The organism is Duncaniella dubosii, assembly GCF_004803915.1.
GTDB lineage: Bacteria > Bacteroidota > Bacteroidia > Bacteroidales > Muribaculaceae > Duncaniella > Duncaniella dubosii.
Map to the genome: position 1 here is coordinate 2,074,953 of NZ_CP039396.1, position 230,686 is coordinate 2,305,638.

Genomic DNA, 230,686 nt, shown 5'->3' on the forward strand with positions numbered 1-230,686 from the left:
GTTTCCGTGGGAGCGAGCTTATTCGCTTCTTCTCCAAAACCTATAAGTTATGCCAAGATGGATGCCCGTCTATGAAGACGATATGACGCACTGGCTCTGGGATAATGCACAGCGTTATCAATGGTGGCTCGAAATAAGATTCCGCGCCGCCAAAACTCCGGGCATGAGGTATGTGGGTGACACGAATATCCGCATACGGGTGACTTATGGAGAATGGCCTGTGACAATAGCGTATCTGGGTACTCGGTGGCACGCCGATGAAAGAGCCGTCGTATCTTTCCTTGAAGCATTGGAGGAAGATGGTTTGATTACCCGTAGAAAGAGCGGATTGATCACAGTTATATCTGTATGTGGTTTTGAAAAGTATTGCTTCAATATGGCAAATGATGGAACAAACACGACCTGCCACAATTCAGGCATTGAGCCGCAGATGCTTCCGCAGGACAATATGTCCGATGAAGAACCGATCGGAATGACAATCGAAACACAGGAGGAAACAGCCAATCAGACGCAAGACCGGACGCTGGCATATTTAGATAAAAGAAAAAATATAAAAGAACTTTTTATTGAGAGTAAACGCGCACATGAAGAAGAATTTTTAGAAAAACTGAAAAAATCAGATACCGCTTTGACGGAAATGGCAAAGAGCCTGCACTGTGAAGTGGCGGATCTGATACCGTTGGCTGATGATTTCAGCAACGCGACAATTTCAACCGAAGACTGGCACTCCACGTTTTCGGCTTTCAAAAAACATTTTCTCAACTGGGCCCGGCTGAGATTAAAAACGACTAAGAATGAGATACCCACAAAAAATCAACCCGAAAGAGGCTATAATCCAAATGCAGGCCGCCGCCGAGGACCGATTACACCCGATTGCGGACTTATCGAAGATTGATGCCTACAAGCAGTATTTCTTGCGTTGTGCGAAAGCCATTTGCCCCGGCTATATCGTCCGCGACGACCAACGCAATATTTTGAACGACATCGTTCATTGGGCTTTGAAAGATTACGATGGTAAACTTGACCCGGACCGGGGACTGTTGCTTTGGGGCGACATCGGCACCGGTAAATCAACGCTTCTGCGCATAATCCGGCAATTCTGCCATGACATACGTCCGCCTAAAGATGGTATGAGGTATTGGTTTCGTATGACAAACGTTATCGACATCTGTGCGGAGTTTTCCGATGAATCACGCGACGGCGGCTATTATGCCATACAAACCTACATAACCAGTTCCCGCCAAGCGTTTGATGAGCTTGGCAGCGAGACAACGCCTACCGGACGGTGGGGCAACTTTGAGAATGTCATGCAGTATGTTCTTCAGCGGCGATACGATCTGCGTGACAACCAGTTTACCCATGCCACTACAAATCTGTCGCTTAAGCAACTGTCAAAGGTTTATTCACCTCGTATCTACGACAGATGCAAGGAAATGTTCAATTTCGTGGAGATTAGAGGCAAGACGTTCCGAAAAACCTATACATCCGAAGACGATGGCAAGACGTAGGACAGAAAAGAAGGTCAATATCTCAACGATTGACCGCAAACGGCTATATACCGTATCAGAGGCAGCAAGAATACTTGGCGTAAGTCGCTCATATTTCTACTATTGCTTCGACCACGACGAGCAGTTCCCCAAACCTACGCTCGTGAATGGCATGACACGGCTGAACGGAAACGACATCATAGAGATTATAGCCCTGCGCGGTCGCAAGGGGCTATAATCCCTGTCAGTTCCAGAGATACCACGGTGAGGGGCGCGGAGCGGAGAAGGCTTCGGAGAGGTCAATGGCGAGTAGCCATGCCTGGATGCGTATGCCGTCCATGTCGGAGAGTGTCTGAGCATAGCGGCTCTCTCCGGCTCCCGAAATCCGGCACCACTGCCGCGCGAAGATGTCGGGTTGGAAAGCGTCGATGAACGACAGTATGTCGTCCACCAGCGAAGCCGGTTTGCCACCGGTCATGTCGGCTGAGAAGCAGAACGGCACTCCGCTCTCGGTATTCCGTCGGAAATCGAAAGAGGTGATGTTTCCGTATCTCACATTGGCGGTCACGCTCCAGCCGCATTGTGCGGCAACTTGGATTATGGTTTGTAAAATCATGTCAGTACACGTTTATGTCTGCCACGTCCGGCATGGAGGTGGCAGACCGAATTTTGAAAAGTAAGGCTCTATTCACCGCATGGGTCAAAGTCAAGTCCCTCAAAGGCTTCAAGCAGAGTGCCGACCATGGACTCCGCGTCCTCCATGTCGGCTACAATATCCGAGATATGGTATGGCGCACCGTTCTTGCCGTGTCCGTCATCGCCAATCCAGAGATATGCCTCCTCATCGGGGTCATAGTTCTCGTAATATTCTCTCACTGACTTTATCAAAGTATCGGGGTCGGCATATCTCATTTCAGCCGAGAAATTAAAATCCTGCCCTGCCTTTGTGTATTGCGAGAACTCAAACAGCCATAAATCAGTGTCGCGGTATCTTTCAGTATGGACGTGCCAGCCGTTAGCTTCGGCACATTCGGTTATCTTGTCGATTATATCTTGTATATCCATATTCTTACGGTATAATGTCAGCCGTGGCACAACACCACGGCTGACGTGTTCGGTCAATCATAGAGACGGTTCAAGAAGTCTTGAAGCCTTTTGTCGCTTATCTGCCCTATGGGGCATGGGGTGAAATACGGCATTTGTATCACTCGGATAATGCCGAAGCCTTGTTTGCGATAGTCGAGTTCGACATCGGCAAGTTCGTTGAGCGACACATAGCCGTATTCATCTTCGCCGAGTCCTACCACTATGCAGAAAAGGGTTGTATCGTCTCCCTCCTTGTTTCCCTCAAGCACAAACCAACGGATATTTCCGATAGTGAATATCGCCACGCACACGGCATTTCTCTCCTTGCCGTCCTGCGAGTACAGAGGATAGTCCTTTATGGCTTCCTCAAATTTCGGTGTCAACAGTCTGTTCATAGTCAGTCAAATTCAATTTCATCTTCGTAAAGTTCAATCCTCGCGCCACTGCTTACCTCGATGATGAAGCGGTAGCCGTTCAGTCCTACGATTGTGCCACGGTGGTAGCCTCGCCACGGTGTCAGCAACTCGCACTGGCGTCCGTATTCGGGAAAATCGGTGTCGTTCATACGCTTTTATCCTTTAGTTCTTTATATTCGGGGTCATAGATTTCATCGCCGTTCATCAGTGTGTCGTACATCATCGCCGCTCTCCGGGCTGCCGTTTCGTTTCGCTCATCGTAATAGCCGGTGCGGTAGTTGACAGCGAGCTGACGGATATAAGCCACGCACACCTTGAAAGCCTGCGACTGCAAATAGCGGTGTATTGTGGCGAGTGCCTTTCCTGTGTTGGTTGCGGATTGCATTTTGCCGTTGACAAAGTTGTCAAACGCCACGACAAATTCCTTGTCGTTCTTGGATATTGCTATTCCGTTATAATTTTCCATATTCTTATGATTTAGATTGTTGCCTGATTGTAGATTGAGGGTTCGGAGGTAACGTTGTAGATATAGTTGCCACAGCGTACCAAAAGGCAGTCCTCGCCATAGTAGAGTTTTTTCATGCCCCTAATGGAGCCGGAGCGGTGGAAATTGGGAAACTGCCCGATATTGAGCCGTCTGCCCTCCGCTACTTTCATTCTTTTTACTCGCATAGTCCTTTGATGTTTGAGCGTTTGAGTTAATTTTTCTCCCTTTTGTTTGAAGCTCTTTGAGCTTCTCCGGCAGGGCTGGCCGTTTTTCGTGCAGTTCCACAACTGCGGCCATAAGGGGATAAGGCAAGTGTGTAGTCAGCGGCAAGCGAGGGATACCCAAATTGTTTGAGGCACGAGAAGAATTTGCGGAGGCTCACGAGTGCGGACGCCGACCACAAGCGCAGCGTCACTTGACGTTCCTCCCGGACGCAGTAACTTCGCACGCCAAAACGCCTGTCCCTGCCGAGGCTCAAAATCTTCAAGGGAAATAACCGGCCACCTTTGACCCTTGCCGTTTCAAAGTGCCAACCTTGAAGCGGCCACAGTCATCGTTTGCAGACAGGTGTTCCAAATACAGGCGACAACGCGAGAGTCGAGCGAAGGCTTGCCCTCGCTTTGCCCTGGCGTTGTCGCCGTCTCCGGCTGAAGCCGGACATAATATCAAAAACCAGAACTGCCCGAAGCTGAATCGGTGTGAAACACGGAATCAGTCGGGCAACCAGTAAACAGCACAGGGCGATGTGCCGTGCCTGTGGATCCGTGAGCCACTGACACGGCTTTCGAACCGCTTAGTTATCCATAAATCGCAGTGGTAACAGCAATTATCTTCCTTCAATGTGACATCTGTCCTATGATATTCGGATAATTCTTTGTAATTTTGCAATAAATGAGTCTCTGATATGAAACATAAAACGAGTTCAAATATCATTATAGCAATATCATTTAGTTTCATGGGGATATTGCTGTGGACTCATGCGTGTCATAGGCAAATATCGAGCAACAATGAGGTTAAACGAATCTTTGATACATATTATGCTAACTCAGAGTATTATCTTTCAGGTCAAATAGAATGTAAAAACCTCATTTACGATTGTGGCACAATATATCGAGATATTTACATGCTGGAGATTAGTGTTGATACTTTTGATGTGCGTAAAAATGACATAAGGGAAGGGTTACCATTTTTCGGAGTCTATGATAGCATTTCAAACAAAGTTAAGTACATGACAAAAATTTGAAAACATCGAATTTAGTAGTATAAGCCGGACGCAGAAGTATGGTCGCAATCTCCTCCAAACCATACTTGACAAGCGACTTTGCCTTTCTTCCATGTTTCAGAATCCTTATCGGTTTAATATTTATATCTTTATGTTCACCAACGAGATACGCCCATACAAGAGCCATGCAGACCATCGCCGTAAGACGAGCGATGCGGTTGATGTCGCGCAGGTGGGTGTCCTCGATGTTGAAGCCGGAGGATTTCATAGCTCTGAAGCATGTCTCAATCTGCCATCGTTGTTTGTAAGTGGCAACGGCCTCTTCGGGGCGGTTATAACAAATCAGAATTTGCAGTTCAGGCACGCCATCGGAGTTTTTCAGCAAGGCTCCGGAAATATAGACATATTCCCCTTTGAGGAGAAACAGCTTGTCGTAGACACGTTCCTGGCCGAGCTTAAGACCGTGAAACAGATGCCACGCCCTGACATCCTGGCAGGATTTGGGATTGCGCAACCAAAAATTCTGTTTAATCCGCAGATAGTATCGGATGCGTCTGTTGTTGAGATATTCGACCCATTCCTTGCCGACAAACTCGCGGTCGGCAACAAGAGAGTCGATACACTCGGCTCCGAACAATCGTATAAATCTATCAATCAGCCACGTCCGTTCTTTCCAATTGGAATTGCCGCGTTTGTCGAGCATGGTAAAGAGCAGAGGAAAGGCAACACCCTTGTAAGTGACACCAAGCATAAGGATATTGATGTTGACCTCACCGAATTTCCAGTTGGTGCGGTCAAGGCTCAGGACCAGTCCTGTCTTGACGGGCAGAAGAGCAAATATCACTTTGGCGATAAGGTCAAGGTTGAGGGCATATCCGGCAAGGAACCTTTGCAGACGGCGCAGGTTGGAATCACGCTCCACACACGTAGGCATTGCAGATGCTATCTTGTGGAGACTGACTGTCTGCACAACGCAAAGTGCCTGAAGAACAAACGCAAGCAATTTTATGCGGGCAAGATTCATTACCGAGCCAAGATGCTCTTGCATAATCGGGACAATTTGATTAACTTTGCCATTGTCCCTGAGAGTTGTCGTAACTTTCATGGAAAAAGCGGTCAAACTTTTCTTTAAAGTTACTAATTTTCAGGGACTTTTACAAGTAATAACTAATTAAAAATCAATCATATAACTGACAAAAATTAATTTTTGTCATCTACTAAACAAACAAAGTTTATATACAATCTCCAATATATAATTGTAATACCGATAAGGGGTATAAGGATGGGGATGTGTTGCCATTTATTAGAATAGACTCCCAGGATAAATCAGTCCATTTCTCTGATGGCCTTGAATTGGGTATGATTATTGTTGAACAATCAGACGCTTTGTCTGCAAAAGAGAATAATCATACAATACGTTTTTAATTTCACTGAAAGTTCATCAAGAAGCCTGATGTTATGAAATACCGAAACAAAAAATTTGCATTATTCGTTGCAGCGGTCATCCTCGTTCCCTTTATTTTACCCTTTGTATATAATCTGATTTTTGAAGGAGGAATTAAGGAAGATGATGGCTCGGACTATATAGCCTCGATGGTTTTAGGTTTATTTTCCAGTATAATTTTTCTTGTTCCTTGTCTAATAACATGGAAAATATGGAATGGAAAGACTTGTATTCATTTTTATGTATTGCTGTTGCTCCTGATTATATTAGAAGTGATCGCAACATCGACTATTGTGACTGCGATAGATTCTGAAGCAGGTTTTTATCTCGGATTATGGTATTTCATCAGTGGTACATCTTTCGCTGTGCCAAATATTCTTTCTATATGTTTATTGGGGTTCATTTGCAACAGCCTTATTAAATCAAGTAAAAAATTGCCAAGCAATTAGTTTTCCAAAGACGCGGCTTTTGTGATGGGACGAGCAAAAGCCGCCCCGCGTAGTTGCAGGACGTCTTGGTGGTCGTTATGACATTCCGGGATTGGATGCTGATTGGGTTTCAGTCAAACCATTCGGGGTTACTTTCGCTGAGTATTGCGACAAGTTCGTTGTCGGGCAGCTTCAAATCACTTTCGGAGGTATAGAAGAAGATTTCTTCATCGACACGCTCCGCTTCCTTGTCGGCGAAGCCGTTGCATTTGTCGGTGATTGGATAAGGCATAAGTGCGTCAAGCAATTCCAGCCCACCGATGATAAGGCTCTCGCCCTCGTTGCTTGTCACGATACGGCAGGTATAGTCCGTGCCATTGTAATTGATTTCGGTTGTCGTCATATATCTTTCAGTTTTATGCACCCTGCTCTCCATGAGGATTGCAGGGTGCTGTTTATAATTCAGTCTATATCAATCCCGATAAAATGTTCATCATCAATCAGGGCATAGTAATATCCGTTGGCACAGCCACGATACTCTTTACTGAAGCCTGCGGCAATATCTCCGGCTTTATAGTAGTTATAGTTATCGTCCTTTTGCTTGACCTCAATCCATAGGGAACCGTCATAACCACGGAAAGTGAATGTTCCGGAATTAAAGTTGCGCCGTTCTTTGAGAGCCTTTCTGAACTGTTCCACCACCCAATGGTTATATCTGGAGATAGCGTCAAGGGATATAATCTCTCCGTCGATGCGAGTGCCGGTGGTAAGGCGGTTCTCGTAGCAGTCCTTTGTCGGGTCAGCTTCAAGACACTTGCGAACAAATGCAGACGGAAAAGTTGCACGCGAGGCGTAACGTTGGAATTTGGCTACTATATTCGTTGTCGGCTTTGTCACTTTGGAGATAGACAGCCAACATTTGATTTCGTTTGGCGGTATCGGATAGCCTCTCTTGCGAGAGCGTTTCGCAAACTCACATACCTTACTTTCAGTGGAGAGGAACAAGCGTCGGCGTTGAGTGCCAAAGGGTGTGGTGATGTCGAAAACACCATGATTGCGATATAATATCGCTGACACATCTTCGTATTTCATATCCGTGTGATTTGGATTGTCGTTTGACTTTCGTGAGATAATGGCTACAAGGTCATCACATGGCAGTCAGTAACCTCGGCAGGTAGCCCGAAAGCAGGAAAATGGGAGAAATATGGGTGGCACTCTCCCTCGGCTTCGGAAGCGGTGGTGACGGTCTGCACTTTGTTGTCGGCATACCACTTGTCAATCATCGCAATTTCATCGTCAGTCAACCCTGTCGGGTCTCCATTGATTAGATAGCATAACGCCCATGTCGGGATAGGCTCGATAAAGAACTCCATGACGATATGTTTTAGTTGTGATACCCTAATATTGCCCCGATGTATAGTCTATCGCCCTTTTTCAGTCGGGCGATAATATCCATTAGGTCTGCGGAGCGTTCAGCCGTGCCTGCACCGCCGTAGAACTCGGTAACGAAAAGAGCGTCTGTTCCAAGCGGATTGATAATGGCTTTTTTCAGTTGCCCTATTGGTTCGTTCCATTTCATCACGTTTGCAGGGGTAAGTTCGGCAGATATAGCCTTGATGTTGTCGAAATGGGATTTTCGCCATATTGCGAAGCCACCATTGTAGGTAAGGGTGCTTTCTTCGATGGACGTAAACATACCTTTCGGCAGTATATGTTCAAGAAGAAAGCGGATGTTGAACTTGCGTCCGTCCTCGGAGTTTTCGCACACATAGGATATAGAGGCGTTTTCTCCTACCACTATACGGTCGATGTTCAGATAGTCGTTTTCGGCTATCGGCTTGGTGCTGATTTGATAAATAGTGCTGTGCATAGTCTTTTGATGTTTGAGTGTCTTACTACGGTTTAATTCTTGTGGTCTCGCCAATTTTTGTGTCAGGGTGAACCGGGAACTCCCAGTTTACTTCATCATCAGGTAATGTGGAATGTATGTCACCGCCTATAACCAATCCGCAGTGTTTTTCAACATACTCCCTTGCCTGTGCCGCGTTTTCAGCCTCTATGTCGAAGAAGCCACTGAATATGTACTCTGTTCTGACTCTGAATTTTGCCATTGTTTTTTTGTGTTTGAGTTAATTTTCTCCCTTTTGTTTGAAGCTCTTTGAGCTTCTCCGGCAGGGCTGGCCGTTTTTCGTGCAGTCCCACAACTGCGGCCATAAGGGAGGATAAGGCAAGTGTGTAGTCAGCGGCAAGCGAGGGATACCCATTTTTTCGGAATTGAGGGAGAAAAAATGTGGAGGCTCACGAGTGCGGACGCCGACCACAAGCACAGCGTCACTTGACGTTCCTCCCGGACGCAGTAACTTCGCACGCCAAAACGCCTGTCCCTGCCGAGGCTCAAAATCTTCAAGGGAAAGAACCGGCCACCGTTGACTTTTGCCGTTTCAAAGTGCCAGCCTTGAAGCGGCCACAGTCATCGTTTGCAGACTGGTATTCCAAAGAGAGGCGACAACGCGAGAGTCGTGCGAAGGCTTGCCCTCGCTTTGCTCTGGCGTTGTCGCCGCCTTCGGCTGAAGCCGGACATCATATCCAAAATCAGAACTGCCCGAAGCTGAATCGGTGTGCAGCACGGAATCAGTCGGGCAACCGATAAACAGCACAAGGCGATGTGCCGTGCCTGTGGATCCGCGAGCCACTGACACGGCTTATCGCCTAATTCTCACATCATTTGGGAGCAAGCGGTGGTGATAAGGTTGTGTGAGGCAATACGCCCCGGCGCACTGCCTCACGCTCCTGTCACCACGGCTGGCAAACCACTCGGCACCCATAGACGCCCGTAAAACGCACATTTATCAAATGCAAAGTGAATTATTTATAGGCTATAATAGCCTTAATCCCAAATATTATTATTAACTTTGCGACTGATAGACTCCTGTCTGTCACGACATTTTGGAAAATAAGAAGCGTTATGCTCATCTTGTTTGTTGAAAACGTAGGAAATTTTCAAAACGATGCAAGAGATAGCATAGTGGTTCTCACGCGTATAGCGTGGGCTGCTATTGTTACATCTGCATCAAAGGTTTCCTACGACCATCAACAAAGACGTGGCATAGTTGGCTCACGCTTCTTTATAGTAACTTAACTCTCTATGAGCCACCGGGAGATTCTGGCATATATGAAAAAGATATTGCTCCCATTATCAGTTTTCGGTTCGATGTTGTTATCAGCGTGCAGCGATGACAATACGGTTTTCAACGAACCGTCGCCTATCCGCGCCTATGAGACTGATGCAGAAATACTGGCACAATTTGTTGATGTGGATAACGCCACAGGTGCGTTTTTCATCAATCCCGACAAGAAAATCACAGCTTCCGACTATGTAGTCAACCGTAGTCGTGAGGAGTTGATGATGGTAAGCACAATCAACCGGGATAAGTTCACGCGCGATATGGAAGCCGTCAATGGTATGCTCCGTGCAGTGAAACAATCGGGCAACTCAACGGCGATTATTTACTCAACATATTCTTCCGACAAACTTATTGAGGGAAGGATCACTGATACCTATGGAGTAACGAGGTCGGCGACACGTTCAATCAATGGCAATACACTCGCCCAAATGGTCGTGACTTCTGATCGAGATGACGCAAGACAGTTCTATGCACCCCGATATGTTACCATGAATGTGTCTGCAAACAGTTCATCTAGATTCTACCTGTATCAGCTCTCTTTGGGTGACACTTCAAATCCTGATGCCGGAATATTGATAGTGGCCGGGGTGAATACGCCGCAACCATGCCATTCGTACATCATTAGCAATAATGGTAATTCCGATTGGCTTTCAGTCAAAGGCATGAATCTTGTCGGTGACGGAACGCTCTCCGTTTCATTTTCACAATGAAGGCGTTATTTATCTCTCTCTGCCTCTCCTTATTGATGATATTGTCGTCATGCGAAGGGCGAACCGGCTACCTTGATGAAGGTCAGCAGAACACTGTCGCTATGCTCACTGATGTGGAATGGCTTGTTGTGTATGTCGATTACAGTATTAGCAATGAACAGACATTTGATGATGAAACCAATATCTATTCATTCGGCAGAGACACCAAGGGCTGGACTGCGACAGGCTCCCTGAAAGATCCGTCTATCAAGAAAGATGTCAGATATTTCCAATGGACTTTCACCACGGAGAATTACGCTGTTATTTACATGGCCGGGAACTCCACAGATGGATACTGGATGATCGAGAAACTGACACCTGACGAACTATGGGTTGTAATTACGGCTTCTGATCCTGTTTTATATCCCAACCAGTATAAAACTTATTACAAACTCAAAGCCCGCAAAAGACAATGAACCGACTTTCACTCATAATCACCATAATTGCTTTCTTTGCCATGTTTGAGGTACAAGCAAAGAAGAAAGAGGAATATCCACGTGCCGAGATAAAGGTTGGCTACACCTACCACGAAACTTTCGTCAGAGGCTCGGATGGGATAATAAAACGTGATATTCCTTTTATCCTATTGGCGAGCAAAGAACATTCGAAGTTTTATAACGTAAAAACGGAGTTCAAGGATTCTCTTGAATCCACTCCACAAGGTAGAGCTATCAGCCATCAGCTCCTCAAAGATGCGCTCAAGAGATATACGGAGACTAAGGATGAAAGTGCGATGAATTCGTTAGTCTACCAAACATCTCTATATATTTTTCGTTCCGCAGCTGACAATCAAATGACTGTCTATGACAAGGCTGGCTCACTTGAACACGGGTATTATACGGAGCCTCTTGGCGATATTGTATGGGAAATTTCCGACTCAACAAAGACTGTGTTGGGCTATGATTGCGTGATGGCAACGGCAAACTATCATGGGCGGGATTGGACGGCATGGTTCACTCCTGATATTCCTTTGCAGGAAGGGCCGTGGAAGTTGACCGGACTGCCGGGTTTGATACTCGAAGCAAGTGAATCCACCGGGCAACATTCTTTCGTGGCTACCGGATTGGAGGCTTCTTATCAAGAGATGGTGCCTATTTATCCTTTTCGACAATATGACAAGATGTCTCGTGAGGAAATGTTGAGGCAACTGGCCAACTACCGTGACCATCATAACGCCATTGATGGAGCAGCTACCGGGATTCAATTCGGCACAGACCATATACGCACAGGCGAAGAAGTAAACATAGATTTTCTTGAGACCGATTATCACGATTGAATATGAACAGACTGATATTTATACTGCTTTTGTGGGCTGCAATGACAGCATTTGCAAAAGATTATGTCAAGGATGCGGAGCCGGCTATCCTTGAAGTGCATTATACTCGTATTGAAGTTACCGATACGACAAAGCGTAATTCTCATTTCTTTAAGGATCCAGTAATGCTCAGAATCGGGAAAAACAAATCCGTTTTTTGCGGGACAAAGAGATTATGGCAGGATTCAATTATGGAATGTGACCTCGCGACTTTCTGGGCCATGGATCAGGCAAAAACCATGAGTGGCAAGCGCGATGATACACAATTGGCTTGTGGTCATTATTGGGGTTATATCTATAAGAATATTCCTAATGGCAAAGTTACTGAACGTTGTTATTTCGATATGGAGCATTGGCAATATTCAGAAGATTGGGATAAACCCGAATGGGCAATAGGAAACAGCACAAAGACCATATTGGGTTACGAATGTGTTGAAGCAACCACTGATTATCGTGGGCGAAAATGGACTGCCTGGTTCGCACCGGAGATTCCAATTCAGGAAGGTCCGTGGAAACTCTGTGGTTTGCCGGGGTTGATTCTTGAAGCACACGACGCCAATAATGAATATATTTTTGAAGCCAACGGCCTTGTGCAGAATCCCAATTCAGAAGTCGGGATTTTCACTTATGATGATAAAACAGGCTACACTACAGTGAACCGCGACAAGTTTTTCAACAACTGGTGGAAATACTCAAACTCAAATTTTGCGGCGAAAATACAAGCAGCCTATGGAGTTGGTTCAACCCCGACCAATGAGAAACAAATCGTCCATCACGACAAAGAGGAAACCAACTATCCTCACGACCTATGAACCGACTGCTATTCATAATCGCATTTGCATTGGCTGCGCTGAACGGTGTTGCACAGGTCAATGTGTCGGGTGTGGTCGTGGAGGAAGGTACAAATGAGCCGCTAACAGGAGCTTCTGTGATTCTACGCACTGCCGAGGGGAAAATAAAGAAGTATGCCACTTCTGATGCCAACGGCAAGTTTACAATCTCCACTTCTAAAATCAAGGGTTACACTCTCGATGTGTCGATGATGAGTTTTGCAAAGCAGACTGTAAAACTTGACAGCGTTCAGTTGCCAGTTACAATCGTCATGGAGGCTTCGGCAACAATGCTTAAAGAGGTTGCGGTGAAAGCCGACCGCATCCGTGAGCAAGGGGATACCATCACATACAATGTCGGGACTTTTGCACAAGCACAAGACCGGAGTATCGGCGATGTGCTGAAACGTATGCCAGGTATTGATGTGTCGAACTCCGGCAAAATCCAGTATCAGGGCGAGGACATCAACAAGTTCTACATAGAGGGTTCCGACCTGTTGGGTGGCAAATACGGAATAGCAACCAACGGAATAAATCATGATGATGTCGGCGCGGTCGAGGTTATGGAAAACCATCAGCCGATGCAGGTGCTGTCTGGTATCAGTTTTTCCGATAAGGCTGCCATCAACCTAAAACTGAAGAACAAGGCGAAAGCCACATGGACTTTCCACGGCGACGCCGGAGGCGGTTACTCCTGGCAACCGGAGGGCGCGGTGTGGGACGGCGAACTATTCGCAATGGCAGTTATGCCCGGATTCCAGAACATCACCACATTCAAGACCAACAATATAGGCGAAGACCTTTCGGCGAGTGCCACTGATTTCTTCGCAGCACGCCGAGCGACAGGACTGAGCCAATATGTAAGCGTTTCGCTCCCCGGAGTGCCAAACCTTAGCCGCAAACGCACGCTGTTCAATCGCTCGGCTTTGGTTTCAACAAACTCCCTGTGGAAAGTTAAAAATGGGGAGTTCAAGGCACAGGTTGATTACTCGTTCAACCGAGTCACGGCTCAGGCCGCTAATATAACAACATACTTTCTTGAAAGTGACGACCGTGTGATCACCGAAAACCGTGACGGCCGCGACCGCTCCCACACTCTCTCCGGCAAGTTCATCTATGAGGTCAATCAAAAAACAACATTCATCAACAACACCCTCTCTACAAACATTGACTGGGACGATGTGAGGCTCGGAGTGACCGGTTCGCTGCCAAATGAACAGTCGGCAAAATTGCCGGATTACTATGTCGCCAACAAATTCAAGATGATCAAACGGTTCAACGGCAAACACCTCATCACGTTCCAGAGCAACAACGAATGGGAGTCACTGCCGCAGACGCTCAATGTTTCATTGGACGGTAGTACCCTTAGCCAGCACATCGGCGACCATGCTTTCTATACCCATGAGAGTGCCGCCTACGCTTTCTCGATAAAAGGCATAACAGTCAGCCTTGAAGGTGGAGTGAAAGGATATTTACGTTCACTTAATACCGAATTACCTGATATGCCTACCGAGCTGCCTGGCACAACGGAGAATGTACTCAACACAAACTATTTCACCGTTTATGCCACCCCGAAGTTTGAATATTGGGTGAAGCGGGTGAATTTCACTCTCAACGCCCCGGTCAGCTTCGCGCATTACACCTTTGACAAGGCTCTCGCCAACCGCTCGGAAGTATATTTCTCCCCATCGCTCAGCATGAACTGGAAACCGAACAACCGCTTTTCTATGACGTTGCGAGGAGGTACCGGTCGCTCTCCTATGAATCTCAACATGATTCAGCCCGGCTACATCATGACCAACTACCGCACATTCAAGCAAGGCGTAGATGATTTCTACAACTCAACATCGCAGAATGTATCGGCAAGTTTCGCCTACAAGCACACTCGTCGCGGAGTGTTCGCCAACGCTATGGTAATGCAGTCGTGGTCGCATCTGCCGTACACAATGGCGCAACAGCTCTACGGCGATTATATCGTCTATTCTTATACCGATGCCAAAAGTGACGGACAAAATCTGTTGGCTATGGGCAGCGTTGGTAAGACTCTCGACTTTATGCGCGGATCTGCAAACGTCAACGGCTCATTCAACCGTGGCGAGTCGCATCTCTTCTCCGAAAGCAATGCCGTTAATTCGATAAGTCTCGGCTGGAGTGTAGGAGCAAAAATCAATGGCGCGCCGCTCCGTTGGCTCAGTTTTGATTATCACATAGACTTCTCCAACAGCCAACTCCGGATGAACGGAGTCAAGAACTCATGGCTCAGTGGTATGGAAAACTCCTTGCTCATCAACATTATGCCTCACTCCAAATGGGAATGGCGCATAATGGGCGAGCACTACCGTAACGAACTCACCGAGGGTAAATATAAAAATGTGTTCCTGCTCGACACAAAGTTGGTTTATAAACTCAACAAGCGCATCGAACTCTCTGCGATGCTCAACAACATCTTCAACCAACGCACATACAATTACACAACCTACAGTCAGCTCTCCTCCTTCGAGTCGCAACGGTGGCTCCGCGGACGCGAACTGCTGTTCACAATCTCTTTAAGGAAATGAAAAAGTTAATCACCCTCTCCGTAATGTGCCTTGTGGCGATAGCTGCCGTCGCAAAGGAATATGCACAGGAGCAACCGGACTCCATCAAAACGCAGGAGTTGAAGGAGGTTGTGGTAAACGCCTCGTACTTGACACGTGAGGATGATCATATCTCCGCCATTCCTACAAAGGAACAGCGGAAACATGCTGTCAGCGGTTATGATCTGCTGCGTAATTTGATGATTCCGGGTATTTCGGTTAACCGAACAACGGGGAGCGTTACAACATCTGCCGGCACTGCAACACTCTATATTGATGGACGTGAGGTGGATTTCCGTGAGGTGCAGTCTTTGAGACCGAAGGATATTGCCCGTGTGGAATATTTCGACATTCCGACAGGCAAATACGCCAAAGACGCAGCCGCAATAAATTTCGTGTTGAGAACTCTCAACAACGGCGGTTATACACAGTTGGATGCCATGCAGGGCCTGGGGTATCTGAACGGTGACTACAATCTGATTTCAAAATATGTTGTCGGCAACAAGAGCATAAACCTTTGGGCCGGATATTCACTTGAAAATCCTAAATCCACGCTTGATGAAACCGAATCATTTAATTTTGAGGACGGTATATTGAACAGAAATAATACCTATTCCAATGTCGGTAACCGTGATTCAGAAGAATATGTGCAGGCTTCCATAAGCAACAGAGGGAATAAATATATCTGGATGCTCCGGGGAGGCATAGCATGGACTGACAGCAGAAATGATGTCGGCAATGGAATAGTCAATTATTGGCTGACAGATGCAGCTTTCAACGATGGTGACGTTGTAAATCTCCATAGTAAAAACAAGACCATGCGGCCGAGCCTGTATTTCTTTGGAATGCACACATTTTCAGAAAACAAGAGACTTGATTATGTGGCGGACGGATATTATTCCAGAAATGACTTTAACAGGCAATATAAAGATAATGATGCCTTATACAAGTCTCTGGTTAAAGAAGATTACTGGTACACAAAGTTGAACGCCAACTATTCATGGACTCTCAGTCACCGTAATAGCCTTGTTTTCACATTCTATGAGTTCCTGAGAGTAAGTGATTCTGATTATTCCGGGACTGCGGCATACAATCAGAATCTCCGTTCTTCTGAAACTATCCTGTTTGTTGACTACTCCCAGCGTTTGGGGCGGTTCTTCTATGACATCAATCCCGGCTTGTCGTTCCTCACATACCGGCTGAAAGGTATGAAGTCGATTAACCACCTCACACCACGTCTTCAAGCAAGAGCGGCATATATGATTGATCGTAAGCAACAGTTGCAATTCGCTTTTGCGTTGGGTAACACATATCCAAGAATCAACACCATAAACAATGTTGAGCAGCAGATTGACCCAATAATCATTCTGAAAGGAAATCCAGACATGGATAACTCCATATTGCTCAGCCCACGCTTGAGTTATAATCTGAACCTTAATAAAATCGCGTTGCAAGCCGGTGTGTCGTATTTCTATCAGAATCATTCCATTATCTCCGACTATTACATCAGGGAGGGCAATCTGATAAGTACATTCCGCGATGATTGTATCTACCATAAGCCGGGAGCGGATTTGTCTTTGACATACAAGCCATCCAACGCCCTCAATATAAATATCTCCGGACAATGGAGCGAGCAACTGGCACGAGGAGGAGTTCAACACCGCAACCTGTCGGTATTCACCGGAAGCGCAACTGTAAATTACTATGTCGGGGACTTCTCTTTTGGTGCATGGGTGTCAACGCCAACAAGAGATTTGGTTGACAGCCAGATACGGAGAAAGACCTACTGGCAGTATCAACTTTCGGCGATGTGGACTCACGACCATTGGGCGATAGAAGCCAACGCCAATAATCTATTCCTCATGCACAACCGCATCATAGATGAATTGAACACTCCCTCATACTCATATAAACAGACTAACTGGAATCGACAATATAATCAATACGCCACCCTTAAAGTGGCATATACTATTGATTATGGTAAGAAGACTTCAAAATCTCCCTCTTACGAACACAACGATTCTGAAAGTGCAATCTTGAAATAAAAACAGCAAATCATACTATATTCGGCTCCTGGCACGATGTCGGGAGCCGTTTTCAATAAACCATCATAGCCGTTATAAGTCATAACATTATAAACATAAGAAAAATAGCAGATGAGAAAGACTATGTTCCGATATACCGATATTAATGGCGTGATTATGTTGCCATTTATCTTACTGTTTAGTCTGGTGTCCTCTTGTGGTAACAAACACTCGTACTCTATATATCAATTTGACAATGGCGATGATTATTTTTGTGAGGGATTGCAGAGGATAGTCAACAAGGACGGCAAAATCGGATTTGCCGACAGCCTCGGCAATGTGGCGATAGAACCTCGTTTTGCTTTCGCCTTTCCTTTTGAGGATGGCTATGCCAAAGTTACAGATGAAGGTAAATCAGAGCCGGTTGGTGAATACAGGACATGGGTAAGTGATTCATGGTATTATATCGACCACGATGGGAATACACATCCTGAAATATTTGATTTGCAAGGAACGGTTTTCGACTCCACAGACGGAACACCGTTAAATCAGGCGATTGTGAAAGACCTCACTAATCACGGAGCTACAATATCTAAAGAAGATGGTTCTTTCTCAATACGTGTAAATGACGGGGATAGTATAAATATCGGTTTTGTAGGCTATTATCCACAGACTATAAAGGTTGCGTCCTCAGATTCTGTCTATTGGCACATAGCCATGAAGGAAACTGCACCTATAATCGAGCCAATGCTTCAGAAAAGTTATTCAACGACACCGGGTGTCACGATGACAGTTCTGAATACCGATGGCGTGACATTACCGATAGACTCCCTGAATGTTGTCTGGCGTAACAATACCAATTCGACAGTTCTTTTCGGAGAATGGTTTGAGATTCAAGGAAAAGAAAACGATCAGTGGAAAAGACTTCCAATAGATAAAAAATATATGGAAGAAGGAGCTTGCCTCACTGTATTCACTGCGATTGCCTATATTTTGGAAACAAAGTCCCAACGTGAAGATATAGTAAAACCGTGGTTTTATGGTAAAAATCTTAACCGGGGCGTATATCGGTTAGTCAAGACATTTCACTTTGACAATTCGGAGAGACAAGACACTGCTTTCGTGGAATTTGAGATAAGATAAAGCACAATATATCCAGTGATTTATCACCGTTTGACTGCGAGGAAGTATAATAATCCGATAAAGCATGACGCTACAATGGTTTTCCAAAGAGGCGGCTTTTGGAGGGGGGACGAGCAAAAGCCGCCCCGCGCCTCTCGGCATGGGGTGGCTTGCTCAAACATAGGTGCTTGTCGCTTTATGCAACAGCTTCTTCGCAGTACCTTTCTTCTTCGGTAAGTATCGCCTCGGCTTCTTCTTCCGTTGGTTCGTATTGGATAGCCTCGGTCTCTGCCTCGGAAATGTCGGGAGTGGCTTCTTCCGTGGAGGGTTCAGCTTCCTGCATAGGTTCTTCTTGGGGCGCGTTCTCGGCTTCCGGTGCAACCTCGGTCTCTACCTCGGTGGTGTCGGGAGTGGCTTCTGCCGTAGTGGGTTCTGCCTCCGGCATAGGTTCTTCTTCGGGTGCGTTCTCGGCTTCCGGCTCAGTTGCTTCGGGTTCGGTATCTTTGGCGAGTAGAGCCTTGCGTTCCTCGATACGTTGGTGTCGCTTCTCGTAAATCTCGTTATACTCGGCTTCGATGTTGGCGAGTTCTTCCGGCATGTGCTTCTTGGCGAAAGAAAGCAGGAGGTCGGCAATGGCGTTGTCACGATACGCACCCTTGAAATTGTCAATTAGAAAATCCCTGCGGATTATCGCCTTTGTCTTGGCGTTGAGATTGGCGATGATTGTCATTTTCTCGCTGTCGTTGAGAACATATTGAGACTTGCGGTCGGTCAGTCCGACGGCTTCGTAATGCTCTTTGCGGAGCGATGAGAGCAGGAAGAAATATATCATCTTGTCCTCGTCCTGCGAGAATTTAGTTTCGGTGATGTCGGCTTCGAGGATTTTCTTCTTCGTGTCCTCGATTGTACGCTCCACGGCTATCTCCTTGTTGCGTTTGTCCTTTGCCTCCAACTTGGCGATTTCGGCTTTCGGATTGTTGCAGTCCTCACTCGGCTTGGCAGGGGTAGCCATATATCCGAGCGTCACATCATTTCGCCCGATTGTGATGTATAGTGTGATTTCTCCTGCCTCGGCTTTTGCTGTGAGTTCGGCACACTTTTCCCTATGCGCCTCCACTTTGCCCTCGTATGCCTTTACTGCCTCGGCATATTCTTCCTCGGTGTCGAAGCGGTCGGATTGGGGTGCGATAGGTTCAAAGGGGTAAGGTGTCAGATAGCCACCGAGTTTTTCGATGTCATAGCCCATTTCAGTCAGCAGTGCGTTCACCCTCTCGTTGCGGTCATACTCCGAGTGGCAGAAATTGGCGGTGGGATGTTCGTTCAGCATATCAACCGCCTTGTCGGTGAGATAGCCGATGTGCTTCTCACGAAGACAAGAGGGATTGGAGCAGTTGCCCTCACAGCCGTCCTCGCAGAACAGCAGAAGATTTATGGTGTTGAAAGGGCATGAGGCACACGCCGATTTGTCGAAGCGGTAACGGCTTAGGTCGGTTGTGTAGTTCTTTTCTATGAGCCGAGCCACATTGGAGGCGTTCATACCACGCCAATTATTGCAGGTCACTCCGTCTTTGAGGTGGGAGTTGTAAACATCGGTCTGTATGTCAACTCCGTAACGGCTTATCTCGGTTGCCACTGCCACCGTGATTTCCTCGGTGTCAATCAGCCGTGCGATTTCGGGTATGAGGGTTGTGAGTTTTATTCGGGTGCGGATATAGGTCTCGCTCTTGCCTATCTGCGTGGCGAGTGTGGCATAGTCGTAGCGTCCGCTGTCGATTGCAGCCTTTAACGTCTCGGCTTCTTCCATAGGCGTGATGTCCTGGCGGTGCAGGTTCTCCGCAATAGCATTTTGTTCGGCTTCATCATCGGAAAGGTCGGTATAGACTGTTGCCTTGATGTCCTCTTTCCCTGCGATGAGGGAGGCGCGGTATCTTCGCTCGCCATACACGATTTCGTAGCGGTCAGTGCCGGCGATTGGTCGTACACCTATCGCGTGGAGAATACCTTGACGGCTGATAGAGTCAGCGAGTTCGGTGAGGCTCTGCTCGTCGAAATTCTTACGGGGTTGTAGTTGCTCGGCTGAATGAGAGCGAGGGAGATTGTGGCTTCCTGTACGTTTGCGGTGTTGGTCTGAATTGCTGTTGCTTCCATAATTTGAGGGTTTTAGATGTTTGAGTTTTTTTGTTTTTTTCCCTTTTGTTTGAAGCCTTGTGGCTTCTCGCGTCCGGGGGATTTTTTCGATACAATCAAGACGGAGGGCACAGGGGGCGCAAGGCAAGTGTGGCAAGTGAAAAAATACGGAATACCCGATTTGGCACAAATCGTGGAAGGCTGCCGGATTTTTTCATGCAGCCAAGCCGGAGGCGGTCGCTTGCCGGCGTCACCGCCCGCCGTTACTTCGTAGCGAAAAACCAACGGACGCAGAAGCCGCAAGTAATCAAAGATAAGTTGCCGCCTCCAGTACCTTTTTATTCATAAATCATCATCTGTCAGGATATAACGGCGATTTTTATACGTGCTAACCACCCTAATGTCAAATATTCTTATTAACTTTGCGATAGGCTCTTATGCCGATCCGACAGCAATGCCTCCCGACCGAGCAAAAATAATTGGCATCTACCGTCATCGCCTCTCCACCGACGGCGATGGTGTGACCTCGCTTGTCGCTTTCAGCAGACTTACAGTAATATTCATTATCGTAATTGTGCTATTCGCGGGATGCACATACCGCAGTGATTCGATTGTCGATAATGGGGTTTGGCTTCCGATTGAAAATGGAGAATCAGTAGGAAGCTATACGAACCTTGAAGGGCATATTTATTGGGGGACCGCGGTAGGTGATTTTAGCTGTGATGAAATTGATGTTGATTTAGCGTCTTTCCGTGTTTGTAGCGAAACTGAATATGCAAAAGACAAACGCCACGTCTATTATCCACAGCGCATTATCTGTTATGATGGAATAGACGAAAATGGCAATGGATTTGGAGGCACTTATGCTGAAGAAATGATACTCAAAGGTGCAAATCCCAACCATTTCAGATATTTGGGAAATGGTTATGCTGTTGCAGGCAATAGAATGTACTTAAATGGAGAAACAATCGAGTGGAAAGATAGCATAGTGCATCATTATAACGGTGACTTAGGCAATAGTGATGAGACGCTGATTGATAGTATTGAAGCTGTTTATCCCAAAGTGTGGGTTTGGGACTATGACAGTCTGAGGGAAAATTCCTCACATATAAATACTGTATATCCAATCGCTCCCGATTCGTTAATTTATCTTCGCCGTTATTATGAGAGTGGTAAAATGCTTTCTGAAGGTTGGTGCCTGCAAGATTGGAATAGAGAAACATTTGTAACCGACTATATTGGAGAATGGAAATACTTTGACAGTGATGGTAACTGTTATCATAAATTCTGGAATTATACAAAAACGGCAGATTGATTTATGAAGCAGATTGACATGAGATATTTATTTCTGTATGGTTTCGTGGCAATTATGTTGTCATATATAGTTGGTTGCAAAACCGATAAAACTACCGACAGCAAAACCATAGAAGTTGTAGAAGTAGTAGATTCTATACAATCCATACCATGTGGTCGTGTGATAGAGGATACAGTCGTTGGGCACTGGACGCTGATAACTACCATTGCGCCAAATGATGCCCGTATAAAAATAGGTGAAAATACATTTGGTGATTCATCTGTCTTTGTAACCCTCTCATACGATAACTGTCCCGTCTTCATAAATAAAGAGATTCGCACAAAAGATCTAATGGGACAGGAAGGCGAGTATCAAATGTATTGGGGAGGCGGACTGCATTGGTATTCCGACTCTACAATATATCTCACTTTCGGTTGTTTTCTGCCTGATACCGATGACGGTTGGCCTTTGCTGTATCAAATCCGCAAAAACGGAACATACGATATAATCACTGAAGATTATGCTCTTGGAATTGACGGATATGACATAGTATCCGGTTTTATGACACTATATTTCAGTGAACGAGCCGCCGGAGTTGCTGTTAGGGATATGAAAACATTATTTGACCGATACTGCAACGAGGGGTGTGCGACTAAACTTCTGAATGGAGATATTGAAATAGCTTATGCAGATACCGCTTTTCGCAATGCTGTAAAAACTATGGCTATAACATGGAAAACGGAAGATGGCTCAGATAATACATCCCCAAAAAGATTCTATGTAAGATGGAAGCCTAATCCAAATGATGAGAACGTGACAGATGAAGCCATAATGGTTGTCGATTATTCAAAGAACAAAATTTCCAAAATCGAAATGGTGGGCCGGGAAATAATATGACAAAAGTGCCGATAAATAATCGATATATAGCAAAAGAATCGCTGACGTCTCCACTGTTGGTAACGGTGATGTTTGGCGTGTCTTTATACGTTTCTATCTATACACCTAAATTTTGGTGCATATTTGGTGCGGTCTTTTTCGGTTTGGGTGTGGCTGTATATGCCTATAAATATATCCGCTATGGTAGAACCACGCTAATAATTGACAGCGAGGGAATAACAATAAAGGACTGGGGCAAGACCAAAACATATAATTGGTGGTGGGATATAGTGAGCGTCTATACCAGTTGGAACGTATCTTATTTTGCTCGTTTCGTGGAAAGATGGCTAAGAATCAAAACTTCGGTAAATGGTGAACAGTTTGAGTTCCACGACATTTGCCTATCCGATCTGTATTGCCGAAGCAAAAGTGTTCGTAAGGCGATTGAAAAATATGCAGGGCCGTCTCGTTTCGATTATGAGGCTTCACAAGAAACAAAAAGTTATGTGTCAAAGATAGTGCTGGCATCGATTGTTGCTGTTATCGTAATATTCATTTGCATAACTTGTTTTTCAGAGTGATTATGAAGACTTGGCAGAAGATAGTTGGCTTGATAATATTTATCTCAATATTTATCTATGGAACATTGACGTGGATTAACGCCTATGTGGATGCAAGTATATTATTTAACCATACAATATAGACATAATAGAGGAATGATACTATATGTATATAGATGGTTTGTCCACTCTGATGTGGATAACCTACTTTTTATCCCTTGTCCTGTTCATTATTCTCTGGCGGAAAGGAGGTAAACGATGAAATTTAATTGCGACAAAATTCCTAATTTCAAACAATTATATCTGATATTTACACTTTGCAATATCTTTTTGTTCGTTTATATTGCGGTGTGTGCTATCGTAGATTCATTTCACTTATGGCCTTGGGTGATTTGATGTCTATTTGGATGATTATTGTCTTATTGATACCTTCAGGAATTGTATTAAGAATAAATTATTTTATAAGTCGAAATAAAGACACACTTAAATACCAGTTTCTACTGAGTTGCTTATTCATCATATATAGTCCTTTTTATTCATTCAGGGTACTGAAAAAAGATTGGATTAAATAGTAGAACTCCCCATGCTCACGCACAGGGAGTCCCGGTTTTTGACAGCAAAGAAATTGTCCTATCGAGGGCTGATTATTCAGCCTTGTTGTTGGCGGCTTCCAGCGAGAGTTTGCGAAAGCGTTTGAGCAGCGGCTCCAGTTCGAGGGAAGCGCGACGTGCACGGAGTCCGGCGGCCTTGTTGCCTTTGTCGAGCTGAGAGCAGGCGTCTTTCAGGAAAGATGCAGTGAGCGTGTCGATCTGATCAAGTAGTTCTTTCATCGTTGTATTCAGTTTAGGGATTTATAAAAGAGGTATTTCAAAAGAGTTTACGACGCACTGAGCGTCACGATCAAGTATAAACCAGTATTCCGAGCGGTAGGGAGAGCCGCTTTCCGACAGAGCCTCATACTCTATCTTCACTTTCCAGCCGGAGAATGGCTTGCGTGGAGCGTCAGGAGTCTCGAAGCCCACCATAGAGCGTAGAGCGGACATCGCCGACATCTGGCGGCCGACAAGCTCGGAAACGGCGTTGTCCTCAAAATCGAGGTTCTGAAGCCCGTCTGTCCGGGACATGACCTGTTCGTTGACTTTCATCATCGACATGGCTATCGCCATTTTCTCGTCGTTGTTGATGTAGTTGCGGCCGAACACGCTGTCAGGCTTGCTGACCGCTATGACCTTTACCGATTCCGGATTATCCACCGAGGCCATCAATGCTTTCTCCGCCACCGACTGCGCCCGTTTCGACGGCTGGCCGAAGTAGTGGAACGCACAACCTATGCCGCCCCACACAGCCACACAACTTATGAGCAGTATGGCAAGTTTCATTCCCGGCTTCATACCTTGATGACCTTTAGTTTGTCGGGTGACAAGCCGAGTTTGCGGCGATAAACAGAGCCGTTCTCGCCGAACATCTCAACCTCGTGGGATGTGACACCATCGGCGCATATCTCGCGCACTTCATCGAGCGTCATGAGGTGCCCGGCAATATTTCGCCATATCACGAAGTCGCAGGGGCTTCCCTCCTGCCGGTAGTTCGAGCAGTTGAACGCCTTTGCGCCCACGCGGATCTCGCCGCCGCAACGGGGGCAGCGTGCCACCACCGACTCCATATTGATAGAGCCGTCAGCCGCCATGACAAGCACGGTCGGAAAAGTCTTCCACTCCTTTGTGGCGAAGCCGTCGAGCAGTATGCTACGCTTCTCCAGCAGTTCCGCGACCTCGGCATCCGCCATCTTGCGGTTGCCGATAACACCGTTGATGAAGAGTCCGCACTTGCCGTCCTCCCCGGTGTTGTTCTCACAGCGGTAGCCCTTGCAGGTCTTCACCACATTGCCGCCGCACACAGGGCAACGGCCGATAATCTTTGTTTCTGTATCCATGTAAAAAATGTTGTTGATAGTTCGTTTATCTGTATTTTATCGTGTTCCACTCCCACACAAGGGTCTCCGCGATAGCCTTTCCCGACATCACCGAGGCCCAGCCGTCGGGGTCGAGCGAGAACCACAGGTCGTTCCATGAGAGAGTGCGTATCTGCCACGCCAGCAGCCACAGGTCGGTGTTGATTGTCTCCAGACGTGTCACCACCTCGTTTGCCACATAGTACCGCTCGGCAGAGTTGAGCAGGTTGACCTTGTGCTTCTCTTTTTTGCCATCAGAACCTGTGACAGTGTAGCTACCCGACGTGACAAGCTGTTGCATGAAGGGATAGAGAGCCGCCATCTGCGTGGCCGCGTCAGTCAGCTCATCGGACACCAGCACCGCTATGGCCGTGCCTTTAAGATGCCCCGGTACCGATTTACGCAACAGATCACAGTTCTTGGGTATCTCCGTAAGCACCAGTTCACCGGCACGCTTTATCTGGTAGAGATTCTGCATGGCACCCTGGGCGTTGGAAAGATACTCAAGCATCTTGTTCTCCACGGAGTGAACGCGGTCGAGGGCTACTGTCACGGCGGCTTCAGCCGCAATGATCTTCTCCTGGGTTGACTTACGCTTCTTGTGGATATTGTTAAGCTCCACAGTCTGCGCTATCACCGCCGCCGTGAGCGTCGGGTCGGTCTGTTGCGCCATCATGTCCGCTCCAGGAATGACAAGGAGGGATAGTGCGAGCAGGGCTGTTTTCGGTTTGATAGTCTTCATCGGTCAGTCATATTTTTAAGCCGGAAGCGCGTTGCTCGGCGAGGTTATCGTCACGGTCATGTTTGGTAGGGAGTATCTTGATTGATGAGCGTTTACCCAACAGGCAGTCGTTCCAGTCCTTGAAGTCCTTAGGAGGCTGCCACTGCCCCATGCGGTAACGCACGGAGATATGCGGCTCAAACTGAGTGTAGGCGGAGCGGTCGGGTGACACCGGAAAACTCTTGCCTTTGGCCTCCACCATCAAGCCCTCCGGTGTCTTGGTGATTTTGAGTGGAATGTCCTCGACAAGAGCCATGAGGCGGAGTCCGTTGATGCGTCCGGCAAGGTCGTTGTCGAAGCAGTCGTAGGCACGGGCGTTTGGAAAACGCTCCATCACGCCCAGTACCTGACGGTCGGAGAACGTGCCGCCGAGGGAGACAAGGGCGATATCCTCGCCTAACCGGGGCCGGTTCAGCTGGAAAAAAGCCATAGCGTCAAAGGCGGATTCACAAAAGAACACATGACGCACGAGACCGTTGTTGCCGTGCGACAGGTCGGCCACCCACGCCGCCGTGGAGGAATTGGTGCCGGCGGCCTTTGACTTGTAACCGCTCACGCCGCGGATCTCATATCCCACAGTCTTGTCACTCCCGGCTTCCGTGTAGGGGAAGCCAATATTGTAGCCGTTGAAATTCTCGTTGCGTCTGTCAGACACAAGGGAAATGAACGGGGCGAGAGCCTTGACCGTATCTGCCGACAGTCCGCGCTGTGCGAACAGCCGGGGGATATTGGCCGCGTCCAGTTCCTTGACACGGTAGCGCGAAGGGTCGAACACCTGAGGCGCGGATGCCGAGCGTACATAATCCCTGTCGCGGTCATAATCCGGCTCCGGCATATTGGCGAACTGCGCCATCACTTTCGCTATCTTCTGCCATTCGGTAAGCCCGATAACATTGAAAGATGAAAGATTCTCGCGTATGAACGACACCACGTCGCCCTTTGAGCCGTCACGCCGGAAGAAAGTCTGCGAAGCCTTGTCGCGGCGGTTGCTGACGATGATTGTGTCGCGCTTGTCGCGTCCCTCGCCCAGCACAAGCTCGATGTACCGGCCCACACCTGCCTTGCGGTCGAGGCGGTAGCCGAGCGAATAGGCGACATCATCAATACCAACACGCGATTTAAGTTCTTTGAACTTAACTTTATAGTCAGCCGGTGCCATAGCTTCAGACGATTGAGAGTGACTTGGAGGCGCGGCGGTCGATGCCTGCAATCTCCGATTCATAATTCTTGCGTATCGCGCTTCCGAGGAATATGTCTTTCTCGCGTTGGTCGGTGAGCTGGAAATACATTCTCGCGGTTGAACGCTCGATAGGCTTCACACCGAGATCGACACCGTTGTATGAGGCACGCAGGGCGAAGTCGCCGGAGCGGGTCTTGATTATGGCAGCGTTCCTGAACGGGCATATCTCGTCCTCCAAAGGAGCCATCAGAGGGTCGTTCTTCGCCAGATAAGGCTGTTCGCCGAGCGATATGCGCTGTGCGTCCACACGGTCGAGTATCATTTCCGAAGCCTTGTTGACATCGGCCATCACCGACACGATGAACTTCGGCTCCTGCCGGAGCGCGCCTATCCATGAATCGAGGTAGGCCGCCGAGTTGTCGGTGACTTTTGAGTCGAAGCCCATAGAGTGGCTTATCATGGCCGCTGTAAGCTCGGCCACCAGTTCCTCTTTCGCATATTTCGGGTCGCCGAACTTCGCGCCCGCCTCACGGTTGAGCCTTTCGGGTGTCATGGTGGAGTGCGTCATTTCGTGTAGCATGGTCGAGTAGAACTCCATGCCGTCGCGGTATATGTCCTCCGGAGTCGCGCCCTTGTTGAACTGCTGCTTCATGGGAAGCACCACAATATCACGCGAGGGGGAATAATACGCGCCGCTCTCCTTGCGGTCGGCCTGTATGGGGCAGAGCCATGTCTGCTCGGCAACCATGCGGTCGAGTGCCCCGTGGGCGTACATACCCTGTGTGTCACGCATTTCAGGCACCTTGAAGCGGTCGAGTAGTTTCTGCACCCTCTCAGGCTGTGCCTCACGGAAATTGGTCTGGTCGATGTTGTAAACCGGGAACGCCTTGACAAAGGGTATCACGTCAAGATTTTTACGCTCGTCACGGCTCATGGCTCGGTACTCGTCGGAGGATATTCTCTTGCCGTCCTTGTCTCGCACCATCATGTCCCAGTATATCACCGGAAAGGCTTTCTCTCCTTTGAGGACATGGGCCTTGAAGTTGTGTGCCTGCTTGAATGTGAGGAACACTGGAAGCTCGTAGCCTTGCGCCGCAGTGTGCAACTGGAGAAAGAAGGAGTTTGAGCCGGAGTAGTTGCGCCCCATGATGTTCTGGGGCAGGCCGGCGGAGGAGGCTCCGCCAATCCAGCCCTTCTCCCAGTCCGAGCCCTTCATCTTCTCCATACGCTCGATCATCATCTGGGCGAAGCGGTCGAGAGCCTGCTGGCCTGAACTGTTGGACGCGCCGTTAGTTCCAGATGCCATAATCCTCGTCATCTATCAGCTGACGCTCCATCATGTCAATCTCGGTCTCGTCGTAGTAGAACTCGGCGGATTCTTCAGAGGGTTCGATGCCATGAAGCTCGCACCATTCGAGGTAGGACTCCGCATTATCGCTTTCAAGCATGAAGCGGAGGAAGCCTATTGTACCGTCCTGAAGGAGCTGCACAAGTTCGTCATATTCTAATTTTGCCATAGTGGTATTCTTTTAAGTGTTGTGGGGAAACGGTTTTACATTTTCATGGAGGCTGATTTCTCCATAGATAGCGGAGCGGCGAGTTTGGTGCTTATCTCCTCAGTGAGATATTTTGCGGCTATCTGCTCGCGTGTGGCGGTCTTCGTCTTGAAAAGCGAATAGCCGTCGTCGAAGGACAGCTCCTGACGGGAAGTGCGTCCACGTCCGTCGCCGAGGTCGGCCGACACCTTCCACTTTCCATCTTCCTTGTCCTTTGCGACACGGATACCCTTGGGGTCGATGCCCTCCGGGAGCCTGAACTGCTCGTAGTGGGATTGCAGGTGCAGACGGTCGCCGAAGTTGCGCTCCACAAGCTGTCCGGGAGTTGCCACGCGGTCGAAGTATGCGTTCAGGTCCTCGCGTGAGGCAGTTGTTGACATCTTCTTGTCTCCCACCTGTGCGTAGAACTTATACTTGCCGTAGTCGGCGCGGGTCTCGTCGGTCTCCTTATAGACATTGAACTTGTCTATGGTCAGGTTTCCGCCGGGTCCGGGCAGCACATTTGCCACTTGATAGGCTACATCCGGCACCCTCGGCATAAGTTTCGTGGGATAGTAGCGTTCCATTAGCTGCGGCACGGTGAGTTCCTTCTCCTTATAGGCGACGAGGTCAGCCGGATCCATCTTCTGAGGCTTCAGTTGTTCGCCGTTGATCTTGGCGGTGAAATACCAGTCCTCCGGGTTGGTCTTGCTCTGGTATGCGTGGCCGTGTGTCACCTTGTCGCCGTTGACCGTCACCATCTGAGGCTCACGGGGCTTGCGCTCGGCGGCTTCGCCCTGGGTGGCGGATTGGGATTCTGATTTTTTCTCTTTCGGGGTCGTTTCATCGACCGCGCTCTTTGTGGTCTTTACAAGCTCCTCCTGGGGAGTCTTCTCTTTCTTTTTTCTTGGCATATCGGTATTATCTATGGGGTTATGTGCTTCTTGTTTGCTATTCAGTTTTGTTTCATACACATCTATTTCATCGTTGATAATTATATGTTTACCGCTCTTGACAAGCATGAACAGATAATCTTCCATAAGCTCAGGAGCAAAATGGTTAGTATCAAGGTTCAGTATTTTCTTGCCGACCTCAATATCTTGCCCGAACAGTTCATAGCCTTTTTCTGTATCGAATAGTATGATAGAATCGGGATGTATTGCTTTCAATCTGTTGTACTCGGTTGACATCCGTTCCATCTTTGTCTTTTGTGAGATCATTCAATCATCTCTTTAGTCCGGATTTCCGTTCCTCTTTCTGCGTGGGGTCGAGGCTGATGGCACGTTCCTTAGAATCATTCTCGACAACTTTCTGATATTCCCAGCGGTTCTTGTCGGTCATTACCAGTCCGAGATATTCGGGGTGCTGCTCGTCATAGCGGAGTTTCTGCTGTCGCTCCCATTCCTTGAGGTCGCCTTTTACGACCTTGAAGCCCTGAGGCTCTTTGAGGTCTATGCCGACCGATACCTTTTCGCCGCCTACCGACAGTTCCACCGGCTTGCCTTCGCGTGCCTGCTGTTTCTGCTGGGAGCCAAGCTCGATGTCGTTGACCTTTTCCATGTCCTTCAACTTCTGCTCAATCTGCACCTCGGTTATGCGGCGGTGGATGATTGACTTCGTTTCCGGGTCGAGCTGGAGATACTGCTGAGTCTTCTCGCCGTTGATGTCGATGGCTTTCTGCAACACGTCGCCACGGCGCAGTGCGTCAAGTTCCTGTTGCGACAGGCGAAGCTCGTTGTTTCTGTCAACCGACAGTTCACGCTGCACGGGATATGCGATCAGCGTGGGATTGCCGTCTTTATCAGCGGCGAGCTGGAGTTTGAGGGGTAATGAGATAACCATGCCATTCCCGGCCGGTAACGTGACCTCCATAAGAGGTGTCACTTCTCCGTTAATCAGCTTCTCCTTTACCTCCTGTGGCAATTTCTCAACCTTTTCACGGTCGAGCCCGAGTTTTGCCAACTGCTCGAAAGGTAACTGATTTGAAAAATTTGTGTCCGAATTGTTCATGCGGTTTATTATTGGGGGTTAATTTCGTGGTGTCAACCACTTGCCGATGACAAAATTATTTTACAAGAATTTCGTACATGAGCACTTTGGACACATTTCTCATTACAGTAGCCATGATTGCAGTTCCCTCTGTGTCAATGGCTCAGTTTCATACAATCACAAAAGAGACACCGATTGAGGCTCCTCCAGCCGTAGTGAATACCAAAGAACCTGAAAACGTGGGATATACAGAGAGTAGAGAATTGGCTATGACAGTGAAATATCCTGACTCTATACAAATTGCATTTCGCAATGCTGGCATGGTGAGAAAATCATGTGAGGAAGTAGCTGCCGCTGATAATTTGCCCCCTCTCACCATTAAAAATCTGATTGCCGAGATTGAAAAGAACGGCATAAAATATCCGAAGATAGTATTGGCACAGGCAATACTTGAAACAGGCTGGTTCAAATCCCCGGTCTGCCGCAACAAGCACAATCTTTTCGGGCTTACCAATCCACGCACAGGCAAATACTATGAGTTCAACCACTGGACTGAATCGGTCAAAGCATATTACACAAAAGTACAATATAGATATAAGGGCGGAAATTATCTGCTATGGTTGAAAAAGATTGGCTATGCCGAAGATCCGGGCTATATCCGTGCAGTGATAAGGGTGCTCCGTCAGCTTTGAATGAACCAAGTTTGCAATAATTACGTTAAAATTTAACTGAATATAATGTTTTAATCGGCAATAGCTTGTGTAAATGGATATATTTTGCTATCTTTGCCGTGAATAACAAACGGAATAAGCCATGCTACTACGATTCGCAGCAGAAAATGTCATGTCGTTTAAGAACGCGGTTGAGTTCAACACTTTCCCGTCAAGCAAGAGCCATAGCCACGAATGGCACAAAATGGACTGTGGTTATGTGACCGCATTGCGTATGAGTGCCATATATGGAGCAAACGGTGCGGGCAAAAGCAACCTACTCAAATGTATCGCCTTGCTCAAATCATTGGTCGGGGCCGAGAAGATGGGCGAGGCGGATATTGCCGAAGATCTCTATTTCAAACTTGATGAGAACGGAAAGAATACTCCGTCTGAACTTGCTGTCGAGTTCTTTACCGAGGGCAAGATATTCTATTATCATCTGCGTTTCAACCGTCAGGAAGTATTTGAGGAGGAATTGCTTCTCAGTCAGAAAAGTAAAGACATAAGGATATTCAGCCGTAAGGATAATGACATAAATGTTTCCGGCGATTATTTGCGTCCCGGTGGCAAGGATGATTTCATCGAGGTCTTTATGAACGCGATGAACAGGATTGTGCGTCCGGATATGCTCGCCCTGTCATTCTTCGGTAAGTATTACCCCGAAGAATTACCGGCTGTAAAGGAGGCATACGACTGGATCAGACGATTGCAGGTTGTACTGCCAACTATGCGGATAGGCTATCTTCCCCATGTGCTTGACGGAGACAGTGAGTTTGCGGAACTCGTAAATTCAATCATGCCGGAACTTAAAACGGGCATAACCAAACTTGGTGTCCGCAAAGAGATTCTGAATGAGGATGAAGTGCGTGGCAACACTACCATGACAAAGGCTATCAACGCCGCTAAAGAGCATCCAGGCACACCACAGATGCTTATGGAGACGCATAACAATGAGATTTCAAACATCGTTGTCGAGGATGGCGTGCCTTATATAAAGACACTTATTGCCGTACACACCAATTATAATGGTGATGATGTGGAGATGAAAATGGATATGGAGTCTGACGGCACACGTAGGCTTATAGAATATATGCCTCTGCTTTATGCCATTCTCAAACGTGACAATGTGTTCGTTGTAGATGAGATAGAAAGGAGCATACATCCAATAATGATAAAGACTCTCATGAGTAAAATATCGGAGAACCGTGATGCCAAAGGTCAGATAATATTCACCACACATGAGAGTTGTCTGCTTGACCAATCCATTTTCCGCCCCGATGAGATATGGTTCGCTCAGAAGGATGTTGACCAGTCAACACAGCTTTATCCGTTGAGCGACTATAATATCCACAAGACCGCGAACATCGAGAACGGTTATCTCAATGGCCGCTATGGAGGCATACCGTTCCTGTCTAACCTTTCTGATCTGAAATGGTGATATGATTACACGCAGGAAAGATTACAGCAAGAGTGAGCCGACCAAAGATGCCAGCAAGATCTATATAGTCTGTGAGGGGAAAGGCTCTGAGCCTGACTATTTCGGCTTTTTTGAAGGATTGTCCTCCAATCTTGAATTGATTGTCATACCTCCTGAAGAAGGCACAGACCCCTTGAAACTGATGGAGCTTGCCGAGCGTATCTTGCTTGGCGATACAAGAAAACATACGATTGACTATCTCCAACAAGATAAAATATGGTTTGCGATAGACACTGATTCATGGGAGAAAGAGGGTAAGATAGCACCTCTCAGAAACTTCTGCAGGGCTATGAACGCGCGGATAACTGAGAAATACAGCGAGGCTAAACCGTATGAGGCATGGAATGTCGCGCAAAGTAACCCCTGCTTTGAAGTATGGCTATATTACCATCACTATGCAGACAGGCCGGATAGAGAAGATGTTGAAAAACAACCATCTGTCAAGGCGTATGTCAATAAACAAATCGCAGGTGGATTTGATTATCAACGAGACCCGGCACGTCTCCAGGATGCAATAGACAACTCCGAGAAAAATTATACTCAGCAAGACAACGGCAACCCCGATTGGTTCGCCACTGAACAATTCCTTTTAGGGAAAGAGATTATGGGCTTTGTAAAGACCGAAGTCCGTAAACTCCGCAACAAGCTGGGATAAGATAAATAAACAAATATATGGGATTTTTCAGATTTTTTATCATGTTGTGGGTAGCAATCGCCTTTACAACCTGTTCTGCCAATAATAAATCGGCAAATGGCAAGCATATTATTACTGACTCGGCAGGCTTGCAAGGTGATAGTCACATCACCTCTGCTTGCAAAATTATATTGGAGTATACACCGGCACCACAGATAGCTCGACCCTTATAATAGACAGGAACACCGATTCAAGTCTAAACTTATGGCTCCACTGCATATTTTGTCATTGGCAGCGATTTGACATATCCTGAAGTCAGGGCCATTATATCTCGACCATCTATGATTGGAACTGAAAAACAGAACCTAAAAAATACACAAATCGTTCTCCTTACCAATTCAGCCATTGACCAAAACGCTGAACTTCATACTGAATTTGATGCCTTGTATGATTATTTCAGACATCCGTACATCGAAGGAAATTATGGCTATCCAATATACTGCACAGGATGCTCCATTAAAGACAATAATTATGTGCATTAGTAGCGATATGGAGGCATTAACCGAATAGGTACTTTGTCCGATTCTGCCATCTGTATCGCAATAAAAGGCGCATTTCGGCGTTTTATCTTAAACTAATAATCTCTTCATTATGAATAAGTTTTTATTCTCACTGTTACTCTCGCTTATTTCATTTGGCATTGCCGGTTGCAGCGATGAGGATGATGTGGAAATCATCGACTTGAATCTTTTGGCCGGGCAATGGGAGGTTGTCTCGCAAACTCCTGAAAGAAACTGCATTTACGATATAACTGCCGCTCCTGATTTGACTGAGGGGACTTATGGTGGTCATTATGGAAAAATCACCACATATTATCTGACAGCAAACGGCAAACCATTATTCGACAAAGAATACAACTGGAGTATCCGATATATGGAGAACAATCAACCTTTGTTGGATTTGACTTTAGTGGGTGAACTTGACAGTGAAGATCCTTGGGCCGGAAACTATTATTATAAAGTAACAAAACTCACCAGTTCAGTAATGTGGTGGCAAGCAAACACAAACGGGGATAACACTATAATAAAATTTCGGCGTAGAACTGACCTTAAAATTAATCAGGAGAACAATTCTACGATTTAATCAACAGTTGGCGCTACTCATCTTTGTCGCGTTTGTATTACCCGTTTATCTTGCAAGTTTTTTATTCGAGTGAACGAAATATTATATCACAGTACGGCACAAGCCCGTCATCACCAGCTTGCCGTCCGTTGAGTTTTGCGCCACATTCGGGACAATATTTATACCTCATATCTCAATCCCAGTCATTAAGGTTGGCTATTATGCGGTCGATGTCACTTTCATCGAAAATCTCCGGCTGTCTCTCGTAGCAATTATGGCAATGACATTCGCCCTCGCAATGGCAGTTACAGTCGGGAGTCAGTTCTTCAACCGCACTTTCGATATTTTGGTTTTCCTGTTCCATATCACTGAGCCACCTCCTTTTTGAACTCGGCCGATGGTTTGAAGAACGGGATATTATGTGCCGGGATTACGATAGTGGTATTCTTTGAAATGTTGCGTGCGGTTTTTTCAGCACGTTCCTTAACTTGGAATGTGCCGAAGCCACGGAGATATACGTTCTCTCCATGTGCGAGGCTGTCTTTTACTACAACCATAAATTGCTCAACCACTGCAAGAACACTTGTCTTGTCAATACCTGTGGTCTTCGCTATCTCGTTTACAATTTCTGCCTTAGTCATTTTGCGTACTTATCTGATTTAGACTGCAAATTTACTAAATTTTGAGGAGACTGCCTATAAAAAAGCCTGTCCGAAACGAACAGGCCGAGACAGGAATATATGTATTCACAGATGCCAAATCCTGCTACGCAATAAAAATTGAATTTAAGTTATCAACTGAATAGCGATAGCAACATCAGATGTACGGGGTATATGGCATATAAGCTGTATTTGGCCGATTTGCTTCGTATGAAGCCACGGGTGCCGTCATACAGGAAGATTATTGCGGAGGCGAGCAACGCACCGGCTATGCCGTAGTGAGCCATCAAAGGAAACGTGAATATAATCTGAAGAATAGCCTGAGAGGGAAAATTTGTCGATGAACGCTCCAGCCACGGACGCATAGTCTGGTGCCGGAGAATGTAGAACACCGCTATCATCAGAACTCCGCGCCAGTCATAATCCGTTCCGAGCCACCATGCCAGAACAGCGATACCTGAAATACCGATGAACGACAGCGGCCCATGTTCACACATACGGTCGAATATGGCGAGTGCCACAACTCCGAGGGAGAGAGTGAACATGACATTATGCGTGCCGTCCGCTCCGTTGAGCAGATACCACGGCAATTCACTGACTGCACCGGCAAGCAACAGTATCAGAAAATATCTCATACGGTCGCGGCTATGTGCGAACCCCTCGGCAACAAGGAAAGCGAACACAGGGAACGCTATCCTGCCGATACATCGCAGACAGTCGTACATCGGAGTGTCAGGCTCCATAAGGAAGTAGGCGCAATGGTCGGCCACCATCGAGAGAATGGCGATAATCTTCAACGCACTTCCGGATAAGCGGAGCGAGAGGGGAACGGATATTTTGGCGGTAGTTTCCATGATAAGTAATTTATTATTCAGTGCCGAGAAGTTCCTTCACCATATCGGCCACCTCCTGGTTGACACGCTTGAAATTGCGGTTGAGCATAATCTCCTTCTCTCGCTCACTGTCGAAAGAATAAATTTTAGGCAGCTCCACATAGTTGGATTCCTCCTCCTTGATACGTGCCATATCGAAGTGCGTCTTGCAGGTACAACCGTCCGCGACAGCAGGTATAGCTTAAAAAAATAGCCGTCCAGGTTTTGGGCGGCTATTTTTGTGAGAGTTTCCAGCGGTCGGGAAGCAGGTCGCGGTATTTTTCGATCGGGGTGTTTGGCGGCCATGCGGCACATCGGTCGATTATGTCGCAGAAGTAGTCGAAGACGTTGACTCCGCAGCGGTGGCAGGTGATCGCAAGAGAGTGGTACAGGGCGGCGGCTTCGGCTCCGGAGTGGGAGCCGATTGTAAGTCGGCGACGGGTCAGGGATATGTAGCGGTTGATTCGCTCGACTTCGTTGTTGTCGAGTCTGTAGGTGGGTGAGGCAAAGATGCGTGGTATCTCGTCCCATTGTTTGAGTGCATGTTCGGTGGCGGCGAGCAGCGGGTCGTCGGGTGGCACGCCGATGCGGTCTTTGACTGCTGTCAGTCTCATGCGGATTTTCTCGAGCATCACCTTGGAGTATCGTTGTCTCCACTCAAGGTGCTTTCCCGCCGTCCATCCGTCTTTGCCTATGCGGTGCTGATGCTCGAAGTGGTAAAGGAGTCCGAAGAGCTTTGCTATTTCCTGCGCCTTTGGATTGTCTTTCAGATCGAGAAACTTTCGCTTGATGTGCTGCAGGCATGGCAAGCGTTTTATCCCGCTCATCCCACCGATTCCGATATGCCGGTATCCCGAGTAATAGTCGCACTGGAAGGCTCCGTTGAAGCCTTTTATGTGTTGCTCGAAGACTTCGGCCGAGCGGGAGCCGTCGTCATAGAAGAAGTACACAAGCCCGGTTGTCATGCCGACGAACACCCATATGTAGCCTTTCTTGATCTTTCTTCCCGAAGGAGTTGCCACCTGCAGCCGCACTTTCTGATAGGTCTCGTCACCGCAGATATAATTGTCCGCGACTATTGCCTGACCCAGCGCCTTGTATAGATTTTCCAGATGTACCCTTACCTTACTTACGAGCTTCTGTGCGGTGCCTTTGTCAAGGTCGAAGCCGTGGGCACGGAAGTATTCGACAGCATTTTCAAGTGGCATGCAGTGGAGATAGCGTAGCTCGGCGAGTCCGGCTATGAAGGAAGATGTATACTGCGAGTTAAGCAGCGGTGTGGCGGGTGCGGAACCTTTGTATATTTTCTCGTCCTGCACGTATTTTCTGACCTTGTAGATAATTTTTTTGAAGCGCATCGGCTCCATGACGTAGCGCACGACATCGCACTCGCCGATAAACGTCGCCGCCTCGGGATTGAAGTCCGGACTGTCAGGCTCCACTATAATGGTCTCCACCTCACACTCCGGATGCGTCTTCCTTTTGGCGCCGTTGTTGGTACGTTTCTTCTCTGGCTTCTGCTGTCGAGTTTCGGATGTGGCAGGAGTCGTCACCGGTTTCTTCTGACGCTCCGACGGCGAGCCCTGCAGACGCTGCACTGCCTGACGCGCGGCTTTCTCTTTGCTCAGTTCCGCACTTTTGCCTTTCATAGCCTCCTCCATTGAGGCCATTTGCTTGCGCAGTTCATCTACAGTCGCCACAAGCTTCTCGTTGGTCGACTGCAGCTTTTCATTGGATAAAGTAAGCGAGCTGACAGAGGCCAACGCCTCGTCGAGCCGCCCTTGAAGGAACTCGATCTGACGTTGCAGAAACTCTATCAACTCGTTCTTTTTCATGGTGTAAAGTTACAAAAAATATCTGACATTTGCAACTTTCCACGCCATTTATTTATTTGATTAACAAATTATTAAGCCTTATTTTACGGCCATTCTGAAGCGATTTTCGACCATCACCTTCACAGGCGTGAGGCCCCTCATCAGCATATAGAAATCGTCCCATTGGAGCCTGCGCACGCCGTCATCGCCCTTTTTGAGCACCTCCCGGAAACGGCCTCGCGACAGTCTTTTTGTGTACATCAAAAATCCGTCGCCATCCCATTTCAACGCCTTCATGGTCTTGCGGTCCTTTGAGAAAAACACATACACATCGCCCGATGCCGGAGAATGCCCCTTCCACGACCACACCATCTGGGCCAGACCCCGGATGCCGTAGCGCATCGATACCGGCTGCCGGCATACCCAGAGCCGCATATCCGCCTCAAGACTCCACATCACTCCTGCGTGTCATGACATCCACCAGAAGCGCCAGCCCCTCCGCGCTTATCTCTCCCAGACTCACGCCTCGGCCCCAACCGAGTTCGATGTGCACGTCACGCACGACACTGGTGGCACCGACATCCCGGCTCTCATCCGCAACCTGAATACCGGGAACCTTAACCTCCCGGAATAACGGCCCGCCACCTTCCCGCGACGAATCCGGTCTCTCCGGCAGACTGCGTTGATAATCGCTTATGCTGATTTTGCGGCGCCGAAGCCACTCATAAAGCCGCTGGACGTTGACGCCGGTACCGGCACAGAAACGGTTCAATGCGATATAGCCGTCTGTCTCGCATTGATTCTTGTAACGCGTCCATGTCTCTGAATAGACATCGGACAAAGACTTGTTATAACCCATGATTCTTTTTGTCGACAAAGATACAACTCTCTTTCGGAGTTCGTCAATATGCTATCGCGGATGGTTGTACTCTTGCAGAAATACTTGGTTGTCTTGAACTCCTCGGAGTCCTCGATGTCAAAATGCGACAGCATCTTTTCATCGGTGGCCGTGAAGTCACGTGCCGCCTGACCCGCAAGCCAGCCCGTAGCCATGTCTGCGATTTTTGCCGCCGGAACGAGATAGTCCATCTTCTCGGAAATGGAGGTTGAGATTTTCTGGTCGTTTATGGTGATTGATGTCGATGTCTGCTTCGCCTTGCCGAACACATCATTCTGCGCCCATTCAAGAGTCTCCTTGTTTCGTGCCGCACCCATGAATATGTTGCCGCAGGTCGTGATAATCTTCTGCATACCCACCTTGCCGTAGTCAGCCTCCAACTGCGGAAGCTCCTGAAAACCGAGAGTCACGGCAACCTTGTTGCTTCGCGCCGTGCCGATCAGTCGGTCAATCTTGTGGAAGTACAGAGTGGGAAGCTCGTCAACGATGATACTAACAGGTATATTGCCTTTGGAATTGACACGGGTTATCAGACGGTTAAGCACAAGAGCGTTCAGAGAGCCGATGACCTGTTCCTTTTCGGGGTCGTTGGCAATCACAAGATAGCTCGGACTCACCGGGTCGGAAATCTTCAAGTCAAAATCATCGCCGGTGAACACCCAATAGGCTTCAGGGGATACAAGCCGTGCCGCATTTACGCGGAGAGTACCCACCATACCTTCAAGCTGGTCGTTGGCTTTGTTCTCGTATGCGGACTTGAAGGGGGCCATCAGCGAGGCTATCTTATCGTCCATCATCAGAATGTCGAACACCTCCGAATACTTGCGTCCGAGGAACGACAGCACATGGGGCATATCCGAAAACTCACCTGTGATAGTGTCCGGCTCAACCTCGTTTCCGTTCTCGTCCTCATACCAGCAGCGGTCAATCAATATCAGCTTACCCATGCGGTCGATATAGGAGAAGCCGTTAAGGTCAACGAACATCTTGTCCTCGTCGGTGGATACGTCGCGCCCGTTCTCGTTCACGAAGTCAAGCATGACCTCGCCGTTCTCGTCCAGAGCGTTGAAATCGTCCCAGTTGCGTATCACAAGCTCCAATTTCTTGCCCTCGTGCGATATATAGCGTTTCAGTTTTTTCCCTTTCAGAAAACCTGTCGGGTGGAAATTCACAAAGAAATAGATGATCGCCGCGAGGAAATTCTCTGCCGAGTTGGTGAAGAAAGCCTCCGAGCCGCCCTTTTTCTCGCCACCGCCCTTGTTGAGCGAGGCAAGAAGCGTGGCCGCCGTCTCCGAAGCCGCCGCGAGGTCGGGAATGTATTTACGCTGGATGGGGTTGATACGGTTTGAATACTCCACATCGGTAAAATTGACTATGCGGAAACCACACCCATTCGGCAGATTGCCGTAGTGCAAATTCTTGCAATACTGATAGAAAAGCGTCTTGGCAAGCGTCGGGAACTTATAGTCATATACCATCATGGCGAAGCCCTTTCGTGCGTGCTGCCTTATGAACGGATCTATTATGCCGAAAGACTTGCCGGAGCCGGGAGTACCCAGCACAATCGTACCACGGAACGGATTGATAATGTTGATGTAGCCGTTGTGCATACGCTTTTTCCAGTAGAATATCATCGGGATATTCACTGAATAAGGTGTATTGACCTCCTGACGGGACTGTTCAAAAGATTCATTCTCAAAATTAAACCTGTCCTCGCCGACCTTGTGGTTGTAATACTTGGCAATACCGTCGAGTCCCTGGTGTACGAGCATTGTGCCGACCACCGAGCAGAAGGCATACAGGACACGGCTTGCAGGGAAGCCGAAGAGCGACATACCCCATGTGCCGTGATGGAAGATGAAGCACAGTCCTACGAGAGTGAGACCTGCAAGCACCGGATATACCACCATAGTCTTCAGATTGAACTTCAACGCCTTTTTCGCTTTGGTGCCGATACATACCACACAGATGCAGACAAGTTCGGCAACCTTGCACCCGGCCACGGAGTTGAACATCTTGAAGCGTCCGAGCAGGTCGAGTATGAACTGCGTCACGCGGTTGTCAGACGTGATAGGCAGGTTCATCACAATCTCGATAATCAGGAATATGTAGATACAGCTACGGAAGTAGTTATACATCTGTTGCTGTTCCTTTGTTTCTTCAAAAGCCATAGTCTGGGAACTTATATGGTAGAATTATTGTTTTTGTAATACATTTACACTAACTTTGCAGTATAAAATAATATGGATATGGAAATAGCACTGAAAAAGAACCAGAGCTTCCGCCTTTCCGTGGAACTCATTGACAGATTGAAGCAGCTTGCAAAACGGCAGAACCGCAGCCTAAACAATTATGTTGAGACTGTTCTACTTGATGCCGCCTACCACGAGCCTAATGCTGTTACACTTGAGGCAATGGAAGAGGCGGCAAGCGGACGTCTCCGCAACGAGCCTGCCCTGAATCTTTCCTCGATTGAGGCGATGGAAAAATCCATGGGATTATGAAAAAACTCAAACCCGGCAGTCAATACAAGAAAGACTACAAGCGTTTCCGCAATAATCCGAAAAAGGTTGAAAAACTGTTCAGGATTATGGAGTTGCTACAAAATGAGGAGCCGATACCGGAAGAAAACCGTCCTCACCCTCTGACGGGGAATTATGCCGGCCACATGGAGTGCCATATAGAAGGTGATTTCCTTTTGATATGGTTTGACCCGGACACAGATGAGATCAATCTTGTGCGTCTCGGCTCCCATTCGGAATTGTTCGGCTGATTTCAGAAAGGTATCTTGAATCCAAGCATGAGGCCGTTGCGGAACGTGTCGCCATGCAGGAAATTCACATTATTCTTCTGTATGATCGAGAACTCGCACCCGTTCTGAAACACATAGTTGTACTCAAAGCCTCCCTCGATACCGATGAAAAACTTTCTCTCCACCGCTCCGAACTGAGGGCCGAAGCGGACACGGAAGCTGCCGTTCTTGTAACGGTGCAGACGGTGTTTGTAGATTATACCGCCGTCCCAGTAATAGCCTTTCCAGAACTGACCCTCGCCCGATTTCCAGTGATTGCCAATCTCTCCATAGACCTCCACGGCGTTGCCGTAGGTGAACGACCTCTCGTAGCCAACGGTGGCGTTGAGAGTTGACGGGAACAGGAAGCCGGCGTTGACGGCTATCTTGTTTTCCTGAGCGGTGGCCGTGATAGAAGCCACTGCACAGATGATTGCGAACAGTATCTTTTTCATAGTGCCGGATTATTTGTAGATATGGGGTGAATAGTTGAACGGCAGATTTTTGAGTATGTCGGAGTCGAAGCCGTCGGCGTTGAGAATATCGTCATACTCCACGGTAAGGGTTATGACACGTCCGCTTATCTGGTTCTCCGATATTTCGATGCGGAGCACTTTCTCGTCCGGGAAAGTCAGCTTATCGAGCACAAGCACGTTGCGGTAGTTCTTCTTGAACTTCTTTGCAAGGTTCAGCGAATAAACAGGCGACAGTTCCACCGTCTGAGAGTTTGTGGCCTTGACCTCCTTCTTGTCTGTGAGCTTCACACGCACCTCGGCGATGTCGTATGCTATCTTGGTGCTGTTCTGAAGGGAATAGTCGATGAAGAAATAGTCGCCTATCGAATAGATGTTGTTGACAATCGCCTTCATGCCGTTGGCTTTAGACACCACCTGATTGTATTTTCGACCGCTGCCATATACGGCCCAGGCGTAACGTGCCATTTCCGACTGAGGCATGGATACCTCCGGATTGATGTAGGAGTCCAAACCGGCGTATGGCACACGGTGGATAGAGGCGGCACGCGAAGGGGCGGCGGTATATACCACATCGTACTGTGCCAGATGTCGCTCGCCGATGAGTGTGAGAGTACCCATCAGCTCACCCTCCCGGTAGTGGGTAAGTACGGAGTCAGCCTCGATGAACGGCTTGATACGCACGATGTTGTCGGCACACTGGTTGCCGATAATCTTTGTGGTGGATAAGTCCACCATCTTGATATTCTCAGGCATGACGATATGTGTTGTCACTTCCGAGTTGACAAGGATCTTCTCTTTGGCGGTCGCCGGGATTGCGACGGCGCATAGCGCGAGGGTAGCTGCAATTATTTTATCTTTCATAATGGGTTGGTTGATTACCGTTTAATATGCTTCGTCTGAATTGATAAGGTAAACGATGGTGTTGTATTTGATTTTCGCCTTGTTCTTGCGGATATTGGCCGACACAGCGGAAGTCGCGGAGTTATACATATTCTGGAGAGCCTGCAAAGCGATGGCCTCGCCGGATATTCCGGAGCCGTAGCCGCTCTCGGACTCAAAGCTGATATTCTGCTGCACTGTGCTGGCACCCGCCTCTTTCATAAAATCGCGGAAAGCGGACTCCGGGACATAGAAGCCCTCCATGCCGTCGTTGTCGAACACCGAAAGATTCACTTTCAGGAACTTTCCGCCTACAAGAATTGAAGTGATGGCGGCGCGGACACGCTGTTGGCCGAAGCCGGTGACGGTGCCGTACAGATATGTGCCTTTGGCAAGCCTCACATCATGTATTGTCACATCGTCGAGCAACTTGAAGCGTAGCCTCGTGCCCTCATGCGCCTTTGTTGTCTTGTCGATCATGGCACGGATAAGCGGAGCATCGACATTATCGGCCGAACTACCCACTGTATTGAATTTGTCGGCATTTGTCTCCCGTGATTTAAGCACCAGCAATGGGCGGTTCTTCTCACGCTCTATCTCCCGCGCCCTTGCTATGGAGTCGGCCCGGTGCTTGCGCATGGCTTCCTCCGGGTCGGGCTGTCCTATGCCAAGTCCGGCCTCGATAGCTTTCTGACGCTCGTAGCTGCGCTGCTGTATCGCCTCAAGGTCGCGTGCATATTCGCTCCGGGGGTCAACGGCAGGTTCATAGTCGGCAGGATTATAGCCGTCACCGTAAGCGTATGAGTTGATATGCCGGCGCGATTCAGCAAGGGAACGCTCCAGTTCCTCCAGCTCCTGCTGCTGACGGATACGCTCGGCCTCGGCCGCGTCGAGACGGTTCAGCTCGTCCTCGGTGTAGCCGTGTTCAAGAGCCTCGCGTTCCTCCTGTTCCTCGCCGAGCGCGCCCACGGCGGTAAAGGCGTCTTCGTCACCGAAGCGGCGTGACATCTCGAACATCTTGTCACCGGGAGCCTCGGCGTTGGCCTCCGGCAGAGTGGAGTTGATACGGTCTGTAGCCACGGCCTGAGGGTCATCGCCACCGCCGCCGAAAGTCTCCATTGCGAAATATATCAGCGCACACAGCGGCACGAAAATCACCGCAGGGAAGATATACTTCGGTTGTCTGAAATTAATTTTTTTCATTGTTATCGTTATGTTTGAGGGATTTTACAATCTGTTCAAGCTGCCTGTACCGGCGTATTATGCCTATTGAGTCGTCATGGCTCTTGCGTGGAATGGCGATAAGGGAGTCAAGTTCATGCTTGACAGCCTGACCGTCGCCGGTTATCTCCATGAGCCGTCGGCGTTGCGCCTCCTTGTTAGCCTGAATGGTGCGGAAGCCGCTGAAGATAGGCTCGACCTTGGCGATGGATTGCAGCTCCGGCTCCTGTGATTCCATCCGTGCCCCGGTCGCTATTATGTCGCACACGAGTATCATCAGCAGGGAGCCGACGACATAGCCGAAAGTCCGGCGAGGGTGTCGCGTGGCCCATGAATTGGCCTTTCTGATCCTGGCGGCCAGACGGTATCGTGTGCCTATGGCACCCATCTTCGGCCGAAGCCATGAGCGTATTGCGCCCTGTGCTTTCCTCCGGTTTTCGCTGAAAGTTTGTCTGAGAGATTTCATAAGTCAGGTTTTAATAGTCAAGGTCTTTGTTTTCAAGGGTACGCCAGTTGGTTATCATCAGTCCATGAGGATTGTTCTGGGTACGAGGCACATTCTCCACATAGCCGGTGGTGAGCATGGTGCGTTTTAGATCGCGCGTGCGCCTCTTGATAATCTGCGTCCCGTAGTAGCTGAACTTGCGAGTATGCTCGTCGAACTGGATAGAGTCACAGATTATGGTGCAGACAGCCGAAGATGATATGATGTCGGAGTAAAAGCCGTTCTCGTCAAGTGCCTGCTTCTGCTTCAGGGCTGTGCCGTCAGCCATATACATGGCCTTGCCGACAGTCCACTTGATATAGTCGTTGTCGGGAGGGAGATTGAAAAAATACTGGTGGAAAAGCTGGATATGCGCTTTCGCCTCCATGATGAAATTGGCTTCAAGTCCGGCACGCTCGGCAAGGAACGGTATGTCGCCGTCAAGAATATATATCTGCTTGCGCTCCTCGGTCACGAGCGACACGCAACGCCACACGGTGAACCCGCAGATGGCGGCGCAACCTATTATGGTTGCCATTACCGTCATCATTGCGAGCCGTGTTTTCTGTTCAAGGGATTTTATCAGCATGATAATCTTGTTTGTCGTTTTAAGGGGTGTGTTTCAGATTTCTTCCTGCCTGTGCGCCGATTGAACCGGCCACATTGCGGGTCACGTTGGTGGCTTTGAGAGCCGCCGAGCCGCCCATCATCGCCGCGCCCATAGCGACACTGCCTGAGGGAGATGCGGCACCGCTGCTGACACCGCCGGGTATGAGCCATGAGGCGACTTCGGGAACGAAGCGTATGATATAGGCCCCGACAAGCATACCCATAGCGTACATACAGTTGGAGCCTATGCCCTGCAAACCGAGCGCGCCTATCTGCTCCCATGAGTTGACAGCACCGTGCAACAGGTGGTTGTAGGCCACCAGATCCTCCTGAAGATTATACATCAGTATGAAGTCTATGTAGTACAGGCACATATAGGTCACGAAGCCCCATAACGTGAGGGAGAGGAATTTTGACATCCACTGGCTCCATGCCGAGTTCCACGGCGGAGCGAGGGAAAGAGCAAACATTATGGGGCAGAACACAATCATTATCGCTATGAATATCCTCTGCGCCACAAGTATGCCGTAGTAGGACATCTGGAAAATCAGCTCCCCGACAAAGCGTATCACGTCGTTTATCCATTCGCTTACCTTTGTCTCGGCGGCCACCGCCGCACGCTGGGCGTAGTTGTTGATGGTCTCGCCGAGGTTTTCCACGTTATACACGAGTTTGTCCCACCAGTTCGCGTCCTCGCCGATTGCGGCCACCTGTTTCGCCGTGGATATTGAATCCTGCACTGCACGGAGGCGTTCAAGATACTCGCCTTGCTTCTGGGCCACTTTCAGCTCCAGAGCCGCGACCTCCTTGTTCTTCGCCATAGCCATTGACTTAGTGGTTGCTTCCAAAGACTTGCCGGGCATCTGGAGAGCCGAGCATATCCATGATGAAGATGATATGCACATTGATATGCCTATGATGCGGAGCAGCTTCATTATGTCCATTCCTCGCCGTCCGAGCATCATCATCCAACACTCGTAAGAGCCTACGCACAGGGCGAGCAACAGTCCGAGCATACGGGCGAAGCTGATTGTGTCGCCTAAAATCGCCACATTCGGAAACGCCTCCATCGCCACAAGCAGCTTGTCGAGACTCTGGTCGATAGCCGGAAGCCCCATTGTGCAGAGTATTGATAATAAAGTCATATAGTTTTCAATTAGTCAGGTTAATGTTAGTAATGGGTGGCGGCCACTGCCGCGAGGCGGACGGTGCGCGACACCAGTTTTCCCATCTCGGCCTTTGCCTCCTCGTATGCCTGCTGACGCTTTGCGTTCTCCAGCCCGTAGCCGACACCCTGTTTATGAATATAGGCGATATTGGCGCAGATGATCTCGTTCTGCCGTGACAGCTCGTCAACCTGATACTTCATCTTCCCCTTGCTCTTGTTAAGGCAATAGAGAAGCCCGTCGGCGATACAGTCCTGCATACGGCTGAACTCGTCCTTGTAGATCGAATAGGTGACATCGACAGCCCGGTCAGCCTCGCGTGCCAGTTCCTCCTTGTAGAGAGATTCGACGTATGCACGCTCTTTCTCCACCTTAGAGAGTTTTTGCCGCTGGGTCTCTTCCGCCGTGACACGCACGGGCATGATGCGTTTGACATTTGATTTCTCCTCCTTGAAGCGGACGCGGTAGCCTGATTTGAAGCCGGCCCACTTCCAGTACATTTCCGCGCCGGAATAATTCTTGTGCAGGAAATAATAGTACCAGTCCGGAGCGAAGTCCCACGGCCCGTTCTCCATCGAGAGCCATTGCTTCTCCTTCTGGTCGTCATGGATTTTGGGTGTCTTGGCCGACACTGCCGCCGGGAGCGCCGCGATGAGCAGGGCGAGCGATAATGCGGTGATAGTTCTGAATTTCATAATCGGTATATGTTTATTGGTTCCACTTGTTGATTACCGCTCCCACGATCTCGTCCTTGACATCGGAGGTTAGTATCTCCCAGATGTAGTCAGGCTTCCAGCCGCAGTTTGTCATGAGGTAGCACCACAGGTTGGCGTTGTCGATAATACGCCGGGCGTTCTCTATGGTGTCCTTCAGCGACATGACAAGGTTCATCTTCTCGTCCATCGAGGCTTTCATGGTACAACCATCCGCGATAGCATATTGACGAACTCCGAAAGAGAGTTGTATCTTTGTCGACAAAAAGAATCATGGGTTATAACAAGTCTTTGTCCGATGTCTATTCAGAGACATGGACGCGTTACAAGAATCAATGCGAGACAGACGGCTATATCGCATTGAACCGTTTCTGTGCCGGTACCGGCGTCAACGTCCAGCGGCTTTATGAGTGGCTTCGGCGCCGCAAAATCAGCATAAGCGATTATCAACGCAGTCTGCCGGAGAGACCGGATTCGTCGCGGGAAGGTGGCGGGCCGTTATTCCGGGAGGTTAAGGTTCCCGGTATTCAGGTTGCGGATGAGAGCCGGGATGTCGGTGCCACCAGTGTCGTGCGTGACGTGCACATCGAACTCGGTTGGGGCCGAGGCGTGAGTCTGGGAGAGATAAGCGCGGAGGGGCTGGCGCTTCTGGTGGATGTCATGACACGCAGGAGTGATGTGGAGTCTTGAGGCGGATATGCGGCTCTGGGTATGCCGGCAGCCGGTATCGATGCGCTACGGCATCCGGGGTCTGGCCCAGATGGTGTGGTCGTGGAAGGGGCATTCTCCGGCATCGGGCGATGTGTATGTGTTTTTCTCAAAGGACCGCAAGACCATGAAGGCGTTGAAATGGGATGGCGACGGATTTTTGATGTACACAAAAAGACTGTCGCGAGGCCGTTTCCGGGAGGTGCTCAAAAAGGGCGATGACGGCGTGCGCAGGCTCCAATGGGACGATTTCTATATGCTGATGAGGGGCCTCACGCCTGTGAAGGTGATGGTCGAAAATCGCTTCAGAATGGCCGTAAAATAAGGCTTAATAATTTGTTAATCAAATAAATAAATGGCGTGGAAAGTTGCAAATGTCAGATATTTTTTGTAACTTTACACCATGAAAAAGAACGAGTTGATAGAGTTTCTGCAACGTCAGATCGAGTTCCTTCAAGGGCGGCTCGACGAGGCGTTGGCCTCTGTCAGCTCGCTTACTTTATCCAATGAAAAGCTGCAGTCGACCAACGAGAAGCTTGTGGCGACTGTAGATGAACTGCGCAAGCAAATGGCCTCAATGGAGGAGGCTATGAAAGGCAAAAGTGCGGAACTGAGCAAAGAGAAAGCCGCGCGTCAGGCAGTGCAGCGTCTGCAGGGCTCGCCGTCGGAGCGTCAGAAGAAACCGGTGACGACTCCTGCCACATCCGAAACTCGACAGCAGAAGCCAGAGAAGAAACGTACCAACAACGGCGCCAAAAGGAAGACGCATCCGGAGTGTGAGGTGGAGACCATTATAGTGGAGCCTGACAGTCCGGACTTCAATCCCGAGGCGGCGACGTTTATCGGCGAGTGCGATGTCGTGCGCTACGTCATGGAGCCGATGCGCTTCAAAAAAATTATCTACAAGGTCAGAAAATACGTGCAGGACGAGAAAATATACAAAGGTTCCGCACCCGCCACACCGCTGCTTAACTCGCAGTATACATCTTCCTTCATAGCCGGACTCGCCGAGCTACGCTATCTCCACTGCATGCCACTTGAAAATGCTGTCGAATACTTCCGTGCCCACGGCTTCGACCTTGACAAAGGCACCGCACAGAAGCTCGTAAGTAAGGTAAGGGTACATCTGGAAAATCTATACAAGGCGCTGGGTCAGGCAATAGTCGCGGACAATTATATCTGCGGTGACGAGACCTATCAGAAAGTGCGGCTGCAGGTGGCAACTCCTTCGGGAAGAAAGATCAAGAAAGGCTACATATGGGTGTTCGTCGGCATGACAACCGGGCTTGTGTACTTCTTCTATGACGACGGCTCCCGCTCGGCCGAAGTCTTCGAGCAACACATAAAAGGCTTCAACGGAGCCTTCCAGTGCGACTATTACTCGGGATACCGGCATATCGGAATCGGTGGGATGAGCGGGATAAAACGCTTGCCATGCCTGCAGCACATCAAGCGAAAGTTTCTCGATCTGAAAGACAATCCAAAGGCGCAGGAAATAGCAAAGCTCTTCGGACTCCTTTACCACTTCGAGCATCAGCACCGCATAGGCAAAGACGGATGGACGGCGGGAAAGCACCTTGAGTGGAGACAACGATACTCCAAGGTGATGCTCGAGAAAATCCGCATGAGACTGACAGCAGTCAAAGACCGCATCGGCGTGCCACCCGACGACCCGCTGCTCGCCGCCACCGAACATGCACTCAAACAATGGGACGAGATACCACGCATCTTTGCCTCACCCACCTACAGACTCGACAACAACGAAGTCGAGCGAATCAACCGCTACATATCCCTGACCCGTCGCCGACTTACAATCGGCTCCCACTCCGGAGCCGAAGCCGCCGCCCTGTACCACTCTCTTGCGATCACCTGCCACCGCTGCGGAGTCAACGTCTTCGACTACTTCTGCGACATAATCGACCGATGTGCCGCATGGCCGCCAAACACCCCGATCGAAAAATACCGCGACCTGCTTCCCGACCGCTGGAAACTCTCACAAAAATAGCCGCCCAAAACCTGGACGGCTATTTTTTTAAGCTATACCTGCTGTCGCGGACGGTTGTACAATCAAATCCCTCTTCCGAGAGGTTGATTACTTGCTTGGATGAGAAATTAATGGCAAAATAATCCTCTCCGCTCTGACGTATATAGAACCCGGCGTTGCGTATTTCGGAACGCAGCTTAACTATGCTGTCATCGTTAAATAATCGGCGCAGCTTGTCAACATCATTATAATAGTGTTGGCTTTTATTCTGAGATAGAGTTACAAGCTCAGGCTCGTTCACCTTATATATACTGCACAGCAGATCCCGTTCAGACGCAGTTGTCGGTTGAAATGATTCTATCCTTTTTATTTTGTCATTTCTAAGAATGGTTGCGGCCATGAAACCTTTGAGTGGGCGTGTAGTATTTCGGTAGTGGAGCACTCCGCGCCGTATGAAGGCATTATAGCGGAATATTTTTGAGTTTATGCCCCATGTGTCTATTGTGGGATTGTTTTCAAGAAGTCTGTCGATGTAGGCATCAATACGCTCCATCTTGTCATCAGGAGTAGTGAAATCAAGGAGTGACTTAATGGATAATACCCAAGCTCCGTTATATACAGTTTTGTTGGCATGGTCAACTATCATATATCCATAAGGATTATCGGATTTTCCAAAGAAAACAAGGTCTATGCCTAATTTCCGCTTCACCTCTGCCTGGAGTTCTTTCCTGTCTGCACTCACATCACGGTATTTCTTAAGCATAGCCCACAGTTGCCTGCGTCGTGTCTTGTCAAGTTGCACCTTATGGAACTTGCCGCATATATCAGCATATCCAATCTTTGCCTGAACCGCTCCGTCACGTTTGACATATACAATATCGTTCTTTTCATAAACCTCATACCCCATTGAGGTCATAAGAGCTTTGTATTGAGCAAAGGTAGAGAATGAATAGCCGAGTGAAGCAGCAAGATCCTCTGCGGCTTTCGCCTTGACATCCTTGCCGACAAGTTTGTTGAGTACTGCCTGAGAACGCACTCTTTCGTGATGGTCGCTGATTTTCTTTCCGTCCGGAGATATTCTGGATGTTACTATATGTATATGCGTGTTGTCAGTGTCGGTATGAGCATATACCAACAACGGCTGACCTTCGTTCCCGTAGCCCATTTCCTTGAGATATTCGTGGGCGAACTGCAATAGTTCTTCCTCTGTCTTTTCATGCCCCTTGCAAGAAATGGCAAGGTGGAACTGTGCTTTTTTTATCCTTGAATTTCTGGAAGAGTAGGCTATCATATAATCCTGCATTTCCTTTGCAGTCGGTTTTGAAAGCACGCCGATATGTCCGAGGTTGCTCATTTCAAGAAGTCGCGCCACACCCTTTGCCACTTTTTTCTCATTGTATGCGACAGCATGGAAATTGGCACTCGACGGAAGAATAGTAGCTATCATCGCTTAATGTCTTGGTATCTTTATGTCTTGTTCGGATATTTCCATACAGTCATAAAGACTTGTGTTTATGGTCTCAGTCTTATCGCTTTTCTGGCAATGTCAGCTTGTTCCGATTGTACAACCGTCCGCGACAGCAGGTATAGCTTAAAAAAATAGCCGTCCAGGTTTTGGGCGGCTATTTTTGTGAGAGTTTCCAGCGGTCGGGAAGCAGGTCGCGGTATTTTTCGATCGGGGTGTTTGGCGGCCATGCGGCACATCGGTCGATTATGTCGCAGAAGTAGTCGAAGACGTTGACTCCGCAGCGGTGGCAGGTGATCGCAAGAGAGTGGTACAGGGCGGCGGCTTCGGCTCCGGAGTGGGAGCCGATTGTAAGTCGGCGACGGGTCAGGGATATGTAGCGGTTGATTCGCTCGACTTCGTTGTTGTCGAGTCTGTAGGTGGGTGAGGCAAAGATGCGTGGTATCTCGTCCCATTGTTTGAGTGCATGTTCGGTGGCGGCGAGCAGCGGGTCGTCGGGTGGCACGCCGATGCGGTCTTTGACTGCTGTCAGTCTCATGCGGATTTTCTCGAGCATCACCTTGGAGTATCGTTGTCTCCACTCAAGGTGCTTTCCCGCCGTCCATCCGTCTTTGCCTATGCGGTGCTGATGCTCGAAGTGGTAAAGGAGTCCGAAGAGCTTTGCTATTTCCTGCGCCTTTGGATTGTCTTTCAGATCGAGAAACTTTCGCTTGATGTGCTGCAGGCATGGCAAGCGTTTTATCCCGCTCATCCCACCGATTCCGATATGCCGGTATCCCGAGTAATAGTCGCACTGGAAGGCTCCGTTGAAGCCTTTTATGTGTTGCTCGAAGACTTCGGCCGAGCGGGAGCCGTCGTCATAGAAGAAGTACACAAGCCCGGTTGTCATGCCGACGAACACCCATATGTAGCCTTTCTTGATCTTTCTTCCCGAAGGAGTTGCCACCTGCAGCCGCACTTTCTGATAGGTCTCGTCACCGCAGATATAATTGTCCGCGACTATTGCCTGACCCAGCGCCTTGTATAGATTTTCCAGATGTACCCTTACCTTACTTACGAGCTTCTGTGCGGTGCCTTTGTCAAGGTCGAAGCCGTGGGCACGGAAGTATTCGACAGCATTTTCAAGTGGCATGCAGTGGAGATAGCGTAGCTCGGCGAGTCCGGCTATGAAGGAAGATGTATACTGCGAGTTAAGCAGCGGTGTGGCGGGTGCGGAACCTTTGTATATTTTCTCGTCCTGCACGTATTTTCTGACCTTGTAGATAATTTTTTTGAAGCGCATCGGCTCCATGACGTAGCGCACGACATCGCACTCGCCGATAAACGTCGCCGCCTCGGGATTGAAGTCCGGACTGTCAGGCTCCACTATAATGGTCTCCACCTCACACTCCGGATGCGTCTTCCTTTTGGCGCCGTTGTTGGTACGTTTCTTCTCTGGCTTCTGCTGTCGAGTTTCGGATGTGGCAGGAGTCGTCACCGGTTTCTTCTGACGCTCCGACGGCGAGCCCTGCAGACGCTGCACTGCCTGACGCGCGGCTTTCTCTTTGCTCAGTTCCGCACTTTTGCCTTTCATAGCCTCCTCCATTGAGGCCATTTGCTTGCGCAGTTCATCTACAGTCGCCACAAGCTTCTCGTTGGTCGACTGCAGCTTTTCATTGGATAAAGTAAGCGAGCTGACAGAGGCCAACGCCTCGTCGAGCCGCCCTTGAAGGAACTCGATCTGACGTTGCAGAAACTCTATCAACTCGTTCTTTTTCATGGTGTAAAGTTACAAAAAATATCTGACAGTTGCAACTTTCCACGCCATTTATTTATTTGATTAACAAATTATTAAGCCTTATTTTACGGCCATTCTGAAGCGATTTTCGACCATCACCTTCACAGGCGTGAGGCCCCTCATCAGCATATAGAAATCGTCCCATTGGAGCCTGCGCACGCCGTCATCGCCCTTTTTGAGCACCTCCCGGAAACGGCCTCGCGACAGTCTTTTTGTGTACATCAAAAATCCGTCGCCATCCCATTTCAACGCCTTCATGGTCTTGCGGTCCTTTGAGAAAAACACATACACATCGCCCGATGCCGGAGAATGCCCCTTCCACGACCACACCATCTGGGCCAGACCCCGGATGCCGTAGCGCATCGATACCGGCTGCCGGCATACCCAGAGCCGCATATCCGCCTCAAGACTCCACATCACTCCTGCGTGTCATGACATCCACCAGAAGCGCCAGCCCCTCCGCGCTTATCTCTCCCAGACTCACGCCTCGGCCCCAACCGAGTTCGATGTGCACGTCACGCACGACACTGGTGGCACCGACATCCCGGCTCTCATCCGCAACCTGAATACCGGGAACCTTAACCTCCCGGAATAACGGCCCGCCACCTTCCCGCGACGAATCCGGTCTCTCCGGCAGACTGCGTTGATAATCGCTTATGCTGATTTTGCGGCGCCGAAGCCACTCATAAAGCCGCTGGACGTTGACGCCGGTACCGGCACAGAAACGGTTCAATGCGATATAGCCGTCTGTCTCGCATTGATTCTTGTAACGCGTCCATGTCTCTGAATAGACATCGGACAAAGACTTGTTATAACCCATGATTCTTTTTGTCGACAAAGATACAACTCTCTTTCGGAGTTCGTCAATATGCTATCGCGGATGGTTGTACGACCGCGCAACTACCGAGGCTGAAAAAGAGAAAGCGGCCTCAAAGATTGAGGTGTATAAGAAAGAGCTGCATGAGACCTCTATGCTGATGAAGATTGACAAGCAAATAGACCACATGGAGGAGCAGAAACGCCGCCTCAAAGTGCCGTCGCTCTCCTTCAACAGCTACTACGAGTTCGCCCTTGAACGGATACCGCAGATCACATCGCTGGAGAAGATACATTTCGACATACGCGACTTCGCCGCTATCCTCAAACAGTTCTACCGTGGCGGCGAGCTGGAGGTTACTCTCAACTCCGACCTTGACACCAATCTTTTCGACGAGCGTTTCATAGTCTTTGAAATCGACAAGATTAAAGATGACCCGGTGCTTTTCCCTATCGTTGTGCTGATAATCATGGACGTGTTTCTCCAGAAAATGCGTATCAAGAAAGGACGCAAGGCCCTGATAATCGAGGAGGCATGGAAAGCGATAGCCTCGCCCACTATGGCGGAGTACATAAAGTTCCTGTATAAGACCGTCCGCAAATTCCACGGCATAGCCGGTGTGGTGACGCAGGAGCTTAACGATGTGATAGACTCTCCCATCGTAAAGGAGGCGATAATCAACAACTCCGATGTGAAGATATTGCTCGACCAGTCGAAGTTCAAGGACAGGTACAACGACATAGCGGCCATACTCGGACTGACACCTATTCAGAAACAGCAGATATTCACAGTCAACGCCCTCAATAACAAGGAGGGACGCAACTACTTCAAAGAGGTGTGGATATGCCGTGGCCAGAACTCCGATGTCTATGGCGTCGAGGAGCCGCCGGAATGTTACTGGGCCTACACCACCGAGCGGGCCGAGAAAGAGGCTCTTAAAATATACCTCCGTCATTACGGCACCATGCAGGAGGCGATAACCAACATCGAGGCCGACCGCAAGAGAGCCGGAATATCCAAATATCTTGATTTTGCCCGTAAGGTCAACCAACAACAGAAAGTAATGTCGCTATGGTAAATCCAAAACATAATTCACAATACGCCATGCGTAATATCATGCTGATTATCTGCGTGACGTTCTTTTTCGGCACAGCCTCGGCATGGAAAGTGGTGATTGACCCGTACTGCCTGAAAGCGGTGACAACCAATCTCGCATCGCAGAAAGCCATAGAGGATCAGCACAACAAAAGGCTCGACTCCATATCCGCAAAGCAGAACAAGCTGGAGCAATACACCGTGAGCATGGCTACCATCACCGAACTCTACAAGGTGACTATGGAGAATATCTCAGGCTTCGGCACCGAGAGCAAATATTATGTGGAGATAGGACTGTGTGCCTTCGACATAGTTAAGAGCGTGCCGGAGCTGGTAAAGACCGTAAGCAAAGCCAAGTTCACCAACAAGGCACTATGTCTTAACGAACTCGGCAACCTCACGGCCCAGACACAGCAGCTTGTGGCCGACTTCATCAACATAGTCAACAACGGCAAGGTTCAGAATCCCCTCAAAGGCCAGGCTACCGCCGAGACCAAGAGCGACGGATATAATCTCCTTGACCGCTACGACCGACTGACGGTAGCCAACAAAATCTACACCGACCTTCTCGAAATCCGCTACAAGGTTCAGGCTATGATGGCTATGGCTCAGTACGCCACAAAAGATGACCTGTTTTTCGCAATAGACCCGGAGGGCTGGGCCAACATGAAAGTCATGCAGAATCAGGTAGGTATGCTGATACTCAACTGGAACGGACTGCGGATTATAAAATGACGGAGCCATGATGATACGCAAACTTACAACTCTCGTTCTTGTGGCTCTGCTTCTTCCCTTGAAGTCATTTGCCTTCGACTTTCCGAAAGACCTGCCGACATTCGAGGCTCTTATGGCTCTGCACAAGGCTGTCAAGAAAGATGAAGACCAGGCGTTGGCACGCATAGCCACGAGCTTCGGGGAGCAATCGCTTGTCACCAAAGGAGCGGAGAAGTTCAATGATGTACGCTCGACGCTCGACACCAGGCTCAACAACGCATACTCATACGTGGTGCTTGCCGCTGCCATATCCTCGACCGCCAGCTCGCTCTATCTTCTGACAAAGGAGTACAAGGACTTTACAGTAAACACCTACAAGTATGTGACAAAGAAGCCTTTTGTCGCGTGGTACTATGCCGACGCCAACCTTGCCATAGCACGCGAGATAAAGCACGCCCAGAAGCTCTACGCTACTGTGGCCGCCTCAGGCATAAACCTCATGAAAGGTACAACCGTCCGCGACAGCAGGTATAGCTTAAAAAAATAGCCGTCCAGGTTTTGGGCGGCTATTTTTGTGAGAGTTTCCAGCGGTCGGGAAGCAGGTCGCGGTATTTTTCGATCGGGGTGTTTGGCGGCCATGCGGCACATCGGTCGATTATGTCGCAGAAGTAGTCGAAGACGTTGACTCCGCAGCGGTGGCAGGTGATCGCAAGAGAGTGGTACAGGGCGGCGGCTTCGGCTCCGGAGTGGGAGCCGATTGTAAGTCGGCGACGGGTCAGGGATATGTAGCGGTTGATTCGCTCGACTTCGTTGTTGTCGAGTCTGTAGGTGGGTGAGGCAAAGATGCGTGGTATCTCGTCCCATTGTTTGAGTGCATGTTCGGTGGCGGCGAGCAGCGGGTCGTCGGGTGGCACGCCGATGCGGTCTTTGACTGCTGTCAGTCTCATGCGGATTTTCTCGAGCATCACCTTGGAGTATCGTTGTCTCCACTCAAGGTGCTTTCCCGCCGTCCATCCGTCTTTGCCTATGCGGTGCTGATGCTCGAAGTGGTAAAGGAGTCCGAAGAGCTTTGCTATTTCCTGCGCCTTTGGATTGTCTTTCAGATCGAGAAACTTTCGCTTGATGTGCTGCAGGCATGGCAAGCGTTTTATCCCGCTCATCCCACCGATTCCGATATGCCGGTATCCCGAGTAATAGTCGCACTGGAAGGCTCCGTTGAAGCCTTTTATGTGTTGCTCGAAGACTTCGGCCGAGCGGGAGCCGTCGTCATAGAAGAAGTACACAAGCCCGGTTGTCATGCCGACGAACACCCATATGTAGCCTTTCTTGATCTTTCTTCCCGAAGGAGTTGCCACCTGCAGCCGCACTTTCTGATAGGTCTCGTCACCGCAGATATAATTGTCCGCGACTATTGCCTGACCCAGCGCCTTGTATAGATTTTCCAGATGTACCCTTACCTTACTTACGAGCTTCTGTGCGGTGCCTTTGTCAAGGTCGAAGCCGTGGGCACGGAAGTATTCGACAGCATTTTCAAGTGGCATGCAGTGGAGATAGCGTAGCTCGGCGAGTCCGGCTATGAAGGAAGATGTATACTGCGAGTTAAGCAGCGGTGTGGCGGGTGCGGAACCTTTGTATATTTTCTCGTCCTGCACGTATTTTCTGACCTTGTAGATAATTTTTTTGAAGCGCATCGGCTCCATGACGTAGCGCACGACATCGCACTCGCCGATAAACGTCGCCGCCTCGGGATTGAAGTCCGGACTGTCAGGCTCCACTATAATGGTCTCCACCTCACACTCCGGATGCGTCTTCCTTTTGGCGCCGTTGTTGGTACGTTTCTTCTCTGGCTTCTGCTGTCGAGTTTCGGATGTGGCAGGAGTCGTCACCGGTTTCTTCTGACGCTCCGACGGCGAGCCCTGCAGACGCTGCACTGCCTGACGCGCGGCTTTCTCTTTGCTCAGTTCCGCACTTTTGCCTTTCATAGCCTCCTCCATTGAGGCCATTTGCTTGCGCAGTTCATCTACAGTCGCCACAAGCTTCTCGTTGGTCGACTGCAGCTTTTCATTGGATAAAGTAAGCGAGCTGACAGAGGCCAACGCCTCGTCGAGCCGCCCTTGAAGGAACTCGATCTGACGTTGCAGAAACTCTATCAACTCGTTCTTTTTCATGGTGTAAAGTTACAAAAAATATCTGACAGTTGCAACTTTCCACGCCATTTATTTATTTGATTAACAAATTATTAAGCCTTATTTTACGGCCATTCTGAAGCGATTTTCGACCATCACCTTCACAGGCGTGAGGCCCCTCATCAGCATATAGAAATCGTCCCATTGGAGCCTGCGCACGCCGTCATCGCCCTTTTTGAGCACCTCCCGGAAACGGCCTCGCGACAGTCTTTTTGTGTACATCAAAAATCCGTCGCCATCCCATTTCAACGCCTTCATGGTCTTGCGGTCCTTTGAGAAAAACACATACACATCGCCCGATGCCGGAGAATGCCCCTTCCACGACCACACCATCTGGGCCAGACCCCGGATGCCGTAGCGCATCGATACCGGCTGCCGGCATACCCAGAGCCGCATATCCGCCTCAAGACTCCACATCACTCCTGCGTGTCATGACATCCACCAGAAGCGCCAGCCCCTCCGCGCTTATCTCTCCCAGACTCACGCCTCGGCCCCAACCGAGTTCGATGTGCACGTCACGCACGACACTGGTGGCACCGACATCCCGGCTCTCATCCGCAACCTGAATACCGGGAACCTTAACCTCCCGGAATAACGGCCCGCCACCTTCCCGCGACGAATCCGGTCTCTCCGGCAGACTGCGTTGATAATCGCTTATGCTGATTTTGCGGCGCCGAAGCCACTCATAAAGCCGCTGGACGTTGACGCCGGTACCGGCACAGAAACGGTTCAATGCGATATAGCCGTCTGTCTCGCATTGATTCTTGTAACGCGTCCATGTCTCTGAATAGACATCGGACAAAGACTTGTTATAACCCATGATTCTTTTTGTCGACAAAGATACAACTCTCTTTCGGAGTTCGTCAATATGCTATCGCGGATGGTTGTACTTCCGATTTGACTGCCTTAATCATCTTCTCCACACCCTCAATCATGGGAGCAAGTATATCCTTGAAATAACTCTCGGATAACAGCCCTGCAACAGCAAGCTCGTTGGCACGTTTGACCGCCTGGTTGAGATTGCTTCCCATCCATGAGAGTTCGTCCTGAAATTTCCTGCACAGTCTGGCTGTGTCATTGCACAATTCAAGACGGGTTTTGGCGTCTGTGTCTGAAAACTCATTGACTGCCATTCTTATAAAGTTGCTGACGCTATGGTAGCGTTTTGATTTTTCACGTATTCCGGCTGCTTCCTCCGGAGTAAGTCTCATCTCAAATCTTTCGGTACGCTGCTTCATATTCTAAGATTAATTCACGAGGTACGAAGTGATTTCCCACCGCCACGGAGTGGTCGGCAAGTCGCTTTTCTACGGTCAAAACTTGGTTTTGTACGGAGAAAAGCACAACTTGCTACCTAAACTCTGTAACACTGGTACACTCCCGTCCTCAGTTCATTCACCCACGAAGTTACTCACCGCAACAATACCAATCATGCAGTTTGGACACCTTTTATTGATTATCCCTATATCTCTGCAAGACATCATGGCTATAATCCTGTATGACATCAAGACTATATGTCTGCAAGAAATATAAACTTAATTCCATCAAGTGACAAATTGATAATGCTATCCAACATTATTGCCTATGTAATATCAAGTCTGCAATATAAGCTATCATCATATCAGGATTTCATTATGGAACACAGTCATAATAAATGTATGCCACAAAGTCGGCAACGCATAATGTCTTTATGGCTTCCAGGGAAGAAGTCATTAAGGCTTCAAGGGATAAAGAAATGGAAGCTCCGATACACGACAAAACCGTGCAAACTCTTGATTTATAAGTTTTTTTAAGGTTTGAAATTTGCTTAATTCGCTGATTTTTAGTATATTTACATTCCAATAATAGTGTTGGGACGTATAAAAATAAGTCTGTCATGTTTGAACTTCTGTTTATGATTTTCCTTGTGCCGGTATTCACGGTGATATTCCTGCTGCTCAGATTCGGGCTGTATCTGCTGAAACTTTCAGCGAGGGGTGTTTATGGATAGTCAGAACCATTTTAAGGCTCGGCTGGCAATTTTTGGTTTGGGTATGGCATAAGATTTACCGGGCATATCGGTCACGCCACCCGGTCACATATTGATAAATCCGTCGTGGGTTGTTGACAGGATTTTGACGTGGCATGAATAGTGAGTCTGTTCCCTGCGGTGAGAGCTTTGCTGAATGTGGGGTAGCAGGTCGTTCAGGAGGCAACAGTCGGCGCAAATGATTATGCGTGACATGATGTGAAATCAAATGCCTACCCAAATGCAGACCTAAACGCGATACCAAACGCAGAAGCAGATGCAAGGCAAGCGAGCATAAGAATCGGTTGCCCGACCATGTAACGATGTTCGGACTTGAACCTACCTGAATAATAATGAAAGGGTATGCTTGAAGATGACAAGGAGTGCCTATAAAGTAGCCAAACTTTAACACTCATTAACTTCATTCATGTCTCCTCCGATGTAAAATCGAGGATGCCGGAACGACTTTTTGAGGGAAAATCAAGGCTGCGCTGAGGACGAAAATTCCGTAGAATTGAAATAGGAGGACAAAAGGAGGACAAAAATTAAAAGAGAAATCCCGCAACTCTTGATTTTCAATGAGTTACGGGATTAATCGGTGCCCAGAACAGGACTCGAACCTGCACGCCTCGCAGCACTCGCACCTGAAACGAGCGCGTCTACCATTCCGCCACCTGGGCTTTGCGAGGACAAAGTTAGTAATCTTTTTTTGTTTTGCCAAATATTTTGACCGGTGTGAGTGAATTTTTTTTCGGTTTTTTCTTGATTGTTGCCGTTTGTAGCTGTCTGTTCCCGTTTATGACCGCATTATTGCCATTTGTAATTGCTTATTACCGTTTGTGACCGTTTGTGTCGGGATAGGGTAGAGGCTTATCGTTCGAATATCTTGTCTTTGGCAGAAACTTGAGTGGGGACTCCGGCCGACGGTCCTATGTGGCATTCGCCTATACGCACATCCGAAGTGTTGCTGAAACTGATTCCAGTCCGTGCTTCTCCGACGGTGATGTTGTTGAGACTCACATTTCTGATAGGTCTCTGTCGCGTTCCTTGAAGAACAAGGGCTGCCGCCGAAGCTTTAGTGCAGCTCAGTCCATTGATATGAATATCGCTGATGTCGGAATAGTTAGTGCTCGTAAGACCCTCGCCTGCATATTGGCTTGTCACATAAAACAGGTCTTCGACTTCTCCGAATTTACAGTTGTTGAGATATATACCGTTTACAAAACCTCCACGATCGGGATTTGTCTTGACATATAGCCCGCGTTTGCAATATCCGGCATAGTCACAGTCCTCGATAATCACGTTTCGGACGCCGCCCGACATTTCGCTGCCGATGACCACCGCGTGCAGTCCCTTGAAATGACAGTTGCGAATGACTATGTTCTCGCAAGGAATCCCGGTTGTCCATCCGTCGTTGTCACGTCCGCTTTTTATGGCTATATTGTCGTCGCCGTTATCAAAATAGATGTCCTCAATGAGCAGATTGCGTGATGACTCAGGATCTATTCCGTCATTGTTGACAAGCTTTGCATCATAACGGAGCGAACGACATACAGCATCCTCACATTGCAACAGATGGATGCACCAGAAAGGGGAATTGATGATTTTTACGCCTTCAAGCGTCACACCCGTGCAGCGGTAGAGCTGTATCAGATGAGGTCGTAGCCAGTCCCCTTGGCCAAATCGTCGCTCGCTGACCGGAATGTTATTGTGGTTCATGTCGCGGCTTCGCGACTGAGCCGGTTTTTGGTCTTTGCGCCACGTCGCGAATGTCGTCATGGCATTTCCGTCAATCAGACCTTTGCCTGTTATGGCCACATCGTGCAGTCCGTAGCCGTAAATCATGGGGGAATAATTATAGAGATAAGTACCCTCCCAGCTTGTATTGACAATCGGATACAGTTCCGGTGACGGATCAAACCTGAGGACTGCCCCTTCAGCAAGATCGATGCACAGGTTGCTCACAAGAGTGAGTGGCCCGCGGAGACAATACGTCCCTGCGGGGACGGTTATGCGGCCGCCACCTGCTTTCTCCGCTTTGGCGATAGCCTTTCTGAAAGCGGGCAGACAGTCTTTCACTCCGTCGCCTTTTGCCCCGAAATTTAGGATATCAAATTCATGTTCTGAAATCTTTGCGCCGTGGATATTGGCGAGAATGCTGTCACGCAGCCCGACGCGGTGCTGCTCAACGGTGTCGGCATTACTCGGCGGCAAGTCGTTCGTGAGATTAGCTTGAGCGGTCAAGGCGGCAAGCAGAGCTATACTTCCTATTATTGTTTTCAGATTGATGAGATTCATGGTGCGTTACTGTTTTTTTGACGATTGATTGGTCGGTGCGAAGTTACTGAATATTTCAATATATCGCAACAAAGGAGGAGTTAAGACATCAGTCCTAACTCCTCCCCTCACGTTTCAACTATTTATTTATGAGAGCCTCAGTATCTGGTTTCACAACCCAATAAAGAGGACGAGGGATGTAAATTTAGATTTTCCTGCTTTGAGCTTCTTTATCTTTACTTACACTATTAAAACAACTGAAACCATGCTTTGAACTATCTCAGAGCGCTAAAAGACATTAAAAAAAGTCAAGCCTTTGACCTAATTTTACCGAAATGTTAAAATCGGGTCTAAGACTTGACTTTTTCAGCCGTTTTATGATGACAAAAAGTTGATTCTTAGCCAAGTTAGCGTGTCGACGCCATCTCCGGCACGGGAGGTTTGAGCACTTAAATCAGCTATTGGGCACAGTCTGCTTCACGAGATTCTTGACCAGTCTCTGATGCGTGTTGTCAGCAGGTTCAGTTGCGAACGGATGAGTGCATTTGCCGGACTCTGGAGGTCGGGGTCTGAGTCGAGTATAGTGCATGCGGTGTCGCGTGCGAGCTGTACTATCTGTCCGTCGGTCGCGAGGTCGGCTATATGGAGGTCAATCGGTATGCCACTCTGCATTGTCCCTTCGATGTCGCCCGGTCCGCGCATTTGCATGTCAGCCTCGGCGATGGCAAAACCGTCGGTGGTCGATGTCATCAGCTCAAGGCGTTTGCGGGTGTCTTTGGCTATCTTGCGTTTCGACATGAGTATACAATAACTCTGGCCCTCGCCACGCCCAACACGTCCGCGCAACTGATGGAGTTGCGAGAGTCCGAAACGTTCGGCGTTTTCAATGAGCATGGTGGTTGCGTTTGGCACATTTACGCCTACTTCTATCACCGTAGTGGCTACAAGGATGTGGGCCTCATGCGAGGCAAAAAGATTCATCTGATACTCTTTTTCCTGCGGCTTCATCTGGCCGTGAACGAAAGCCACCTTATAATCGCGGAAAGTCTCGCAGATATTCTCATAGCCGTCTTCGAGCGACTTCAGGTCAAGCTTCTCATTTTCCTTGATGAGAGGGTAGACGATGTAGACCTGCCGCCCGAGCCGGAGCTGCCGTCCGATGCCCTGATATGTCTTGAATCTATCCTCCTCATAGCGCAGGAGGGTGACAACCGGTTTGCGGCCGGGCGGAAGCTCGTCGATGACCGACACGTCAAGATCTCCGTAGACAGTCATTGCAAGTGTGCGGGAATAGGTGTGGCAGTCATGACAAGCACGTGTGGCGCGATGACATTTTTTGTCCACAGGCGTGCACGCTGGGCCACTCCGAAACGGTGTTGCTCGTCTATGACGATGAATCCGAGATTGTGGAAGCGCACATTGTCCTCGATGACGGCATGTGTACCGATCAGTATGTGGAGCGAGCCGTCCGAAAGCTGTTCGTGAATAACGGCGCGTTCCTTTTTTCGGGTTGAGCCGGTCAGGAGCCTGACATTTATACCCATCGCCGACACAAGTTTGGTTATTGTCTCGAAATGCTGCGTCGCAAGGATTTCAGTCGGGGCCATAAGACATGCCTGTGTATTGTTGTCGAGCGCTATCAGCATACAGAGGAGTGCCACGAGGGTCTTGCCTGAGCCTACATCGCCTTGCAGCAGACGGTTCATCTGCCGTCCAGTCGCCATATCGGCACGTATTTCTTTTATCACCCTTTTCTGGGCGTTTGTAAGTGGAAAAGGCAGGAATTCCGAATAAAATGTATTGAAAAAATGGCCTATGCGCGGGAAATGAAAGCCTTGTATGGCTGAATTGCGTTTGCGTGCATAGCGCTGGATATCGAGCTGGAGATAAAACAGCTCCTCGAATTTCAGACGTAGGCGTGCCTGTTCGAGCTGAGCCGGCGACTGCGGGCTATGTATGGCCGATATGGCTTCCCTGATTCCGATAAGCCTGTGGCGGCTTATGATTTCCGGAGGAAGCGTTTCGGCCATCTCCCGTATGCCTGACAGGATGTCGCTGACGGCTGTTGAGAATGTCTTCGACGAGAATCCTCGGTTGCGGAGCTGTTCGGTTAGAGGGTATACGCCCCTGAATCCACCTTGGGCGCTTGCTGCCTCAGGTGTGTCGACTTCCGGATGCACCATGCTCCAGCGTCCGTTGAAATTTGACGGTTTGCCAAACAGGATGTATTCCGTGGCCGTGTGATAGAGCTGCCGCAGTGTCTTGATGCGTTGAAACCACACCACCTCCATCACCGCGCTTCCGTCAGAAAAAAGACCGACAAGGCGCGTCTTTGCTCCTTCGCCCTGCACGGTGAAACTGATGAATTTGCCTTTGACCTGAAGCGATGGCATGTCCTCGCCGGCAAAATCTATGATGCGGTATATCGACCGGCGGTCTATATAGTGGGTAGGGAAATGGAAGAGGAGGTCATGATAGGTCTTTATGCCGAGATTCTTTTCGAGAAGTTCGGCTCGTTTCGGCCCTATTCCGCGCAGGAATTTAATGTCCATTCTTCGCAGTCCGTTCATAGGTGCTTTCTTATTTTTGTTTAGAGTGGTTGTGATTGCTGTTCGGTTGCAATCAGGGAGATTGTTCAGATGAGTGAGAGATAGAGTTCGGCTATTGCCATGTCGCCGGGATTGGTTACCTTGATGTTGTGTGGATCGCCGTCGACGAGGCGCAGATTTGTATATCCGGCGGCTTCCATGACCGAAGCATCGTCTGTGAATACAGGCAGGAGTTCCTGTCCGTAGGCTTTGAGGAGTTTGTCGGCAGGGAATATCTGAGGAGTCTGCACCGCGCGGAGTTTCGACCTGTCGACGGCCGAAGAGTTTCCGTCAGTTCCTACAAGTCTGATTGAATCTGTGACAGCGCAGGCCGGGAGCGCTCCGTCACACCCTTCCACACCGTCGATTATAGCGGATATTAGACTCGGTGTAATCACCGGACGGGCCGCATCGTGGATGCTGATCAGCCCTGAGGAGTCCTGCGGGATAATCGAAAGTGCGTTTTTGACACTGTGGGCTCTCGTCGCTCCTCCGTTGACAATGATATGCGGGAGAGTGAAGCTGTTGTCCTTGCACATTCCGAGCCATTCGTCGGTCATGTCGGTGCTGAGTACCACAATCAGTTTCCATTCCGGAGTGCAGGAGTGGAGACGTTCGAGTGTAGTCATGAGCAGTGGGCGTCCGGCGAGGTCACAAAACTGTTTGGGCAGATTTCCTCCGTAGCGTGAGCCGCTCCCTGCGGCGACAACGATGTGTACGTTGTCTGTCTTGTTCAGAGCGGATGTTGGGTTGTTATTATAATAATGTGTAGACATAGCTTCCGATAGATTCTTTCAGTTAAAAAAACGGCGAGCTCCCGTGTGTCGGGGACTCGCCGGGGCGTTGATTCAATGGTAAATTATAAAATTTGGTTAACTAAGGGCGTGATTGATTTTAATCAGTGGTTGATATGATGTGATAAGTCAACGTTCGGATTAATTTCTTGGGCCACCGTAGTTATTGTTGTCACGACGCGGTCCGCGTTCGCCACGGTCATCGCGGCGTGGACGGTCATTGCGGTCTCCGTCGCGGCGTGGACGGTCTCCGTCACGGCGCGGTCCGCGCTCGCCACGGGGTGCACGCTCGCGTTCCACATAACCTTCGGGTTTGGGCTGGAGTGCACGCATTGACAGACGGTATTTACCAGTTTTCTTATCGATTTCGATGAGCTTCACGTCAACTTCGTCACCTTCCTTGAGTCCTGATGCCTCCATGTTTTCGAGGCGGTCCCATGAGATTTCGGAGATGTGGAGCAGACCGTCGCGGTTGGGCATGAATTCAACGAACGCGCCGAATTCAAGTATCGAGCGCACCTTGCCGTGGTAAACCTTGCCCTCTTCGGGAAGTTCGACGATGGCATTGATCATTTCAAGGGCCTTGTCGATTGAAGGTTTGTTGGCTGCCGCGATTTCGATATAGCCGCCTTCGGGGATTTCGTCTATGCTGACAGTAGCACCGCTGGCTTCCTGAATGCCTTGGATGATTTTTCCGCCCGGGCCGATGACAGCACCGATAAGCTCTTTGGGGATGAGCATGGTGACGATACGTGGCACGTGGGGCTTGTAGTCCTCGCGGGGTGCGGGGATGGTTTCCTGAATCTTATCGAGAATGTGCAGACGTCCTTCCTTGGCTTGGTTGAGAGCTTTTTCAAGGATTTCATAGCTGAGGCCGTCGACCTTGATGTCCATCTGGGTTGCAGTGATACCGTTGCGTGTACCTGTAACCTTGAAGTCCATGTCGCCGAGATGGTCCTCGTCACCGAGAATGTCGGAAAGGATTGCATACTTCTCGCCGTCGGAGATGAGACCCATTGCGATACCGCTGACAGGGCGTTTCATCTTCACGCCTGCGTCGAGGAGTGAGAGTGTGCCTGCGCATACTGTTGCCATTGACGACGATCCGTTTGATTCAAGGATGTCGCTGACGATACGGCATACGTAGGGGAAATCATCGGGGAACATGCGCTTGAGTGCGCGGTGTGCGAGGTTTCCGTGTCCTACTTCACGACGGCCTACGCCACGGGGTGCGCGTGCTTCGCCGGTCGAGAAGGGGGGAAGTTATAGTGGAGGAGGAAGCGTTCGCGGCCTTGGTTGAGCACATCGTCGAGAATCTTTTCGTCGAGTTTTGTACCGAGGGTCACTGTTGCGAGCGACTGGGTCTCGCCACGGGTGAACACTGCCGATCCGTGAGGTCCGGGAAGGTAGTCAACCTCACACCAGATAGGACGGATTTCTGTGGTCTTGCGTCCGTCGAGACGGATACCTTCGTCGAGTACGCAGCGACGCATCGCTTCTTTCTCGACATCGTGATAGTAGCGCTTGACCATGGCCTTCTTCTCTTCGCGCTCCTCTTCGGGGAGTGATTCGAGATATTCTTCGCAAATCTTGTCGAAGCTCTCCTGACGCCAGTGCTTGTCGGCGCTGCCGGTCTTGGCGATGGCGTATGCCTTGTCGTAGCACTTGTCGTGCACGTCCTTGCGGAGTTCTTCGTCGTTTGTCTCGTGGCAATATTCGCGTTTTACGGTTGAGCCTACTTCTTCGGCAAGTTCCATCTGGGCCTTGCACTGAACCTTGATGGCATCATGAGCAGCACGGAGTGCGGCAAGGAGGTCGGCTTCCGATACTTCGTTCATTTCGCCTTCAACCATCATGATGTTGTCGTAGGTAGCTCCTACCATGAGTTCCATATCTGCCTTTTCAAGCTGTTCGAAAGTGGGGTCGATTACAAACTCACCGTTGATGCGGGCTACGCGCACTTCCGAAATCGGACCGTTGAAAGGTATGTCGCTCACTGCGATGGCGGCCGATGCGGCAAGTCCGGCGAGAGCGTCGGGCATGTCGACTCCGTCTGAGGAGTACATGGTCACCTGCACGATGGTGTCGGCATGGTAATTGTCGGGGAAAAGTGGACGGAGCACTCGGTCTACGAGGCGGGATGTCAGGATTTCGTAGTCGCTCGCGCGGCCTTCACGTTTGAGAAATCCTCCGGGAAAACGTCCGTTAGATGAAAATTTTTCTTTATACTCTACTTGGAGGGGCATGAAGTCAACCCCCTCACCGGCCTCTTTGGCCGTTACTACTGTCGCAAGGAGCATTGTGTTGCCCATGCGCAGTTCTACCGCTCCATCGGCCTGCTTTGCTAACTTGCCGGTCTCGAGTGTAATGGTGCGACCGTCGGGCAGCTCGATGGTTTTTTTGATTGGATTCATAAATTGTTCGTATTTTTCAGCTTGATAGGTTTATCTTCGTTTTTGCAGCTTAGTTTATTTCAGTCTGCAAAGATAGCAATTATTTGGAAATAATACCTATTTATATTGAAAAATATCCATGTGCCGGCACGGCTCTTTCATTTAAGAATACGTTGCACACTCAATGAATGTGCTATTTTATAGAGGGCATCCTGCGTGTATAGATGTGACTATTTCCCTGATTATTAATAAAATAAGCATTCATAAAATTTGGCCAAGCGGCAGATTTTTAGTAACTTTATAGGTGAAAAATCAAATAGTTACGCAAAAAATGGATCCGCTTGACCAAAAACATTCGATTGAGGCACGTAAGCCCAATCATGCCGCAAAAGTACTAAATAAATTCATACCACAGGGCAGTATCCTGGAACGCCTGATGAATTTTGCCTGGTCAGTCCCTGATTTCCGTAGGTGTGATAAAGGAAACATCCGTCACCGGTTCAGTGACATCATCATTCTGATGATACTGGGACGGACCTGCGGGTATGTCGGACGTGCTGATATAATAGCGTTCGGCAGACACAATCTCAAAAAACTCCGTAAAATGGGTCTACTGAAGAATGGAATCCCTTCGGAGGCTACCCTTTGTCGGGTGGAGAACGGTGTCGACGATTTATCCATGGCCGACAGGATGCAGGCGTTCGCCGAGGGCTTCCGCAATGAGCTGCTTAAGGCGTGCCGCGACAGGGAAATAGTCTGTGTGGACGGTAAGGCCGAGCGTGGCACCGTTCAGGAAAACGGGCGCAATCCGGATATTGTGTCGGCATATTCTTTCAATGCCGGCATTACAGTGGCAACGGAAGCATGTCAGGAAAAGAGCAACGAGATAAAGGCAGTCCCGGTACTGATTGACAAAATCGACATATCCGGAAAGATCGTAACCGCAGACGCCATGTCCATGCAGAAGGAGATAATCGACAGAATCAGGGAGCAAGGCGGTGACTTCCTGATAGAACTCAAGGCCAACCAGCGCTCCCTGCGCTACGGCGTGGAAGACAGACTTGAGGGGCTCACGCCCGTCTATTCATATACCGAAGGGCCGGAACTCGGACACGGCAGAATCGAGACCCGGACTTATCGTGTCTACGACGGGCTTGAAGTCATAGCAGACAAGGAGAAATGGGGCGGCAATATGACGATAATAGAATATGAAGCCGACACGGTAAGGAAGTCAACAGGCGCGCATACCTCCGAAAAAAGGCTGTATGTGAGCAGTCTGCCAACCGACACGCCCGCTCTCGGGGCATATGTGCGAGACCACTGGTCGATAGAGAGCATGCACTGGGGGCTGGATGTCAATCTCCTGCAAGACAGGATCAAACGTAAGTCGTCTAAAGCTGCCCGCAATCTTGACACCATCCAGAGAATAGTCCTCTCGGTATTTTCAATATGGAAAGGGCTTCGCAAAAAGCGGTCGGACAAAAGAAAAGGAGTGGCAGAGCTCATGAGGCATGTCTCAATGAGCTTTACTAAACTCATGCGGTTCCTGTGCCAAAAATGAAAAAATTAAGATTTTGACAAAAAGATAAATCCCTGACATACAACATCAATAAAATTACCCGATTCGAAATGAACCGGGTAAGGGAAGATATGTCTCTATTTTTTGTCTTAAATGAAAGAGCCGTGATGTGCCGGTGAAAATACATGTAAAAAACTCCGCACCGCTTTCTCTGTCATCCATTTGTCTCCGGGGTGAAATCTGACGTGATTGTTGTGTGTGGGTGTCGGCGGTCGTGGTGTCGCTGTTCAATCGGATGATGTCCTGTTGTCGAGATTTACCATGATGTCGGGATTGATTGAAAGAATGTGGCTGATGAACTCCTCTCTGCGCACCGGGGAGATTATCAGAGGCATTGAGCTTTTCAGTACCTTCCTTTCGGTGAATGTCACCGCCAGCCGGTTGGTAAGGGATGTGGCTGGGGCTGAAAGGATACTTTTTGTCTTTCGTATTTCCTTGATTTTGTCGATGGGATAGGCTGTAGGGATAAAAAATTGATAAACCACCAGTCTGTCGCCATCGATTTTGTAGTAGACGCTGCGAAACGTTACTATTATAAATACCAACATCATCGGGCAGATGATTATCGGGCCGATTCCGTCATCAAGAAAGCACGGAATAACACAGCAGACCATTGTTATGGCTATGATAAGCCACGTTGAGCTGTCCCAGCGGGAGTTGTATCTGATACCGTTGAATTTTTCCATATGTAATTTTGGCTATGACTGCATCTGTGTGTATGCTGTCGGGAAGTGGGCGAATGGATTTGTTTTCTGTATGGAGGAGGGTGGCTTTTCCGTAAACTATATCACTCCATTGTCATGCTTAAATGCGGGATTCCGTCAAGCATGAACTCGCCCGATGCTTCGACAAAGCCCAAAGACTTATAGAAATCGCATAAATAGCTTTGAGCTTCGATTTCTATCCTTGGCGACATGCTTCGGGCTATTTTTATGGCCTCGTCCATGAGCAGGTGTGTCAGTCCCGCGCCTCTGTATTCTCTCATGGTCAGTACGCGGCCAATGGATGCCGCCGACGGATATTTTATGCCCGGATCAATGACTCTCAGATATGATTTTATCCTGCCGTTGTCTTCGATATAGACATGAGTGGAGTGCATGTCGGCCATGTCGAGATCCTGATACGGACAGTTTTGCTCTACGACAAAAACCTCCGCACGACAGCGTAGAATCTCATATAGCTCTGTGGTTGACAGTTCATCAAATCGTTTGATATTGATTTCCATGACGTAAAATTAGTCAATTATCTGGGAATTTCAAATTCGGTTTTTTCGATTTTTTCTAAAGATTTTAATGTTTAATCAGATATGGCGAAGCTCCTATGAGATATATTCAATTTTTTACTCCCTGAAAATTGCAATATAGACAGTGATTGAGTAAATTTGCACCTATGAATACGTCAAAAGATAAGGTGTCTAAGACAAATGCCGCGCGCCTGCTCGACAGGGCGAAAATCAGTTACGAACTGATTCCATACGAGGTTGACCCTGACAATCTTGCGGCTGAACATGTGGCCGAGGAACTTGGAGAGGATATCAACAGTGTGTTCAAGACCCTTGTGCTTAACGGTGAGCGATGCGGACACTTTGTATGCGTCCTTCCGGGTAACATGGAGGTCGATCTCAAGAAAGCCGCCAAGGCTGCAGGTGCTAAAAAAGCGGAGATGATTCCGATGAAGGAACTTTTGCCGCTGACTGGCTATATTCGTGGCGGATGTTCACCGGTCGGAATGAAAAAGCCGTTTCCGACTTATTTCCATTCGACAGTGCTTGACCATCCGTTCATCTATGTTTCGGCAGGGGTGCGCGGTCTTCAGTTCAAGATTGCTCCGGCCGATCTCATAGCCTATTGTTCGGCACAGGTGGCCGACATCGCAGTCCCAAAGGACTGAGCTGCCGGTGGTGGCATGACATTATGACCCGGCTTTACCGAAAAAACCTACCATAGTATTAAAAGTCAATAGTATCAGTATAAAAGTCAATGCCTGACGCATAGATTCATAAAATCGGTCTTCCGTATATCAAGCATCATGAATCACACCTTAGGCATTATGAATTAAGTAGAAATGAACACAATCGGCAAAATATTCACTTTCACCGGATTTGGAGAAAGTCACGGAACAGCAATCGGCGGAGTGATAGACGGTATGCCCGCAGGAGTCAGAATAGACCTCGAACGTGTGCAGCACGAGCTTGACCGCCGTCGTCCGGGGCAGTCGGCCATCACGACATCCCGCAAGGAGAGCGATACGGTTGAGATTCTTTCGGGATTGTTCGAAGGAGTGACCACAGGCTGTCCGATCGGTTTTATCATCCGTAACGAGAACCAGCATTCGAGCGACTACGGCCAGTTGCGCGAAGCTTTCCGTCCGTCGCATGCCGATTTTACTTATACAGCAAAATACGGTCTGCGCGACCACCGTGGCGGAGGACGTTCGAGCGCCCGCGAGACCGCTACCCGTGTCGTTGCCGGAGCGTTTGCGCGGCAGGCTCTCGAACAGCTTGGAATAACGGTCACGGCATACACTTCGCAGGTCGGGGATGTGGCTCTCGGCCGTGACTATTCCGGGCTTGATTTGTGTCTCATTGAAAGCAATGCGGTGAGATGTCCCGATCCGGCGAAGGCTGCAGAAATGGAAGCTCTTATAATGAAAGTAAAGAGCGAGGGCGACACCATCGGCGGTATAGTCAGTTGTGTCATCAGAGGTGTTCCGGCCGGAGTGGGCGACCCTGTGTTCGGTCGGCTCGGCGCACGATTGTCGGAAGCCATGATGAGCATAAATGCAAGTAAGGGTTTTGAATACGGTCTTGGATTCGAAGGTGTCGGACTCAGGGGGAGCGAGGTCATTGATCCCTTTGCTGTCGATTCTGACGGTAATATAGGGGTCTCGGCCAACAATTCAGGCGGAATTCAGGGTGGCATCTCAAATGGAGCTGACATATATTTCCGCGTTGCGTTCAAGCCGGTGGCAACTCTGATGCGTGACCTTATGACCGTTGACTGTTATGGACGCGAAGTGCTGCTCAAGGCGCGTGGCCGTCATGACCCCTGCGTAGTGCCCCGCGCAGTCCCTATAGTCGAGGCGATGGCGGCGATGGTGATTCTCGACGCTGTGTTGTTGAACCGTGCAGCCCGTCTATGAAGGCTTACAGGGATTTTTCCGACTTCCTTTCCTCTCATTTCAAGGGAAAGGTCCAGAAGATAGCTGTCAACGCCGGTTTCACCTGTCCTAACCGCGACGGCAGCAAGGGTGTGGGTGGTTGTACATATTGCAACAATCAGTCATTCAATCCGGGTTATTGTGCTCCTGCTCTAAGTGTTTCCGCACAGTTGGCCGAGGGTAAGGCTTTCTTTGCCCGCAAATATCCTGAAATGAAATATCTGGCCTACTTTCAGGCCTACACGAATACTCATTCCGATGACATCGACCGCCTGATGGGGCTTTATCAGGAAGCCTTGGCTGTCGACGGGGTTGTCGGGCTGATTATAGGGACTCGTCCCGACTGCATGCCGCAGGGGCTTCTCGACCGTCTGGCTGCGCTTCCTGCATGGGTAATGGTCGAGTATGGTGCCGAAAGCGCCTGCGACAAGACATTGGGATTTGTGAACCGTTGTCATACGTGGGCCGATACGGCCGATGCGGTTAGGCGCACTCATGCCGCCGGGATTCCGTGTGGCCTTCATCTGATAATGGGGCTTCCCGGGGAGGACGAGGATGTGATGCTCGCCACAATCGACCGTGTCAACGAACTTCCGGTTGACACTGTAAAGATTCATCAGCTTCAGCTCATACGCGGGACGCGCATGGCACGTGATGTGGAAGCGGGACTTTACGACATACCACGTTTCACCGCTGAGTCCTACGCAGATCTGTGTGTCAGGATTCTCCGCCGCTTGCGGAAAGATATTGCCGTCGAGCGCTTCGTTTCGCAGTCGCCCCCTGAATTATTGATTTATCCGCGCTGGAATCTGAAGAACTACCAGTTTACCAATCTGCTCGGCAACAAGATTAGTAAAGAGCTTTTTTGATTTTTTGCACATTGATTTACCGGGCTGATTTGTTACAGATATGAAAATTCTCTAATTTTGTCTCTGTAAACATAAGTAATCCCATACCTTAATAGAATCATGGAAGTAATCAATTTTGCCGAAACACCTTCGCTGGTGAGTCAATATATGAGTGAACTGCGCGATGTCAATGTGCAGTCCGACATGCTGCGTTTCCGCCGTAATCTTGAGCGTATAGGTGAAATCATGGCCTACGAGATGTCGAAACGTATGCGCTACAAGACGGTTGATGTTACCACTCCTCTTGCTGTAGCCCCGTCGCAGGTGCTTGATGAGCAGGTTGTGCTTGCAACAATATTCCGTGCCGGCATACCTTTCCATAAAGGTTTCCTTGATTACTTCGACCATGCTCAGAACGCTTTTGTCTCGGCCTACCGCAAGTATCGCGAAAAAGAGAATTTCGATGTGTTTATCGAATATATAGCTTCGCCACGTATCGACGGCAAGACCCTCGTCATTGCCGACCCGATGCTTGCTACCGGATCGTCGATGGACCTGTGTTACCGCGCGCTTCTGACCAAAGGAGAGCCGGCGCATGTCCACGTCGCCTCGATCATAGCATCGCGCAAGGCCATTGATTATGTCAAGGCTACTTTCCCTGCCGACAAGACTACAGTGTGGGTCGGTGCTATCGACGAGGTTATCAACGACCATTCCTACATTGTCCCCGGACTCGGCGATGCCGGCGACCTCGCCTATGGCATAAAGGAATAATACTTTTAGCCGTAAAGGTCTGGAATAAGGTACAAAAATTCAGAAATAACAAAAATAACAGACTTCGTTCTTTGCCGACGGTAATGGAGGGGATTTATCTCCTCGCTCCGACTGACAGAAGAAATGAAGTCTGTTATTTTTGTTATTTCTGAATTTTTATACCTGATAATTAGATATTTCTTAGAGGCCGAAGGCTTCCTTCACGGCAGGAACTGCATCGAGTTTTTCCCATGTGAACAGTTCGACGGTGCGAGTAAAGCTCGGTTCAGATTTTGAATGGAACTCCTTGGTGACTGTCATCGGTTTGCGTCCCATGTGGCCGTAGCTTGCGGTCTCGCGGTATATGGGGTTGCGGAGTCCGAGGCGTTTTTCAATCGCGTAGGGGGTCATGTCGAAACATGGCATGTCGTTTACGATTGCCGCTATTTCAGAGTCCGAAAGGTTGACTTTGGCTGTGCCGTAGGTGTTTATGCAGAGGCTGACGGGACGGGCTTCGCCGATTGCGTATGCCACCTGTACGAGCACGCGGTCAGCCACGCCGGCCGCTACGAGATTCTTGGCGATATGGCGTGCGGCGTATGCAGCCGAACGGTCGACTTTCGAAGGGTCTTTGCCTGAGAACGCGCCGCCTCCGTGTGCACCGTGTCCGCCATAGGTGTCAACAATGATTTTACGTCCTGTCAGACCGGTGTCTCCGTGCGGGCCACCGATGACAAATTTTCCGGTCGGATTGACAAGCAGTTTCACATCATCGCCGATTAGGGCTGCTTCCTCAGGGCGAAGCTTCGCCTTGACGCGGGGAATAAGTACGTTGCGCACATCCTCAGTGATTTTCTGTTGCATAGCACGATCGGCGGCAGCACGCGCGCTGTCGGAGTCGTCGGTCGGGAGGATGAACTCATCGTGCTGTGTGGAGATAACGATTGTGTCTACGCGCAGGGGACGGTTGTTCTCGTCATATTCCACTGTCACTTGGCTCTTGGAGTCGGGACGGAGGTAGGTGTAGACACGGCCACGTTTTTCGTGGGTCATCTCTTTCTCCTCGCGGCGAATGTCGGCAAGTTCCTGAAGAAGACGGTGTGAGAGGTCTATGGTGAGAGGCATGTAGTCAAGTGTCTCGTTGCATGCGTAGCCAAACATCATTCCTTGGTCTCCCGCACCTTGGGCTTCAGCCTCGTTGCGTTCGACTCCACGGTTGATGTCGGCGCTCTGCTCGTGGAGGGCAGAGAACACACCACAGGCCTCGCCGTCAAACTTCAGGGCGCTGCGGTTGTAGCCTATCTTGCGGATGACATCGCGTGTCACCTCCATCAGGTCAATGTATGCTTCGCTCTTGACCTCGCCTGCGATTACGACCTGACCTGTTGTGACAAGAGTCTCGCATGCGACTTTCGATTTCGGGTCGCGGGCAAGGAATTCGTCGAGAATTGCATCTGAAATCTGGTCGGCAACCTTGTCGGGATGTCCTTCTGATACGGATTCTGATGTGAAGAGATAAGTTTTCATAAGTTTATGGTGCTTATATAAAAAAATAAAATGTCGAAGTGGGCTTGAAAATGCGTGGATTCGCGCTGCCTGCTTCAACATTTCACATCTGTGGCCTTCATCCTCGCGGATTGCCGGCACGCAATATGAATCTCAAAAGTCTAAATCCTCTGTGAAGACCAAGAGGTGAGAGTTTCTGAAATCCCCCGTAGCTTTTGCCGATGGATTAGTCATGGCACTGTGGCGAGGGGTGCAGTTTTAGCATTTTTTGAAGTGGTTGCAAGCAGCCAAATTTGTCCACTTTGATTTTCGGGTGCAAAGTTACAAAGAAATTGCGGTAACTCCAAAATAAAAATATTCTGGAATCACCGCAATGGTTTTGTCAGAATAGAATAGGTAAAAAGAAAAGTGGGTAACTCTCGCTTTTTCAGAAGTGAAAGGCATCGCCAAACGCCCGAACTGACTGAAAAAGATAGAATAAAAGTTCCACTGAATTGGTATCTATACGACTGCAATGAGCTGCCGGTTAGGAACGTCGCCTACGTCGATGAGGCAAAATTACACATTTTATTTTGGATTAATAGCTCTTATTCATGTTTTTACATTTTCAAAATCATGGCGTTTCTTATCTGTGAGATAGAGAAACGCCATGATTTTAGAAGTGTGGTATGCTTTGTCCTGTTTCCATGAGATGGTTCGGGATCAGTTTTCGCTGTCAGAAATACGGGTGTCGGGGTTGATTGTGCCTCCGTCACCTTCGCCGGGCATGTCAGATTGGCTTGCTACGACGGTGACGGGGAACTGGGCGATTGCAAAACCGACTTCCTTGTCGACCTGAAGGACTGTTGCATTGACTCCGAGGTAATGTTTGCCAATTTCCATGTCAGTTGTATTGATACTGATGGGGAAAGGCGACAATGCGGTGCGCCCCTGTGGGATTCCGTCCCAGAAATAGGCTACGACACCGAGGGTTGCTGTCTTTGTGCCTTCGTCCGGTATAGCGCGGAGTGCGGTGATGTTGAGTGTGTCACCTTGAACCACGTAGAGGCTGCCGTCAGCTTCGGTAGCACCTGTATAGTCAATAGAGAGGCTGACCTGTGGCAAATCTTTGTCATCGCTGCACGATGAGACGAGTCCGAGCAACGGAAGCACGAGAAGTAGATAAAGGATCCGTTTCATAGTTGCTTGAGAATTATAAATAGTTTATAGATATGTTTTTTATAGTGTCGTGTCTATCGGCCCGCTTTGCCACGGTTTCAGTTTTTGAATACTATGTCTGAACCATCGTAGTCGATGACTATCGGGCGGTCACGGTCGACTTTCTGTCCAAGGATGTCTTTCGACAGCTGGTTAAGCACCATGCGGTGGATGACACGCTTGACGGGACGTGCTCCGAACTCCGGATCATAGCCTTCCTCCGCGAGATATTTGAGCGCTTCGGGAGTGACCTTGAGCGTGATGCCGTTATTGGCAAGCATGCGCTGGATGGATTTGATCTGCAATCCGACGATTTCTTCAATCTCCTGCTCGTTGAGCGGGGTGAACATGATGATTTCGTCGATACGGTTTAGGAATTCGGGACGGACCTGTTGCTTGAGGAGTTCAAGCACTTCGTTCTTGGTGTTCTCGATGACTTCGCCACGGTTTTCAGGTGTCATTTTCGCAAAATTGTCGCGGATGACGTGTGAACCCATGTTTGAGGTCATTATGATAATCGTGTTCTTGAAGTTGACGAGCCGGCCTTTGTTGTCGGTCAGATGGCCGTCGTCGAGCACCTGAAGAAGTATGTTGAACACATCGGGATGCGCTTTCTCGATTTCGTCGAAGAGCACGACCGAATAGGGCTTGCGTCTGACTGCCTCGGTGAGCTGGCCGCCTTCGTCGTAACCGACGTATCCCGGAGGCGCTCCGACCAGACGGCTGACAGAATGCTTCTCCTGATACTCGCTCATGTCGATACGGGTCATCATCGTCTCGTCGTCAAAGAGATATTCGGCAAGGGCCTTTGCAAGCTCGGTCTTTCCGACACCTGTCGTGCCGAGGAATATGAACGAACCGATAGGGCGGCGCGGGTCGTTGAGGCCGGCACGCGAACGGCGGACTGCATCGGCGATGGCCGCGATGGCGTCGTTCTGTCCGACGACACGTCCGTGAAGCTCGTCTTCAAGATGCAGGAGCTTTTCTTTTTCACTCTGCACCATCTTGTTGACGGGAATGCCTGTCCAGCGCGACACGACATCGGCGATGTCTTCGGAATCGACTTCCTCCTTGATGAAGGCTTTTTCGCCCTGCATCACCTTGAGCTGTTCCTGTATTGCCGCATTTTCCTGCTCTTTCTGCTGTACTTTTGAATAGCGGATTTCAGCAACCTTTGCATAGTCACCTTCGCGTTCGGCGCGTTCGGCATCGAAGTTGAGTTGCTCGATGTCGATTTTGTTTTGCTGGATTTTGTTGATAAGATCCTTTTCGGCCTTCCACTTGGCGGTGAATTCCTTTTCCTGATCGCGCAGGTCGGCGAGCGACTTCTCGATTTCCTTCACCTTCTCTTTGTCGCCCTCGCGCTTGATTGCCTCGCGCTCGATTTCCTTCTGGGCTATGAGACGGATGATTTCGTCAAGAGCCTGAGGTACGGAGTCGATTTCGAGACGGAGTTTCGAAGCTGCCTCGTCGATGAGGTCAATGGCCTTGTCGGGAAGGAATCGGTCGGTGATGTAGCGCTCCGAGAGGGTGACTGCGGCGATAATCGCTTCGTCGCGGATACGCACCTTGTGGTGGTTCTCATAGCGCTCTTTCAGACCTCGGAGGATGGCGATGGCGGCTGCTTCGTCAGGCTCGTTGACCATCACTTTCTGGAATCGGCGTTCGAGGGCTTTGTCTTTTTCGAAATACTTCTGGTATTCGTCGAGCGTCGTAGCGCCAATCGATCGGAGTTCGCCTCGCGCAAGTGCGGGCTTGAGGATATTGGCCGCATCCATAGCTCCCTCACCCTTGCCTGCTCCGACGAGGGTGTGGATCTCGTCGATGAAGAGGATGATTTCACCATCGGCACCTGTCACTTCGTTGACGATAGCTTTGAGTCGCTCTTCAAATTCACCTTTGTACTTCGCGCCGGCAACCAGTGCGCCCATGTCGAGCGAATAGATCTGCTTTGTGCGGAGATTTTCAGGCACGTCGCCTCTGACGATGCGCTGTGCGAGCCCCTCGGCGATAGCTGTCTTACCCGTACCGGGTTCGCCTATGAGCATAGGATTGTTTTTGGTGCGTCGCGACAGAATCTGCAATACGCGGCGGATTTCGTCATCACGTCCGATCACAGGGTCGAGTTTGCCTTCGCGTGCGCGCTCGTTTAGATTGATGGCATACTTCGATAGGGCCTGATAAGTGTCTTCTGCACTCTGGTCGGTAGCCTTTTTGCCTTTACGAAGTTCGGCTATAGCCGATTCAAGTTCACGTTGGCTCAATCCCGCATCCTTTAGTATGGTCGACGCCGGAGAGTTGACCGTGAAAATGGCTAAGAGTAAAGCTTCGAGGGTGACATATTCGTCACCTTGTTTCTTGGCGATGTCGAGCGCTTTCTGGAGGACATCGTTAGAGCTGCGACTGAGATAGGGTTCGCCTCCCGACACCTTTGGTTCGGCTGCGATTTTGGCATCAACCTGACGCATCAGGGTGGCAACATTCGCTCCCACCTTGGAGAAAATAAAGTTGATGAGTGATTCCCCTTCGGTCATGACTCCCTTAAGCAGATGCACAGGCTCTATTGCCTGATTGCCCGCGCCACGGGTAATCTCTATGGCCTTCTGTATCGCTTCCTGTGATTTGATAGTGAAATTATTGAAGTTCATGAGCTATGTTGAAGTTGTGAGTTTTTATTTAGTTCCATTCAGATAAGGGATTGTGCGGGATGCCTGTCTCTCCGCATGAGCTGAGCCATGAAACAGACACGACGGCAATCTGTTATATCTATCTAACAAAAATCATGCCAATTGGTTGAACTGTCATGCCTGAAAGAGCCGTTTTGTCATGGAAATGATTGTCAGGCGGCCTCAGGGTCTGATATGGAAGTGGGTGCGCAATGTGAGATAGTGGCATCATTCCCTGTATAACGATTTTCAGCACGGCAGGAGGCTCAGCTTGGAATGAGGCAAAAAAAGTAACGGCCGCCATGCCCCGAAGGGAATAGCGGCCGTAGCCTTTGTTTAGGTGAGATTCGGGATTAGATGCCCTGAAGCTTGAATGTCACGGGGAGGGTGTACCATACGTTCACCGCATGTCCGTTCATCTTGCCGGGGACGAAGTCGGGGAGAGCTTTTACGACGCGGACAGCTTCTTTGTCGAGGTCGGGGTCCTTTGAACGGATCACCTTAACCTCACCGACCTTACCGGTCTTGGTTACAACGAACTGTACGACAACCTTACCCTGAATGTTGTTTTCCTGAGCCATTGCCGGATAGCGGAGGTGTTCGCCTACCCACTTGAGGAGGGCAGCCTCGCCGCCGGGGAACTGGGGCTTCTGTTCAACCACGGTGAAGACCTGATTGTCATCCACGGGTTCGGGTTTCTTCTCTTCGACGATAACTTCTTCTTTGTGTTCACGCACCACGTTGAGGTCGTCAGTACCCTTGTCAAAGTCAGTGGTACCTACGGCGGTGTCAGTATCCTTGAGGTCGTCCTGAGACTTGATTTCTTCAACAACTTCTTCGTCACGAGTAATCTGGAGCTCTGTGGCCTTTACAGTGTTGAGGATTTCTTCAGGAAGAGCTTCGGGCTGCTGCTCTTCGACGCGCTGCTGTTCTGGTTCTTCAGGTTCTTCCTCTTCCTGCTCATCAGCAGTGTAGTCGATCATGGCCTGCTCAATCTGGTCTTCAGGACGCTCTTCAGCTTTCTGGAGCACAGTGTTTGCAAGGAGTCCGAGGACGGCTACAAGAAGAAGGACGATGAGAATCACGAGCATCGCGCGGTTGTGGCGCTTTGCAGAGGCTTTTCGGAGCTCATAGGCACCGAAATCCTTGTTTTTACCTTCAAATATAATGTCAATCCATTCTGATGATGAAAGATCTACGTCTTTTGCCATAATTCAATAGAGATTTTTCAAGGTTAATATATCATTCATCAACAGATTATTTCTTGGGATTCTTGGCGAGGTAGTCAATGATGAGCGCTGAGTCATTCTTGTTGATGTTGTCAATCTGATAGCGTGAAATCTGATTGATCTGCATCTCGTCAAGTGCGCTGATAAGGCTTTCCCATGAAGCTTCAGGAGTGGCTTTGATGATCACAACGGGACGTGTGAGCGTAGAGTCGTTACGGATCTCGCGTGCACGTGCCTGGTAGATTGAGTCGTTGATAGCAGAAATCGACGAGAACTCTTTGTTGCGCCATTTCGACTTTTCAACTTCGATTTTTTCAAGTACCAGCTTGTTGCGGTCATGGAGGATCTTGCGAATGCCCTGCTGGAGTTTTCCGTCGTTGCCGACAAATTTCTCAGCCTTGAGCTTGTTGTTGTCAAGGATTCCGTCGCCGTTTTCGTCGGTGAAGTCGGGCATACCTTCATAGTAGTAAACCGTATTCATCGGACGGCCGCTTTCGTCGTTCTTGACATCGCCGTTGGCATTGCGTTCAGTAGTCAGGATGAGGGTGATGGCCTCTGATTCCTTAGCTTTGTTCATCTGATTCTGCTCTACTTTCTCGTTCGAGGGGAGCGAGATTGTGAGAGTCTGTGACTTAATCATTGTGGTACAAAGCATGAAGAATGTAATCAGAAGCATGTTCATGTCCACCATGGGAGTAAAGTCCACATGGATCGACATTTTCTTTTGGGCGCCTTTTTTCTTTTTGCCGCCGTCTGATTGTTCTATCTGTGCCATAATGATTATTCTTGCTCAGTTTTTAAAGCTGTCATGATGCTGAAGCGGTTCATCTTCAGGCTCTGGAGGTTGTCAAGCACGTCGTGGACAGTGTTGTAGGGAGTGTCCTTGTCGGCCTTGACTGCGATACCTTCGCCCTTTTTCATGGCTTTCTGAAGGTTATCGTTTCCTGAGTTATAGATGGCGCGCATCCAGATCTGGAACTCGTTGAGGTGTTCCATGTCCTTGTTGTCGTTGATGGGTATACCGACACCCTTCTGAGTCATGTCAGTGATAAATTTATCCTGATCTGTCTGTGACATTGAAAGGAACTGCGGAAGTACCTGGAACGGAACACCGAACATATTGATTTTAGAGAATGCTTCGCGCTGTGCTACAGAGAGCTGCACCGGATTGGAGGGGTGCTGCTTGTTGTAGAGCGTTACTGCTTCATCAAGAATCGTCTTGCGGAGAGCCTCTGATCCCCATGTGTCCTTGGTGTCAGCGTCTGCGTCACCGGCGATGGAGATGAAGATTTTCCCCTCTGGGCTTACAAGTATCGATGCGAGGTTCGCGGTCGGCACTTTCTGCTCAGATACAGAGGAGGGGGTCAGTACGGTGACCGGCTCCTTCTGAAGGAAGGTAGATGTCAACATGAAGAAAGTAAGCAAGAGCACAGTCACGTCACTCATCGCGGTCATGTCGATGAGGGTGCTTTTTCTCTTCATTTTTACTTTTCCCATATTACTTTATCTATTATAAGAGGTTTTTGCTTTGTTTTATGAAAGTGTTGGTTTAAACCTTTGTTGTGATAACAGTAACGTAGGATTAGTGAGTTGCTGCAAATGTCTGCACGATAGAGAAACCAATCTCGTCGATAGCGTAGGTGAGATTGTCAATCTTGTTGGTGTAGAAGTTGTAAGAGATTACAGCGAATGCACCGGTTGCGATACCGAAGGCTGTGTTGATAAGTGCCTCAGAAATACCGGTAGAAAGTTCGGTTGAGTCAGGTGCACCTGAAGCGGCGAGTGCCTGGAATGACTTGATCATACCCATCACAGTACCGAGAAGACCGACGAGAGTACCGAGAGTGGTGAGGGTTGCAACGATGGGAAGGTTCTGCTGAAGAGCGGGCATTTCGAGAGCGGTTGCTTCTTCAACTGTCTTCTGGAGGTTGGCAATCTTCTGTTCCTTGGTGAGGATAGTGTTCTTGTCCATTTCTTCGTAGCTTACGAGAGCTGCGGCAACAACAGCGGCAACTGAACCCTTCTGGTTCTTGCAGAGGTCTTTTGCACCCTGGATGTTGTTAGCGGCGAGGCACTTCTTAACGTTGGCAACGAACTTTTCGATAGAGCCTTTGCCCTTTGCAGACTTGAGGGCGATCCAGCGTTCAACAGAAAGCACGATAACGGTAAGGAAGAGAGTCTGGAGGATAGGCACGATGAAACCGCCCTTGTAGATGGTTCCCCAGAGGTCGATGGGGTGACCTTCTTCGAAGTGTGATTCGTGACCGAACCAGAAAATGAAGAGACATAGAGCTACGACAAAGCAAGCGAGGATCACCAAGAAGGCGTTCTTGATGCCGGCTACGTTGCTTCCGGAGTTGTTCTTAGCGTTAGCCTTTGCAGGCTGTGTGGGATTAGGCTTTTGAGCTTCCATAATTTGTAATTACTAAAGATTTTAAGTTTATTGGTTTATTTGTTATTAGTTTTGATGATTCTCTTCGATTAGCTTTTTTAAGGAATAGGTTCTTATGGTATCGATTTTTAGCTTTCACGGAATGAAAGCTAATTTTTAAACGATATTGCAAAATTATAAGGAAAAATCGGTGTTTGCAAACGTTTTGCTCTTTTTTTTGCGTTAAACAAACTAAAATACAAATTGTAGTGTTTCGGAATCTTGGAATTTTTTTATTTTTTGCATACTTTTCAGTTAAAACTTATTAAGCTATATTCAAATATATTTATTATCTTTGTGCTTTCCAATTTTTTATAAGGTACAACTTACATAAATTCCAAGGATGAGAAGGTCTGTTAGCCTGAAAAAAGGCTTAAATCTTAATCTTCAAGGTGGACTGCGCTCAGAGACTCCAGTCGCTATCCCTCTTCCTGCTCATGTTGCTTTGATTCCCGACGATTTTCCGGGATTCGTGCCCAAGCTTGATGTAGCCGAGGGCGACAGAGTCGAGGTTGGTTCACCATTACTACACGACAAAAACGATTCGAGAATAAAGCTTGTCGCTCCGGCTGCCGGAACGGTCGAGGCTGTCGTGCGTGGAGCGCGTCGTAAAATCGAGCGTGTTGTCATCAAGCTTGATCCGTCTGTCTCTCAGACTGCTGTCAAGTCTGCCCCTTTTGCCGATGCATCGGCCGAGTCTGTAACTGAAGCCCTGATGGCTTCCGGTCTGTGGGCCATGATGCGCCGCCGTCCTTATGATATAGTTCCCCTCCCTGCCGACCGACCGCGTTCGATTATGGTGACGGCTATGGATACGGCTCCGTTAGCCCCCACTCTTGAGTTCATGGTCGAAGGCCGCATGGCTGACATCGAGGCCGGAGTAGGGGTGCTCTCACGACTGACCGACGGCCATATATATATAGGTATAGAAAAGGGGGCGTCAATACCCGACATAAAAGGTGCGGAAATTGTGGAATTTCCCCGTCTTCACCCTGCAGGTAATGCCGGAGTGCAGATCGCGGCCATCGAGTCGGTCAACAAGGGAGAGGTCGTGTGGACACTCGACATTGTGACGCTTGCCCGCATCGGGCATCTCGCGCTTACGGGCGAGCCTGACTGGTCGGCTTTTGTTGCTGTGACCGGCAGCGAGGTGAGCGATCCGCGTATGGAAAAGACTGTTGTCGGCGCTTCGCTTTCTACAGTCCTTGAGGATGAACTGAAGGCCGACGGCTGTCATCAGCGCATAATATCCGGAAACGTTCTGACCGGTGTCCGTGAGAGCATCGACGGCTATCTCCGCTATCCCTACCGTCAGGTGACGGTGATTCCAGAAGGCGACGATGCAGACGAGTTCATGGGCTGGGCTTCGATGAGTCCTTCGAAAATGAGTGTCAGCCCGTCGTTCATCGGCCGTTTCCTTGGTCGCAAGTTTGCGCCAGATGCCCGCATCAACGGTGGTCGCCGTGCCATGATTATGTCTGGAGAGTACGACAAGGTTTTCCCGATGGACATTCTGCCCGAATATCTTATCAAGGCAATTCTTGCCAAGGATATCGATCGCATGGAGGCGCTTGGCATCTATGAGGTAGCTCCTGAGGATTTCGCTCTTGCCGAATATGTTGACCCCTCCAAGCTGGAACTTCAGAAAATCGTCCGTGAAGGTCTCGACTATCTCCGCAGCGAGGTCTGATTTCTGTTTTTAAGAATTAACATTCCAACAATGAAAGCGCTAAGAAATTATTTAAATAGAATCAAGCCTAACTTTGAGCCTGACGGCAAGCTCCACGCTTTCCGCAGTGTGTTTGACGGGTTTGAAACGTTTCTTTATACTCCTAACACCACTTCGACTTCGGGTGTGAATGTCCACGACAGCCTCGATTCAAAACGAGTGATGATAATAGTGGTGCTGGCACTGATGCCCTGTCTGCTCTTTGGTATGTATAATACCGGCTATCAGAACTGGCTGGCAGCCGGAGCAGTGGAATTTCCGTTTTGGCAGCTGATGGCCTACGGATTTCTTGCGGTGTTGCCGCGTATCGTGGTGGCCTATGTGGTCGGACTCGGCATCGAGTTCGTCGTGGCCCAGTGGCGTCGCGAGGAAATTCAGGAAGGATTCCTTGTCACCGGTATTCTCATTCCTCTCGTCTGTCCGATTGAGACTCCGCTGTGGATGATTGCAGTCGCCACTGCCTTCTCGGTTATTTTTGTCAAAGAGGTTTTTGGCGGTACTGGCTACAATGTGTTCAACGTCGCCCTCGTGACACGTGCGGTGCTGTTCTTCGGCTATCCTGCACAGATGAGCGGTGACAAGGTGTTTGTTTCTACAAATTCGATCTGCGGCCTCGGTTTCGACCTTCCCGATGGATTTTCAGGAGCTACGCCACTCGGACAGATCGCATCATTTACCGGCGGCAATCTTGAATTGCTCAATCTTAAGGGTAATCCTGTCAGCACATGGGATGCCTTTCTCGGACTGATTCCCGGATCGTTTGGCGAGACTTCTACGCTTGCTATCCTCATTGGAGCATTGCTGCTGCTCGCCACCGGCATAGCTTCGTGGCGCATTATGCTCAGTGTCGTGGCCGGAGGTCTTTTTATGGGATGGGTTGCCAACGTGTTCGAGACACCGGCCTATCCTGCATCGTTCCTCAACCCGCTTGACCAGCTTCTGTTCGGCGGATTTGCTTTCGCTGCTGTCTTTATGGCGACAGACCCTGTTACGGCCGCACGGACGAACCCCGGCAAATATATCTACGGTTTCCTTGTCGGAGCGGTCGCTATAATCATCCGTACATACAACAACGGTTATCCCGAGGGCGCAATGCTTGCCGTGCTTCTCGGCAATGCTCTTGCTCCGTTGATTGACTATTGTGTGGTTCAGCTGAACGTTTCGCGCCGTATGCGCCGTCAGAGGCGTACAGCCGCCTGAGCATGGAAACCAAATTCATCCAACAGCTATAAAGCTTAATTTCACATCGACTTATGAATAAGCAAAGCAATACATATACAATAATCTATATCATCATTCTTGTGGTGGTGGTCGGGACTGCTCTCGCGGCCACATCTCTTGCTCTGCGCGAACGCCAGCAGGACAATGTCAATGCCGACAAGATGAGCCAGATTCTGAATGCCGCACTGATTTCCCCTGACAAAAAGGACGTAGTGGCGGAGTTTGACAAATATATCACCGACCAGTTCGTTGTCAATGAGCGCGGAGAGACTGTCGAAGGTGTCAAGGCGTTTGATGTCAATGTGGCTGCCCAGAGCAAAGTCGCAGCCGACCGTCGCGAGCTGCCGGTTTTTGTCTGTACGACGGCCGACGGCGCTGTCAAGTATATCCTGCCTGTCTACGGTGCGGGTCTTTGGGGGCCGATTTGGGGCTATGTCGCCTTTGACAGTGACGGCTCGACCATCTATGGCGCATATTTTGCCCATCAGGGCGAGACTCCCGGTCTTGGCGCTGAAATCGAGAAGCCTGCTTTCAGCAGTCAGTTCGAGGGAAAGAAGGTGTTTAAGGATGGCCGTTTCCGTCCAATCGCAGTGGTGAAGGCCGGGCAGCAGCCGCTCAACGGTGAGGATTACGTCGATGGAATTTCAGGAGGTACTATTACCTCGAAAGGTGTCGGCGCGATGCTTGACAACTGCCTCACTCCCTACAAGAAATTCCTTCAGGGACTCTCCCGGCCCGCTCTCTAAGCACGGCGGCTATTGTGAGAATTTACAAATCCAGTCAAAACACTCTCAACACTCAAAAAAATTTCATCCGTCATGGCTGATAAAATCAATAATAAAGAGGTGCTTTTCAACCCTCTGTCGAAAAACAATCCGGTAGTGGTGCAGATTCTCGGCATCTGCTCGGTGCTTGCTGTCACTGCCAAGCTCGAACCTGCGATTGTGATGGGTGTCTCGGTGATAGCGGTGCTCGCTTTCGCCAACGTCATCATATCGATTCTCCGCAACACGATTCCGACCAATATCCGCATCATCGTGCAGCTTGTGGTGGTGGCAGGTCTCGTGGTCATCGTCGATCAGGTGCTCAAGGCTTTTGCCTACGATGCCGCCAAGCAGCTGTCGGTGTTCATCGGTCTCATCATAACCAACTGTATTCTCATGGGACGCCTTGAAGCCTTCGCGATGGCCAACAAACCTTGGCCTTCGTTTCTCGACGGTGTCGGCAACGGCATAGGCTATGCCATCATCCTCGTCATCGTCGGTTTCTTCCGTGAGCTTCTTGGAAGCGGCACACTGCTCGGCTGTCAGGTTATTCCTCAGAGTTTCTACGAAGCCGGTTATGTCAACAACGGTCTCATGATTCTTCCTCCTATGGCTCTTATACTTGTCGCCTGTATCATTTGGGTTCAGCGCAGTATAAACAAGGATCTTCAGGAAGATAATTAAATCAACCATATTCGCCCAACGCTCTAAAATTAAAACCAAGTGGAAAATCTGAATATATTCATACGGTCGATTTTTGTCGACAACATGATTTTTGCCTACTTCCTCGGCATGTGCTCGTTTATCGCTGTGTCAAAGAACGTGAAGACCGCTTTTGGCCTTGGAGTGGCAGTGACTTTCATGCTTGTTGTGACGCTTCCCGTCAATTATCTGCTCCAGACCTATGTGCTCAGCGCAGGTGCGCTCACATGGCTTGGCCCTGAGTATGCCGATGTCGACCTCAGCTTCCTTTCGCTCATCATGTTTATCGCTGTCATTGCATCAATGACCCAGCTTGTCGAGATGACGGTCGAGAAATACAGTCCCGCGCTCTATTCGTCGCTTGGCATCTTCCTTCCGCTCATAGCCGTAAACTGCGCCATTCTCGGTGGCTCGCTTTTCATGCAGCAGCGTGACTTTCCCTCTGTCTGGACTGCGATATGTGCCGGCGGCGGCTGGGGGCTCGGCTGGCTTCTTGCCATCACTGCCATCGCTGCCATCCGCGAGCGCATTGCGGCCTATTCCAATATTCCGCGTCCCCTTCGCGGTGTGGGCATCACATTCATTCTGACGGCCCTCATGGGAATAGCCTTCATGAGCTTCCTCGGCATCAAGATTTGATATTATTAAGCATTCACACATTTATATTATAATATAATCATGTTAACGATACTTTCAGGTGTGAGCATCTTCCTTATCATCACCCTTGCGCTGGTGCTGATACTCCTGCTCGCAAAGAAATATCTTGTCCATTCGGGCAAAGTCAAGATTACGATCAACTCCGACACTGTCGTGGAGGCCGAGTCTGGCAAGACTCTCCTCTCGACCCTTGCCGATCAGAATATTTTCCTTTCCTCAGCCTGTGGCGGAAAGGGCAGCTGCGGTCAGTGTAAATGTCAGGTGTTTAGCGGAGGTGGCGACATCCTCCCGACCGAGAAAGTTCACTTCTCGCGCAAACAGCAGCAGGATCATTGGCGTCTCGGCTGTCAGGTGAAAATCAAGGAGGATTGCTCCATAGGCATTCCGGCTTCTGTGCTTGATGTCAAGGAATGGGAGTGCGAGGTGATTTCAAACAAAAATGTGGCGACATTCATCAAGGAGTTTATCGTGGCTCTGCCCGAAGGCGCTCACATGGATTTCATTCCCGGTTCATACGCCCAGATAAAGATTCCGACATACGAGATGGACTATGACAAGGATATCGACAAGGCTTCTATCGGTGACGAATATCTGCCTTCGTGGGAGAAATTCGGACTCTTCGGGCTGAAATGTCGCAACACGGAGACCACCGTCCGTGCCTACTCAATGGCCAACTATCCTGAGGAGGGCGACCGAATCATGCTTACTGTCCGCATAGCCACTCCGCCATTCAAGCCGAAACCTCAGGTCGGTTTTCAGGATGTCATGCCCGGTATTGCGTCAAGCTACATCTTCACTCTCAAACCGGCGACAAGGTGCGCATGAGTGGGCCTTACGGGGATTTCCATCCCATTGTCGATTCGAAGGCCGAGATGATGTGGATTGGCGGTGGCGCAGGTATGGCGCCTCTCCGTGCCCAGATTATGTGGCTGACCAAGACACTCAACACCCGCGACCGTGTGATGAACTATTTCTACGGTGCGCGTGCGCTTAACGAAGTGTTCTATCTCGACGATTTCCTTCAGCTTGAAAAAGATTTCCCCAACTTCAAGTTCCACCTTGCGCTTGACCGTCCCGATCCCGCAGCCGATGCCGCAGGTGTGAAATATACTGCGGGATTCGTTCATCAGGTCATCTACGAGACATATCTCAAGAACCATCCCGAACCTGAGGATATCGAATACTACATGTGTGGTCCCGGCCCGATGAGCGCCGCCGTCAACAAGATGCTCGACGACCTTGGTGTCGATCCCGAATCAGTTCACTACGATAACTTTGGTGGATAATTCCTCATAAAGAAATAATTCTTGCAAAAAGCGCTGTTGGCTGTTGTCAATGGCGCTTTTTCGTTGTTTTGTAATAGATGGTTATTGTATTGTGTATTAGGTGATTCTCGAATGAAAGGTATATAATTCTCTCAATAAAAATCGGATTAACGATTAGATTTATTAGTCAAACTCTTTGGTTTATTAGTCTAAAACAATTATATTTGCGAAATAAGAATTAAATTTTTAACATAGTTTCGACAACCATGAGAAATATTATTTTGACGGCTTTACTTATCTTGACTTCATTTGTGGCAGGGAGTCAGAATGCCACCACGTCCGAACCTAAACGACAGAGTTATGTCTATATCCAAGGCCACTTTTTTAAAGATACTCCAAAAGAACTTATTGGAAAAAGCAAGTCAATGGCCAGGGTAGAATATAAGGATATAACAATCTGGCTTAATGTCTATAACGATTCTTCGGCCCTGTCCGACGACATTTTTGCACAAGCCATACCGCTGAATCAACTGGAAGACGGGGAGGCTATTTTGAAAGAGGCTCGGAGTCGTGAGAAGCTTATGGAGCTTCTGTCGTTTAAACGAATGATGCCGATTCATGAGGGCGACAGATTTCCTGAATTTACCGCTATGGACATTGACGGGATAGAGTGCAGTAATAAAGATTTAGAAGGTAAGGTAACAGTGCTGAATCTATGGACTTCGACCTGTGGGCCATGCCGTGCTGAGATGCCTGAACTTTCGACTTGGAAAGAACTCTATCCTGATGTGGTGTTTCTGTCTGCTACATACGAAGATGCCGACAAGGCACGGCCTGTAGTGGAAAAACTTGGTTTCACATGGCGTCATCTTGTCAATGATACTCTGTTTCTGCGTTGGAATAATGGGAAAGGTTTCCCTATGACAATTGTAGTCGATAGGAAGGGAATAATCCGCCGGGCCGTTAATGGCACAAATCCCGGCATCCGTGCCGATATTCTCGCGACGATAGCCGAATGTGTAGAGGAATAGTGCGATAGTGTTTTTCATATCCTTTTGAGAGTTGAGTCGCCTATAGCTGCGATAATACAAACGATATGAGTGGTTTTAGTGAAAAAATTGGGTCGACTCCGCTTGTGGAATTGACCCTTATTCTATCAGGTAAAAGTTAAAGTTATAATATTATCGCCTTTAAAGATTGATTATCAGCTCCTCCGCTGGACGTTTTGGAACTACATGTGTGGAGTCCGGGGTGCGGTAGTAGCGGATGTCAGCGTCATGAGTGCCGTCTGTATCCGTTAATACCACTTTTTCGGCCGGGTAGCCGAGAGCAAGGACATACAGAGGTTTGTATTGTTCAGGCAGATGGAGTGTCGAAATGATTTCTTGGATGTTGAATGCCTTGATTATGCAGCAGTGGATTCCTAAAACGGCAGCCCCGAGTGTGATTGCTTCGAGCTGAAGTCCGTCGTCACACAGACAGTTGGCGGTCAGACTCGTGTCGAGACACTGGACGAGATATGCGCCCGGACGTTCCGTAGGGGCAGGTCCGTCCCAGTCGCTAAGATACCCGGCCCATTTCAGCGCCGGAAATATAGCCTCGCGTTCTTCTGCCGATGTTACCGTGCGGTAGCGCAGTGGCTGGAGGTTTCGCGCCGACGAACAATAGCGTGTCAGACCGACTAATTCACGCAGTGTCGATTCGGAAATAGCCTTTGACCCATCAAAGCGGCGATAGCTGCGGTTGCTTTTAAGAAGCTCCCTGAGCGATTCGAGAGTGAGTTTATCCATGTTTAATATTTTTTGTTGTTTTTGATTACTCCCAATCGTCTGTACGGAAAGGTATCAGAGGCAGATAATTGCCGGCATGGAGATTTCCCGGCATGAAATCACGCCATCCGTAACGTACGGCAACCGGATTAGGAACTTTCTTGCTCGATACGACCATTTCGTTGGTCTGCCAGTGAAGCCATACGGAGTCGGCAGGGTGAAAAATTTTGTCAGGACCAGCGATTTCAAAACCTTCGATCATATAATTGCGGCAGATACCGTCGGAGGGGGAATCAATCGCTACCCATGCAGCGCCGTCAGTGAACCGGTGGCTCTTGTAGCGTGGGCTTTCCACCGGAAATTGTTTCTTACCGTATGTCTTGTTCAATGCAAGGTCACACAGGCGTTTGCCGACGGCAGCCTTGTTGGCGGGATGGATGTTGAAACGCTCGTAGGGTTCTACAAGGTCATTGGTTGAAATCATTGCACTGTTCGGAATCATGCCGATTGCCTTCCACTGGGCTTCGCGCAGCAAGGGGGCTTTGCCTTTTTCTGTCGGGTCGCCATACTCGTAAGGGGCGATTTCGACGTCATAGAAGGGGATGTCGCCGAGGCCGATGTCATCGCGCCAGCGTTTGACCATAGCAGCAAGACGCTCGGAATATGTCTGATAGGTAGAGACGTTCGAGCAGCCCTGATACCAGATGATACCGTTATACGTGTAGTTCTTTATCGGATTGAACATGGCGTTATACATCAGCATCGGACGGTGGTAGTGGACCATCGGTTCAATGTCTTTCGGGTCGAGCGATATATCGGGATATTTCTCAAGCATGTCGCGTGGAGTCCAGCTTTCGACCTTGGCCCCGCCGTAGGCTGCGCTTACGATTCCGACCGGGACATTTAGCACGTCTGACATCCGTTTTGCGAAATGCCATGCGAGCGCGCTGTAATCGGGAGCTGTTTCCGGAGAGGGAACGGTCCAAGAGGCGGCCACAGTGTCGAGCGGAGTGTAGCTCTGTGTCTGCGGGACAGTGAAAAATCTGACATTTCCTGCTTCGTCGCCTGAAGAGGCTATTTCGTCATATCCGCCGAGCGTGCAGCATCCGGGGAAACCTTTAAGCGGCATCTGCATGTTTGACTGTCCTGAGGCAAGCCATACTTCTCCGATAAGCACATTGTTGACAGTCAGTGGCTCACCGTCGGATATAGTGATGCTGTAGGGCGTAAAGCCGCCTGCCGGGGTTTCGATGGCAAGCGACCATTCTCCTGTGCGGTCGGTGGAGGTTGAATAAGTCTTGTTGTTCCACGACGGGATTACGGTGATTTCTGCGCCGGGGTCGGCTATCCCGTAGATCCGCGCATTCGAATTTTGTGGAAGCACCATATTGTCGGTGATCAGTGATGCAGGCCGGACTTTGGCTTCGCTCTCGGCGGCAATAGCGAGGAAGGCCAGAGAAATGGTGAGGATTGATGTTTTCATGTATTTGTGTGGTTGTTTTTATGTGGTAGATGGTCGAAATGGCTGAATGGCGCTCTGCCTTTACCTGCGATTGGCGGCTGCTATTCTTTTATAGTCTTGTTTTCTTTCTTCTGGTCGTCCTCGCATTCAGGGATGAGAGTGGCAGCATAGCCTATTTTCTTGAAACCCTTCTGAATATTCTCGACATTGGTCTTCTTGGGATTGAAAACCACTGTTACAGTCTGGCTGTCAAGCGATGTTTCGATGGACTTGATTCCCTTTTCGAAACGCAGGTTTGATTTGATTTTGTTTTCGCAGTTCTGACACGACATTTTGGGCATAACGTTGAAGATTGCTGTCGTGTCGGCAGGAGCTTTTGCATTGGCGATTACTGTGAGTGATACAAGCATCAGGGCTAATGAGAGGATTCGTTTCATGAGAGTGATTTATGAATTTGTTAATATTATTTATTAAGGTGTGACTATAGAAATTTCGTGAAGTTATATCGGAAACCGGCGTAGACCATAGCTCCGTGAATCGGGGCATGGACCATTGTCGCGTCGAAATTCGGCCCCCACGGATTGGCTGCGTCGATGATCGGACGTTTCTGTCGGTAGCCGGTCAGATTTTCGCCTCCGATATAAATGCTCCAGTGACGGAAATTACGCGTCAGCTGGGCGTTGAGCTGTGCGTATGGATGATAATATTTTTCCCATGACAGAGATCCGTCGGCGGTAATATATGGTTTGGGATTCCGTCCCTTTCCGTTTAGGGCGCAGGTGATGTCGAGCTGCCAGAGCCCCATGTTTGGGTGTATCCGAGGGTCAGAAGACCCTTGTTGCGTGAAGTCAGCGGTTTTTGGCGCATGCCGTCTCCGTAATTTGCCTGTACGTCTGTCAGACGGTAGGCTGCCGAGAAATTAAGGTCGGAGAGTATGTTGTAGCTCGCTTCAATCTGGAATGTATGTGAGTATGAGCGCCCTCCGAGGTTGCCGATTATGGCTGCATGCGGGTCTGTGTCGAGGTCGAGCAGGAGCTGGTCGGTAAAGCGCGTGTAGTAATATTCGCCGGACAGACTGAGCGAACGGCCGAAAAGACGTAGCGACGAGGTCACGCCGGCTCCGAAATTCCACGCGCTCTCCTGACGGAGATTGTTTTCGATGATGAGCGAGCGTGACGAGGCGAGCATGTAGTGGTACTCGGCAAGCGGTTGTGGCGAACGGTAGCCGCGTCCGGCCGAAAGCTGTAGTGATAACGGATCCATGATATTGTAGCGGACATGCAGACGCGGGGTGAACATCCAGCCGTAGTGCGAGCTGTAGTCTCCGCGTATTCCGGCCATGGCTATGAGGCTGTTGTCGATGTTGAGTGTATACTGTCCGTAAGCGCCTGTTGTCATTTCGTGACTGTCGATGTCGGCAGTCACCGCATCCGGTGCATTTGACGCACGCAGATGCTGGCGGTAATTGTCATAGACCATGCTGAGTCCTGTCGAAAGGGCATGGAGATCGTTCCATTTTCGCTCGAACATGGCCGACACGTATGCTTCGCGCTGGATGACATCGTAGAGCTTGCGGCCGTATTCTGCGTTCTGGTCGTGGAAGCTCATTGAGGCTATCATGGCCACATTGCCGTCGTTGTCGCGGTCGAATATATAGGCGTTTTTGGTGAAGGCTTCGACGCGGCGGGTGCTTATGTCGATTATATATGGGTCGGTGTAGTGGTGTCCGTGGGCAATCTGTCCGCTTTTGCGTCGTTCGTCAAGATATTTGACCGCTGCCTGAAACACATAGCTTGTTCCGAGATATGCCCATCTGTTCATTCCTGCAAACTGTCTCAGGCGAGGTGAATCGGCAAATCCGTCGTCGTTTTCGTCGTGGGTCGTGAATGAATTTTCTCCGTGGAGCAGGATGCCGGTGCTCCATTTTTCTCCGAGATGTATGTTGCCGTCGAAGTTTCCTTCGAGTTTTCCTTTGTGGTCGGCATAGAGATTGGCAGAGAGACTCGGGTCGAGCTGCGGTTTCTTCATCTCGATGTTTATCTGTCCGGTTATTGACTCATAGCCGTTTTTGACCGAGCTTGCGCCTTTCGACACTTGAATTGACTGCATCCAAGGTCCGGCTATATATCCGAGTCCGAACGGTCCGGCGGCACCTCGGAAATTAGGGATATTTTCAGTCAGCATCTGCACGTAGCTGCCAGACAGTCCGAGGAGTTTAATCTGGCGTGCTCCTGTCGCCGCGTCGCTGTAGCTCACGTCGACCGACGGGTTGGTGGTGAAACTTTCTCCAAGATTGCAGCATGCAGCCCGTTTTAGGTCGGAAGCGGAGATGACTTCAGTATTCGTCGCGCGTCCGCGCAGTTTGCCGAGAGTGCGTCGTTCGGAGATGACCACTTCCTGCAGTTCAAGGCCGAGTGTGTCGGGTTCTTGGGTCAGAGGCGAGGACTGGCAGTTGAATGCTGCCTGAAGGGAGGTAAATAAAAAGACCGTTTTTAATATTCCGTTCATGGATCATTGCAAAATTTACTGCGAAGTTACGAAAAATCCCGGAGTTACGGATATTTGCCACTTATTTCATAATTCAATGGATAATTGTCATAATGGAACAATTAGAAAATGTTTTTTGATAAATAATAATTATGAAAGGTTAATTAGTAGCAAATTTCTATTGAAATATTGATATTTAACGTTGTTTAACGAGTCTTAATGGCACATATCTATATTCTAAGTACCTTTGCAAAAATATACGCATGGAGTAACGGCCCGGACGGGGTTGCTTTCGGGTATATCGCATGAATTCATTTTGCAAATAAAATCTTGTATCAAAGTTAACTACAAAATTGTATGGACAGACGTATTATCGCGCTTATTCCTCTGGTTGCAACCATGTTGAGTGGTGTTTTATTGCCTCAGGGAATCTCTGCGAAGAAAAAGAAGGTCACTATGCCAAAGGTGGAGCTGTCAGGGGCAGCTAAGGACAGTGCGGATTTCATGAAAAATTTGAAGGATGCCAAGGTTTGCAAGGGTATGTTCAATACTTATTTCGACAAGAAAAACAAATTGTGGATTGAACTTCCCGACAGTGTTCTTGACTGCACATATCTTCTTGTGAACCGTGTCAACAGTCTTTCGACAACCAAAGACTACGTGGCCGGACAGATGGCCTGCAATCCTATGCTCATCAGATTCACGCGCGATGACAACAACGTCTACCTTCACCTCATACAGACTGCGTCGGAAGTTCCGGCCGATGATCCTATCAAGGTTTCATTTGACCGTAACTTCGTCGACCCTGTGCTCAAGGCTTTCAAGATTGCCAACAAAAATAAAGATGGCGTGTTCATTGATGTCACTTCTTTTTTCGGAGGCAATGAAAAGGTCATCTCTCCCATCAAGGAGGCCAACCCGCTTGCCAAGCTTCTTGGGGGCAAAGAGGGTATAAAGGGCACTTTCTATGCTGACGGTTCGTCGATTGTTTCTGTAAAATCCTTCCCGGAAAATGTCGAGATAAAGAGCCGTCTTGCCTACACTACTTCGAGTGCCACTCAGCCATATACTGTGGTTATGTCGCGTTCGATAGTCCGCCTGCCAGATGAACCGATGGCGATGCGTATCCACGACAACCGTGTGGGCTACTTTTCAGAACTGAAAAACAAGTATTCCTCCTCGACTGACGGAGCTAAGCCCTATGAGGTCATAACACGTCACAGACTTGAACCGCGCGATGAAGACCGTGAGGCATACTTTGCCGGTAAGCTTGTCGAGCCGAAAAAGAAGATTGTATTTTACGTTGACTCGGCTTTCCCGGAAAAATGGCGTGGAGCCGTCAAGGAAGGAATCGAATACTGGAATACAGCCTTCGAGGCCGCCGGATTCAAGAATGCGATAGAGGCGCGCGACTATCCTGCCGACGATCCTGATTTCGATCCGGATGATATCCGCTATTCCTGTGTCCGATATTGCGTCACTCCGACCGCCAATGCAATGGGCCCGTCATATACCGACCCACGCACAGGTGAGATTCTCGGTGCAGATGTCATCTGGTATCACAATATCCTTGAACTTGTCCACAACTGGCGTTTCACCCAGACGGCGGCTGTCGATCCCCGTGTCCGCACAAAGGTATTTGCCGATTCAGTGATGTATGAGTCGCTGACTTATGTGGCTGCCCATGAAATCGGCCACTGTCTCGGCCTCATGCACAACATGGGAGCTTCTCACTCGTTTACTCTCGACAATCTTCGCGACCCGGAGTTCACTCAGAAGCACGGCACTACTCCGAGCATCATGGACTATGCTCGCAACAATTTCGTGGCTCAGCCCGGAGACTTTGAGCGTGGAGTGCGACTTACGCCTCCTCCGGTGGGAGTCTATGACATCCATGCCATCAACTGGGGCTACCGTCTCATCCCCGGTGCAAAGACTATGGAGGACGAGAAGCCCACTCTTGAAAAATGGATCAGAGAGAAGGACGGCGACAAAATGTATGAGTTCGGCGCACAGCAGTTCCTCGGACTTGTTGACCCGACCGACCAGACCGAAGACCTCGGCAACGACCATCTGAAGGCCGGAGACATGTCGATTTCCAATCTGAAGATTATCATGGATAATTTCGAGGATTGGGCAGGTGACAAGGGCGAACACTACGAATCGCTCAGCGACATGTATAAGGCTGTTGTCAGCCAGTATCTCCGTCATGTCGGACATGTCTACCCCTACATTGGCGGTGTCGAGTTTAAGGAAATCCGTCAGGGGATGAACGATGGCGATGCCCGTAATTTCATTCCCAAAGCACGCCAGCGAGAGGCTATGAAATGGCTTCTCAATCAGGCTCGCACATGTGACTGGCTCACTCCTCCGAGCCTAATGGCCAAATGGGAAGAACCATACGAATGGAAAGAGAAAATGCAGCGTAACATTGTGGCTTGCCTGCTCATCTCGACCAATCTGCAGCGCATAAAGGAAGGTGGCCGGCTTGACCCCGTCAACAATTATAAGCTCCGCGACTATATGGACGATGCAATCCATTCGATTTTCGAGGCGACATATAAGGGCAAGGCGCTTGATGCGACCGAGCGCAACCTTCAGGCTTCGGCAATCGGTGTGATGGTCAACTATTCGGGTCTCAAACCGAAGGAACAGAAAGCGTCCTCGTCAAAATCTCTTTCGATAGTCGACGAATTTGCCATGACCCTCGCGGAAATCACAGTGCCCCAGTTGCCATGTGGCCTCGCGCATCTCGAATCTGCCGCAGACCCTGACGAAGCCCGGTCATTCCTGAGAATACTTCTCAACCAGACCGCGCTGCCTGTCACTGAAATGCAGCCTATGATGACGGCACGCCTCAAGGAAATCATGAACCTCTACAAGACAAAGCGTGCCTCGGCTCCTGATGCCGACACCCGTGATTTCTATGACTACCAGATTCTTGCAATCGGCAAGATTCTTAAAAACGACTAAATATACACAAAACCACTTTTTTACATTTCTGCAATATGCGATTATTCCTATTGGGCATAATGCTCGCTATTTCCACTGTGGTTCTGTCAGCGCAGACACGGCCTCTTATAGGCAAGGTGGTCGATGAGAACGACGAAGGGCTCATCGGGGCTACTGTAAAAGTAGAAGGAACAACACAGGCGACAGCTACCGATGTCGAGGGCCAGTACACAGTGGCTGTAAAGACCGGAAGCAAGGTGACACTTACTATTTCATATATCGGCTATAAGACTGTTGCTGTCGAGGTCGGCCCTGACCAGAACAATATAGTAACAAAAATGGAAGTGAATTCCAATGTGATGGATGAAGTGGTCATCATCGGCTACGGTACAGCCAAGAAACAATCGCTGACTTCTTCGGTTGAGACAATCTCGGGCGATGAGCTTATTCGCATTCCAGCCATGAATGTCGACCAGACTCTTGCCGGTCAGGTTGCCGGCCTTGGTGTGATGAGCACTACCGGCGACCCGTCGTCGGCCAAGGAAGCGACAATGAGCATACGCGGTAATACGGGAAACCCGCTTCTTGTGATTGATGGTGTCCCACGTCTTGGAACCAACACTTCGGACGGCGAGATGCGTCTAAGCGATCTTAACCCTGACGATATACAGAGCATTTCGATTCTCAAGGATGCCGCTGCTGCCGCTGTCTACGGTGCGCGTGCCGCCAATGGTGTCATTCTCGTCCAGACAAAGCGCGGACAGGATTCCGGACGTGCGCGTGTCAATTTCCGCGGTCAGTTCAACCTTCAGGAAGCCACCTATCTTCCCAAATTCCTCGACAGTTATAAATTTGCCGAGCTGTATAACCGTGCGGTAGAAAATTCAGGCAGTGACATCTATACTCCCTACGACCTCTCGCTCCTCGACTCCGACCCTAACGTATATGGCAACTCCAATATGCTTGACTATCTCAACAAGTGGGGCAACTCGCAGCGCTACTCACTTTCGGTGTCGGGCGGTTCCAAAAGTGTGCGCTATTTTATATCGGGCGGATACACACGCACCAAGGGGCTCTATTCAAATGTAAGCCGTGACCGCTACAACTATTCGGCCAAACTTGATGCCGATCTCATCAAGGGGCTTACTCTTTCGGTCGACCTTACGGGATCAGTGTCTGAAAACAAGAATTCAAGCTACACCACCATTGATGCGGCCTATAATTTCTCTCCGCTGCAGGTGCTGACTTTCACTGACGGACGCCTTGCCAGCATCGATGGGTCGAATCCGCTGATAAATGTCTATGGAAATGGCGGATATAACAAGGTCAATTCCGACTTCCACACGGTCAATGCTGTGCTACGTTATTCAATCCCTAAGGTCGACGGACTTCAGATCTATCTTAAAGGTACGGTCGACCTGAACCATCAGAATACAACCCAGTATTCCAAGCCGGTGGCGCTATATCTCTACGATCAGGAGACGGGGACGACATCCGTCGACCCGAATACGGTTTATCCGAAAGCAAAGATAAAGATGGAGGACCGTCACCAGACCATCAACAACAAGCTTGTCGAGGCTGGTATCAGCTATGACCATACATTCGGCGGGAAGCATTCGGTGACAGGTCTGGCCGTGGTCAACTATCAGGACTATCGCAACAAATATCTGACAGGACGCAACGATGATCTTCCCGGAGAGTTCCCCGAAGTCATCGGCAATACTTCAAGCGGCTTTCTTTCAGGCAATGAATACTACAGCGAGCGTGCTTCGCTCGTGGGCCGTGCCACTTACGGATTCGATTCTCGCTATTTCGCGGAATTCAGTTTCCGTGTCGACGGCTCGACCCGATTTGCGCCCGAAAACCGCTGGGGATTCTTCCCGACAGTATCTGCATCGTGGGTCGTCTCAAACGAACCGTTCTTCAAGAATATCTCACCTGCAGTGATGTCGTTTGCCAAAGTGCGCGGATCATACGGTATACTTGGCGACGACGGCAATGCGTCTGATTACGACTATCTGCGCAAATATATATTCGCAATGAACGGAGGTTATCCGATCGGAGGCATATTCGGCCCGGGTATCATAACTGAAGCCGGTTCATATCCCAATCCGGACCTTGAATGGGGCAAGTCGAAGGATTTCAATATCGGTCTTGACCTCGGTTTCTGGAACAACCGTTTTTCAATTACCGGCGAATATTTCGAGCGTCGCCGTTCGAACATGGTAATGGACGCGCCTGCATATCTTTTCCCTCCTTCTGTCGGAACAGGCGGTTCAGTGCCTAAGGTAAATATAGGTGAAGTGCTCTATCGCGGATGGGATATTTCGCTGAAACATCTCAATACAATCGGCGATTTCCGCTATAACGTGACTGTCAACGTGTCACGTGCCACCGACGAGGTTCTCGACTATGGCGATGAGTCGGCCTATCTGCCGAATCTCCGCCGCAAAGGCAAGAGCTATTCGTCGAAGGCCATGTATGAGGCCGCAGGTCTTTTCCAAAGCTATGAGGAAATAGCCGAATGGCCTGTCGATCAGGACGGTTTCGGCAATACAACACTTGCTCCCGGCGACATCAAGTATATTGATCAGGACGGCGACGGACTCCTGACGCGCAATGACCGCATCTATGTCAAGAACTCTTCACTTCCAGACCTTAATTTCGGTGTCGGCATCGGTGCTGAATGGAAAGGAATCTACATGAATGCACAGTTTCAGGGTGTGGCCGGTTATAATCAGCTGATCAGTGAGCTGTATACTCTTGAAAACCGTTCGCTCCAGCGCTTTCAGGACTATCATTACACCAACTCTTGGACTCCTGAGAATCCGCATGCCGAATATCCGCGTGTGAAATTCTCATCGTCATCTGACAACAACCGACTTGAAAGCACATTCTGGGTGAAAAAATGTAATTTCCTCCGTCTGAAGGCATTGACCCTCGGCTATCGTTTCCCGTCGAAAATGCTCAGCAAGGCTCATATATCGGCTCTTGACATCGCGCTTCAGGGCGGTAATCTGTTTACGGTATCTTCTCTCCACAACATGGATCCCGAGTCGCTCAGAGGCTATCCGCTTCAGCGCACTTATGGTCTGACAGTGAATTTCGGCTTCTGATTCTGTGGACGGAGTAATTCATGATAACAAATATCGACTATAATCAAAGGAAAACTCTCTGACTTATATGAAAATAACGAAATATATAATAGGTGCTCTCTTATTGCCTGTCACACTTGTCTCATGTGATGGCCTTTTCCGTGACGCTCCTAACGACAAGCTGTCAGAGGAAGTCATCTGGGAAAACGAACGGCTTCTTGACGAATATGTCCTTCCGTGGTACAGAAACATGGACAACGGTTTCCGCACTTATGTCACGACGCTTATGAAAGGTCTTGGCTACGAATACGAGCCGTGGTATGGCGATCAGCTTACAGTCGGACGCCGTGACTGGTATCAGGGCGACTACGGAAACATCCTTAAAAGCTCTCAGCAGGACATCACGACCCGTGGCCGTACGGAGTGGTTCAAATATTACACCCAGATTTCTTCTATAAATACTTTGCTTGAGAATGAAAGTCGTCTGCCTGAAAACATAAGGCAGAGGGTGCTTGGCGAGGCTCATTTCTTCCGTGCATACTACTATTACACACTGTTGCGTATGTATGGCGGAGTGCTTCTGATAAAAGAGCCCTACAATCCGCTTAAAAATCCGGTCAAATTCCCGCGAGCGTCCTATGAGGAGATGGTTCGTTTTATCGCTGATGAAGCCGAACTCGCCGCATCGCTTCTCGATGTCACCAACACGGCTGACAATGTGGGGCGTCCGACACGGGGAACAGCCCTTATGCTCAAAGGCAAGACTTTTTTTTGGGCCGCAGGTGAGCACTTTCAGAACTGTGAGAAGGATTACTTGGGATTTCTTAATGACCGCTCGGCCGAAATGCTTGACTCGGCAGCCTATAATTATGAGCGAGTGATGAAGTCAGGAGTCTACAAGCTTGTGGAGATTGCCGGTACGACCAGAGATGAGGTTGTCGCAGGCTACCGCAACATATTCCTTACAAAGAATTCGGAAGAGTCAATCTGGGAAGTGCAGCATGCCGACGACGGTAATTTCTCAAATGCTAACGGACATAAGCTTGACCGTGAGGCTTCCGCTCCGTCATTCGGTGCCACAACAGCTGCCTATAACCCCACGCAGAACCATGTGGACGAATATCGTATGGCCAACGGGCTTCCAATCACTGATCCCGCTTCAGGTTATGACAAGAATAATCCATACGAAGGACGTGATTACCGTTTCTATGCGAATGTGCTCTATGACGGTGCGGAATGGCGTGGCCACACAATGGATCTCCATTACACGACTGTCGACGGCAATGAAGTGGCGGGAGAGGATCTGACCCCTTACGGCACATCAACCACAGCTTCGGTGTCGCGCACGGGCTACTACATGGCCAAATTCCTTAACGAACGTCAGACAATTGATACGAACGACACTTATGCCAGCTCTCAGAACTGCATCATCTGGCGCTATGCCGAACTTCTTCTCGACATGGCTGAGATTGATTTCAAGAAAGGCAGGACTGTCGCTGCTCTCGACAAGGTAAATCAGATTCGCCGACGCGTGAAGATGCCTGAACTGCAGTCGGTGACATGGGATGACATTTTTAATGAGCGCCGTGTCGAGATGGCTTTTGAAAAGACTACCTATTGGGATCTGCTACGCTACAATATCGCAGAGGAAAGAATGACCGGCACGACAAATCCTCTTTTCGGTGTCAAGATTGTGGTCAAGGCCAACGGCACGCGCACGATAACCAATCCTGTGGTCAACGGACGCAACACCGTGGTGAGATATTTCCGTGCACGCCAGTATTACTGGCCTCTTGACTGGGACGATGTGCGTTATCACGAGATTGAGCAGAACCCTGAATGGGTCGAGATGTAACACACGCAATATTGTAAATAAAGAAAAAATAGATTATGGTTTGCGGGATTCGGGTTTTGAGAAGACACGCATCCCGCGGACCTTTAACAATTCATCATTATAAAAATTTTATCACATGAAGAAATTTTTACTCTCGATGGCGCTTTGCGCCGCATGCGTTACTGCAGCTTCGGCTCAGGAAACTTTCAACTATTTCGATGCGGCTGATGTCGATGCCAACGGCTGGCTCTGGTTTGACTCGCAGGCAAAGATCGACAAGTATGTGGGTTGGGGTAGCAAGTACAAAATACAGCTTCAGACCACTACATTTGAAGATAGCGAGGGGCAGTATGCCGAACCGACATGCGATCCCGAGGCAATAGGCTGGAATGAGGCCGGAGAACTTGGCGGCGAAGGCGCTAAGGTCGGTGCGATAATACTGCCCGGCGGATCATCGACCAATGGTTCTGATTCACCCAATGGAGGTGGTCTTCTCCTTCAGCTCCCAGACTGTGCCGAGTTTGATATTTTCCTGTCGACTGAAACCGCGCCCATCTGCGTCGGACTCCTCGGCGCCAAGGGTAATGTAGAGGCTATTGACTGTGCGACAATCGCTACATATATGAAGCTTGCATTCATCAACAGACCGCTTTCAACCAAAACCCAGTATCAGTGGGATAATATTCAGGATGTAAGCAACCAGAATACAAATCTTTCTCTTGCAAGCGCCACCGGAGAGAAGGTGACCGCCCTTTTGCGCAACAACATCAAGCGCAATCTCTATGTTCAAGGTATAAAGGTTCTCACTTATACAAATGAAAGTGAAGGCTCTGCGGGTATTTCTGACGTGATTGCTGACGGTGGTCTCAACCTGACATTCGACGGAGAGACTGTAAACGCATCTGCCGATGCCGCAATCGAAGTTTATGCGCTTTCAGGAGCGCGTGTCGCTATGGGCAACGGTTCTTCACTTGCCCTCGGCCATCTCGCCACAGGCGCATATGTTGTCAAGGCTACAGCCGACTGCGGAGTGGCTACCATCAAGATTATCCGCTAACAATCCCTTTAACAACATTGAGTCATGAGACAGTTACTTCTCTCGCTGTCGCTGCTCGTTGGACTACCCACGTTTGCCGTCCGCAAGATGGCGAACGTGGTTTGTTTTGTAAAGTTCGCTGATCAGGAAGACGCCGAGTGGCAGCATCCGCAGGATTATTATGAGGCGATGTTCAACGATAGCGGTGACAATGCCAATTCGGTACGTAATTATTTTACAGACATGAGCTATGGGGCGATGGAATGGAATTCCGTGCTTGTCCCGCTTGTCTATGTCGACAGTCATCCGCGCAGCTACTATTGCAAGCAGACATCGATTAATCCTGACGGCTATGACAACTATGCCGTCGCGTCGCTTCGGGAGCAGACGATGCTTGATGCTTTGTGCAAGTATGTCGAGTCGTCCATCCCTGAAGATGCGGAAATTGACTGCAACGGTGACGGCAAGATTGATAATTTTACTGTTATCATCAACGGCAATTCCGAAATTTCATCGAATTATAACCTGTGGCCATCAAATCAGAAGTGCCTTTGGACCACTCCTGTCATCCACGGCAAGAAAGTGGATTGTTATCTGAAAGTATTCGACAAGGCCAACGGATATAAGGCACTTGAGCCTCAGGAACTCAATACAGGTGTGTTATGTCACGAGATGATGCACACTCTGAATGCTTTTGACCTATACAGCAACGGCAAGCTTGAGCCTGTCGGTGTCTGGGATCTGATGAGCGACAATCAGAAAGTCCCGCAGGGGCTCAGCGCGTACATTCGTCAGACATACGGCCGCTTTTACGGTAACTGGATTCCGAGTGTCAGGGAAATCAGCGAGTCGGGGCGCTATTTGCTCAGACCGCTCGATTCGGATAGCCCGGAGGATGTCGCGTTTAAGATTGTCCCGGATCTATCGAAGGATGAGTATTTCATGGTTGAATACCGCGACAAGTCGTCGCGCTGGGACAAATCGCTGCCTTATGCCGGAATGCTTGTCTATAGGATTGACCCCACGAGGGAAGGCAATCTAAATGCAAGCAAGTTTGAGATGTATGTGTTCCGTCCCGGCGGATCGGTTGATCAGGCCGGTGTAATCGCCAAAGCTCCGTTAGGCGAGGCGACCAAACGCACGTCGTTTGGTGCGGAAGGAGATGCGGACTATCCTTTTTATACTGATGGCACGCGTGCGCCGTTTTCAATCACAGATGTAGTGACCGTTGACGGTGGGATTGAATTCACGCTTAATCTTGACAGAAGCGGTATTTCTGACATAGCCGCCGACAGGATTCTCCCTGCCTACGACCGCATGTCGTCCGTCCTTTCAGCGCCTGATGCACGGCGCATCGACGTTTTTAATACGGCTGGAATCTGCGTTGTCAGTGTCAGTGAAATGTCCGTGAGTCTTGAGAGTCTGCCGACAGGATTGTATTTTGCCCGGGCAGCATATTCAGAAGGCAGGACTGCAACCATAAAGCTTTTGAAATAGCCGGGATATTTTTCCGTGCACTGATCTAAATATATAAAAATGCCTGTGGCTTCAATTCGGCCACAGGCATTTTTGTAATATGAAATATGTCCGGATTAATGGATTTCGATGTGGAGAGGTGCGGCCACGGTCCATTTCACAGGAATCGATACTGTGGATGTGGACGGATCATATTTCCACGCTTTCTTGGAAAGGGTTTTGCCGTCGATGGTTATTTCGGATGGCTTTACATCTATAAGGTGAATCTTGAAAGTCAGTTTCTTCATGTCGGGTGCGCCGTGATATGTACCCTTGGCGGTGACATCAATGTTTATGCCTTCGACTGATGCGTCGCCTCGGAAGGTGATGATCGAGTAAGTGTTGTCGGCAAGCGAGGCGGTCGATGTGCGGTCGTCCTCAAACATCTGGTATTCCGATTCTCCGAGATAGGGGTAGTAGGTGACGGTATAGGTATCCGTGCGGTAGTCGCCGGTCGATTCCATTTTGTAGTCGGCCTGAGGAATGAACGCTCCGGCGCGGACGAATAGGGGAAGCACGTCGAGCGGGGCAGGGTAGGTGATGGTGTCACCTCCGTTGTAGAATTTCGACGGCTTACTGTAGTCGACCCAGAGGCCGTCGGGGAAAATCACCTGACGCTCTGTTGCGCCCTGTTTCATGACGGGAGCTACAAGGATGTCGCGTCCCCAGAGGTATTCGTCGGTCACGTCGTCATATTTCCCGCTTCCGGCAGAGTAAAAGTTGAGCGGACGCACGAGCGGCTGACCCTGCGAGGCGTTTTCATAGGCGAGTGTATAGTTGTATGGAAGCCAGCGGTAACGCTCACGTATGAGAGGGAGGATGATGTCTTGCTGCGCGGGATATTTGTAGGGTTCGGCTGTCGACTGGGCATGGGTGCGGAGCACGGGTGAGAAAAGACCGAGCTGTAGCCAGCGCACGTAGAGTTCAGGGTCGTAAGGATTGTTTTCGTCGATGGCAAATCCGCCGACATCGTGGCTCATGTAGCCAAGACCGCTAAGACCTGAATTGAGCATGATCGTGACCTGTGGCTGCAGGCCGCCCCATGAACGGGACACGTCGGTCGACCACGGGAAGACGCTGTAGCGCTGGAGGCCGGTTGTCCCGCCGCGCATCATGGTCATGAGGCGTGTGTCGGGGAAGTCTTTTTTGAACATATCGTAGATAACCTGACTCCAGTCATTGCCGTAGAGGTTGTGATATTCACGTGTGGAGAGCCCATTAGCGTGTATGCCGGTCTCGGGATGCACTTCGGGTTCGCCGAGGTCGCCCCACCATCCGCCTACGCCTTCAAGTGTCAGCTGCCTGTAGCGGTCGGAGAGCCAGCGGCGAGTCTCGGGATTGGCCATGTCGAACATGCCTCCTTCGCCTACCCAGATGGTCACTTCCTGCGGATTGCCGGTGGAGTCTTTTAGCAGAAGCCCTTTAGCTGCAAGCTCGTTGTAGTTGGCGAGTCCGTTGGAGTTGCGGAGTATGTAGGGCTGCGAGATAATGACGGTGTTGACGCCTTCTTTTTTCAGGTCGGCAAGCATCTTTTTGTGGTCAGGCCACTGGACGGGATCCCATGCGAGACGACCCATGTCCTGCTCCTTACCATACCAGTAAAGGTCGAGGACTATACCGTCGACCGGATAGCCGGCGCGTTTGAGTGTGTCGACCACCCCGACGGTTTCATCCTGTGTGCGGTAGCCGTATTTGGATGTGATGTAGCCGAGTGACCAGAATGGCGGGAGATCCTGACGGCCTGTCAGCGATGAGAGCTGGCGGGTGGCATCGGCAAGTGTCCCCGCGCCGTTGATGAAGTAGTAGGAAATCGGCGAGCGTGATTCAGATGTGTAGACAATCGGGTTTGACATCACCATCTCAGCTGCCGCAAAATCGTCGAACACGACCGAATATCCGTTTGACGAGATGAAAAGGGGCATTGTGATGTTCATCTGTCGGATGCGCGGATCGCCTGCTGTGTAGCCGTAGTTCTGGCGGTTGTACATCACGAGTGTGTCGCCTGCGAGATTGAAACTGTGGCCGCGCTCGCCGGCACCGTAGAATGAGCCTCCGCCCATTGTTGAGAGCGAAAGGCTCTGGCGGCCCCCTGCCGATGTGCGCAGACCGTTATCGCTGACGGCCTTGTTCCTGCCGGCGCTGATGTCGACTGCTCCGCTAATGCTGTCGACGCGCACCACGATGCCGCCACGTGTCGTGAGCAGGGCTATGCCGGGGGCAGTGGTTATGTCAGTGCCTTCGGCTCTGCCGGTGATGAGAGATGCTGTCGAGGCCGGGATGGTCTCGCCGGGAGCGAGGTTTGTCACTTTGATGATGTTATCGCTTACGGCATCAACAACTACCGAGCGCCCCGACGGAGTGGTGATGTCGATGCTGCCACGTGTGTTTCCGGCTGATGCCTCCGTGACAGCGAAATGCGCGGAAACCATGAACGCCAATGCGCCCATGACCCTTGCAGACCATATAAATTTCATAGTTTAAGGAGTTGATTTACTGATAAAAATTACGCTCTACAAATTTAAGCAAAATTATCGGATTATAGTGGTTTCAAGTTGTAAAAAGACATGAAAACTGCTGGTAGACGCGGTGTGAACGTGGTGTCCGGGTGCTGTTTCTGAATCGGAAGGTGCGTTGCGGAATTTTTTATCGTTCTGTCCCTGTCGCGTTAGACTGCCGGCGGGTCGATGAGGACGGGAAGAACGGTTCGACATGGATATTTGTGATGATGTCAGTTCCGAATACGTTGCGGAGCGATTTTTCGACCTCGGTGGCTATGCGGTGGCCTTCGGCTACATTGATGTCAGGGGCGACTTTGATATGTGAGTCGATGATGACGGAGTGACCGTTTCGGCGGGTGCGCAGACGGTGGTAGGTCATGACCCCGGGGACTGAGGCGATGGTCTCGGCTGCCTTCCTGACCTGATCGGGCGGGAGAGAGCGTTCGAGAAGTTCGTTGACTGAAGGGAGTGCGATCTGTATTGCCGACACGGCTATGAAGACCGCGATTATGATTGAGGCCACGGGGTCGAGGATTCGCCACTGTGAGCCGAGAAAATAGGCTGCGGAAACGCCGATGAGCGTGGCTATGGATGAGATGGCATCGCTGCGGTGGTGCCATGCGTTGGCTATGAGAGAGCTTGAATTGATGCGTTTTCCGGCATGGATGGTGTAGCGGTAGAGGTATTCTTTCGAGCCGATGGAGGCCAAGGCCACTATGATGGTGAATATGTCGGGCCGCGGGAGCGTCGCGCCTCGCATCGACGACATGATGCTGCCGGCTCCGGCTATTCCTATGCCGGCTGCGACTCCGAGGAGCACGACCGCGATTAGGAGCGATGCAAATGTCTCGAACTTGCCGTGGCCGTAGGGATGGCTGCTGTCGGCGCTTTTGTAGGCTATTCCGACGAAGACGAGCACAATTGCGTCGGTGGCGAAGTCACTGAGTGAGTGTACTCCGTCGGCGACGAGGGCATCACTGTGGCCGATGATGCCGAAAATGATTTTCAGCACCATCAGCACAGCGTTTACCCAGAATCCGACGAGAGTGACGCGGCGGATCGTGTGGAGATATGCTTTAGTTTTGTCCGTAGTAAGCTCCGGGGCCATGTTTGCGGCTGTAATGCTTTTCGATGAGGAGCGGGTTCATGGTGAGTCCGGGGTTGACACCATAGGCGATATAGGCCATTTTGGCCACCTGTTCGAGCACGACGGCATTGTGGACGGCTTCGGCCGGAGTCTTGCCCCAAGCAAACGGTCCGTGGTTTTTGACGAGGACGGCGGGTGTGTCCATCGGGTTCAAGCCTTCGAAGCGCTTGATGATCACGTTGCCGGTCTCAAGCTCGTAGTCGCCCATGACTTCTTCCATAGTCATGTCGGCGGTGCAGGGGATGGCGTGATGGAAATAGTCGGCGTGGGTAGTGCCGATGTTGGGGAGGTCGATGCCTGCCTGTGACCATGCGGTCGCATAGGTGGAATGTGTGTGGACGATTCCGCCGATTTCAGGGAAGGCGCGATAGAGCGCAAGATGGGTCGGGGTGTCGGACGAGGGGCGGAGTCTGCCTTCGACCACGTTGCCGTCGAGGTCGACCACCACCATGTCTTCGGCCTTCATTTCATCGTAGTCAACACCGCTGGGTTTGATTACAACGAGTTTTGTCTCCGGATCTATGCCGGAGACATTGCCCCATGTGTAGATGACAAGACCGTGTTTCACGAGGTCAAGATTGGCCCGGAATACTTTTTCTTTTAATTCTTCAAGCATGTCGGTTAAAAAATTGATGGTTATGATTATCCTTCGGATTGTAAAAGTAAGAATAATCGTGATAACATGCAAATAGAAATTCACAACAGGCCGCTGCCGAGAGGTAGAGGGATGAAGTAGAGTACAATGAACAGTATGAGCATGACGGCGATAAGAGTCACGACGCTCCACAGTGTGAGCGAACGAGGGATTTCGCCCAATATCTGCCTGACTTTTTCAGAGCGAATGTCGATGTCGGTCGTTAACCGTGGAGATTTGTCTTTATGGGAGGTCATGTCAGTTTCCGAGTTCGAGCTGATTTTTAACGAGATTGTAATAAGTCCCTCCTAAAGCTATGAGGGATTCGTGAGTGCCTGTTTCGACAATTCGACCGGAGTCAACTACGATTATATGGTCGGCATTGCGGACAGTCGAAAGTCGATGTGCCACGACCACCACAGTGCGTCCGCGATAAAAATCGTCAAGATTGCTGACGGTTTCACGCTCGTTTTTCGCGTCAAGAGAATTGGTGGCTTCGTCAAGGAATATGAATTTCGGGTCGCGGTAGACGGCGCGGGCTATAAGTATTCTCTGTGTCTGTCCTTTGCTGAGTCCTACGCCGTCGCGTCCGATACGGGTGTCGTAGCGAAGAGGCAGACTCATTATATAGTCGTCAATGCAGGCTATGCGGGCGGCGTGGTGCATACGGTCAGTATCGATTTCGTTGTCATCGACGGCTATGTTTCTGGCGATTGACTCGGAAAAAATCACACCGTCCTGCATGACCACTCCGCATTGCCGTCGCCACCATTTTAGATTGTAGTCTGCTATATCAAATCCTGCTATTGATATTTTCCCTGCCGACACCGGATAGTAGCCAAGCATGAGTTTTATCAGGGTTGTTTTTCCGCTTCCGGATGCACCGACAATTGCTGTGACCTTCCCGGCAGGGATGTCAAAGGATATATCATTCAGGACATTGTTGAGTGCGTGAGGGTCATATTTGAATGATACGTTTCGAAGACTGATGGACAATAGGCTGTCTGTTGGAAAAGATTTTGCACTCTCTGTGGCGTTCTCCTCGTTGTGCCCCTCGTGAATTTCATTGATTCGTTCGAGGGATATTTTGACATCCTGTAGTGAATAGATGAAATTCATAAGCTGTTGCACCGGTGAGTTGAGCTGTCCGATGATATATTGCACGGCAAGCATTGCGCCGAGTGTCATCTGTCCGTTGATTACTGCCGTTGCAGCAAATACGGTTATGAGTATGTTTTTGATTTCATTAATGAAAATACTACCAGCTTCCTGTGTCTGCTGTAGTTTGAGTGATTTCATCTGCACCGTAAACAGGTCGGCTTGCGTGTCTTCCCACTCCCATCGGCGACGGCGTTCACAGTCCTGAAGTTTTATTTCCTGCATCGAAGTGATGAACTGGTATGTCTTGTTCTGGTTGATTGCCTGTTGCTCAAACAGTTCATAGTCGATGATTTTCCGTCTTTTCAGGAAAGTCGATATCCAGATTCCATAGATTATGCTTCCGATGGAGAATATAATGAAAATCAGCTTGTCGTAGATGAATAGAACTATTCCGAACACCGCGAAACTCAGAAACGTGAACACGACACTCAGAACCTGTCCTGTGAGGAAGGACTGGACACGTGAATGGTCAGACATCCGTTGCATCAGGTCGCCAATCAGTTTTGTGTCGAAAAACGACATCGGGAGTTTCAAAAGTTTTATGAAGAAGTCGCTTAGGAGCGAGATGTTGATGCGCATGGATATGTGGAGCAGCAGCCATCGGCGTATGAAGTCGGTGGCCGTCCGCCCGATGACAATCATAAGCTCACCGAGCAGGATGAGCCATATGAGATTTATGTTGCTGTCACGGATGCCACGGTCAACTATTGCCTGTGTGAGAAACGGCAATATTAGCTGCATGACGCATCCGAGCAGAAGCCCGAATATAATGAGTCCGAAATGTCGGCTGTATTGTCTCAGATAGCCGGATAAAAATCGGAATGATCGGCGCTCTCCGTCGCTGTCGGGATTGATTTTGCCGAAGTGGTCGTTTGGTTCGAGCAGCATGATTATACCCTTTGGGTCACTATGGTCATCTGTCGGCCCTGTCCATCCTTTTTTGAATTCTTCCGTAGAATACACAAGAAGTCCCTTTGCAGGGTCGGCAACATGAAATTTCTTACCGTCGCATTTGTGTAACACTACGAAATGGTTCTGATTCCAATGGATTATGGCGGGTAAAGTTAAATGTTTAAGGTCTTCGATTTCAGCTCGAACACAACGAGCCTTGAACCCTAATTTTTCTACAATATTATATATTGCTAATAAAGAGACTCCATGAGCGTTTGTGATACAATAATCGTTAAGGACAGCAATAGACAGTCTATTGCCATAATACTCTGATATCATGGCAATAGATGCTATGCCGCATTGCATTGCGTCGTGTTGTTTTATGAACGGGAAACTGACGGACATCGGTCAGTGGGATTGGTCCGGATGGCTATTTGGTGTCGACTGTCTCCTCATAGTCCTGTGTACCAACAGCGATATTTGTCTTGACCTGTTTGCCTCCACGGAAGAACCACCTGAGGTTCACCCCGACGACATATTCCGGATTAGTGTAGTGGAGAGTGACAGTCGTCCCGTTTGTCCGGCGGTCAAGTTTACGTCGTTTTGAGACCGGGGTGAAATTCACACCAACTTCAAGGTCATTGTTAAGGAAAAGTTTGGAGATATTGCCCTGAACTTTGTAGACAGTGTGATATGTGCGGTCAAGACTGTGGTAAGTCGGTTCTAAGTCGGCGTTGAGAGATGCGTTCCATCCTTTTTTGAAGGAGAATGAGTTGTTGAGTATGTATATGTGACGGAATCTGGTCTTGTCGTAGTGGACATTTCCGATGGTTACATCCTCAGGGTTGAGCGAGAAGCGTGTGATGAATTTGAGTCGCCACGGTTTGAGCGGTTTTACGTTTAGTTCAGCGCGCAGTGCCCACGACTGTTCGCCGTCGTAGTTCACGGGTTTGGTATAGAAGACATTTTCGTTGTTGGCATCGGCGAAAGTTTCCCATGTAATAGCGTTGTTGTCGTAGAAATACGATGCGTTGAGGTTGAGAAGATTGTTGAAAAGGTTGACTCCGGCCATGACAAAATGCTCTGTTGTCGCTTTGAGGTCGGGATTTCCGACGCTGTAGTTATAGGCATCTTCCCATCTCACTAATGATGATATGGCGCTGTAAGGTATTTTGTCGAGAATGTGTTTGTAGCTTATTGAAAATGAGTGTTTGTTGCCTGCTCCGAATGGATACATCACCTGAACGGTCGGATTGATTGCCCACTGAGTGTTTTTTGTCCTCTCGCTGCCGTCGAGAGGCTCATATTCGATTTTGTTGAGCATCCAGTTAAGTCCGGCGCTGTAGCGCAGCTGGCCGAATGCGCCGCGCAAAGAGGCAAATGCCATTGGCGAGAGGCCTTTTGTGTTGGTTGAGATGTCAGATGTGTCGAAACGGTCAGAGGTCAGGTATTCGTCGGGACGATAGTGGATTGAGATAATCTTGGCAGACACACCGCCGTTGAACGCCATTGTCCGGTTGATCGGGAGATCGACATAGGCGTAGGTTTCCCACATGTTGGTTGTGTTTTTGTAGTGAAACACACTTGATTCGGCCGGCTGTGTGAGAAAAAGTTGGTTGGCTCGGCCGATGTGGCTGAAATAGTCGCCCATGACAGTCAGTGTAAGCCCTTTGTCGTTGAGCTGTGAATTGAATTTCAGCGTGCCTTCCTGAGAGGTGATGGAATATCGTTGGTTGATACTATTGTTGGCCTCGTCGGCTTTTGTGAGTGAATTACTTCGCAGATGTTGGGAAGCCACATAGTAGCTTGCTGCGAGATATGTCCGTTTATTGAAATCGTAGGTCAGACTGAGACGGTTGTGGGGGGTTGCATTGTGGCTGTTGGTCATCTCGTTCATGTGGGTTGTTTCTGACTGAGAGGTGATTGTCTGATCCTGCCACTCTTTGAAGCGTGTCCAGCTTGCCGAAGCGTAGTCATAGAAGCTGACTTTGCCATAGCGTCCGTTGATTACTCCGTAAAGCGATTCCTTTGACATGCCGATACGGCGGATGGCTTGTGCGTTTCCTCCAAGCGAGCCTGTGAAACCTCCTTCCGGTGGCCGGCGAAGGGTAATCCAGATTGAACCTCCAACCTGAGAGGTGTTCTGGTTAGCTCCGCTGAGATATCTCACCTCGACTTTGTCAATCATGTTGGCCGGTATGTTGTCAAGCTCTGAATAATTGTTGATTTTGAGGCCGTCAACATAGATTTCGCTGACGCCAAATCCGTTTATTTTTAAAGTCTTTGATTCATAGGAGATTGATGGCAGGAGTTTGAGTGCGTCGATAGCCGGTTTTCCTTTGGTGATGTCTGATCCATTGAGATTGACCACATAGCCGTCGGCCTTCTGTATGGTACGAGAGGCGATTACAGTCACCTCGCTCAGCTGTTCAGAGTTTTTTTGAGAGTATGAAGTAGCTGTAAAAAAACAGATACTTAAGAATACAATTAGAATTCGTGACATGCTTTGGTTTGGATTAGTGTGGGTGAGCAATGTTTTTAATATCTTAGATTCATTTGCATATTAATTGGATGCAAAAGGCTGTAGTATTTAATTGGGGGTGGAGGGGATGGCTTGTAATTTATATATGTGATTTCTAAGTCACAAATTTAGGGAGTTTTATGCTTTTCATCAAGTTGAAATGGTGAAATAAATTAGGAGTGTGTGATGTTGCAAGTTGTACTAAATAAGCTTGTTATAATATGTTTGGTTTGAAAAATTTAGGACTCCAAGGTCGATTTCCTGTATAATATGTTGGTTATTAGTAGCTTAAATTCATATTAATGGTTCATTAAAGGTTTATAGCAATGAAATGTGTTGAAAAATAGCATTTTACTGGAATATATCAAGGTAAATATCCCTGTTTTCTCCTTCGAACGTTGTGAATTTTCGTTTGATTCGTTTGCGTCGGTCGTAGGTTGTAGTGATGCGTTCGTCATGGAGAAGGAATGCAATTGATTGGGTTGAAAAACCGAGACAAGTGTAAAGAATGAATAGGCGGTCGGTTTTAATTAATTTGGGAAAATCGACACTGAGTTTTGTCATTATGCCATTGAATTGTAGATTGGCTATATCTTCAAGCTTCTTTATTTTCGCGTCATCATCAGTGAATCCGTTGATAAATGAATTAACTAAATTTACTATTTTCTTACGAGTTGCAGGCGTATCGTTTTCATATAGTCCCTGACATAGATTATTGATTTCGTCAAATCGGTCCCTGATAAGATTGGTTATGATTGTGTTAGCTCTGTTTTCGTTTTCTTCAACTGTTATTTTTAGATTTTTTGTGGTTGTTTGCAGTTGTTCTTCTGATTCACGAAGTTTGTCAATTGTGATGTATAAATTATCGGATACACGGATATACCTGTCGATGGCTGCTTGTTGATTCCTATGATGGCGTATTGCAAAATAGATTATGGTAGCCATCAAAAAGCATACAATTAGAATCGTAAAAATCGAGATAGTCTTTACATATTTAAGTCTTTCTTGAATTATAGAATGTTTATATGAATTATAGTCAATCAGAGCTCCCGATATGTTGCGTTTGCATGAGGAGTATAAAGCTCTATCGGCATCTTTATACATGGCTGTCATCATATCAAAGGCTTTTTGGGTGGAGTCGAGAGCACTATATACTTCATATCCAAGCCAATGATTTATACCCTTTTTTATGTCAGGGATGGATGTGAGTATATCATAAGCCTTGACAGTATCGCCTAAATTGATGCAGGCTAATCCAAAATATGCAGAATCAGATGGATTTGCCTCTGCAGATTCACATACCTTTTGGTAGATATCAAGAGATTTATCATACTCTTTGTTTGAGAAAAGTGAAAGCCCGAGCAGACGGTATGTAGGAATCAACCAAAACTTATCGCCAGTTTTTGCGATAGTGTCAAGAAGTTGGCGGGATAGCCTGACGCTCTTCTCATAATCATGGTTATTATGATAGGCGCTTGCAAGGAAAAACAATCCATCGTCGGTAAATGGCCGTCTGCCGGCAAGGAGGAAATTTTCATAGGCTATTTTAGCAAATTCGAGCTCTTCGGAGAAACAGTAGTTGCTGTGGTATATCTGCGATATGCCACGTGCGGCCATTGCGATATAGAATTTGTCGTCCAGCTCACGGGCGAGGTCGAGAGCTTCGAAATGGGCGGTCAGAGCCGGGGCGTATGATTTCAGCTCGAGACGGACGTCGCCGAGATAGTAGTGAGCGAGCATGCGGTGGCGCGTGTCGGAAGTGCCGTCAAAATACTCGGCCGTCTGTCTGATAATGGAGTCTGATGGAATGGGAATATAGTTTTTGCTTTGTGCCTGAGTGATGAGCAGGGAGTGGAGCGCACGGGAGTGTTCCGAGCGCAGGTCGGAAGGTCTGATTGATTGTAGGATTACGAGGGCTGAGTCGGGAGCATTGTCCATAATTTCCTCAGCTTCGGCAAGGCGTCGGTCGGCCATTCCGCCACACGCGGCGACAACTATTGCAAGAATAAAGGTTGTGATTAAGGTCTGTAGTCTTGACATTTTGCACTGATTGATTGTAAAATCCAACATCAAAGTTAAATGATTTTAACGATAAAAGCAAATGTCCTGAGCAAAAACAGCTGACTGTTTGTTTCTTATTGAAACACTCAAATCGGAAAAAATGGAAGAACTGAGAATCAAGCGGGCCTACGAGCCTGCAGAGCCTGATGACGGCTACAGGGTCTATGTCGACCGTCTATGGCCGAGAGGATTGTCGCACACGACGTTTCACTACGACCTGTGGGACAAGAATATAGCGCCATCGACGCAGCTGCGCGAGTGGTTTCACTCCGACCCCGGAGGGAGATGGGACGAGTTTGTGAAGCGCTATGCCTCGGAACTGCGCGCCAACCCTGCATTCGCAAGCCTGAAAACCGTGCTTGCGGGTCATCCGAAAGTGACGCTGCTATATTCCTCGCATGATTCCGTCCACAACAATGCAGCGGTGCTGAGGGAGGTGATCGAGGGGGGCTTATTGTAGATTTGTTTGAAAAGAGCCGTGGCGGCGGCGCGATTGCAACAGGCCGGACTGCCACTTATAAACCCAAAACTGACTGAAACTTCCATAGATTGAACTTTAGATGAAAAACATGGCCGGATTATGCGGATTTTTTGTAATTTTGCGAGGTAAACGGCATCGAAAATGCCACAACCTTAAAAAATTCACTCATCAATCAGGACATGGAATATCATGAAATAGGCAAAACCGGCATGAAGGTGTCGGCTCTCAGCTTCGGAGCATCGTCGCTCGGAGCGGTTTTCCACGACATCAACGAGCCCCGTGCCATCGAAGCGGTGCATACGGCTGTCGACGGTGGTATGAACTTTATCGACGTGTCGCCCTATTACGGGCACTACAAGGCAGAGACCGTTCTCGGCAAAGCCCTCCGCGAAATTCCGCGCGACAAATATTATCTCTCCACCAAGGTAGGCCGTTATGGTAAAGACGGAGTCAATACATGGGACTATTCAGGCCGTCGCGCGACTGAAAGCGTCTATGAAAGCATGGAGCGCCTCGGCATCGACCATATCGATCTAATCAACGTGCACGACATTGAGTTTGCCGACCTCAATCAAGTGGTCGGCGAGACCCTTCCGGCGCTCGTCGAACTGCGCGACAAAGGGGTGGTCGGCCATGTCGGCATCACTGACCTCCAGCCCGAAAACATCAAGTGGGTGCTCGACCACACTCCCGAAGGGATGGTGGAGACCATCATGAATTTCTGCCACTACTCGCTCAACGATGACATGATTCTTGACTATCTCGACTATTTCGAGGAGAAGGGTGTCGGGGTCATCAGCGCCTCGCCGCTGTCGATGGGGCTGCTGTCGCAGCGCGGAGTGCCTGCGTGGCATCCGGCTCCGAAGCCGCTTGTCGAGGCATGCCGCAAGGCTGCCGAACACTGCGCCTCGAAGGGCTATCCCATCGAGAAGCTTGCCGTGCAGTATGCGGTGAGCAATCCGCGCATCGCCACTACGCTCTTCTCGTCGGCCAATCCCGACAATGTACGCCGCAATCTCGAATTTGTCGAAGAGCCGATGGACGAGACTCTCGTCAGGGAAGTGCGCGAGATAATAGGCGACCAGATGAGAGTGCGCTGGAAAAATTCATAAATCCGAGCCGTTTTTTTACATCTTTGGACTATCATGGAACATTTCATAATTGACGCACATTCGCATCTGTGGCTGCGTCAGGACACGGTGGTCAACGGCCGCCGCATCAGTCCGCTCCCCAACGGGCGCGCCGATTTCATGGGCGAGGAGCGCCAGATGCTCCCGCCGTTCATGATCGACGGACGCAACACTGCCGAGGTCTTTCTCTCTAACATGGACTATGCACAGGTGGCCGCGGCAGTGGTCGTGCAGGAGTTTATCGACGGAGAGCAGAATGAATATCTCGCCGAAGTGGCGCGTAAATATCCCGACCGTTTCTTTGTCAACGGCATGTGTGAGTTTCGCGAACCGGGATTTCTTCCGCAGGCCGTCGGGCTGATGGATGCCGGCTTCCGTGGACTTGCCATCCCGGCTCATCGTCTTCCGCTGGAGGACGGGAAGCGCGTGTGGCTCAACTCGCCCGAGATGATGGAGCTTTTCAAGGAGATGGAGCGCCGTGGAGTGATTCTCTCTATCACACTCGCCGACGGCGACATGCAGGTGGCCGAGATGAAAGAGGTCATCGAGGAGTGTCCCGGCCTGAAAGTGGCCATCGGTCATTTCGGCATGGTCACCACCGAAGGCTGGATGGAGCAGATAAAGCTCGCCAAGGCTAAAAACGTGATGGTGGAAGCCGGAGGCATCACATGGCTTTTCAACTCGGAGTTCTATCCCTTCCCCTCGGCAGTCAGAGCCATCAAGGAGGCTGCCGCCGAGGTTGGCATGGACAAGCTGATGTGGGGCTCGGACTATCCCCGCACCATCACAGCCATTACCTACCGCATGTCATACGACTTCATCACCAAGTCCAAGGAGCTGACCGACGAAGAGAAGCATCTGTTCCTCGGCGACAATGCCATGCGTTTCTATGGCTTCAGAAATCTCCCCGTGCTTCCGTATGTCAAAAACATGTCGGAATGACGCGCTTTGTCAGAAAATACAGAAGATAAATTCAAAAAAATAACGAAAATGCAGTCTGTAAAAATTGTAGCTCCCGGTCGCGTGGTTGTCGAGGAGCAGCCGATACCGGCCGTAGGGCCGGACGACGTATTGGTCAAGATTCATTATGTAGGGTTCTGCGGTTCGGACCTCAACACATTCCGTGGCAAGAACCCGATGGCCATTGATCAGGTGATTCCGGGTCATGAAATCGGCGGCACGGTCGAGGAAGTAGGCGCGAATGTCCCCGCAGGCCTCTTTGAAAAGGGCATGAGTGTGACAGTCAACCCCTACACTGCCTGTGGCAAGTGTTCTTCATGCCGTCGCGGCCGCCCCAATGCCTGCCGTCACAACGAGACTCTCGGTGTGCAGCGCCACGGAGCTATGTCCGACTATATCGCTGTGCCTTGGTCGAAAATCATTCCCGCTCAGGGTCTGACTCCGCGCGAATGTGCGCTTGTCGAGCCGATGAGCGTCGGTTTCCATGCCGTTGACCGCGGACAGGTGACCGACATCGACACCGTGGCCGTAATCGGTTGCGGCATGATTGGTCTCGGAGCTATCGTCCGCGCTTCGCTTCGCGGTGCTACGGTCATCGCCATTGACCTTGACGACGAGAAGCTTGCTCTTGCCCGTGAGCTGGGTGCGACCTATTCGATCAACTCGGCTACGATGAACCTTGCCGACGAGCTTAACCGCCTGACCGACGGCAACGGTCCTGACGTGGTGATCGAGGCCGTAGGCTCGCCGTTCACCTACGTTGCTGCTGTCGAAAACGTTGCCTTCTGTGGCCGTGTGGTCTGCATAGGCTATGCCAAGGACGATGTATCGTTCCATACCAAGCTCTTTGTCCAGAAGGAGCTCGACATCCGTGGTTCGCGCAACGCTATGCCAAACGATTTCGCCGCCGTGATCCGTTATTTCCTTGCCGGAGGCCGTGACAATGCCGAGAAACTTATCTCCGCAACCGTTACTCCCGCTGAAGCCGGCGAAGCTCTCGAAAAGTGGAGCGCCAACCCCGGCAAAGTCTTCCGTATCCTCGTGAAGTTCTGATATTATTATAGAAAAAAACTTAAGACAGGTTTCCGAAGCAATCATCTGTTCATATTTGGATGTTATTGGTTCGGAAACTGTTTTTTTTAGACAATAGTTTATGGCAAAGAACTCAAAATTGCGCAAAGCTTCTAAAAATATACTCGTGCCTACAGTCAGATGGCGCGAGGTTCATCCGATGGGTGTCGTATGCCGTTCGGATGCTTACTATGCCAAGATGGCCGGCCGTATGGCAGGCATGATTCGTGACATGATAGGTAATGCCGTTGAGGCGACCGAGGATGACATCGTGGATGTCGCTGTTGAACTTGCTGCATATCTGGAAGATAAGATAAATGGTATAAACCTGTGGAATGCGTTTATAGCGCTTTATAGGGAGAAATTCGGCCGGGTCTATCCTTTCTATGATGTCAGAGAGGATGAACTGCTTGACGATGAACCGAATCTGCCTGATGTACGCTTCATCCTGTGGCGCGCTTTCGACAGGATTTCTTCCGCTTCGCTGCTCAACCCTCTGACCCAACCAATTTCAACCTTGGCCGGTATTATCCATGATTTCCTTATGGATGAGTTTGAGTCTGCTCCTGAATCGCCGGAATTTGTCGAAGCCATCTATACAGCGGATAAATACGATGATGTGATCTATCTGCGGTCGATGTGTTCATGGCTTGCTGCAAGGTCTTATCTGACAGCGGTCTATGATATGGAATATTGTTTCGAAAAGATTTTCGATATTTATAAATCCATCGTCGGTGATAATATTAATGAAATGATGTTGGCTTATGGAATCGAGGCGTATTTCGCGTTTAATGCCGAGATTGGACCGTTGGCTCTGACTGCGCCGGCCTGGCTTGGCAAGATGATGGAGCTGTCAGGCAATGAAGCTGTCAGGAAGCTTGCACCCGGCATAAGCGCTATCCGTACAAAGACTATGCTTCCGTATGATATCAAGGCTGTAGGGCAAGACGGTTTTAAGGTTGAATCGCTTGCGGGAGATATTATGGAAATGACATTTGACCCACTGCCTGAAAATGTATGGAGCGATGTGCGTGTAGGCCATCAGATTATTACTACATTGTTTGAATATAATGGCAAGTGGAAAGTCAATGGCATGTCGTCAATCACCCCTAAGAAAATGGATTTCAGTCCAGCCAAGGCGGATTATGCCAAAAGGCTGGATTCACAGAAGAACTCTTATGACTGGAATATCAGTAAAAATAATGGAAGCCGTATAGGTGTGGCTGCCGACATGAAGGAGCTTAAAGCCCGTTTCGGTCTGGACAAGGTCAAGAATCCAAAGATAGACGAGTCGGTATCGGATGATTTGGACAATGCAAAAGAGATTCTCTATTTTATAAATGACGACGGTTCGATGAGTATTTTGCCTGATTGTGCCCCCTGCGTCGCCATCCCTGATAATCCTTATTATAATGTCAGTGAGGCTACAGCCAGAGGTGCCATGATATTGTGTGGTCATGAATCGAGCAAAGAAATGCGCCAATATATAATGGATAACGGACTTATGCCCGATGCACGGCTTGCATCTCCGTCGATTCCAGACTCCGAGGCTAAGACGTGGTTTGCAGAAAATGTGCCGTTTCTTGTGGCCTTGACCCATAGCGATGATGTCGAGGTCAACATGCCTTGAAAATATAGATAAGTTTTAAAGATTCATCCCCGCAGGGTGGCTTCCGATGTCTCACCTGTGGGGATGAGTTTTTTTGTCGTATTGTTTCGGTTTTTCGGAATTAATCATTACATTTGCGACAGGCATCGGCCGAGGCGGTTGCCTGATTTGTTTTTTTTACATCCAAGTGATTTATATTCTGCCTCAGCTTTGGCTGTGAATGCGTGCAATAATAAAAATGATTCTTGTTGTAGCTTAAGTAACTTATTTCTAACTAAACCACATTCATCATGAAATTAAACCGATTATTACAACGTTTGTGTTGCAGTGCTTTGGGTTTGTCTGCTTTGATGGCATTATCCGCTTCAGTATCTGCCTATGATTTTTCATCAAAAGACCGTAATGGGATAGAGATTTTCTATAATATCAACCCCGACGGCAAAACAGTCACTGTGACTTATGGTGGTGAAAAGTATAATGCTTCAAATATTGAGATTCCACAAGAGGTCAGTAACGGTACAGATAGGTATACAGTAACAGCAATTGGTAACAGAGCATTTGAAAATGCGTCGATTGTAAGTGTTTCATTACCTGATGCTATTACTGAAATTCAGACATATGCTTTTAGCCAAAGTAAAATATCAAACATTAACTATCCAGAAAACCTTAAATATATACGAGAATCTGCATTTTATCGTACAAATATCTCGAACGGAATTTTCCCAAAGAAATTAGAAGTTATTGAATCAGATGCGTTCTCTGCAACCCAAATTGACAGTTTATATCTGCCTAAAAGCCTAATCGCGTTAGGTGAACATGCTTTTAATGGATGTCAAAATATACGGACGGTCAAAATTCCCGGTAGTATCAAGACTGTAAGCAAAGATGTTTTTAGTAATTGCGTAAATTTGTATAAAGTCACAATCGAAGAAGGCGTTGAAAGTCTTGGTGTAAGACCTTATGACGGCTCTGTTTTTTCTCAATGTCCTATAACAGAGATTAGCTATCCCACGACGTTAACGTATATAGGACCTGCGACTTTTATAGGAAATAAGTTGAAGGAAATAGTATTGCCGAATACAATTAAAGAATTAGGAGAAAGTTGCTTTTCATCTTCATTAGAACTGGAATCAATTCATTTCTCAAGCGGAATGGAGGAGATACCTAATTTTGTATGCTCTAATTCACCAAAACTCGTAAAAGTAAACATACCGGAAGGTATTAGAAAAATAGGAATGTTACCGTTCGAAAATGCAACTCTACTCTCTCATATCACTCTTCCTGAAAGTGTGACTGAATTATCGGTAGCATCGTTAGCAAAAACTGGTATTGTGAACTTTACTTTTCCAAAAAAATTGAAATATGTTGGAGCTCAGATGTTCGAGAATTGTGAGAATCTTACAGAGATAACAATACCCTCAACTATTGATACTATAAAAAATAGTGCTTTTGTTTTCTGTACTAATCTCAGAAAAGTTACATTGCCCGAAACACTCAAGGTTATGGAAGATAATATATTCTATAATTGTAAAAGTCTTAAGGATATTAATATTCCGTCCGGGATTGGGATTCTTCCAAGCTCCACTTTTTCAGGATGTAGCGGGATGACAAAAGTAGCTATACCTGAAGGTATTACAGAAATAGGCAGGTACGCTTTTATGTCTTGTTCAAAAATAACGGATATTGAACTTCCTAAAAGCCTGCAAACCATCCGTTCTAGAGTTTTCGAAGGTTGTGATGCTCTTCGTAAGCTCTCCATATATCACAATGTATCTGTAATTGAGCAACACGCTTTTGATGGCTGTCTGGGTATCGAGGAAATCCACTTGTATCGAGCCGTGTTGCCGGAAACTCCTATTCCACAAGGCTGGTTGGTAGACAGACCAGTCATCCCGGAAGGAAATTCATGCACGCTATATGTGCCTAAAGGAAGTGGCGAGACGTATAAGGCTTCTCCTTATTGGAACACCTTTAAAGAAATCATAGAGGTTGACATGCCGGAAAATCTGAACTATCAGATTTCATTCCCATATTATACGTATGGAGGAAGTCTGACAGTCAATGGTGAAACGGCTAAAAATGTAATGGAATTCGCCATAGGTTCAGATATTACTATCTCTGTTGTTCCGCAAGATGGCTATCATCTCAAATCACTAATGCTTAACGGCAAAGACGTGCTCTCTGAAATGACCGATAGAAGCTATATTATCGAAAAGCTTGATGCAAACTATGTGGTTGATGCAAAGTTTGCTGAAAATCCTGTGAAACTATCGCTTTTCATGGCTGTTGGCGGATCGGTTGATGTTGAAATCGAGAAAAGAGCCACATTCTCATGTGCTATTACACCTGAGGACGGCTGGAAAGTCAACACCGTTACATTCAATGGCCGTGATGTCACCTCGGACCTTACAGACGACAACCGCTATACCACGCCGTCGCTCATCGGCGATTCGGAACTCCGTGTGACTTTTGAAAACGTCAATTCGGCTGTCGAGAATATCGGAGTCAATGCCACTTCTACCAAAGTATATGTTGACAGGAGCGGATTGGTTACAATCGAAGGAATCGAAAGCGGAACTGTGGTCAGTGCCTATGCGGTCAACGGCCAGTTGGTTGAGCGAATCACTTCGTCAGGCGACATAGCCACACTACAGCTTTATCAGCACGGAATCTATCTGATACAGACCCCGGTCAAGACATATAAAATCCACTATTGATAGAAATACAGTCATGCCTCCTTGAACCGAGGCTGTATAGTATGAAAAATACCCCTGCCGCTCATTGCTGTGGCAGGGGTAAATTATGTCTCGATTTTAAATTGTCTTAGTCGCGTGCGCGGCGGATGCCGTAGACGATTATGACGAGGAAACAGATAAGCGGGAGGATGAACGAGATATTGACGGCGGGGAAGTTTCCGATAGTACCGCAGTCTATGATGCGTGCTTGAAGCGGGGGGAGGACAGAGCCGCCGAGGATGGCCATGATAAGGCCGGCAGCACCAAACTTGGCATCATCGCCCAGACCGTTGAGGGCAATACCGTAGATTGTCGGGAACATGAGCGACATACAGGCCGATACGCCGACGAGACAGTAGACTCCCATGCGGTCCTGAAATAATATCACGCCTGCGGTCAATATCGCAGCCACGACGGCGAGCACGGCGAGAAGTTTGCCAGCGTTTACATAGCGGAGCAGGTAGGTGCAGACGAAACGGCTGCAGCAGAAGATGGCCATTGCGATTATGTTGTATTTCTGCGACAGCACTTCGGCTGCCTTTTCGTCCATGCCTTCAAGCATGAACACGCGTGTGCCGTACTGGATGATGAATGTCCAGCACATGATCTGTGCCCCGACATAGAAGAACTGGGCTATTACACCTTCGCGGTAGCGGCCAATGGAGAAGATGCGTCGGAGAGTCCCGAAGAAATTGATGGAGTGTGACTGGTCACCGTTCTTGGGCATACGGGTGACGGCGATGACGACAAACATCATCAGCACCACGAGGCCGATAAAGACGTAAGGGGTGATGAGGGTAAGCAGGTCGGCATCGCGGACTGCCTCAAACTCGGCATCGCTCAGTGCGGCGCGCGCCTCGGTCTCCATCGGGTTCAGACGTGCCTGAATGAAGTTCATGGCTACCCACATGCCCATCAGCGAGCCGACGGGATTGAACGACTGTGCCATGTTGAGACGCCGTGTGGCGGTCTCTTCCGAACCCATCGAAAGGATGTAGGGGTTACAGCTCGTCTCGAGAAACGATAGTCCGCACGTAAGGATAAAGTAGGCGATAAGGAAGGGATAGTAGCTTCCGGTGAGCATCGCGGGATAGAAAAGGAACGCTCCGACGGCATAGAGGCCGAGACCGGTGAGCACACCGGCTTTATAGGAGAAACGGCGGATAAACATCGCTGCCGGGAATGCCATTGCGAAATAGCCTCCGTAGAAAGCCACCTGCACCAGAGTGCCGTCTGTCACACTCATGCGGAATATTTTAGAGAAGGCTTTCACCATCGGGTTGGTGATGTCGTTGGCAAAGCCCCATAAAGCAAAGCAGCTCGTGATCAGGATGAACGGCACGAGATAATTGATGCCATTGTAGCGAAGGAGTGATTGATTCTCTTTCATTGGTGATTGATGTAGGTCTTTTTTTGATGTTAAGGTAAGAAATCAGATGTCTTTAGCCGGACTTCAGTCATAGAGATGAAACACCCGTTCCATCGGCTGCCATTTTTCGGCCGACGACGCTCCGGGAGCTGCTACCTGAAAAATCGACATGTAGTCTTCCCATTCCTGCTGGCGCGGGAGGGTTGCGAGCCGGGCCATCGCGGCTTCAAGGTCGAGGTCGGCCGGAGCTTCGAGAATCATCATCAGCCGCGTCCCGCGGAGATAGATGTCCATTTCAAGGATTCCGACTTCCTTTATTCCCGCAAGGATTTCGGGCCAGAAATTTTCTTCGGCATGGCGTTTGCGGTATTCTTTGATAAGTTCCGGGTCATCTTTGAGGTCAAGTGTGCGGCAATATCTTCTGACGGGGACTTTGTATTCCCTCATTAGATAGCCGGTCTCTTTGTTTTCCATAGGGAGAAATATGTTTTAGTAAGAAGGGATTTTGCAGAGTGTCATCAGTGTGTGTGACATGCTACTGCAAAATCCCTTTCTATGACGAAACTTTAATTACTTATAAATAGGACCGTAGGTTGCACATGCGCGGTAGTCAGAACCTTCCTTATCCATTCCGAACGCATTCCATGCCGCAGGACGGAAAATCTTCTCGTCCTCTACATTGTGCATGCAGACGGGGATGCGGAGGATCGAAGCGAGGGTGATGAGGTCGGCACCGATGTGGCCGTAGGAAATCGCGCCGTGGTTTGCACCCCAGTTGTTCATCACTGAGTATACATCCTTGAACGCGTCGCGGTCGGGGCAGAGACGGGGCACGAACCAAGTGGTTGGCCATGTCGGGTCAGTGCGCATGTCGAGCACCTTCATGATTTCGGGATCTACATCGGCGGTCCATCCTTCTGCAATCTGTAGCACCGGGCCGAGACCTTTGACGAGGTTGAGTCGCATCATGGTCACGGGCATTCCGCCTTTGGTGAGGAAGTTCGACGAGAAGCCGCCGCCACGGAAGTAGTCGCGGTCAGCGGGATACCATGTGGTAGCGCCGAGACATTTTTCAACATCGCTTTCGGTCATTTCCCACGGTTCTTTCATCATCGGGTTGCCCTCTGCGTCAGACACCTGTCCTGTTCCGTCGAGAGTTGTGGCGCCCGAGTTGATGAGGTGGATCATACCGTCGGCTGCACGGCCTGTAAGCTCCTTGCCTGTAACGCGCTTCACTGCTTCGGGACTCCAGTAGGTGCGGACGTCGCTGAAGAACTGTGCGCGGTTGGTCAGAAGGTGGCCGAAAAGCATTGCGATGCCGTTGCAGCAGTCGTTTTCGGTAGCGAATACAAATGCCTCGCGGATGCCGTTCCAGTCAAATGAAGTGTTGAGGAGCGCTTCGGAGAAGTCACCATTGGGATAGAAGTCGGTCCATTGGCGCTGACCCTGAAAGCCGCCGGCGATTGCGTTGTGGCCGAGTGCTTCTTCAAGATATCCCATTTCACGGAGTTTGGGATTGCCCTGCATGAGGTCGCGGATGATGAGGGTCATCTTCACAACGAATTCCCAGTCAGCGTCTTTTTCTTCGCGGGTCTTTTTCTTTTCGGGACGGTTCTTGAAATCCTCGCCTTCGCGTGGCTTGCAGTATTTTTCGGTCCAAGCCATTGCTTTTTCATATTCTTCGTGGTCATAGATGCCGAGTGTGATGCGGCGGGCAACTTCGGTCATGTCGACCTGTTCGGCACGGATACCGAGATATTCCTGAAGGAAGTCGGGGTCTACGATCGAACCTGCGATACCCATTGCAACATTGCCGACAGAGAGATAAGACTTGCCTCTCATGAGAGCGACGGCGAGGGCTGCGCGGGTGAAGCGAAGGAGCTTTTCGGCCACATCGGCGGGAATCGAGTTGTCGTCAAGATCCTGCACGTCGTGTCCGTAGATGCCGAACGCGGGAAGACCCTTCTGAGCGTGGGCGGCGAGCACGGCTGCGAGATATACGGCGCCGGGACGTTCTGTGCCGTTGAATCCCCATACGGCCTTCGGCCAGTGGGGGTGCATGTCCATTGTCTCAGAGCCGTAACACCAGCATGATGTCACCGAGATAGTCGCGCCTACGCCTTCACGTTCGAATTTTTCCGCACATGCCGCAGCTTCGGGCACACGGCCGATAGTTCCGTCGGCGATTACGCATTCAACCGGCGAACCGTCGGGATAACGGAGGTTGGCTGATATAAGGTTGGCCACGGCTTTGGCCAGATTCATTGTTTTGTCTTCAAGACTTTCGCGGATGCCTCCCTGACGAGCGTCGATGATGGGACGGATACCGATTTTAGGGTAAGTGTTCATGATACTGAAATGATATTTCTTGGTTTTTGTTGTTCTATTATTCTTTATTTATGTATTTGTTGTGTATTTATAGGTGTATGCTGTGCAAAACTACAGAAAAAAACTGATAATGTCTCTATCTGCGCGACGGAATTTTGCGTTTGTAGCATTGCTTGAAATCGCAGAGTCCGCAGGAGTATTCCAGTTTCCTTACGTTTTCACCAAGTCCGATGACACCGCTGACCGATTTTATGGGTGTCATCAGGCTTGACGGCGTGAGCGCCACCCCACAGGGCTTTTCTTCCGGAAAGAGCCTGAACAGATCCTGCTGTCCGCTGACGTGCCATCCGCAATATCCCGGGCTGAACCTGTTGGTGTGCCGCCATCCTGACGGATCGAGCAGGCGTTGCAGTTCCTCCTCCATGCAGTCGGCGGCCTTTTCGGCAATCACGCTGCCTATCGCGTCGGCAATGAACACCTTCACCATGTCGCCGTCGTCCATGAGCTTGTGTTGGAACTCCTCAAACTCTGTGCCGGCGGTCGCGATGAAGAATGTGTAGCGCGACGAACCGCGCAGTTGCCGGCTTATGATGCGTCCGACCGAGAAGTCCCTGCCCATGACGGTGAGAGTGGCGCTGTCGGGGTCGAGCTTTCCGTCTGTGACGAAGAAACAGAAGCCGGGACGCACGAACCGGGCCACACATGCGAGCATTTCGTCTGTCTCTCCGACGGTCATTGCATCGGGTGCAGCCGTGCCATAGCCCATCTGCTCGTAGATTTCAGGCAGTCCGATGGCAAGGTCTTCGAAATTTAGCTCGCGTTTGATCATAGGCAGCTTTAGGGATTATCGGATGGTTATGAGTTCTTTCTGTTATATTCTTCAAGTTCCTCGAAAAATGCGTCGATGTTGGCGAACGGCGTGTGGGGGGAGTGTCGCAGCCGCTCGACAGGACGAAATTCGGATAGTCTCGCATGCGTCCGAGCAATTCGGCCGTAGCCTTGTGCATGGCCTCAGGAGTGGATTCCTTGAACACTGAAACCGGGTCGAGATTGCCCATAGCAAGTGCTGTGGGTGGAATCTCGCGGATCACTTCGGCCATGTCGCATTTATTGCCGAAGTGATATGCTCCCGCACCTGTTGCAGCCATAGCCTTGGTGCAGTGGCCCGTGTTTCCGCAGTTGTGGAGAATGATTGTGAAATAATCGTCCTGCACCTGATCGACTATCTGTTTTACATAGTCTGATGAAAAGCGCTTGCAATCTTCGTCAGACATGAGTCCGGCGGCAGGTTCGGCCATCACCACACCGTTGACACCTGTTTCCTTCAGTGCCTTGCAGTAGCGGAGTATGTATTCCGTACATTTCGCGAGAAGGGTATGTGCGGCTTCCGGATTCTGATAGATGAGAATCATGATTTCCGACATATCGTAAAGTCGTCCTGCGAGTGAGAACGGGCCGATACATCCTCCAAGCACGGGACGGTCGGTTATCGAGCGTGCAGCCAGTAGATTGGCCTTGATGTATTCAGGCACGCGCCCGGCGCGGAGAGAGGGGACTTTCAGCCGTTCGATATCCTCTGGCGAGTTGAGCATGTGGCCTATGACGGCGGGTACTTCATTCTCGGGAAACGAGATTTCAGCGCCGAAAGCCTCGGCCTCTACCGTGAGATCCATTATGACGGTAGCGGCTGCGGTCGGATATTTCTTTGCCAGAGCCTCTATCGCCTTGTGGTGGACATTTCCGTCGCTCACGGCCCGGAGGACGGTTTCACCTATGATTTCAATTCCCGGATGAGTCATGATAGGTATCGCAGCTATATCTTTGCGCCTGATAATGTCCTGCATCCAGCGGGTCATATTAATTTTCATGGTTTTTTACAATATGTTGTAGTCGCATGTTTTTGATTTCTGTCTGCAAATATACTTCTTTTCAGCTGAATTCTCTATAAATATTTTTCAATTTCATTGAGAATTCGTACTTTTGTCATACATTATGTAAGAATTAAATTTAGAGCTAAACAAAATACCATGAGATTTTTAACTCTACTTATTGCTTTAGTGCTTGCGTCGGCTATCGGATCACATGCAGGAAATATCTATGTTTCGGCATTGAAAGGTGACGATAACGCTCCCGGAACTGTCGCCCGGCCATTGAAATCGGTGGGCGAGGCGCTGAAACGTGCACGTGAATGGCGTCGGTTGAAAGCCAAGGAAGCCGCCGGCGACATTAGGATAATACTTGAGGGTGGTGTATATCGCCAGGCCACCCCGCTTTTTTTGCGTCCCGAGGACAGCGGTACGCCTGAATCGGCCACGGTAATCTGTGCGCCGAAAGGTGAGACAGCCGTCATCAGCGGAGGTGTTGAGGTCAAAGGCTGGACAAAGGGTTGTGACGATCCGCGTGTCGCCGGACATCTGCGTGACAAAATCTGGGTTGCCGAAGCACCGCTCTCAGCCAGCCGCATAGTCGAGACCCGTCAGCTCTATGTCAACGGACGCAAGGCGCAGCGCGCTTCGCAGTTCGCACCCGGAGTAATGGAACGTATGGTTGATTTCAACGCTGCTGGCCGCACGATTACCGTTCCCGCTCCCTCTGTCGACCTGTCTGCCGCTCGACAGCTCGAAATGTTCGTCCATCAGCGCTGGGCCATAGCCATACTTCGAGTGAAAGACATGGTCACCGACGGCAACGGCAACACCGTCGTTTCGTTTCACGATCCTGAAAGCCGTCTGGAGTTCGACCACCCGTGGCCTCAGCCTGTGATTGGCGGCGAGCGTGGAAATTCATCCTTCTTCTTTGCAAATGCGCTTGAATTGCTCGATACACCCGGAGAATGGTATCAGGACTATCCTTCGGGACGAATCTATTACTATCCTGTGGAATCTGACGGCGATATGAACGGCGCGGAGGTGACAATCCCTCTGCTTGAGACCATTGTCGCGGTCGAAGGAAGCCGAGAGCGCAATGTCGGCAATATCCGTTTTGAGAATGTCGGTTTCGAGCATGCTGCATGGCTGCGCCCGTCGGTCGAAGGCCATGTGACTCTGCAGGGAGGTTTCCGGCTGCTTGATGCCTATAAGCTCCATATTCCCGGTCTTCCCGAAAAGGCCGAGCTTGAAAATCAGGCTTGGATAGCACGCCCTGAGGCGGCAATAACTGTGAGACATGCGGGCAATATCGATTTTAAGGACTGCACTTTCCGTCATCTCGGGGCTACCGGGCTTGACTATGTGACAGCCGTGAGTGATTCGGAAGTCACAGGATGCCTCTTTGAAGACATCGGCGGCACTGCCTTGCAGATGGGAGCTTTCCCCGATGGCGGTTTCGAGACCCATGTACCCTATGTTCCGTCTGTTGCCGGCGATATATGCCGCAACATCAGTGTGAAATCCAACATTATCCGCGACGCGACAAACGAGGACTGGGGATGTGTGGGCATCGGTGCGGGCTATGTAAGGGATGTGACGATAGCCGACAATGAAGTCTCTCATCTGAACTATTCAGGCATTTGCGTGGGGTGGGGGTGGACTCCTCTTGAAAGCGGAATGTCGAACAACCGCATTACCGGCAACCATGTACACCATTTCGCCGCCCAGCTCTATGACGCGGGAGGTATATACACTCTTTCCAACCAGCCCGGTTCAGTGATAGCCGGCAACCGTATAGACAATCTGATTGATGCCCCTTATGCGACAAACAACAGGGCTTTCTATATTTATTTTGACGAAGCTACCGACGGTTATACCGTTGATGGCAATCATTGTCCTGATGCTGAGTTCGGTTATAACCGTCCAGGTCCGAAGCTTGTTGTCGGTGACAACGGTCCGCATATCAGCCTTGATTTGAATCTGCCTGAGAAGCGCTGACGCTTATTCATCAGCCTGATGTCCGGCATTCAGATTTTGCAGACAGTTCTTTATCAGTCTGCATTTTGACAGTTTATATAAGTTTGCGATAGCAGAAAACATAGAAAAAACATTACGATAATCAACAGAAATGAAACCGACCAATTATCATTTATTTGATTTTCTTGACTTTGACGTAGATTTAAAGCGCGACGAATCGCTATGGAAATCCTGCAGCCCGACTGCGGTAGAAGTAAGGGACGGCGATGTCCTTGTTACTGTTCCCTTTCAGAAGCAGGTGCTTGCCAACGATATGGCAGCCGATGAATCGGCTCCGCGTGAGAACCATACACTTATCATACGGCAATACGGACCGAAGATAACCCGTGTGTTCATGGGTTTCGGAGAGATTGAGATGACCGACGATTCCGAGATGCTTATGCTCAGCGAGCGTGTTGTTAAAATGCCTCTCGACGCGAAATTCAATGATGGCGAGTGGATCATATCGACAGCCGATGGCATACGCCGCGCGGTCATCAACATGCGCGAGCCGCTTCTTGACCGTTGGAGCACCTTGCTCCCCGATCCGCAGGAGACTCTTGATCTCCGGCTCTTCCCCGACGGAAAGCGTGAAGTGCGTCTTGCTGCCTACGACCATTTCTCGCCACCACGCTACGATGCACTCCCGCTTGCCTATTGCAAGCTTGACGGCAAGAAGGAGCGTGCGACTCTTTCGTTTGAATGTAAGCCCGATGAATGTTTCGGCGGTACGGGCGAGCGATTCGCCAAGATGGATCTTAGCGGTCAGACGTTTTTCCTGAAAAATCAGGATGGTCAGGGTGTCAACAACCGTCGCACATATAAAAACATCCCGTTCTATGTGTCGAGCCGCATGTATGGCACATTCTATCACACCACCTCGTGGTGTAAGCTCTCGCTTGCCGGACATTCGGCACGCTCGGTTCAGTTTATGAGCGACCAGGCGCTTGTCGATGCCTTCGTCATCGGTGGTGATTCAATCGAGGAGATTGTAAGAGGCTACCGTGACCTGACAGGCTATCCCACCATGCCACCGTTATGGAGTTTCGGAGTGTGGATGAGCCGAATGACATATTTCAGCGCCGATGAGGTCGACGGAATATGTGACCGTCTGCGTGAAGAGCACTATCCCTGCGATGTGATCCATCTCGATACAGGCTGGTTCCGCACCGACTGGCTTTGCGAGTGGAAATTCAATCCCGAGCGTTTCCCTGATCCGGAAGGATTCCTGAAGGGATTGCGCGACAAGGGATTCCGTGTGTCGCTGTGGCAGCTCCCATACGTGGCCAAGGATGCCGAACAGATTGACGAGGCTCGCGAAAACGACTATATAGCCCCGCTTACGAAGCAGCAGGCATCAGAGGGTTCGAACTTCTCGGCTCTTGACTATGCCGGAACTATTGATTTTACCTATCCTGCCGCTACCGAGTGGTACAAAGGTCTGCTTAAAGAGCTTCTCGATATGGGGGTGGTATGTATCAAGACCGACTTCGGTGAAAACATTCACATGGATGCCGTATATAAAGGTATGAAACCGGAGCTTCTCAACAATCTCTATGCGCTCCTCTATCAGAAGGCCGCATACGAGATTACAAAGGATGTGACCGGCGACGGCATCGTGTGGGCGCGTGCTGCTTGGGCCGGCTGTCAGCGTTATCCTCTCCATTGGGGCGGTGACTCATGCAGTTCGTGGGACGGTCTGGCCGGATCACTCAAGGGTGGCCTTCATTTCGGCTTGTCGGGATTCGCTTTCTGGAGTCATGACGTGCCGGGCTTCCACACTCTGCCCAACTTCATGAACTCTGTTGTTGACGATGATGTCTATGTCCGCTGGACGCAGTTCGGCGTATTCTCGTCGCATATCCGTTATCACGGCACAAGCAAGCGTGAGCCTTGGCATTATCCCGCGATTGCTCCGATTGTGAAAAAATGGTGGAAACTGCGCTACGGTCTGATTCCATACATCTATGCCGAAAGCGAGCGAGCGACCGTAAGCGGTTCGACTCTTGTGCAGGCGCTGATATTCCATCATCCCGATGATCGTACATGCCGTCACATCGACGATGAATATTATTTCGGTGACAGTTTCCTCGTCGCTCCCGTCATGAATTCAGAAAACCGTCGCGACATATATCTCCCCGAAGGCAAATGGGTGAATTTCTTTACAGGCGAAGTGGCCGATGGAGGTCGCTGGCTGAAAGATGTCGAAGTTCCACTCGACGAGATGCCTGTCTATGTTAAATATGGCAGCGACATACCGTTCTATCCCGAAGCCGTTGACTGCACCGACCAGATGGACATGGCCAAGACTGTCAGCCTCCATGTCGACGATGAATTCAAGGGTATATGGAACGAGAAACTGTTTAACGAATAAATTCCGCAGAAATGAATACTTGGAAAGAGAATCTTGAGGAAACCAAGCAACACTATATAGACTGGTGGAATCACAAAGGGATTGTGCTCAACATGTGGGAGCATTTTCAGGAAGGGGTCAAGCCTCACGCCGATATTCCCGCACCGGCTTCACCGGCTGATTTAAATCAGAAATGGTTTGACCCGAAGTGGCGTGCCGAATATCTCGACTGGTATGTGGCACACAGTTCGCTGAAAGCCGACATGCTCCCGGTAGCCAATACCCAGCTTGGTCCGGGTTCGCTTGCCGCGATACTCGGCGGTGTGTTCGAGGGCGGTCCTGATACAATCTGGATTCACCCCGACCCAGACTATACGGACGATATAAAGTTTGACGAGAACCATCCAAACTGGATTCTTCACAAAGAGCTTCTCAAGGCATGCAAGGCCAAGGCTCAGGGACATTACTATGTCGGTATGCCTGACCTCATGGAAGGTCTTGATGTACTTGCGGCCATAAAGGGTACTGACAAGGTGCTTCTCGACACCGTGATGCAGCCCGAAGTGCTCGAACGCCAGATGCAGCAGATCAACGACATATATTTCCGTGTCTATGACGAGCTTTACGATATAATACGCGAAGGCGACGAAATGGCATTCTGCTACTTCTCGTCGTGGGCCCCCGGCCGCATGTCGAAACTCCAGAGCGATATCTCGACTATGATAAGCGTCGAGGACTACCGCCGTTTCGTGCAGCCGTTCATCCGTGAGCAGTGCCGTAGGATTGACTATACGCTCTATCACCTCGACGGTGTAGGCGCGCTCCACCATCTGCCGGCGCTCCTTGAAGTCGAGGAACTCAACGCCATCCAGTGGACTCCCGGTGTCGGCGAACCTCAGGGCGGATCACCGAAGTGGTATGACCTTTACCGCCGTATCCTTGACGGAGGTAAGAGCATCATGGCTTGCTGGGTGACTCTCGATGAACTTAAGCCTCTCCTTGACAATATCGGTGGCAACGGCGTACACCTTGAAATGGATTTCCACAATGAGGCCGAGGTCGAGCAGGCGATGAGGATTGTTGAGGAATACCGTTACCGCCCGGCTGCCCGGCGTGATGATTCGGATGTGATGAAACTGACATCCGATAATCAGGATGTGTTTGATGCCGATGCAGAGGTCGAGCGCATAATTGATAAAGTTGAAAGTGAGGCTGCCGGAGCGGACGCTCCTTCGGTTCTTGTAATCGATGAGGAATCCCCGCTGCTCAAGGCTATGGAGAGACGTGTGCTCGTGCTTGACGGCGCAATGGGGACGATGATACAGTCCTGCGGACTTACAGAGAATGATTTCAGAGGAGAGAGATTCGGCAGTCACGAATGTGCGTTGCGAGGTAACAACGACCTGCTGTCGATAACACGGCCTGACATCATCCGTGATATTCACCGCAAGTATCTTGAAGCCGGCGCGGATATAATCAGCACTGATACTTTCAACGCGCAGCGCATTTCAATGGCCGATTTCAGGCTCGATGGAATATGCCGTGAAATAAATCTTGCGTCTGCCGGTCTCGCTCGTGAACTGGCCGATGAATACACTCGCAAGACTCCGTGGAAGCCTCGTTTCGTTGCCGGTTCAATGGGCCCGACAAGCAAGACTTGTTCGCTCAATACGGAAAGTGTACAGCCCGGATGGGCCACTTTCAGCTACGACATTCTTCTTGAAGCATACGAGGAACAAGCTTCGGCACTGATCGAAGGAGGCGTTGACATTCTTCTCATAGAGACGATTTTTGATGTCAAGAATGCCGATGCGGCCATAAAGGCAGCAGTCAAAGCCATGCGCAAGGCTGGAAAGACACTGCCGCTGATGCTGAGTTTCACTGTCAAGACTCCCGACGGATACAATATGCTTGGCCAGTCGGTCAGCGAATTCATAGCCGGGCTTAAAGATGTTCCAGTCCTTTCTGTCGGCTTGAACTGTGTGAGAGACATCAGTGAGATGATTCCGTTGCTTGTCCGTCTCGGCATTGAATGCGACTACAGGATAAGCGCATATCCTAATGCCGGTCTGCCTGATGACAACGGCAACTATGGACTGTCGCCCGAAATGCTTCAGGCTGCCATGTGGCCGTTGCTCGACGGACATGTGGTCAACGTAATAGGCGGTTGCTGCGGAACGACCGATAAGCATATTGCCGCACTTGCACGCATCACAGAGCCGGTCAAGGGGTTGTGGCTTTCGCCTCACTGCCCGGGACTGAAATCGGATGTGGCAGAAATCAAGTCTGGCGAAAAAACGCGTTACCGTGAGCCTGTGATTGCCCACGGTGTGAACTGCGACTGCTGTCCTCCGGCCAATATGAATCCTGAGTCTGTGGCAGTCAGCGACGACGCTGTGTTTGAGGCAATCCTTTCCGGCAAGGCCGACGACGCTGCTGCTGCGACCAAGGTTCTGGTTGACAAAGGTGTCGCTCCTCAGGAGATAATCAACGGCCAGATGATACGCGCTATGGCTGAGGTCGGACAGCGTTTTCAGGACGGCAAGGCATTCGTGCCGCAGCTGCTCATGGCCGGACGCGCCATGAAGTCAGCTCTTGAACTTCTGAAGCCGATGCTTGCAGGCGGCGCAGCCGCTACGCTCGGAAAGGTTGTCATCGGAACAGTCAAAGGCGACCTCCACGATATAGGCAAGAATCTTGTAGCCTCTATGCTTGAGGGCTGTGGCTTCGAGGTCATAAATATAGGTATAGACGTGCCCGCCGAGACCTTTGTCGATGAGGTTCGTAAGAGCGGGGCAGATATATTGTGCATGAGCGCCCTCCTAACCACTACAATGACCTATATGAAAGATGTCATCGTAGCGCTTGAAGAAGCCGGAATCCGCGATAAAGTGAAGGTGATGGTGGGCGGTGCCCCCGTAAGCCAGACCTTTGCGGATGAAATCGGTGCAGACGGCTACAGTGATAATGCTAATACTGCGGTTGCACTCGCGCGTCGACTTGTCGGCGCGTGAGTGTGACTCACTCACGATTGTTGACTCATTAATCCACATTTATGCTTTATTTACCTAAATCTAATGAAAATATAAAATGAATGATTTATCAATGCGGCCGATGGACTGGGTGGTCCTGATTGCCTATTTTGTCGTGCTGCTGGCCATTGGCCTGTGGGCAAGTTCGAAGACCAAGAAAGGCTCTCACAAGTTTCTTGCCGGAAATTCTCTGAAATGGCATCATATCGGATTCTCCATGTGGGGGACTAATGTAGGACCATCGATGCTCATAGCCTCGGCGAGCGCCGGTTTCGCGGCCGGTATAGTGTCAGGCAACTATGCGTGGTATGCCTTTGTGTTCATAGCTCTACTCGCCTTTGTGTTTGCTCCCCGCTATCTTGGAGAGAAAATCACGACTCTTCCTGAATTCATGGGAAAACGTTTCGGCGAATCGACGCGTAACATGCTTGCGTGGTACACGATAGTCACCGTGCTGATTTCATGGCTTGCGCTGACACTCTTTGCTGGTGGCATCATCATCCGTCAGGTCTTCGGGATTCCGATGTGGTTCTCTGCGTTCATCCTGCTTGCGATTTCGGCATTCTTCACTATCATTGGCGGACTGAGGGCGATAGCCTATACGAATGTCTATCAGATGGTGTTGCTGATTTTCGTATCGGCGACGCTGACGGTTGTCGGCATCTGGCATCTCGGCGGAGAGTCCGTTGTGGGAGGCATAAACACTCTGGCAGATTCGAGTGTAGTCCCCTCGCACTACTGGAATCTCTTCCAGCCAAACGACCACAAGGAGTTCCCGTGGCTACCGATTCTTCTCGGCTATCCGATTTCAGGTCTGTGGTTCTGGTGCACGGACCAGTCGATGGTTCAGCCCGTACTTGCGGCACGTGACCTGAATGAAGGACAGAAAGGAGCGAATTTCACCGGCTGGCTGAAGATACTTGACGTAGCTATCTATATCATTCCCGGAGTGGTCTGCTTCGCGCTTTGGAAAAAAGGCTTTTTCGGCGATGCCATAATCGAGCCTGACCATGCCTACATGACACTTGTTTCGAGCCTGTTCCCGGTCGGAATGGTAGGACTTGTGATTGCTGTGCTTACAGCAGCTCTCATTAGCACTATCGGTTCGGCTCTCAATGCCCTCAGCACCGTGTTCACGATGGATATCTATGTCAAGAATATCAACACCGAGGCTACACAGGCCGAAATCGTGCGCACCGGCCATATTGTGACCGTAGTCGGCGCTCTCGTCTCTATTCTGATTACGATAGCCGTTGACAATATCAAAGGCATGGATCTTTTCAATGTGTTCCAGTCGGTGTTGAGCTTCATCGCGCCTCCGATGGCGGCAGTTTTTGTCATGGGTGTGTTCTGGAAGCGCTGCACGACACTTGCTGCAAACATAGTCCTGACATTCGGTACGATTTTCAGCATCGGATGCGGTGTCCTTTACCTGTGGGTAATACCCAATGCCACTGAGCACGTCCATTTCATGATGCTTTCATTCCTCATATTCGTAGTCCTTATCATAACTATGATCGCTGTGAGCATGATGGATAAAGCTACAGTCGAGCGTGCGCCGATGACTGTCATAAAAGGCAGGATGTCGCTCAGCGTTCAGATGGCATGGCTTGCTCTTGCTGTCGTGATGGTGGGACTTTACGTGTTCTTCAACGGCCATTGAAACCACTGTCATAATACAATAAGCCGGTCGGACGCGACAATATCCGACTTATTTTTGTCCCGCCCGACGGAATTTATTATTTTTGCATGTCTATAAAACCAATCCAAATGAATACAACCTTTAAATCTCCACTTAGCGGAATCATTCCTCCTCTTGTGACTCCACTTCTCGGCAACGACACTCTCGATGTCGCAAGTCTTGAAAATCTTATCGAACATCTCATTGCAGGTGGTGTCCACGGTCTCTTCATCCTTGGCACTACAGGAGAGGAACAGAGCCTTAGCTACCGTCTCCGCAAAGAGATGATCAAAGAAACCTGCCGCATCAATGCCGGTCGTCTCCCTGTGCTGGTGTGTGTGACCGACACTTCAATTGTCGAAAGCGTCAATCTCGCGAAGGTTGCCGCCGACTGCGGTGCATCGGCTGTCGTGAGCGCTGCACCCTACTATTTTGCTACCGGCCAGCCTGAGCTTGCAGAATTCTACGAGGATATGCTTCCGGAGCTCCCGCTTCCGCTTTTCCTCTACAATATGCCCAGCCACGTGAAGGTCAACTTCTCACCGGCGACTATCCATCGCATCGCTGAAAACGAAAAGGTGGTAGGTTTCAAGGACAGCTCTGCCAATATACCGTATTTCCAGTCGGTGATGTATACGATGAAAGACCTTCCCGACTTCGCGCTCCTCATGGGCCCCGAGGAAGTGACCGGCGAATGTGTGCTTCTCGGCGCTAACGGCGGTATCAACGGCGGTGCCAATATGTTCCCCGAGCTTTATGTGGCCATGTATAACGCAGCCAAGGCAGGAGATGTCAAAGAAGTGTGGCGCCTCCAGCAGATCATCATGCAGATCAGCACTACAATCTATAGCGTCGGCAAGCACGGCTCAAGCTATCTGAAGGGTCTCAAGTGTGCATGCTCGCTCCTCGGTGTCATCAAGGATGATTTTGTGGCAGCTCCGTTCCACAAGTTCAATGAACCCGAACGTCGCAGGATTCAGGAAGCACTTGACCGTCTCCCGATTGAAAATGGCAAGATAATCCTTTGATTTTCTTATATTTTAAGTAATATTGCTCATTCCCCTCTCTTATTTATACACAAACGTTACTATTACCCTATCTCTCGTATCATGAATATAATAGACCTTGTCGTATTCCTTGTTTTTACAGTCGGAACCATATTGTTCGGTTATCTTTTCGGACGTAAGAAACAGAGTAGCGATGAGTTTACCCGTGGTGGAGGCAAAGTGCCCGGATGGGTGGTCGGCCTCTCGATATTTGCTTCGTTCTGTAGCTCGATTTCTTTTTTAGGCTATTGTTCATCAGCGTTTACAGGAAACTGGAATGCCTTTGTGTTCACAATCTCTATTCTGCCGGCCGGACTTTTGGCCATGCGTTACTTTGTCCCTTTTTACCGCTCTCTCGGAAGCATCAGTGCCTACAGTTTCTTTGAAAAACGTTTTGGCCGCTGGGCACGTCTGTATGCGTCGGTGTTCTATCTCTTCACACAGGTGTGTCGTTCTGGAGCTATATTGTTTCTGCTTGCCGTCCCGATGAATGTACTGATGGGGTGGAGCATTCCTCTTGTTGTTACAGTGACAGGTATAGGAATCATCCTCTACAGCCAGAAAGGCGGTCTGAAATCAGTAATCTGGACAGAGGCTCTTCAGGGTGCTATTCTCATAGTCGGTGCTATCATCTGTCTTGTAATGCTTTTCAAAGGAATGCCCGAAGGTCCGGGACAAGCTCTGAGAATCTGTATGGAGAACAACAAGTTCTCTCTCGGCAGCTTTGGCGACAGTCTTGTCGAAAGCACATTCTGGGTCTGTCTGATTTACGGTATGTTTACCAATCTGAACAACTTTGCAATTGACCAGAGCTATACGCAGCGCTATTGTGCAGCTCCGTCGCTGAGCGAGGCGAGAAAGAGTGCGTTCTGGGGCTCGCTTCTCACATTGCCGGTCAATTTCATCCTGTTTCTCATCGGTTCATGTCTGTTCGCGTTCTATCATGTTAACCCCGGCTCTCTGCCCGAGGGCATAAAAAGTGACTATGTGTTTCCATATTTTATTATCAATGAACTTCCCGTCGGACTGATCGGTCTGCTGATCGCCTCTATTTTCTGTGCAGGAATGAGCACTGTGGCCACAAGTGTCACATCGTCAGGCACGATTGTGCTGACCGATTTCTATTCACATATGTTTCCAAATGCGAGCGATGAGCGCAAGGTCATTGTGCTTCGTCTTGCAAGTGTGGCTGTAGGTGTTCTCGGCATCGGTGTTGCTCTATGTTTCCTTCTTGTCGACAATGCGCTTGACGCTTGGTGGGCGCTAAGCAGCGTATGTTCCGGCGGTGTCCTCGGCATGTTCCTGCTGGCTTATCTATGTCCCAAGGCCAAGAAGCAGCATGTGGTGCCCGGTGTGGTTGTCGGTGTGGCTTCATTGATTCTTATCGCATTGCAGACTAAACTGACCGATTGGATGGGGCTTCCGCAGTTCGTGCATATCAATCTCAGCATTGTAATCAGCACATTGCTCATATTTTTTATCGGCTTTATACTTGTGCGGTTCATGAATAAGGAGAAGGACAATTCGATCCACGGTTCATCCGTGCCTCAATGAAAACAAATAAAGGCTAAATATTGTTATCAATTAAACAAATTTATGTTTTTCCAGATACCGCATGGACGATCTTATAATAATTATCGCACTTATTCTTCTAAACGGCATATTCTCAATGTCGGAAGTAGCCTTGATTTCAGCACGTAAATCAAAACTGACATCCGATGCACGCAACGGCAACCGCAACGCGGCCACAGCCCTGCAGCTCGCAGGCGAACCTGACCGTTTTCTCTCGACTGTACAAATAGGCATAACCCTGATAGGAATCCTGACGGGTATGTTTTCAGGAGCGACAATCGCTACACAGCTTGCCGACTGGCTTGCCGCAGCCGGAGTTGCCCCCCGGCTTGCGCTTACGCTGTCGAAAGTTGTGATAGTGTCTGTGGTGACATATCTCTCGATTGTCGTTGGCGAGCTCGTCCCCAAGCGCATAGGACTCGGACGTGCCGATACGATAGCCAAGATTGTTGCCGGACCGATGAAAATGCTCTCTATAATCACTTATCCCGTAGTGTGGCTACTATCGGTTTCCACTGCCGGAATCGTGAAACTTCTTCGTCTGGGAGAGAATGCGTCGAAAGTGACTGAGGAGGAAATCAAGTCGCTTATTCAGGAAGGCACTGAGTCCGGCGAGGTTCGCGAGGTCGAGCAGGATATTATGGAGCGCGCGCTCGTGCTCGGCGATTGCAGGATTGAAGCCATAATGACAAGCCGCAAGGATGTGGCATGTCTGACAATCGGAATGGATGAGGAAAAAATCCGCAAAGTGCTTGCCGATGAGCTTCATTCGACCTATCCGGTATTTGACGATGACAGGGTAGAAATCTGTGGAGTGGTTTCGCTCAAACAGCTAATTCTTACGCTCGGACAGCCTGATTTCAATATCGGCCGGCAGCTGTCGTCGGGGCTTTCGATTCCGGAAAGCATGACGGTCTACGACGCTCTCGACACATTCAAGCGCACACGCGAGCATCTTGCACTCGTCTATGACGAATATGGGTGTTTTCAGGGAGTTGTCACGCTCGGTGACATTCTCGACGGCCTTGTGGGATGTACTTCCGAAGGGATGAACGGCCCTGTAATCATCAAGCGGCAAGACAAGGACGAATGGCTGGTCGACGGGCAATGTTCTGTCTATGACTTCCTTTCGTTTTTTGACCGCGAGGATCTTTATCAGCCTGCGTCATATACAACTTTGGCAGGGCTGATTATCGAAAATCTCAAGCGTGTTCCGTCAGTGGGCGACATATTCGATTGGAACTGTTTCCGCTTCGAGGTAGCAGACATGGACAGAGCTCGTATCGACAAGATTGCGGTTTCCATGCTTACTCAGAAAGAGGATTAAGCCTTTCATACAATTTCCCTTATGCGCTGACGCCTGTTGCACGACGAAAAACGTGCAACAGGCTAATTTTGTTTCTTCAACATCAATATGCCGGAATTCCTGAAAAGGTGTGATAATGCAAAACGGATGAAAGAAAATTATCATCCATTTCGGATATGTTACATAAATGACGTTGAAAGTTAACATTCAAAGAACCTACAAACCTGTTTGTCTATATAAAATCGTGATTGATATTGACCCGGCTATGGCTTTTGGCAATCAACACTCATAACAGCCACACTATTTCCTTTTTGATAAAAATAAAGTTGAAAAATCAACATTTGTTGACTTATATATTCGAGATAATACCTATTTTTGTGAAATAAAACCTGTTTTTATAGGATAATACCTAAATTTGCAAAATAAGAACCTGACTATATTATGCCAAACCGAATTATCACATCTATATTCTGCGCCTCAGTAGCTATATCTGCGATGTCGAAAAGTCTGACAGCATCAAGACTCAAGAACTTGACGAAGTTGTGGTTAAAGCGCAGATGCAACGCACCTCACCGACCTCTACGACCTATATTCCGACAGTCAGACAAAAGAACGCTTCGCAAAACGCAGTCGATCTTCTACGGCAGATGGCTATACCTCAGCTTCAGATAAATCCTGTCAGCGATGCGGTTACCGACAATGCAGGAGTTGACGTGGCAATCTTTATAAATTATCTCGAAGCGTCAAAGGAGGAAATGGAAGGTATGCGTATGCCGGATGTCAGGAAAGTCGAGTATCTTGAATTTCCGAGCGATCCGCGTTTTCGAGGGGCGCAGCGTGTAATCAACATCATTGTTTATGAATACGACTACGGTGGCTACACAAAGCTGACCACAAATGAAAACTTTCTTATGGGATTTTCAACCCGCAACAACATTTTCTCTAAGTTCTCATATAAGAAAATGACTTACGACCTGTATGTAGGAGCCAGCCATTGGAACAACCATCATGGAGGTAATACCGTAAAAGGTATCTACTCGCTCAAAGACGAGGATGGGGCTGATTACAAGCTGACCCGTACAGAAGCGCTTGACGGGTCGCATTATAAACAGAGCCAATATCCAGTCACTCTTCGGGCTACATACGCATCTGAAAAAATCCAGATACGCAACACTTTCGGATTTACCCATTCAGGCGTTCCGACCTATGACCAGAGAGGTAGTCTCACATATCAGCCGGGCAATGAACGAAACTACACTTTCGACAGGAGCAATCCGAACCGCAGTAATACCATCGCATATCAAGGTTCGTTCTTTTTCTCTTTGCCGAAGCGGTTTTCGTTTGACATCTCACCGCGTTTCAATTACACGCACAGCAACGACTATCTGTCATACTCCACCTCGAACTCATCTGAAATAATCCGCAACGCTCGTGAGAATGCCTATAATTATCGTGTTGACACATACTTGCGTAAGCATATCGGTCAGAAGCATACGGCTATGCTCGGAATAAACGGCGGTGACCATATCAACAGGTTGCGTTACTCGGGCACGAACAATTACTATGACAGCTTTCATAATTCTTTTGCGGCCGGATCACTTTGCTATAATTTTCAGACTCAGAAAATCAGCCTTTATGCTGATGCCGGAGTGTGCTGGGAAGAAAGTGACATAAACGGAGAAAAATACAATGACATATATCCATTCATACATCTGAATTTCCGCCTCTCGCCAAACGCTAAAAATGCTTTTTCGGCTTATTTTCAATATGCTACCAACAGCCCGGGTATAGCTGAGAAGGCATCTGATATTCTTCAGGAAAATGAATTCATGTACATCACCGGCAATCCTTTGCTTGAAAACAGCCGGCATGTCTCTCTTAATCTTGCCTATACGTGGATGCCGTCAAATGCTTTCGGCATGAGTGCGTTTAGTAATTTCTTCGAATGCTTTGACCGGCAACTTGTGGTATATGATCCGTATAATGACGGTCAGGCTCTCATCAGAAACTATCGCAATAACGGCAATTACATCAAAGAGGAAATCGGACTTGCCGCCAACTGGAAACTGCTTGGGGGAAAATTGCAGCTCTACGCAAGCCCAAGACAGGCGTTCTACAAATCCACCGGCATATACCGTAAATCATACAATCCGTTCACTGTAACCGCACAAGCTACATATTACCTCGACAGTTTCTATTTTAAGGCATATTATCAATCGCCCGAAAAGCAGATGTCATCCATCTCCCCGCATATTTATGAGGGCAGGAACTTTCATAGTCTGACAGTCGGTTGGGCAAATTCCGACTGGAATATACGGGTCATGGCCGCCAACTTCTTTAACAAGGGCTGGAGCTGCGCCAAGACTATTACCGAAACACCGTTATATACCGGATATAAGGAAAATATCGGCACAAACTCACATCCACGTATCAACGTGGCTGTCACTTATACATTCGGCTATGGTAAAAAGGTAAAACGGGGCAATGAGGTCGGCGAACAGTCAGGCGCAAACTCCGCTATAATGAAATAATAAATCGTGCATTTAAGTATCACATCAGCCTCAGTCGTAAGGTGAAATTGATTAGTATTGAAATTAAAAGTGAAGTCCCCGGCAGCGATGCCGGGGACTTCACTTTTACGCCACCGGGAGATGACAGAGTTTCTTTCGGTGGCGTAAGTATGGTTATTCGAATTTCAGTTTTTAGCAGTGAGGCATTCGAGTTGCTGGCGCAGTTTCGGGTCTGAGGGGCGTTTGGCATAGCTTTCGACTATCCGTCCCTCACGGTCGATGAGCATGATTCGCGGTACTCCGTGGATGTTGAGCTGTTTGAGCAGCGGAGAATTGAAGCCGTCGGGAAGATTGACGCTCAGCACTCCCGGTGCGTGGGGCTTTTCGCGCATCATTTTTTTCCATTCGGCATAAAGCTCGTCGCCTGTGTCGACCGAGAGGGAAATGAATCTTACACCCTTGCCGTCGAATGCTTTTGCAACCTCGTCGAAGTATGGCATTTCCGCACGGCATGGCGCACAGCCCGTAAACCAGAAGTCGATTATTACATAATCGCCTCTGAAATCGGCAAAATTGAATTCCTTGCCGTCGACATCCTTGAATATGAAATCGGGCATCTGTGTTCCGGCAGCGACGTTTGCTGCGGCACGTGTCTTTTCTGCATACTCGTTTTCAAGCTCACCGATCCGGTCGCTTGCACCGGCATCAGTGATGAGAGGTCTGATTTCAGGCAGCTGACGGCTGAAGTCGTTCAGATAGTTGCGCTTAAGTGTCAGAGCGAGCAGATTGACGAGGAAATGCGACCTTACTTTCTCGTTGTCAATAGCCTTGGCGTAGACAGTCATGTATGATTCGTTTATGGCGGGTATCAGGCCACGGCTTTCTTTTGTCTCAATGGCCTTGTTTACAACATCAAACCATTTCGGGATTCTCAGTATGCGCTCGTCGCTGAATGTCAGCGTGTCAAGAAAATTATAGAAATCGTCGCTGATTTCCACCTTCTGTCCGTTGGGGCGGAACACCTTTGCGAGTGCCACTCCACCGAGCCGTTGGTTAAGGAAGGTGTAGCGGTTATAGAGTTTGTGGGTGGCTGCAAATTCCTGATCCAGACCGGCAGCGTCAATCAGAGAGTCGAGTTTCAAGATTTCCGATTCGTTATAGGCGATCCATTCCGATGAATAAGGCTTGATGGTCTTTGGCGTGCGGCAGATGTAGGGATGGCTGCTGATAAAGCTGTTTTCCTTCTCGTTAGTGCCCTTGACGGCAACGTTGCCGTCATTGCCGACTGTGATTTCTGTCGTCGAACCCGGAGTGATGAATACGGGATGGAAATTGCCGTTTTCGGCAATCAGACGGTAATATGCCGGCGAGTCAGTAACGGTAATTACCGTGTCGTTGGCAGTGACTTGTGAATATTCGAGGGCGGCTTCCGGCTGGAAATAGATTTTTTCACCGCCTCGGTTTATGACGGAGACTGTAGCCGGAGCAGCACCGTATGCCGGGACTGATGCGATTAGGGTCGCTATCGTCAAAGCGGCCACATTGAGATTTTTTTTCATTTGCTGTTCTGTTTAAGGTCACTTGTTTGCATGGCTTTCAGAGGGAAGGGGAAGGTGAGGAGTGTCGAATTCGGCGCCAGCGTATAGGTCTCGCCTTCGAATTCTTTTGTCAGAGTCTCGTTGAATTCAGTGCAGAAGCGGCGGAGATCGAAAAATCCGTTGTAGGTGAAGAAAAGTTCGCGTTTACGCTCTTCACGGACAAATTTCAGCGCTTCGGCCGCATCGGAAGTGGTCAGACGTGTGTAACGGCTTCTGATGTTACGGCGCGAGCGGATAATGTCGAGATAGTTCATAGCCTGTGCGATGTCGGCCGGCGAGCCCTTGCGTGCATAGCATTCGGCAAGCATCAGATAGACTTCCGAAAGGCGCATTCCCGATGGATTCCAGCGGATGCCCATTGATGTAAACTCGCGGTCGCCTTCAGGTGCGGTCTCGTGCGAACGGCGGTAGCGGAGACAGTAGAGCATGCGCAGGTCGGCTTGCTGGTCGAAAAGACTGATGACATCGGCTGTGAGATACATCGGAAAGGGATCGTTGTTGGTAGTGCCAAACTGATAGAGAAGGTTTTCTGGCGCGTCATATCCTTTTTGGACACCGTTTTTCCAGATGCTCTCGATTGCGTCGTTGAGCCCCATGAACTCGGGTCGGTCGATTGCTCTGTCTGTACCATAGGCCATCAGCAGCTGAGGGGAATAGCGGTTGTATTCATCGTTCATATCCCAAAGTTCGTGCTTTCCGGCCGGAGCTTCGGCGAGAGCGTCGAGACAGGCTGCTATACACTCGTCGATTTCGCGCTTGAACAGGTGGACTTTAGCCTTAAACGCGTAGCCGAAAGTTTTGTCAGGTCGGAAAGAGTTGAGAGCGGTGTGCGGAAGGTCGGCAATGGCTTCGTCAATGTCTTTCTGAATGAAGTTGTAGGTATAGCCGACAGACTGCTGGACACCTTTTTCCTCAATGCTTTCAAACATTTTTTCTCGGATGATGATGCCGTTGGTGTTATCGGCAGTTGCCGGATCGTATGGCTTGGCGAACGTGTTGACGAGGAAAAAATAGTTGTATGCCCTCATGATTTTGGCCTGAGCCATAGCGAGAGCCTTGTCAGAGTCAGGCCCTTTGGCTGTGTGGATGTTGCTTATTATGACATTGAAGTTAGTGATGCGGTTGTAGCAGTTATTATAAAGAGAGCTGTTGATTGTGACAGCCGCACGGTCATAGTCTTCGTTCCAGAGAAAGCCGGCCGATCGCAGTGGCGAGGTGTAGTTTTTTAGTTCCTCAACCTTATACCATGAGGCTTCATTGCAGATATTGAGGCTGTTGGCATGGTCATAGTTAGGCGAGACTTCTTCGAGCAGTCCGAGATAGTCATCAGTGGTTTCGAGCTGGGTGCGTCCCTTCGGCTCGACATCGAGATAGCCGTCGCATGACGAGAACAATGCCGCTGTACACGCGAGAGCCGTTGATATATGAAGTCTGATATTCATTTTCAAATAATTGTGGGATTTGATGGAGAGTTTTTAGAAGTTGAAGTTGAGTCCGAAAATATAGGTCGGAGTCTGAGCGTCGGTCCTGAGTCCTGAATTGGCATTGAAAGCTTCAGGGTCGATGTCGTGTTTGTTGGCTGCCCAATGGCATAGATTGTCTATCTGGAATCGAAGCTGTGCGCCTTTGAAAGCATGGGTCTTTTTAAGCAGTCGTGCGGGGAAGGTGTAGGCCACGCCGATGTTGCGCAGTTTGATGAAAGATGCGCTGGCGGTGTTGACATTTGCGTAGCGCCAGTGTTCGTTGCGCTCGCCGCTGTCGCCGTGGATACCCATGACAGGAATGCTTGTGTTTGTATTTTCAGCAGTCCAGCGGTCAACGATGTCCTCGCTGACAGCGCCGTCGAGCAGCTTGTGGTTAGAGTCATAGAGAGTCGGGACATCGACGCGCAGGGAGTGTCCGGCATAGTAGACCACCTTGGCGAATGCCGACAGGTCGCGCCAGCGGAAATCAAGATTGAGCGCTCCGTTCCATTTCGGTGTCAGCTGTCCGACGCATACCACAGCATCTATGTTGCGCACAGGATTGATTGAAACGGCTTCGCCGTTCTCATTGTAGACCGAAGGATTGCCGTCGGCTGTCAGACCTGCATACTTATATGCGTAAAGCGAATTGTAGGTATCGCCTTTCAGATAGTTGGAGGTCGGATAGCGCATCATGTCGAGCGCGTCAGTGGGTTTGTAGTCCACTTTGTCGATGGTGTTCTTGTTGTAGGCGGCCGAGAATGATGTGGTGAACGAGAAATCACGGTTTCTAATCCAGTCATAGCTGAGGTTGATTTCCACACCGGTGTTTTTCATTGCACCGTTGTTTGCACGCGCCATGCCGTCGAAGCCGAGCGACGGGTCTATGCTCTTGTTGACAAGGAGGTCGGAGCTGTATTTGCTATAGAAATCAAGGCTGCCCGACAGGCGGTTGATGAGCATGAAGTCAATACCTGCATTGAAAGTCGAGGTCTTTTCCCAGCGCAGAGAGCTGTTTGGAGGGGTGAGAATTATCGTGATCGGGCTGTTGGTATAGGGAGATGTGGCGAACGATGCGAGAAGATAGGGCGACGATGTCTGGTCGACCATACCCGTGATACCGTAAGTGGCACGAATTTTAAGCATGTTGAGCCATGTTATGTCGCGCATGAACTGCTCTTTGTCGACATTCCAGCTGCCACCTACCGACCACAGCGGTCGGTAACGGTATTTCGGATCGCTTCCGAAGAGGTCAGCCTGCTCGACACGCACACTCGCGTTGAGCGAATAGCGCGAGTCATACACATAACCGGCGTTGAAGTAAGCTGACACATAGCGGTGTTTCACGTCTGCGATGTAGAGATTCTCGGCTTTGGTGCGCGAGGCAGCGTAGAGCTGGCCGATAACGCCTGTCTTCGAAAGAGTCATCCAGTCGACCTGTCCGTAGGTGAGACGCTGGGCATCGAAGCCATAGCGCTCGCTTATGTGCACGTCGTTTTTGTCCTCGCGTGCCTCAGCTCCGAGAAGAGCCGTCACGTCGTGCTTGTCGCCGAAAGTGTTGCGGTAGTTGAACTGACCGCGCACATTGTAATTGTCATAGTTGGTGTCGCGGTAGAGCATGTGGCCGCCCTGAGGAATGTTGTAGTCAAATCCTCCGCGACTGTTGGTCGATGCGAATTCATTTATCATCGAGCGCATCATGTATGAATCGGCCTCGTCGTATTCCGACGCATTTATCTTGCGTTTTTCATATTGGGCCTTAAGTTCGAAGTCAAGACCGCGGATGATATTGAAGTTTGCCTGAAGGAAATACTTCATATAGAGGTCGTCGGACTTATATTTGTTATAGCCTGATTCCTCGATTGCATTGTAGCCCATGAAGTTGAGACCATCTGTCGAGTTTATATCCTCTGCGAGTACCTGATTGTAGAGATAGCGGTATGATAGGTTGCCATCGTTGTCATAGAGTGTATCGTAGGGCATTGCCGCCGTCGCTTCGAGTCCTGAAGCCTGTGTGTAGGAGGTTTTCTTAAGCATCACGTTAGCTCCGAGGGTCAGTTTCATCCACGGAGCGACCTTGAGGTCGTTGCGGGTGTAGAACGACAGGCGGTCGTCACTGTCATACTTCGTGTAAAGTCCCATCTTCTGGTAGCGGACGGCTGCATAGAAGTCATATTTTTCGCTTCCTGCGTTGAGTGTCACGTTGTAGTCTTGTGTCAGGCTGTTTTTCTGAAGATGTTTGCGATACTCCTCTCGGTAGTCGTTTTTACGCAGTGCATCAAGTGAGGCGTTAAGCTCTGTTTCGCTGATTTCGTTGCGCGACAGACGGTAATAGAGCATGTCGATCTGCGACATATATGCCGCGTTGGTCTTGCTCGTCTTTGTGGAGAAGTAGCCTGTCGGATTATTGATGTAATCGGGGTCGGTAATGAGCATTTCGCGTTCGAGATCGATTATCGATGATGTCGAAGCATAGTGCTGATAGTCGAGCGAGGGGAGCGGATTCAGGTAATAGCCGAGCGAGAAATTGGCTTCGAGCTTGCGGTCAGCTCCGCGCTTAGTCGTGATGACAATGACACCGTTAGAGGCATATACACCGTAGAGCGATGTGGCAGCCGCGTCTTTCAGCACCGTTACACTTTCAATAGTGTTGGGATTGATGTCGTCGATGGTCATGCCGGTTGCAGGCTGTCCGTCGACAACAAGAAGCGGGGTGCTTGAAATTGAAAATGACGAGTTGCCTCGGATGCTCATCTGGTTGTTGTAGATGGTCAGACCGGGTGTGACACCTTCGAGTTTCGAACTGAGGTCGGGAGCTTGGATTTTGCCGAGTTTCTCGGCGCCGACAACTACGGCCGAGCCTGTGTTGCGTTCGCGAGAGATTGTCTGGAATCCAGATACGATTACTTCATCAAGCATGTCGGCATTGGTCTCAAGTACGATGTCGAGCTTTGCGCCTGATGTGGCCTGCACTTCTTTGGTTTTCATGCCTACATAGCTCACCACGAGTGTCACTTTTCCCTGACGGTGGACATTGATTTCAAAATTGCCGTCAATGTCGGTGCTTGTGCCGTTCTGAGTTCCCTTTACGACGATTGTTGCGCCCGGGAGCGGTTCGTTTGTGTCGTCGGTCACTGTTCCACGTATCGTCGTGGCGTTGGACTGTGGCGCTGTGATGCCGGCTGGAATTTCGATGGCGAGTGCCGAGGTTGTCGGGAATATGAAAAGCCCGAAAGAGGCGATCACCAGCGATTTGCAGATAATGTTGGTATGACTATACATTTATTATGAATAAGTTACTTGGCGTGTGAATTATTTATGAATTGCGGATGTTTATCTTTCTTACATCGCGGTTTCCGTCGGTTCGGACTATTGTCAGTATGTAGACTCCTCCTTGCAGCCCGGAGATATCGATTGCAGTCTCATTGCCGTTGGCGTTCTGTCTGACGAGCTGATGTCCGGCGATGTCATGGAGCGTTACGGACGAAAGCTGAGAGGGAGATGCTATGTAGAGATGGCCGTCAGCCACTTTAACATCCATTGAATCTGTCACGATTTCATCGAGGCCGGAAACATGGCTTGTCACCAGAAGGGATATTGAGGTGAGGAGCAGGTCGCGGCCCGGCGACATATAGAGGTTCAGGATATAGTTTCCTCTTTCGAGATTGAGATTGTCGCCTGTGAGCATCGCTGTAGCAGTGGACTTGGGGGCAACTGCCACATCTGCGCTGAAAGTTCCCTGACGGAGAGAACCGTCGGGGGCAATTATGTCTGCTTCAAGTTTTCCTTCCCATGAGTCGGGACTGAGATTCGTGACCGACAGTCTCAACGGGGTGTCGGCATTGTCTGTCATGAGATAGCTGCCGTTTTCAGGTAATATGCTGAGATGTGCGATTTTGACCTCGACCGATTGCGACAACAGAGTGATGTCGGCCACAGTCGGCTGACTGTTGTAGCTATAGAACGGTATGGCCTGATACGTGCCTCCGGCGATTCCTTTCAGCGTAGAGTTGATTTTAGCTGTAACAGTCTCGTTGGCCGGACAGAGTATGGGGCTTACATATATTCCTTTGTAGTCGCCTGAAGCGTCGGCCAGCGCTATGCCTGCATATCCTTCCAGACGTATGTCGCCTGTATTGGCGATATCGAATGTCCATGTTGCGGGAGCGTCGGCATGAAGATGGTTCCAGCTCAGTTCTGAAGCGAGGTTCACGGATATGGTTGGCATGACAGGACTTAGTGTCAGGTTTCTGCCACTGACTGTGGCATAACATTCGGAGGGGCCGTTGGCTGTCGAGCATTTTACGACATGCCAGCCGTCCTGTTCGCCACAACGGTAGTAGAAGCCTATTCGGTATGTTCCGTCAGCGAGTGATACGTCTGCAAGCTGGAAGCGGACAGCTGTGTAATTGTTGTTTTCGAGTCCGCTGACGGTTGTTGTGGAAATCGGAGTAATGCCGCTATCGGTAATCACTGCCGCACAGACCTCGCCGGTGAAGTCGTTGAGACCTTTGTTGAAAGAGTAGAAAAACAGTTGTGAATCGTCGAGTGTTGTGTGCAGTTCCGGGGTCTCGCTTGCGATATGAAACGAAGTCGCGTCGCGGAAATAGAGTTTTTCAATATTAAGCAGACGTTCGGTCTGTGCGACAGAACCGGGAGTGCCTTGCGGAGCTATGTGGCACAAAACAGCTTGTTTTAACGTATAACCTCCGGTGGAGCCTCCTGTCGATTGTTCGGACGGGTTAAGGGCCGAAAGAGAATAATATCCATCGCTCATTCCGCTCCATCCCCAGTTGAAATGGAAATAACCGTTTCCGTCGTATCCGTCACAGACGAAAGTGTGGCCCATCGAGGGATTGCGACCGTCGTAAAGCACGGGACGGCCAGCCTCAAGCTCGGATATTATAAGGTCGGTCCATTCACTGTCGCTCATTGAGCCACGCTCGTAGAAATGTATATTTCTGTCATATCCGAAATAATCGATAAGAGCTTTTCCGGCATCCTGGTGGTAGGCTATGCTTGTTTCGGAGCTATATTGCATTTTTGTTCCATAACCGACGGCTTTCATGAGCGAGGCGACTGCCTGGGAGCTTTCGTCATCCGCGCTGTCGTCGTATGTATCGGTCATGTGATTCCAGTCAAAGGGTGCGATTGCCGAGAAATCGAGTTCACGGACAATCTTTTCATTCCTGTCTTCGTAGCTGACAGTGCCGGTGGCTTGCAATGGATGGCGGTGATAGTACATAATTTGAGCCGTTGCCGTTGCCACGCATCCTGTGACTGACTGTCGGCCTGTAGTTATGTCTACGGGACATTGCAGATTGTAGGGGGATTTCTGATTCCAACGACTTTTTAGCAGGGGCGCTACGGCATTGGCCCGTTTGTTCTCGTATGTCTGTCCGGCAGTGTCCGCAGCATGACTGTCGGCAGGGAGTGAGGATATTTCCTCGGCATACTGTTCTATCCATGTCCTGCATGCCTCAGGCATAGTTGCCATATCGATATTACCTGTGTCGCTGTAGGCAAGGATTTTCTTTGCACGGTCGTCACCGGCTATGATTACATAGCCCTCGTTTTCACCGATATTGAAGATATGAACGGCCTCGGATTGCGGGAGGGACACGCTGCGGCTTATCGCTGAAAGACTGACCGGCCGGAGTGTGGACGACAAGCCGCGTTCTGACAGGAATTCGGTGGCGTAGTGGAGTGCTGCATCATGATTTACTGTGGCTGCGGTCATACTGGTGCCTGTTAACCACGAAATAAAAGCAGCGGTCAGTATCTGTCGTTTCATGGAGTCTAACTGAAAAATTACAATGCTTTGATAACTTGTGTGTGATTGCAGAAATGCGTTTAAGATAGAAGGATTGTATTGACGGAGGTCAATTTGCGATTTTTTGATAGACAGGGGGACATCGAGATAATGCCCCCTGTCAGATAGGTTTATAAGTTTGTCGGTGAATCAGGGATGCTTACTTTACGGTAATCTTGGCTGATTCTGAGCTGCCTTTACCATAGACAACCACGACATATACGCCTGATGTCACATCAAGGCTCATTTCAAGGCTTTCAGCACCTTCGGCTGCAACTGCCGAAGCCACCTTGCGGGCCATGATATCGTAGACGGCAACTTCAGCGCCTGATGCGAGAAGTACGCTCTCTACGTTGAGACGGCCGTTGGCTGCGTTGACCTTGAGAGTGCTGTTGTCGGCCTTAATGTCGCTGATGCCTGTCGAACCGCCTTTGACAACCATGAGATAGGGCAGGTTGTCAGAACCTTCACCGATTACACCGAATGCGTCGGACTGTACGAGCACTTTTTCACCGGCTGTGAGTCCGCTCACAACGATTGTAGCGTCATCATTGCCTACAGTGGCGCTCTGGATGTCGCTCCAGTCACATTCATAGGCATACTGGTTGTCGGGATCGGTCATCTTGACCTTGCCGATGTTGAGGATTGTACCCTTTGCTCCGTGGTTGATGAAGGTATAAGTCCCGTCTTCAGGCACTGTGAAGTAGCGGTCAACCGTGTAATATGCGTCGGGGTAAGTGGTTTTGGCATCGAGGGTCAGGCTCTGTCCTCTGAGGAGGTTGTTTCCGCAGTTGAGAGTGAGCATTGCGTTATATCCGATCTGGAATGCTGCAGAAGCGTCGGCTGAAGCTGTGAATCCGATCACATTCTTTCCGGCTTTTACATACGGTCCCATCAGTCCGCTGCCGAGATTTGTGCCACCGGGACATTCGAGATGGATTGCTTCGATTTTTTCAACTGCCAGAACAGGAGACATCATGTAGTTTGTGGTTATCTGTGTGGCATAGGGGACAGTAAGCTCAAACCACTTTGTCTCGCCGGCTTCGAGTGTTCTTGTCTGACCGAATTCCTCGGATGAAACGGCTATGGGATAATATTTCTCTTTGCCTTCGAATCTTGCGGCAGGCAGAGGATTGGCAGGGTTCATTCCAAAAAATCCTGCGACTTTGGGTGTGATTTTTACGAGATACTCCTGACCGGGCATGAGGACGTAGGCATCAGTTCCTTCTGCCATCTGGAATGCCTGTTGGCCACCGTCGCAGAGATAGACGAATATCTGCTGGCCGGCCGGTTCAGGATTGGTATAGTCCGAAGGTGCGTCGCCCCAGAGAGCCGGAGTTGCCTGAGGGCTAGTGATTGTGAACCATGCTTCGGCAGGTGCGTCTTCAAGTGTCGGAACAAACCAACCTCCCGCAGCGGGGAAAGGCTTTGCCGTTTCAGGCGTAGTGCCATAGACCTGTCCGAAGGCAGGTGCTACGCATACGCATGCGGCGATAGCGGGGAGTAAAAATTTTTTCATGTGATGAATGTTGATGTGAATGATTGGAAATTTGTTTGAAAAATTGTTGCAAATATATTGATTATATGCCTAATATACAATAATGCCAAACAAAATTTGCCGAAATTATAGCAATTTGCTTATTATTTAAGTGAATTTAATTAAAAATAGAAGTCACTTCGTTTTTTCACTTTCAACGCTCTTTATTTTGCCGGTTATGAACAGGCGGGTCTGTGGAGGGTTTGCATTGGTGCGCACGAGAATGCTGCGTTTGAAATCGGTCTCGTGGATGGTTGCCGGATTAAGTCTACCGGCTATGAATGAGCTGTCTCCGGGTGCGATGGGCTGACGCGGGTATTCGAGTCTGACACAACTGCATGAGGCGTGGACATAGGTCAATACGAGTGGCGCATTGCCTGAGTTGACAAAACGGAACTCGAATCTTTTTTCTCCTTCGGCTTTGTCGACAAGGCCGAAATTTATATTGTTTTTTTCAAATGAGATAGCAGGAATGAAGTCGTCGGCACTTTGCGGATTGTCAGCATGCAAAGATACAATAAGACTCAGTAAAAATGTAAGTATCGCTATGACTCTTTTCATGTCGCTGCTTCGGTTGGCCGGATCTGTGATTCTCATCCCATAGCCACCATTTTGGCAAACGAGGCGGGAATGGAGGTTGTGAAGTTCATGTCCTTTCGGGTGATGGGATGGACAAAGCGGAGGGTCTGGGCATGGAGTGCCATGCGGTGGATAGGGGAGCTTTTCGCTCCGTAGCGGCGGTCGCCGGCAATCGGATGGCCGAGATCCTTCATGTGGACGCGAATCTGGTTTTTGCGTCCTGTGTCAAGCGACACCTCCATCAGTGAGTAGCCGTTGCGGCTTTTCAGAGTGGTGTAGCGTGTGATGGCGAGCTGTCCTTCCTCGGGATTTTTGGTGGAATAGACTTCATAGCGCGAGTTTTCGGCGAGATAGCTTTTGACCGTCCCTTCGGCCGGATCGGGAGTGCCTTCGACTACTGCGAGATATTTGCGCGAAAGCACCATGTTGTTCCAGTTGTGTTGCAGACGTTTTTTGGCTTCCTCACTTTTGGCGAAAACCATGAGCCCGGACGTGTCGCGGTCAAGGCGGTGGACGATGAAGAGCTTGTTGCGCGGGTCTTTCCATTTCAGATAGTCGCGCAGGATGCTGTAGGCAGTGCCGTCCTTGATTTTATCCGTACCCATCGAGAGAAGCCCGTAGCCCTTGTTGACGACGATGATGTCATCGTCTTCATAGACGAGTTTCAGGCGACGGTTGTAGAACATGCGGAACTCGCGTGTCAGGTTGGCCTTTACCTCATCGCCCTGTTTAAGCTCGGTGTCAAACTGTGTCACCGGAATTCCGTTGACTGCAATCTGATTGTGGCTCAGAAGGTTCTTGATTGCGGTGCGTTTTCGTTCGGGCATTGCCTGTATGAGAAATTCGAGCAGGCGTGACTCTTGCCCGACGTTATAGCTTTCGATCACATCGGGTTTGAATGAATTGCGCTCTGCGCCCGGTTTTGTCGAGAACGGTTTCTTTGCCATATTGTATTGTCAGTGTTTACAGATTGAGTGGGGTAGTGGATTATGATTTCTTTGTTCGGCCTGATGCGCGTCGGGCGGGGCGTTTAGGGGCATTGTCCTGCTCTTCTATGAGCTGACGCACCTGTTCGATGGTGAGGTCGGCGGGGTTTTCTACGGATTTCGGTATCTTGTAGTTGCTCTTCTTGTAGGCGATGTAGACACCGTAGCGTCCGTTGAGAATCTGCATCTCAGGATCTTCATCGAAGATTTTGATCACCTTGTTGCTGTCGGCCTCGCGTTTGGCTTTGATAAGTTCCTCGGCCTCTTCGATGGTGATAGAAGTGGGTGAGAGGTCTTTCGGGATGCTTACGAATTTTCCGTCGTGGCGCAGATATGGCCCGAAACGGCCTACGGCGGCGATGACCTGCTTCCCCTCGAATTCGCCGACTTCGCGGGGAAGTTCGAACAGCTTGAGTGCGTCTTCGAGCTGTATGTCAAACACGCTTTGGTCTTTGCGCAGAGATGCAAAGCGAGGTTTGTCTTTCGACTCTGTAGAGCCTATCTGCACAATCGGTCCGAAACGGCCGATTTTGACCGAGACCGGTTCGCCGGAAGTGGGGTCTGTGCCAAGAATGCGTTCGCCGATTTTGTGTTCGGTGCGCAGTTCGTTGGCTTTCTCGACTTCGGGATGGAATAGCCCGTAGAATCGGGCTATTTCCTGATTCCAGTCGCTTTCTCCTTCGGCTATGCGGTCGAATTTCTGTTCCATGTCGGCCGTGAAGTCATAGTCGAGGATGTCCGGGAAATGTTGGGTGAGAAATTCGTTGACTATGATGCCGGTGTCGGTGGGGATAAGTTTACCCTTTTCCGCGCCGACGTTCTCGCTGCGATGGCTCGACGAGATTTTACCGTCGGCAAGGGTCATTACGTTGAATGAGCGTTTTTCGCCCGGTTTTTCGCCCTTGACGATGTATTCGCGGTGCTGGATTGTCGAGATTGTCGGGGCGTAGGTCGACGGACGGCCTATGCCGAGTTCCTCCATTTTTTTGACAAGCGACGATTCGGTGTAGCGCGGGGGAGCGAGAGTGAAACGTTCTGTCGCAGTGATGTTTCCGGCAGTCAGAGTTTCGCCTGTCTTCAGAGGAGGGAGTGTTCCGCTTTCGTCCTCGCCGTTGTCGTCATCGTCGTTGCCTTCAAGATATACTTTGAGGAAACCGTCGAATTTGATGACTTCGCCCGAGGCGGTGAAGTGTTCGGGCCGTTCGGAGGGTGTTATGTCGATTGTCGTTTTTTCGAGTTCTGCGTCAGCCATCTGCGAGGCCATTGTGCGGAGGCGTATGAGCCTGTAGAGGCGTTTTTCCTGTGCGCTTCCGTCGATGGTCTCCTTGTCGATATATGTAGGACGGATGGCTTCGTGTGCCTCCTGTGCGCCCTTGGCGTTGGTGTGGTAGCGGCGAACTTTGAGATATTTTTCACCGAGTTCGTCGGTGATGAGATTTGAAATGGAATTGATGGCAAGCTGCGAGAGGTTGAGCGAGTCGGTACGCATGTAGGTGATATGTCCTGCTTCGTAAAGCTTTTGGGCTATCATCATGGTCTGCGATACGGTGAAACCGAGCTTGCGTCCGGCTTCCTGCTGGAGTGTGGAGGTGGTGAATGGCGGCGCGGGCGATTTCTTGAGCGGTTTCACGCTGATGTCGGTGACGGTATAGACCGACTTCTTGCATGCTTCAAGAAATTCGCGGGCGCTTTCTTCGTCGGGCAGACGTTTCGACAGCTCGGCGCGTAGCTGAGCGCCACCCGGAATGTTGAAAAGCGCGGTCACGCGGTAGTAGGGTTCTGACTTGAATGCCTGTATCTCGTTCTCGCGGTCAACGATGAGACGCACTGCCACCGACTGGACGCGTCCGGCTGACAGGGCGGGCTTGATTTTCTTCCACAACACGGGTGAGAGTTCGAATCCTACCAGACGGTCAAGCACACGGCGTGCCTGCTGGGCGTCGACGAGATGGAGGTCGATGTCGCGCGGCTGCTCGATGGCGTGGAGTATGGCGTTTTTGGTGATTTCGTGGAATACGATGCGTTTCGTGTTCTCAGGTTTGAGTCCGAGCACTTCGTAGAGATGCCATGCAATGGCCTCACCCTCGCGGTCCTCATCGGATGCGAGCCACACGGTCTCGGCTTCCTTGGCTGCCTTCTTAAGCTCGGCTACAAGTGCTTTCTTATCGGTCGGGATTTCGTAGACCGGCTGAAAATCTGAGTCGACCTTAATGCTGATGTCTTTCTTGCGGAGGTCACGGATATGACCATAGCTCGACATGACCTTGTAGTCTTTGCCGAGGAATTTTTCAATAGTCTTGGCCTTTGCCGGAGACTCTACTATGACGAGGTTTTTCAACATATTCTATTTTAAGTGTGCGTCCGTCGCCGGTAAGCTCCGGATGCTGATGATGAGGCCGGGGAGTTAGGAACCCGGCCAGATTCAGAGCGCAAAGGTAAACAATTTCTATTAAATATGTGGTAAATCGTTAACAATTTATCACATTCCGCTCGGTCTCAGCAGCTCGACAAGCTCTGCGACGCCTACCGTTGCGGGCTTGGCTATGACCGTCACATTGTCGGGGACGGCGGCCGGACGCGGATCGATATAATAGACCGGGACACCCGGACGGACATAGTGGAGCAGACTCGCGGCGGGATAGACGGCCAGCGATGTGCCTATGACGGCGAAGATGTCGGCTTGCTGCGCCCACTCGATGGCGCGCTCGATGTTGGGGACGGCTTCCTGAAAGAATACGATGTGGGGCGCACGGGGTCGCCATACTTGTCGCGGGTTTCAGGGGTGGTCTCCAGATGTTCTTCGTCGAGAGTGTAGACACGTGTCTCGTCGCGCATCGACCTCACTTTCATGAGTTCGCCGTGGAGATGGAGTATCTTCGAGCTGCCGGCACGTTCGTGGAGATTGTCGACATTCTGGGTGATGACATATACGTCATACCACTTTTCAAGTTCGACAAGTGCCGTGTGGGCAGCGTTAGGGTTGCATTTCACGAGCCCTTTTCTGCGTTCGTTGTAAAACTGGTGGACGAGGGCGGGGTTGCGTGCGAATCCGTCGGCGCTGCATACGTCCATCACCGGGTAGTTTTCCCAAAGGCCGTCGGCATCGCGGAAAGTCGAGATTCCTGACTCGGCTGATATGCCTGCTCCGGAGGATATGACAAGTTTTGGCTTTTTCATCATAACATAATTTAGGTAAATGATTTGAGGTTCATTTTGAAATTATTTGAATACCTCCTTCCTTACTCAACGTTTGGATTTGAAAAATGTGCGCATCAGTTCGGCACATTCTTCACCCAGCACTCCTCCGATAATCTCGGCTCGGGGATGAAAGGGCGATTTCGATGTGAATGTGTGGTAGCCACGCTTGTCGTCGGCAGCTCCATAGACAATACGGCTGACCTGTGCCCAGCCGATAGCCCCGGCGCACATGAGGCAGGGTTCGACGGTGACATACAGTGTGCAGTCCTGAAGGTATTTTCCTCCTAAAGTCTGTGCGGCGGCTGTGATAGCCTGCATTTCGGCGTGAGCCGACACGTCGACAAGCGCTTCGGTCAGATTGTGGCCGCGCCCGACAACAGTCCCGCGTGGCGACACGACGACCGCCCCGATGGGCACTTCGTCTCTTTCCATCGCCTCGCGTGCCTCAACGAGCGCCATCCGCATATATTTTTCGTCTTTTTCTGTCTGTGTCATAAGGATTGGTCGATTCTGATAGTGTCTGCAAATATAATCCTAAAAATCGAATGGACAAAACCGAGACTGCTATCCGACGGAATGGCCCGGATGAATACCATATGGGTATGTAAAAACTCCCCGGTCTCAGTTGAAACCGGGGAGTGTCTGGAGTTTATCGGTTCATGTCTGGCATGAATCAGTGTCGAATCGGATTATCAGGGATTCTGGACTGTGATTTCAGGGTTGTTCTGAATTTCTGCGTCTGGAATCATATAGATCATCTTGTCATCCTGACCTTTATATTTCACAGCGTTGATATAATCAAGCTGTGCGATAGGAGCATTTTCGCTGAGGGCGCGGTCGATGGATTCGTTGCGGCGTTTGATGTCAAACAGGCGCGAGCCTTCCTCGAACATGTCGATTCGCTTGTTGACACAGATTTCCTTATAGAGGGCATCGCCGGGATAACTCTTGACCACCATTTCGTTTTCGACCTTGAAATGGCCTATCGGGTCGACTCCTATAAAAGAAGTCGCGTTGTGCTGGGCATGGTAGTCGGAACTTTCAAGCAGAGCCGACTGCGGGTAGAGGTCACGGATTTTAAGGTAGATTCCGACCGGTGTTTCAAGGTCGGCTGGGATTGTGCGTCTATATTGAGTAATCTTTTTCATGTTCATTAGTTGATAGAGTTATTCATGAGATATGTGTGGAGATCCTTGTCGCCACGGCCCGAGAGGTTGATGACCACGATGTCGTCGGGATGGAAACGTTTTTTGTCGAGCACGGCGAGTGCGTGTGCGCTTTCGAGAGCAGGGATTATTCCCTCGTTGCGGGTGAGTGTCATGGCTGCGTCGAGAGCCTCGGTGTCGGTGACGGCGAGAACTTCCGCGCGGCCTGAGGTGGCGAGATAGGCATGGAGCGGCCCGATGCCGGGATAGTCGAGCCCGGCCGAAATAGAGTAAGGCTCTACAATCTGTCCGTCGGAGGTCTGCATCACGAGTGTCCTTGAGCCGTGGATGATTCCTTCGCTTCCCGCATGTATGGTGGCGGCTGTCTCCCCGCTGTCGACTCCTTTGCCGGCAGCCTCGGCTGCGATGAGCCTGACTTCGGGATTATTGATGAAATGGTAAAATGCCCCGGCTGCATTGCTTCCGCCTCCGACACAGGCCACAACATAGTCGGGAGTCTCGCGTCCGACCTGCTCTTTAAGCTGTGCCCTTATTTCCTTGCTGATGATTGACTGGAAGTGTGCCACCATCTCGGGGTAGGGGTGAGGCCCTACGGTGCTGCCGATTATATAAAAGCTGTCGGGGTTGCAACACCAGTCGCGTATCGCTTCGTTTGTCGCATCCTTCAGGGTTTTGTTGCCCGAATGAACAGCGACCACCTTTGCTCCGAGCATTTTCATGCGCTCGACGTTGGGTTGCTGACGTGCCACGTCTGTCGCACCCATGTAGACTACGCAGTCCAGCCCCATGAGGGCACACACTGTCGCGGTGGCCACACCATGCTGCCCTGCGCCGGTTTCGGCTATGATGCGTGTCTTGCCCATGCGCTTGGCGAGGAGTGCCGAACCGATGGCATTGTTGATCTTGTGTGCGCCGGTGTGGTTGAGGTCCTCGCGCTTGAGATAGATATTTGTTTTGTGGATTTCGCTCAGACGGTCTGCACGGTAGAGTGGCGACGGGCGTCCCACGTAGTCGCGCATCAGTGTGTCGAATTCTTTTTGGAAATCATCGTCGTCAACGTAGCGGTAAAATGCGTCGCGGAGGTTCTTCACATTGTCGTGAAGGATTTCCGGGATATAGGCTCCGCCGAAACGTCCGTAGTAGCCTTCCTCGTCGATTGGAAGCAGGGATCTGTACTTTTTCATATTTTATGATGTGTGTATATCTGATTTTTGAGTGAACAACAAAAAACGGAGCGGCCACCGGGTGTTTCTACCGATGGCCGCTCCGCGTATAATTGCTGAATCGTTATTTCTCAGATTTTGTCAGACTTGTCTGCATGAATCAATGCCACCGATATTCCTACCGCTGCGCCACCAATAATTCATGCTGTTAAACAAGTTTGTCATTTTATCGTTTTATTTATCTTTATGCTGCAAATTTATAGTTAATCTTTAATTAAAACAAATGAATTGTCAATAATTTTGCTCCTGACGTTGAAAAATTATATTTTTTAATATGCCACCTTATTTATATAAGAGATTCAGGATTTCATCGGGACTCGTTCGTAATGATAACCGTGACAGAGGCATCGCAAAAACAACTATAAATTTAACTTTGTTAACGGTTGGTCTCAAAAGTGACCTTGTAAACAAAATCCTGCGATTTCCTTTCATTTTGTTACTTCTGATTGCTACAAAATGCCATTTTGACGGCATTAACATTGGGATTTAACATTCTTTTACATAAAACTAATTAACATACTCGTCAAAAAATATTACTTTTGTGGCCTGATAGTTTAGGATTTGTGAAAAAATATGCAATAATTGATACTCTTTTTCACTTCATCCATGATTTGCAAGACCGGCATAGAGATGCTTCCTGCAAGCCTGAAACTGACTTAGGGCTATAAACCCGTACAGGCAAACGGACCGAATGGTCATTGAATCCCCTCAGAAAAAACGGAAAGCACCCGGAGTGACACCGACTGCAATCCATCGACAATACGACACAATCATTATTATTTTCAATACTTTAATTAATTTCGTATTACTTAACTACTAGGTATGAAAAAGCTGTTTCTACTACTTGCGGCACTCATCACCACGTTTGCGGTAATGGCTCAGAACCAGACCGTTAACGGCACGGTGACAAGCGCCGACGGCGAGCCTCTAATCGGCGCGACCGTATTGGGAGTCGGTACTCAGATGGGTACGGCGACAGACGTCGACGGAAACTTTACCCTGACCCTTCCGGCCACTGTCAAAAAACTTCAGGTGTCATACGTCGGAATGACCACCAAGGACGTGAACATCACCCCCGGACAGAAAATGAACATCGTCCTCGACGGAACAAACATGCTCGACGAAGTAATCACCGTTGCCTACGGTACGGCAAAACGTTCGTCGTTCACAGGCTCGGCTTCAGTGCTTGACGCTTCGGAAATCGAGCAGGTTCAGGTGACGAACCCGGTAGACGCGCTTAAAGGTAAGGTTTCCGGTGTCCAGATCAACTCTAATTCAGGCGCACCCGGCAACTCTTCACCCTCTGTGCTCATCCGCGGTATATCTTCAATCAATGCAGAGACATCACCCCTCATCGTCCTTGACGGTACTCCATACGACGGAGGTCTTGACAACATCTCTACTCAGGACATCGAGTCTATGACAGTCCTTAAGGACGCCGCATCAAACGCACTCTACGGTGCTCGTGGTGCTAATGGTGTCATCCTTATCACTACCAAACGCGGTAAGCAGGGAAATGCCCGTGTGACCCTCGATGCAAAATGGGGCCAGAATTCACGCGCCGTGCAGGATTACGATGTAATTACCTCTCCCGCTCTCTATTACGAGACATTCGGCCGTGCAGTCGGCAACTATGCAATGAACGTAGGTGGATACGACGAGGCAAAAGCTCTCGCATATGCCAACAGCAATCTCATCACAATGCTCGGATATAATGTCTACACTATTCCCGAAGGTGAGAATATGCTTGTTGACGGTTTCAAGCTTAATCCCAATGCGACTCTCGGCAATATCTATACAGCTCAAAGCGGAGAACAGTATTTGCTCACTCCCGACAGCTGGAGCGACGCTGCCTATAAGAACGCTCTCCGTCAGGAATATAACCTTAGCGTATCGCAGGGCTCTGACAAGGGTTCTTTCTACGCATCGGCAAGCTACCTTAACAACGAAGGTATCACTGTCAACTCTGGCTACGAGCGTTTCACCGGCCGTCTTGCTGCCGACACTCAGGCCAAGGACTGGCTCAAAGTCGGAGCTAACATGAGCTACACCCACTATGAATCAAAGTTCAACGGAGATGACGGCAGCTCGTCTTCTTCGGGCAATATATTTGCCGTGAACAACGTACTTGCCCCTATCTATCCTCTCTACGTGCGTGACGCACAGGGCAACATCCTTAAGGACATCAACGGCAACACTATGTATGACTACGGTGACGGAATGGGACTCGGACTTCCCTCTCGTCCTGTTTTCTCTCAGGCCAACCCGCTGTCACAGAACATCCTCGATGTCCGCAAATATGACGGCAATGCCATGACTGCCACCGGTTATGCCGAAATCCGTTTCCTCCGTGACTTCAAGTTCACCACCAACAACACTGTCAACCTCTATGAGCAGCGTCAGACCAGCGTGACCAACCCGTTCTTCGGACAGTACGCATCATCAAACGGTATCGTAAATAAATATTCTACCCGTCGTATCGACTACACTTACCAGCAGTTGCTCAACTGGGCACGTCAGTTCGGCGAACACAACGTCAACGTGCTTCTCGGTCACGAAAACTACTGGAACAAATACTCTTATATGTATGCTTCACGCTCCAACATGCTTCTTCCCTCTAATGAAGAACTTGACGGCGCTGTAATTGAAAACGGAAGCTCTTCTTATCAGACTGACTACAACAACGAAGGCTGGTTCGGCCGTGTGAACTACGACTACGACAGCAAGTACTTCGGTAGCGTGTCGCTCCGTCGTGACGCATCTTCTCGCTTCGATCCCGAACACCGCTGGGGTACATTCTGGTCAGCATCGGCAGCATGGATCATAAACAAGGAAGCGTTCTTCCAGGCTCCTTGGGTCGACATGTTGAAACTCAAGGTTTCTTATGGCGAACAGGGTAACGACAACATCGGTAACTTCCGTTATGTGAACACATATACCATCGTGAACTCAGGCGGTCAGGCTGCAGCTCAGCCCAACACTCTCGGAAACAAGAATATCACTTGGGAAAAGGGTGGCAACCTCAACTACGGTGTTGACTTCAGCTTCTTCAACGAACGTCTCTCAGGTACAGTCGAAGGATTCTACCGCAAGACATCCGACATGCTCTTCTTGTTCCCGCTCCCCCGAGCTACGGCTACACCTCTTATTATGACAATATCGGTGACATGACCAACACCGGTTTCGAACTTGACCTCCGCGGCGACATCATCCGTACACGTAACTTCACTTGGTCTGCCAACCTCAACTTCACATTCTATAAGAATAAGATTACCCGTCTGCCCGAAGAGCGCAAAACCATGACTGTCGACGGTGTTGACGGCTATAGCTCTGACAGCTATTTCTACGGTGAAGGTGAGTCGCTCTATACATTCCGCATCAAGAAATTTGCCGGAATCGACAAGGAAACCGGTGAGTCAATGTGGTACATGAACGAACGTGACGCAGACAACAAGCTTACCGGCAACATAGTCACAACCAAGACCTATGGCAACGCCGATTTCTATCTTTGCGGGACAGCGCTTCCCGATGCTTACGGCGGTTTCGGCACATCGTTCAACACTTACGGATTTGACTTTGCCATTGACTTCACTTATCAGCTCGGCGGTCAGGTATATGACGGTACTTATGCCGGCCTTATGGCAAGTCCTTATGGCTCGTCACGTGGCCGCGCAATGCACAAAGACCTCTTGAACGCATGGACTCCTGAAAACAAGAACTCAAGCATTCCACAGATGGTCTACAATGACCAGTATGTCGCTTCGACTTCCGACCGCTTCCTCACCAGCGCATCCTACCTCGCACTTCAGAACATCAATTTCGGCTACACACTTCCCAGCAAGGCAACAAAGAAGATTGACGTAGAGAAAATTCGTTTCTATCTCTCGTGTGACAACGTAGCTATCTGGTCAAAGCGCAAGGGTCTCGATCCCCGTCAGTCAATCACCGGTTCTGTGACCAACGCATACTATGCGCCTATCCGTACTATCTCCGGTGGCATTAATATTTCATTCTAATCAGCAGACAACAAGAAATGAAAGCTATATTTAAATCAACACTCCTTCTTGCTGTAGCTTCGAGCCTCACATTCTCGTCATGTATAGAAGAGGTTTATCCTACAAGCAATGTTACACAGGATCAGCTTGAGTCTTCAGTAAAGGCAGGCGAGGCTATGATGTATGCCATGTCAGGTTTCATGGTAAACTGGAACACCACAGGAGCCGACTGGCACGGCGATTTCGGTTATTCATCAATGATGCACATCCGCGACTGCATGACAGGCGACATGTCTGTTCTTGGCATCGGTCTCAACTACAACCAGTGGAGCAACTATACCCAGATCGTTTATCTCGGTCAGAACTATGCTTCGGTTCAGCGTATCTGGAACTACTATACTCAGCAGGTGCTCGCCTGCAACAAGGCTCTCGGCATCTATCATGCCGACGTTGAGGATGACTACAGCAAGGGTGCGCGTGCGACAGCACTCACATTCCGTGCGATGACTTATCTCGACATGGCCCGCTGGTATGAGTTCCTTCCCAACAACAACACTTCGGCAGTCAATATCGACGGTAATGATGTCACCAACCTCACAGTGCCTATCGTGACTGAAAACACTACCGAAGAAGAAGCCCGCAACAATCCCCGTGCCACACGTCAGGAAATGTTCGACTTCCTCCTTGCAGACCTTCTGTATGCCGAGCAATACATCAGCAACGTAAGCTATGGCACTCGTCTGCTTCCGGACCTCGGTTGCGTCTATGGCCTTCTTGCCCGTCTCTACACTTGGGTAGAGGATTATCCTAAGGCTGCGGAATATGCCGACAAGGCCATCAAGGCAAGTGGCTGCACGCCTCTTACACAGGATGCGTGGACCAATCCGAAATCTGGTTTCAACTCTATGGACAATTCGTCATGGATGTGGGGTCTGAAGTTCGAGAAGGAAAACGATGCTGTTGGCACAGGTATCTGTAACTGGACCTCGATGATGAGCCCTGAGGCAGAGTATGGATATGCAGCTGTCGGCGCTTGTCCGATTATTGATGCCAACATGTATGCCCGCATTTCTGATACCGACTTCCGTAAACTTTCATGGATTACTCCCGGCGTGACCAGCCTCGTTAATGATTTCCCCTTGATCAATGAGGAGGACCGTGGTTACTATGTCAACTATTTCCCCTATGGAACTATCAAGTTCCGTCCGGGTGCAGGTAATGGAACTGATCCGAACGAAGGTTCAGCAACTGCAGTGCCTGTGATGCGTGTTGAAGAAATGTGGTTTATCTACATTGAAGCGCTCGCACACACCAATCCCGCACAAGGCAAGCAGGAACTTGAGAAATTCATGCAGACTTATCGCGATCCCAACTACACTTGCTCAGCGTCGTCACTCGACGAAGTCGTAGAGGAAATCGTATTCCAGAAGCGAGTAGAGCTTTGGGGCGAAGGTCAGGCTCTCTGGGACATCAAGCGTCTCAACTATTCTGTAGTCCGTGACTACGAGGGTACAAACTTCTATGAGGATTCTCGCAAAAATACCGTCGGCCGTCCTGCATGGATGAACATGGTAATCGTTCAGACCGAAGGCAACAACAACCAAGCTGTCGCTAAGTGGAACAACCCTGATATCCCCGACAACTATTAATGTGTCCCTAAAACGATGAATGTCGGTGAGACATTCATTCAAATAACAGCGGAGATGGCAGTCAGCCATCTCCGCTTCTTTTCAACGTATAATAAGTGTAATACCGACAATTCCGGTATTTCTTAATCGAATCAACGGCATCCGGGCAATCCGGATGCCGTTGATTCGGTTTCTTATTTTGACGCAAACTCTACTATTCCTCTGATTCGGGATCGTTCCGGCGGGTAAGAAGAAATGTCTTGCCGTTGTAATGGAAATCGAGTATACCCATCGAGTGCAGACGGATTACGGTGTCTTCGGCCGAAGCACGCGACACGTGAGCCGAGAGCATGAAATCCTCGACCGCCACAGGGCCATCGTCGAGCATGTCGACAAGCGATTTTTCAGCCGTGGAGAATGAAATGACGCATCCTTCGGAATTTGCCGAAGCCACCCATGCACGCACCATCAGTTCCGGTGCAAGGATGTTTTCGTCCTTGACGCGGTAGTAGGCACGACGCGAGCCGTCGGCTTCAAGCACCACCACGGGCCGGACAGGCGAACGGTCAATTTCGATGCGCAGCACGGTCTTGTCGCCTTCGGTGCGGAAAGCTGTGACACGTATTTCCTGCGACGGGCGACAATACATCTCGGCAGCCTGCTCGATGACGTAGATATCCTCCTCGTTGCGGACTCCGGCAATCACACCGTTGTCCTTGACTCCGACAAGCAACCGGCCTCCGCCGTTGTTGGCGAAAGCCGAGATGCTGCGCGCTATTTTACGCGCATCGGATATGGCGAATTTAAAGTCCTGATGTTCGTGCTCACCTTCCTCGATGAGCGACGCTATGTAGAATTTACCTCGTATGCCTTTGAGATCTTTCATGGATATGGGGAAACGGGGGACGTGGCCTCTGACCACGTGTGACAAAAATAGAAGCGAAGGCCGATAACGGTCTTTTAATGGCGGTTGTTTTTATTGCGGATAGACAAGATTTTCCGGCCTGATGTCGGCAAGGACCTCTTGGAGATAGCGCCGGGCATCCTTCCGGGCCTGTTCGAGATCCATGAACGACCAGTTGCCGCAGTCACGTGGGCTTGCTCCGGGGACTTCACCCTCAAAACGAGCCACAAAATCCATCGTATCCCTGAGGAGGTCTACCACATCGGCGCTTTCAAGCTCACCTTGGACTATCAGATAGTTGCCTGTGCAGCAACCCATAGGCCCCCAGTAGACAATGCGGTCTTTCCATTGAGGATTGTTGCGCAGATATGTGGCCGCAAGGTGTTCAAGCGCATGTAGCGATTCAGGGGTGAGCGCCGGCTGGCGGTTTGGCTCTGTCATGCGCACGTCGAATGTAGTTATGACATCGCCCGAGGGAGTCGTGTCGCGTCGTGAGACGTAAATGCCTCTAAGCAGACGGTTGTGGTCAATTGTGAAACTCGGTATTTTATTCATCGAAACGGTGGGTTAATTCATAATGCACAATTCATAATATCTATCCGGTGGATTATCTGCCGTGCATTATAAAATCAGGGATTATGCGTTGAAAATGATTTCTTTTACTATTTCAAATGTTTTCTGTGGAGCTTCGTTCCAGAAGTCGTCATACTGGCGGGAGTTGTCGTGGGAACACCAAGGAGTGTCGCTGATGACTCGCAGACACATGAACGGGACACCGCGCTGCTCGCACACCTGAGCGATAGCGGCCGACTCCATGTCGACGGCCATAACGTCGGGGAAATGTCCGCGGATGGAGTCGATTTCATCTTTTGAAGATATAAAAAGCTCACCTGAAGCGATCAATCCAAGTTTAACATTTTCGTTCTCTCTGATTTGAGGCAGCCGTGCGGGGAAATATAGCGGGCATCCGGGGACATGTCCCCATTCCTCGCCGATACACCAGAAATCGTGGTGCACAAGACGGTCGGCAAGGACAATATCCATCACGGCCACTTCGTCGCCGGCTCCGGCCGCTACGCCTGTGTTGATGACGAGTTCGGGGCAGAAGGCATCGATGAGGCTCACCGCTCCGATAGCCGCGTTTACCTTGCCGATGCCACACTGCATCACAGCCACTTCGTTTTCGCCTATATGTCCGCAGTGGTAAGTGACTGTCCCGCGGACCTCGGTGGATGAATCGGAGAGAAGAGGAAGTATCAGGGCCAGCTCCTTCTGCATGGCCACAATTATGCCAATTTTCATAATCAGGTGGATATGATATGTGAGATTATAATTTTATAGTTTATACCGGGTTGTCAGGCTGTCCCGGAACATGCGTCTGTCGCTGACATGGCAGGCACGGTGAAGGCGGAAAGCTCCCAGAGAAGATACAAGGGGAGAAAGACCACCATAAGCGTGAACGGGTCACCGCTCGGAGTGATGGCGGCGGCGGCGACAAGCAGCGCCACAATCGCATGGCGGCGGTAACGGCTGAAGAAGGCACGCGAGAGGAAACCGGTCTTGCCGATGAGCCATGTCACCAGCGGAAGCTCGAACACTATGCCCATGACAAGGATAAGCATGAGGAAGTTGTCCATATACGAATCAAGAGAAATCTGATTTGGAATCAGGGTGCTCAGCTGGTAATCGGCAAGGAAGCGAAGTGTGAGCGGGAAGACTATGAAATAGCCCGTGGCGACTCCGAGAAAAAACATCATGTTGCCGAAAATGAATGCCGTGCGCATCCCGCGCTTCTCCTCCTCGTAAAGTCCCGGAGCAACGAAGCCCCAGAGCAGATAGACACAGAAGGGGAATCCCAACACTACGGCAAGCCAGAACGACGTGGACATGTGGATGAAAAACTGCGATGCAAGCCGGATGTTTATCAGTTCGATATCATGACTGCCGGTGGCTGAGTCCGGGAGGAGTGTCGAGCCGGGCAGTTCGGCAAGCCATCGGTAGAGTATGAAATCAGACTTGCACGGAGCAAGAATCACAGAATCAAAGATGTGGGGCATTGCGGCGAAAAGCACGCATGTCAACACGACAAGAAGCCCCGTCACACGGAGCAAGACTCCGCGCAGAGCTTCAGCGTGATCCCAAAATCCCATCTCGGAATTCACTTCCGGTCAGCTTCGTTTTTGGTTTGAGTATTGTCAGAGGCAGAATCTGCCGACGACGGTTTCGCATCGGGAGTTTCCTTTATCTGGTCGACGGCTTCGTTCATGCCCTGTTTGAACATACTGATGCCTTTGCCCATGCTGCGGGCAAGTTCGGGGATACGTTTCGCTCCGAAAAGCAGGATGATAGCGAAAAAGATTATGATGAGTTCGCCTGTGCCGAAATTTAGAAAGCAAGGTATCATAGTGGTTAATAAAAAATTAAGATTACAGTCAGGATTGTGTGGACTGTCTGCGATAATGCAAAGTTACGTAATTTTTTATTGATGAAACGAGTAAACGCTGCGCCGCATTGCGGAGAGTGATGTTAAAAATGGTTTTTGAACCTTAAAATCTTATCGGAAAAACGTAACTTTGCACCTCCAAACAGATTATATACCAATTCATTTATGAAAGCATTTGTATTTCCCGGTCAGGGAGCCCAGTTCGTCGGAATGGGCAAAGACCTCTACGACAACAATGAAGTGGCAAAGGAAATGTTTGAGAAAGCAAATGAAATTCTCGGTTTCCGCATCACTGACCTTATGTTTGAAGGCACAGACGAAGACCTTCGTCAGACCAAGGTTACACAGCCTGCAATTTTTCTCCACTCTGTGATACTCGCCAAGACAATGGGCGAAGAATTTGCCCCCTCGATGGTGGCAGGTCACTCGCTCGGCGAATTCTCTGCACTTGTCGCTGCCGGAGCGCTCAGCTTCGAAGACGGCCTCCGTCTCGTGTCGGCCCGCGCACAGGCCATGCAGAAGGCTTGCGAACTCAAGCCCTCGACGATGGCTGCCGTTATCGCACTTCCCGACGAAAAGGTTGAAGAAATCTGCGCCGAGATTCCCGGTGTGGTTGTCTGCGCCAACTACAACTGCCCTGGCCAGCTCGTAATTTCAGGCGAAGAAGAAGCTATCGACGCTGCATGTGTCAAGCTCAAGGAAGCCGGAGCAAAGCGCGCGATGCGACTCAAGGTAGGCGGTGCGTTCCACTCTCCCTGCATGGAGCCTGCACGCGCCGAGCTTGCAGAAGCAATCGAAAAGACAGAGGTCCACACTCCCGTTGTGCCTGTTTACCAGAACGTCGATGCCAGGCCTCACACCGATCCCGCTGAAATCAAGGCTAACCTCGTGGCTCAGCTCACCGCACCCGTGCGCTGGACTCAGAGCGTGCAGAACATGATTGCCGACGGAGCTGACGAGTTTATCGAACTCGGCCCGGGCAAGGTGCTTCAGGGTCTTGTCAACAAGATCAACCGCGAAGTAGCCACCTCAGGCCGTCAGTAAGAACCACGCGACGGAGAAGACGCGTCTGCGTGTGAACCTCACATAAGCGCGAAACGTTTATCATAATGAAAAAAAACGCACAAACTATTTATATTATGATAACGCCACGCCAGAATGCAGGCTACACCACCGCTGTCATCACAGCGCGTCCGCGAAGAGAGAGCCAGCTCAGATTCAGGCCCCTTACGCTTTCGGATGTCGATAAACTCCGTCCGTTTTTCTCACAGGCATGTTGCCGAACGTGTGATTTCACTGTCGGCGGTATGTTCATGTGGACTGATTATTTCGATTACACATACTGTATCTTCAACGACACACTCTTTATTAAGGGAGTGACCGAAGACGATGTAACACGACCGGCTTTTTCAATCCCCGTCGGCAAGATGGGGATTGAGGAGTCGGTCAATATTTTGCTCGAACACTGCCGTCGCGAAGGCTGCGAGCTAATCTTTTCGGCTGTGCCTGAGGCTTATGTCGCACCGCTTCAGGCACTCGGCGCAAAGTCGGTAGAGAAGCTTGAAGGCTGGAGCGACTATCTGTATGACGCGCAAGCTCTTGCCACTCTGAGTGGCAAGAAGCTTAACAAGAAGCGTAACCATGTCAACCGTTTCGAGGCCGAGAATCCCGGCTATACATTCGAGCCGTTGACTCCAGATCTGCTTCCCGCTGTGAGAGAGTTTTTCAACGCGACACATCTTCCGTTGTCAAAACCGGCGTTGGCCGACATCGAGCGTGCGCAGGTGATGCACGTGCTTGACAATCTGGATGCCTACGGATTCGAGGGCGCTGTGCTTTCGACACCCAGCGACGGAATCGTGGCTTTCACCCTCGGGGAAGTGAAGGGCGACACGCTCTATACACATATTGAGAAAATGAACCACGAGGTTGTCGGCGCGGGTGAGACTGTCAACAAGCTGTTTGCCGCTATGATGACCGAACGCCAGCCGGGACTCATATACATCAACCGAGAGGAAGATGTCGGCGACCCGGGACTGCGCCACGCCAAGGAATCCTATCACCCGAGCGAACTTCTTGACAAATACAACGTCACCTTCTGAAAAATATCCCGGATACAGATATCCGGCAATCATAAAAATAACAGCTTCCATGTATGCTGTGGCAGACCGCTGATGTCCGCACAGACAAGGACGCTGTTATTTTTGTGATTTCTTAATTTTTGTAGACTGCGTTTTCCCACATTCCCCTCCGAAATGCTTAACTTTGTGGCCACTAATAGCGTCAATTGGAAAAATGGTCAATTATTATCACCACAACGAGCCTTTCGCGCTCGAACTCGGAGGTCAGCTCGATGAACTTCGTATCGCATATCACACATACGGCACTCTCAACGATGATAAAAGCAACGTCGTCTGGGTATGCCATGCCCTGACCGCAAACAGCGATGTTCAGGACTGGTGGCCTCATACGGTCGAGGAGGGTAAATTCCTTGATCCGGCACACAACTTTGTGGTCTGTGCCAATATTCTCGGGTCGCCTTACGGGACAACATCCCCACTGCACACCAATCCGGCGACGGGACATCCATATTTCAAGGATTTCCCGAAATATACAATCCGTGACATCGTGAACGCCCACTGCATTCTCGCCGATGCACTCGGAATCGGCCATATCGACACACTTGTCGGATGTTCGGTCGGCGGATTCCAAGCTATCGAATGGGCGGTCATGCAACCTGAGCGTTTCGACAGACTTGTACTGATGGCCACTGATGCCGTAGCCACGCCGTGGACAATCGCCATTGACGAAACGATGCGCATGTGTATCGAGGCCGACCATACCTTCGGCGAGCCGTCGGCCGACGCAGGGCGGAAAGGACTTGCCGCTGCGCGTGCAATCGGCCTGTTGAGCTACCGTGGCTACTACGGCTACAACCTCACCCAACGCGACAAAGAGGAACTCCCCGAAGTGCACCGCGCGTCGAGCTATCAGCAATATCAGGGCGAAAAGCTCTGCCGGAGATTCGATGCCTACTCCTACTATTCCATCCTCAATGCTTTCGACACCCACGATGTGGGCCGAGGCCGAGGCGGTCTTGACGAAGCTCTCAAATGCATCAAGGCGCGCACTCTCGTGATCGGGCTGGAAACCGACATTGTGTTTCCGCCACGCGAGATGCAGGAACTATGTTCGAAAATCCCGGGGGCGGTCTATGGCGAAATACATTCACCTTTCGGCCACGACGGCTTCCTTGTGGAATACAATCAGCTCAACAATCTCCTCCTTCCCTTCATGCGCATGAAATAGGGATTTCCCCTCCAAAGGACAAACGACATATATCAGATTTTTTCAGCGTATATGACACAAACCACCAAAGGATATATCCTCGGTGCTGTGGCTGCGGTGAGCTACGGCACAAACCCTCTGTTTGCCGTCCCCCTCTATGAACTGGGGATGGACGTATCGTCAGTGCTGTTTTACCGCTACGTGTTTGCGGCGATGATACTCGGCGCAATCATGTGGATGCGCGGCGACAGTTTCCGCCTCGAACGGCGAGATTTGCCGCTTATGGTCATACTGGGTATATTTTTTGCGCTTTCATCGGTGTTGCTCTTCGAAGCCTATAATTATATGGACGTAGGACTTGCGTCGACGCTGCTGTTTGTCGAACCGGTGTTCATAGCCTTGATCCTATGGCTCTTTTATCGCGAAAGGATTTCACTGTGGACCATTATCTCGATAGCCATCTGCCTGGCTGGAGTCGCTTTTCTCTGTAATCCGGGCAAAGGGGCACATGTGACGGCAACAGGAATCACCCTCGTCATATTCTCCGCGCTTGCCTATGGACTCTACATGGTGCTCATCAACAAGAGCCGCATCCGCCATCTCTCCGGGTCGACGCTGACATTTTATTCGCTGATGTTCGGACTGATAGTCTTTGCCGCACGTACGGATTTCTTCACGGCTGTGCAGCCTGTCCCTGCCGGATGGCTGCCGTGGGCCTGTATAATAGGCATATCTGTCATACCGACCATCGTGTCGCTGATGACGGTTGCCATCTCAATACAGTGCATAGGCTCTGTGCCCGTTGCCATACTCGGTGCTCTTGAACCCATAACAGGCATCATGTTCGGAGTTCTTATGTTTGGCGAAGTCCTCACCGTCCGCGCCATAATCGGCATCGTCCTTATCATCTGCGCCGTCATGACACTCGTCCTTACCAAAGGGAAAATCTGACGCAGACTGAATAAATCTGAAGACAACAAATGCGGACCGATTGGCAATGATCGGCCCGCATTCATTTGGATATATCTGACGATTTTGCATTTATCGCAGTAGAATCTTATGCGAATGAGCTGAAAAAACAAACGGATGCGTCAGTCGGCACATCCGTTTGTTTTTTGGTGAATAAATTCAATTATTCGAGGCTTGTAAGGTCAATGCAGAAAGCTCCGCTTTGGTTAGCATAGTAACCGTCGGCGTTATCAAAAATTGCAAGACCTTTAACAGGCCATGTAATCTTGCCGTCGGCGAGTGTCCCGAATGCCTGAAGACCGATTGTCATCACTCCATAGCCCATATCAACGCCAGTGGTGAAACCTGCATTGGGGTTGTCGCCAAAGAATACCTTTGAAGGATCGGTTGCATTGACAACAACGTAGTTCTCGCTGAGCTTGCAGTAGTTTTTGAACGGAGAAGCTGCGCATCCGTAGGGATTTACGAGACGATAGAGACCGGCAGTATCATAGTGTTCCTGAATCTCGACAGACCATGTGAAACAGGGATTGCTGAATAGCGGACCGCACATGTCGTCAGTATACTGGCAGTTTCCGATGGTAATCCATTCCTCTCCGTCAGCAAATGTGAACGCACCTTCCCAAGCGTTGAGGATATAGGGGGATGTGAATTCCTCATCTATGGTGAGACTCAGGTTATAGGTGGTGAAGTTTTCCATCGCGTCGACAAGCGGAGTAATCGAAACCGGGGTGGAAGTAGCACCGTTTGCAAATGTCACGCTTGCAGGGACAGAGAACTTGTCGGTATCACCTGCAGCAACAACTGGCACTGTAAGCTCACCATCGCCTGTCAGTCGGTAGAGGGTGATTACCTGTGCGCCAGACTGTGCGTCAATGGTGAAGGTTACCTCTTCCTCAGAAGAGAAATATACTCCGGGGGTGTTGACTTCGGGAGCAGGTGTGTAGTCGACTTCATCAGTACATGCTGTAAACGACATGGCTGCAATCAGTCCGATTGCTGAAAATAATTTATATAGTTTCATTGTCTACCTGTTAATTAGCGGGTTTAAATTTATCTCCGACACCGGGATTGCAGAAACCTTCCACACCCTTGTTGAAGTTGCCTTCATAGTCGACGAAAGGCCAGTTCATCCAGCCGGGACGGCCGTTGGTATTATATTGTGCGGCGGCAGGCCAGTTAGAACCGTCGTAGCCACGGGTCACACTCTTGTTGAGACGCTTGAAATCATAGAAGATTACGTTCTCGCCCCAGAACTCGATACGTTTCTGCTTGAAACATTCGTCAATGACGCCTTCAGTGTCGCTTGCGAGACAGGCGTATGTCGGATAGCGATAGGTCTTCATGAAGTTTTCAAGGAGTTCTTTACCCTGAGCAGGGTTGCTGTGAGCCACAGCCTCGGCTTCAATAAGATACATTTCCTCAATACGCATGAGCGGCACAGCTACAGCAAATGTTGTCGCACGCTGGTCGACCACACCGTTGCCGGGACGGAACTTGATACCTGCATAATCCATGAGCGACGCTCCCTTGCTTGCCGAGATATAGGGTTCAAGACCTGAAAGTGCGCTGCCTGCAGGCGCTTTCCACGATAGTTTGCGCCAGTCGGCATTGTCGATTGATGCGTAGAGCGCGGCATCAATCATCATATTTGTGCCATACTGTCCATTGTAACCGAGATTTGATTCCGCCATCATGAAGCTGCCCCAGTTGGCTGACTGACCATTAGTTACAGGCTCGTCATTGCTTTCATACTGGATGGCCCACATCCAAGAGTTGAAATTAGAGCTGTTGAATCCATTTGTCTTGTCAAACCATTCGTTTTGGGTCAGAGGGGCATAGCCTGTGCCTGTCGAAATAGCCTTGCGGGCATATTCGGCTGCCTTGGGATAGTTCTCGTCCCACATGTAGACACGAGCCATAAGACCATAGACTACAGCGAGATCAGGAAATACCTTTGATTCGCGTGCTGAATTTGTGGATTGGAAAAGTTCTTCGGCACGTGTCAGGTCGGCGAGCAGTTTCTCCGACATTTGCGCGTGAGGAAGACGGGGATTGTTGCTCAGCTCTTCGCTTGTCATGTCCGGAGTGACATAAGGGACGGTCAGTCCGGTAACATCGTTGCCGTCGCTGTTGACTCCGCTGATAGTCTCATTGGGAAGAAACTCGTAGGTACGGGCCATGTCGATATAAGTGGCGCTGCGGTAGGCGAGAGCCTCGGCAAGATATTTGATCTGTTCGGGAGTCTGCGGGTCGGGAGCATACCGATAACCTCATTGGCCGCCTTCACCTGAAAGTTAAGATAATACCAGTTGATCTGCGAAAGAAGATAAGTGGGGTCAATCGAAATGACGACTTCCTGCCAGTACATGAAGTGCTGGTAGCCGGTGTAGGGCTGAATCATGTCATTGGTCATGACATTCTGAGCTATTATTACAGAGGGATAACCGAAGTCGAAGGCGTTTTTGCTCCAGATATGCCACTGTTTCATATATGCCGGCATACCTTTCACAATTGATTCAAGTGATTTGGACGAACCGGCTACCTGATCTGAAGTCACACCGTTGGTTGGGAATGTTTCTTCGATACATCCCGTCAGCAGAGGTGTTGCCACGGCCAAGACCGCAAGCGATTTCAATATATTTTTCATTGTAAATAGTCGATAGTTTGTTTAGAAGGTTACTGTTATACCGCCTGAGAGGGTACGGATAGCTGAATAATATGTGTTACCGCCGCCAATGCTTGTACCGCCGAGAGCGAACTGTCGGGGATCAAGACCCTGACGCTTCGACCACAACCAGAGGTTTTCACCGCTGAAGTAAACGCGTACTTTCTGAAGGAAAATCTTGTTGCATACATTCTTGGGAATAGTATAGCCGAAGTTTACGTTCTGAAGGCTGAGGTAGGATGCGTCGGTGAGATACTGGTCAGATGAAATCTGGAAGTTGTCGCCGAACTGGAAGCGGGGAATAGTTGCCGAGGGGTTTTCAGGAGTCCATGCGTTGAGGACATCTGCGTGGAATGTCGCACCGCGTGTTCCCGACTGGGGAGCTGACATATAGCTGTCATAGTTGCCGTCGATTACTTTACCGCCGATCTGATAAGTGAAGTCAACCGAGAGGTCGAATCCTTTGAAGGTGAATGCCGTGCCGAATCCACCGTATGCCTTGGGATTGCTGAACCGCATAGATATTGGTCAGGTTCTTCGTTGTAGTTGACTTTCTTGCGGGAGTCAACGATGGGATGGCCGGCTGCGTCTTTCATGACCGCACCGTTTTCATCGGTCTTATATACATTCTTCCAGAAGAGGGGCATACCTGTTTCCTGATCCACACCTGCGAACTGTGCAAGGTAGTATGTGTACATCGGCAGACCTTCGGCAATGAAGAATCCGCGTGATGCAGTTCCGTAGTGACCTTCTACATAGTTGCCCTTGTTTGTTTCGGGAAGACGGGTCACCTTGTTCTTATACCATGTGAGGTTGAAGTTGAGATCCCATGTGAAATCGCGGGTTTCGATGACTCTTCCGTGAAGATCGAGTTCGATACCTGTGTTCGACATGTCACCGAAGTTTTCCCACTGGTTGGAGAAGCCTGAAGATGCTGCGAGCGGTTTCTGATAGAGCATGTCGGATGTCTTGCGGTAGAATGTCTCGAAGCTACCTGAGAGACGGTTGTTGAAGAACGCAAATTCAACACCTGCGTTGAAGTTGCCGTTCTTTTCCCAAGTGATGTCGGGATTACCCTTTACGGAGCTTGCAGAGAGCGACGGCTGACCGTTGACGTTTACGACTGTGTAATTGTTGGTATAGCGGTAGTTACCGATGTTGTCATTGCCTTGTTCGCCATACGAAGCCTTGATTTTCAAGAGGTCAACCCAAGTAGCGGTCTCAAACCAGCTTTCCTTTGAGATGATCCATGCGCCACCAAGCGACCAGAAGTTACCCCAACGATGATCAGGATGGAAGCGAGAGGATGCGTCGCGACGATATGAGGCAGATGCGAAATATTTGCTGTCGTAATCATACTGTGCACGGAAGAAGAATCCTTCGTTGTCGTATGAAGTTGTATATGATTCCATCGAGTTGTCAATCACAGCGCCGTTAAGTTCGTGATTGCCCGGTGAGAACATGTTTGTACGGGTTGCACCGAGAAGAGTTGTTTTAATCCATGAATTTTCATGACCGAGGAGCACTCCTACATCGTGAAGGCCAAATTTGCGATTCCAGTTGAGAAGCTGCTGATAGGTATAGGTCATGTAGCGCTGGTGTTCCTTGATGACACGGCCACCATCGTTAAGATTGTTGACGGTCAATGGGTTGCTGACAGCTGTGCCACGATATTCGTTAACATATACAGTGTTGTTTGTGGTGAATTTGAAGTCCTTAAGGAAGCGCACTTCTGCATATCCGGTGGCATTGACAGAGTTGCCTTCTGTGTTATTGGTATTATAAAGGACGTCAGACACACCGTTGCTGCCAAACGAAGCACCGTTCGGACGGCTGAGACCTGCATTCTGACCCTGACCGTAGTCATAGAGAATCATGCCGTCGGCATTGGTCATTATATTTCCCTTTCCGTCGCGGATATACATCGGATAGATCGGGGCGATTGAGGTTGCGATTGCGAGAGGGTTGTTCACGGCAGTAGCAGAGCCGTCTGAACCCATAGCGTTGTTGTTAGTGTGGGCGTATGCCATGTTAGCGCCGACTTTCAGCCATGATTTGAGCTGGGAATCAGCGTTGAGACGGCCGGTAAAACGTTCGTAGTCCGTGTTGGCGATGATACCCTCATTCTTCAGGTAGCCGATTGAAGCATAGAAGTTTGTCGACTGAGTGGAATTTGAAACAGATACATTGTATTCCTGACGGAGGCTCTTTGTATAAGTCTCATCAAGCCAGTTGTCGGGAGTGATGAAATAGTCCTGTCCGTTGTATGAAACCACATTGCCGGGTGTCGCAAGAGGATTGACCTTTCCGTTACGGCCAATGAAGTATTCATTAGTAGGATACGAGAACGGCTGATAGCCAAGACCGTAGTCAGAGCTGTTGATAAGGTTGGCGTTAGCTGTCTGCCAAGCCTGAGTCGGACTCATGCCACGCTCGTTGGTGAAGTAGTTGTAGAGCGAGCCATAGTAGGTCTCGAAATAGAGGCGTGGATCCTGAATAGTGTTATAGTCCTGTACCGCACGTGAGTTCTGACCCCACTTTGCATCGAGGGTTACGATTGCGTTAGAGCCTGATTTGGCTTTCTTTGTAGTGATAAGAATGACACCGTTTGCACCGCGCGCACCATAGAGGGCGTTTGAAGCGGCATCCTTGAGAATGGTCATCGACTCGATGTCAGAAGTGTTGATATTTGTGATAGAGCCACCGAAGGGAACACCGTCAAGCACAATCAGAGGGTCGTTTCCTGCATTAAGCGAAGAAATACCACGGATGACAATTGACGACGGTCCGCTACCGGGCTGACCTGACTGATTGAATATCTGAGTACCTGCAGCCTTGCCTTGAAGAGCGTTAAGAGCGTTAGTCACCTGCGACTGCTCGATTTCGGCTGCGTCAATGACTGTAGCAGAACCTGTGAATGCCGATTTCTTGGCCGTACCGTAGGCTACGGTGATAACTTCGTCGAGCATGTTTGTTCCGTCGAGGACGATGTTCATTTTCTGTCCGGGAGTGATGTTCACGTCCTTGGTTGTCATGCCGACGTATGACACCTGAAGTTTTTTGACAGTGGCCGGAAGTGTCAGGGTAAAGTTACCGTCGACGTCTGTCGCCGTACCCATCTGAGTACCGACTCCCATTACGGTCGCGCCGATCAGAGGCTCGCCGTCGGCGCTTGTCACCGTACCGTTAACGGTCTGGTTCTGAGCCATTACCGCAAACGTGGTGATGAGGGCCGCAAGTAGTAGAAACAGCTTTTTCATACCTAGTAGTTAAGTAACAGGTGTGAATGATGATTAATTGTGATAGGTGTAACTGGTTTAAGATGAGTGGTTTATATTGGCTGATATGACTGTGTACAGGCTTTTTCACTGACGAATGACGGGGATAAGACGTGTGAATCAAGTGGAAACATGGGGGATGCGGAGCGGAAAGTGGAGCGTCGGGTGTAACTTTCGGAGTGGTATCTTCGTCTTAGAATTATATCGGTGGTATTTTTCGTAAAAGACCGTTTTTTACACATTCAGTTATTGTGGTATAGCAAACCGGAAGTACATACCAATTCATAATCAATAATAAAAACTTTAATTCCAACTGGTGATGACGTTTAAACTTTACATTTGCAAGAAGATGAACAGCCGCGGAAATGTTGAAATATCCCTGCGTTTCCGCCATGGAAAGATTGATCAGCAGTCGTGTACTAATCTTTGGATAAAACCGATTTTTGTCGTGAGGGAAAGTTTTGCCGATGATGGCGGAAATGAATCGTCGGACTATGTGTTGAAATTGCCCGACGATGGTGTGAGGCCAGGCGATGTTGCCGACTACAGGGTGACGGTCGATTCGCTTGCGAGGTTAAAGGCTTACATCGAGGACAGTTTTTGCATGATGCGTCGCCGGACGGTAGAGGCCGGATGGCTTGCGGAAACCATTGAGCGTTTTCATGCCGATGAAATTCCGCGTCTTGAGGAGGAGCGCACGGAAGTCCTTGGGCTTATTGACGCATATATGGAAATCACGTCGGTAATGGATGCGTCAGAGAGCCGGGCGGAGGCTTATGCGCTTATGCGCAGGTCGCTTGCTCGCTACGAAGCCCATCGCCGGATTAAGTTTCCGCGTTTCAGACTGATGTCAGGCAGGATGAACGAGTCGTGTCTGCGGGATATCGAGAAGTTCATGCGAAAGGAACATCTGATGGTGAGGAAATATCCGCAGATTAGCCAAGGAGCCGGACTTGAAGGGAGGACGCGACCCAAAGGGCCCAATACGATAAACGACCGCATGAAACTTCTGAAGGCCGTGATGACATGGGGTGTGAAGACGAGGAGGATTCCCAGCAATCCGTTTGACACTTTCGTGAGCGGGCAGAATGTCTACGGCACACCTGTCTATCTCACCCTCGATGAGCGTAGGAGGGTAGAGCTTCATGATTTTTCCTATGATCCGCGCCTCGCTCTTCAGCGCGACATATTCATATTCCAGTGTTGTGTTGGATGCCGTGTATCGGATCTGATGCTGCTGACCACAGGCAATGTGGTTGACGGAGAACTGAATTATGTTGCAAGAAAGACCCGCGAGGGGAGGCCGGTGACAATAAAAGTCCCTCTTAACCGGACGGCAAAGATAATCCTTGAACGGTATGCAGACCATGACAGGGATACTCTTTTTCCGGCTGTCTATTCACGCATGGGCTACAACCGTGTGATAAAGGATATACTCCGTCTGGCCGGAATCACTCGTAAAGTTGTGGTCATCGATCCTCTCACGCGTGAGGCTGTGTGCCGCAGACTCTATGAGGTGGCGAGTTCACACATGGCCCGACGTACTTTCATCGGCAACATATTTAAGAAATTCAAGGATCAGAATCTTGTCAGTGAGCTGAGCGGACATGCTCCCGGCAGTCATGCGTTTGCCCGCTATCGCGAAATTGATACGGAGCTGAAGCGCGAGATGGTTGCTGCAATCGACTGAGACGGAAGAAATCGACAGTGGATATAAGAAAAAAGACAGTCACACTGCCAATAGGCAAGTAACTGTCTGATTTTTAGTGACTCCTACAGGATTCAAACCTGTAACCTTCTGATCCGTAGTCAGATGCTCTATTCAGTTGAGCTAAGGAGCCGTAATTCATTTTTATTTTGACTCTGCAAAGGTAGAAATAATTATTCAATTGTGCAAAATTTTTTGACGATTTTTCTCAATTTATCTTTCATGCTTGCTTTTCACGGTTAATTCATGTAATTTTGATTTCCCAAAAACGCATAATTTCAGATTGCCAATTCCTATCAACAAACCAAATTCATTATATTATTAAGATTATGAGAAAGAGAGATTTTGTATCCATATTGCTATTACCGATACTCTTATTGCTGCCTTTCAGGTCAAACGCACAGTTTGTCGCTCATGGCAAAGCTGATAAATTTATTGAATCGGACGTGCATCTTCTTCTTGGTGGAAGTTATGTCACGAACAATTATATGGATTCATATAGTGAGATTACAGACCTCAACAGTTCGATGGGCTTAGCATGGGGGCTTGGTGTGAGCGTCAAGTTTAATCTTTCATCGTTTATCGGACTTGGAACCGAGCTTAACTATCTTAGAAATTCCGGCAAAATTAATATGGCTGTCACAGCCGACGGAAAGCCTAATGTCTCGAATGTATTTATCAAAAACAGCTACAGATCTTTAAATATCCCTGTCTATGTGAGCTTCGGTTTCAATGTGGCCAATAATGTCAGATGGAATGTCGATGGCGGTCTTTATTTTGATTTCGGCACGAGCGGTTCGCAAAAGACCACCATATATAATGCCACTGTAAATGACCTCGGCCAGCTTGTGACGGCCATCACAAATCTGAAAACAGATTACTATGACAATGACAAGGCATACCTGAATTCATATCGTAATTTCGATACGGGTCTCCATCTTGCCACAAGCATAAAATTCATGGACAAGATTTCGGTCGGGCTGAGAAGCCAGTTCGGTTTCCGCAATGTGGCTCAGAGCAACGGCATTGTGAAACCGACATCCCACAATATCCGGCTCTTTGCCACTATCGGTTACGTACTTTAAGATAAAAAACTCCCCGTCTGTCGCGGTTATTCCATAAGATCACGGAATATGTCGAAAGCCGCGAGAATTTGCGCTTCTGACGCTGTGCGGTCAATCAAAACCTGACCGGGCGATGACAGGAGCGTAAAATTTATGCTGTCGCAAGTGTCGTTTTTCTTGTCGTGACGCATATATTCAATCAGACTGGCATAGTCATCACAGGTGATTGAGGGCGTTCCGTAGCCCTGCTCCTTGAGATAGCGAGAATATCTGTAAAGTTCCTCCGACGGGAATGATTCAAGTGAATGGGATAGGATCATTTCGACAAGTATGCCGTAGGCCACGGCATGTCCGTGAGGAACCGGAGCGCCTTTGTGGATGGCAAGCGATTCGAAAGCGTGGCCTGTCGTGTGTCCGAGATTCAGTGCACGCCTGATTCCTTTTTCACGTGGGTCTTCTTCAACGATACGTTCCTTTACCTTGACGCTCTTTTCAAGGAGGGGGAGGAGGCGTTCGAGATTTGCGTCAAGGATATCGAATCCGAGCAGCTCGGTGTAGTCATTTTCGGATGACAGCAGACCATGTTTCAGCATTTCTGCATATCCCGATAGCATTTCCTCTGCCGGAAGAGTTGAGAAGAGGGAGGTTGATATGATTACTGCGTCGGCAGGGGCAAAAGCACCGACCTCATTTTTAAGACCTTCGAAATTGATGCCGGTCTTGCCTCCGACTGCCGCATCGACTGCCGCAAGGAGTGTTGTCGGGACGTTGATGAAACGTATGCCTCTCTTGTATGTTGCCGCTGCAAATCCGCCCATGTCTGTCACTACGCCACCGCCGATGTTTATGGCAAGTGATTTTCTTGTAGCACCTTGGCTGATGAGTCCAGCCCAGATTTTTGTAAGCGAATCAATATTCTTATTAGTGTCGCCCGGTTCGACGGCTATGACAGGATAGCTGAGTGCGAGTCTCGGAAGCACTTCGTGTTCGACATGCGTATCGGTGATTATATGCACGCTTGAGGGGCTGAGTTCGGTTACCAGACGGTCGATTGCTTCACTGACGGAGTTTGTGTAAAGTATTTTCTGCATGATGGTATGAGGGTTGAGTTTGTTGAGGATGCTGTTTTCTAGATAAATTTTATTCAGGCTGTCTCTGCAGTCGGCCGGTGTCTAAACTTCTTTTGTTACTGTCAGTATTGACAGCAGCAGAGAGGGGAGAAGTCGTGCTAATTCAGGCATAGAGCTGAAAACGATTGCTGCTCCGGCTTCTTCGAGTGCTTCGCGTGGAATAGGCCCTGTGGTTACTCCGATTGTAAAAGCTCCTGAGCGGTCACCGGCCTCGACCCCGAGCGGTGCGTTTTCGATGACTATGGCCTGCGATGGTCTTACATGTGCGAGCTGCATGGCCTTTATGAACGGTTCGGGATGGGGCTTGCCATGAGTGACATCGCGCGAGGTTATGATTTTGTCTTCATTGAAGATTCCCGGGAAATCAGCCGTGATGCGGTCTATGAGTGACCGCTGTCCAGACCCGGTTACAAGTACACGCTGTATGCCGGTCTCTTTCAGCGTGTTGAGCATGTCGGCCGCTCCCGGCATCGGTTTTACAGGCGGGAGTTCCCTGAAATATTCGGTTTTAAGTCTATAGAGCGATTCTATTTCTTCATCTGTAGCCTCGCGTCCGAATGCTCTTTGAAACAGAGCGTTGATGGTCGATGCGCCTGTGCGTCCCTCGTAGAGATAAAATTCCTCGGGCGTGCATGCTACGCCGGCTTCGGTCATAAGCCTGTACCATGCCTTGGTGTGGTTCGGCATCGAGTCATATAGTGTACCGTCCATGTCAATCAGAGCCGCGCGGGGAGTCAGACGTCCAAAATGATGGCGGTCAAGAAAACGTAGGATTTCATTGGAAAATGGAACGGGTGGTATCATTTCTTTGCTTTTTTATTTTTTGTTTTCTTCGTTTCGGGGATAATTGAGGCATGAATCGCGGTGTCGGGTGGCGCTATGAGTCCTTCCTGGATGAAATAGAGTGAATCTCTGCGTGAAATGGTGTCGGTTGTGCTACTGTCGGCCGTGCCGGAGTCAGGCAGTCCCGAAAAGTCAAGGCTTCCGATATTTGCGTCGCGCACTCCACGGCGGAAGATATTGCCGATTTCCCTGACGAGATTGATTCGGGTCGTGTCGGCGATGGCAACTGATTTAGGCATGTTTTTTTCGTTGAACTTGGCTTTCCCGAGCCGTATTTTCATATCGTCGACATTGCCTGATATGTTTATTCCGAATTTGAACGGAAGGGGTGATTTGAGGACCGCGATGTGGTATTTGAGATTCATCGCCATGTCGTTTGTACCCATGACTCCGAGGCGGTAGCGGTCAATGTCGAATATGAACGGGAACATCTCAAGCTGAGAGTTCTGGACAATCATCTCGACATTCATACTGTCGATGACGTTTTTCTCTTTGTGCTTGAACATAAGCCATTTGCCAATTTTCTTAAATGTGGCTTCGTCAATCAGCACAAGGCTGTCGCCCGATAGCTTCAAGGCAGCCTTCAATGTTGGAATATCGATATTCATGCCGTCGCTTATACGGGTTGTAGCCGCGATGTTGGCATTGATGATTCCGTCGATTCCATAGAGCAGGGGCATAAGCGAGTCAATCGCGGGGACAAGTTCAAGGAATTGCTTGATATGGAAATCCTTGATTCCCAATCCGAATGCAAACGACGCATCCTCTTTCGACGGAGCGGAATAAAGTGCATTTAGGTCTATTCCGCCGACATTTGTCGCTGCGGTCAGCTGTTCGAGATTGATTGCTCCTTTGTAGACATTAAGCCGGCCTTTGAAGTCGCGGAACATCAGGTTGGAATAGGCTATGTTGTTGGCCTTGACATTGATATTTGCTTCTACGTTTGACGGGATGACAAGGGTGGCCATCGTATCGGACGCGTTTGTCTCGACCGAGGATTGCATGGCTCTTTCATTATCCGACTCTTGGGCGATGAATATTCCGGTTGTGTCGCTTTCGGCAAAGGCTGCGCCGGCAAACACGGCTCCTGCTATTTCATTCACTTCTATGGTATCGCCGTCAAGAGTGAAATCGAGCCTGAGAGGCTGTTGGTGGTTGATTGATGTCAGCGCTTTTTTGATATTGCTTACGCTGCCGTTCATCACGAGGCTTGTATGCCCGGTGCGCAACCGGGTGTCGGTTATGGTCAGAGAGTCGGAATTGAACCTGATGTTCAGGTCGCTAAGGGTGTTGCGTAGCGGGAAATAAGGGGTAAAGACTCTCATGCGTTCAGATTTCAACACGCCTCTTGCATCCCATCGGCGCAACAGGCGGCGCATCGAATTGTCGACGCTTATGTCGATAACCTCGCCTTCGGCCACAGCCACACTGTCGCTTGCAGAGAGTGTTTTCATTCTTGCCCGGCGTATTGCCCGAGCCATCGCTCTTAGTGAATCCTGTGGCAAGTCGGGATTAGCGACTGAAAGAGAGTCAATCAGCGGTGAGCGCCGTGGCCTTTGTGTGACAGCTGACGGATAGGCGGTCACGAGCAGAAGTGACTTTCCGAGTAGCGCCCTGTTGAGACGGTCACCATAGAAGGCACCGTCGGTAGCGACGTTGAGTACGAGCTGCGGTTTTGTCTTATCGTCTTTGTAGCGTCGGAGAGTCGCTCCGACAGTCGATTTGCGCAGGCGTATTCTTGTTGAGTCCTCGGTTGATCTGAACAGCAGTCTGTCAGCCACAATCCGGCCGCCAATAGGGTTGATTATGCTGGTGTCGGCTGACGATGAGGTGTTCTGGCATCCGACACCCATTTTCACTTCGGATGCCTGTAGAATCATGCCTGTGATTCCTGCTGATATTGTGTCGATTTTCAATGACGCGGTCAGAAGCGAGTCTACGCTGATATCTCCGCGAGTGAACGATGAGTTTGTCCCAAGTTTCAGCTCCATCGTCCGTGAATATAGTTCGGCAGGAAGTTCTGGCATGGAAATCTTGAGATTTCTAAGCGTAGCCTCTCCTGTCAGGCGTATTCGATGGAAGTTGTTTTGGTCAAGATAGCTTTTCCGCAGTGAAAATTTACTGTCGGCACGCAGAGAGCCGTCTATTTCGCATGGCAGTTCTGCAAGCAGCTTTTTCGGAAGTCTGCTTATTTCAACCCCGCCTTTGAATGTTCCGGATATAGTAGGGTCGCTGATGATATGGTCTATTTTCCCGTTAAGTTCAAAACCGACACCTTGACCGATTGCCAGAAGTTTTTCGACGTTTATGGTTGAGGCATCGAGTTTTTCACCGTTGATTTCAGCCTTTGCAAGCAGGGCGAAGCGGGAAAGATGAAGCTGTTCGTAGTCAGCGCGTCCTTCCGGAATTTCGAGAGTGACGTTCACCGACGGAATGGAATCGACGGCCGGTCTGAACTGCTGTGTGAGCTCTATGCCGAGTTTTATGTCGAATCCGGCTTTCAGATTGGCTGTTTCTCCGCACATTTCCTCCGGGATCAGTTCCATTATATCTGATGCAGGGGTGCGTGGAAGCAGAAAATTGAATCTGTCTATCCGCAGACCTTCGGCAAAGTTTATGTCGGTTGAAAGTGTCGTGTTTACTTTACCTGCGCTTATCTTGAAATTATTGAGCGCCAGTTTCTGCGGGTCATACTGGCTCCATCTGATGTCGCCGCCTATTCCGAAACTTAGATTTTTAATTGAAAAATCCGACACGGAAGCAGATGTCAGTCCGTGGATGTCGACTGAATAGTCCGGGGCATTGTTGCCGTTTAGCCTTGTGTCAGATAGAGTGATGCTTATATCTGTGGAGTCAGGGACAGATAGATAACGGACTGACATGCCATTGCGGATTTCGAATGTCGCAAACGATAAATCTGAGATGAAAACAGAAGTTTCATTGTTCTCATCCTCTTTTTTTGACTCAGGAAAGATGTCAAGGTTGGATCGCTGCGGTGTGGCCTGAACGATATTTATTTCAGGTCTGTCAAGAATGATGTCGTAGAGCGTTATATTTCCGGCAAGTAATTTCGGAATGTTTATCGCCCCGTTGAATCGATGGAGTGTGAGAAGTGAATCTGCCCATACCGGCATCCCGGCAACAGAGTCGTGTGGCAGGGGTGACAGTGCGTTACTTTTGACCGAGAGATCGGTGATGTCGAGCTCAAATCGAGGAAAAGTGTGCCAGAATGAAATTTCAATACGTCCGATGCTGATGTCTGCATCAATGTATTCATTGGCATATTTTTCCACTAACGGAGTCAGACGCTCCGGTTTCAGATATGAAACGGCTATTGTGATTGCAATAAGCACAACAGCTGTCAGACAGGCTATGACCCATAGCATCCCGCGCAGGATTTTTATCCATACGGGACGTTTCTTTAACGGATGTCGTGGATTTCCGTTGTTCTTCTTGCCTACAGTGCCGGAATTGACGTTTTGAGATGTCTGTTCGTTCATTGAGAGGCTAAACTATTGCAATAAGAGACTTATCTCTTGATCAGTTGTCTTTGGATGCTTCGTGCGGTTGTTTTTTGCGGGCTGTTATGTGGAAGCAGGGCTGCCCGCGTTCGTGCTTGACCCATAGTTTTCCTTCTTCGCGCATGGCCTTCAGCACTTCGCCGAGTATTCCTTTTAGATCGTCGACACTGCGGGGATTGTCGCTGTTGTCGGCAATGAAAGAGGCATACGATATGTCGAATGTCGTGGCGAGCTGATGGACTGAGGAGTCAATCGCGTTGCGGTTGCGGCGACGCAGTCGCTTGACGGTCCTTGGAGTCCTTAGCAGACTTGTCACCTTTATTCGGTAGTCGCCTCCGCCTCTCGATGCTATTGAATCGCGGAAGCGGTGTCCGATTTCGTGAAGTCTTGCAGCTGCTATTGGAACAAGATACGGGCGCGAATAGATCAGAGAGTCGATAAAAAAATCCTCACAGCTTGTCACCTTGACAATCGGTTTTTTCAGCTGCCAGTGAGAGCGGGTGTCGGTCAGCGGTTCTATCCCTATGATTTCGGCTTCCTGCCAATGGATATAGTTGCTGTCATTGAAAAATTGGTGCATGTTCCCGAAGTAGTTAACCTTGATCCGTTCGGTTGGTTCGGGCATTTCATCGAGGTGGGCAAGATGGCTGCTGACAGTATCAGTTTCCAGATTATGGACATCGGTCGGAATTTCTTCACTGATCGGTTTCACTTCTTCATTGATTCCGGCATCAGGTGCGGTTTCGTCACTTGACGCTTTTGTTGTCGTGACTATTGCGGCTCCGTCGGACTCGGAATGGCGTGTCGGCGTACACATCACCACACATAGTGATATGAACAGGATCGGCGGAAGGAATAGCCTGAGAGTTTTCTTCAGGCTGAAGCGTCTGCGTGGTTTGCGTTTAGGAGAGTTGTTGGATGTCGGTTGCATGTGGTAGTCAGTGTCGGATAAGAGAGGAAGATGGTTCAGTCGTTTTCCAGCTTTATACCGGCAAAATCCAGAGCTTCCCGACGTTCGACACATGTCCCGCATTTACCGCAATGATGTTCGCCGCCTTTGTAGCATGAATATGTATGGGAATAGTCTACGCCAAGAGTTTTTCCGCGTAATGCTATCTCGCCCTTTGTGAGATCTGTGTAGGGCGCTACGAGTTCCAGATGTTCGTATGTGCCGTCGGCTATGGCATTTTTCATTGATTTTATGAAGTCTGGACGGCAGTCGGGATAGATTGCATGGTCACCGGAATGGTTGGCTATCATCACTTTCTTCAAGCCGAGGCTTTCGGCGAGACCGGCGGCCACTGACAGCATGATGCCATTGCGGAAGGGCACCACAGTCGACCGCATATTGTCATCGTCGTAATTGCCTTCGGGGATTGCTTCAGCTCCGCTCAGAAGGGAGCTTTCAAAATATTTTCCCATAAACGAAAGGTCGATTTCATACCATTTCACATTAAGGTGCCCGCAGTTCCATTTGGCACACGCCGCTTCACGCATGTTATGGTTAGAGCCGTATTGAAATGTCACTGCAGCTGCTATCGAGTCGACATATTCCCAGAGCATTGTGACGGAATCCATGCCTCCGGAGAGTACAAGTAGTGTATCTTTTGCCATTTTTTGTCTTTAACGTTTGTGAGATGTTGTTTTAAAAATTGTCGGGAAATGATGCGAGCATACGCTGTTTTACCATTTCCTGATGCTGGCTGTCGCCATAGTTGGCAAACGGCAGTATGGCTATGCCCCCTCGTGGTGTGAAGATGCCTTTGACCTCGATATAGCGCGGATCCATGAGTGCTATCAGGTCTTTCATGATTATGTTGACGCAGTCTTCGTGGAAATCTCCATGATTGCGGAAACTGAACAGATAGAGCTTGAGACTCTTGCTCTCGACCATTTTCTCACGAGGTATGTAGGAGATCAGGATTTTAGCAAAATCCGGCTGTCCGGTCTTCGGGCACAGGGATGTGAATTCGGGACAGGTGAAAGTGACAAGATATTCATTGTCAGGATGTTTGTTGACAAATGTTTCCAGCACTTCAGGTGCATATTGAGTAGGGTACTTCACTCCGGTATTTCCAAGCAGTGACACTCCATTAAGTTCTGATTCGTTGCGCATTTTGTTTGGATTGCTATCGGCTGTTTGACAGTCAGCCTTTTATTTTTAGTATTCAACATGCAAAATTAGCAAAAAAAATCTACCGTGGCAATCTATATCCATGTTCGAGGGGAATATAACCGGAAGATATAATCAGCTGATGTCTCAAGTCAAATAACGAAGCCCCGCTCCGAAGTGGAACGAGGCTTTATGTCTGGGTGTCTGTAGCCCATAGAGGCTTACAGCTACAGGTGCTATTCTATCAGAGGCGCGACTTGATCGCTTCGGTTTCTTTTTCGTAGCCGGGCTTTTCGAGGAGAGCGAACATGTTGCGCTTGTAAGCCTCTACACCGGGCTGGTTGAATGGATTGACTCCGAGTATGTAGCCGCTGATACCGCAAGCCTTTTCGAAGAAGTAGATGAGCTGGCCGAGATACTTTTCTTCAAGTGCGGGGATAGTCACGAGCATGTTGGGGACACCTCCGTCGACGTGTGCGATACGTGTGCCGAGCTCAGCCATCTTGTTCACTTCGTCGACATGCTTGCCGGCGATGTAGTTGAGACCGTCGAGGTTTGCTTCGTCGGATGGGATGAACTTTTCGTGCTTGCTTTCGACAACTGAAATCACAGTCTCGAAAATGGTGCGCTCACCTTCCTGAATCCACTGTCCCATTGAATGGAGGTCAGTTGAATTGTCGACTGCGGCAGGGAAGATACCAAGGTTGTCTTTGCCCTCGCTTTCGCCGTAGAGCTGTTTCCACCATTCGCCGAAGAAGTGGAGCTTGGGATTGTAGTTGACAAGAATCTCGGTCTTTTTGCCTGCAAGGTAGAGGGCGTTGCGGGTTTCGGCATACAGATAAGAAGGGTTGGATGCGTCGGCTGTATTGGTCATTTTCTCCATTTCGGCAGCACCGTCGATGAGAGCGCGGATGTCAAATCCTGCAACAGCTATGGGAAGAAGACCTACAGGGGTAAGCACGGAGAAACGGCCGCCAACGTTGTCGGCGATGACAAAAGTCTTGTAACCTTCTTCGGTTGCGAGACGGCGGAGTGCGCCGCGCTGAGCGTCGGTGATAGCCACGATGCGCTTGCGGGCTTCGTCGACACCGAGCTGACGTTCAAGCTGCTCTTTGAGAAGACGGAAAGCGATGGCGGGTTCGGTGGTGGTTCCGCTCTTCGAAATCACGATTATGCCGAAGCGCTTGTCTTTCAGATAGTCCTGAAGTTCGTAGAGGTAATCCTCGCCGATGTTCTGTCCGGCGAAGAGAACTTTGGGATTGCCTTCAGATGCAGGACGATATGCGGCAAAACTGTCGCTGAGAGCTTCAATCACGGCCTTTGCTCCGAGATAAGAGCCGCCGATACCGATTGCAACCACAGTGTCGCAGCTCTGGCGGAGTGAATCGGCAGTGGCGACGATATCGTCGAGGAGAGCTTCGGTTGTGTCGGTGGGAAGATTAACCCATCCGAGGAAGTCGCTGCCTTCGCCTGTGCCGTTAAGCACTTTTTCAAGAGCATCGGAAGCCTTGCCGTCAAGTTTATTGATGTCTTCACGGCTCACAGTTCCGAGTACGTTTTTAATGTCAACAGATAAGGTTTTCATGTTATTTTAGTTTTTATATCCGATTGTCGTTTCTGATTTGTTATTGGTTGAGTATTATAAGGAATAGCGTGTGTCAGATGAACCATTTGCCAAGGGCGCGGATCGCACGCTCGGCGTTGGCATGGCGGTAGAGAATATCGTAGACGGCATCGAGAATAGGCATTTCGACACCATATTTTTTATTGATTTCCTTGATACATTTCGTACCGTAGTAACCTTCGGCTGTCTGTTCCATCTCCATTCGGGCCGTGGATACGGAATATCCTTTACCTATAATCGACCCGAAATTGTGGTTGCGGGAAAAACGTGAATAGGCAGTGACAAGCAGGTCGCCGAGATAGACAGAATCGCAGATGCAACGCGGACGCGGGCATGCTTCGTCGATGAAGCGCTCCATCTCGCGGATTGCGTTGCTGACGAGCATCGCAAGGAGATTGTCGCCTCCTTTCATTCCGTGGACAATACCTGCGCCGATGGAATAGACGTTCTTGAGAACGGCTGCATACTCGATGCCTTCGACATCGCTTGACGGGATTGTGCGTGTGTTGGGTGAGGATAGCTTGTTGCCAAATTCAATAGCGTTCTGGACATTGTGGCATCCGACCGTGAGGAAACTCGGACGGTCGAGCGCCACTTCTTCGGCATGGCAAGGACCGGCGACTACAAGCACTTTGTCTGACTTCACACCGAAATGGTGCATGACGAAGTCAGAAATGATTTCGTTGTCGCCCGGCACTATTCCTTTTACCGCCGACACGACGTTTTTGTCGGAGATATCGACGGCGATTTTGTTGATATGCGTCTTGAAGTAGGGCGAAGGCATGACCATCAGCAGTGTATCGGCATGGTTGCAGACATAATTTATGTCGCTTGAAAATTCAATGCGCGACACATCAAACTGAACGTCAGTAAGGTATGCGGGATTGTGTCCAAGCCTTTTGAAATCCTCTATGCGGTCATCGCGCCGCATATACCAGAGTATGGAGTCGCAGTTGCGAAGGAGAAGCCGGGCGAGAGCTGTAGCCCAGCTTCCGCCTCCCATAACTGCTATTTTATTAAATGCCATGATATGCGCGAACTGATGAAGGATTTCTGTTTATTATTCGGCTGCCGAGGTAGTTGCAGCAGCAATCCATTGTTCGACGTCTCCGATTAGGGGAGATTTGAACCCGAGTTTGAATTTCTTGTTGATTCCGCACAGTTCCTGATGGAGTTTTCCGGCTGTCTGGCCTGCGAGCTGGTCAATGGTGTAGACTCCGGCCTTGTAGATCGGAGCGACCCATTCGGCCGGTACTCCTATTGCGGTGAAGGCTTCTTCCTTGTCGCGGCGCTGCACCTTTTCAGGGCGCATCTGCGGGAAGAACAACACTTCCTGAATTGTGGTCTGGCCTGTCATAAGCATGACGAGACGGTCAATGCCCATACCCATGCCCGATGTCGGGGGCATTCCGTATTCAAGCGAGCGTACGAAGTCCTGATCAATAATCATGGCTTCGTCATCGCCCTTGTCGGCAAGTTTCATCTGCTCTACGAAGCGTTCATACTGGTCAATCGGGTCATTGAGTTCCGAGTAGGCGTTGGCGAGTTCTTTGCCGTTTACCATAAGTTCGAAACGCTCTGTGAGATTCGGATTGTTGCGGTGACGCTTGGTGAGCGGTGACATTTCTATGGGATAGTCGATGATGAAAGTCGGCTGGATGTAGGTGCCTTCGCACTTCTCGCCGAAAATCTCGTCGATGAGCTTGCCTTTACCCATTGTTTCATCGACTTCTATGCCGAGCGAACGGGCTGCGTCGCGGAGTTGCTCTTCGGTCATGCCGGTGATGTCGATGCCTGTGTGTTCCTTGATTGCATCGGTCATTGTCACGCGGCGATATGGAGCTTTGAAGTCGATGATATTGTCGCCGACCTTTACATGAGTTGTGCCGTTGACATCAAGACAGATTTTTTCAACCAGCTTCTCGGTGAATTCCATCATCCAGTTGTAGTCCTTGTAGGCCACATAGATTTCCATGCAGGTGAATTCCGGGTTATGTGTGCGGTCCATACCTTCGTTTCGGAAGTTCTTGCCGATTTCATATACTCCGTCGAAACCGCCGACAATCAGACGCTTGAGATAAAGCTCTGTGGCGATTCGCATGTAAAGCTCGATATTGAGCGAGTTATGGTGGGTGATAAAAGGACGGGCGCTCGCTCCGCCGGCGATTGACTGGAGAATCGGGGTTTCGACTTCCATATAGCCATGCTCGTTGAAGTAGTTGCGCATGGAGTTCATCACCTTTGTGCGCTTGACGAAGATGTCCTTTACACCTTCGTTGACAATAAGGTCGACATAGCGGCGGCGGTAGCGGAGTTCGGGATCGTCAAACGCATCATAGGTCACGCCGTCCTTGACCTTGACGATAGGCAGCGGACGGATTGACTTGCCGAGCACTGTGAGCTGCTGTGCATGCACGGAAATTTCTCCTGTCTGGGTGCGGAACACGTAGCCTTTGATTCCTACGAAGTCACCGATGTCGAGAAGTTTCTTGAATACGACATTATAGAGGTCTTTGTCTTCGCCCTGACAGATTTCATCGCGGTTGACATAGACCTGTATACGTCCATGTGAGTCCTGAAGCTCAAGGAAAGAGGCTTTGCCCATGATGCGGCGACCCATGATTCGTCCGGCGACCGAGACCTCGCGCTGGGGTGCATCGTCGGTAAATGTTTCTTTAATCTCGTCTGAGTAACCGGTTACGGGAAATTCGTCAGCAGGAAACGGGTCTATGCCGCGTCGGCGCATTTCGTCGAGGCTGCCTCGGCGCACGATCTCTTGTTCACTGAGTTCAAGGATGTTCATATATTGATGATTTTTTACTTATAATATATTAAGTTGGTAACCATGTCTATTGCCCGTCCGCAGAAAGGGAAACAAATGCAAAATTAATTATTTTTTCCTCTATGCCCAACAAAATAGGCTCCAAAACTTGGAGCCTAATGTTAAAAACGCAAAATTCTAAGAGTCATTTATTCAAAATTTCGATGTCAGGGAGAGTGCTGCGAACTATTCAAGAAAGCTTTTATAACCCTCTTTCCAGTTTTCATCGGCAAAAATATTGTAGTCGAGACCGGAGACATCTCCTATGATTCTGGCTGGAATTCCGCCGACTATTTTGCCGCGACGTACGCTTTTGTTGACAACCGCATTTGGAGCAATGATGACTTCGTCTTCTATGATGACAGGACCTTGGATCACCGCTCCCGGCCCGATGTAGACCCTGTTGCCTATTTTCGGACACTCTTTATATGGACCTTGTCCTACGATTGATACGTTGTTGCCTATTTTACAGTTATCGCCGACAGTGGCTTCGGGATTAATGAGCACGCCCATTCCTCCGTGGTTGAAAAACGTCCCGCGTCCGATTTTCATTCTATAGCTGATTGAACAGTTATAGTTGATGAATATCAGAAGTTGCAGCAGCTTTGGCAGCAGCGGGATGTGATGCCTGTAAAGCCAGTTGGCCAGACGGTAGAGCCTGATAGCATTTAGCATGACTGTTTATTCCTTTATACGACTCTTAGCTTCTCGTTACAGTAAGTCCTGAGCGAGAGAGCGAAAGGTCGACGAGACGGGCGTTTGGACGTAGCGGTTCGGTATGAAGGAGCTGGCATATGCGTGCGGCCGCTTCAGGATCTTTTGCAATCATGTAGAGATAGCCTCCACCTCCTGCACCGGGCAACTTGTAGCCGAGGCACAGGTCGTCGATGCGCCGGGTGATGGCATCGACCTCCGGCGGGTTGGTTCCTCGGTCAATGGCCATTTTCTGATTCCATGTGGTGCGCACAAGTTCGCCGAGTCGGTTGAAGTTGCAGCGCATTATTGCGTCATACATTTCCATTGTGTGAGCTTTCATGCTGCGGAGCAGACGCAGCTGCGCGCCTTCGTTGAGGAACATGTTGCGGACTATCTCGGCAAGAATGTCCTTTGCCGTGCGGGTTATGCCTGTGTAGTACAGAAGATGGCATGAGGCATATTCCGGGTCGGTGAAAAGGGTGTCGGGAAGCCAGCTCACCATCGGATTCTGTTCGAATCCCTTTGAAGTCTGGAGCAGTTTGACGCCTCCTATGACACCGCCGAACTGGTCCTGCCAGCCGCCACCTGTCGTTAGAAGCTGTTCGAGGACGAGTGTACGGCTACAGATTTCATTCTTATCCCATGCGAGTGAGCAGAAGTCGCTGATTGCTCCGAGGACTGTTGCCGCAAGGATGCTGCTCGTGCCGAGTCCGCTTCCGGCGGGTATGGCTGAGAACAATGTGATTTCAAGTCCTGAACCGAAGTCTTCGAGCTGTGCTTTGAGTGATGGATAGGTGACTTCGCAGAAACGGGGATGGAAACCGGCGAGGGCAAGTGCAGCCTTGGGTATCGAGAATGGACTGCCCACACGGTGGAAGTCAAGTATGGCATCAAAATTGTCAATGCGCTCTTCCGCTCCGAGGTCAATGCTACGGCAGATGATGTGGGGCTCTTTACAAGGACGCACGTAGGCCTGCAATGGCGGCTGGCCGTTGAGCTCGATGGCGAAATTGATGACTGTCCCGCCTTCCATCAGGCAATAGGGAGCGGTGTCGCTCCATCCGCCTGCGATGTCGATGCGCACAGGTGAGCGGCTCCAGACAATCTGGTCGGAGCAGACGGCGCGTTGCGGCAGTTGTTTCTTCTCGAGTGCGGCGCGGGTGAGTCCTTCACGGAGAATCGAGAAGGCAGTGTCCTGATCGGCTTTCCATTCCTGATTTGAGCGTCGTTTCACTTCTGCGCGGAACATTGCGTCGCTTGCGCGCTTCACAAGTGGCTCTGTCTCTGAAATAGGTGAGGGCAGAGGTATCGAATCCGTAGCGAATGCTTTGGCGGCTTCGAGAAGGTCGGTCTGATAGAATACGCTGTGGTTGTGGTTCTCAGCGAGCGCTATGCGGTTTTGTTTACGGAAGGCGCGACGCTGGGCGACGAGTCGGTCAAGACGTGCGATGTCTGAGATGCGTTCGGCGCTTAGCATGTCGTAGCCTGCGAGGTCGGCGTTGCCTTCAAGCATGGCTTTGACGATGCGCCCCATATCGGAGATGTCTGTGACAACGGGGAACTGCGGTCGTTTCTGTTCGTCGCCTGCAAAGCGGTCGTCGATGTTGTAGACACGCACTGCATAGGCATTGTCATTTACAGGGATTATGTCGACACATTGTCCCGGTGTGAGTGACAGCTCCCAGTTGTTGGCCGGGACGCCTGTGATGATATGGTCGCTTGTAAGCTTCCATCCCTTGGCAATATGGCTGTTTTCTATCCAGATATTTGTGTTTGATGCGTCAAACCGGATTTCGGTTATGGTGTTCTGGACAAAAATCGAAGGGTGAGGCTTGCGGTCGCGGTGCATGATTTCGCGCTGGTCGTTGACGATGTTCTGAACGGCCAGTGTCGAAGAAATCATTTCGCGGCCAGTGCCGAAATGATAGAATTGTCCTCCGGGAAGTGGCACGATGGCAACTGTGAGTTGGCGTAGTTCGGGGTCGGTTATTTCCGGATCAGTGCCGAGCGCACGTCCGAATTCGGAATAAAGGTCATATTCCCTGAATGAGCCGTCGGCGTTTCGCGAGCGCTTGCGCAGTAGTTCAACCGCACGGTCACTGAGCAGCCAGATGCCTATGTCGGTGAGGAAGTAGCCGGTCTGCAGGAGGGAGTTGAGTTTTTCGACCGACGGTTTCTGTAGCATGCGGTTGAGCACAGAGGGTGCATCGTGAGTGCTGTAGAATACTCCGTGGTTCTTGGCGATTGATGAGTTGAGCCATAGGCCGTAGCATACGACATCGGCTTCCGGGACTGGAGCAAGGCGTTCGGCAGCACGGATATAGACATCTCCGCTGACAATCATTGTGTTGATTGAGGCGGGTGCCGTCGACATTATGCGTTCGTAGAGGGGAGCTGGAGGTCGAGCAGGGTTTGCGAAAGCGACTGTCCGCGCTCCCATCGGAAGATTGGAATCGGCGTGAGCACCTTGCCTGACGGTGCATAGGAGGGCAGTCGGCGGCTCTGGCCTCCGGCATGGATTATTATCTTCCGTTCTTTCCCTATCCATTTTTCAAAACTGTCGCTGTCGGCTGACTCGCGATGGCATTCTTCAAGAATCCATGTAGTTCCGCCACCGCTGCCGAGTCTGTGGCCGATGGGTCGGAAGTGCAGTAAAATTCAGATTTTGAAAGTCCGGTTATATCGTGAAAGCATCCCACAAGGTTGGGCGGGAGCGAAAGGAGTTTCTTAGCCATTTGATTATTTCAAGGTATATGGTGAGCATTGTTTGCTGCAAATTTACAAATTATTTTATAAAAACTATCCAATCGCCTGTCACATATATAATATTATTGTCTTTGTGTCTTTCACTCTTTCTGTAGAAAAGATTTGTGTGAGATTTTAATTGGGAATAAGATGAAAAACGCGCTTTTTTGTGTACTTTTGCGTTGTTATGGCAAAGTTTCAGGTCAATATACTCGGATGCGGGTCGGCCACGCCTACGGCGCGCCACCAGCCGTCGTGTCAGGTGGTGGTTTTTCGCGACAAGCTATTCATGATTGATTGCGGTGAGGGTGCACAGCTGATGTTCCGTCGGCTGGGTCTGAAATTCTCGCGTCTCAACCATATATTTATCTCTCATCTTCATGGCGATCATCTTTTTGGGCTGCCCGGACTGCTTTCGACTATGGCTCTGCACCAGATCAGCGGGTCTGTCACTGTCCATATATTCCGTGACGGAGCAAGGCTGATGAAAGAGTGGATGGATTTTTTTAATCGTAATTCACCGTTTGAAATTATCTATGATATAATAGAGGAAGGGGAGCGGAGGATTGTCTATGAGGATTCGGGGCTTACGGTAGAGACTTTCCCTCTCTATCACCGCACTCCATGTTCTGGTTTCATATTCCGCGAGAAGCCCAAGCAGCGCCATCTGCGCGGCGATGCTGTGAGATTTCACAACGTTCCAGTCTCTCAGCTTAAAAACATAAAGGACGGCGGTGACTATGTGAAAGATGACGGTACGGTCATTCCAAACGCGATGCTGACCACGGATGCTGATCCGTCAATGAGCTATGCCTATTGCAGCGATACGATGATGGACAAGCGTGTCGCAGCCGATATAAAAGGTGTTGATACGGTCTATCATGAGGCCACTTACGATGATTCGCTTGAGGCTATGGCCAGTGAGCGCGGGCACTCGACAGCACGTCAGGCCGCGCTTATTGCTGCGGGGGCGGGGCTAAGAGGTTGATTATCGGACATTTCTCGAAACGCTATAATTCTGAAGAAATTCTTCTCAAGGAAGCATCGGAGGAGTTTCCTGATGTGATTGTGGCCAATGAAGGGCTGCGTGTCGACCTTGAATGAACTGATTACGAAATAAACTTCTCAAAAGAAATATAAATATTATGCAGAATCTGATTATCGAGCGCATTGTAGCGCTTCGCAAAGAGATGGCTGCCGAAGGTGTGAAGGCGGTGATACTTCCGCGCACTGATGCGCATCTGAGTGAATATATATCATCCCATTGGCATATTGTCCGCTATCTCAGTGGATTCACCGGCTCGGCAGGAACAATGGTAGTGACCGACAAGGAGGCTCTTCTTTGGGTCGACAGCCGCTATTTCCTTCAGGGTGCACAGCAGATTGAAGGCACAGGGATAATCCTGATGAAAGACGGACTGCCTGAGACTCCCTCAATCACCGAATATCTATGCGAACATCTCGCGAAAGGTGATAAGGTCGGTATCAACGGTATGCTCATGTCAATCGACGAGACCGCCTCGCTCCGCTCGCGTCTCAACGCTGCCGGAATCAAACTGGATGTCGATTTTGATCCGATCGACCGTATATGGGCTGACCGTCCGTCGCTTCCTTCCGACAAAATTTTTGTTCACGATGAGAAATATGCCGGAGAGTCGGCCAAGGCCAAGATTTCACGCATTCTTAAAAGCGCGGCCGTGCAGGGTGCGGAGGCGTATTTCACGTCGGCTCTTGATGAAATAGCATGGGTGCTCAATATCCGTTCTAACGATGTGCCCTGCAATCCTGTCGCAACCTCATTCCTTTATCTTGCTCCGGATGGAAGCACCTTGTTTGTCGATGGGGCGAAGATGACTTCCGAAGTTGAAGCCTATCTCAAGGATGCCGGTGTGGCTGTCGCTCCCTATGATGCCGTACTTTCCTCGCTGGCAGCTCTGCCTAAGGACGTGACGGTTCTTCTCAGCGGAAGCCGAGCTTCGGGTGCGATTGCTCATGTCCTCGAAGGTCGCTATGTGAAGGGGAATTCTCCCGTGGCTCTTCCGAAGGCTGTCAAAAACGATGTCCAGATTGCCGGAATACGTCAGGCACATCTTCGCGACGGTGTTGCTATGGTGCGTTCGTTTATGGAGATTGAAAAGGTGGTCGAGTCTGGCGAGAAGCTGACTGAAATGGGTGTAGCGGATATTCTGCTGAAACATCGCGGTAAGGGCGATCTGTTCTTTGACCTCAGCTTCGAGAGCATCTGCGGTTTCGGTCCGAACGGTGCTATTGTCCACTACACCGCTACGCCTGAAAGCGACTCTGTGATTACGAAGGGCAATCTGTTGCTGATTGACTCAGGTGCGAATTATCTGGACGGCACTACCGACATAACACGGACTATCGCCATAGGAGAACCGACAGCTGATATGCGCCATGACTTCACTCTCGTGATGAAAGGCCATATAGCCATCGCTACCTCAATCTTCCCCGAGGGAACTCGCGGAGCTCAGCTTGATGCGCTCGCCCGCATGCCGCTCTGGAAGGAAGGAAAGAGCTATCTCCACGGCACCGGTCACGGTGTAGGTCATTTCCTTAACGTGCATGAAGGACCGCAGAGCATCCGACTGAACGATACTCTCGCATCGCTTACGCCGGGCATGCTCACTTCAAATGAACCCGGTGTGTATCTTGCGGACCGCTATGGCATACGTTGTGAGAACCTCGTGCTCACAATTCCTTACGAAGAGACAGAATTCGGCAAATTCTATGCCTTCGAGACGATAACGCTTTGTCCGTTTGACCGCAGTCTGTTTGATGTCTCAATCATGTCGGACGAGGAGATTGAGTGGGTTGACAACTATCACCACACAGTCTACGACCGCCTTGCTCCGCTTATGACGGAAGAAGAGCGCGCATGGCTCGCGGCCGCAACCAGACCGCTTGACCGTTAATCCGTCTAAGCCCGATAGTGGAGCCAGCATTCGGCGCTCCACTGATGTTTAACTTTTATAGATTATTAAAAATGGCCTTGATAATTCCAGTCAGAGGTTTTACGCCTGAAATCGGACCTGACACCTTCCTTGCCGAGAATGCTACGGTTGTCGGTGATGTGGTCATGGGTAGCGAGTGCAGCGTGTGGTTCAATACCGTTATCCGTGGAGATGTCAACTCGATCCGTATCGGCAATCGTGTGAATATTCAGGATGGTTCGGTCCTCCACACGCTATATAAGAAATCGACGATAGAGATTGGCAATGATGTTTCTATCGGACACAATGTGACCATTCATGGCGCAAAAATCCATGATTATGCCCTTATAGGTATGGGAGCTGTCGTGATGGATGATGCCGAAGTCGGAGAAAACGCCCTTGTCGCCGCAGGCTCGGTTGTGCTTTCACGCACTAAAATCGGTCCGAATGAACTTTGGGGCGGTGCCCCTGCCAAGTTCATAAAGATGGTCGATTCTGAAACATCACGTGAACTCAATAAGAAGATTGCACATAACTATCTCAGGTATTCACGGTGGTACACCGATCCTGATGCCCAAACAGATTTTTAATCTTCCTATTGTGAGTATAAAAAAAAATGTCTACCTTTGTCCCCGTCTAAGTCGCGTAGGCGACCGTCAGGGACACGGGTAGATATTTTGTGATGTGAATCACATTTGGTTTTACAGAATATTGCCCGATGGTCATTGATGACAGACGAAATATAAATTTGCCCGGATGGCGGAATCGGTAGACGCGACGGTCTCAAACACCGTTGGAGCAATCCATCCCGGTTCGATCCCGGGTCCGGGTACTGATAACGACTGCTAATCATTTGATTTCCAGTCGTTATTTCTTTTATGATGTCTACTAAAAGTGTACTGGTAGCGAAAAATAGCACTATATAACTGTGTTATTTTATGATTTTTAAGTGGTGTTTGTTTTATTTAGTTGATTTTCTCTCGATGGTTGAGGCTCAAAGTGACCAGATATTGAAAAAATAGCTAATTTTGCAGTTAGATTCAATCCAATCAATTATAGCATTTTAAACTAAAAACTAATACAAGGAATCATAACATGAATTCTACTCACAGAAATATAGTAAAGACTCTTGGTAAAGTTTTGCTTGCAATACTGGGGCTTATTCTGCTTGCATTTGTTGGAGTGATAGTCTATTTTAAATGGTTCTATTCATCTGACGATATAGATACGGAAAGTTATTATGTTAAATCTTTGCCATTGTCGAGTGACCGTTTCCCTGATGACTTTAACGAGATAGCTGCGATTGTAAAAGATAATTATTCTCTTGCCGAATCCAAGAATCTGAATCTTGATTCTATATGCGATTTATATGCGATACGAGTAAAGGATATATCTTCACCGAAAGAATATGGCGAGATGCTTGAGGAATTTTTTGCCTCTCTTCAAGTAGGACATTCATACGTATATTTGAAGTCGTATACTGCCGGTACTTTTCCGACGGTTATCAACGACTCTGTTTTTATCAGTAATCCGAATGATATTATGACAAAATCCGGATTCCGGGATAAGGATAGAGTCATAGCGGTTAATGGTGAATCAGTGATTGATTGGATGAACCGTAATGAGAAGTATGTAGCTGCATCTACTCCACTTAATCGTAGGCTCTTCGCTGCTGCCAATATCTTTAGGAGCCTTTTTGATACAACTCGCGACTATACTGTGTGCCGTGGAAACGATACAATAGAGATTAATTTACCTTTATTACCCAATGATTCTCTGCCTTCTTCCGTTTCAGCTAAGACGGACAGTAAAGTTTTAAATGATAATATAGGTTATCTCGCCATTAACACAATGATGGATGGCGTAATCGAAAGTTTTGTTTCTGAATTCAATAAAGTCCGCAATTTGCCATACCTTATCATTGATGTTCGCAATAACGAGGGTGGCAATAGTGGCAATGGACGGGAATTAGCCCGATATTTCATACATGAAGATCAGCCTCACTGTGTTGACAATAAGATAATCTCACCGGTTGATGATGCTTACCAAGGAAAGGTAGTCTTACTCACAAGCCCTATGACTTTTTCAGCAGCTGAGAGCTTTGTCATAGATATGAAAGAGAGTGGAAATATCATATTGATTGGAGAGCCAACAGCCGGTGATACAGGGAACAGGCCTAAAACATTTAAGACTTCCAGTGGAATATGTTTCCGCATTCCAACCGCACCGCCGTCTGTTTCTCCTAAAGGATTTCCGTTGGAAGGAATTGGTGTTGCACCGGATTATCTTGTTTCTCAAACCGTATCGGATTTTATCAATGATAAAGATACGCAGCTTGAATTTGCAAAGCAATATTTGACCGCTACTAATTTGGATTTTTGAATTAGCAAGGCTCTAAGTCTATTAGATTAAATAATCTTATTACATTTAACCAAGAAATATCAACATGAAGAAAATCATAGTGTTTATAGCCTTTATCACATCAGTGGTATGTGCTTATTCTCAAAACGACTCAATTGTCGACATGATTGCTGACGTGCAGACAAGCATCAATAGTCATAGCCAGCAGCTGACCACATCATTGCTGATGGATGATGCCTACAAGAACACTCCGGAATGGGGCAAGTACAAGGCGCTGAGTGCGGTTGGATGGACTGCATTAGGAGTTGGAGTTGCCATGACCACTACCGGTGTATTACTCTGCTTTACATCAAACTCTGATTTAGGATCAGATGCAATGTCTACCGCTTCTAAAGCATTGATGATTTCCGGTGGAGTTATTTCTGTAGCGAGTATCCCGATAATAAGTGTGGCATATTATAATAGAAACAAGGCAAAGAAAATCGGTGTGGGCATGGGTATGACTCAGCTTTCGACTCCGACTGTCGGACAAAATATTTGCTATACTCCAGCCATGAATTTTACTATAACCTTTTAGTCGCGTAAAAACCGAGATACGGCCACGGCTATCCATTATGATGTCAGTATGAATAGCCGTGGCTTTTTGTGTTAAGCTATATTGAAATTTTTTAAATAAAATCAAAATTAGAATTTTCACATATTTATAAATGTAGTTTCAATTATTTTATATAATTTTGCATTGAAAATTCGATTATATTGTTTCCAGTCTGAATACCTGAAATATTTAGTGGAAATAACATTCCTCGTCATATGACAGCCGAAAGCCTATTTATAAGTTTTCGGCTTTGATTTGGAATGTACTTATTGAAAATCTTTGGTTAGGACATTATTAATTGTCTTCTTGTAGATACACAATACATAACATTTATAATATCGCAAATATTACGAATTAATTGCTTATTTAATTTTATTAACCACCAATGAAAAAAACAATTAGCAAATCATTAGTAACGCTGATTGTGCTGTTTCTGACGGTCTTTTCCTCTTCAGGCGCGAGCGTCCCGCTTGAATGGGCTGTCAATCCGGCTGATTATCGTTATGACATGAGCCTCTATTTTAATGTGGCTTTTGCGACAAACGGACAACAAGTGAATCTCTCGGACTATGAGGTCGCTTCTTTTGTCGGTGATGAATGTCGAGGAGTGGCAGAGTCCATATCCGGCGTAGAGAATTGCCTCTATATGCGCATACGTAGTAATACGGAACGAGGAGAGGCGGTTTCATTTAAAATTAGAGATAAACAGACCGGCGATGTGACCGATATTGAAGGTGTGTCCGTCACATTTGAATCGAATAAAGCCATTGGCCTTCCATCTTCACCTTATAATATATCAATCGTAAAATATTTTGATGTAAGTATCACGGCTGCTTCCGGCGGTTCGGTGAATATAGATGGGGGAAGATACCCGGAGGGATCAAAAGTGGAAATTTCCGCTATCCCGGACGCATATTATAAATTTGTAAAGTGGAGTGATGATGTTACGGAGCAGACTCGTACAATCACTGTTGATAGAGATATCATATTGGAAGCTTCTTTTGAAGTTAATACCTATACTTTAAAATATATTGTAGATGGAGAAGAATACAGTTCATATCAGATTGGATATGGTTCTTCAATAACTCCGGAAGTAGCTCCCGAAAAAGAGGGTTACACGTTCTCAGGCTGGCAGGGTCTCCCCGAAACTATGCCGGGATCAGACGTTACCGTCACCGGCACGTTCACCGTCAACACCTACAACCTTATCTACATGTTGGACGGCGTGGAGTATAAGCGCCTTGAAGTCGCCTATGGTGAGAAACTGACTGCCGAGGCCGCCCCTGAAAAGGAAGGCCACACGTTCTCAGGCTGGGAAGGTCTACCTGAAACTATGCCCGCGTCAGATGTCACCGTCACTGGATCATTCACAGCGGACACCTACACCCTTACCTATATGCTGGATGGTGAGGAGTATAAAAGTGTAAAGGTTGCCTTCGGCGAAAAGCTGACCGCCGAGGCCGCCCCTGAAAAGGAAGGCCATACGTTCTCAGGCTGGGAAGGTCTTCCCGAAACTATGCCGGCATCGGATGTTACCGTCACCGGCATGTTCACCGTCAATACCTACAACCTAATCTACATGTTGGACGGCGCGGAATACAAGCGCCTTGAAGTGGCCTATGGTGAAAAGCTTACCGCCGAGGCCGCCCCTGAAAAGGAAGGCCACACGTTCTCAGGCTGGGAAGGTCTACCTGAAACTATGCCCGCGTCAGATGTCACCGTCACTGGATCATTCACAGCGGACACCTACACCCTTACCTATATGCTGGATGGTGAGGAGTATAAAAGTGTAAAGGTTGCCTTCGGCGAAAAGCTGACCGCCGAGGCCGCCCCTGAAAAGGAAGGCCATACGTTCTCAGGCTGGGAAGGTCTTCCCGAAACTATGCCGGCATCGGATGTTACCGTCACCGGCACGTTCACCGTCAATACCTACAACCTAATCTACATGTTGGACGGCGCGGAATACAAGCGCCTTGAAGTGGCCTATGGTGAAAAGCTTACCGCCGAGGCCGCCCCTGAAAAGGAAGGCCACACGTTCTCAGGCTGGGAAGGTCTACCTGAAACTATGCCCGCGTCAGATGTCACCGTCACTGGATCATTCACAGCGGACACCTACACCCTTACCTATATGCTGGATGGTGAGGAGTATAAAAGTGTAAAGGTTGCCTTCGGTGAAAAGCTGACCGCCGAGGTCGCCCCTGAAAAGGAAGGCCATACGTTCTCAGGCTGGGAAGGTCTTCCCGAAACTATGCCGGCATCGGATGTTACCGTCACCGGCACGTTCACCGTCAACACCTACAATCTTATCTACATGTTGGATGGCGCGGAATACAAGCGCCTTGAAGTTGCCTTTGGCGAAAAGCTTACCGCCGAGGCCGCACCTGAAAAGGAAGGTCATACGTTCTCAGGCTGGGAAGGTCTACCAGAAACTATGCCCGCGTCAGATGTCACCGTCACTGGATCATTCACAGCGGACACCTATACCCTTACTTATGTTGTAGACGGCGAGGTTTACAAGACTTTCCAGTTCGCCTATGGTGAGAAACTGACCGCCGAGGCCGCCCCAGAAAAGGAAGGTCACACGTTCTCGGGCTGGGAAGGTCTTCCCGAAACTATGCCGGCATCGGATGTTACCGTTACCGGCACGTTCACCGTCAATACCTACCACCTTATCTACATGTTGGACGGCGTGGAATACAAGCGCCTTGAAGTCGCCTATGGCGAAAAGCTGACCGCCGAGGCCGCTCCAGAAAAGGATGGTTACACATTCTCGGGCTGGCAGGGTCTTCCTGAAACTATGCCGGCATCAGATGTCACCGTCACTGGCTCATTCTCGACCAACAGCTACACCCTTACTTATGTTGTAGACGGCGAGGTTTACAAGACTTTCCAGTTCGGTTTCGGCGAAAAGCTGACCGCCGAGGCTGCTCCTGAAAAGGAAGGTCACACGTTCTCGGGCTGGGAAGGCTTACCCGAAACCATGCCCGCATCGGACGTTACGGTCACCGGCAAGTTCACTGTCAACACCTACAACCTTATCTATATGGTAGACGGTGAAGAGTACAAGCGCCTTGAAGTGGCCTATGGCGAAAAGCTGACTGCCGAGGCCGCCCCCGAAAAGGACGGTTACACATTCTCGGGCTGGCAGGGTCTTCCTGAAACTATGCCGGCATCAGATGTCACCGTCACTGGCTCATTCTCGACCAACAGCTACACCCTTACTTATGTTGTAGACGGCGAGGTTTACAAGACTTTCCAGTTCGGTTTCGGCGAAAAGCTGACCGCCGAGGCTGCTCCTGAAAAGGAAGGTCACACGTTCTCGGGCTGGGAAGGCTTACCCGAAACCATGCCCGCATCGGACGTTACGGTCACCGGCAAGTTCACTGTCAACACCTACAACCTTATCTATATGGTAGACGGTGAAGAGTACAAGCGCTTCGAAATCGCCTATGGCGAAAAGCTGACCGCCGAGGCAGCTCCAGTCAAGGACGGTTACACGTTCTCAGGCTGGCAGGGTCTCCCCGAAACGATGCCGGCATCAGATGTCACTGTGACTGGTTCATTCTCGACCAACAGCTACACCCTTACTTATGTTGTAGACGGCGCGGTTTACAAGACTTTCCAGTTCGCCTTCGGTGAAAAGCTTACCGCCGAGGCCGCTCCTGAAAAAGAAGGTCACACGTTCTCCGGCTGGGAAGGCTTACCCGAAACAATGCCCGCATCGGACGTTACGGTCACCGGCACGTTCACCGTCAACACCTACAACCTTATCTATATGGTAGATGGTGAAGAGTACAAGCGTCTTGAAGTGGCCTATGGTGAAAAGCTTACCGCTGAGGCTGCTCCAGTCAAGGACGGTTACACGTTCTCAGGCTGGCAGGGTCTTCCTGAAACGATGCCGGCATCAGATGTCACTGTGACTGGTTCATTCTCGACCAACAGCTACACCCTTACTTATGTTGTAGACGGCGAGGTTTACAAGACTTTCCAGTTCGCCTTCGGTGAAAAGCTTACCGCCGAGGCCGCACCTGAAAAAGAAGGTCACACGTTCTCCGGCTGGGAAAGTTTACCCGAAACCATGCCCGCATCGGACGTTACGGTCACCGGCACGTTCACCGTCAACACCTACAACCTTATCTATATGGTAGACGGTGAAGAGTACAAGCGCTTCGAAATCGCCTATGGCGAAAAGCTGACCGCCGAGGCTGCTCCAGTCAAGGACGGTTACACGTTCTCAGGCTGGCAGGGTCTTCCTGAAACGATGCCGGCATCAGATGTCACTGTGACTGGTTCATTCTCGACCAACAGCTACACCCTTACTTATGTTGTAGACGGCGCGGTTTACAAGACTTTCCAGTTCGCCTTCGGTGAAAAGCTGACCGCCGAGGCCGCTCCTGAAAAAGAAGGTCACACGTTCTCCGGCTGGGAAGGTTTACCCGAAACCATGCCCGCATCGGACGTTACGGTCACCGGCACGTTCACCGTCAACACCTACAACCTTATCTATATGGTAGACGGTGAAGAGTACAAGCGCCTTGAAGTGGCCTATGGTGAAAAGCTGACCGCCGAGGCCGCACCTGAAAAGGAAGGTTACACATTCTCAGGCTGGCAGGGTCTCCCCGAAACGATGCCGGCATCAGATGTCACTGTGACTGGTTCATTCTCGACCAACAGCTACACCCTTACTTATGTTGTAGACGGCGAGGTTTACAAGACTTTCCAGTTCGCCTATGGTGAAAAGCTGACCGCCGAGGTTGCTCCTGAAAAAGAAGGTCACACGTTCTCCGGCTGGGAAGGCTTACCCGAAACAATGCCCGCATCGGACGTTACGGTCACCGGCAAGTTCATCGTCAACACCTACAATCTTATTTACATGGTAGATGGTGAAGAGTACAAGCGCCTTGAAGTCGCCTATGGTGAAAAGCTTACCGCCGAGGCCGCACCTGAAAAGGAGGGTCACACGTTCTCGGGTTGGGAAGGCTTACCCGAAACTATGCCCGCATCGGATGTAACCGTTACCGGCACGTTCACCGTCAACACCTATACCCTTATCTATATGTTGGACGGTGAAACCTATAAGAGTGTTCAGATTGAATATGGTTCAAAGGTTAATCCCGAGTCAGCCCCTGAAAAAGAAGGTTACACATTCTCCGGCTGGGAGGGTCTTCCCGAAACTATGCCGGCATCAGATGTTACCGTAAACGGTAAGTATGCAATCAACAGCTATGTACTTACATATATGGTTGATGATGAGGTATATGTTTCTATGGAAGTTGAATACGGCGCAAGGATAACTCCGGAAGACGCTCCGGAGAAAGAAGGCCACACATTCTCAGGATGGGATGGTCTGCCTGACACAATGCCGTCTCACGATGTTACTGTCAACGCTTACTACATCGCCAACTATTATAAGTTGACCGCTTATATTGACGGTGAAGTATACTTCGAGACAGAACTTTTGATGGGAGCATCGGTTGAAATCCCGGAACCTCAATTCCCCTCAGGAAAAATTTTCAATGGATGGATTGAAGAAGTGCCGGAAACAATGCCTGCACATGATGTGGAGATTCATGGTACTACATCTGTTTTCTCTACTCTGACAAATATATTTGTAGACGAAAACGCACTGTTGACCGTATATAATCTTAAAGGTATGCTGGTTCTTAAAGATGTAACCATCCGCGAGGCCAGTCAGAAGCTTTCGAAGGGAATATATATCATCAATGGTAAGAAAATCCTGATAAAATAAGAAACAAATAAACCAAATTCACAAATAAATAACCATCGTTTATGCTTAAACCTATAATCCGGATGCTTGCTTTTGCCACCTGTATATTTTATCCGGGGCTGGCAAATGGAGGCATACTGACAGCAGAGGAAGCGAAAGAGGTGGCTACCGATTTTTTCCAGAATGCAGACGTTTCACGTCTTGCAGATGTCGGTTCGCTGGAACTGGTATATGTAGAGAAAGTCGACACTACTCCTCGTTACTACATCTTCAATGCTACAGACAAAAAAGGCTTTATTATTGTATCGGCCGATGATACCGCACTGCCGGTAATGGCCTATTCCACAACTTCAGCATGGCTTCCACAAGCCATGCCTGAAGCTGCGGAACGCTTGCTCGAAACTCCGGCTTCGGTGCTGAAATCAAGCTCGAGAAGGAGTCCGGGCCGAGTTTCGCGGAGTGGCCGGAAACTGCTCAACACTCCTACGTGGAGTCAGGAAGCACCTTTTAACAGTAAGATTCCCAACCGTCCGCTCGTCGGATGTGTCGGAACTGCTTTGGCTGAAATTCTGAAATATCACCAATATCCTGTCAACCGTCCGTCATCTCTTGTAAAAGAAGGTGAAACAGCGACATATGACTGGAGCAACATGCGCAACGACAACTACCGCAACGGATATAACGCTGTTGAGGGTGATGCAGTCGGCACATTGGTCGCTGATGCGGCAATCGCAATCGGCACTGATTTCGGAATGTCAAGTTCAAGCGCATTCGAAGTGAAGGTTCCCTCGGCCTTGATCACCATGTTCGGTTATGATGCCGGAGTCTCATATAAAAAGGGAAGCGAGATGGACCGTGATTCATGGGACGCGCTTATTGTAAACGAGATTGATGAGAACCGACCGGTGCTCTATTGCGGTCAGGACGTATCTGCCGGCCATGCTTTCGTGTGTGACGGATATGAAATGATGGGTCCCACGGTCTATCTCCATATCAACTGGGGATGGGCAGGTGGTGCCGATGGCTTCTATGCCTCCGACGCACTTAACCCTACGATGAGCAAAACCTATAATTTCAATAATCTGACGACTGTCGTATATAACATCAAGCCGGCAAGCACATCGGCCGAATGGTCTCCAATCCACCTGACAAGCGATGAAAATCAGGTCGGAATGACGATGGATGTTACCGATATCCAGCCGGGAACGACGTTTAAAGTGAGAGCAGGTGCATTGAAAAATATATCAAACAATAATTTTTCAGGCTCAATCTCACTCGGACTTTTCTCAGCCGACGGAACATTCAAACGACTTCTCTGCGATGGAAAAAATTTCGGGCTTTCGTCATTGAATATCCTGAAATATACAGATATCTCATGCACTGTTCCTGCCGATGCAGTGATAGATGACGGCGATGTAATCCGTCTGGTTACGAAAGACAATACATCTTCCACATGGCTACCTGTCGCCAATGACCTCATCACTCTTGGTGAGGCCCGTGCCAAAGGAAACACCATCCCTTATTTCAACATCAGCTTCCCTGCTGCTGTCGAGGGTGCGGAAATTACCTATACCGAGCCTCGCGTGATTAAAGGACGTGATTTCTCGTTCAAGGTAGTCCCGACATCTCCCGAGGATGTGGTGACGGTCAAGGCCAACGGATTCATTCTTACTCCGAACGGCAACGCGTATAACCTCAGCAATGTTACAGCTGACCAGACTATAACTGTGATCGTACAGAATGCCGCCGACGTTGTGTCGAAGCGCACACTGTGGGTTCAGGCCGGCAAGCTGTCACAGCTGATAAACGATACAGAGGCCGGTACTGTGACCGACCTTACCCTCTATGGCACAATCGATGCGACAGACTTCACGTTCATGCGTGACCGCATGAAACTGTCGAGACTTGACATTTCTGGTGTAAGTATCAAAGCCAACGGTGCCAATCCGGCAAATGCAATTCCTGCAAAGGCATTCAGCAAGTGTGGTAATCTGCGCCAGATTGTATTGCCTAAAAACATCAATACTTTCAAGAGCGGCTGTTTCAGCTATTCCGGTCTCACATCTATAGAGATTCCGGCTTCGGTGGCAACTTATGAATACAACATATTCCTCGGTTGTGGAAGCCTTCGTGAAGTGACAGTTCGCCGTTCAGCTGCTGCATGGGTCAACTGGTGTGTGTTCCAAGGTACACCAAAAGCAAAGCTCATTGTCCCCGTAGGCGCTACTGCCGCATATCGTAACAAGGATTACTGGAAGGATTTCAAGGAAATTGAGGAACAGAATCCCGTTGCCGACAGCCAGTATACCGTAACCATACAGGATGCGGCAGGTATCAAATTCACCGCGATGACTGAATCGACGGAGGTAGCTCCCGGTTCTCAATATGAATTCAAAGTGGACACTGATGATTCATTCGGTGACGCGACTGTGGAGCTCTATGCCAACAATACACGTCTTTATCCCGGTGAAAACGGTCTCTATAAGGCAACAATCAACAGCAACACCCTGATCCACGCTAATTTCCGTCAGCCTGAGGCAACTTGGCCCGACTCTCCGTGGAAAATAACCGGTGCAGCCGGCGGTGTCGGTCTTGTGACTGATGTTGTGAATGTAGTGCCCGGAAAATCGTTTACGATCCGTGCGAACGCGCTTGGAATTCCTTCGGAAAATGCCGATCAGTTCTACTGTGTCGCACTCACTGATAAGGACGGCGGTGTCAAGGAGATCATATCGCCTGTCATCTATAACAGTATTTACAATTATGGCAACCAGCCATGTAATTTCGTCTGTCAGGTAAAGGATGCGACTGTGCGCGAGGGTAACCTAATCCGTGTCGTTTCGTCTCTCGACAAGAAAAAATGGAGTCTTGTCAATGCTGCGAACGATACTATTGCCGACCGCATCAGTGCCATTGGCAACCGTGTGGTATACTATAATATAAATATGCCACAGAAGGTTGAGGGTGCTTCCATACAAGGGGGAGCCACTCAGGTGGTGAGAGGTATGCCGTTCTCTCTTAAAGTTACTCCTGTCTCGGTAGATGACCGTGTAACAGTGTCGGTAAACGGAATAAACAAGGTTGTTGATGCTGCAATCGCAAATATTTCCATTCCTGCCGTTGTCGAGGATCTTGAGATAAATATACAGGTCAATCCGAAGGGCTCGAATGCCTATACTGTTGTCAATGTGAAGGAAGGAGAACTCGATGCCAAGATCGCACAGTGCCCGGCACGTCTTAAGGTGATTGGAGTGATGAGATCAGAGGATTTCGACGCATTCCGTAAACATGCCGCAACAATTGTAGATCTTGACCTTGCCGATCTGACAATAAAAGGCGCAGGGGACCTTGCAAACGCAATTCCGTCGAAGGCTTTCGCTTCGACAGGCTTTGTACAGACTGCGTTGAAGACAATCATTCTTCCGACAAATCTTGTAAACATAGAAGAGAATGCTTTCTACCGCTGTGTCAGCCTCTCGGAGGTCACAATTCCCGCATCTGTCACCTACGTCGGAGACAATGCGTTCTCATCGTGTGCCAGATTGTCGAAGATTGTCACTTTGGCCACAGCGCCTCCGGCCACAGGATATATGAGTCCGTTTCCTGCAAACACCGCCAATATCACACTTGAGGTGCCAAAGGGTGCTGAAAGCCACTACAGCGCAGCAACATTCTGGAATGAGCTCAATATGTCGACATCTAAGGTTTACTACAACATCCAGATTGATCCGGAACGTTCGTTCAACTACAACACATATTATCAGCTCACCAAGATTGATGTCTCAAAAGGTGCTCAAAAGGTTACCATCGGACTTCCCAACTTTGCTCCCACATCATATAAGGACAATCCCACCTATCGTCCCGGATAGCCTTCAAATTATATGACAACGACAAAGATGTCACAATAACAACTCCTTATCTGTATGATGGCCAGCACTCTGTTGTACTTGATCCGGATCCCTTCTATAAGCCCGGAAGTGCCAAGTATCCCCAGGACCACATAATCAGAGTAGTATTCCACTATCCGATTGAAATAAATTGTCCAGCCGGCATCAAGGCCGAGTTTGTGGATCTGAACGAGAGCAATATCTGGAGAAACGCAGATATGAGCCTCTTCATAAAAGACTCCCAATCTCGTCCCAACCTTTTTAAAGAAGGTGAGAACTACAAGTTCAAAGTGATTTCAGAGGCTACAGGCATTGAGGCTAAGGTGAAATGTGTGAGCCACGTATTGACAAAGTTCGGAGACAAACCGGAATTTACCGATATTGAGACCATACTCACGCCCGATGAAAACGGTGTCTATACAATCAGCAACCTGCAGGGTTCAATCAAGATTGACATTACAGCATCAATCGTTGTAAGCGAAGGTTCAATGATTTCGTCAGGTGAACTTGGACTCGTCAGCGAGGAGGAAGCTAAAAACATCACCAACATAGGTGTCAGCGGAGAGCTTGATAATGCCGCTTTCACTGAGATACGTGATAAGTTCAAGTCGCTTGAGACACTCAACCTCTCTGAATTGACGAATGAGGAGATTCCTTCAAATGCCTTCCTTGACATGAGCAGTCTGAAGAGTGTGGTAATACCTGAAAATGTTGTCACCATCGGTTCGGGAGCTTTTGCCGGATGTGAGAATCTTGAATCTGTAACCCTCCCGGGCGTAGAGGCTATCGGCGACGGAGCATTTGACGGTTGCAGCAATCTTACGAGCATCACCATGCTTGGCAAGTCGGCTGACAACGCTGCTGAAGCCGTTTCACGCGCTCCGCGTAAAGCCCGGCTTACAGAGGATGCCTTCAGGGGAATAAATCCCAACTGTCTTATCTACATTCCTGAAGACAGTGGCATCGAACTCGGAACAATGCGTAACGTCATTGTAAATCAGGGAAGCTCACGTGTGGCCGATACCGATATCGTGCTTGAACAGGGTTATCCTTTCAATGCGCCGGCAAGCTTCAGCCTTGGAGCAAACAGTATTTCTATGACGATTGACATCCCCGGCAGCATCAGCGACGACAATGACGGCTGGAAGGGTGTGATACTTCCGTTCGCTCCTGATTCTGTGGCTTATGGCGAAGAGTTTGTTCCGCGTGGAGAAAAGGTGCTCAATCTCCTTACACTCAACAGCGAGGAAGGCGATACATTTACCTCTGCCGACAGCATCGTTGCCAATCGTCCTTATCTGGCTAACCTCCATGCTCCGTTTGCAACAGTTCCGGTGACATTCATTGCACGTGGAAAATCTGCGGACTCTGAGATTGTCTATGATGTCAACTATACGCCTCTCGCAGAGGAAATGAGCGTCAATGGCCGTGGTCTCACTCTCTATGGCGCCTATGGTGCGGATAATGATAAGTCGGATGTCTATGTGCTCGATGAAAACGGCGTGGCATTCCGTCGTGCTGCCACCGACAGCGTAGCCGTCACTCCGTTCTCTGTGTTTGTATGTCCGTCAGAAACACAGCTGCCTGATTCTGTGGCTGTAGGTTCACATCCGCTGTGGGTGTTCAATCCTGCTCCTGCAAACGATAACGGATTTAAACTTTATCGTTCGGGTTCTGTCGAACTCCTTTCTGAAACAGCCGGTTCGACCATATATTATACGGTCGATGGATCTGATCCTGCAAGCAGCGAGACAAGAATCGCTTATGATGCGCCATTCTCACTTGAAAGTGACACACTCTCGATCAATGCGGTTGCCGAGTATAAAGGATATCTTTCGGATGCGGTGAACATGGTCTACGAACTGAGAAAGACCAATGTCAACTACAGTCTTGAGGACGGCTGGAACTGGATTTCACACAATGTGGAGAATGAAATACCTGTTGAGTCGATAATCTCTGACAATGTTGACCGTGTTGTTTCCCAGACGGAAGAAGCAATCCGCGATCCCCAGTTTGGAGTTGTCGGTAATCTCAATTCGCTGAATCCGCTTGAAGCATACAAGGTGTTTACTGTAGGCGGAAACAGCGATCAGGCTGTGAGCGGAGTTTCGTTTGACCCATCTGTGCCCGTAGCTCTCAAAAAGGGCTGGAACTGGATCGGTTGTCCGATGGAGAACAGTTGTATCACCGTTGCTGATGCCTTTGTCAATCTTGAAGCTGAGGAAGGCGACATGATTGTCGGACGCGAGGGCTTCGCTCAGGCTGACACCGACGGCAATTGGATCGGAGATCTCCAGCAGCTTGCGCTCGGACAGGGCTATATGTATCTCAGCGGAAGTGTGAAAGAGTTTAACTACAACGCAGTTCCGTCACACAGCGAAGTCAGAAAGAACATTGTCCGCGAAAACACCAAGGCTACATGGACTATCGAAAGCAGCAAATATCCTTCGGTAATGCCTATAACCTCACATATCGTTAAAGACGGAGGCATTATGGCCGCTGACGGAGAGTTTGAAATCGGAGCTTTCTGTGGCGATGAGTGCCGCGGTATAGGCGTATGTGTCGAAGGATGGACCATGATCAGTGTATTCGGTAATCCCGGCGATGAAATCAGTTTCCGCATCCTGTCGACCGATTCACACAGTGAGCATGCGTTGCCTCAGACATTGACATTCACGGAATCGCCTGTCGGTTCTCTCAAGTCTCCGTTTGTGTTTAATGCTTCGGCAACCTCGGCTATCGAGACTGTAGATAATGGAGCAATAAAGGTCATCGTCGAAAATGGAAATATTGAGATTTCAGGTGACACTCAGTCGGTAGAGCTTGTCGAAGTTTATGACATCGCAGGTGTGAAGGAAGCAGCCGCGACAAATGCCGATAAGCTGAAGTTTGAGAATCTGAAGACAGGTGTCCATATCGTAGTGATATACACCGCTGACGGACACATCAGCCGGAAAGTGGAAGTAAAATAAATTTCATTTTCCGTCCTCTATAGAAAATGCCACTTCAATCGATTGAAGTGGCATTTTCTATAGAGGACGCTTCTATTGCAAAGATTTCCCTCCGGCTGTTGTCATATTTTATGCGAAACCGAAATTATGATATTACAAGCCGTAAAATATATAATTGAGCATTGAAAAAAGCTGGAAAAGAACGAAAGGGAAAATAAAATTTCTTCCCTTCTTTTCCCTTGAAAATAAAACGACAAAGCATAGTATTGGATGTCACCGACTTATGATTGAGAAATCAGCGAAAGATAACAAGCAAGTAACAAAAATGGATTTTATTTGTAGGAAGCAGTCAGGCGGTCAAAAGGGAACGGAAAGGAAAGATAAAGGTATGGTCGTGAATCAATGGATATGGCTGACTGCAATCTCTTTCTGACTTTGCAAAGGAAATAAATTTTGATGAATCTGCCAAGCGAAAACAGGCAATTTGTCAAGAGTGTCAATCGGCCTGACTGTCGGGAGTCTCCCGAAACCGATGGAGCTGACGGCGGGAAATATTCAGATATGAGGCGATTTCGCCAAGTGGCACAAGTTCAAGTATTCGCGGGAACCGCTCTACCAGTTGACGGTAGCGTTGGAGGGGCGAATAATAGTAACCGTTGAGTATTATTCCGTAGGCTTGGGAGAACAAGGACTGTACGAACCGCAGATTAAACTCCGGATTGCTCTCTAAATATTCCTGGATAAACTTTGTCGGCACAATCATCACATCGGAATCTTCCAATGCTATGATGGCAGTTGGCATGGGGCCACCCGACATTATCGCTGAGTAGTTGGCCAGAACCGCATTACTGAATACAAAGCCTACTGTCTTAAGACACCCGTCGCAGTCGGACAGCGCATGCTTGAAACCTCCGTTCCGTATCCATCCGCAGTATTTGAGGCCGTCACCGGAGTTCACGAAATATTCGCCACGGCGATAATGCCGTAGCTCGCCGTGGCTCTCGCAGATCTCCTGCCAGAATGCGAAATCGATATCCCGCTCAAAGGCGTTGAACTTCTCCATAATGCAAATATACCACTTTTTTATGAGTTTCCGGCCCTTCTGTGCTTATAAAACCCTCACAATATGGTCGATTTCAGTGCAAGTGTGACAAATGTCACTCTGAAATCCGATTATTATTGTTAACTTTGCTATGTAAACTACCCTTTAACGATTTATGGGATAGCAAAGAAAAATGACAGCATAAATACGGGCACAATGGGAAAGAGCCTCGCAAGAATCATCGGCATAGCGCGTCATCGCCTCTCTACCGACGGCGATGGCGTCACCACGCTTGTGGCTTTCCACGGATGCCCGCTCCATTGCCGTTATTGCCTCAATCCCCAGTCGCTCGGTGATGGCGGCAAGTTCAAGGAATACACCCCGGAATTGCTATACCGGGAAATACGCATCGACGAGCTTTATTTCCTTGCCACCAATGGCGGCGTGACATTCGGCGGTGGGGAGCCGTGTCTGCGTCCCGATTTTATCCGACGCTTCCGCGAACTGTGCGACGAGAGCTGGCAAATCAATCTTGAAACCTCGCTCAATGTTCCGATGGACAATATCGCGTCCTTGCTCCCTGTGGTAAATACACTTATCATCGACATCAAGGACATGAATTCTGAGATTTACCGCAACTATACCGGGCTGGACAATTCCCTTGTCCTATCCAATCTCCGGCTGATAGCCGATAACGGAAGGCAGAGTGACTGCATCGTCCGCATACCTCTGATACCTGAGTTCACCACTGATGCCGATCGCGACGCAAGCCGAGCCGCGCTTGAACAACTCGGCTTTACCCGATTCGATTTATTCACCTACCAAATCCGCAAACAATGTCTATGAATAAAAAAACGACGTTCATAATTGGAATTGCCTTATGCTCAATGCTGGCTATAATTGCAATTATTCTGATTTTTATCACTTCAGGAAAGGATGGTGAGGCAATGAAGATTATTTATGCCTGCTTCGCCGGGTGGATGATATTCGGCGTATATCGGGGATTTAGGCATATATTCTCTAAGCCGGACAAGAAACCATGTCCTACTTTTGAGGGAGTGAGCTATAACATCACTCCGGTATCCGATAAAAAAGTCATAGAAGACTTTTTTAATCCTCTGGCTATGCGGTTTCGCACTGTAGGTTCACTGTTTATCCTTTGTGTGTTGTGGGTCGGCATGGAATACTTCAGCCCTAAATTTACAATCTATTTCTGGATATTACTTATTATAACAATTGTTGTCAAAGGCTTTCTACTCACCCGTTATATACGACTGAATAACGCTATGAATACTCTTGGGAAAGTCATACTTGAACAGACCGGAGATATTGATGTGTTCAGGTACGATGTGACAGTTCAGCTAATCAATGAAGCCGATACTACCCCGGAAGATGTAATTGATCCCATAAGACCCTATGTGAATGTGTCGGGCAGTTATGATGATTACCTTAAAGATGTGTCGCAGTTCAGTATAGAACAGCGTCATATTCTTTCAGTCAACTGGTATATTTCTGAGGTGTATGGCGATGGACATTATGGATTTTTCACTGATTCAATCGGCATGGTATATCTTGATGCCATTGAGGGCCTTAAAGCTATCGGTGCAGAAAAGTATGCCGGGATTCTTGAAAAGGCGGTTTCGGAGTTTGATGGTATAAAACAACCGCAGTTTGACTTGGAGCAACGAGTCAATATAATCAATGAGTTGGATCTTGATTTTGGGAAGTTTGATGATGCAATGTATTCATTAGATGAATATGACGAGGAAATTACGAAAATGCAAATGGCTTATGTCCGTCTCCACGCCAACAATTTCCTTTTTGATAACCCACAAAAACACTGACTATGGCACGAGGAAAACAGACCTGCAAGATATTGAAGGAGATACGTCGGCAGATTGCCGAGGCTAACGGCATCGAGTTCGCCACTTCGGAATGTCGCTACAAGGGCGACTGCCTCGGCACATGCCCCAAATGCGAAGCCGAGGTCCGCTACCTTGAGCAGCAGCTCCGCGCCCGCACCCTCGCCGGGAAAGCCGTAGCCCTCGCCGGCATCTCTGCTGGTATGATTCTTATGTCGGAGTGTAGCGGCATATCGTCAAATCAATCGAACGTTACATTGCAGGGCGAGCCTGAGATATCAGTCGAGCAGATTGAGGTTGCTGACACAATCGAGGAGGGCGAACTGCCCGCAATTGAAGATACGGTTGTCTTAAAAAAAGGAGAAATCGATGATACTGAAATTGTTGTGGGGGAAATTATTGACCCTGAACAAGAAGATAACGTGTATGAAGCTATTGTAGATGTTCGCCCAACATTCCCCGGCGGCGATGAAAAACTAATGGAATGGATATCGCAGCATATCGTATATCCTCCGGGGTGCTGGGAGTCAAACATACAAGGTCGCGTTATAATCCGGTTCATGATAAAAGCAGACGGCTCCGTAGGGGAAGCTGAAATTATACGTAGAGTTTATCCGGAACTTGACAAAGAAGCCTTGCGTGTCGTCAAATCCCTGCCCAAATTCAACCCGGCAACCCTGAATGGTAAAGCGGTTGAATATTGGTTTACCCTACCTATAATATTTAGATTGACAGATAATTTTGAAAGCCCTGAAAAAGCAAAGGATTCTGTTATAACGGTAACACAAAACGAAGTCGTATCTGGGACGGAATATGGCACAGATGAAGTCAAAATATATAATGTAGTGGAGCAAATGCCGGAGTATCCGGGAGGGCAGGCAGCATTGTTGAAATTCATTGGCGACAATCTCAAATATCCGAAAGAAATGGTTGGTTGTTTTCAAGGAAGTATCAGAGTAAGGTTTTATGTTGACACATTAGGCCATGTATGCGACCCACAGATAATCAGAGGTATGGATTCTGCTCTTGACAGAGAAGTTCTGAGGGTTGTAAGACTGTTCCCTGATTTCATCCCGGGACAACATGAAGGCAGGAAAGTTAATGTGTATGTGAATTTGCCAATAAGTTTTGACCCTAATCGCTATTGATTATGGCACGAGGAAAACAGACCTGCAAGATATTGAAAGAGATACGTCGGCAGATTGCCGACGCAAACGGCATCGAGTTTGCCACGTCGGAATGTCGCTACAAGGGAGACTGTCTCGGCACGTGCCCAAAATGCGAGGCCGAGGTGCTCTACTTGGAGCAACAACTTCGCTCCCGTCAGCGCATGGGTAAAGCCATCATTCTCGCCGGAATCTCGACAGGTGCTTTAGCATTGCTAAATCCAAACGGCGTTTCCGCGCAGGCTCCGGATCCGAACCTGTCGCTCCCAATGGGAGATATTGCAGTCCATGCTGTAACCGATACATTTATGGTGAAAGGCGTCGTGTGCGAAAAAATAGACAGCAATGGAATAACACAACGAGAACCATTGATAGGAGCAACTATAATCAATTTACGAAACAATAAGGGTTGTGCTTCAGGTATTGAAGGTGATTTTGAAATAGAAGTTGCGCCCGGCGATACATTGGAAGTGTCATTTCCCGGATATCATATTCTGAAAGTGCCAATCAAGCGATGGTCCGATAATTTAGATATTGTGCTTGAAGCAGACGAGTCGGTATTAACGGGCGACGTACTTGTTCTGGGAGGTGCTATTTCTGTGAAAAGAGAAATAAATCATTATCTCGACCTCAATGTGATTGATGAGGAAGGCAACCGCATTGACAAAGATGATTTGTATATTGAACGAATATGGATAGACGATGACAACGAAGAAGATTCCCGATTTTTATCACCGGAATACTTTGATGAAAAACATCCATGTCGAATATTCTGGGATTATGATTATGGTTTAACTGATGAAGAAGGCAAGCCATTAAAAGAAGCTACACTCCGTATCGAGGCAGATGGCTACGACGACCCTGTGATAATCAAGGTTAAATATCCCAAGCGCAACACCAAGAAAACCATCAAGTTCAAACATAAGGAGAAATAGCTATGGCCACGGTCTCGAAATATAAGAAAAGTGCATATATGAAATCACTCATACCATTAATGATGCTATTCTGCTGTTTAGGTCTTTTTTATTTGTTCATGGGGTCGCTAAACGGTGAAGGTTTCGCAAACACATCTGTGATGATTTCATCGCTCTTATCGTTTTTGTCGATAATATTTGGTTGGCTATTAATACTGAGTTTGAAATTATTTAGTAGAATTGTCATTGACGAAAATGGATTGACATATTATCTGCCATATCTGCCGATACTTGTTTTCACTAAAGACCTCCATGACTACGACTGTAAATGCAATGTAAGGGTCTTTAATCGTTACGGAGAATTGATAAATGGGGTTTGGCTCGTCAAAAACGGTATCGTAAAGCATGAAATCTACGACAATATATTTGCAAATTTTCAAGAATTGTATGACGCGATAGATTTACCGAAACATCATATCAAGAAACCTGTACCTCCATTTACGCACACCGCCTATCAACTTGGAGTCAGACGTATTAAAAACGAGCAGGCATGATTACTTTCTTCAAACACGATATTGTAGTGAATAGGAGTAAAGATGAACTTTTATCGTTTATCTCCGCTTCTACCGTTATTTCGTGTGACAGGATGAACTATGGCAAAAAGGACGAATTTCGCGGCTCGGTATGGCGAAACGGATTCCGCATAGCTCTGAATACATACTATGTTAATTCCTTTGCCTCCGATGCAGTCGGCATTGTAGAGCAAGTTGGAAAAGATAAATGTCGTGTTCATTTGGCGGTTGGTATGAGTGAGTTTGTATTGGTTATGATGGCCGTATGGAATATGGGATTGCTATTTATATTTATGCTTGTGTTATCATCTTGTTTTACAAATGGAATCGCTGTGGGCATAGCAAAGCTATTGATATTTATACCTTTTGTTTTGATTGATTTCCTGTTTCTACGATTCGCGTTATATGCCAACTATAAGAAACTTAAGAAGCGTATGCTTGAAATACTAACATGACAATATGGAAACGACACTGCGCTACATAGTAATAATCGCTATTGCCTATGGCATAGGCAAGGGAATATATCAGTCGACACGTTCACGGTCGATTGACTATTCTCTATGGGCGATTATCGCGCTTATGAGTGCAGTGTTATGGATTTCAAGAGGATTTCTTATCTCCAGTCGGATATATGATTTCCTGATGATTGCCGTATGGCTTATTGCAATCGGTTGTTTTGTTTTCTCGCGGAAATCCCAATATGGAAAGTATTTGAAATCTATTGCCATTAGTGGACTTTCTGTTTTCTTTGCTGTCTTTAGCCATTGGAATATAAAGGCGCAGTCCATCGTTCCAACAACCTTAATAACTTCACTAAAGGGATATTCAACAAATCGAATAGATGAGGTATGTTTCCGTTATAACGGAACCCCATTTTGGAGAAGTTACAATCTCAACAACTACCCAAATGTAAAGCTACTTCCTGAGCAGTACGATGTAAGTTTGACAATCAAGCCGATTTCACCCAATATCGCCAAACTTGAATCAATCACGTTAATTCCAAAAGCAAAGATATGAAAACTTCTCTCCGATATAATATTGCGCTTTGCATGGTATGGGTGCAGCTCGCCCTACTGCCTGTTGTTATTGGTATGGAGATGATCTTAGATAACCACCAACTATGGCGGTGGAATCTTGATTTGTGGGTGTGGATGTTTGGTTTTGCATTAGGATTGTTTATCAAACCGATTGCCGGTAATATTGAAGCTCCGCAAATTCTTAAATATTGGATCCATTTTGATTTTGTCGCCTCGTGGATTCTTGCTCTTCCGTTTTTCCTGATATTTTTAAGCTGTTTCCCTTCTATTTATGATAAAAACGATAACTACATATTGTATAAAGATAGCGGCCCGTTTGATTGTGTGCCCACAGCTTACATTGGATTAAAAGACGGGCCATTCATATCTCCTATCAAAACCAATATATATCCATTTTTCGGTACTGCTGAAACATATCTTACCATCAATAAAGAAATGGGATATTTTGCTGTGACAACAGATAAAGAAAATGGATCAGTTTGGGTACATCCTCTTGATTCAATAAAATATGCCAGATTCGCACCTGAAATCGGACTGCTGATAGACAATCTGTTTCAATACAATCCATTAACCGGCCAAATGACCTCAGGTAGTTTCACATTACCCTCACCGTTTGCCACGGTGAGTTATCGTCAGGGATGCACTATTCACTATGATTGCCGAAATCCAAATGTGGATGTTCTGATAGATTATTACAATGCGGATGACACTCGCACGCCAGCCAAAGATTGCGTGCAGATAAGATACCACGGCCCCGACCATCAATATCTGAATTTTTCCTTACCAAAAGATTCTGTGCCTTGGATGTCGCCTGCCGAAGTGCGCCGGTTTATCATCAACTTGAATAGGAGGACTGAGAAATGAATAAGGTATTGGCAGAATACATTTCTATATGCTCTCAATTCCGCAAAGACGGCTTGAGCAAACCTGAAAGGAAACAGCGACATGCCATGCTTTCGGAATGGACCAAAAACATTCATACGGATGAAATCCCGACAATGCTGGAATTATGTGAATTTCGGGATTGTTATGGCGAACTGTGCTATAATAATTATTTCATCAAATCCATAATAATTCCTGTGGTAGCCGCTGACTTTGAAAACAACGGAATTGATGGCATCAAGTTTTTGTTCAGTTGTTTCCGTGGTCACGATAGGTTATATAACAATGCCAATAGTCCGCTATCCATTTTTTGTGACGCTATTGGTTATAAGTACAATCCCATACAGTTGGCTGATTTAGTTCTTGATGTGGAACCTGAAAATCTTGATGTATTGAATTTCAAGTATTATTCTTTGAAATCATATTTGGAATTTTCCCTCCACGAAATACCGTCAGGCATACTCGACGGTATGAATGGAGTTTCGGTTTCAGCCATTCTGGATATGCTTCACATTGTAGATGAGTTTCAATACTTATCAGAAAGACTTTCGTTGAATGATGACAGTGCATTGATTGCCGATTGCCGCAAATTCTATTCCGCTTACGAGAACTATCTCAAGAATCTGGATTCATTCAAGAACTTTGCAGATTATCTGAATAGGAACGGTATTGAATACAAAGTTTACAGCAGCACATATTATTACGAATAGAGGTATGAAGAAGTGGCAGAAAATATTGGGCGTTATTGTCGGCGTGATAATCGGAATATTGAATTTCATCATATTCCGAGCAATCGAGTATGTCTATATATCAAATGATCTTATAGGCGAGGATAACTTGCCATTATGGCAAGTCAGTAACTATTTTATGGCTTTGGAAGTCCTTTTTATTGTGACTTACATTGCTGGAATCATACTTTTTATCAAGTTATGGCGGAAAGGGGGCAGTCGATGAATTTTTTATACAAAGCAAAATGGATTATCATGGTGTTATCCGCAATAGTGTGGGGAATGACCTTTGGCGTGTTGTTCGCAGGAGGCTCGGCATTTGTCAATCGCACGTTTCTGATTCTCAATTTGATTCTGCTTTTGGCTCAGATTATGAATGTGGTAAGGGCATTTCTGATTGGCAAGAAAGACATTGGCATCATACTTTCAATATGTTTGGCTATAACAATATCGCTCTTATGGGCTACATATCTATGGGGTTGGAATTATACTGTCAAGGCATTAACAATCGGATTTGAATGAAAGGGAGCATCTTATATATTATTGGTATCGTCTGCAATATTTTATTGCTGGCATACAGTGTGTTCCTATTTGTAGGTCTTGGTAACGAGTGGTTTGATAAGGAGCTTTATCTTACCTCTGCTACTGCGCGGACTGCTATCTTTGTTATGATGGTTGGCACAATGGCGTTGTTCCTTATTAACCTCAGAATATGCCGCAGCCGATATAATGGACGAGGATTAAAATGGCTGTATTCATTCAATATTTTTATCAATCCTGTCGTTTCGGTTCTCTTTCTTCGAGGAAAAGAAATGCCCAACTTCATGAATAAAGAATGGAAACGGAGAATGTATGTGGCAGGGATGTATCTCAATTATAGTTTTCTAATTTGGCTCGTAGCTTTATTGATAATAAGCCTGATTTCAAACGACCTCGGAAATCTTATGTTTTCTCAAACATGGATATGGATTTTATTGGGCTTGCCGACAATAATTCTATACCAATACAATATGGCAATCTGCATAAAGGAAGATACATTTCCCAAAATGTTGGCATTGATCTTCGGCCTTGTATTTTACTCTCCGTCTTATTCCCGTCGTGTCCTTAAAAACAACTGGCTATGAAGAAATCACATATCATCTTTGCGCTGATAGCTTTTTCGCTGGCTGGAATACTGATGTTTACTCTTAGTATAGCCAATCTTCGCAAGACTAATAAACAGATAAACGACATATTCGATACTTATTATAGTCATGTCGATTATATATTGAAAGGACAGGTAATATCCAAAAAGCTACTTTACGATTATGGCTCTCATTATAAGGATGCTTATATTCTAACTGTTCAAGTCGATTCAATGGAGATAATGAAGAATGAATTATCAGATGACGAGCGATTTTTCGGAATTTATGATTCTGAATTGAAACGAGCCTATATCATTTCTCCTATATACAGTTACAGAACCTTCCAGCCATATGGAGATAATGAGGAGTTGCCACGAATCAGCGTCTTAACATCAACAAGAGATCGCACCGTCAAATTTTCAGACGGTCTTGAATTGGGTATGATTATTTCTGATTCCAAAGATGTGTTCAATGAGTTTGAGAATGAGAATACGATTCATTTCTAAACGACAATCAAATATGAAACTGAAAAATAAAAACACCGGCAAATTTATTGGTGTGGCGACTATTAGCGGCATACTGACTTTCGCTATCGCTTGCGGATTGTGGTATATGGTTTCAGGCGTGAATTGGTTGGATTTTTGGGGGATTCTTGTCTCAATCATTTCGTTTTGGATAATCGGGGCATTGATAGCGTGGCTTATCGTTCCTGACAGGAAAAACTATCTGTTGAGCGTCGCAGCATATTTATCCACAATCGGGGTTAATTTCATTATAGCGGCCTTTGACTTACTCAACGGAGAACCCTCGATAAACGGATGGATTGTCCTGTTCGCAATAGGCTTCGCAATTATCTCCATTCCCGGAGCTATTCTGTTGAATTTAGTAACAACACGTATTCTCAAATGAATACCGATAAATACATAGCAAAGGAATCGTTTACGGCACCAATCCTGTGTGTCGGAATGACAGCATGGTGCATATGGGTCGGTTGCACTGAGGGCTGGAATATACTCAGTGTTGGCGGTCTGGTCTTTTTTGCCGTCGGCATTGTCATTTACATATTCAAGTATGTGAAATATGGACGCAGCGTATTGATGATTGATGAAACCGGAATCACTATAAAAGATTGGCACAAGAATAAACTCCTGCATTGGGACGAAATCGAGAAATGCGACATAGCATGGCGCACCGCTATGGGGCACTGCTTCCGTTGTCTGGGCATAAAGACTTTGGCAGGGAAACGAGAAAAATTCCACGACGTAAGACTATCTGGCAAATTATGCCGAAACAGGAGCGTAAGACAAGCCATTGAAAAGTTTGGCGGAACCGAAATATTCGATTATGAAGGTTCAAGCCAACAGAACCGCTATGTCGTAAATATTATGATCTTCGCACTATTGGCAGTATTCGTATTCTTCATAATTTACTCCATACTATGAAAAAGGCCGGAAAAATAATCGCATATTCTATCGCTCTCCTTATTGTTATAGCGATAGCAGTTTCTATTGTCGCAATTTATCATATGGGATACAATACAGCTCATTACAGAGAGAAAGACATTGAGGCAATAAATCAGGCGACCTTTGAGAATAGATACAACGAGCAATCGGAACATAAAGATATAATTATAAGCAAAGAAGAAGCCATAAAGAATTATTACGGCAAAGATTCGGTATTCGATATTGACCGTGAAGATTATGAAACCGCAAAATGGGTTCTGGAATCTTCATTTCCGAAAGAAATAATCAGAGATGGAGGCGGGTACAAATGCGTTGAGTCCGGAAACACATCATCCGTCGATAGGATAATAAGGATGTTTCCTATTGACCGGTATTTCAAACAATACCTTGGTGTCTGGCAGAATGGGCGAAAGACCGTCACTATATATCTCACAACAGAATACACTCCGGAGTATGTGGGGCAATATGTGCAATACAAGGGTCTAATACCGGAAGAGATTACGGTAACCATTGATTTGATGACCGAAAAACTATCCTTATAATCCAACTACCATGATTTTAATACTCGGAATTATAATACATCTGATTC

General features: G+C 49.0%; 192 protein-coding genes, 3 tRNA genes and 11 pseudogenes (2 of these 206 only partly in view). 92 read left to right on the forward strand and 114 right to left on the reverse strand.

Features of this window, described 5'->3' with window-relative positions; all coding sequences use genetic code 11:
• The 4 genes in view from E7747_RS08985 to E7747_RS09000 are tightly spaced (each overlapping or abutting the next) and all read left to right on the forward strand, a layout consistent with a single transcriptional unit that may run on beyond the window.
• Positions 1-86 carry the 3' end of a hypothetical protein gene (locus E7747_RS08985; protein WP_136415544.1) on the forward strand. It extends 157 nt beyond the left edge of the window, so only the last 86 of its 243 coding nucleotides appear in the window; the start codon falls outside the window, past its left edge; its stop codon occupies positions 84-86.
• Entirely contained in the window at positions 83-895 is an 813-nt protein-coding gene (locus E7747_RS08990) for a hypothetical protein (RefSeq protein WP_123398913.1), read from the forward strand. Before E7747_RS08985 ends, E7747_RS08990 begins: the two co-directional genes overlap by 4 nt.
• Positions 840-1,508 (forward strand): P-loop NTPase family protein, encoded by a 669-nt coding sequence (locus E7747_RS08995; RefSeq protein WP_123398914.1) that lies wholly within the window; start codon positions 840-842, stop codon positions 1,506-1,508. The genes E7747_RS08990 and E7747_RS08995 overlap by 56 nt, the downstream gene beginning before the upstream one ends.
• Positions 1,495-1,725, forward strand: coding sequence for a hypothetical protein (locus tag E7747_RS09000; protein WP_123398915.1), 231 nt, complete (start codon positions 1,495-1,497; stop codon positions 1,723-1,725). The genes E7747_RS08995 and E7747_RS09000 overlap by 14 nt, the downstream gene beginning before the upstream one ends.
• 6 nt (positions 1,726-1,731) lie before the next feature.
• Here E7747_RS09000 and E7747_RS09005 read toward each other — a convergent pair whose 3' ends face one another.
• From E7747_RS09005 to E7747_RS09035, 7 genes are all read right to left on the reverse strand, one after another.
• A complete protein-coding gene (locus E7747_RS09005) occupies positions 1,732-2,103 on the reverse strand; it encodes a hypothetical protein (RefSeq protein WP_123398916.1) in 372 nt (123 codons plus the stop codon).
• 68 nt (positions 2,104-2,171) lie between these two features.
• Positions 2,172-2,552: a hypothetical protein gene (locus E7747_RS09010; protein ID WP_123398917.1), complete on the reverse strand. Its 381-nt coding sequence runs from the start codon at positions 2,550-2,552 to the stop codon at positions 2,172-2,174.
• A gap of 53 nt (positions 2,553-2,605) precedes the next feature.
• Positions 2,606-2,968, reverse strand: a complete 363-nt coding sequence (locus E7747_RS09015; protein ID WP_123398918.1) for a DUF2958 domain-containing protein — start codon at positions 2,966-2,968, stop codon at positions 2,606-2,608.
• 2 nt (positions 2,969-2,970) lie between these two features.
• Positions 2,971-3,138 carry a hypothetical protein gene (locus tag E7747_RS09020; RefSeq protein ID WP_016278663.1) on the reverse strand — a complete coding sequence of 56 codons (168 nt, stop codon included), beginning with the start codon at positions 3,136-3,138 and terminating at the stop codon, positions 2,971-2,973.
• The gene (locus E7747_RS09025) at positions 3,135-3,455 is read right to left on the reverse strand and encodes a sulfide:quinone reductase (RefSeq protein WP_123398919.1); all 321 of its coding nucleotides are present in this window, start codon (positions 3,453-3,455) and stop codon (positions 3,135-3,137) included. The genes E7747_RS09020 and E7747_RS09025 overlap by 4 nt, the downstream gene beginning before the upstream one ends.
• 11 nt (positions 3,456-3,466) lie before the next feature.
• The gene (locus tag E7747_RS09030) at positions 3,467-3,661 is read right to left on the reverse strand and encodes a hypothetical protein (RefSeq protein ID WP_123398920.1); all 195 of its coding nucleotides are present in this window, start codon (positions 3,659-3,661) and stop codon (positions 3,467-3,469) included.
• Positions 3,662-4,696: 1,035 nt separating this feature from the next.
• Positions 4,697-5,803: an IS4 family transposase gene (locus E7747_RS09035; RefSeq protein ID WP_136413620.1), complete on the reverse strand. Its 1,107-nt coding sequence runs from the start codon at positions 5,801-5,803 to the stop codon at positions 4,697-4,699.
• A gap of 353 nt (positions 5,804-6,156) precedes the next feature.
• Here E7747_RS09035 and E7747_RS09040 point away from each other — a divergent pair, with 353 nt between their 5' ends.
• Positions 6,157-6,591, forward strand: coding sequence for a hypothetical protein (locus E7747_RS09040; protein ID WP_123398922.1), 435 nt, complete (start codon positions 6,157-6,159; stop codon positions 6,589-6,591).
• Between the two features lie 109 nt (positions 6,592-6,700).
• Here E7747_RS09040 and E7747_RS09045 read toward each other — a convergent pair whose 3' ends face one another.
• The 6 genes from E7747_RS09045 to E7747_RS09070 all read right to left on the reverse strand — a co-directional run bounded on the left by E7747_RS09045 (position 6,701) and on the right by E7747_RS09070 (position 9,263).
• Entirely contained in the window at positions 6,701-6,973 is a 273-nt protein-coding gene (locus E7747_RS09045) for a hypothetical protein (protein WP_123398923.1), read from the reverse strand.
• Between the two features lie 59 nt (positions 6,974-7,032).
• On the reverse strand, positions 7,033-7,662 hold the full coding sequence (locus E7747_RS09050; protein WP_123398924.1) for a hypothetical protein: 630 nt from the start codon (positions 7,660-7,662) through the stop codon (positions 7,033-7,035).
• A gap of 44 nt (positions 7,663-7,706) precedes the next feature.
• Complete coding sequence (locus E7747_RS09055; RefSeq protein ID WP_123398925.1) at positions 7,707-7,943, reverse strand: DUF6926 domain-containing protein; 237 nt, start codon at positions 7,941-7,943, stop codon at positions 7,707-7,709.
• Positions 7,944-7,954: 11 nt separating this feature from the next.
• Entirely contained in the window at positions 7,955-8,440 is a 486-nt protein-coding gene (locus E7747_RS09060; RefSeq protein ID WP_123398926.1) for a hypothetical protein, read from the reverse strand.
• Between the two features lie 25 nt (positions 8,441-8,465).
• The gene (locus E7747_RS09065) at positions 8,466-8,681 is read right to left on the reverse strand and encodes a hypothetical protein (protein WP_123398927.1); all 216 of its coding nucleotides are present in this window, start codon (positions 8,679-8,681) and stop codon (positions 8,466-8,468) included.
• 330 nt (positions 8,682-9,011) lie between these two features.
• Positions 9,012-9,263: a hypothetical protein gene (locus E7747_RS09070; RefSeq protein ID WP_136415546.1), complete on the reverse strand. Its 252-nt coding sequence runs from the start codon at positions 9,261-9,263 to the stop codon at positions 9,012-9,014.
• 479 nt (positions 9,264-9,742) lie between these two features.
• Between E7747_RS09070 and E7747_RS09080 the strand changes: the two genes are divergently transcribed.
• The 7 genes from E7747_RS09080 to E7747_RS16575 all read left to right on the forward strand — a co-directional run bounded on the left by E7747_RS09080 (position 9,743) and on the right by E7747_RS16575 (position 18,392).
• Positions 9,743-10,465, forward strand: a complete 723-nt coding sequence (locus tag E7747_RS09080) for a hypothetical protein (RefSeq protein ID WP_136415548.1) — start codon at positions 9,743-9,745, stop codon at positions 10,463-10,465.
• Positions 10,462-10,920: a hypothetical protein gene (locus E7747_RS09085; RefSeq protein ID WP_136415550.1), complete on the forward strand. Its 459-nt coding sequence runs from the start codon at positions 10,462-10,464 to the stop codon at positions 10,918-10,920. The genes E7747_RS09080 and E7747_RS09085 overlap by 4 nt, the downstream gene beginning before the upstream one ends.
• A complete protein-coding gene (locus E7747_RS09090) occupies positions 10,917-11,780 on the forward strand; it encodes a GLPGLI family protein (protein ID WP_123398930.1) in 864 nt (287 codons plus the stop codon). Before E7747_RS09085 ends, E7747_RS09090 begins: the two co-directional genes overlap by 4 nt.
• A 2-nt stretch (positions 11,781-11,782) precedes the next feature.
• Positions 11,783-12,631 carry a GLPGLI family protein gene (locus E7747_RS09095; RefSeq protein WP_123398931.1) on the forward strand — a complete coding sequence of 283 codons (849 nt, stop codon included), beginning with the start codon at positions 11,783-11,785 and terminating at the stop codon, positions 12,629-12,631.
• A complete protein-coding gene (locus E7747_RS09100; protein WP_123398932.1) occupies positions 12,628-15,207 on the forward strand; it encodes a TonB-dependent receptor in 2,580 nt (859 codons plus the stop codon). The genes E7747_RS09095 and E7747_RS09100 overlap by 4 nt, the downstream gene beginning before the upstream one ends.
• Positions 15,204-17,270: a TonB-dependent receptor plug domain-containing protein gene (locus E7747_RS09105; protein ID WP_136415551.1), complete on the forward strand. Its 2,067-nt coding sequence runs from the start codon at positions 15,204-15,206 to the stop codon at positions 17,268-17,270. The genes E7747_RS09100 and E7747_RS09105 overlap by 4 nt, the downstream gene beginning before the upstream one ends.
• A 111-nt stretch (positions 17,271-17,381) precedes the next feature.
• Complete coding sequence (locus E7747_RS16575; protein ID WP_160631949.1) at positions 17,382-18,392, forward strand: WG repeat-containing protein; 1,011 nt, start codon at positions 17,382-17,384, stop codon at positions 18,390-18,392.
• A 175-nt stretch (positions 18,393-18,567) separates the two neighbouring features.
• Here the strand turns inward: E7747_RS16575 and E7747_RS09115 are convergent.
• Positions 18,568-20,519, reverse strand: a pseudogene (locus E7747_RS09115) (ParB/RepB/Spo0J family partition protein).
• Positions 20,520-20,898: 379 nt separating this feature from the next.
• Here E7747_RS09115 and E7747_RS09120 point away from each other — a divergent pair.
• From E7747_RS09120 to E7747_RS09130, 3 genes are read left to right on the forward strand one after another with little or no spacing between them, the layout of a single operon-like run.
• On the forward strand, positions 20,899-21,813 hold the full coding sequence (locus tag E7747_RS09120) for a DKNYY domain-containing protein (RefSeq protein WP_123398935.1): 915 nt from the start codon (positions 20,899-20,901) through the stop codon (positions 21,811-21,813).
• 3 nt (positions 21,814-21,816) lie between these two features.
• Positions 21,817-22,689 (forward strand): hypothetical protein, encoded by an 873-nt coding sequence (locus tag E7747_RS09125; protein WP_123398936.1) that lies wholly within the window; start codon positions 21,817-21,819, stop codon positions 22,687-22,689.
• A complete protein-coding gene (locus tag E7747_RS09130; RefSeq protein ID WP_123398937.1) occupies positions 22,686-23,249 on the forward strand; it encodes a hypothetical protein in 564 nt (187 codons plus the stop codon). The genes E7747_RS09125 and E7747_RS09130 overlap by 4 nt, the downstream gene beginning before the upstream one ends.
• Before the next feature lie 623 nt (positions 23,250-23,872).
• Here E7747_RS09130 and E7747_RS09135 read toward each other — a convergent pair.
• The 9 genes from E7747_RS09135 to E7747_RS09175 are packed head-to-tail and all read right to left on the reverse strand — an operon-like array spanning position 23,873 to position 30,685.
• Positions 23,873-24,058, reverse strand: a complete 186-nt coding sequence (locus E7747_RS09135) for a histone H1 (RefSeq protein WP_123398938.1) — start codon at positions 24,056-24,058, stop codon at positions 23,873-23,875.
• A gap of 21 nt (positions 24,059-24,079) precedes the next feature.
• Positions 24,080-24,619, reverse strand: coding sequence for a hypothetical protein (locus tag E7747_RS09140; protein WP_136415553.1), 540 nt, complete (start codon positions 24,617-24,619; stop codon positions 24,080-24,082).
• Complete coding sequence (locus E7747_RS09145; RefSeq protein ID WP_123397121.1) at positions 24,616-25,161, reverse strand: topoisomerase C-terminal repeat-containing protein; 546 nt, start codon at positions 25,159-25,161, stop codon at positions 24,616-24,618. Before E7747_RS09145 ends, E7747_RS09140 begins: the two co-directional genes overlap by 4 nt.
• Before the next feature lie 25 nt (positions 25,162-25,186).
• Positions 25,187-25,921, reverse strand: coding sequence for a hypothetical protein (locus tag E7747_RS09150; RefSeq protein WP_123398940.1), 735 nt, complete (start codon positions 25,919-25,921; stop codon positions 25,187-25,189).
• Between the two features lie 7 nt (positions 25,922-25,928).
• Positions 25,929-27,119, reverse strand: a complete 1,191-nt coding sequence (locus E7747_RS09155; RefSeq protein WP_123398941.1) for a toprim domain-containing protein — start codon at positions 27,117-27,119, stop codon at positions 25,929-25,931.
• Between the two features lie 4 nt (positions 27,120-27,123).
• Positions 27,124-28,446, reverse strand: coding sequence for an ArdC family protein (locus tag E7747_RS09160; protein ID WP_123398942.1), 1,323 nt, complete (start codon positions 28,444-28,446; stop codon positions 27,124-27,126).
• Positions 28,430-28,657, reverse strand: a complete 228-nt coding sequence (locus E7747_RS09165) for a hypothetical protein (RefSeq protein ID WP_123398943.1) — start codon at positions 28,655-28,657, stop codon at positions 28,430-28,432. The genes E7747_RS09160 and E7747_RS09165 overlap by 17 nt, the downstream gene beginning before the upstream one ends.
• 35 nt (positions 28,658-28,692) lie before the next feature.
• Complete coding sequence (locus E7747_RS09170; RefSeq protein WP_228449122.1) at positions 28,693-29,874, reverse strand: MutS N-terminal domain-containing protein; 1,182 nt, start codon at positions 29,872-29,874, stop codon at positions 28,693-28,695.
• Positions 29,875-29,899: 25 nt separating this feature from the next.
• Positions 29,900-30,685: a DUF4099 domain-containing protein gene (locus E7747_RS09175; RefSeq protein ID WP_123398945.1), complete on the reverse strand. Its 786-nt coding sequence runs from the start codon at positions 30,683-30,685 to the stop codon at positions 29,900-29,902.
• A gap of 77 nt (positions 30,686-30,762) precedes the next feature.
• On the opposite strand from E7747_RS09175, the gene E7747_RS09180 reads away from it, so the two are divergent.
• The 4 genes from E7747_RS09180 (at position 30,763) to E7747_RS09195 (ending at position 34,631) form a co-directional block, all read left to right on the forward strand.
• A complete protein-coding gene (locus E7747_RS09180; RefSeq protein ID WP_228449123.1) occupies positions 30,763-31,356 on the forward strand; it encodes a glucosaminidase domain-containing protein in 594 nt (197 codons plus the stop codon).
• Positions 31,357-31,477: 121 nt separating this feature from the next.
• Positions 31,478-32,815 carry an AAA family ATPase gene (locus tag E7747_RS09185; RefSeq protein WP_123398946.1) on the forward strand — a complete coding sequence of 446 codons (1,338 nt, stop codon included), beginning with the start codon at positions 31,478-31,480 and terminating at the stop codon, positions 32,813-32,815.
• 1 nt (position 32,816) lies between these two features.
• Complete coding sequence (locus tag E7747_RS09190; protein WP_123398947.1) at positions 32,817-33,509, forward strand: RloB family protein; 693 nt, start codon at positions 32,817-32,819, stop codon at positions 33,507-33,509.
• Positions 33,510-34,139: 630 nt separating this feature from the next.
• Complete coding sequence (locus E7747_RS09195) at positions 34,140-34,631, forward strand: hypothetical protein (RefSeq protein WP_123398948.1); 492 nt, start codon at positions 34,140-34,142, stop codon at positions 34,629-34,631.
• 172 nt (positions 34,632-34,803) lie between these two features.
• On the opposite strand, the gene E7747_RS16580 is transcribed toward E7747_RS09195, so the two are convergent.
• The 8 genes from E7747_RS16580 to E7747_RS09230 all read right to left on the reverse strand — a co-directional run bounded on the left by E7747_RS16580 (position 34,804) and on the right by E7747_RS09230 (position 41,024).
• Positions 34,804-34,974, reverse strand: coding sequence for a hypothetical protein (locus E7747_RS16580; RefSeq protein WP_160632134.1), 171 nt, complete (start codon positions 34,972-34,974; stop codon positions 34,804-34,806).
• 1 nt (position 34,975) lies between these two features.
• A complete protein-coding gene (locus E7747_RS09205; RefSeq protein ID WP_136415555.1) occupies positions 34,976-35,251 on the reverse strand; it encodes an HU family DNA-binding protein in 276 nt (91 codons plus the stop codon).
• Between the two features lie 152 nt (positions 35,252-35,403).
• A complete protein-coding gene (locus E7747_RS09210) occupies positions 35,404-36,123 on the reverse strand; it encodes a TraX family protein (protein ID WP_136415557.1) in 720 nt (239 codons plus the stop codon).
• Between the two features lie 13 nt (positions 36,124-36,136).
• Positions 36,137-36,295 (reverse strand): hypothetical protein, encoded by a 159-nt coding sequence (locus E7747_RS16585; protein ID WP_168185299.1) that lies wholly within the window; start codon positions 36,293-36,295, stop codon positions 36,137-36,139.
• A gap of 79 nt (positions 36,296-36,374) precedes the next feature.
• On the reverse strand, positions 36,375-37,976 hold the full coding sequence (gene tnpC, locus E7747_RS09215; protein WP_136413423.1) for an IS66 family transposase: 1,602 nt from the start codon (positions 37,974-37,976) through the stop codon (positions 36,375-36,377).
• Positions 37,977-38,054: 78 nt separating this feature from the next.
• Positions 38,055-38,411 carry an IS66 family insertion sequence element accessory protein TnpB gene (gene tnpB / locus E7747_RS09220; RefSeq protein WP_136413421.1) on the reverse strand — a complete coding sequence of 119 codons (357 nt, stop codon included), beginning with the start codon at positions 38,409-38,411 and terminating at the stop codon, positions 38,055-38,057.
• Positions 38,398-38,814, reverse strand: coding sequence for a hypothetical protein (locus E7747_RS09225; protein WP_136413419.1), 417 nt, complete (start codon positions 38,812-38,814; stop codon positions 38,398-38,400). The genes tnpB (E7747_RS09220) and E7747_RS09225 overlap by 14 nt, the downstream gene beginning before the upstream one ends.
• Entirely contained in the window at positions 38,724-41,024 is a 2,301-nt protein-coding gene (locus E7747_RS09230) for a type IV secretory system conjugative DNA transfer family protein (RefSeq protein WP_317130186.1), read from the reverse strand. Before E7747_RS09230 ends, E7747_RS09225 begins: the two co-directional genes overlap by 91 nt.
• 72 nt (positions 41,025-41,096) lie before the next feature.
• Here E7747_RS09230 and E7747_RS09235 point away from each other — a divergent pair, with 72 nt between their 5' ends.
• The gene (locus E7747_RS09235) at positions 41,097-41,357 is read left to right on the forward strand and encodes a toxin-antitoxin system protein (protein WP_228449124.1); all 261 of its coding nucleotides are present in this window, start codon (positions 41,097-41,099) and stop codon (positions 41,355-41,357) included.
• A complete protein-coding gene (locus E7747_RS09240; protein ID WP_136410203.1) occupies positions 41,354-41,626 on the forward strand; it encodes a type II toxin-antitoxin system YafQ family toxin in 273 nt (90 codons plus the stop codon). The genes E7747_RS09235 and E7747_RS09240 overlap by 4 nt, the downstream gene beginning before the upstream one ends.
• A gap of 2 nt (positions 41,627-41,628) precedes the next feature.
• Here E7747_RS09240 and E7747_RS09245 read toward each other — a convergent pair whose 3' ends face one another.
• The 8 genes and pseudogenes from E7747_RS09245 to E7747_RS09280 all read right to left on the reverse strand — a co-directional run.
• Entirely contained in the window at positions 41,629-42,099 is a 471-nt protein-coding gene (locus tag E7747_RS09245) for a hypothetical protein (protein WP_016278705.1), read from the reverse strand.
• 9 nt (positions 42,100-42,108) lie between these two features.
• Entirely contained in the window at positions 42,109-42,981 is an 873-nt protein-coding gene (traN, locus tag E7747_RS09250) for a conjugative transposon protein TraN (protein ID WP_136410202.1), read from the reverse strand.
• Between the two features lie 21 nt (positions 42,982-43,002).
• A complete protein-coding gene (locus E7747_RS09255) occupies positions 43,003-44,202 on the reverse strand; it encodes a conjugative transposon protein TraM (protein WP_136410201.1) in 1,200 nt (399 codons plus the stop codon).
• Positions 44,189-44,686 carry a hypothetical protein gene (locus E7747_RS09260; protein WP_136415561.1) on the reverse strand — a complete coding sequence of 166 codons (498 nt, stop codon included), beginning with the start codon at positions 44,684-44,686 and terminating at the stop codon, positions 44,189-44,191. The genes E7747_RS09255 and E7747_RS09260 overlap by 14 nt, the downstream gene beginning before the upstream one ends.
• 10 nt (positions 44,687-44,696) lie before the next feature.
• A complete protein-coding gene (gene traK / locus E7747_RS09265; protein ID WP_103983131.1) occupies positions 44,697-45,293 on the reverse strand; it encodes a conjugative transposon protein TraK in 597 nt (198 codons plus the stop codon).
• A gap of 19 nt (positions 45,294-45,312) precedes the next feature.
• On the reverse strand, positions 45,313-46,458 hold the full coding sequence (locus tag E7747_RS09270; RefSeq protein WP_136415562.1) for a hypothetical protein: 1,146 nt from the start codon (positions 46,456-46,458) through the stop codon (positions 45,313-45,315).
• Between the two features lie 26 nt (positions 46,459-46,484).
• On the reverse strand, positions 46,485-47,174 hold the full coding sequence (locus tag E7747_RS09275; RefSeq protein WP_136415564.1) for a DUF5045 domain-containing protein: 690 nt from the start codon (positions 47,172-47,174) through the stop codon (positions 46,485-46,487).
• 13 nt (positions 47,175-47,187) lie between these two features.
• Positions 47,188-47,394: pseudogene (locus E7747_RS09280) on the reverse strand (hypothetical protein); the annotation flags it as partial.
• 71 nt (positions 47,395-47,465) lie between these two features.
• On the opposite strand from E7747_RS09280, the gene E7747_RS09285 reads away from it, so the two are divergent.
• From E7747_RS09285 to tnpC (E7747_RS09295), 3 genes are all read left to right on the forward strand, one after another.
• Positions 47,466-47,882: a hypothetical protein gene (locus tag E7747_RS09285; RefSeq protein WP_136413419.1), complete on the forward strand. Its 417-nt coding sequence runs from the start codon at positions 47,466-47,468 to the stop codon at positions 47,880-47,882.
• Positions 47,869-48,225, forward strand: a complete 357-nt coding sequence (gene tnpB, locus E7747_RS09290) for an IS66 family insertion sequence element accessory protein TnpB (protein ID WP_136413421.1) — start codon at positions 47,869-47,871, stop codon at positions 48,223-48,225. The genes E7747_RS09285 and tnpB (E7747_RS09290) overlap by 14 nt, the downstream gene beginning before the upstream one ends.
• 78 nt (positions 48,226-48,303) lie before the next feature.
• A complete protein-coding gene (gene tnpC / locus E7747_RS09295) occupies positions 48,304-49,905 on the forward strand; it encodes an IS66 family transposase (RefSeq protein WP_136413423.1) in 1,602 nt (533 codons plus the stop codon).
• Between the two features lie 19 nt (positions 49,906-49,924).
• Here the strand turns inward: tnpC (E7747_RS09295) and E7747_RS09300 are convergent, their stop codons facing one another.
• From E7747_RS09300 to E7747_RS09315, 4 genes are all read right to left on the reverse strand, one after another.
• On the reverse strand, positions 49,925-51,331 hold the full coding sequence (locus E7747_RS09300) for a relaxase/mobilization nuclease domain-containing protein (protein ID WP_136415566.1): 1,407 nt from the start codon (positions 51,329-51,331) through the stop codon (positions 49,925-49,927).
• A 175-nt stretch (positions 51,332-51,506) separates the two neighbouring features.
• Positions 51,507-53,108, reverse strand: coding sequence for an IS66 family transposase (gene tnpC / locus E7747_RS09305; protein ID WP_136413423.1), 1,602 nt, complete (start codon positions 53,106-53,108; stop codon positions 51,507-51,509).
• A 78-nt stretch (positions 53,109-53,186) separates the two neighbouring features.
• Positions 53,187-53,543, reverse strand: coding sequence for an IS66 family insertion sequence element accessory protein TnpB (gene tnpB, locus E7747_RS09310; RefSeq protein ID WP_136413421.1), 357 nt, complete (start codon positions 53,541-53,543; stop codon positions 53,187-53,189).
• Positions 53,530-53,946, reverse strand: a complete 417-nt coding sequence (locus E7747_RS09315) for a hypothetical protein (RefSeq protein ID WP_136413419.1) — start codon at positions 53,944-53,946, stop codon at positions 53,530-53,532. Before E7747_RS09315 ends, tnpB (E7747_RS09310) begins: the two co-directional genes overlap by 14 nt.
• A gap of 70 nt (positions 53,947-54,016) precedes the next feature.
• On the opposite strand from E7747_RS09315, the pseudogene E7747_RS09320 reads away from it, so the two are divergent.
• The 3 genes and pseudogenes from E7747_RS09320 to E7747_RS09330 form a co-directional block, all read left to right on the forward strand.
• Positions 54,017-55,021 (forward strand): annotated as a pseudogene (locus E7747_RS09320) (TraG family conjugative transposon ATPase); the annotation flags it as partial.
• Positions 55,022-55,047: 26 nt separating this feature from the next.
• A complete protein-coding gene (locus E7747_RS09325; protein ID WP_136415567.1) occupies positions 55,048-55,773 on the forward strand; it encodes a hypothetical protein in 726 nt (241 codons plus the stop codon).
• 10 nt (positions 55,774-55,783) lie between these two features.
• Positions 55,784-56,263, forward strand: a pseudogene (locus E7747_RS09330) (hypothetical protein); the annotation flags it as partial.
• 55 nt (positions 56,264-56,318) lie between these two features.
• Here E7747_RS09330 and tnpC (E7747_RS09335) read toward each other — a convergent pair.
• The 10 genes and pseudogenes from tnpC (E7747_RS09335) to pnp form a co-directional block, all read right to left on the reverse strand.
• A complete protein-coding gene (gene tnpC, locus E7747_RS09335) occupies positions 56,319-57,920 on the reverse strand; it encodes an IS66 family transposase (RefSeq protein ID WP_136413423.1) in 1,602 nt (533 codons plus the stop codon).
• A 78-nt stretch (positions 57,921-57,998) separates the two neighbouring features.
• Positions 57,999-58,355, reverse strand: a complete 357-nt coding sequence (gene tnpB, locus E7747_RS09340) for an IS66 family insertion sequence element accessory protein TnpB (protein ID WP_136413421.1) — start codon at positions 58,353-58,355, stop codon at positions 57,999-58,001.
• Positions 58,342-58,758, reverse strand: a complete 417-nt coding sequence (locus E7747_RS09345; protein WP_136413419.1) for a hypothetical protein — start codon at positions 58,756-58,758, stop codon at positions 58,342-58,344. Before E7747_RS09345 ends, tnpB (E7747_RS09340) begins: the two co-directional genes overlap by 14 nt.
• A gap of 43 nt (positions 58,759-58,801) precedes the next feature.
• Entirely contained in the window at positions 58,802-59,176 is a 375-nt protein-coding gene (locus tag E7747_RS09350; RefSeq protein WP_136415569.1) for a ribbon-helix-helix domain-containing protein, read from the reverse strand.
• An 836-nt stretch (positions 59,177-60,012) separates the two neighbouring features.
• Positions 60,013-60,162 carry a hypothetical protein gene (locus E7747_RS16590; protein WP_168185300.1) on the reverse strand — a complete coding sequence of 50 codons (150 nt, stop codon included), beginning with the start codon at positions 60,160-60,162 and terminating at the stop codon, positions 60,013-60,015.
• Positions 60,163-60,545: 383 nt separating this feature from the next.
• Positions 60,546-60,626, reverse strand: a tRNA-Leu gene (locus E7747_RS09355).
• Positions 60,627-60,816: 190 nt separating this feature from the next.
• Positions 60,817-62,244, reverse strand: a complete 1,428-nt coding sequence (locus tag E7747_RS09360; protein WP_136415571.1) for a glycoside hydrolase family 28 protein — start codon at positions 62,242-62,244, stop codon at positions 60,817-60,819.
• A gap of 456 nt (positions 62,245-62,700) precedes the next feature.
• A pseudogene (recG, locus tag E7747_RS09365) lies at positions 62,701-64,793 on the reverse strand (ATP-dependent DNA helicase RecG).
• 65 nt (positions 64,794-64,858) lie between these two features.
• A complete protein-coding gene (locus E7747_RS09370) occupies positions 64,859-65,587 on the reverse strand; it encodes an IspD/TarI family cytidylyltransferase (RefSeq protein ID WP_123614252.1) in 729 nt (242 codons plus the stop codon).
• A 159-nt stretch (positions 65,588-65,746) separates the two neighbouring features.
• A pseudogene (pnp, locus tag E7747_RS09375) lies at positions 65,747-68,019 on the reverse strand (polyribonucleotide nucleotidyltransferase).
• 310 nt (positions 68,020-68,329) lie between these two features.
• On the opposite strand from pnp, the gene E7747_RS09380 reads away from it, so the two are divergent.
• Positions 68,330-69,559 carry an ISAs1 family transposase gene (locus E7747_RS09380; RefSeq protein WP_228449125.1) on the forward strand — a complete coding sequence of 410 codons (1,230 nt, stop codon included), beginning with the start codon at positions 68,330-68,332 and terminating at the stop codon, positions 69,557-69,559.
• Between the two features lie 245 nt (positions 69,560-69,804).
• Here the strand turns inward: E7747_RS09380 and E7747_RS09385 are convergent, their stop codons facing one another.
• A complete protein-coding gene (locus tag E7747_RS09385) occupies positions 69,805-70,263 on the reverse strand; it encodes a PH domain-containing protein (RefSeq protein ID WP_136415573.1) in 459 nt (152 codons plus the stop codon).
• 101 nt (positions 70,264-70,364) lie between these two features.
• Positions 70,365-70,802: a GNAT family N-acetyltransferase gene (locus tag E7747_RS09390; protein ID WP_136415575.1), complete on the reverse strand. Its 438-nt coding sequence runs from the start codon at positions 70,800-70,802 to the stop codon at positions 70,365-70,367.
• Between the two features lie 164 nt (positions 70,803-70,966).
• Between E7747_RS09390 and ybaK the strand changes: the two genes are divergently transcribed.
• The 4 genes from ybaK to upp all read left to right on the forward strand — a co-directional run bounded on the left by ybaK (position 70,967) and on the right by upp (position 74,358).
• Positions 70,967-71,467, forward strand: coding sequence for a Cys-tRNA(Pro) deacylase (ybaK, locus tag E7747_RS09395; protein ID WP_123614256.1), 501 nt, complete (start codon positions 70,967-70,969; stop codon positions 71,465-71,467).
• Positions 71,468-71,641: 174 nt separating this feature from the next.
• Positions 71,642-72,718 carry a chorismate synthase gene (gene aroC / locus E7747_RS09400; protein WP_136415577.1) on the forward strand — a complete coding sequence of 359 codons (1,077 nt, stop codon included), beginning with the start codon at positions 71,642-71,644 and terminating at the stop codon, positions 72,716-72,718.
• Complete coding sequence (locus E7747_RS09405; RefSeq protein ID WP_136415579.1) at positions 72,715-73,605, forward strand: TIGR01212 family radical SAM protein; 891 nt, start codon at positions 72,715-72,717, stop codon at positions 73,603-73,605. Before aroC ends, E7747_RS09405 begins: the two co-directional genes overlap by 4 nt.
• A 99-nt stretch (positions 73,606-73,704) precedes the next feature.
• Entirely contained in the window at positions 73,705-74,358 is a 654-nt protein-coding gene (gene upp / locus E7747_RS09410; RefSeq protein WP_123614259.1) for a uracil phosphoribosyltransferase, read from the forward strand.
• A 180-nt stretch (positions 74,359-74,538) separates the two neighbouring features.
• Here the strand turns inward: upp and metK are convergent, their stop codons facing one another.
• The 7 genes from metK to E7747_RS09445 form a co-directional block, all read right to left on the reverse strand.
• Entirely contained in the window at positions 74,539-75,864 is a 1,326-nt protein-coding gene (gene metK / locus E7747_RS09415) for a methionine adenosyltransferase (RefSeq protein ID WP_136415581.1), read from the reverse strand.
• 681 nt (positions 75,865-76,545) lie between these two features.
• A complete protein-coding gene (locus E7747_RS09420) occupies positions 76,546-77,022 on the reverse strand; it encodes a hypothetical protein (RefSeq protein ID WP_136415583.1) in 477 nt (158 codons plus the stop codon).
• 77 nt (positions 77,023-77,099) lie between these two features.
• The gene (gene clpB / locus E7747_RS09425) at positions 77,100-79,688 is read right to left on the reverse strand and encodes an ATP-dependent chaperone ClpB (RefSeq protein ID WP_136415585.1); all 2,589 of its coding nucleotides are present in this window, start codon (positions 79,686-79,688) and stop codon (positions 77,100-77,102) included.
• A 371-nt stretch (positions 79,689-80,059) separates the two neighbouring features.
• The gene (locus tag E7747_RS09430; protein ID WP_136415587.1) at positions 80,060-80,917 is read right to left on the reverse strand and encodes an energy transducer TonB; all 858 of its coding nucleotides are present in this window, start codon (positions 80,915-80,917) and stop codon (positions 80,060-80,062) included.
• Positions 80,918-80,963: 46 nt separating this feature from the next.
• Positions 80,964-81,710 carry a biopolymer transporter ExbD gene (locus E7747_RS09435; RefSeq protein ID WP_228449126.1) on the reverse strand — a complete coding sequence of 249 codons (747 nt, stop codon included), beginning with the start codon at positions 81,708-81,710 and terminating at the stop codon, positions 80,964-80,966.
• Positions 81,711-81,715: 5 nt separating this feature from the next.
• On the reverse strand, positions 81,716-82,432 hold the full coding sequence (locus E7747_RS09440) for an ExbD/TolR family protein (protein WP_123614265.1): 717 nt from the start codon (positions 82,430-82,432) through the stop codon (positions 81,716-81,718).
• 85 nt (positions 82,433-82,517) lie between these two features.
• Positions 82,518-83,348: a MotA/TolQ/ExbB proton channel family protein gene (locus E7747_RS09445; protein WP_136415589.1), complete on the reverse strand. Its 831-nt coding sequence runs from the start codon at positions 83,346-83,348 to the stop codon at positions 82,518-82,520.
• Between the two features lie 361 nt (positions 83,349-83,709).
• On the opposite strand from E7747_RS09445, the gene E7747_RS09450 reads away from it, so the two are divergent.
• The 7 genes and pseudogenes from E7747_RS09450 (at position 83,710) to E7747_RS09480 (ending at position 90,735) form a co-directional block, all read left to right on the forward strand.
• Positions 83,710-85,056 carry a Na(+)-translocating NADH-quinone reductase subunit A gene (locus tag E7747_RS09450; protein WP_136415591.1) on the forward strand — a complete coding sequence of 449 codons (1,347 nt, stop codon included), beginning with the start codon at positions 83,710-83,712 and terminating at the stop codon, positions 85,054-85,056.
• A gap of 30 nt (positions 85,057-85,086) precedes the next feature.
• The gene (locus E7747_RS09455) at positions 85,087-86,295 is read left to right on the forward strand and encodes an NADH:ubiquinone reductase (Na(+)-transporting) subunit B (protein ID WP_136415593.1); all 1,209 of its coding nucleotides are present in this window, start codon (positions 85,087-85,089) and stop codon (positions 86,293-86,295) included.
• A 53-nt stretch (positions 86,296-86,348) separates the two neighbouring features.
• Positions 86,349-87,062 (forward strand): NADH:ubiquinone reductase (Na(+)-transporting) subunit C, encoded by a 714-nt coding sequence (gene nqrC / locus E7747_RS09460; RefSeq protein ID WP_123614269.1) that lies wholly within the window; start codon positions 86,349-86,351, stop codon positions 87,060-87,062.
• A gap of 72 nt (positions 87,063-87,134) precedes the next feature.
• Positions 87,135-87,764, forward strand: coding sequence for an NADH:ubiquinone reductase (Na(+)-transporting) subunit D (locus E7747_RS09465; protein WP_123614270.1), 630 nt, complete (start codon positions 87,135-87,137; stop codon positions 87,762-87,764).
• A gap of 39 nt (positions 87,765-87,803) precedes the next feature.
• Positions 87,804-88,421, forward strand: coding sequence for an NADH:ubiquinone reductase (Na(+)-transporting) subunit E (gene nqrE, locus E7747_RS09470; RefSeq protein ID WP_123614271.1), 618 nt, complete (start codon positions 87,804-87,806; stop codon positions 88,419-88,421).
• A gap of 39 nt (positions 88,422-88,460) precedes the next feature.
• Positions 88,461-89,725 (forward strand): annotated as a pseudogene (gene nqrF, locus E7747_RS09475) (NADH:ubiquinone reductase (Na(+)-transporting) subunit F).
• Between the two features lie 404 nt (positions 89,726-90,129).
• Complete coding sequence (locus E7747_RS09480; RefSeq protein ID WP_228449128.1) at positions 90,130-90,735, forward strand: TlpA family protein disulfide reductase; 606 nt, start codon at positions 90,130-90,132, stop codon at positions 90,733-90,735.
• Positions 90,736-90,894: 159 nt separating this feature from the next.
• Here the strand turns inward: E7747_RS09480 and E7747_RS09485 are convergent, their stop codons facing one another.
• The 5 genes from E7747_RS09485 to E7747_RS09505 form a co-directional block, all read right to left on the reverse strand.
• Complete coding sequence (locus E7747_RS09485) at positions 90,895-91,494, reverse strand: nitroreductase family protein (RefSeq protein ID WP_136415597.1); 600 nt, start codon at positions 91,492-91,494, stop codon at positions 90,895-90,897.
• A 25-nt stretch (positions 91,495-91,519) separates the two neighbouring features.
• Positions 91,520-92,956: a sialate O-acetylesterase gene (locus tag E7747_RS09490; RefSeq protein ID WP_136415599.1), complete on the reverse strand. Its 1,437-nt coding sequence runs from the start codon at positions 92,954-92,956 to the stop codon at positions 91,520-91,522.
• A gap of 80 nt (positions 92,957-93,036) precedes the next feature.
• The gene (locus tag E7747_RS09495; RefSeq protein WP_228449129.1) at positions 93,037-93,372 is read right to left on the reverse strand and encodes a heavy-metal-associated domain-containing protein; all 336 of its coding nucleotides are present in this window, start codon (positions 93,370-93,372) and stop codon (positions 93,037-93,039) included.
• Between the two features lie 44 nt (positions 93,373-93,416).
• Entirely contained in the window at positions 93,417-93,740 is a 324-nt protein-coding gene (locus E7747_RS09500; protein ID WP_136415601.1) for a hypothetical protein, read from the reverse strand.
• On the reverse strand, positions 93,704-95,443 hold the full coding sequence (locus E7747_RS09505; RefSeq protein WP_136415603.1) for a TonB-dependent receptor plug domain-containing protein: 1,740 nt from the start codon (positions 95,441-95,443) through the stop codon (positions 93,704-93,706). Before E7747_RS09505 ends, E7747_RS09500 begins: the two co-directional genes overlap by 37 nt.
• Before the next feature lie 336 nt (positions 95,444-95,779).
• On the opposite strand from E7747_RS09505, the gene E7747_RS09510 reads away from it, so the two are divergent.
• From E7747_RS09510 to E7747_RS09530, 5 genes are all read left to right on the forward strand, one after another.
• The gene (locus tag E7747_RS09510) at positions 95,780-98,395 is read left to right on the forward strand and encodes a zinc-dependent metalloprotease (protein WP_136415605.1); all 2,616 of its coding nucleotides are present in this window, start codon (positions 95,780-95,782) and stop codon (positions 98,393-98,395) included.
• A 35-nt stretch (positions 98,396-98,430) separates the two neighbouring features.
• A complete protein-coding gene (locus E7747_RS09515) occupies positions 98,431-101,490 on the forward strand; it encodes a SusC/RagA family TonB-linked outer membrane protein (protein ID WP_136415607.1) in 3,060 nt (1,019 codons plus the stop codon).
• 67 nt (positions 101,491-101,557) lie between these two features.
• A complete protein-coding gene (locus E7747_RS09520) occupies positions 101,558-103,324 on the forward strand; it encodes a RagB/SusD family nutrient uptake outer membrane protein (RefSeq protein ID WP_136415609.1) in 1,767 nt (588 codons plus the stop codon).
• Positions 103,325-103,439: 115 nt separating this feature from the next.
• A complete protein-coding gene (locus E7747_RS09525; protein ID WP_136415611.1) occupies positions 103,440-104,360 on the forward strand; it encodes a T9SS type A sorting domain-containing protein in 921 nt (306 codons plus the stop codon).
• A 24-nt stretch (positions 104,361-104,384) separates the two neighbouring features.
• Positions 104,385-105,836, forward strand: coding sequence for a M6 family metalloprotease domain-containing protein (locus tag E7747_RS09530; RefSeq protein ID WP_136415613.1), 1,452 nt, complete (start codon positions 104,385-104,387; stop codon positions 105,834-105,836).
• Between the two features lie 95 nt (positions 105,837-105,931).
• On the opposite strand, the gene E7747_RS09535 is transcribed toward E7747_RS09530, so the two are convergent.
• The 7 genes from E7747_RS09535 to E7747_RS09565 form a co-directional block, all read right to left on the reverse strand.
• On the reverse strand, positions 105,932-108,328 hold the full coding sequence (locus E7747_RS09535) for a TIM-barrel domain-containing protein (RefSeq protein ID WP_136415615.1): 2,397 nt from the start codon (positions 108,326-108,328) through the stop codon (positions 105,932-105,934).
• 169 nt (positions 108,329-108,497) lie between these two features.
• Positions 108,498-109,460, reverse strand: coding sequence for a cation diffusion facilitator family transporter (locus tag E7747_RS09540; protein WP_136415617.1), 963 nt, complete (start codon positions 109,458-109,460; stop codon positions 108,498-108,500).
• Complete coding sequence (locus E7747_RS09545; RefSeq protein ID WP_123614285.1) at positions 109,429-110,115, reverse strand: L-ribulose-5-phosphate 4-epimerase; 687 nt, start codon at positions 110,113-110,115, stop codon at positions 109,429-109,431. Before E7747_RS09545 ends, E7747_RS09540 begins: the two co-directional genes overlap by 32 nt.
• Positions 110,116-110,195: 80 nt before the next feature.
• Positions 110,196-110,390: a hypothetical protein gene (locus tag E7747_RS09550; protein WP_123614286.1), complete on the reverse strand. Its 195-nt coding sequence runs from the start codon at positions 110,388-110,390 to the stop codon at positions 110,196-110,198.
• Between the two features lies 1 nt (position 110,391).
• Positions 110,392-112,590, reverse strand: a complete 2,199-nt coding sequence (locus tag E7747_RS09555; protein ID WP_136415619.1) for a peptidase domain-containing ABC transporter — start codon at positions 112,588-112,590, stop codon at positions 110,392-110,394.
• Positions 112,591-112,615: 25 nt separating this feature from the next.
• The gene (locus tag E7747_RS09560; protein ID WP_136415621.1) at positions 112,616-114,688 is read right to left on the reverse strand and encodes an outer membrane beta-barrel protein; all 2,073 of its coding nucleotides are present in this window, start codon (positions 114,686-114,688) and stop codon (positions 112,616-112,618) included.
• A gap of 369 nt (positions 114,689-115,057) precedes the next feature.
• The gene (locus tag E7747_RS09565) at positions 115,058-116,746 is read right to left on the reverse strand and encodes a tetratricopeptide repeat protein (RefSeq protein WP_168185301.1); all 1,689 of its coding nucleotides are present in this window, start codon (positions 116,744-116,746) and stop codon (positions 115,058-115,060) included.
• 121 nt (positions 116,747-116,867) lie between these two features.
• On the opposite strand from E7747_RS09565, the gene E7747_RS09570 reads away from it, so the two are divergent.
• The 6 genes from E7747_RS09570 to E7747_RS09595 all read left to right on the forward strand — a co-directional run bounded on the left by E7747_RS09570 (position 116,868) and on the right by E7747_RS09595 (position 124,735).
• Complete coding sequence (locus E7747_RS09570; protein WP_136415625.1) at positions 116,868-117,227, forward strand: DUF488 domain-containing protein; 360 nt, start codon at positions 116,868-116,870, stop codon at positions 117,225-117,227.
• Between the two features lie 200 nt (positions 117,228-117,427).
• Positions 117,428-118,360: an aldo/keto reductase gene (locus E7747_RS09575; protein WP_123614295.1), complete on the forward strand. Its 933-nt coding sequence runs from the start codon at positions 117,428-117,430 to the stop codon at positions 118,358-118,360.
• A 33-nt stretch (positions 118,361-118,393) separates the two neighbouring features.
• Positions 118,394-119,320 carry an amidohydrolase family protein gene (locus E7747_RS09580; RefSeq protein ID WP_136415627.1) on the forward strand — a complete coding sequence of 309 codons (927 nt, stop codon included), beginning with the start codon at positions 118,394-118,396 and terminating at the stop codon, positions 119,318-119,320.
• 48 nt (positions 119,321-119,368) lie between these two features.
• Complete coding sequence (locus tag E7747_RS09585; protein WP_123614297.1) at positions 119,369-120,391, forward strand: zinc-binding alcohol dehydrogenase family protein; 1,023 nt, start codon at positions 119,369-119,371, stop codon at positions 120,389-120,391.
• A gap of 100 nt (positions 120,392-120,491) precedes the next feature.
• Positions 120,492-122,039 carry a DUF3843 family protein gene (locus tag E7747_RS09590; RefSeq protein WP_136415629.1) on the forward strand — a complete coding sequence of 516 codons (1,548 nt, stop codon included), beginning with the start codon at positions 120,492-120,494 and terminating at the stop codon, positions 122,037-122,039.
• A gap of 269 nt (positions 122,040-122,308) precedes the next feature.
• Positions 122,309-124,735: a leucine-rich repeat domain-containing protein gene (locus E7747_RS09595; RefSeq protein WP_136415631.1), complete on the forward strand. Its 2,427-nt coding sequence runs from the start codon at positions 122,309-122,311 to the stop codon at positions 124,733-124,735.
• 106 nt (positions 124,736-124,841) lie between these two features.
• Here E7747_RS09595 and fucP read toward each other — a convergent pair whose 3' ends face one another.
• The 5 genes and pseudogenes from fucP to E7747_RS09620 all read right to left on the reverse strand — a co-directional run bounded on the left by fucP (position 124,842) and on the right by E7747_RS09620 (position 130,318).
• Positions 124,842-126,143: an L-fucose:H+ symporter permease gene (gene fucP, locus E7747_RS09600; RefSeq protein ID WP_136415633.1), complete on the reverse strand. Its 1,302-nt coding sequence runs from the start codon at positions 126,141-126,143 to the stop codon at positions 124,842-124,844.
• Between the two features lie 63 nt (positions 126,144-126,206).
• Complete coding sequence (locus E7747_RS09605) at positions 126,207-126,596, reverse strand: L-rhamnose mutarotase (protein ID WP_123614301.1); 390 nt, start codon at positions 126,594-126,596, stop codon at positions 126,207-126,209.
• Positions 126,597-126,692: 96 nt separating this feature from the next.
• Entirely contained in the window at positions 126,693-128,471 is a 1,779-nt protein-coding gene (gene fucI / locus E7747_RS09610; protein ID WP_136415635.1) for an L-fucose isomerase, read from the reverse strand.
• Between the two features lie 115 nt (positions 128,472-128,586).
• Entirely contained in the window at positions 128,587-129,279 is a 693-nt protein-coding gene (locus E7747_RS09615) for a vitamin B12 dependent-methionine synthase activation domain-containing protein (protein WP_136415637.1), read from the reverse strand.
• Positions 129,280-129,305: 26 nt separating this feature from the next.
• Positions 129,306-130,318 (reverse strand): annotated as a pseudogene (locus E7747_RS09620) (uroporphyrinogen decarboxylase family protein).
• Positions 130,319-130,477: 159 nt separating this feature from the next.
• Between E7747_RS09620 and E7747_RS09625 the strand changes: the two are divergent.
• The 8 genes from E7747_RS09625 (at position 130,478) to E7747_RS09660 (ending at position 145,855) form a co-directional block, all read left to right on the forward strand.
• Positions 130,478-132,316, forward strand: a complete 1,839-nt coding sequence (locus E7747_RS09625) for a right-handed parallel beta-helix repeat-containing protein (RefSeq protein WP_136415639.1) — start codon at positions 130,478-130,480, stop codon at positions 132,314-132,316.
• A gap of 130 nt (positions 132,317-132,446) precedes the next feature.
• Positions 132,447-134,708 carry a glycoside hydrolase family 31 protein gene (locus E7747_RS09630; RefSeq protein WP_136415641.1) on the forward strand — a complete coding sequence of 754 codons (2,262 nt, stop codon included), beginning with the start codon at positions 132,447-132,449 and terminating at the stop codon, positions 134,706-134,708.
• 11 nt (positions 134,709-134,719) lie between these two features.
• Positions 134,720-137,701, forward strand: a complete 2,982-nt coding sequence (locus E7747_RS16790) for a homocysteine S-methyltransferase family protein (RefSeq protein ID WP_136415643.1) — start codon at positions 134,720-134,722, stop codon at positions 137,699-137,701.
• Between the two features lie 76 nt (positions 137,702-137,777).
• Positions 137,778-139,382, forward strand: a complete 1,605-nt coding sequence (locus E7747_RS09640) for a sodium:solute symporter family transporter (RefSeq protein WP_136415644.1) — start codon at positions 137,778-137,780, stop codon at positions 139,380-139,382.
• Positions 139,383-139,489: 107 nt separating this feature from the next.
• A complete protein-coding gene (locus E7747_RS09645) occupies positions 139,490-140,428 on the forward strand; it encodes a dihydrodipicolinate synthase family protein (protein ID WP_136415646.1) in 939 nt (312 codons plus the stop codon).
• Positions 140,429-140,509: 81 nt separating this feature from the next.
• A complete protein-coding gene (locus E7747_RS09650) occupies positions 140,510-142,000 on the forward strand; it encodes a sodium:solute symporter (protein ID WP_123614310.1) in 1,491 nt (496 codons plus the stop codon).
• Positions 142,001-142,061: 61 nt separating this feature from the next.
• A complete protein-coding gene (locus E7747_RS09655) occupies positions 142,062-143,345 on the forward strand; it encodes a hemolysin family protein (protein ID WP_136415648.1) in 1,284 nt (427 codons plus the stop codon).
• 536 nt (positions 143,346-143,881) lie between these two features.
• A complete protein-coding gene (locus tag E7747_RS09660) occupies positions 143,882-145,855 on the forward strand; it encodes a TonB-dependent receptor (protein WP_136415649.1) in 1,974 nt (657 codons plus the stop codon).
• Between the two features lie 164 nt (positions 145,856-146,019).
• Here the strand turns inward: E7747_RS09660 and E7747_RS09665 are convergent, their stop codons facing one another.
• From E7747_RS09665 to trpB, 12 genes and pseudogenes are all read right to left on the reverse strand, one after another.
• Positions 146,020-147,393 carry a TlpA family protein disulfide reductase gene (locus E7747_RS09665; protein ID WP_136415651.1) on the reverse strand — a complete coding sequence of 458 codons (1,374 nt, stop codon included), beginning with the start codon at positions 147,391-147,393 and terminating at the stop codon, positions 146,020-146,022.
• Positions 147,390-148,874: a RagB/SusD family nutrient uptake outer membrane protein gene (locus tag E7747_RS09670; RefSeq protein ID WP_136415652.1), complete on the reverse strand. Its 1,485-nt coding sequence runs from the start codon at positions 148,872-148,874 to the stop codon at positions 147,390-147,392. Before E7747_RS09670 ends, E7747_RS09665 begins: the two co-directional genes overlap by 4 nt.
• Positions 148,875-148,907: 33 nt before the next feature.
• On the reverse strand, positions 148,908-152,177 hold the full coding sequence (locus tag E7747_RS09675) for a SusC/RagA family TonB-linked outer membrane protein (protein ID WP_136415654.1): 3,270 nt from the start codon (positions 152,175-152,177) through the stop codon (positions 148,908-148,910).
• A gap of 34 nt (positions 152,178-152,211) precedes the next feature.
• Entirely contained in the window at positions 152,212-154,689 is a 2,478-nt protein-coding gene (locus E7747_RS09680; RefSeq protein ID WP_136415656.1) for a thiol protease/hemagglutinin PrtT, read from the reverse strand.
• 178 nt (positions 154,690-154,867) lie between these two features.
• The gene (locus E7747_RS09685; RefSeq protein WP_136415658.1) at positions 154,868-156,226 is read right to left on the reverse strand and encodes a T9SS type A sorting domain-containing protein; all 1,359 of its coding nucleotides are present in this window, start codon (positions 156,224-156,226) and stop codon (positions 154,868-154,870) included.
• 153 nt (positions 156,227-156,379) lie between these two features.
• Entirely contained in the window at positions 156,380-156,805 is a 426-nt protein-coding gene (locus E7747_RS09690) for a DUF1573 domain-containing protein (RefSeq protein WP_228449130.1), read from the reverse strand.
• Positions 156,806-156,837: 32 nt separating this feature from the next.
• Positions 156,838-157,770 carry an RluA family pseudouridine synthase gene (locus E7747_RS09695; RefSeq protein WP_123614319.1) on the reverse strand — a complete coding sequence of 311 codons (933 nt, stop codon included), beginning with the start codon at positions 157,768-157,770 and terminating at the stop codon, positions 156,838-156,840.
• Positions 157,771-157,810: 40 nt separating this feature from the next.
• Positions 157,811-160,150, reverse strand: a complete 2,340-nt coding sequence (gene topA / locus E7747_RS09700; RefSeq protein WP_136415660.1) for a type I DNA topoisomerase — start codon at positions 160,148-160,150, stop codon at positions 157,811-157,813.
• Positions 160,151-160,288: 138 nt separating this feature from the next.
• Positions 160,289-160,986 (reverse strand): annotated as a pseudogene (locus tag E7747_RS09705) (SIR2 family NAD-dependent protein deacylase).
• A 66-nt stretch (positions 160,987-161,052) separates the two neighbouring features.
• Complete coding sequence (locus E7747_RS09710; RefSeq protein ID WP_136415662.1) at positions 161,053-161,502, reverse strand: nucleoside deaminase; 450 nt, start codon at positions 161,500-161,502, stop codon at positions 161,053-161,055.
• Between the two features lie 197 nt (positions 161,503-161,699).
• Positions 161,700-162,155, reverse strand: coding sequence for a RagB/SusD family nutrient uptake outer membrane protein (locus E7747_RS09715; RefSeq protein ID WP_228449131.1), 456 nt, complete (start codon positions 162,153-162,155; stop codon positions 161,700-161,702).
• 5 nt (positions 162,156-162,160) lie between these two features.
• Entirely contained in the window at positions 162,161-163,357 is a 1,197-nt protein-coding gene (gene trpB / locus E7747_RS09720; RefSeq protein WP_136415664.1) for a tryptophan synthase subunit beta, read from the reverse strand.
• Positions 163,358-164,218: 861 nt separating this feature from the next.
• Here trpB and E7747_RS09725 point away from each other — a divergent pair.
• Genes E7747_RS09725 through E7747_RS09730 form a run of 3 tightly spaced genes read left to right on the forward strand, consistent with a single transcriptional unit; the run spans position 164,219 to position 169,040 of the window.
• A complete protein-coding gene (locus E7747_RS09725) occupies positions 164,219-166,567 on the forward strand; it encodes a SusC/RagA family TonB-linked outer membrane protein (protein WP_317130187.1) in 2,349 nt (782 codons plus the stop codon).
• Positions 166,564-167,412, forward strand: a complete 849-nt coding sequence (locus tag E7747_RS17350) for a SusC/RagA family TonB-linked outer membrane protein (RefSeq protein ID WP_317130188.1) — start codon at positions 166,564-166,566, stop codon at positions 167,410-167,412. The genes E7747_RS09725 and E7747_RS17350 overlap by 4 nt, the downstream gene beginning before the upstream one ends.
• A gap of 17 nt (positions 167,413-167,429) precedes the next feature.
• Positions 167,430-169,040 carry a RagB/SusD family nutrient uptake outer membrane protein gene (locus E7747_RS09730; protein ID WP_136415666.1) on the forward strand — a complete coding sequence of 537 codons (1,611 nt, stop codon included), beginning with the start codon at positions 167,430-167,432 and terminating at the stop codon, positions 169,038-169,040.
• A gap of 193 nt (positions 169,041-169,233) precedes the next feature.
• On the opposite strand, the gene E7747_RS09735 is transcribed toward E7747_RS09730, so the two are convergent.
• The 5 genes from E7747_RS09735 to E7747_RS09755 form a co-directional block, all read right to left on the reverse strand.
• Positions 169,234-169,905, reverse strand: a complete 672-nt coding sequence (locus E7747_RS09735; protein WP_123614326.1) for an AlbA family DNA-binding domain-containing protein — start codon at positions 169,903-169,905, stop codon at positions 169,234-169,236.
• Positions 169,906-169,995: 90 nt separating this feature from the next.
• A complete protein-coding gene (locus E7747_RS09740) occupies positions 169,996-170,478 on the reverse strand; it encodes an S-ribosylhomocysteine lyase (protein ID WP_136415668.1) in 483 nt (160 codons plus the stop codon).
• An 81-nt stretch (positions 170,479-170,559) separates the two neighbouring features.
• Positions 170,560-171,225, reverse strand: a complete 666-nt coding sequence (locus tag E7747_RS09745) for a 5'-methylthioadenosine/adenosylhomocysteine nucleosidase (protein WP_136415670.1) — start codon at positions 171,223-171,225, stop codon at positions 170,560-170,562.
• Between the two features lie 53 nt (positions 171,226-171,278).
• On the reverse strand, positions 171,279-172,073 hold the full coding sequence (tatC, locus tag E7747_RS09750; RefSeq protein WP_136415672.1) for a twin-arginine translocase subunit TatC: 795 nt from the start codon (positions 172,071-172,073) through the stop codon (positions 171,279-171,281).
• A gap of 8 nt (positions 172,074-172,081) precedes the next feature.
• Complete coding sequence (locus tag E7747_RS09755) at positions 172,082-172,327, reverse strand: Sec-independent protein translocase subunit TatA/TatB (RefSeq protein ID WP_123614329.1); 246 nt, start codon at positions 172,325-172,327, stop codon at positions 172,082-172,084.
• Positions 172,328-172,531: 204 nt separating this feature from the next.
• Between E7747_RS09755 and fabD the strand changes: the two genes are divergently transcribed.
• From fabD to E7747_RS09775, 4 genes are all read left to right on the forward strand, one after another.
• Positions 172,532-173,410, forward strand: coding sequence for an ACP S-malonyltransferase (gene fabD / locus E7747_RS09760; RefSeq protein ID WP_136415674.1), 879 nt, complete (start codon positions 172,532-172,534; stop codon positions 173,408-173,410).
• Between the two features lie 95 nt (positions 173,411-173,505).
• Positions 173,506-174,468 carry a DUF2156 domain-containing protein gene (locus tag E7747_RS09765; RefSeq protein WP_168185302.1) on the forward strand — a complete coding sequence of 321 codons (963 nt, stop codon included), beginning with the start codon at positions 173,506-173,508 and terminating at the stop codon, positions 174,466-174,468.
• Between the two features lie 193 nt (positions 174,469-174,661).
• Positions 174,662-175,675, forward strand: a complete 1,014-nt coding sequence (locus E7747_RS09770) for a homoserine O-acetyltransferase family protein (RefSeq protein ID WP_136415677.1) — start codon at positions 174,662-174,664, stop codon at positions 175,673-175,675.
• 51 nt (positions 175,676-175,726) lie between these two features.
• On the forward strand, positions 175,727-176,605 hold the full coding sequence (locus E7747_RS09775) for a DMT family transporter (RefSeq protein ID WP_136415679.1): 879 nt from the start codon (positions 175,727-175,729) through the stop codon (positions 176,603-176,605).
• A gap of 181 nt (positions 176,606-176,786) precedes the next feature.
• Here the strand turns inward: E7747_RS09775 and E7747_RS09780 are convergent, their stop codons facing one another.
• Genes E7747_RS09780 through E7747_RS09795 form a run of 5 tightly spaced genes read right to left on the reverse strand, consistent with a single transcriptional unit; the run spans position 176,787 to position 182,551 of the window.
• Complete coding sequence (locus E7747_RS09780; protein WP_136415681.1) at positions 176,787-177,647, reverse strand: hypothetical protein; 861 nt, start codon at positions 177,645-177,647, stop codon at positions 176,787-176,789.
• Positions 177,648-177,657: 10 nt separating this feature from the next.
• Positions 177,658-178,806: a RagB/SusD family nutrient uptake outer membrane protein gene (locus E7747_RS09785; RefSeq protein WP_136415683.1), complete on the reverse strand. Its 1,149-nt coding sequence runs from the start codon at positions 178,804-178,806 to the stop codon at positions 177,658-177,660.
• Positions 178,728-179,273 carry a hypothetical protein gene (locus tag E7747_RS09790; protein WP_136415684.1) on the reverse strand — a complete coding sequence of 182 codons (546 nt, stop codon included), beginning with the start codon at positions 179,271-179,273 and terminating at the stop codon, positions 178,728-178,730. Before E7747_RS09790 ends, E7747_RS09785 begins: the two co-directional genes overlap by 79 nt.
• Positions 179,274-179,294: 21 nt before the next feature.
• A complete protein-coding gene (locus E7747_RS17355) occupies positions 179,295-179,810 on the reverse strand; it encodes a hypothetical protein (RefSeq protein ID WP_317130189.1) in 516 nt (171 codons plus the stop codon).
• Positions 179,705-182,551 (reverse strand): SusC/RagA family TonB-linked outer membrane protein, encoded by a 2,847-nt coding sequence (locus tag E7747_RS09795; protein WP_317130190.1) that lies wholly within the window; start codon positions 182,549-182,551, stop codon positions 179,705-179,707. Before E7747_RS09795 ends, E7747_RS17355 begins: the two co-directional genes overlap by 106 nt.
• Before the next feature lie 367 nt (positions 182,552-182,918).
• Here E7747_RS09795 and E7747_RS09800 point away from each other — a divergent pair, with 367 nt between their 5' ends.
• The gene (locus E7747_RS09800) at positions 182,919-184,259 is read left to right on the forward strand and encodes a tyrosine-type recombinase/integrase (protein WP_168185303.1); all 1,341 of its coding nucleotides are present in this window, start codon (positions 182,919-182,921) and stop codon (positions 184,257-184,259) included.
• Between the two features lie 77 nt (positions 184,260-184,336).
• Here the strand turns inward: E7747_RS09800 and E7747_RS09805 are convergent.
• Positions 184,337-184,410: transfer RNA gene (locus E7747_RS09805), tRNA-Arg, on the reverse strand.
• 196 nt (positions 184,411-184,606) lie between these two features.
• Here E7747_RS09805 and E7747_RS09810 point away from each other — a divergent pair.
• Positions 184,607-185,362, forward strand: coding sequence for a porin family protein (locus E7747_RS09810; RefSeq protein WP_136415688.1), 756 nt, complete (start codon positions 184,607-184,609; stop codon positions 185,360-185,362).
• Positions 185,363-185,388: 26 nt separating this feature from the next.
• Here E7747_RS09810 and aroB read toward each other — a convergent pair whose 3' ends face one another.
• The 11 genes and pseudogenes from aroB to E7747_RS09865 form a co-directional block, all read right to left on the reverse strand.
• Positions 185,389-186,432, reverse strand: a complete 1,044-nt coding sequence (gene aroB / locus E7747_RS09815; protein WP_136415690.1) for a 3-dehydroquinate synthase — start codon at positions 186,430-186,432, stop codon at positions 185,389-185,391.
• An 81-nt stretch (positions 186,433-186,513) separates the two neighbouring features.
• Entirely contained in the window at positions 186,514-187,275 is a 762-nt protein-coding gene (locus E7747_RS09820; protein WP_136415692.1) for an HAD family hydrolase, read from the reverse strand.
• Entirely contained in the window at positions 187,272-190,814 is a 3,543-nt protein-coding gene (locus tag E7747_RS09825) for a hypothetical protein (RefSeq protein WP_136415694.1), read from the reverse strand. Before E7747_RS09825 ends, E7747_RS09820 begins: the two co-directional genes overlap by 4 nt.
• Before the next feature lie 40 nt (positions 190,815-190,854).
• On the reverse strand, positions 190,855-191,766 hold the full coding sequence (locus E7747_RS09830) for a DUF5715 family protein (protein WP_136415696.1): 912 nt from the start codon (positions 191,764-191,766) through the stop codon (positions 190,855-190,857).
• A gap of 35 nt (positions 191,767-191,801) precedes the next feature.
• On the reverse strand, positions 191,802-192,449 hold the full coding sequence (gene queC, locus E7747_RS09835) for a 7-cyano-7-deazaguanine synthase QueC (protein ID WP_123614343.1): 648 nt from the start codon (positions 192,447-192,449) through the stop codon (positions 191,802-191,804).
• Between the two features lie 31 nt (positions 192,450-192,480).
• The gene (gene queF / locus E7747_RS09840) at positions 192,481-192,951 is read right to left on the reverse strand and encodes a preQ(1) synthase (RefSeq protein WP_123614344.1); all 471 of its coding nucleotides are present in this window, start codon (positions 192,949-192,951) and stop codon (positions 192,481-192,483) included.
• Between the two features lie 241 nt (positions 192,952-193,192).
• Complete coding sequence (locus E7747_RS09845; RefSeq protein ID WP_136415698.1) at positions 193,193-194,533, reverse strand: glucose-6-phosphate isomerase; 1,341 nt, start codon at positions 194,531-194,533, stop codon at positions 193,193-193,195.
• A 73-nt stretch (positions 194,534-194,606) separates the two neighbouring features.
• Positions 194,607-195,599 carry an NAD(P)H-dependent glycerol-3-phosphate dehydrogenase gene (locus tag E7747_RS09850; RefSeq protein WP_228449132.1) on the reverse strand — a complete coding sequence of 331 codons (993 nt, stop codon included), beginning with the start codon at positions 195,597-195,599 and terminating at the stop codon, positions 194,607-194,609.
• Positions 195,600-195,632: 33 nt separating this feature from the next.
• Positions 195,633-197,375: a lysine--tRNA ligase gene (gene lysS / locus E7747_RS09855; protein ID WP_136415700.1), complete on the reverse strand. Its 1,743-nt coding sequence runs from the start codon at positions 197,373-197,375 to the stop codon at positions 195,633-195,635.
• A gap of 204 nt (positions 197,376-197,579) precedes the next feature.
• Positions 197,580-198,068, reverse strand: coding sequence for a serine O-acetyltransferase (locus E7747_RS09860; RefSeq protein ID WP_123614348.1), 489 nt, complete (start codon positions 198,066-198,068; stop codon positions 197,580-197,582).
• Positions 198,069-198,093: 25 nt separating this feature from the next.
• Positions 198,094-200,824 (reverse strand): annotated as a pseudogene (locus E7747_RS09865) (bifunctional fucokinase/fucose-1-phosphate guanylyltransferase).
• A gap of 197 nt (positions 200,825-201,021) precedes the next feature.
• Here E7747_RS09865 and E7747_RS09870 point away from each other — a divergent pair.
• The 10 genes and pseudogenes from E7747_RS09870 (at position 201,022) to E7747_RS17000 (ending at position 219,740) form a co-directional block, all read left to right on the forward strand.
• Positions 201,022-201,938 (forward strand): annotated as a pseudogene (locus E7747_RS09870) (ribonuclease Z).
• A gap of 41 nt (positions 201,939-201,979) precedes the next feature.
• A complete protein-coding gene (locus tag E7747_RS09875) occupies positions 201,980-203,767 on the forward strand; it encodes an aminopeptidase P family protein (protein ID WP_136415702.1) in 1,788 nt (595 codons plus the stop codon).
• Positions 203,768-203,838: 71 nt separating this feature from the next.
• A complete protein-coding gene (locus E7747_RS09880) occupies positions 203,839-204,375 on the forward strand; it encodes a gamma carbonic anhydrase family protein (RefSeq protein WP_136415704.1) in 537 nt (178 codons plus the stop codon).
• Positions 204,376-204,535: 160 nt separating this feature from the next.
• Positions 204,536-204,617 (forward strand) — tRNA-Leu (locus tag E7747_RS09885).
• A gap of 263 nt (positions 204,618-204,880) precedes the next feature.
• Complete coding sequence (locus tag E7747_RS09890; protein ID WP_136415706.1) at positions 204,881-206,167, forward strand: S41 family peptidase; 1,287 nt, start codon at positions 204,881-204,883, stop codon at positions 206,165-206,167.
• A 64-nt stretch (positions 206,168-206,231) separates the two neighbouring features.
• Positions 206,232-206,723, forward strand: a complete 492-nt coding sequence (locus tag E7747_RS09895; RefSeq protein ID WP_136415708.1) for a hypothetical protein — start codon at positions 206,232-206,234, stop codon at positions 206,721-206,723.
• A 403-nt stretch (positions 206,724-207,126) separates the two neighbouring features.
• The gene (locus E7747_RS09900; protein WP_136415709.1) at positions 207,127-212,490 is read left to right on the forward strand and encodes an InlB B-repeat-containing protein; all 5,364 of its coding nucleotides are present in this window, start codon (positions 207,127-207,129) and stop codon (positions 212,488-212,490) included.
• A 41-nt stretch (positions 212,491-212,531) separates the two neighbouring features.
• Positions 212,532-216,338 carry a C10 family peptidase gene (locus tag E7747_RS09905; RefSeq protein ID WP_136415711.1) on the forward strand — a complete coding sequence of 1,269 codons (3,807 nt, stop codon included), beginning with the start codon at positions 212,532-212,534 and terminating at the stop codon, positions 216,336-216,338.
• A 197-nt stretch (positions 216,339-216,535) separates the two neighbouring features.
• Positions 216,536-219,328, forward strand: coding sequence for a leucine-rich repeat protein (locus E7747_RS09910; protein WP_136415713.1), 2,793 nt, complete (start codon positions 216,536-216,538; stop codon positions 219,326-219,328).
• 262 nt (positions 219,329-219,590) lie between these two features.
• Positions 219,591-219,740, forward strand: a complete 150-nt coding sequence (locus tag E7747_RS17000; protein ID WP_228449133.1) for a hypothetical protein — start codon at positions 219,591-219,593, stop codon at positions 219,738-219,740.
• Positions 219,741-219,803: 63 nt separating this feature from the next.
• Here the strand turns inward: E7747_RS17000 and E7747_RS09915 are convergent, their stop codons facing one another.
• Positions 219,804-220,370, reverse strand: coding sequence for a Crp/Fnr family transcriptional regulator (locus E7747_RS09915; protein WP_136415715.1), 567 nt, complete (start codon positions 220,368-220,370; stop codon positions 219,804-219,806).
• Positions 220,371-220,565: 195 nt separating this feature from the next.
• Here E7747_RS09915 and E7747_RS09920 point away from each other — a divergent pair, with 195 nt between their 5' ends.
• The 15 genes from E7747_RS09920 to E7747_RS09990 all read left to right on the forward strand — a co-directional run.
• Positions 220,566-221,195, forward strand: a complete 630-nt coding sequence (locus E7747_RS09920; protein ID WP_123485485.1) for a radical SAM protein — start codon at positions 220,566-220,568, stop codon at positions 221,193-221,195.
• Between the two features lie 101 nt (positions 221,196-221,296).
• Positions 221,297-222,193 (forward strand): DMP19 family protein, encoded by an 897-nt coding sequence (locus E7747_RS09925; RefSeq protein ID WP_228449134.1) that lies wholly within the window; start codon positions 221,297-221,299, stop codon positions 222,191-222,193.
• A 2-nt stretch (positions 222,194-222,195) separates the two neighbouring features.
• Positions 222,196-223,359 carry a TonB family protein gene (locus tag E7747_RS09930; protein ID WP_136415719.1) on the forward strand — a complete coding sequence of 388 codons (1,164 nt, stop codon included), beginning with the start codon at positions 222,196-222,198 and terminating at the stop codon, positions 223,357-223,359.
• A 2-nt stretch (positions 223,360-223,361) separates the two neighbouring features.
• On the forward strand, positions 223,362-224,312 hold the full coding sequence (locus E7747_RS16770; RefSeq protein ID WP_175578481.1) for a carboxypeptidase-like regulatory domain-containing protein: 951 nt from the start codon (positions 223,362-223,364) through the stop codon (positions 224,310-224,312).
• Positions 224,313-224,841: 529 nt separating this feature from the next.
• Positions 224,842-225,318 (forward strand): hypothetical protein, encoded by a 477-nt coding sequence (locus E7747_RS09940; protein ID WP_124076364.1) that lies wholly within the window; start codon positions 224,842-224,844, stop codon positions 225,316-225,318.
• Between the two features lie 4 nt (positions 225,319-225,322).
• On the forward strand, positions 225,323-225,880 hold the full coding sequence (locus E7747_RS09945; protein ID WP_123485479.1) for a hypothetical protein: 558 nt from the start codon (positions 225,323-225,325) through the stop codon (positions 225,878-225,880).
• The gene (locus E7747_RS09950) at positions 225,877-226,764 is read left to right on the forward strand and encodes a hypothetical protein (protein WP_123485478.1); all 888 of its coding nucleotides are present in this window, start codon (positions 225,877-225,879) and stop codon (positions 226,762-226,764) included. Before E7747_RS09945 ends, E7747_RS09950 begins: the two co-directional genes overlap by 4 nt.
• The gene (locus tag E7747_RS09955) at positions 226,761-227,492 is read left to right on the forward strand and encodes a hypothetical protein (RefSeq protein ID WP_136415721.1); all 732 of its coding nucleotides are present in this window, start codon (positions 226,761-226,763) and stop codon (positions 227,490-227,492) included. The genes E7747_RS09950 and E7747_RS09955 overlap by 4 nt, the downstream gene beginning before the upstream one ends.
• Positions 227,493-227,683: 191 nt before the next feature.
• Positions 227,684-228,028: a hypothetical protein gene (locus tag E7747_RS09960; RefSeq protein WP_136415723.1), complete on the forward strand. Its 345-nt coding sequence runs from the start codon at positions 227,684-227,686 to the stop codon at positions 228,026-228,028.
• Positions 228,029-228,634 (forward strand): hypothetical protein, encoded by a 606-nt coding sequence (locus tag E7747_RS09965; RefSeq protein WP_136415724.1) that lies wholly within the window; start codon positions 228,029-228,031, stop codon positions 228,632-228,634. It begins immediately after the preceding gene.
• Positions 228,631-229,140 carry a hypothetical protein gene (locus E7747_RS09970; protein WP_136415726.1) on the forward strand — a complete coding sequence of 170 codons (510 nt, stop codon included), beginning with the start codon at positions 228,631-228,633 and terminating at the stop codon, positions 229,138-229,140. The genes E7747_RS09965 and E7747_RS09970 overlap by 4 nt, the downstream gene beginning before the upstream one ends.
• 13 nt (positions 229,141-229,153) lie before the next feature.
• Complete coding sequence (locus E7747_RS09975; protein ID WP_136415728.1) at positions 229,154-229,543, forward strand: hypothetical protein; 390 nt, start codon at positions 229,154-229,156, stop codon at positions 229,541-229,543.
• The gene (locus tag E7747_RS09980) at positions 229,540-230,076 is read left to right on the forward strand and encodes a hypothetical protein (RefSeq protein ID WP_136415730.1); all 537 of its coding nucleotides are present in this window, start codon (positions 229,540-229,542) and stop codon (positions 230,074-230,076) included. Before E7747_RS09975 ends, E7747_RS09980 begins: the two co-directional genes overlap by 4 nt.
• Entirely contained in the window at positions 230,073-230,639 is a 567-nt protein-coding gene (locus tag E7747_RS09985; RefSeq protein WP_123485472.1) for a hypothetical protein, read from the forward strand. Before E7747_RS09980 ends, E7747_RS09985 begins: the two co-directional genes overlap by 4 nt.
• Positions 230,640-230,649: 10 nt before the next feature.
• On the forward strand, positions 230,650-230,686 hold the 5' end (the start) of the coding sequence (locus tag E7747_RS09990; RefSeq protein ID WP_136415732.1) for a hypothetical protein. Its footprint extends 602 nt past the window's final position; only the first 37 of its 639 coding nucleotides appear in the window; its start codon is at positions 230,650-230,652; its stop codon lies beyond the right edge, outside the window.

What these genes read in the sequence shown, in the direction of transcription:
- E7747_RS08990 (WP_123398913.1), top strand. Translation starts at nt 83, where the DNA reads ATGACGCACTGGCTCTGGGATAATGCACAGCGTTATCAATGGTGGCTC.
- E7747_RS08995 (WP_123398914.1), top strand. Translation starts at nt 840, where the DNA reads ATGCAGGCCGCCGCCGAGGACCGATTACACCCGATTGCGGACTTATCG.
- E7747_RS09000 (WP_123398915.1), top strand. Translation starts at nt 1,495, where the DNA reads ATGGCAAGACGTAGGACAGAAAAGAAGGTCAATATCTCAACGATTGAC.
- E7747_RS09005 (WP_123398916.1), bottom strand. Translation starts at nt 2,103, where the DNA reads ATGATTTTACAAACCATAATCCAAGTTGCCGCACAATGCGGCTGGAGC.
- E7747_RS09010 (WP_123398917.1), bottom strand. Translation starts at nt 2,552, where the DNA reads ATGGATATACAAGATATAATCGACAAGATAACCGAATGTGCCGAAGCT.
- E7747_RS09015 (WP_123398918.1), bottom strand. Translation starts at nt 2,968, where the DNA reads ATGAACAGACTGTTGACACCGAAATTTGAGGAAGCCATAAAGGACTAT.
- E7747_RS09020 (WP_016278663.1), bottom strand. Translation starts at nt 3,138, where the DNA reads ATGAACGACACCGATTTTCCCGAATACGGACGCCAGTGCGAGTTGCTG.
- E7747_RS09025 (WP_123398919.1), bottom strand. Translation starts at nt 3,455, where the DNA reads ATGGAAAATTATAACGGAATAGCAATATCCAAGAACGACAAGGAATTT.
- E7747_RS09030 (WP_123398920.1), bottom strand. Translation starts at nt 3,661, where the DNA reads ATGCGAGTAAAAAGAATGAAAGTAGCGGAGGGCAGACGGCTCAATATC.
- E7747_RS09035 (WP_136413620.1), bottom strand. Translation starts at nt 5,803, where the DNA reads ATGAAAGTTACGACAACTCTCAGGGACAATGGCAAAGTTAATCAAATT.
- E7747_RS09040 (WP_123398922.1), top strand. Translation starts at nt 6,157, where the DNA reads ATGAAATACCGAAACAAAAAATTTGCATTATTCGTTGCAGCGGTCATC.
- E7747_RS09045 (WP_123398923.1), bottom strand. Translation starts at nt 6,973, where the DNA reads ATGACGACAACCGAAATCAATTACAATGGCACGGACTATACCTGCCGT.
- E7747_RS09050 (WP_123398924.1), bottom strand. Translation starts at nt 7,662, where the DNA reads ATGAAATACGAAGATGTGTCAGCGATATTATATCGCAATCATGGTGTT.
- E7747_RS09055 (WP_123398925.1), bottom strand. Translation starts at nt 7,943, where the DNA reads ATGGAGTTCTTTATCGAGCCTATCCCGACATGGGCGTTATGCTATCTA.
- E7747_RS09060 (WP_123398926.1), bottom strand. Translation starts at nt 8,440, where the DNA reads ATGCACAGCACTATTTATCAAATCAGCACCAAGCCGATAGCCGAAAAC.
- E7747_RS09065 (WP_123398927.1), bottom strand. Translation starts at nt 8,681, where the DNA reads ATGGCAAAATTCAGAGTCAGAACAGAGTACATATTCAGTGGCTTCTTC.
- E7747_RS09080 (WP_136415548.1), top strand. Translation starts at nt 9,743, where the DNA reads ATGAAAAAGATATTGCTCCCATTATCAGTTTTCGGTTCGATGTTGTTA.
- E7747_RS09085 (WP_136415550.1), top strand. Translation starts at nt 10,462, where the DNA reads ATGAAGGCGTTATTTATCTCTCTCTGCCTCTCCTTATTGATGATATTG.
- E7747_RS09090 (WP_123398930.1), top strand. Translation starts at nt 10,917, where the DNA reads ATGAACCGACTTTCACTCATAATCACCATAATTGCTTTCTTTGCCATG.
- E7747_RS09095 (WP_123398931.1), top strand. Translation starts at nt 11,783, where the DNA reads ATGAACAGACTGATATTTATACTGCTTTTGTGGGCTGCAATGACAGCA.
- E7747_RS09100 (WP_123398932.1), top strand. Translation starts at nt 12,628, where the DNA reads ATGAACCGACTGCTATTCATAATCGCATTTGCATTGGCTGCGCTGAAC.
- E7747_RS09105 (WP_136415551.1), top strand. Translation starts at nt 15,204, where the DNA reads ATGAAAAAGTTAATCACCCTCTCCGTAATGTGCCTTGTGGCGATAGCT.
- E7747_RS16575 (WP_160631949.1), top strand. Translation starts at nt 17,382, where the DNA reads ATGAGAAAGACTATGTTCCGATATACCGATATTAATGGCGTGATTATG.
- E7747_RS09120 (WP_123398935.1), top strand. Translation starts at nt 20,899, where the DNA reads ATGTCAAATATTCTTATTAACTTTGCGATAGGCTCTTATGCCGATCCG.
- E7747_RS09125 (WP_123398936.1), top strand. Translation starts at nt 21,817, where the DNA reads ATGAAGCAGATTGACATGAGATATTTATTTCTGTATGGTTTCGTGGCA.
- E7747_RS09130 (WP_123398937.1), top strand. Translation starts at nt 22,686, where the DNA reads ATGACAAAAGTGCCGATAAATAATCGATATATAGCAAAAGAATCGCTG.
- E7747_RS09135 (WP_123398938.1), bottom strand. Translation starts at nt 24,058, where the DNA reads ATGAAAGAACTACTTGATCAGATCGACACGCTCACTGCATCTTTCCTG.
- E7747_RS09140 (WP_136415553.1), bottom strand. Translation starts at nt 24,619, where the DNA reads ATGAAGCCGGGAATGAAACTTGCCATACTGCTCATAAGTTGTGTGGCT.
- E7747_RS09145 (WP_123397121.1), bottom strand. Translation starts at nt 25,161, where the DNA reads ATGGATACAGAAACAAAGATTATCGGCCGTTGCCCTGTGTGCGGCGGC.
- E7747_RS09150 (WP_123398940.1), bottom strand. Translation starts at nt 25,921, where the DNA reads ATGAAGACTATCAAACCGAAAACAGCCCTGCTCGCACTATCCCTCCTT.
- E7747_RS09155 (WP_123398941.1), bottom strand. Translation starts at nt 27,119, where the DNA reads ATGGCACCGGCTGACTATAAAGTTAAGTTCAAAGAACTTAAATCGCGT.
- E7747_RS09160 (WP_123398942.1), bottom strand. Translation starts at nt 28,446, where the DNA reads ATGGCATCTGGAACTAACGGCGCGTCCAACAGTTCAGGCCAGCAGGCT.
- E7747_RS09165 (WP_123398943.1), bottom strand. Translation starts at nt 28,657, where the DNA reads ATGGCAAAATTAGAATATGACGAACTTGTGCAGCTCCTTCAGGACGGT.
- E7747_RS09170 (WP_228449122.1), bottom strand. Translation starts at nt 29,874, where the DNA reads ATGGAACGGATGTCAACCGAGTACAACAGATTGAAAGCAATACATCCC.
- E7747_RS09175 (WP_123398945.1), bottom strand. Translation starts at nt 30,685, where the DNA reads ATGAACAATTCGGACACAAATTTTTCAAATCAGTTACCTTTCGAGCAG.
- E7747_RS09180 (WP_228449123.1), top strand. Translation starts at nt 30,763, where the DNA reads ATGAGCACTTTGGACACATTTCTCATTACAGTAGCCATGATTGCAGTT.
- E7747_RS09185 (WP_123398946.1), top strand. Translation starts at nt 31,478, where the DNA reads ATGCTACTACGATTCGCAGCAGAAAATGTCATGTCGTTTAAGAACGCG.
- E7747_RS09190 (WP_123398947.1), top strand. Translation starts at nt 32,817, where the DNA reads ATGATTACACGCAGGAAAGATTACAGCAAGAGTGAGCCGACCAAAGAT.
- E7747_RS09195 (WP_123398948.1), top strand. Translation starts at nt 34,140, where the DNA reads ATGAATAAGTTTTTATTCTCACTGTTACTCTCGCTTATTTCATTTGGC.
- E7747_RS16580 (WP_160632134.1), bottom strand. Translation starts at nt 34,974, where the DNA reads ATGGAACAGGAAAACCAAAATATCGAAAGTGCGGTTGAAGAACTGACT.
- E7747_RS09205 (WP_136415555.1), bottom strand. Translation starts at nt 35,251, where the DNA reads ATGACTAAGGCAGAAATTGTAAACGAGATAGCGAAGACCACAGGTATT.
- E7747_RS09210 (WP_136415557.1), bottom strand. Translation starts at nt 36,123, where the DNA reads ATGGAAACTACCGCCAAAATATCCGTTCCCCTCTCGCTCCGCTTATCC.
- E7747_RS16585 (WP_168185299.1), bottom strand. Translation starts at nt 36,295, where the DNA reads ATGGCACGTATCAAGGAGGAGGAATCCAACTATGTGGAGCTGCCTAAA.
- tnpC (WP_136413423.1), bottom strand. Translation starts at nt 37,976, where the DNA reads ATGAAAAAGAACGAGTTGATAGAGTTTCTGCAACGTCAGATCGAGTTC.
- tnpB (WP_136413421.1), bottom strand. Translation starts at nt 38,411, where the DNA reads ATGTGGAGTCTTGAGGCGGATATGCGGCTCTGGGTATGCCGGCAGCCG.
- E7747_RS09225 (WP_136413419.1), bottom strand. Translation starts at nt 38,814, where the DNA reads ATGGGTTATAACAAGTCTTTGTCCGATGTCTATTCAGAGACATGGACG.
- E7747_RS09230 (WP_317130186.1), bottom strand. Translation starts at nt 41,024, where the DNA reads ATGGCTTTTGAAGAAACAAAGGAACAGCAACAGATGTATAACTACTTC.
- E7747_RS09235 (WP_228449124.1), top strand. Translation starts at nt 41,097, where the DNA reads ATGGATATGGAAATAGCACTGAAAAAGAACCAGAGCTTCCGCCTTTCC.
- E7747_RS09240 (WP_136410203.1), top strand. Translation starts at nt 41,354, where the DNA reads ATGAAAAAACTCAAACCCGGCAGTCAATACAAGAAAGACTACAAGCGT.
- E7747_RS09245 (WP_016278705.1), bottom strand. Translation starts at nt 42,099, where the DNA reads ATGAAAAAGATACTGTTCGCAATCATCTGTGCAGTGGCTTCTATCACG.
- traN (WP_136410202.1), bottom strand. Translation starts at nt 42,981, where the DNA reads ATGAAAGATAAAATAATTGCAGCTACCCTCGCGCTATGCGCCGTCGCA.
- E7747_RS09255 (WP_136410201.1), bottom strand. Translation starts at nt 44,202, where the DNA reads ATGAAAAAAATTAATTTCAGACAACCGAAGTATATCTTCCCTGCGGTG.
- E7747_RS09260 (WP_136415561.1), bottom strand. Translation starts at nt 44,686, where the DNA reads ATGAAATCTCTCAGACAAACTTTCAGCGAAAACCGGAGGAAAGCACAG.
- traK (WP_103983131.1), bottom strand. Translation starts at nt 45,293, where the DNA reads ATGCTGATAAAATCCCTTGAACAGAAAACACGGCTCGCAATGATGACG.
- E7747_RS09270 (WP_136415562.1), bottom strand. Translation starts at nt 46,458, where the DNA reads ATGACTTTATTATCAATACTCTGCACAATGGGGCTTCCGGCTATCGAC.
- E7747_RS09275 (WP_136415564.1), bottom strand. Translation starts at nt 47,174, where the DNA reads ATGAAATTCAGAACTATCACCGCATTATCGCTCGCCCTGCTCATCGCG.
- E7747_RS09285 (WP_136413419.1), top strand. Translation starts at nt 47,466, where the DNA reads ATGGGTTATAACAAGTCTTTGTCCGATGTCTATTCAGAGACATGGACG.
- tnpB (WP_136413421.1), top strand. Translation starts at nt 47,869, where the DNA reads ATGTGGAGTCTTGAGGCGGATATGCGGCTCTGGGTATGCCGGCAGCCG.
- tnpC (WP_136413423.1), top strand. Translation starts at nt 48,304, where the DNA reads ATGAAAAAGAACGAGTTGATAGAGTTTCTGCAACGTCAGATCGAGTTC.
- E7747_RS09300 (WP_136415566.1), bottom strand. Translation starts at nt 51,331, where the DNA reads ATGATAGCTACTATTCTTCCGTCGAGTGCCAATTTCCATGCTGTCGCA.
- tnpC (WP_136413423.1), bottom strand. Translation starts at nt 53,108, where the DNA reads ATGAAAAAGAACGAGTTGATAGAGTTTCTGCAACGTCAGATCGAGTTC.
- tnpB (WP_136413421.1), bottom strand. Translation starts at nt 53,543, where the DNA reads ATGTGGAGTCTTGAGGCGGATATGCGGCTCTGGGTATGCCGGCAGCCG.
- E7747_RS09315 (WP_136413419.1), bottom strand. Translation starts at nt 53,946, where the DNA reads ATGGGTTATAACAAGTCTTTGTCCGATGTCTATTCAGAGACATGGACG.
- E7747_RS09325 (WP_136415567.1), top strand. Translation starts at nt 55,048, where the DNA reads ATGCGTAATATCATGCTGATTATCTGCGTGACGTTCTTTTTCGGCACA.
- tnpC (WP_136413423.1), bottom strand. Translation starts at nt 57,920, where the DNA reads ATGAAAAAGAACGAGTTGATAGAGTTTCTGCAACGTCAGATCGAGTTC.
- tnpB (WP_136413421.1), bottom strand. Translation starts at nt 58,355, where the DNA reads ATGTGGAGTCTTGAGGCGGATATGCGGCTCTGGGTATGCCGGCAGCCG.
- E7747_RS09345 (WP_136413419.1), bottom strand. Translation starts at nt 58,758, where the DNA reads ATGGGTTATAACAAGTCTTTGTCCGATGTCTATTCAGAGACATGGACG.
- E7747_RS09350 (WP_136415569.1), bottom strand. Translation starts at nt 59,176, where the DNA reads ATGAAGCAGCGTACCGAAAGATTTGAGATGAGACTTACTCCGGAGGAA.
- E7747_RS16590 (WP_168185300.1), bottom strand. Translation starts at nt 60,162, where the DNA reads ATGTCACGCATAATCATTTGCGCCGACTGTTGCCTCCTGAACGACCTG.
- E7747_RS09360 (WP_136415571.1), bottom strand. Translation starts at nt 62,244, where the DNA reads ATGAATCTCATCAATCTGAAAACAATAATAGGAAGTATAGCTCTGCTT.
- E7747_RS09370 (WP_123614252.1), bottom strand. Translation starts at nt 65,587, where the DNA reads ATGTCTACACATTATTATAATAACAACCCAACATCCGCTCTGAACAAG.
- E7747_RS09380 (WP_228449125.1), top strand. Translation starts at nt 68,330, where the DNA reads ATGGATCCGCTTGACCAAAAACATTCGATTGAGGCACGTAAGCCCAAT.
- E7747_RS09385 (WP_136415573.1), bottom strand. Translation starts at nt 70,263, where the DNA reads ATGGAAAAATTCAACGGTATCAGATACAACTCCCGCTGGGACAGCTCA.
- E7747_RS09390 (WP_136415575.1), bottom strand. Translation starts at nt 70,802, where the DNA reads ATGGAAATCAATATCAAACGATTTGATGAACTGTCAACCACAGAGCTA.
- ybaK (WP_123614256.1), top strand. Translation starts at nt 70,967, where the DNA reads ATGAATACGTCAAAAGATAAGGTGTCTAAGACAAATGCCGCGCGCCTG.
- aroC (WP_136415577.1), top strand. Translation starts at nt 71,642, where the DNA reads ATGAACACAATCGGCAAAATATTCACTTTCACCGGATTTGGAGAAAGT.
- E7747_RS09405 (WP_136415579.1), top strand. Translation starts at nt 72,715, where the DNA reads ATGAAGGCTTACAGGGATTTTTCCGACTTCCTTTCCTCTCATTTCAAG.
- upp (WP_123614259.1), top strand. Translation starts at nt 73,705, where the DNA reads ATGGAAGTAATCAATTTTGCCGAAACACCTTCGCTGGTGAGTCAATAT.
- metK (WP_136415581.1), bottom strand. Translation starts at nt 75,864, where the DNA reads ATGAAAACTTATCTCTTCACATCAGAATCCGTATCAGAAGGACATCCC.
- E7747_RS09420 (WP_136415583.1), bottom strand. Translation starts at nt 77,022, where the DNA reads ATGAAACGGATCCTTTATCTACTTCTCGTGCTTCCGTTGCTCGGACTC.
- clpB (WP_136415585.1), bottom strand. Translation starts at nt 79,688, where the DNA reads ATGAACTTCAATAATTTCACTATCAAATCACAGGAAGCGATACAGAAG.
- E7747_RS09430 (WP_136415587.1), bottom strand. Translation starts at nt 80,917, where the DNA reads ATGGCAAAAGACGTAGATCTTTCATCATCAGAATGGATTGACATTATA.
- E7747_RS09435 (WP_228449126.1), bottom strand. Translation starts at nt 81,710, where the DNA reads ATGGCACAGATAGAACAATCAGACGGCGGCAAAAAGAAAAAAGGCGCC.
- E7747_RS09440 (WP_123614265.1), bottom strand. Translation starts at nt 82,432, where the DNA reads ATGGGAAAAGTAAAAATGAAGAGAAAAAGCACCCTCATCGACATGACC.
- E7747_RS09445 (WP_136415589.1), bottom strand. Translation starts at nt 83,348, where the DNA reads ATGGAAGCTCAAAAGCCTAATCCCACACAGCCTGCAAAGGCTAACGCT.
- E7747_RS09450 (WP_136415591.1), top strand. Translation starts at nt 83,710, where the DNA reads ATGAGAAGGTCTGTTAGCCTGAAAAAAGGCTTAAATCTTAATCTTCAA.
- E7747_RS09455 (WP_136415593.1), top strand. Translation starts at nt 85,087, where the DNA reads ATGAAAGCGCTAAGAAATTATTTAAATAGAATCAAGCCTAACTTTGAG.
- nqrC (WP_123614269.1), top strand. Translation starts at nt 86,349, where the DNA reads ATGAATAAGCAAAGCAATACATATACAATAATCTATATCATCATTCTT.
- E7747_RS09465 (WP_123614270.1), top strand. Translation starts at nt 87,135, where the DNA reads ATGGCTGATAAAATCAATAATAAAGAGGTGCTTTTCAACCCTCTGTCG.
- E7747_RS09480 (WP_228449128.1), top strand. Translation starts at nt 90,130, where the DNA reads ATGGCCAGGGTAGAATATAAGGATATAACAATCTGGCTTAATGTCTAT.
- E7747_RS09485 (WP_136415597.1), bottom strand. Translation starts at nt 91,494, where the DNA reads ATGGATAAACTCACTCTCGAATCGCTCAGGGAGCTTCTTAAAAGCAAC.
- E7747_RS09490 (WP_136415599.1), bottom strand. Translation starts at nt 92,956, where the DNA reads ATGAAAACATCAATCCTCACCATTTCTCTGGCCTTCCTCGCTATTGCC.
- E7747_RS09495 (WP_228449129.1), bottom strand. Translation starts at nt 93,372, where the DNA reads ATGAAACGAATCCTCTCATTAGCCCTGATGCTTGTATCACTCACAGTA.
- E7747_RS09500 (WP_136415601.1), bottom strand. Translation starts at nt 93,740, where the DNA reads ATGGGGCTCTGGCAGCTCGACATCACCTGCGCCCTAAACGGAAAGGGA.
- E7747_RS09505 (WP_136415603.1), bottom strand. Translation starts at nt 95,443, where the DNA reads ATGAACGGAATATTAAAAACGGTCTTTTTATTTACCTCCCTTCAGGCA.
- E7747_RS09510 (WP_136415605.1), top strand. Translation starts at nt 95,780, where the DNA reads ATGGACAGACGTATTATCGCGCTTATTCCTCTGGTTGCAACCATGTTG.
- E7747_RS09515 (WP_136415607.1), top strand. Translation starts at nt 98,431, where the DNA reads ATGCGATTATTCCTATTGGGCATAATGCTCGCTATTTCCACTGTGGTT.
- E7747_RS09520 (WP_136415609.1), top strand. Translation starts at nt 101,558, where the DNA reads ATGAAAATAACGAAATATATAATAGGTGCTCTCTTATTGCCTGTCACA.
- E7747_RS09525 (WP_136415611.1), top strand. Translation starts at nt 103,440, where the DNA reads ATGAAGAAATTTTTACTCTCGATGGCGCTTTGCGCCGCATGCGTTACT.
- E7747_RS09530 (WP_136415613.1), top strand. Translation starts at nt 104,385, where the DNA reads ATGAGACAGTTACTTCTCTCGCTGTCGCTGCTCGTTGGACTACCCACG.
- E7747_RS09535 (WP_136415615.1), bottom strand. Translation starts at nt 108,328, where the DNA reads ATGAAATTTATATGGTCTGCAAGGGTCATGGGCGCATTGGCGTTCATG.
- E7747_RS09540 (WP_136415617.1), bottom strand. Translation starts at nt 109,460, where the DNA reads ATGGCCCCGGAGCTTACTACGGACAAAACTAAAGCATATCTCCACACG.
- E7747_RS09545 (WP_123614285.1), bottom strand. Translation starts at nt 110,115, where the DNA reads ATGCTTGAAGAATTAAAAGAAAAAGTATTCCGGGCCAATCTTGACCTC.
- E7747_RS09550 (WP_123614286.1), bottom strand. Translation starts at nt 110,390, where the DNA reads ATGACCTCCCATAAAGACAAATCTCCACGGTTAACGACCGACATCGAC.
- E7747_RS09555 (WP_136415619.1), bottom strand. Translation starts at nt 112,590, where the DNA reads ATGTCCGTCAGTTTCCCGTTCATAAAACAACACGACGCAATGCAATGC.
- E7747_RS09560 (WP_136415621.1), bottom strand. Translation starts at nt 114,688, where the DNA reads ATGTCACGAATTCTAATTGTATTCTTAAGTATCTGTTTTTTTACAGCT.
- E7747_RS09565 (WP_168185301.1), bottom strand. Translation starts at nt 116,746, where the DNA reads ATGTCAAGACTACAGACCTTAATCACAACCTTTATTCTTGCAATAGTT.
- E7747_RS09570 (WP_136415625.1), top strand. Translation starts at nt 116,868, where the DNA reads ATGGAAGAACTGAGAATCAAGCGGGCCTACGAGCCTGCAGAGCCTGAT.
- E7747_RS09575 (WP_123614295.1), top strand. Translation starts at nt 117,428, where the DNA reads ATGGAATATCATGAAATAGGCAAAACCGGCATGAAGGTGTCGGCTCTC.
- E7747_RS09580 (WP_136415627.1), top strand. Translation starts at nt 118,394, where the DNA reads ATGGAACATTTCATAATTGACGCACATTCGCATCTGTGGCTGCGTCAG.
- E7747_RS09585 (WP_123614297.1), top strand. Translation starts at nt 119,369, where the DNA reads ATGCAGTCTGTAAAAATTGTAGCTCCCGGTCGCGTGGTTGTCGAGGAG.
- E7747_RS09590 (WP_136415629.1), top strand. Translation starts at nt 120,492, where the DNA reads ATGGCAAAGAACTCAAAATTGCGCAAAGCTTCTAAAAATATACTCGTG.
- E7747_RS09595 (WP_136415631.1), top strand. Translation starts at nt 122,309, where the DNA reads ATGAAATTAAACCGATTATTACAACGTTTGTGTTGCAGTGCTTTGGGT.
- fucP (WP_136415633.1), bottom strand. Translation starts at nt 126,143, where the DNA reads ATGAAAGAGAATCAATCACTCCTTCGCTACAATGGCATCAATTATCTC.
- E7747_RS09605 (WP_123614301.1), bottom strand. Translation starts at nt 126,596, where the DNA reads ATGGAAAACAAAGAGACCGGCTATCTAATGAGGGAATACAAAGTCCCC.
- fucI (WP_136415635.1), bottom strand. Translation starts at nt 128,471, where the DNA reads ATGAACACTTACCCTAAAATCGGTATCCGTCCCATCATCGACGCTCGT.
- E7747_RS09615 (WP_136415637.1), bottom strand. Translation starts at nt 129,279, where the DNA reads ATGATCAAACGCGAGCTAAATTTCGAAGACCTTGCCATCGGACTGCCT.
- E7747_RS09625 (WP_136415639.1), top strand. Translation starts at nt 130,478, where the DNA reads ATGAGATTTTTAACTCTACTTATTGCTTTAGTGCTTGCGTCGGCTATC.
- E7747_RS09630 (WP_136415641.1), top strand. Translation starts at nt 132,447, where the DNA reads ATGAAACCGACCAATTATCATTTATTTGATTTTCTTGACTTTGACGTA.
- E7747_RS16790 (WP_136415643.1), top strand. Translation starts at nt 134,720, where the DNA reads ATGAATACTTGGAAAGAGAATCTTGAGGAAACCAAGCAACACTATATA.
- E7747_RS09640 (WP_136415644.1), top strand. Translation starts at nt 137,778, where the DNA reads ATGAATGATTTATCAATGCGGCCGATGGACTGGGTGGTCCTGATTGCC.
- E7747_RS09645 (WP_136415646.1), top strand. Translation starts at nt 139,490, where the DNA reads ATGAATACAACCTTTAAATCTCCACTTAGCGGAATCATTCCTCCTCTT.
- E7747_RS09650 (WP_123614310.1), top strand. Translation starts at nt 140,510, where the DNA reads ATGAATATAATAGACCTTGTCGTATTCCTTGTTTTTACAGTCGGAACC.
- E7747_RS09655 (WP_136415648.1), top strand. Translation starts at nt 142,062, where the DNA reads ATGGACGATCTTATAATAATTATCGCACTTATTCTTCTAAACGGCATA.
- E7747_RS09660 (WP_136415649.1), top strand. Translation starts at nt 143,882, where the DNA reads ATGCAACGCACCTCACCGACCTCTACGACCTATATTCCGACAGTCAGA.
- E7747_RS09665 (WP_136415651.1), bottom strand. Translation starts at nt 147,393, where the DNA reads ATGAAAAAAAATCTCAATGTGGCCGCTTTGACGATAGCGACCCTAATC.
- E7747_RS09670 (WP_136415652.1), bottom strand. Translation starts at nt 148,874, where the DNA reads ATGAATATCAGACTTCATATATCAACGGCTCTCGCGTGTACAGCGGCA.
- E7747_RS09675 (WP_136415654.1), bottom strand. Translation starts at nt 152,177, where the DNA reads ATGTATAGTCATACCAACATTATCTGCAAATCGCTGGTGATCGCCTCT.
- E7747_RS09680 (WP_136415656.1), bottom strand. Translation starts at nt 154,689, where the DNA reads ATGAAACGACAGATACTGACCGCTGCTTTTATTTCGTGGTTAACAGGC.
- E7747_RS09685 (WP_136415658.1), bottom strand. Translation starts at nt 156,226, where the DNA reads ATGAAAAAATTTTTACTCCCCGCTATCGCCGCATGCGTATGCGTAGCA.
- E7747_RS09690 (WP_228449130.1), bottom strand. Translation starts at nt 156,805, where the DNA reads ATGAAAAGAGTCATAGCGATACTTACATTTTTACTGAGTCTTATTGTA.
- E7747_RS09695 (WP_123614319.1), bottom strand. Translation starts at nt 157,770, where the DNA reads ATGGCAAAGAAACCGTTCTCGACAAAACCGGGCGCAGAGCGCAATTCA.
- topA (WP_136415660.1), bottom strand. Translation starts at nt 160,150, where the DNA reads ATGTTGAAAAACCTCGTCATAGTAGAGTCTCCGGCAAAGGCCAAGACT.
- E7747_RS09710 (WP_136415662.1), bottom strand. Translation starts at nt 161,502, where the DNA reads ATGACACAGACAGAAAAAGACGAAAAATATATGCGGATGGCGCTCGTT.
- E7747_RS09715 (WP_228449131.1), bottom strand. Translation starts at nt 162,155, where the DNA reads ATGAAAAAGATTACTCAATATAGACGCACAATCCCAGCCGACCTTGAA.
- trpB (WP_136415664.1), bottom strand. Translation starts at nt 163,357, where the DNA reads ATGAAAAAGTACAGATCCCTGCTTCCAATCGACGAGGAAGGCTACTAC.
- E7747_RS09725 (WP_317130187.1), top strand. Translation starts at nt 164,219, where the DNA reads ATGAAAAAGCTGTTTCTACTACTTGCGGCACTCATCACCACGTTTGCG.
- E7747_RS17350 (WP_317130188.1), top strand. Translation starts at nt 166,564, where the DNA reads ATGACCAACACCGGTTTCGAACTTGACCTCCGCGGCGACATCATCCGT.
- E7747_RS09730 (WP_136415666.1), top strand. Translation starts at nt 167,430, where the DNA reads ATGAAAGCTATATTTAAATCAACACTCCTTCTTGCTGTAGCTTCGAGC.
- E7747_RS09735 (WP_123614326.1), bottom strand. Translation starts at nt 169,905, where the DNA reads ATGAAAGATCTCAAAGGCATACGAGGTAAATTCTACATAGCGTCGCTC.
- E7747_RS09740 (WP_136415668.1), bottom strand. Translation starts at nt 170,478, where the DNA reads ATGAATAAAATACCGAGTTTCACAATTGACCACAACCGTCTGCTTAGA.
- E7747_RS09745 (WP_136415670.1), bottom strand. Translation starts at nt 171,225, where the DNA reads ATGAAAATTGGCATAATTGTGGCCATGCAGAAGGAGCTGGCCCTGATA.
- tatC (WP_136415672.1), bottom strand. Translation starts at nt 172,073, where the DNA reads ATGGGATTTTGGGATCACGCTGAAGCTCTGCGCGGAGTCTTGCTCCGT.
- E7747_RS09755 (WP_123614329.1), bottom strand. Translation starts at nt 172,327, where the DNA reads ATGATACCTTGCTTTCTAAATTTCGGCACAGGCGAACTCATCATAATC.
- fabD (WP_136415674.1), top strand. Translation starts at nt 172,532, where the DNA reads ATGAAAGCATTTGTATTTCCCGGTCAGGGAGCCCAGTTCGTCGGAATG.
- E7747_RS09765 (WP_168185302.1), top strand. Translation starts at nt 173,506, where the DNA reads ATGATAACGCCACGCCAGAATGCAGGCTACACCACCGCTGTCATCACA.
- E7747_RS09770 (WP_136415677.1), top strand. Translation starts at nt 174,662, where the DNA reads ATGGTCAATTATTATCACCACAACGAGCCTTTCGCGCTCGAACTCGGA.
- E7747_RS09775 (WP_136415679.1), top strand. Translation starts at nt 175,727, where the DNA reads ATGACACAAACCACCAAAGGATATATCCTCGGTGCTGTGGCTGCGGTG.
- E7747_RS09780 (WP_136415681.1), bottom strand. Translation starts at nt 177,647, where the DNA reads ATGAAACTATATAAATTATTTTCAGCAATCGGACTGATTGCAGCCATG.
- E7747_RS09785 (WP_136415683.1), bottom strand. Translation starts at nt 178,806, where the DNA reads ATGGCCCGTACCTACGAGTTTCTTCCCAATGAGACTATCAGCGGAGTC.
- E7747_RS09790 (WP_136415684.1), bottom strand. Translation starts at nt 179,273, where the DNA reads ATGAAAAATATATTGAAATCGCTTGCGGTCTTGGCCGTGGCAACACCT.
- E7747_RS17355 (WP_317130189.1), bottom strand. Translation starts at nt 179,810, where the DNA reads ATGCGGTTCAGCAATCCCAAGGCATACGGTGGATTCGGCACGGCATTC.
- E7747_RS09795 (WP_317130190.1), bottom strand. Translation starts at nt 182,551, where the DNA reads ATGAAAAAGCTGTTTCTACTACTTGCGGCCCTCATCACCACGTTTGCG.
- E7747_RS09800 (WP_168185303.1), top strand. Translation starts at nt 182,919, where the DNA reads ATGAACAGCCGCGGAAATGTTGAAATATCCCTGCGTTTCCGCCATGGA.
- E7747_RS09810 (WP_136415688.1), top strand. Translation starts at nt 184,607, where the DNA reads ATGAGAAAGAGAGATTTTGTATCCATATTGCTATTACCGATACTCTTA.
- aroB (WP_136415690.1), bottom strand. Translation starts at nt 186,432, where the DNA reads ATGCAGAAAATACTTTACACAAACTCCGTCAGTGAAGCAATCGACCGT.
- E7747_RS09820 (WP_136415692.1), bottom strand. Translation starts at nt 187,275, where the DNA reads ATGATACCACCCGTTCCATTTTCCAATGAAATCCTACGTTTTCTTGAC.
- E7747_RS09825 (WP_136415694.1), bottom strand. Translation starts at nt 190,814, where the DNA reads ATGAACGAACAGACATCTCAAAACGTCAATTCCGGCACTGTAGGCAAG.
- E7747_RS09830 (WP_136415696.1), bottom strand. Translation starts at nt 191,766, where the DNA reads ATGCAACCGACATCCAACAACTCTCCTAAACGCAAACCACGCAGACGC.
- queC (WP_123614343.1), bottom strand. Translation starts at nt 192,449, where the DNA reads ATGGCAAAAGATACACTACTTGTACTCTCCGGAGGCATGGATTCCGTC.
- queF (WP_123614344.1), bottom strand. Translation starts at nt 192,951, where the DNA reads ATGCGCAACGAATCAGAACTTAATGGAGTGTCACTGCTTGGAAATACC.
- E7747_RS09845 (WP_136415698.1), bottom strand. Translation starts at nt 194,533, where the DNA reads ATGAAAACCTTATCTGTTGACATTAAAAACGTACTCGGAACTGTGAGC.
- E7747_RS09850 (WP_228449132.1), bottom strand. Translation starts at nt 195,599, where the DNA reads ATGGCATTTAATAAAATAGCAGTTATGGGAGGCGGAAGCTGGGCTACA.
- lysS (WP_136415700.1), bottom strand. Translation starts at nt 197,375, where the DNA reads ATGAACATCCTTGAACTCAGTGAACAAGAGATCGTGCGCCGAGGCAGC.
- E7747_RS09860 (WP_123614348.1), bottom strand. Translation starts at nt 198,068, where the DNA reads ATGCTAAATGCTATCAGGCTCTACCGTCTGGCCAACTGGCTTTACAGG.
- E7747_RS09875 (WP_136415702.1), top strand. Translation starts at nt 201,980, where the DNA reads ATGCAGAATCTGATTATCGAGCGCATTGTAGCGCTTCGCAAAGAGATG.
- E7747_RS09880 (WP_136415704.1), top strand. Translation starts at nt 203,839, where the DNA reads ATGGCCTTGATAATTCCAGTCAGAGGTTTTACGCCTGAAATCGGACCT.
- E7747_RS09890 (WP_136415706.1), top strand. Translation starts at nt 204,881, where the DNA reads ATGAATTCTACTCACAGAAATATAGTAAAGACTCTTGGTAAAGTTTTG.
- E7747_RS09895 (WP_136415708.1), top strand. Translation starts at nt 206,232, where the DNA reads ATGAAGAAAATCATAGTGTTTATAGCCTTTATCACATCAGTGGTATGT.
- E7747_RS09900 (WP_136415709.1), top strand. Translation starts at nt 207,127, where the DNA reads ATGAAAAAAACAATTAGCAAATCATTAGTAACGCTGATTGTGCTGTTT.
- E7747_RS09905 (WP_136415711.1), top strand. Translation starts at nt 212,532, where the DNA reads ATGCTTAAACCTATAATCCGGATGCTTGCTTTTGCCACCTGTATATTT.
- E7747_RS17000 (WP_228449133.1), top strand. Translation starts at nt 219,591, where the DNA reads ATGATTGAGAAATCAGCGAAAGATAACAAGCAAGTAACAAAAATGGAT.
- E7747_RS09915 (WP_136415715.1), bottom strand. Translation starts at nt 220,370, where the DNA reads ATGGAGAAGTTCAACGCCTTTGAGCGGGATATCGATTTCGCATTCTGG.
- E7747_RS09920 (WP_123485485.1), top strand. Translation starts at nt 220,566, where the DNA reads ATGGGAAAGAGCCTCGCAAGAATCATCGGCATAGCGCGTCATCGCCTC.
- E7747_RS09925 (WP_228449134.1), top strand. Translation starts at nt 221,297, where the DNA reads ATGAAGATTATTTATGCCTGCTTCGCCGGGTGGATGATATTCGGCGTA.
- E7747_RS09930 (WP_136415719.1), top strand. Translation starts at nt 222,196, where the DNA reads ATGGCACGAGGAAAACAGACCTGCAAGATATTGAAGGAGATACGTCGG.
- E7747_RS16770 (WP_175578481.1), top strand. Translation starts at nt 223,362, where the DNA reads ATGGCACGAGGAAAACAGACCTGCAAGATATTGAAAGAGATACGTCGG.
- E7747_RS09940 (WP_124076364.1), top strand. Translation starts at nt 224,842, where the DNA reads ATGATTACTTTCTTCAAACACGATATTGTAGTGAATAGGAGTAAAGAT.
- E7747_RS09945 (WP_123485479.1), top strand. Translation starts at nt 225,323, where the DNA reads ATGGAAACGACACTGCGCTACATAGTAATAATCGCTATTGCCTATGGC.
- E7747_RS09950 (WP_123485478.1), top strand. Translation starts at nt 225,877, where the DNA reads ATGAAAACTTCTCTCCGATATAATATTGCGCTTTGCATGGTATGGGTG.
- E7747_RS09955 (WP_136415721.1), top strand. Translation starts at nt 226,761, where the DNA reads ATGAATAAGGTATTGGCAGAATACATTTCTATATGCTCTCAATTCCGC.
- E7747_RS09965 (WP_136415724.1), top strand. Translation starts at nt 228,029, where the DNA reads ATGAAAGGGAGCATCTTATATATTATTGGTATCGTCTGCAATATTTTA.
- E7747_RS09970 (WP_136415726.1), top strand. Translation starts at nt 228,631, where the DNA reads ATGAAGAAATCACATATCATCTTTGCGCTGATAGCTTTTTCGCTGGCT.
- E7747_RS09975 (WP_136415728.1), top strand. Translation starts at nt 229,154, where the DNA reads ATGAAACTGAAAAATAAAAACACCGGCAAATTTATTGGTGTGGCGACT.
- E7747_RS09980 (WP_136415730.1), top strand. Translation starts at nt 229,540, where the DNA reads ATGAATACCGATAAATACATAGCAAAGGAATCGTTTACGGCACCAATC.
- E7747_RS09985 (WP_123485472.1), top strand. Translation starts at nt 230,073, where the DNA reads ATGAAAAAGGCCGGAAAAATAATCGCATATTCTATCGCTCTCCTTATT.